At 64.1% G+C, this 230,686-nt stretch carries 166 protein-coding genes and 10 tRNA genes (2 of these 176 only partly in view); 74 read left to right on the forward strand and 102 right to left on the reverse strand.

The window, feature by feature from the left end; genetic code table 11:
- The 17 genes from R1T44_RS15445 to R1T44_RS15525 form a co-directional block, all read right to left on the reverse strand.
- Window positions 1–1,194, reverse strand: the 5' portion of a protein-coding gene (locus R1T44_RS15445; RefSeq protein ID WP_284726693.1) for a BaiN/RdsA family NAD(P)/FAD-dependent oxidoreductase. It extends 3 nt beyond the left edge of the window; 1,194 of the gene's 1,197 nt are visible here — the first part of the coding sequence; it begins with the start codon at window positions 1,192–1,194; the stop codon falls past the left edge of the window.
- A 180-nt stretch (window positions 1,195–1,374) separates the two neighbouring features.
- A complete protein-coding gene (locus R1T44_RS15450; RefSeq protein ID WP_284726694.1) occupies window positions 1,375–2,964 on the reverse strand; it encodes an ABC-F family ATPase in 1,590 nt (529 codons plus the stop codon).
- 94 nt (window positions 2,965–3,058) lie between these two features.
- Window positions 3,059–3,340, reverse strand: a complete 282-nt coding sequence (locus R1T44_RS15455) for a peptidylprolyl isomerase (RefSeq protein WP_043333877.1) — start codon at window positions 3,338–3,340, stop codon at window positions 3,059–3,061.
- A 276-nt stretch (window positions 3,341–3,616) separates the two neighbouring features.
- Window positions 3,617–3,704, reverse strand: a tRNA-Ser gene (locus R1T44_RS15460).
- Between the two features lie 177 nt (window positions 3,705–3,881).
- Window positions 3,882–4,469, reverse strand: coding sequence for a YiiD C-terminal domain-containing protein (locus R1T44_RS15465; protein ID WP_284726695.1), 588 nt, complete (start codon window positions 4,467–4,469; stop codon window positions 3,882–3,884).
- A gap of 66 nt (window positions 4,470–4,535) precedes the next feature.
- Window positions 4,536–5,096: an NAD(P)H nitroreductase gene (locus R1T44_RS15470; protein ID WP_054555640.1), complete on the reverse strand. Its 561-nt coding sequence runs from the start codon at window positions 5,094–5,096 to the stop codon at window positions 4,536–4,538.
- 169 nt (window positions 5,097–5,265) lie between these two features.
- Window positions 5,266–6,144: an NADPH-dependent 7-cyano-7-deazaguanine reductase QueF gene (queF, locus tag R1T44_RS15475; RefSeq protein WP_284726696.1), complete on the reverse strand. Its 879-nt coding sequence runs from the start codon at window positions 6,142–6,144 to the stop codon at window positions 5,266–5,268.
- A gap of 135 nt (window positions 6,145–6,279) precedes the next feature.
- Window positions 6,280–7,053, reverse strand: a complete 774-nt coding sequence (locus R1T44_RS15480; RefSeq protein WP_043333883.1) for an ABC transporter permease — start codon at window positions 7,051–7,053, stop codon at window positions 6,280–6,282.
- A complete protein-coding gene (locus tag R1T44_RS15485) occupies window positions 7,050–8,018 on the reverse strand; it encodes an ABC transporter ATP-binding protein (protein ID WP_192837436.1) in 969 nt (322 codons plus the stop codon). The genes R1T44_RS15480 and R1T44_RS15485 overlap by 4 nt, the downstream gene beginning before the upstream one ends.
- Window positions 8,019–8,469: 451 nt before the next feature.
- Window positions 8,470–8,544, reverse strand: a tRNA-Gly gene (locus R1T44_RS15490).
- A gap of 35 nt (window positions 8,545–8,579) precedes the next feature.
- Window positions 8,580–8,655: transfer RNA gene (locus tag R1T44_RS15495), tRNA-Glu, on the reverse strand.
- 31 nt (window positions 8,656–8,686) lie between these two features.
- A tRNA-Gly gene (locus tag R1T44_RS15500) sits at window positions 8,687–8,761 on the reverse strand.
- A 70-nt stretch (window positions 8,762–8,831) separates the two neighbouring features.
- Window positions 8,832–8,907: transfer RNA gene (locus R1T44_RS15505), tRNA-Glu, on the reverse strand.
- A 4-nt stretch (window positions 8,908–8,911) separates the two neighbouring features.
- Window positions 8,912–8,986: transfer RNA gene (locus R1T44_RS15510), tRNA-Gly, on the reverse strand.
- A 37-nt stretch (window positions 8,987–9,023) separates the two neighbouring features.
- Window positions 9,024–9,099, reverse strand: a tRNA-Glu gene (locus tag R1T44_RS15515).
- 4 nt (window positions 9,100–9,103) lie between these two features.
- Window positions 9,104–9,178, reverse strand: a tRNA-Gly gene (locus R1T44_RS15520).
- A gap of 26 nt (window positions 9,179–9,204) precedes the next feature.
- Window positions 9,205–9,280, reverse strand: a tRNA-Glu gene (locus tag R1T44_RS15525).
- Between the two features lie 268 nt (window positions 9,281–9,548).
- Here R1T44_RS15525 and msrB point away from each other — a divergent pair.
- The 4 genes from msrB (at window position 9,549) to htpX (ending at window position 13,754) form a co-directional block, all read left to right on the forward strand.
- On the forward strand, window positions 9,549–9,971 hold the full coding sequence (gene msrB / locus R1T44_RS15530; RefSeq protein ID WP_043334292.1) for a peptide-methionine (R)-S-oxide reductase MsrB: 423 nt from the start codon (window positions 9,549–9,551) through the stop codon (window positions 9,969–9,971).
- Between the two features lie 233 nt (window positions 9,972–10,204).
- Complete coding sequence (ylqF, locus tag R1T44_RS15535) at window positions 10,205–11,182, forward strand: ribosome biogenesis GTPase YlqF (protein WP_107336104.1); 978 nt, start codon at window positions 10,205–10,207, stop codon at window positions 11,180–11,182.
- A 238-nt stretch (window positions 11,183–11,420) separates the two neighbouring features.
- On the forward strand, window positions 11,421–12,659 hold the full coding sequence (locus tag R1T44_RS15540; protein ID WP_043334294.1) for a pyridoxal phosphate-dependent aminotransferase: 1,239 nt from the start codon (window positions 11,421–11,423) through the stop codon (window positions 12,657–12,659).
- A gap of 195 nt (window positions 12,660–12,854) precedes the next feature.
- A complete protein-coding gene (gene htpX, locus R1T44_RS15545; RefSeq protein WP_107336103.1) occupies window positions 12,855–13,754 on the forward strand; it encodes a protease HtpX in 900 nt (299 codons plus the stop codon).
- A 102-nt stretch (window positions 13,755–13,856) separates the two neighbouring features.
- On the opposite strand, the gene nhaC is transcribed toward htpX, so the two are convergent.
- Together nhaC and pdxB are read right to left on the reverse strand one after the other, a co-directional pair.
- Window positions 13,857–15,413: a Na+/H+ antiporter NhaC gene (gene nhaC / locus R1T44_RS15550; RefSeq protein ID WP_064503312.1), complete on the reverse strand. Its 1,557-nt coding sequence runs from the start codon at window positions 15,411–15,413 to the stop codon at window positions 13,857–13,859.
- Between the two features lie 302 nt (window positions 15,414–15,715).
- Window positions 15,716–16,894 (reverse strand): 4-phosphoerythronate dehydrogenase PdxB, encoded by a 1,179-nt coding sequence (gene pdxB, locus R1T44_RS15555; RefSeq protein ID WP_284727237.1) that lies wholly within the window; start codon window positions 16,892–16,894, stop codon window positions 15,716–15,718.
- Between the two features lie 211 nt (window positions 16,895–17,105).
- Between pdxB and R1T44_RS15560 the strand changes: the two genes are divergently transcribed.
- Window positions 17,106–17,384, forward strand: a complete 279-nt coding sequence (locus R1T44_RS15560) for a WGR domain-containing protein (RefSeq protein ID WP_043334304.1) — start codon at window positions 17,106–17,108, stop codon at window positions 17,382–17,384.
- A gap of 93 nt (window positions 17,385–17,477) precedes the next feature.
- On the opposite strand, the gene R1T44_RS15565 is transcribed toward R1T44_RS15560, so the two are convergent.
- Both R1T44_RS15565 and rlmKL read right to left on the reverse strand, forming a co-directional pair.
- On the reverse strand, window positions 17,478–17,828 hold the full coding sequence (locus R1T44_RS15565) for a glutaredoxin family protein (protein WP_248380811.1): 351 nt from the start codon (window positions 17,826–17,828) through the stop codon (window positions 17,478–17,480).
- Between the two features lie 3 nt (window positions 17,829–17,831).
- Window positions 17,832–20,048 (reverse strand): bifunctional 23S rRNA (guanine(2069)-N(7))-methyltransferase RlmK/23S rRNA (guanine(2445)-N(2))-methyltransferase RlmL, encoded by a 2,217-nt coding sequence (gene rlmKL, locus R1T44_RS15570; RefSeq protein ID WP_279836782.1) that lies wholly within the window; start codon window positions 20,046–20,048, stop codon window positions 17,832–17,834.
- Between the two features lie 487 nt (window positions 20,049–20,535).
- On the opposite strand from rlmKL, the gene rmf reads away from it, so the two are divergent.
- Window positions 20,536–20,745: a ribosome modulation factor gene (gene rmf, locus R1T44_RS15575; protein ID WP_043334308.1), complete on the forward strand. Its 210-nt coding sequence runs from the start codon at window positions 20,536–20,538 to the stop codon at window positions 20,743–20,745.
- Between the two features lie 833 nt (window positions 20,746–21,578).
- Here rmf and R1T44_RS15580 read toward each other — a convergent pair.
- The 9 genes from R1T44_RS15580 to doeA form a co-directional block, all read right to left on the reverse strand.
- A complete protein-coding gene (locus R1T44_RS15580; RefSeq protein ID WP_317292283.1) occupies window positions 21,579–22,622 on the reverse strand; it encodes a quinone-dependent dihydroorotate dehydrogenase in 1,044 nt (347 codons plus the stop codon).
- Between the two features lie 231 nt (window positions 22,623–22,853).
- The gene (locus R1T44_RS15585; RefSeq protein WP_284727235.1) at window positions 22,854–23,999 is read right to left on the reverse strand and encodes a hypothetical protein; all 1,146 of its coding nucleotides are present in this window, start codon (window positions 23,997–23,999) and stop codon (window positions 22,854–22,856) included.
- 338 nt (window positions 24,000–24,337) lie between these two features.
- The gene (locus R1T44_RS15590) at window positions 24,338–29,176 is read right to left on the reverse strand and encodes an NAD-glutamate dehydrogenase (protein ID WP_284727234.1); all 4,839 of its coding nucleotides are present in this window, start codon (window positions 29,174–29,176) and stop codon (window positions 24,338–24,340) included.
- Between the two features lie 357 nt (window positions 29,177–29,533).
- The gene (gene trmA, locus R1T44_RS15595) at window positions 29,534–30,664 is read right to left on the reverse strand and encodes a tRNA (uridine(54)-C5)-methyltransferase TrmA (protein WP_248380820.1); all 1,131 of its coding nucleotides are present in this window, start codon (window positions 30,662–30,664) and stop codon (window positions 29,534–29,536) included.
- A gap of 207 nt (window positions 30,665–30,871) precedes the next feature.
- Window positions 30,872–31,780, reverse strand: a complete 909-nt coding sequence (gene murI, locus R1T44_RS15600; protein WP_317292284.1) for a glutamate racemase — start codon at window positions 31,778–31,780, stop codon at window positions 30,872–30,874.
- A 73-nt stretch (window positions 31,781–31,853) separates the two neighbouring features.
- Complete coding sequence (locus R1T44_RS15605; RefSeq protein ID WP_284727232.1) at window positions 31,854–32,867, reverse strand: LysR family transcriptional regulator; 1,014 nt, start codon at window positions 32,865–32,867, stop codon at window positions 31,854–31,856.
- A 107-nt stretch (window positions 32,868–32,974) separates the two neighbouring features.
- Window positions 32,975–33,478, reverse strand: a complete 504-nt coding sequence (locus R1T44_RS15610; RefSeq protein WP_284727231.1) for an Lrp/AsnC family transcriptional regulator — start codon at window positions 33,476–33,478, stop codon at window positions 32,975–32,977.
- On the reverse strand, window positions 33,475–34,560 hold the full coding sequence (gene doeB, locus R1T44_RS15615; protein WP_284727230.1) for a N(2)-acetyl-L-2,4-diaminobutanoate deacetylase DoeB: 1,086 nt from the start codon (window positions 34,558–34,560) through the stop codon (window positions 33,475–33,477). Before doeB ends, R1T44_RS15610 begins: the two co-directional genes overlap by 4 nt.
- A gap of 45 nt (window positions 34,561–34,605) precedes the next feature.
- Complete coding sequence (doeA, locus tag R1T44_RS15620) at window positions 34,606–35,916, reverse strand: ectoine hydrolase DoeA (protein ID WP_084589510.1); 1,311 nt, start codon at window positions 35,914–35,916, stop codon at window positions 34,606–34,608.
- Window positions 35,917–36,360: 444 nt separating this feature from the next.
- Here doeA and R1T44_RS15625 point away from each other — a divergent pair, with 444 nt between their 5' ends.
- Complete coding sequence (locus R1T44_RS15625; RefSeq protein ID WP_317292285.1) at window positions 36,361–37,365, forward strand: 2-hydroxyacid dehydrogenase; 1,005 nt, start codon at window positions 36,361–36,363, stop codon at window positions 37,363–37,365.
- Between the two features lie 54 nt (window positions 37,366–37,419).
- On the opposite strand, the gene R1T44_RS15630 is transcribed toward R1T44_RS15625, so the two are convergent.
- Window positions 37,420–37,875, reverse strand: a complete 456-nt coding sequence (locus R1T44_RS15630; RefSeq protein ID WP_043334316.1) for an Lrp/AsnC family transcriptional regulator — start codon at window positions 37,873–37,875, stop codon at window positions 37,420–37,422.
- 132 nt (window positions 37,876–38,007) lie between these two features.
- On the opposite strand from R1T44_RS15630, the gene R1T44_RS15635 reads away from it, so the two are divergent.
- Window positions 38,008–39,258: a pyridoxal-phosphate dependent enzyme gene (locus tag R1T44_RS15635; RefSeq protein ID WP_284727228.1), complete on the forward strand. Its 1,251-nt coding sequence runs from the start codon at window positions 38,008–38,010 to the stop codon at window positions 39,256–39,258.
- A 74-nt stretch (window positions 39,259–39,332) separates the two neighbouring features.
- Here R1T44_RS15635 and R1T44_RS15640 read toward each other — a convergent pair whose 3' ends face one another.
- Window positions 39,333–39,893, reverse strand: coding sequence for a DJ-1/PfpI family protein (locus R1T44_RS15640; RefSeq protein WP_284727227.1), 561 nt, complete (start codon window positions 39,891–39,893; stop codon window positions 39,333–39,335).
- Between the two features lie 257 nt (window positions 39,894–40,150).
- Between R1T44_RS15640 and R1T44_RS15645 the strand changes: the two genes are divergently transcribed.
- From R1T44_RS15645 to R1T44_RS15655, 3 genes are all read left to right on the forward strand, one after another.
- Window positions 40,151–41,014, forward strand: coding sequence for a hypothetical protein (locus tag R1T44_RS15645; protein WP_284727226.1), 864 nt, complete (start codon window positions 40,151–40,153; stop codon window positions 41,012–41,014).
- Window positions 41,015–41,209: 195 nt separating this feature from the next.
- Complete coding sequence (locus R1T44_RS15650) at window positions 41,210–42,136, forward strand: lysine exporter LysO family protein (protein ID WP_284727225.1); 927 nt, start codon at window positions 41,210–41,212, stop codon at window positions 42,134–42,136.
- Window positions 42,137–42,212: 76 nt separating this feature from the next.
- Window positions 42,213–43,250: a LacI family DNA-binding transcriptional regulator gene (locus R1T44_RS15655; RefSeq protein ID WP_107336079.1), complete on the forward strand. Its 1,038-nt coding sequence runs from the start codon at window positions 42,213–42,215 to the stop codon at window positions 43,248–43,250.
- Between the two features lie 42 nt (window positions 43,251–43,292).
- Here the strand turns inward: R1T44_RS15655 and R1T44_RS15660 are convergent, their stop codons facing one another.
- Window positions 43,293–43,844 carry a gluconokinase gene (locus R1T44_RS15660; protein WP_317292286.1) on the reverse strand — a complete coding sequence of 184 codons (552 nt, stop codon included), beginning with the start codon at window positions 43,842–43,844 and terminating at the stop codon, window positions 43,293–43,295.
- A gap of 332 nt (window positions 43,845–44,176) precedes the next feature.
- On the opposite strand from R1T44_RS15660, the gene R1T44_RS15665 reads away from it, so the two are divergent.
- From R1T44_RS15665 to betT, 8 genes are all read left to right on the forward strand, one after another.
- Complete coding sequence (locus R1T44_RS15665) at window positions 44,177–45,535, forward strand: GntT/GntP/DsdX family permease (protein WP_043334321.1); 1,359 nt, start codon at window positions 44,177–44,179, stop codon at window positions 45,533–45,535.
- 359 nt (window positions 45,536–45,894) lie between these two features.
- A complete protein-coding gene (locus R1T44_RS15670; RefSeq protein WP_284727224.1) occupies window positions 45,895–47,340 on the forward strand; it encodes an efflux RND transporter periplasmic adaptor subunit in 1,446 nt (481 codons plus the stop codon).
- Entirely contained in the window at window positions 47,337–50,462 is a 3,126-nt protein-coding gene (locus tag R1T44_RS15675; protein WP_225347219.1) for an efflux RND transporter permease subunit, read from the forward strand. Before R1T44_RS15670 ends, R1T44_RS15675 begins: the two co-directional genes overlap by 4 nt.
- Window positions 50,459–51,877, forward strand: a complete 1,419-nt coding sequence (locus R1T44_RS15680) for an ATP-binding protein (protein ID WP_284727222.1) — start codon at window positions 50,459–50,461, stop codon at window positions 51,875–51,877. Before R1T44_RS15675 ends, R1T44_RS15680 begins: the two co-directional genes overlap by 4 nt.
- Window positions 51,878–51,910: 33 nt before the next feature.
- Window positions 51,911–52,654, forward strand: coding sequence for a response regulator (locus tag R1T44_RS15685; protein WP_215823399.1), 744 nt, complete (start codon window positions 51,911–51,913; stop codon window positions 52,652–52,654).
- Between the two features lie 199 nt (window positions 52,655–52,853).
- Window positions 52,854–53,249 (forward strand): hypothetical protein, encoded by a 396-nt coding sequence (locus R1T44_RS15690; RefSeq protein WP_284727221.1) that lies wholly within the window; start codon window positions 52,854–52,856, stop codon window positions 53,247–53,249.
- 243 nt (window positions 53,250–53,492) lie between these two features.
- On the forward strand, window positions 53,493–54,677 hold the full coding sequence (locus R1T44_RS15695) for a hypothetical protein (RefSeq protein WP_284727220.1): 1,185 nt from the start codon (window positions 53,493–53,495) through the stop codon (window positions 54,675–54,677).
- 969 nt (window positions 54,678–55,646) lie between these two features.
- On the forward strand, window positions 55,647–57,686 hold the full coding sequence (gene betT / locus R1T44_RS15700; RefSeq protein WP_043334330.1) for a choline BCCT transporter BetT: 2,040 nt from the start codon (window positions 55,647–55,649) through the stop codon (window positions 57,684–57,686).
- A 159-nt stretch (window positions 57,687–57,845) separates the two neighbouring features.
- Here the strand turns inward: betT and R1T44_RS15705 are convergent, their stop codons facing one another.
- Genes R1T44_RS15705 through ptsP form a run of 3 tightly spaced genes read right to left on the reverse strand, consistent with a single transcriptional unit; the run spans window position 57,846 to window position 63,729 of the window.
- Window positions 57,846–59,633: a PTS fructose-like transporter subunit IIB gene (locus R1T44_RS15705; RefSeq protein ID WP_279839636.1), complete on the reverse strand. Its 1,788-nt coding sequence runs from the start codon at window positions 59,631–59,633 to the stop codon at window positions 57,846–57,848.
- Entirely contained in the window at window positions 59,630–60,673 is a 1,044-nt protein-coding gene (locus tag R1T44_RS15710; protein ID WP_284727218.1) for a 1-phosphofructokinase family hexose kinase, read from the reverse strand. Before R1T44_RS15710 ends, R1T44_RS15705 begins: the two co-directional genes overlap by 4 nt.
- Window positions 60,673–63,729, reverse strand: coding sequence for a phosphoenolpyruvate--protein phosphotransferase (gene ptsP, locus R1T44_RS15715; RefSeq protein WP_317292287.1), 3,057 nt, complete (start codon window positions 63,727–63,729; stop codon window positions 60,673–60,675). Before ptsP ends, R1T44_RS15710 begins: the two co-directional genes overlap by 1 nt.
- Before the next feature lie 387 nt (window positions 63,730–64,116).
- Here ptsP and cra point away from each other — a divergent pair, with 387 nt between their 5' ends.
- Entirely contained in the window at window positions 64,117–65,124 is a 1,008-nt protein-coding gene (gene cra / locus R1T44_RS15720) for a catabolite repressor/activator (RefSeq protein WP_284727216.1), read from the forward strand.
- 85 nt (window positions 65,125–65,209) lie between these two features.
- On the opposite strand, the gene R1T44_RS15725 is transcribed toward cra, so the two are convergent.
- Complete coding sequence (locus tag R1T44_RS15725) at window positions 65,210–67,939, reverse strand: sensor histidine kinase (protein WP_317292288.1); 2,730 nt, start codon at window positions 67,937–67,939, stop codon at window positions 65,210–65,212.
- A gap of 51 nt (window positions 67,940–67,990) precedes the next feature.
- A complete protein-coding gene (locus R1T44_RS15730) occupies window positions 67,991–68,671 on the reverse strand; it encodes an oxidoreductase (protein ID WP_284727214.1) in 681 nt (226 codons plus the stop codon).
- Between the two features lie 259 nt (window positions 68,672–68,930).
- Between R1T44_RS15730 and R1T44_RS15735 the strand changes: the two genes are divergently transcribed.
- Both R1T44_RS15735 and R1T44_RS15740 read left to right on the forward strand, forming a co-directional pair.
- Window positions 68,931–71,060, forward strand: a complete 2,130-nt coding sequence (locus R1T44_RS15735; RefSeq protein WP_284727213.1) for an alkaline phosphatase D family protein — start codon at window positions 68,931–68,933, stop codon at window positions 71,058–71,060.
- Window positions 71,044–72,018, forward strand: coding sequence for a histone deacetylase family protein (locus R1T44_RS15740; RefSeq protein ID WP_284727212.1), 975 nt, complete (start codon window positions 71,044–71,046; stop codon window positions 72,016–72,018). The genes R1T44_RS15735 and R1T44_RS15740 overlap by 17 nt, the downstream gene beginning before the upstream one ends.
- 146 nt (window positions 72,019–72,164) lie before the next feature.
- On the opposite strand, the gene R1T44_RS15745 is transcribed toward R1T44_RS15740, so the two are convergent.
- From R1T44_RS15745 to modA, 4 genes are all read right to left on the reverse strand, one after another.
- Window positions 72,165–72,980, reverse strand: coding sequence for an MOSC domain-containing protein (locus tag R1T44_RS15745; protein ID WP_284727211.1), 816 nt, complete (start codon window positions 72,978–72,980; stop codon window positions 72,165–72,167).
- A 63-nt stretch (window positions 72,981–73,043) separates the two neighbouring features.
- Window positions 73,044–74,282, reverse strand: a complete 1,239-nt coding sequence (modC, locus tag R1T44_RS15750) for a molybdenum ABC transporter ATP-binding protein (protein WP_284727210.1) — start codon at window positions 74,280–74,282, stop codon at window positions 73,044–73,046.
- On the reverse strand, window positions 74,275–74,967 hold the full coding sequence (modB, locus tag R1T44_RS15755) for a molybdate ABC transporter permease subunit (protein ID WP_284727209.1): 693 nt from the start codon (window positions 74,965–74,967) through the stop codon (window positions 74,275–74,277). The genes modC and modB overlap by 8 nt, the downstream gene beginning before the upstream one ends.
- Before the next feature lie 172 nt (window positions 74,968–75,139).
- Window positions 75,140–76,063 carry a molybdate ABC transporter substrate-binding protein gene (gene modA / locus R1T44_RS15760; RefSeq protein ID WP_284727208.1) on the reverse strand — a complete coding sequence of 308 codons (924 nt, stop codon included), beginning with the start codon at window positions 76,061–76,063 and terminating at the stop codon, window positions 75,140–75,142.
- A 495-nt stretch (window positions 76,064–76,558) separates the two neighbouring features.
- Between modA and R1T44_RS15765 the strand changes: the two genes are divergently transcribed.
- Window positions 76,559–77,473, forward strand: coding sequence for a LysR family transcriptional regulator (locus R1T44_RS15765; RefSeq protein ID WP_284727207.1), 915 nt, complete (start codon window positions 76,559–76,561; stop codon window positions 77,471–77,473).
- 106 nt (window positions 77,474–77,579) lie between these two features.
- Here R1T44_RS15765 and R1T44_RS15770 read toward each other — a convergent pair whose 3' ends face one another.
- Together R1T44_RS15770 and R1T44_RS15775 are read right to left on the reverse strand one after the other, a co-directional pair.
- Complete coding sequence (locus tag R1T44_RS15770; RefSeq protein WP_284727206.1) at window positions 77,580–78,269, reverse strand: glutathione S-transferase C-terminal domain-containing protein; 690 nt, start codon at window positions 78,267–78,269, stop codon at window positions 77,580–77,582.
- A gap of 154 nt (window positions 78,270–78,423) precedes the next feature.
- On the reverse strand, window positions 78,424–79,143 hold the full coding sequence (locus R1T44_RS15775) for a glutathione S-transferase N-terminal domain-containing protein (protein ID WP_107336061.1): 720 nt from the start codon (window positions 79,141–79,143) through the stop codon (window positions 78,424–78,426).
- Window positions 79,144–79,499: 356 nt separating this feature from the next.
- Here R1T44_RS15775 and R1T44_RS15780 point away from each other — a divergent pair, with 356 nt between their 5' ends.
- A complete protein-coding gene (locus tag R1T44_RS15780; RefSeq protein ID WP_043334381.1) occupies window positions 79,500–81,059 on the forward strand; it encodes a carbon-nitrogen hydrolase family protein in 1,560 nt (519 codons plus the stop codon).
- A gap of 4 nt (window positions 81,060–81,063) precedes the next feature.
- Window positions 81,064–81,909, forward strand: coding sequence for a M90 family metallopeptidase (locus tag R1T44_RS15785; protein WP_317292289.1), 846 nt, complete (start codon window positions 81,064–81,066; stop codon window positions 81,907–81,909).
- Between the two features lie 242 nt (window positions 81,910–82,151).
- On the opposite strand, the gene R1T44_RS15790 is transcribed toward R1T44_RS15785, so the two are convergent.
- On the reverse strand, window positions 82,152–83,075 hold the full coding sequence (locus tag R1T44_RS15790) for a LysR family transcriptional regulator (protein ID WP_054555681.1): 924 nt from the start codon (window positions 83,073–83,075) through the stop codon (window positions 82,152–82,154).
- Between the two features lie 199 nt (window positions 83,076–83,274).
- On the opposite strand from R1T44_RS15790, the gene R1T44_RS15795 reads away from it, so the two are divergent.
- The 13 genes from R1T44_RS15795 (at window position 83,275) to R1T44_RS15855 (ending at window position 99,059) form a co-directional block, all read left to right on the forward strand.
- The gene (locus tag R1T44_RS15795; RefSeq protein WP_284727204.1) at window positions 83,275–84,507 is read left to right on the forward strand and encodes a TauD/TfdA family dioxygenase; all 1,233 of its coding nucleotides are present in this window, start codon (window positions 83,275–83,277) and stop codon (window positions 84,505–84,507) included.
- 131 nt (window positions 84,508–84,638) lie between these two features.
- Window positions 84,639–85,841: a GGDEF domain-containing protein gene (locus tag R1T44_RS15800; protein WP_284727203.1), complete on the forward strand. Its 1,203-nt coding sequence runs from the start codon at window positions 84,639–84,641 to the stop codon at window positions 85,839–85,841.
- A gap of 178 nt (window positions 85,842–86,019) precedes the next feature.
- Complete coding sequence (locus R1T44_RS15805) at window positions 86,020–86,577, forward strand: lipocalin family protein (RefSeq protein ID WP_284727202.1); 558 nt, start codon at window positions 86,020–86,022, stop codon at window positions 86,575–86,577.
- A 294-nt stretch (window positions 86,578–86,871) separates the two neighbouring features.
- Window positions 86,872–87,690 carry a DUF1338 domain-containing protein gene (locus R1T44_RS15810; RefSeq protein WP_284727201.1) on the forward strand — a complete coding sequence of 273 codons (819 nt, stop codon included), beginning with the start codon at window positions 86,872–86,874 and terminating at the stop codon, window positions 87,688–87,690.
- On the forward strand, window positions 87,687–88,709 hold the full coding sequence (locus R1T44_RS15815; protein ID WP_192837393.1) for a succinylglutamate desuccinylase: 1,023 nt from the start codon (window positions 87,687–87,689) through the stop codon (window positions 88,707–88,709). Before R1T44_RS15810 ends, R1T44_RS15815 begins: the two co-directional genes overlap by 4 nt.
- A gap of 588 nt (window positions 88,710–89,297) precedes the next feature.
- Window positions 89,298–90,092, forward strand: coding sequence for an ABC transporter ATP-binding protein (locus R1T44_RS15820; protein ID WP_172978744.1), 795 nt, complete (start codon window positions 89,298–89,300; stop codon window positions 90,090–90,092).
- 175 nt (window positions 90,093–90,267) lie between these two features.
- Window positions 90,268–91,092, forward strand: a complete 825-nt coding sequence (locus R1T44_RS15825) for a transporter substrate-binding domain-containing protein (protein ID WP_284727200.1) — start codon at window positions 90,268–90,270, stop codon at window positions 91,090–91,092.
- 41 nt (window positions 91,093–91,133) lie between these two features.
- Window positions 91,134–91,850, forward strand: a complete 717-nt coding sequence (locus R1T44_RS15830; protein WP_043334396.1) for an ABC transporter permease — start codon at window positions 91,134–91,136, stop codon at window positions 91,848–91,850.
- 41 nt (window positions 91,851–91,891) lie between these two features.
- A complete protein-coding gene (locus tag R1T44_RS15835; RefSeq protein WP_284727238.1) occupies window positions 91,892–92,644 on the forward strand; it encodes an ABC transporter permease in 753 nt (250 codons plus the stop codon).
- A gap of 249 nt (window positions 92,645–92,893) precedes the next feature.
- Window positions 92,894–93,658, forward strand: coding sequence for a transporter substrate-binding domain-containing protein (locus R1T44_RS15840; protein WP_153636493.1), 765 nt, complete (start codon window positions 92,894–92,896; stop codon window positions 93,656–93,658).
- 334 nt (window positions 93,659–93,992) lie between these two features.
- Entirely contained in the window at window positions 93,993–95,279 is a 1,287-nt protein-coding gene (locus tag R1T44_RS15845) for an efflux RND transporter periplasmic adaptor subunit (protein WP_284727199.1), read from the forward strand.
- Window positions 95,276–98,470 (forward strand): efflux RND transporter permease subunit, encoded by a 3,195-nt coding sequence (locus tag R1T44_RS15850; protein WP_284727198.1) that lies wholly within the window; start codon window positions 95,276–95,278, stop codon window positions 98,468–98,470. Before R1T44_RS15845 ends, R1T44_RS15850 begins: the two co-directional genes overlap by 4 nt.
- A gap of 178 nt (window positions 98,471–98,648) precedes the next feature.
- On the forward strand, window positions 98,649–99,059 hold the full coding sequence (locus R1T44_RS15855; protein ID WP_284727197.1) for a hypothetical protein: 411 nt from the start codon (window positions 98,649–98,651) through the stop codon (window positions 99,057–99,059).
- A gap of 139 nt (window positions 99,060–99,198) precedes the next feature.
- On the opposite strand, the gene R1T44_RS15860 is transcribed toward R1T44_RS15855, so the two are convergent.
- The 5 genes from R1T44_RS15860 to R1T44_RS15880 form a co-directional block, all read right to left on the reverse strand.
- A complete protein-coding gene (locus R1T44_RS15860; RefSeq protein ID WP_284727196.1) occupies window positions 99,199–99,816 on the reverse strand; it encodes a nucleotidyltransferase family protein in 618 nt (205 codons plus the stop codon).
- 32 nt (window positions 99,817–99,848) lie between these two features.
- A complete protein-coding gene (locus R1T44_RS15865; RefSeq protein WP_284727195.1) occupies window positions 99,849–100,874 on the reverse strand; it encodes an XdhC family protein in 1,026 nt (341 codons plus the stop codon).
- A gap of 103 nt (window positions 100,875–100,977) precedes the next feature.
- The gene (locus R1T44_RS15870) at window positions 100,978–103,362 is read right to left on the reverse strand and encodes a xanthine dehydrogenase family protein molybdopterin-binding subunit (RefSeq protein WP_284727194.1); all 2,385 of its coding nucleotides are present in this window, start codon (window positions 103,360–103,362) and stop codon (window positions 100,978–100,980) included.
- Entirely contained in the window at window positions 103,349–103,942 is a 594-nt protein-coding gene (locus tag R1T44_RS15875) for a (2Fe-2S)-binding protein (protein WP_064503317.1), read from the reverse strand. The genes R1T44_RS15870 and R1T44_RS15875 overlap by 14 nt, the downstream gene beginning before the upstream one ends.
- Window positions 103,943–104,422: 480 nt before the next feature.
- Entirely contained in the window at window positions 104,423–105,127 is a 705-nt protein-coding gene (locus tag R1T44_RS15880) for a glutamine amidotransferase-related protein (RefSeq protein WP_284727193.1), read from the reverse strand.
- Between the two features lie 229 nt (window positions 105,128–105,356).
- On the opposite strand from R1T44_RS15880, the gene R1T44_RS15885 reads away from it, so the two are divergent.
- The gene (locus tag R1T44_RS15885; protein WP_284727192.1) at window positions 105,357–106,547 is read left to right on the forward strand and encodes an MFS transporter; all 1,191 of its coding nucleotides are present in this window, start codon (window positions 105,357–105,359) and stop codon (window positions 106,545–106,547) included.
- Between the two features lie 125 nt (window positions 106,548–106,672).
- Here R1T44_RS15885 and astB read toward each other — a convergent pair whose 3' ends face one another.
- The 7 genes from astB to fabV all read right to left on the reverse strand — a co-directional run bounded on the left by astB (window position 106,673) and on the right by fabV (window position 115,749).
- Complete coding sequence (gene astB / locus R1T44_RS15890; RefSeq protein ID WP_284727191.1) at window positions 106,673–108,019, reverse strand: N-succinylarginine dihydrolase; 1,347 nt, start codon at window positions 108,017–108,019, stop codon at window positions 106,673–106,675.
- A gap of 100 nt (window positions 108,020–108,119) precedes the next feature.
- Complete coding sequence (gene astD, locus R1T44_RS15895; RefSeq protein WP_284727190.1) at window positions 108,120–109,619, reverse strand: succinylglutamate-semialdehyde dehydrogenase; 1,500 nt, start codon at window positions 109,617–109,619, stop codon at window positions 108,120–108,122.
- A gap of 152 nt (window positions 109,620–109,771) precedes the next feature.
- Window positions 109,772–110,803: an arginine N-succinyltransferase gene (gene astA, locus R1T44_RS15900; protein ID WP_284727189.1), complete on the reverse strand. Its 1,032-nt coding sequence runs from the start codon at window positions 110,801–110,803 to the stop codon at window positions 109,772–109,774.
- Window positions 110,803–111,864, reverse strand: coding sequence for an arginine N-succinyltransferase (locus tag R1T44_RS15905; RefSeq protein WP_043334469.1), 1,062 nt, complete (start codon window positions 111,862–111,864; stop codon window positions 110,803–110,805). Before R1T44_RS15905 ends, astA begins: the two co-directional genes overlap by 1 nt.
- Before the next feature lie 23 nt (window positions 111,865–111,887).
- A complete protein-coding gene (locus tag R1T44_RS15910) occupies window positions 111,888–113,108 on the reverse strand; it encodes an aspartate aminotransferase family protein (RefSeq protein ID WP_317292290.1) in 1,221 nt (406 codons plus the stop codon).
- Window positions 113,109–113,264: 156 nt separating this feature from the next.
- Window positions 113,265–114,266: a GlxA family transcriptional regulator gene (locus R1T44_RS15915; RefSeq protein WP_284727187.1), complete on the reverse strand. Its 1,002-nt coding sequence runs from the start codon at window positions 114,264–114,266 to the stop codon at window positions 113,265–113,267.
- Window positions 114,267–114,546: 280 nt separating this feature from the next.
- Window positions 114,547–115,749, reverse strand: coding sequence for an enoyl-ACP reductase FabV (gene fabV / locus R1T44_RS15920; RefSeq protein WP_043334421.1), 1,203 nt, complete (start codon window positions 115,747–115,749; stop codon window positions 114,547–114,549).
- Between the two features lie 350 nt (window positions 115,750–116,099).
- Between fabV and R1T44_RS15925 the strand changes: the two genes are divergently transcribed.
- Window positions 116,100–116,513 carry a DUF7079 family protein gene (locus R1T44_RS15925; protein WP_166020033.1) on the forward strand — a complete coding sequence of 138 codons (414 nt, stop codon included), beginning with the start codon at window positions 116,100–116,102 and terminating at the stop codon, window positions 116,511–116,513.
- 172 nt (window positions 116,514–116,685) lie between these two features.
- Here R1T44_RS15925 and R1T44_RS15930 read toward each other — a convergent pair whose 3' ends face one another.
- The 10 genes from R1T44_RS15930 to R1T44_RS15975 all read right to left on the reverse strand — a co-directional run bounded on the left by R1T44_RS15930 (window position 116,686) and on the right by R1T44_RS15975 (window position 145,855).
- Window positions 116,686–117,354, reverse strand: a complete 669-nt coding sequence (locus R1T44_RS15930) for a transglutaminase-like cysteine peptidase (RefSeq protein ID WP_284727186.1) — start codon at window positions 117,352–117,354, stop codon at window positions 116,686–116,688.
- Between the two features lie 22 nt (window positions 117,355–117,376).
- Window positions 117,377–119,326 (reverse strand): bifunctional diguanylate cyclase/phosphodiesterase, encoded by a 1,950-nt coding sequence (locus tag R1T44_RS15935; RefSeq protein ID WP_215823434.1) that lies wholly within the window; start codon window positions 119,324–119,326, stop codon window positions 117,377–117,379.
- Window positions 119,327–119,392: 66 nt separating this feature from the next.
- Window positions 119,393–120,700, reverse strand: a complete 1,308-nt coding sequence (locus R1T44_RS15940; RefSeq protein ID WP_082388386.1) for a TolC family outer membrane protein — start codon at window positions 120,698–120,700, stop codon at window positions 119,393–119,395.
- A 33-nt stretch (window positions 120,701–120,733) separates the two neighbouring features.
- The gene (locus R1T44_RS15945; protein WP_153636505.1) at window positions 120,734–122,116 is read right to left on the reverse strand and encodes an HlyD family type I secretion periplasmic adaptor subunit; all 1,383 of its coding nucleotides are present in this window, start codon (window positions 122,114–122,116) and stop codon (window positions 120,734–120,736) included.
- Window positions 122,109–124,283: a type I secretion system permease/ATPase gene (locus R1T44_RS15950; protein ID WP_284727184.1), complete on the reverse strand. Its 2,175-nt coding sequence runs from the start codon at window positions 124,281–124,283 to the stop codon at window positions 122,109–122,111. The genes R1T44_RS15945 and R1T44_RS15950 overlap by 8 nt, the downstream gene beginning before the upstream one ends.
- Before the next feature lie 97 nt (window positions 124,284–124,380).
- Window positions 124,381–140,829, reverse strand: a complete 16,449-nt coding sequence (locus R1T44_RS15955; protein ID WP_317292291.1) for a VCBS domain-containing protein — start codon at window positions 140,827–140,829, stop codon at window positions 124,381–124,383.
- A gap of 296 nt (window positions 140,830–141,125) precedes the next feature.
- Entirely contained in the window at window positions 141,126–143,282 is a 2,157-nt protein-coding gene (locus R1T44_RS15960; protein WP_284727583.1) for a transglutaminase TgpA family protein, read from the reverse strand.
- Complete coding sequence (locus tag R1T44_RS15965; RefSeq protein ID WP_284727584.1) at window positions 143,279–144,298, reverse strand: DUF58 domain-containing protein; 1,020 nt, start codon at window positions 144,296–144,298, stop codon at window positions 143,279–143,281. Before R1T44_RS15965 ends, R1T44_RS15960 begins: the two co-directional genes overlap by 4 nt.
- On the reverse strand, window positions 144,295–145,224 hold the full coding sequence (locus R1T44_RS15970) for an AAA family ATPase (RefSeq protein ID WP_284727585.1): 930 nt from the start codon (window positions 145,222–145,224) through the stop codon (window positions 144,295–144,297). Before R1T44_RS15970 ends, R1T44_RS15965 begins: the two co-directional genes overlap by 4 nt.
- 118 nt (window positions 145,225–145,342) lie before the next feature.
- Entirely contained in the window at window positions 145,343–145,855 is a 513-nt protein-coding gene (locus R1T44_RS15975) for an NUDIX hydrolase (protein WP_225347259.1), read from the reverse strand.
- A gap of 431 nt (window positions 145,856–146,286) precedes the next feature.
- Between R1T44_RS15975 and R1T44_RS15980 the strand changes: the two genes are divergently transcribed.
- Window positions 146,287–146,730 carry a copper chaperone PCu(A)C gene (locus R1T44_RS15980; RefSeq protein WP_284727586.1) on the forward strand — a complete coding sequence of 148 codons (444 nt, stop codon included), beginning with the start codon at window positions 146,287–146,289 and terminating at the stop codon, window positions 146,728–146,730.
- A gap of 148 nt (window positions 146,731–146,878) precedes the next feature.
- On the opposite strand, the gene R1T44_RS15985 is transcribed toward R1T44_RS15980, so the two are convergent.
- Window positions 146,879–147,490, reverse strand: a complete 612-nt coding sequence (locus tag R1T44_RS15985; RefSeq protein ID WP_054556894.1) for a LysE family translocator — start codon at window positions 147,488–147,490, stop codon at window positions 146,879–146,881.
- A 938-nt stretch (window positions 147,491–148,428) separates the two neighbouring features.
- Between R1T44_RS15985 and R1T44_RS15990 the strand changes: the two genes are divergently transcribed.
- Entirely contained in the window at window positions 148,429–148,674 is a 246-nt protein-coding gene (locus R1T44_RS15990; protein ID WP_279837496.1) for a hypothetical protein, read from the forward strand.
- A 256-nt stretch (window positions 148,675–148,930) separates the two neighbouring features.
- Here R1T44_RS15990 and R1T44_RS15995 read toward each other — a convergent pair.
- A tRNA-Leu gene (locus R1T44_RS15995) sits at window positions 148,931–149,016 on the reverse strand.
- 407 nt (window positions 149,017–149,423) lie between these two features.
- Between R1T44_RS15995 and queA the strand changes: the two genes are divergently transcribed.
- The 5 genes from queA (at window position 149,424) to secF (ending at window position 155,034) form a co-directional block, all read left to right on the forward strand.
- Window positions 149,424–150,455, forward strand: a complete 1,032-nt coding sequence (gene queA / locus R1T44_RS16000; RefSeq protein WP_107336757.1) for a tRNA preQ1(34) S-adenosylmethionine ribosyltransferase-isomerase QueA — start codon at window positions 149,424–149,426, stop codon at window positions 150,453–150,455.
- A 155-nt stretch (window positions 150,456–150,610) separates the two neighbouring features.
- A complete protein-coding gene (tgt, locus tag R1T44_RS16005; RefSeq protein ID WP_438265391.1) occupies window positions 150,611–151,729 on the forward strand; it encodes a tRNA guanosine(34) transglycosylase Tgt in 1,119 nt (372 codons plus the stop codon).
- Between the two features lie 130 nt (window positions 151,730–151,859).
- Window positions 151,860–152,195 carry a preprotein translocase subunit YajC gene (yajC, locus tag R1T44_RS16010; protein WP_043333819.1) on the forward strand — a complete coding sequence of 112 codons (336 nt, stop codon included), beginning with the start codon at window positions 151,860–151,862 and terminating at the stop codon, window positions 152,193–152,195.
- A gap of 70 nt (window positions 152,196–152,265) precedes the next feature.
- Complete coding sequence (secD, locus tag R1T44_RS16015; protein ID WP_284727239.1) at window positions 152,266–154,116, forward strand: protein translocase subunit SecD; 1,851 nt, start codon at window positions 152,266–152,268, stop codon at window positions 154,114–154,116.
- 12 nt (window positions 154,117–154,128) lie between these two features.
- The gene (secF, locus tag R1T44_RS16020; protein WP_284727240.1) at window positions 154,129–155,034 is read left to right on the forward strand and encodes a protein translocase subunit SecF; all 906 of its coding nucleotides are present in this window, start codon (window positions 154,129–154,131) and stop codon (window positions 155,032–155,034) included.
- Between the two features lie 127 nt (window positions 155,035–155,161).
- Here the strand turns inward: secF and R1T44_RS16025 are convergent, their stop codons facing one another.
- Window positions 155,162–155,956: an inositol monophosphatase family protein gene (locus R1T44_RS16025; protein ID WP_043333816.1), complete on the reverse strand. Its 795-nt coding sequence runs from the start codon at window positions 155,954–155,956 to the stop codon at window positions 155,162–155,164.
- 505 nt (window positions 155,957–156,461) lie between these two features.
- Between R1T44_RS16025 and R1T44_RS16030 the strand changes: the two genes are divergently transcribed.
- The 14 genes from R1T44_RS16030 (at window position 156,462) to der (ending at window position 171,293) form a co-directional block, all read left to right on the forward strand.
- Entirely contained in the window at window positions 156,462–157,259 is a 798-nt protein-coding gene (locus tag R1T44_RS16030) for an RNA methyltransferase (RefSeq protein WP_054556868.1), read from the forward strand.
- A gap of 9 nt (window positions 157,260–157,268) precedes the next feature.
- A complete protein-coding gene (gene cysE, locus R1T44_RS16035) occupies window positions 157,269–158,222 on the forward strand; it encodes a serine O-acetyltransferase (RefSeq protein ID WP_284727241.1) in 954 nt (317 codons plus the stop codon).
- A 142-nt stretch (window positions 158,223–158,364) separates the two neighbouring features.
- Window positions 158,365–158,838, forward strand: coding sequence for a Fe-S cluster assembly transcription factor (locus R1T44_RS16040; protein WP_043333815.1), 474 nt, complete (start codon window positions 158,365–158,367; stop codon window positions 158,836–158,838).
- A 125-nt stretch (window positions 158,839–158,963) separates the two neighbouring features.
- Entirely contained in the window at window positions 158,964–160,112 is a 1,149-nt protein-coding gene (locus R1T44_RS16045; RefSeq protein ID WP_317292292.1) for an aminotransferase class V-fold PLP-dependent enzyme, read from the forward strand.
- Between the two features lie 15 nt (window positions 160,113–160,127).
- Window positions 160,128–160,454 (forward strand): HesB/IscA family protein, encoded by a 327-nt coding sequence (locus R1T44_RS16050; protein WP_043333813.1) that lies wholly within the window; start codon window positions 160,128–160,130, stop codon window positions 160,452–160,454.
- A 240-nt stretch (window positions 160,455–160,694) separates the two neighbouring features.
- Complete coding sequence (gene ndk / locus R1T44_RS16055) at window positions 160,695–161,120, forward strand: nucleoside-diphosphate kinase (protein ID WP_043333812.1); 426 nt, start codon at window positions 160,695–160,697, stop codon at window positions 161,118–161,120.
- A 354-nt stretch (window positions 161,121–161,474) separates the two neighbouring features.
- A complete protein-coding gene (rlmN, locus tag R1T44_RS16060) occupies window positions 161,475–162,632 on the forward strand; it encodes a 23S rRNA (adenine(2503)-C(2))-methyltransferase RlmN (protein WP_043333811.1) in 1,158 nt (385 codons plus the stop codon).
- Window positions 162,633–162,763: 131 nt separating this feature from the next.
- On the forward strand, window positions 162,764–163,687 hold the full coding sequence (pilW, locus tag R1T44_RS16065) for a type IV pilus biogenesis/stability protein PilW (RefSeq protein ID WP_284727243.1): 924 nt from the start codon (window positions 162,764–162,766) through the stop codon (window positions 163,685–163,687).
- A 327-nt stretch (window positions 163,688–164,014) separates the two neighbouring features.
- A complete protein-coding gene (locus tag R1T44_RS16070) occupies window positions 164,015–165,052 on the forward strand; it encodes a RodZ domain-containing protein (RefSeq protein ID WP_284727244.1) in 1,038 nt (345 codons plus the stop codon).
- An 11-nt stretch (window positions 165,053–165,063) separates the two neighbouring features.
- Complete coding sequence (gene ispG, locus R1T44_RS16075) at window positions 165,064–166,179, forward strand: flavodoxin-dependent (E)-4-hydroxy-3-methylbut-2-enyl-diphosphate synthase (protein WP_043333809.1); 1,116 nt, start codon at window positions 165,064–165,066, stop codon at window positions 166,177–166,179.
- 112 nt (window positions 166,180–166,291) lie between these two features.
- Window positions 166,292–167,575: a histidine--tRNA ligase gene (gene hisS, locus R1T44_RS16080; RefSeq protein WP_084589419.1), complete on the forward strand. Its 1,284-nt coding sequence runs from the start codon at window positions 166,292–166,294 to the stop codon at window positions 167,573–167,575.
- An 87-nt stretch (window positions 167,576–167,662) separates the two neighbouring features.
- Window positions 167,663–168,319 (forward strand): YfgM family protein, encoded by a 657-nt coding sequence (locus R1T44_RS16085; protein WP_240548630.1) that lies wholly within the window; start codon window positions 167,663–167,665, stop codon window positions 168,317–168,319.
- Entirely contained in the window at window positions 168,316–169,476 is a 1,161-nt protein-coding gene (bamB, locus tag R1T44_RS16090) for an outer membrane protein assembly factor BamB (protein ID WP_284727245.1), read from the forward strand. The genes R1T44_RS16085 and bamB overlap by 4 nt, the downstream gene beginning before the upstream one ends.
- A 392-nt stretch (window positions 169,477–169,868) precedes the next feature.
- Window positions 169,869–171,293, forward strand: a complete 1,425-nt coding sequence (gene der / locus R1T44_RS16095; protein ID WP_213114049.1) for a ribosome biogenesis GTPase Der — start codon at window positions 169,869–169,871, stop codon at window positions 171,291–171,293.
- Between the two features lie 174 nt (window positions 171,294–171,467).
- Here the strand turns inward: der and R1T44_RS16100 are convergent, their stop codons facing one another.
- Complete coding sequence (locus tag R1T44_RS16100; protein WP_284727246.1) at window positions 171,468–172,331, reverse strand: ATP-binding protein; 864 nt, start codon at window positions 172,329–172,331, stop codon at window positions 171,468–171,470.
- Between the two features lie 237 nt (window positions 172,332–172,568).
- On the opposite strand from R1T44_RS16100, the gene R1T44_RS16105 reads away from it, so the two are divergent.
- Window positions 172,569–173,408, forward strand: coding sequence for a M48 family metallopeptidase (locus tag R1T44_RS16105; RefSeq protein WP_172978723.1), 840 nt, complete (start codon window positions 172,569–172,571; stop codon window positions 173,406–173,408).
- A gap of 376 nt (window positions 173,409–173,784) precedes the next feature.
- Entirely contained in the window at window positions 173,785–174,972 is a 1,188-nt protein-coding gene (locus R1T44_RS16110; RefSeq protein ID WP_317292293.1) for an EAL domain-containing response regulator, read from the forward strand.
- 206 nt (window positions 174,973–175,178) lie between these two features.
- On the opposite strand, the gene R1T44_RS16115 is transcribed toward R1T44_RS16110, so the two are convergent.
- Window positions 175,179–177,560, reverse strand: a complete 2,382-nt coding sequence (locus R1T44_RS16115) for an ATP-binding protein (protein ID WP_317292294.1) — start codon at window positions 177,558–177,560, stop codon at window positions 175,179–175,181.
- A 48-nt stretch (window positions 177,561–177,608) separates the two neighbouring features.
- Window positions 177,609–178,100: a hypothetical protein gene (locus tag R1T44_RS16120; protein ID WP_284727249.1), complete on the reverse strand. Its 492-nt coding sequence runs from the start codon at window positions 178,098–178,100 to the stop codon at window positions 177,609–177,611.
- 276 nt (window positions 178,101–178,376) lie between these two features.
- On the opposite strand from R1T44_RS16120, the gene R1T44_RS16125 reads away from it, so the two are divergent.
- Window positions 178,377–179,093, forward strand: a complete 717-nt coding sequence (locus tag R1T44_RS16125; protein WP_284727250.1) for a response regulator transcription factor — start codon at window positions 178,377–178,379, stop codon at window positions 179,091–179,093.
- Window positions 179,094–179,285: 192 nt separating this feature from the next.
- Here the strand turns inward: R1T44_RS16125 and aroE are convergent, their stop codons facing one another.
- The 3 genes from aroE to R1T44_RS16140 form a co-directional block, all read right to left on the reverse strand.
- Entirely contained in the window at window positions 179,286–180,119 is an 834-nt protein-coding gene (gene aroE, locus R1T44_RS16130) for a shikimate dehydrogenase (protein ID WP_284727270.1), read from the reverse strand.
- Window positions 180,120–180,162: 43 nt separating this feature from the next.
- Window positions 180,163–181,083, reverse strand: a complete 921-nt coding sequence (gene hemF / locus R1T44_RS16135; protein WP_317292295.1) for an oxygen-dependent coproporphyrinogen oxidase — start codon at window positions 181,081–181,083, stop codon at window positions 180,163–180,165.
- 179 nt (window positions 181,084–181,262) lie between these two features.
- Entirely contained in the window at window positions 181,263–181,844 is a 582-nt protein-coding gene (locus tag R1T44_RS16140) for an L-threonylcarbamoyladenylate synthase (protein ID WP_225347270.1), read from the reverse strand.
- Between the two features lie 306 nt (window positions 181,845–182,150).
- Here R1T44_RS16140 and R1T44_RS16145 point away from each other — a divergent pair, with 306 nt between their 5' ends.
- Complete coding sequence (locus R1T44_RS16145; protein ID WP_284727251.1) at window positions 182,151–183,035, forward strand: 5'-nucleotidase, lipoprotein e(P4) family; 885 nt, start codon at window positions 182,151–182,153, stop codon at window positions 183,033–183,035.
- Window positions 183,036–183,094: 59 nt separating this feature from the next.
- Here the strand turns inward: R1T44_RS16145 and dprA are convergent, their stop codons facing one another.
- Entirely contained in the window at window positions 183,095–184,384 is a 1,290-nt protein-coding gene (gene dprA, locus R1T44_RS16150) for a DNA-processing protein DprA (RefSeq protein WP_317292296.1), read from the reverse strand.
- Window positions 184,385–184,485: 101 nt separating this feature from the next.
- The gene (locus R1T44_RS16155) at window positions 184,486–185,538 is read right to left on the reverse strand and encodes a LysM peptidoglycan-binding domain-containing protein (RefSeq protein ID WP_054556857.1); all 1,053 of its coding nucleotides are present in this window, start codon (window positions 185,536–185,538) and stop codon (window positions 184,486–184,488) included.
- Between the two features lie 255 nt (window positions 185,539–185,793).
- On the opposite strand from R1T44_RS16155, the gene def reads away from it, so the two are divergent.
- The 5 genes from def (at window position 185,794) to R1T44_RS16180 (ending at window position 192,012) form a co-directional block, all read left to right on the forward strand.
- Window positions 185,794–186,303, forward strand: a complete 510-nt coding sequence (gene def, locus R1T44_RS16160) for a peptide deformylase (RefSeq protein WP_043333797.1) — start codon at window positions 185,794–185,796, stop codon at window positions 186,301–186,303.
- Between the two features lie 185 nt (window positions 186,304–186,488).
- Window positions 186,489–187,493, forward strand: coding sequence for a methionyl-tRNA formyltransferase (gene fmt, locus R1T44_RS16165; RefSeq protein ID WP_284727253.1), 1,005 nt, complete (start codon window positions 186,489–186,491; stop codon window positions 187,491–187,493).
- Entirely contained in the window at window positions 187,490–188,941 is a 1,452-nt protein-coding gene (rsmB, locus tag R1T44_RS16170) for a 16S rRNA (cytosine(967)-C(5))-methyltransferase RsmB (protein WP_107336004.1), read from the forward strand. The genes fmt and rsmB overlap by 4 nt, the downstream gene beginning before the upstream one ends.
- 160 nt (window positions 188,942–189,101) lie before the next feature.
- The gene (gene trkA, locus R1T44_RS16175; protein WP_043333795.1) at window positions 189,102–190,475 is read left to right on the forward strand and encodes a Trk system potassium transporter TrkA; all 1,374 of its coding nucleotides are present in this window, start codon (window positions 189,102–189,104) and stop codon (window positions 190,473–190,475) included.
- Window positions 190,476–190,563: 88 nt separating this feature from the next.
- Complete coding sequence (locus tag R1T44_RS16180) at window positions 190,564–192,012, forward strand: TrkH family potassium uptake protein (protein WP_043333794.1); 1,449 nt, start codon at window positions 190,564–190,566, stop codon at window positions 192,010–192,012.
- A gap of 89 nt (window positions 192,013–192,101) precedes the next feature.
- Here R1T44_RS16180 and R1T44_RS16185 read toward each other — a convergent pair whose 3' ends face one another.
- The 10 genes from R1T44_RS16185 to R1T44_RS16230 all read right to left on the reverse strand — a co-directional run bounded on the left by R1T44_RS16185 (window position 192,102) and on the right by R1T44_RS16230 (window position 203,853).
- Entirely contained in the window at window positions 192,102–192,875 is a 774-nt protein-coding gene (locus tag R1T44_RS16185) for a tRNA-uridine aminocarboxypropyltransferase (RefSeq protein WP_317292955.1), read from the reverse strand.
- 238 nt (window positions 192,876–193,113) lie between these two features.
- A complete protein-coding gene (locus tag R1T44_RS16190) occupies window positions 193,114–194,058 on the reverse strand; it encodes a bile acid:sodium symporter family protein (RefSeq protein ID WP_043333793.1) in 945 nt (314 codons plus the stop codon).
- Between the two features lie 82 nt (window positions 194,059–194,140).
- A complete protein-coding gene (locus R1T44_RS16195; protein ID WP_052384572.1) occupies window positions 194,141–194,890 on the reverse strand; it encodes an SIR2 family NAD-dependent protein deacylase in 750 nt (249 codons plus the stop codon).
- Window positions 194,891–194,944: 54 nt separating this feature from the next.
- Complete coding sequence (aceK, locus tag R1T44_RS16200; RefSeq protein ID WP_052384571.1) at window positions 194,945–196,723, reverse strand: bifunctional isocitrate dehydrogenase kinase/phosphatase; 1,779 nt, start codon at window positions 196,721–196,723, stop codon at window positions 194,945–194,947.
- A 218-nt stretch (window positions 196,724–196,941) separates the two neighbouring features.
- The gene (gene ttcA, locus R1T44_RS16205; RefSeq protein WP_082388814.1) at window positions 196,942–197,907 is read right to left on the reverse strand and encodes a tRNA 2-thiocytidine(32) synthetase TtcA; all 966 of its coding nucleotides are present in this window, start codon (window positions 197,905–197,907) and stop codon (window positions 196,942–196,944) included.
- Window positions 197,908–198,151: 244 nt separating this feature from the next.
- Window positions 198,152–198,373 carry a hypothetical protein gene (locus tag R1T44_RS16210; RefSeq protein WP_043333792.1) on the reverse strand — a complete coding sequence of 74 codons (222 nt, stop codon included), beginning with the start codon at window positions 198,371–198,373 and terminating at the stop codon, window positions 198,152–198,154.
- 533 nt (window positions 198,374–198,906) lie between these two features.
- Window positions 198,907–199,551, reverse strand: coding sequence for a 3'-5' exonuclease (locus R1T44_RS16215; RefSeq protein WP_215823455.1), 645 nt, complete (start codon window positions 199,549–199,551; stop codon window positions 198,907–198,909).
- 28 nt (window positions 199,552–199,579) lie between these two features.
- Complete coding sequence (locus tag R1T44_RS16220) at window positions 199,580–201,550, reverse strand: DUF294 nucleotidyltransferase-like domain-containing protein (protein ID WP_284727255.1); 1,971 nt, start codon at window positions 201,548–201,550, stop codon at window positions 199,580–199,582.
- Window positions 201,551–201,702: 152 nt separating this feature from the next.
- Complete coding sequence (locus R1T44_RS16225) at window positions 201,703–203,505, reverse strand: sodium:solute symporter family protein (RefSeq protein ID WP_054556853.1); 1,803 nt, start codon at window positions 203,503–203,505, stop codon at window positions 201,703–201,705.
- Window positions 203,506–203,595: 90 nt separating this feature from the next.
- A complete protein-coding gene (locus R1T44_RS16230) occupies window positions 203,596–203,853 on the reverse strand; it encodes a DUF4212 domain-containing protein (protein ID WP_043333789.1) in 258 nt (85 codons plus the stop codon).
- Between the two features lie 553 nt (window positions 203,854–204,406).
- On the opposite strand from R1T44_RS16230, the gene R1T44_RS16235 reads away from it, so the two are divergent.
- Window positions 204,407–208,405, forward strand: a complete 3,999-nt coding sequence (locus tag R1T44_RS16235; protein WP_107336000.1) for a hybrid sensor histidine kinase/response regulator — start codon at window positions 204,407–204,409, stop codon at window positions 208,403–208,405.
- A gap of 170 nt (window positions 208,406–208,575) precedes the next feature.
- Here R1T44_RS16235 and R1T44_RS16240 read toward each other — a convergent pair whose 3' ends face one another.
- The 5 genes from R1T44_RS16240 to R1T44_RS16260 form a co-directional block, all read right to left on the reverse strand.
- Window positions 208,576–209,238, reverse strand: coding sequence for a response regulator (locus tag R1T44_RS16240; protein ID WP_043333788.1), 663 nt, complete (start codon window positions 209,236–209,238; stop codon window positions 208,576–208,578).
- Between the two features lie 228 nt (window positions 209,239–209,466).
- A complete protein-coding gene (locus R1T44_RS16245) occupies window positions 209,467–210,186 on the reverse strand; it encodes a DMT family transporter (RefSeq protein ID WP_317292297.1) in 720 nt (239 codons plus the stop codon).
- Between the two features lie 8 nt (window positions 210,187–210,194).
- Window positions 210,195–210,434 (reverse strand): hypothetical protein, encoded by a 240-nt coding sequence (locus tag R1T44_RS16250; protein WP_317292298.1) that lies wholly within the window; start codon window positions 210,432–210,434, stop codon window positions 210,195–210,197.
- Between the two features lie 268 nt (window positions 210,435–210,702).
- Window positions 210,703–212,649: an acetate--CoA ligase gene (gene acs / locus R1T44_RS16255; protein ID WP_284727256.1), complete on the reverse strand. Its 1,947-nt coding sequence runs from the start codon at window positions 212,647–212,649 to the stop codon at window positions 210,703–210,705.
- 276 nt (window positions 212,650–212,925) lie between these two features.
- Entirely contained in the window at window positions 212,926–213,582 is a 657-nt protein-coding gene (locus R1T44_RS16260) for a SprT family zinc-dependent metalloprotease (RefSeq protein WP_317292299.1), read from the reverse strand.
- A 181-nt stretch (window positions 213,583–213,763) separates the two neighbouring features.
- On the opposite strand from R1T44_RS16260, the gene R1T44_RS16265 reads away from it, so the two are divergent.
- Window positions 213,764–214,492 (forward strand): YecA/YgfB family protein, encoded by a 729-nt coding sequence (locus R1T44_RS16265; RefSeq protein ID WP_064503292.1) that lies wholly within the window; start codon window positions 213,764–213,766, stop codon window positions 214,490–214,492.
- 114 nt (window positions 214,493–214,606) lie between these two features.
- On the opposite strand, the gene R1T44_RS16270 is transcribed toward R1T44_RS16265, so the two are convergent.
- The gene (locus tag R1T44_RS16270) at window positions 214,607–215,728 is read right to left on the reverse strand and encodes a phospholipase D-like domain-containing protein (RefSeq protein WP_284727257.1); all 1,122 of its coding nucleotides are present in this window, start codon (window positions 215,726–215,728) and stop codon (window positions 214,607–214,609) included.
- Between the two features lie 333 nt (window positions 215,729–216,061).
- Here R1T44_RS16270 and plsB point away from each other — a divergent pair, with 333 nt between their 5' ends.
- Window positions 216,062–218,602, forward strand: coding sequence for a glycerol-3-phosphate 1-O-acyltransferase PlsB (gene plsB / locus R1T44_RS16275; protein ID WP_284727258.1), 2,541 nt, complete (start codon window positions 216,062–216,064; stop codon window positions 218,600–218,602).
- 120 nt (window positions 218,603–218,722) lie between these two features.
- Here the strand turns inward: plsB and R1T44_RS16280 are convergent, their stop codons facing one another.
- The 8 genes from R1T44_RS16280 to ampD all read right to left on the reverse strand — a co-directional run bounded on the left by R1T44_RS16280 (window position 218,723) and on the right by ampD (window position 229,819).
- On the reverse strand, window positions 218,723–219,421 hold the full coding sequence (locus R1T44_RS16280; protein WP_284727271.1) for a class I SAM-dependent methyltransferase: 699 nt from the start codon (window positions 219,419–219,421) through the stop codon (window positions 218,723–218,725).
- A 296-nt stretch (window positions 219,422–219,717) separates the two neighbouring features.
- Window positions 219,718–220,536: an undecaprenyl-diphosphate phosphatase gene (locus tag R1T44_RS16285; protein ID WP_043333784.1), complete on the reverse strand. Its 819-nt coding sequence runs from the start codon at window positions 220,534–220,536 to the stop codon at window positions 219,718–219,720.
- A 205-nt stretch (window positions 220,537–220,741) separates the two neighbouring features.
- A complete protein-coding gene (tsaB, locus tag R1T44_RS16290; RefSeq protein ID WP_054556848.1) occupies window positions 220,742–221,437 on the reverse strand; it encodes a tRNA (adenosine(37)-N6)-threonylcarbamoyltransferase complex dimerization subunit type 1 TsaB in 696 nt (231 codons plus the stop codon).
- Between the two features lie 290 nt (window positions 221,438–221,727).
- A complete protein-coding gene (adk, locus tag R1T44_RS16295) occupies window positions 221,728–222,384 on the reverse strand; it encodes an adenylate kinase (RefSeq protein WP_131432716.1) in 657 nt (218 codons plus the stop codon).
- Window positions 222,385–222,938: 554 nt separating this feature from the next.
- Window positions 222,939–223,700, reverse strand: coding sequence for a TerC family protein (locus tag R1T44_RS16300; RefSeq protein WP_107335990.1), 762 nt, complete (start codon window positions 223,698–223,700; stop codon window positions 222,939–222,941).
- 244 nt (window positions 223,701–223,944) lie between these two features.
- Entirely contained in the window at window positions 223,945–225,978 is a 2,034-nt protein-coding gene (gene aceF / locus R1T44_RS16305; RefSeq protein ID WP_284727259.1) for a pyruvate dehydrogenase complex dihydrolipoyllysine-residue acetyltransferase, read from the reverse strand.
- Window positions 225,979–226,083: 105 nt separating this feature from the next.
- Window positions 226,084–228,759, reverse strand: coding sequence for a pyruvate dehydrogenase (acetyl-transferring), homodimeric type (gene aceE / locus R1T44_RS16310; protein ID WP_284727260.1), 2,676 nt, complete (start codon window positions 228,757–228,759; stop codon window positions 226,084–226,086).
- Between the two features lie 448 nt (window positions 228,760–229,207).
- Window positions 229,208–229,819 (reverse strand): 1,6-anhydro-N-acetylmuramyl-L-alanine amidase AmpD, encoded by a 612-nt coding sequence (gene ampD / locus R1T44_RS16315; RefSeq protein WP_052384569.1) that lies wholly within the window; start codon window positions 229,817–229,819, stop codon window positions 229,208–229,210.
- Between the two features lie 171 nt (window positions 229,820–229,990).
- Between ampD and nadC the strand changes: the two genes are divergently transcribed.
- On the forward strand, window positions 229,991–230,686 hold the 5' portion of the coding sequence (nadC, locus tag R1T44_RS16320) for a carboxylating nicotinate-nucleotide diphosphorylase (RefSeq protein WP_054556845.1). 168 nt of this gene lie beyond the right edge of the window; the window shows 696 of its 864 coding nt (coding positions 1–696); its start codon is at window positions 229,991–229,993; its stop codon lies off the right edge, out of view.

Here is a 230,686-nt window from a genome sequence, read left to right on the forward strand (position 1 = left end):
GCAGTTCAGGCCGCAGGCCACCGCCGAGGACCACGCCCACTGGAAGTTGTAGCCGCCAAGCTCGCCGGTGACATCCAGCACCTCGCCGATGAAGGCCAGCTGCGGCAGATCGCGCACGCTGAAGTCCTTCTGCGAGATGGCATCGGTGACCACGCCACCCATGGTGACCTCGGCGGTGCGCCAGCCTTCGGTGCCCGCCGGCTTGAGCTGCCAGTGATTGAGCGCCTTGGCCAGCTGCTCGAGACGCGCGTTGGAGAGCTCGGCGAGGCTGCGCTCGCTGATGCGACCGGCGTCGGCGTCCTGCCACTCGACCAGCGACTGGGCGAGGCGCTTGGGCAGGCGCTCGCCAAGCCAGGGGCCGATCTGGCGCTTGGGATGCTGCTCGCGCAGGGCGAGCAGCTCGGCATAGGCATCCACGCCCGGCAGCAGATCGATGTCCAGCGGCTGACCGGGTGTCCACCAGCTGGAGGCCTGCAGCATCGCCGGACCGGAAAGCCCGCGATGGGTGATCAGCATCGGTTCGCGATAATGGCCCTTGCCGGCGGTGACGCTGACGTCACAGGCAAGCCCTGACAGCGGCGACAGACGCTCCCTCCACTGCGAGGTCAGCGTGAACGGCACCAGCGCGGCGTAGGTATCGGTGACCTCGAGCCCGAACTGGCGCGCGATGTCGTAGCCGAAGCCGGTCGCGCCCAGCGTCGGAATCGACATGCCGCCGGTGGCCACCACCACGCGCCCTGCCGTGTGCGTGCCATTGCTGGTCTCGACCCGCATGCCCTCGCCCGCGCGCTCCAGCGAGGTGATGCGCGTACTCAGGCGAATCTCCGCTCCGGCCCATTCACATTCCGTCATCAGAATCGCCAGCAGGTCCTTGGCGGAATCGGCGCAGAACAGCTGTCCCGGCTTCTTCTCGACGTGCTCCAGCCCATGACGCTCCACCAGTTCCAGGAAATGGTGCGGCGTGTAGCGCTTGAGCGCCGAGATGCAGAAATGCGGATTGCGTGAGAAGAAGTTGGCTGGGCCGGCATCCAGATTGGTGAAGTTGCAGCGCCCCCCGCCGGACATCAGGATCTTCTTGCCGGCCTTGTTGGCGTGGTCCAGCACCAGCACGCGCTTGCCCTGATAGCCTGCCGTGGCGGCACACATCAGGCCTGCCGCGCCTGCGCCGATGATGATGACGTCATATGTGGCCATGCGAGACACTCCGTGAAGCGAAGAAAGGAAAGGAAATCGGCTGTGCAGACACACGCGGGCCGGCATTCTACCAGAAGCCTGCCGCAGCCAGCGGCCGGAGATGGAAACAAGACACCCCCACCGTCAGAGACGATGAGGGTGTCTTGTCAGACCGGGCAGACTAGCCAGTCACGGCGTGTCTCAGACGATGACGCCCTGGCTGCGCAGGTAGTCGTCATAGGTGCCGGAGAAGTCGACCACGCCATCGGCCTTCAGCTCGATGATGCGAGTGGCCAGCGAGCCGACGAATTCACGGTCGTGGCTGACGAAGATCAGGGTGCCCGGGTAGTTTTCCAGCGCGAGGTTGAGTGCCTCGATGGACTCCATGTCCAGGTGGTTGGTCGGCTCATCCATCACCAGCACGTTGGGCTGCTTGAGGATCAGCTTGCCGAACAGCATGCGGCCCTGCTCGCCACCGGAGATGACCTTGACCGACTTCTGGATGTCGTCATTGGAGAACAGCATGCGACCCAGGGTGCCACGCACGACCTGCTCGCCGCCGCCGGTCCACTGTGCCATCCAGTCGTAGAGGCTCATGTCGTTGGCGAAGTCATGGGCGTGGTCCTGCGCGTAGTAGCCGATGTCCGCGGCGTCAGTCCACTTCACTTCACCGGCGTCCGGGTACATCTCGCCGACCAGGGTGCGCAGCAGCGTGGTCTTGCCGATGCCGTTCGGGCCGATGATGGCGACACGCTCACCGGCGGCGACCGTGAAGCTGAAGTTCTCGAACAGGGTGTTGCCGTCGAAGCCCTTGGAGAGCTTGTCGATCATCACCGCATTGTTGTGAACCTTCTTGGTCTGCTCGAAGCGGATGAACGGGCTGACGCGGGAGGACGGCTTGATCTCGTTGAGCTGGATCTTGTCGATCTGCTTGGCACGCGAGGTCGCCTGCTTGGCCTTGGAGGCGTTGGCGGAGAAGCGGCTGACGAAGGACTGCAGCTCGGCGATCTGCGCCTTCTTCTTGGCGTTGTCGGCCTGCAGCTGTTCGCGCGCCTGGGTGGCGGCGGTCATGTACTCGTCGTAGTTGCCCGGGAACAGGCGCAGCTCACCGTAATCCAGGTCCGCCATGTGGGTGCAGACACTGTTCAGGAAGTGACGGTCGTGCGAGATGATGATCATGGTGCTGGAACGCGCGGTCAGCACACCTTCCAACCAGCGGATGGTGTTGATGTCCAGGTGGTTGGTCGGCTCATCGAGCAGCAGGACGTCAGGATCGGAGAACAGCGCCTGCGCCAGCAGCACGCGCAGTTTCCAGCCCGGCGCGACTTCACTCATCGGCCCCAGGTGCTGTTCGATGGGGATGTCGAGGCCCATCAGCAGCTCACCGGCACGCGCTTCGGCGGTATAGCCATCCAGCTCGGCGAATTCGACCTCGAGGTCGGCAACCTTCATGCCGTCTTCCTCGCTCATCTCCGGCAGCGAGTAGATGCGGTCACGCTCGGCCTTGACCACGGCCAGACGCTCGTGGCCCATGATGACGGTGTCGAGCACCGTGTATTCCTCATAGGCGAACTGGTCCTGACGCAGCTTGCCCAGACGGATGTTGGGCTCGAGCATGACGTGACCACCGGACGGCTCCAGATCGCCACCGAGAATCTTCATCATGGTCGACTTGCCGCAGCCGTTGGCGCCGATCAGGCCGTAGCGATTGCCACGCCCGAACTTGGCGGAGACGTCTTCAAACAGCGGCTTGGCACCGAACTGCATGGTGAGATTGGCGGTAGAGATCACGAGGGAATATCCGTTTGAAATGAAAAAGGTGGGCGGTGACGAAGTGTCACGCTGGCGCCGGGAAATACGGGGAGCGGCAAAGGACTGGCAGGCATCAGCCGCGGAAGAAGACTTCCAGCAGGTGATAGCCGAACTTGCTCTTCAGCGGCCCCTGCAGGGTATTGAGCGGCCCCTTGAAGATGGCGCGATCAATGCCGCCGACCATCTGGCCGGGGCGCACTTCGCCCAGGTCACCGCCCTGCTTGCCGGAGGGACAGGTGGAGTGCTTCTTCGCCAGTTTCTCGAACGGCTGGCCGCGCTCCAGTGACTGCTTGAGACGCTGCGCCTCGGCCTCGGTCTTCACCAGAATGTGGCGTGCCATGGCAATACGAGCCATCTCATGTCCTCTTGCAGGCGGAATCGGTCTTGCCTCACGCCATCTCGTGCCCCGGGCATCCCGGAGGCGGGCCCGACGTCACCCGAGCACGCCCCTGACGACATGACAGCTGTCATGACGTTCGATCAGGCGTTCGGGGAAGGTGTGACAGGCGATGGGGTGAGTCTGAAGGCGGGCATGATAACAGCTCAGGATGACAGACGCTGCAGTGCAAGCTCGATAGCTCGCTCAGAAACGCGAAAAGCCCGCATCGTGAGATGCGGGCTTTTCTGAATCTGGTGGAGGGGGAGGGATTCGAACCCTCGAAGCCTTTCGACTTACACACTTTCCAGGCGTGCTCCTTCGACCACTCGGACACCCCTCCAGATCAGTGCTCTCATTGGTCACCCGACTGCGTCGTGTTTCCCTTGAGAACGCGGCGTATATTATCGATAACCTTCGAGTGGCGCAAGCCTTTTTTTCCAAAAACTTTCAGATAGATAGCGTCAGCGCTCTCGCCCTACGCTCCACCCTGCGCACTGTGCCGAGACCGCACTCGTCGTCACGGCCCCAGCACCACGTAATCGCCGCGGGCCTCGAAACACAGTCGTGGAGCGGGCTGCCCTTCGACCTGACACCACAGCTGCTGGGTCAGCGACAGTCGCGCTCGCCGCCCTGCCGCCAGGCGCTCGCCCACCTCGTCCAGCGCTGCCATGTCATCCGGCGCGCAGATGATGTGATAGTCGCCACTGACCGGGGCCAGAAACCGCTGGCTGGCCTGCGACACCACGATATCGCGCTGGATACCGCGGGCACGCAGCCAGAGCGTCAGCCAGCTCCAGCCACACAGGGTCGCCTCGAGACTCATGGCGCCGCCGAAGGCGGTGCCCTTGTCATTGAGATTGGGCGGCAGACGCAGGTGCCAGCTCAGCTGACCCGTCGAGCGCTCGGACTCTGACCACTGCATCTCGACAAGCCCCAGATGAGCAGCCAGCGGGATTGCCTGCGTCAGCCAGCCACGAAACCGTGACAGGTCGTCGCTGACCGGCGCCGCGAGACTGCCCGGCTGCCCCTGCGCATCACGTGGCAGAGGCAACGGTGGCCAGGCCTCACCACTCAGGCGCGACGGCTCATTTCGCGTCTCACTCACTCAGCGTCTCTCTCATCAAGGGCCTCGCTCAGCGCTGCTCATCAAGGGCCTCGCTCATGCAGCATTTCACTGCCAGCGTTCGACGAAGTCGGCACTGTTGCGGTTCGGCAATGGCTTGAGGCGTCCGCCCGGAGTGCCGAGATAGAGGAAGCCGACCAGCTCATCCTGCTCGCCCATGCCCAGCCCTGCGTGCACGATGGGGTCAAAGGCGTAGCCGCCGGTGCGCCACATGCCACCGAGCCCCTGGGCCTGAGCGGCATACAACATGGCGTGAGCGGCACAGCCGGCACTGACCACCTGCTCGACACGCGGCACCTTGGGGTGGTCCGGCGTGACCCTGGCGATCACCGCGATCACCATCGGCGCACGCAGCGGCTTCTTGCTGGCAGCGGCCTGGGCGGCCTCGTCACCCGCCGGCGACTTGTTGCGCTCCGCCTCGGCGAACAGCTCGCCGAGGCGCTCAAGCCCGCCACCCGTGAATTCGATGAAGCGCCAGGGCGTCAGCTCGGCGTGGTCCGGCGCGCGCAGGGCGGCCTGATAGATGGCCTCCATCTGCTCAGCGCTCGGGGCCGGCGCCATCAACTTGCCCATGGAATTGCGTTCATGCAGTAACGTCAGCGCGTCCATCGTCTCTCCTGTCACAGACTTAAGATAAGAATGATTCTCACACTAGCATGTCGCCGGTACGCCGTCTCATCACTCGCTGCTATCTACCTGATTGGCAAGGCGCTATCTGGTTGGCGAGGCGCTATCTGATTGGCGAGGCACTACCTGATTGGCAAGGCAACGGAGACGACTACTGCCGGGAGAGACGCAGCGGCAGGCTGGCGCGGGCCTCGGCCTCGAGATCCGCCGTGGCGCGCCACGGGCTGATATCCAGACCGCCACGCCGCACATAGCGCGCCATCACCAGCAGAGACTCAGGCTTCACGCGCGCCATCAGGTCGACGAACAGGTGCTCGACGCAGTGCTCATGGAAATCCTGGTGCTGGCGATAGCTGATCAGATAGGCCAGCAGGCGCTCGCGGTCGATACGCGGGCCGCGATAACGGATCCACACACTGCCCCAGTCCGGCTGGCCGGTGACCGGGCAGTTGGACTTGAGCAGGTGGCTGTGCAGGTCTTCGCTGACGATGTCGGCGTCATCGGCGCTGAGCAGCTCGGGCGACGGCGTGTAGTGCTCGACGCTGATCGGCAAGTCATCGAGGCACTCTCCCGGCAGGCGCCCGACGTCCAGCTCGCTATCGTCCAGCTTCAGCAGACGCACCTCGACCGGCGCACCGGCCGCGGCGACGAGGTCACGCTCCAGCGTTGCCTGCACCGCTGCCTGATCGGGGAAACGGCTCTGATTGAGACTGTTGAGATAGAGCTTCCAGGACTTGGATTCGATCAGGTTCGGCGAGGCTGCCGGCAGGCGAAAACGTGCCACGCGCACCCACGGCTTGCCGGCCTCATCCAGCCAGGAGACTTCAAAGGCGTGCCACTCATCCTCACCGACGAACGGCAGCGCCGCGTCATCGATGCCGATGGGGCCACGATTGGCCGCCCGCGCGATGGGGAACAGCAGGCTGGCATCGTAGTGCTCGGGATAGGCGGACTCTCGCCCGAGTGGGGCGTCCTTGAGGGTCTCAGGGCGCGCCTCGTCGGGCACGTTGACGGCAGTGGGGTGAGCCATGACAGCACTCCAGTGAAATAGGCCAATAAAGCATCGATATCAGGGGCGCAGACAGCAGAACGCCGGCAGAGAAGCCGGCGTTGCATGCACTGGCGCGATAGCACGCATCTTACCATCATCGTCTGGACGACACCTTCAGCTGCGGATGCCCTTGCCACGCTCCAGCAGCCACAGCGCGAAGGCGAACAGGCCGATGATGAAGGCCACGATGGCGGCCATCGCCGGGCCGACACTGATGTCCGAGACGCCCAGAATGCCGTAGCGGAAGGTGTTGACCATGTAGAGGATCGGGTTGGCCAGCGACACCGTCTGCCAGAATTCCGGCAGCATGTGGATGGAATAGAAGACGCCCCCCAGGTAGGTCAGCGGCGTGAGCACGAAGGTCGGAATGATCGAGATGTCATCGAACTTGCGCGCGAACAGCGCATTGATGAAGCCACCGATGGAGAACAGCAGCGCCGTCAGCACCACGACCATGATGGTCAGGAAGGGGTGATGGATATCGAGGTCCGTGAACAGGAAGGCCACGGCGGTCACGATGATGCCGACTCCCAGCCCGCGCACGGCGCCACCGATGATGTAGCCGAGCAGGATGATCCACGAGGGCAGTGGCGAGACCATCAGCTCCTCGATGCTGCGCTGGAACTTGTTGGAGAAGAATGACGAGGCCACGTTGGAATACGAGTTGGTGATCACCGACATCATGATCAGCCCCGGCACGATGTAATCCATGTAGCTGATGCCATCCATGGTGCCGATGCGCGAGCCGATGAGATTGCCGAAGATGACGAAATAGAGCGTCATGGTGATGGAAGGCGGCAACAGCGTCTGCGGCCAGATGCGCGTGAAACGACGGACTTCCTTGACGACGATGGTGACCAGAGCCACCCATAGCTGACGGGGGTTCACTGCGTGATCTCCTTGGCAACATTGGAGGCGATACCGCTTTCGGCGTTGGAACGCTCGACCAGGTCGACGAACAGCTCCTCGAGACGATTGGCACGATTGCGCATCGACACCACGGTGATGCCGGCCCGATCCAGCGCCGCGAAGGCGGTATTGATCGACTGGCCCTTGCGCACGGCGAGCGCCAGCTGCTGAGGGTCACTCAAGGAAACCTCGAACCCGGCAATCACCGGCGCCTTGGTCAGCGGCTCACGAATGTCGAGCAGGAAGGTTTCCGCATCCAGCTCCTTGAGCAGCTCACGCATGCTGGTGTCATGCACGATCTCGCCATGATTGATGATAGCGATGTTGCGGCACAGGCTCTCGGCCTCTTCCAGGTAATGCGTGGTGAGGATGATGGTGGTGCCCTCCTCACGATTGATGCGGCGCATGAACTCCCACATCGAGCGGCGCAATTCGATATCCACACCGGCCGTCGGCTCATCGAGAATCAACAGACGCGGCTTGTGAATCAGCGCACGGGCAATCATCAGACGGCGCTTCATGCCACCGGACAGCATGCGTGAGGGGGTGTCGCGCTTGTCCCACAGCCCGAGGTCCCTGAGCAGGCGCTCGGCACGCGGGCGCGCTTCCTTCATCGGCATGCCGTAATAACCCGCCTGGGTCATCACGATGTCCTGCACCTTCTCGAACTGATTGAAATTGAACTCCTGCGGCACGACACCGAGGTGATACTTGGCCTTCGAGAAGTCCTTGTCGATATCGATTCCGTAGATCTCGACCTTGCCTGCAGTCTTCTGCACCAGCGAACTCACCACGCCGAGGGTCGTGGACTTGCCGGCCCCATTGGGGCCCAGCAGCGCGAAGAAATCGCCCTCGGGAACGTCAAGATCAATCCCCTTGAGCGCCTCAAAACCGTTGCCGTAGACCTTGGTCAGGCCACGGATAGACAAGGCAGGTCGTGACATCGGACACCTGTAATCGATTGACGCTGTCAGCCAGCACAGCAGAAAAGACGCATCTGAGAACAATTGCGCAACAGTGATGGCACCGTTTCGCCGTCCGCGAACATGAAAATCAGACGCAAGATATTGGATGCGCATGGTAACGCATTCGGCGCTGCCACATCAGACACACGGCAGAAAGGCATTAGTGCGCCACGGGAAACAAGCAGAGGGAGAAAATCACGCGGGGAAAGCACCAGCGAGCGGCACAGAACAGGGCGGGGAGGAATTTCAGGCACAAAAAAATCGCCAGTTACGTAACACGATGATCGTGTCTGTCAGGCGATGGCGTACTGCTATGTCATGCTTCAGCTTGCAACGTCACATTCGACTGGAGCGGAAAACGAGATTCGATCGGACTGGCTTACCATCGGACTGGCGTTCCAGATCGCGACCTATCATTGCGCTTTTCGACTGGAGCGGGAAACGAGATTCGAACTCGCGACCCCAACCTTGGCAAGGTTGTGCTCTACCACTGAGCTATTCCCGCCTGTCGAAACACAAAAACTGCGGCGTAAAACAGAATGGCGTCCCATAGGGGGTTCGAACCCCTGTTACCGCCGTGAAAGGGCGGTGTCCTGGACCACTAGACGAATGGGACACACGTTAGAAAAAGCCATGCTTAATCTAAATGGAGCGGGAAACGAGATTCGAACTCGCGACCCCAACCTTGGCAAGGTTGTGCTCTACCACTGAGCTATTCCCGCACCGGGTGTCATGAACCTGTGCTCACGACATCTGTCTTACTGCTGGCTTGCCACACCATCATGCTCTGCATGGCGTCCCATAGGGGGTTCGAACCCCTGTTACCGCCGTGAAAGGGCGGTGTCCTGGACCACTAGACGAATGGGACGTACTGGAGCGGGAAACGAGATTCGAACTCGCGACCCCAACCTTGGCAAGGTTGTGCTCTACCACTGAGCTATTCCCGCAACACAAGCAGATCATGCGACCACACAAGACCGAATATGGCGTCCCATAGGGGGTTCGAACCCCTGTTACCGCCGTGAAAGGGCGGTGTCCTGGACCACTAGACGAATGGGACACACTGGAGCGGGAAACGAGATTCGAACTCGCGACCCCAACCTTGGCAAGGTTGTGCTCTACCACTGAGCTATTCCCGCACTCCGGTCTCTACGCTGCAAGAAAGTGGCGTCCCATAGGGGGTTCGAACCCCTGTTACCGCCGTGAAAGGGCGGTGTCCTGGACCACTAGACGAATGGGACGTAACGTTCTTGCCTCGTCGAGGTGGCGCGTATATTACAAAGACCCTCCCCCTTCGTCAACCCCCTGCTTCAACAGGATTTTTCCGGCGTTGGCCAAGTGCATCCACCACATGCTTGTGGTCACGCCCTGACGCCCGCATTCTTGGGGTATGTACCGGGTTTCGCGTGAAGACCGGCAGTCACTCTTTTCGAATTGCCGCGCAGGAGAACTTGCTTGCAGGTTCACACGAGCGCCATTCGAGAAACGCATAGATAGAGAGAAGAGATCATGAGCGAACAAGACCCGCAGACTCAGGACAAGTTGATTCGCAGTGAAGAGGAGTGGCGCAAGCGCCTGACGCCGGAACAATACCGGGTGACGCGCGAGGCAGGGACCGAGCGCCCCTTCACTGGCGATCACGAAGTCAGCCCGACGCCGGGTACCTATCACTGCATCGCCTGTGACGCCAAGCTGTTCGACAACGACACCAAGTTCGACTCCGGCTGTGGCTGGCCGAGCTTCGACCGCCCCTATGCCGATGCCGCCGTCGAGGAGCACTTCGATACCAGCCATGGCATGCGTCGCGTGGAAGTGCGCTGTCGCCGCTGCGAGTCCCACCTGGGGCACGTCTTCCCGGATGGCCCGACTGACACCGGTCAGCGCTACTGCATCAACTCCGTCGCGCTGCGCTTCAAGCCGATACGCGCCTGACGCCCGGGACATCGAGAGTCGATAGAGGCGCTGGGCAGTGATGACCGGATAGTGCGCCTCCATGGCCAGGCCGCCTCTGATAGAATGCGTCGCCATACGCGTCCCCTCCTCTCCCGCATGCCATGTAGCGCCATCACTGATGGATGAGCGCCTTTCCTGGCATGCGGGAAGAAGGAGGCAGGACAGAGGTGACAGAACAACCGTCATACCCCTGACGGCAGGAGAGAAGCGACATGCTGGGCTGGTATCCGGGACATATGCACAAGGCACGCCGTCAGATAAAGGACGCGCTGCCCGAGATCGACGTGGTCATCGAAGTCCTCGATGCCCGCCTCCCCTACTCCAGCACCAATCCGGTGCTGTCCGAACTGACCCGCCACAAGCCGGTACTCAAGCTGCTGTCTCGCGCCGATCTGGCGGACCCGGCACGCACCCGCGAGTGGGTCGAGTATTTCGATGCCCTGCCCAACACTCGTGCACTGGCGATCACCACGCTTGAGGCGCGTGACCTCAAGCAGATTCCGCGCCTGTGTCGCGAGATGGCCGGTCATATCCGCGTCGATCGTGACGCGCGCGTGATGGTGATGGGCATCCCCAACGTCGGCAAGTCGACGCTGATCAATGGCCTGGCGGGTCGCAAGATCGCCAAGACCGGCAACGAGCCCGCCGTCACCAAGCGCCAGCAGAAGATTCGCATCGACGGTGGCATCGCCCTGATCGATACCCCCGGGGTGATGTGGCCGAAGATCGAGGACCAGGCCAGCGCCTATCGTCTGGCCGGCAGTGGCGCGATCCGTGACACCGCCATCGATTACACCGATGTGGCGGTGATCGTCGCGGCGGAGCTGGCCAGGCGCTATCCCACGGAGCTGACCGCACGCTACAAGCTGAAGTCACTGCCGGCCTACAGCGCCAACCCTGACGCCGAGCGAGTCGAGAGTGATGGCCCGCGCAAGGTCGATCTGATGGCGCTGTCCGGCTTCAATGGGGTCGCGATTCTGGAAGAGATCGCCAGCAAGCGCGGCGGCCTGCGTGCCGGTGGCATCATCGACCTGCACCGCGGTGCCGAGGTACTGCTGCATGAACTGCGCGACGGCAAGCTTGGGCGCCTGACACTGGAAACACCCGCAGACATTCCTGCCGAGCCGGTGCCGGAAGCCAGTGGCGAGACGGAAGATGGAGCCGAAACGCGTGAGCAAGAGAGCGAATAACGCTACCAGAACAAGGCGCTAACGCGACTCTCGCCTGACTCCCGCCCGCGGGAGGCGCTTGAATGCCAGTTGAAAATCCCGCCAGAAAACCTCTGGCGGGATTTTTTTCTGCCTGAACATCTCAAACCACAAATTTAACCACGCTATTGGCCCTTGGCCGTGGCGCGGCAGGCCAGCGGCGCGATATGCTGGACGCTCGCCCCTACACCTTACGTGACGGAGATCTACGGAAAGCATCATGGATACCGAGCAAAGAAAGCCCCGCGAAATTCGCAAGTCACACAAGCTGGACAACGTCTGCTATGACATTCGCGGGCCGGTTCTCGAACACGCCAAGCGTCTCGAGGACGAGGGCCATCGCATTCTCAAGCTCAATATCGGCAACCCGGCGCCCTTCGGCTTCGAGGCACCGGAAGAGATTCTGCAGGACGTGATGCGCAACCTGCCGACAGCGCAGGGCTATTGTGATTCCAAGGGGCTTTACTCTGCGCGCAAGGCGATCATGCAGGAGTGCCAGCGCAAGGATATCCAGGGTGTCGGGATCGAGGACATCTACGTCGGCAACGGCGTCTCGGAATTGATCGTGCTGGCCATGCAGGCATTGCTCGATGATGGCGACGAGCTGCTGGTGCCGGCGCCGGATTACCCGCTATGGACTGCTGCCGCCAACCTGGCCGGTGGCCGCGCCGTGCACTATCTGTGTGACGAAGCGCAGGACTGGGCCCCCTCCATCGAGGACATCCGCGCCAAGGTGACCAGCCACACCAAGGGCATCGTGCTGATCAACCCGAACAACCCGACCGGCGCGGTCTACCCGCCCGCGGTGGTGAAGGACATCCTGCAGGTCGCGCGCGAATTCGGTCTGGTGGTGTTCTCTGACGAGATCTACGACAAGATCCTCTATGACGGTACCGAGCACGTCTCCACCGGCGCGCTGGCCGATGATCTGCTGGTCGTGACCATGAACGGCCTGTCCAAGAGCTACCGCTGCGCGGGCTTCCGCTCCGGCTGGATGATTCTCTCCGGCGACAAGCGCCCGGCGGCCGACTTCATCTCCGGCCTCGACATGCTGGCCAGCATGCGCCTGTGCGCCAATGTGCCGGCGCAGCACGCCATCCAGACGGCGCTCGGCGGCTATCAGTCGATCAATGACCTGGTACTGCCGGGCGGACGCCTGCTGGCCCAGCGTGACGCGGCCTGGAAGAAGCTCAACGAGATTCCCGGCGTCAGCTGCGTGAAGCCCAAGGGCGCGCTCTACATGTTCCCGCGGCTCGACCCCGAGATGTATCCCTTCGAGGACGACCAGCAGATGGTGCTGGAGCTGTTGCTGGAAGAGAAGATGCTGCTGGTGCAGGGTACCGCCTTCAACTGGCCGAATCCGGACCACCTGCGCATCGTCACCCTGCCCTACGCCGACCAGCTGGAAGAAGCCATCGAACGCCTCGGCCGCTTCCTGGCGCGACGTCGCAAGGCCTGACGTCGGCCCAGCCCCCGTGATCAAGGGGCTACGCAGGTCACCTCCAGTGGTGATACCTTGCTGTCCTTGCAGACCGTCCTTGCAGACTGTCGACGCAAATTCTGCCCACGCTGCCGCCAGTGATTCATCTCACTGTCAGTATCGCGGGCAGATAATTGCGCCCTACCGATATATTGGCATTGGAGACCTGACCCCATGATGCGGATAGCCCTTTTCCTGATCACCAACCTGGCGGTGGTGCTGCTGGCCAGTGTCACGCTGCGCCTGCTGGGCTTCGATGGCTACATGGAAGCCAACGGCATCAACTACACGGCGCTGCTGATCTTCTGCTTCATCATCGGCATGGCCGGTTCCGTGATCTCGCTGTTCCTGTCCAAGACGATGGCCAAGTCCTCGACCGGCACCGTGATCATCGAACAGCCGCAGAACGACACCGAGCGCTGGCTGCTGGACACCGTCGGTGAGCTGGCGCGCGACGCTGGCATCAAGATGCCGGAAGTCGGCATCTTCCCGGCGCAGCAATCCAATGCCTTCGCCACCGGCTGGAACCGCAATGATGCGCTGGTCGCCGTCTCGGCCGGCCTGCTCAATCGCATGCGCCCCGAGGAGGTGCGCGCCGTGCTGGCGCACGAGATCGGCCACGTCGCCAATGGCGACATGGTGACGCTGACGCTGATCCAGGGCGTGGTGAACACCTTCGTGATGTTCTTCGCGCGTATCGCCGCACACGCCATCGACGCCTTCCTCAAGCGCGATGACGAGAACGGCGGCCTGGGCTTCTTCGGCTACATGGCGGTCGTGTTCGTGCTGGAAATGGTGCTGGGCCTGGTGGCCTCGATGATCGTCGCCTGGTTCTCGCGCTGGCGCGAATACCGTGCCGATGCCGCAGGCGCAGGCCTGGCGGGCAGCGGCTCGATGATCAATGCCCTGGCTCGCCTCAAGCAGGAACATGAGCTGCCGGACCAGATGCCCGACACCATGACCGCCTTCGCCATCACCACCGGCAAGAGCCGCAAGCTGATGGAGCAACTGTTCGCCAGCCACCCGCCGCTGGATGACCGTATCGCCGCGCTCAAGGCCGCTGCCTACAAGTAAGCTCCGCCAATCCTGCACGGCCTGATTGGCCCCTGCAGACAGCAAAAAGCCCGCCACGTGATCCACGTGGCGGGCTTTTTCTCTTTATCCCTCAGGGCTGAGTCAGCGTGACTCCGAGGTCTCGTGGGGCGTATCCAGCACCAGCGACTCGGCCAGCGGCGTCGGCTCCACGCCTTCAGCTCCCTCGCCCTCCTCAAGGCGCTCCAGCTTGAAGCCGACCATGGCGTAGGCCACCGCCAGCGCCAGATTGATCAGGTTGAACAGCGCAAAGGGCAGGTAGCTCAAGGTCGCGACGCCCAGGGTGGCCGCCATGTAGGCACCGCAGCTGTTCCAGGGGATCAGCGGCGAGGTGATGGTGCCGGAGTCTTCCAGCGCGCGTGACAGGTTGACCGGCGCCAGGCGGCGACGACGGAACTCGGCGCGATACATGCGCCCCGGCAAGATGACCGAGATGTACTGATCGCCGGTCACCACGTTGGAGGCCAGGCAGGTGCCCAGCGTGGTGATGACCAGCGAACCGGCGTTGCGTGTCGCGCCCAGAAGGCTCTGCACCAGACGCTCCAGCAGACCGAGGCGTTCGATCACGCCGCCGAAGGTCATCGCCGACAGGATCAGCCACACGGTGTTGAGCATGCTGCTCATGCCGCCCTTGGACAGCAGCGAGTCGATCACCTCATCACCGCTGTGGGAAACATAGCCATCGAACATCGACATCCACACGCCCTTGAGCAGCGCCATGGCGGTGGACATGTCAGTGACGCTTGCCAACCCCACCACCGCCTGCGGCTGGAAGATGACCGCGAAGACGGCGCCCAGCGCCGCGCCGATGAAGATGGCCGGGAAGGCGGGCATCTGACGCACGGCCATCACCAGCAGCACCAGGAGCGGAATCAGCAGGTGCAGGCCGATGTTGAACTGCTCGCCCAGCTGGGCACGCAGATTGGCGACCTGTTCCGGCGTCTGCAGGCTGGAGACGGAGTCATGGCCGAGCCACAGAAAGCCTGCCAGCGCGAGCAGGATGCTGGGCACGGTCGTCCACAGCATGTGACGAATATGCGCGAACAGCGTGGTGCCGGCCGCTGCCGGCGCCAGATTGGTGGTATCGGACAGCGGCGAGAGCTTGTCACCGAAGTAGGCCCCGGAAATCACCGCGCCGGCGGTGATCGCCTCGGATAGCCCCAGGCCATCGGCGATGCCGATCAGGCCGATGCCGATGGTACCGGCGACCGTCCACGAGCTGCCCACCGACAACGCCACCAGCGCGCACAGCAGACAGGCGGAGGCATAGAAGTACTGCGGCGCGATCACGTCCAGACCGTAATAGATCATCGCCGGCACGGTGCCACCGAGAATCCAGGTGCCGATCATCGCGCCGACCGCCAGCAGGATCAGGATCGCACCCAGCGAGATCTGGATGCCCTTGTTGATCCCCTCTTCGATATCGCTCCAGCGATAGCCGTTCTTGAGACCGATCAGGCCCGCGATCATCGCGCCGGACAGCAGCGCGACCTGATTGGGCCCCCAGGAGGCATCGGCACCGAACAGCACCACCGCCAGCACCAGCATGGCGATGACCAGCACGATGGGAATCAGGGCATCCAGCAGAGAAGGCGGACGATAGCCGCTGTCCTCAGCAGAGTTATCAGGGTGTTGTTGCATTCAAGACACCATCTTCAAGAAATGAGGACGCCGACACGCCGCGTGGTGACGGGCATGGCAGAAGACACGGAGAATGGGGAGCAACGCCGCAGCGTCAGGCGGGGCATGCCGTCAAGGCCAGCCCCGGCGCGTGTCGCCAGGCGATCTGGGGCGCATTATATCGACCAAGGTCGAAGACCGAAACGGTCGGGATTCAGGCATGCGGCAAGGTCGTCGTCCATCAGGCGACCTCCACAATGCGAACGCCCCCGCCAGCAGGGCTGACAGGGGCGTTCCAGGGGGCCTTGCGAGTCACGCCGTGATCATTTACTGACCAGCTTGACGCGGGAGAAACCGAAGCCCTCGAGTACCTCACGCAGTTCGCGGGCATTCTTCTTGAGCTCGACACGCAACGTGGAGAACTCGCGACGCAGCGGATATTCCCGTCGATAACGCACGAAGCCCTCGGCATTGCCGAACCGACGCTGATAGCGACGCAGGCCCAGCGCATCGCGGCGCACGTCATAGCAGGCGCGTACGCATAGCCCCAGCGCCTCTTCCGGCGGCGCCCAGCCCGTCAGCACCAGCTTGCGCAGCCACGGGTCCGGCTTGAGCTGACCCAGCTTGCGGCGCGCCGGCAGCCCGAAGTGACGACAGGCCTGCTGATAGATGATCTCGGTACCCTGCATCTTGCCATCCAGGCTATGCCCGGCGATGTGCGGCGTGGCGATGTCCACCAGTGCGGACAGCTCGGCATCGATATCCGGCTCGTTTTCCCACACATCCAGCACGGTCAGCAGGTCAGCCTGCTCCTTGAGGCGCTGCTTGAGCGCCGCGGTATCGACACAGCCACCGCGGCCGGCACTCAGCAGCACGCTGCCGGGCTTCATGGCGCGGATGCGCTCGGCATTGATCAGATGATGGGTCGGATGCTCGCCACCGGTGACCATCGGGGTGTGCACGCAGATGACATCACACTCGGCGACCAGCTCATCGAGGTCCACGAAGCGGGACTTCTCGGGGCGCTCATCGCTCTGGCCCTCAAGCGCGGCACGCGGCGGATCGCAGACCAGCACCTCGGCACCCAGCGACTCGAGACGCTTGACCAGCCGTGACCCGACCTGGCCGGCCCCGACCACGCCGAAGCGGCGGTCCAGCTGCAGGTCCAGCCCTTCCTGCTCGGCCAGATGCCACAGCGACGACAGCACGTAATCCACCACCGAGTCGGCATTGCAGCCCGGCGCGTTGGTGAAGTGGATATCGTTGGCCGCGAGCCATTCGAGATCGGCATGGTCGGTGCCGATGATCGGCGAGCCGACGAAGCGCACCCGCGTTCCTTCCAACAGCGCCTGATCCACGCGCAAGGTAGAGCGACAGATCAGCATGTCGACGTCCTTGAGGACGGCATTGGTGATCTCGCGAGTCGGCATGCAGGTCACCTCTCCCAGTTCGGAGAAGAATTCCTCTGCCAGAGGGACGTTATCGTCCACGATGATGTGCATCTGTTGCCTTTCCTTGCTGTGGCAATGAGTGTCGCTGCGGGTCCACGGGCCAGCATGAGCGCCTGAGTGACTTCACACCTTGCCGCAAGGCACGTGAAGATTACAATGGTATGCTTGCTTGCCCGCCGCCGTGCCATCTTAGGCGCACGCAACGGGCGTCACAAGCTCATGATTGAGTCCAGCCACCATCGTTTCGCCTCGGGAGTCACGCGTGATCATCCGCTGGGAAAGCCACCACGATTACGTTCTGGTCCATGTGCATCAGGACATGTTCGGCGACTGGATCGTCAGCCGCTCATGGGGCCAGATCGGCACCCAGTTCGGCGGATTGAAGCACGATCTCGCCGAAAGCCACGAGCAGGCCATGACCTGGGTCAGCGACCTCGCCCACATCCAGGCCTCACGCGGCTACACCAAGGTGCTGGAGGCCACGGCCGATAGCCCGGAAGCCGAAGACGCCATGCGCCAGATGTCGCTGCTGGAGAGCTAGTACGCAGCACGGTGCCGGACACGAAAAGACCGCCGCTACCCTGAGGTAGCGGCGGTCTTTTTGCACCAGCGTCACGCGACACGTCTGCGCCGCTCAGCGCAGAAAGCGACGTCCGTTGCGCAGGGCGGGGCTCTGCGGCTCAGTGGCTGAGTCGTGCTCGGCTGGGGGCGTGATTTCGACACCCTGCTCGAGGCGCTGCTCGACGCCCTGCGCACGCAACCACTCCGGCAACACCTCTTCGCCATCGGCCAGCGAATACTCCGCACCCGAGGCGCTCGCCAGTACAGGGATGCGGGTCGCGTAACGCTCGCTCAACTGCGCGTCGAAGGCGATCTCGACCCGTGTGAGCGTGACATCCGCCCCCAGCGCCTGCAGCGTGGCTTCCAGCCGAGCACACAGATGACAGCCCGCCGTGGTGTAGAGCCACAGCGGGACGCTGGCCATCGCTCAGCCCTTCACATCGCTGGCGCGACGGATGCGGAAGACGTGGTGGATATCCGGACGACGCTTGAAGTCCGGGTCCAGCAGCTTGCGCGACAGGTCTTCCACCACATGGTGCTGGCTGACGCTGTCATCCATCACGAAGCGACGATGGTTGTTGGAGAAGATCAGCGTGCCGCCCGGCGCCAGACTGGCCATCGCCAGGTCGATCAGGCGCGCGTGATCACGCTGGATATCCAGGGTGCCTTCCATCTTCTTGGAATTGGAGAAGGTCGGCGGGTCGAGGAAGATCAGGTCGAACTCCTCGCGGGAGCGCTCCAGCCACTTCAGGCAGTCGGCACGCACCAGCTGATGGCGTTTCTCGCTGATGCCGTTGAGCTTGAAGTTCTCGCGCCCCCAGTCCAGATAGGTATTGGACATGTCGACGCTGACGCTCTCGCTGGCACCGCCCAGCACCGCATGCACGGTGGCCGTCGCGGTATAGCAGAACAGGTTGAGCACCCGCTTGCCGTCCGCTTCCTTGCCCAGCAGCTTGCGCACCGGACGGTGATCCAGGAACAGGCCGGTATCCAGGTAGTCCTTGAGATTCACCCACAGCCTGGCATCGCCTTCCTGCACCTCGATACGCTGACCGGAGCTGTCCTGACGCGTGTACTGCGCCTTGCCCGCCTGGCGGGTGCGTTGCTTGATGTGGATATCGTTGGGCGAGCAGCCCAGCACCTGCGGAATCGCCGCCAGTGCATCCATCAGGCGGCGCTGCGCCTGACTGGCATCCACGGACTTGGGCGGCGTGTATTCCTGCACGTGCACGTGACGGCCATAGATATCGATGGCCAGCGCGTACTCCGGCATGTCGGCATCGTAGAGGCGATAACAGGTGGTACCGCTCTGCTTGAGCCAGCGCGCCAGTGACTTCTGGTTCTTCTTGAGGCGATTGGCGAACATCTGGCCACCCTCGCTCAGCGCGGGCTGACTGCGGGCATCTTCGGCCACGCTGTCTTCGTCGACCGCACGCTCACGCGCCGCCACATCGATCATCAACAGCTTGCAATCGAGCTGACCGTTGCGGAAGGCGTACTGACGATGCGCACGCAGGCCGAGGCGGTGGCCGAGATCCGGATTGCCGGTGAACATGCCCAGCGTCCAGCCGCCGAAGTGACGCTTCATGCGCTCACCGAGGCTTGCGTAGAGCGGCACCAGTGCCGGCAGCTCGCCCAGACGCTCACCGTAGGGCGGGTTGGTCATCACCAGGCCCGTGGTGGCGCCCTCGGGACAGGTCAGCTCGGCGACGGAGGCGCCTTCCAGCTCGATCAGCGCCGGAATGCCGGCACGCATGGCGTTGGAGCGCGCGGCAGAAATCGCCTGCGGGCTGTGATCGCGACCGAACAGACGCGCGGTGACCTTGCGGCGCCCGGCAATGGCACGCTGCTCCATCTCTTCCCACAGGCCCTTCCAGATGCGCTCGTCATGGCGCCCCCAGTGGCGGCAGGCGAACTCCTGGTTCAGCGACTGCGGCGCGATATCCGCCGCCATCAAGGCCGCTTCGATCAGCAGCGTGCCGGAGCCGCACATCGGGTCGACCAGGCTCTCGCCGCGCGCCGCACGTGCCGGCCAGTCGGCCCGCATCAGCAGGGCCGCCGCCAGGTTCTCCTTCAGCGGCGCATGCGCGAGATCAGGACGGTAGCCACGCTGGTGCAGACTGCGACCCACGAGGTCGATGCCCAGGGTGATGTAGCCATTGTGCAGGTGCGCGTAGATGCGCAGATCTGCGTTCTTGCCATCGACGGTCGGCTTGTTGCGGCCTTCCTCGAACATCGCCTCGACGATGCCGTCCTTGACGGTCTGGGCACCGAAGAAGGTGTGGCGAATGTCTTTCCATGTTCCGTGGAAATCGACGGCGATGGACGCACGATCCGGCAATTCCATCGCCCAATCGACACCCGCACTCGCTTTGCGCAGTTGCTCGCCGGTGTCGACGCCACCCACGCGAGTGAGCAGACGAATGATGCGGTTGGCCAGTCGCGACCACAGGATGGTGCGGTAGGCGGTTTCCTGGCTACCGTTGAAGTGTACGCCAGCGACGGTCGTGCCAGTCACCTCGGCACCCAGAGCCGTCAGCTCATCGGCCAGCAGCGTTTCGATGCCACGCGGGCAGGTCGCAAACCAGGTAGAGAGCGAGTTGCTGGGCGCGCGGGGTGTAGTCGCAGAGGTCGTATCAGTCATGAATCTCTCACCGGCAGGTGCCGGACTTATTCCTGTGAGTTGGCTTCTGGCACTAGCGATATTCCTATACGGCTGTCGACAAGCCAGAGGCAGTGTTCTAAAAACTATAGGTGTAGCTGCAATTCGGAAAGGTGACACGCCATGCGAAATCGAGGATCAAGGGACACGAGCCTCATTCGGGCAGCCTACCTGTGCCGCTCAGGAGATCGGACTTCCGGCACGGCAAGGCAGTCGCTCTTTCACCATCACGCTCGAGCATATACAGGCAAGACCTTCCATCATCTCACACTCGTGACCTTTTCCGACAAGAATGGCCAACGACGCGAGGTGATGATGCACGAGGCCGGCAGTGCCCGACAGGGCATCGGCCAACTCTCTCACTCGGCATGTCCAATGGCAGGACAACCGCGGCCAGACAAGGTCTCGCCGGGTACGTCTCGCCATCACTGACACTCAGTGCCGATGGGTTCTCACTTAGAGGTCATCCATGAAGAGACAGAAACGTGATCGCTTTCAGCGTGCCTATGTTCACGGCTACAAGGCTGGTGTCACCGGCCGTTCCCGTGATGATTGTCCCAGTATCGATGTCAATCTACGTGAATTCTGGATGAGCGGCTGGCGTGAAGGCCGCGGGGACCAATGGTCGGGAATGACCGGCGTCTCCGGCATCCACAAGAACCCCATGGTGCTCAGCTGAGCACCGCATGACGCCAAGGTTCATCATCCGCGACCAGGAGGTCATCCCATTTCAGGAAAGCGGCACGTCACGGAATGACACTGGCAATACGGCGCCTGGCGCCTTTCACCCCGCCGACGCAGCCTGATGCGCTGCCCAAGCGGATTCTCCGGCATCACGCCACCGGCTCCTGACAAGTTACAGGGTCGGCTGGCACGTACAGAGAGGACTCGAGGTGTTCACGGTGAGTCGGTTTAGCGACATCACCCGGAAAATCCCACGGAAGTCGCCCAGCGACACGTCAAATCACCAGGGAGGTAACGCCTTATTTCTATCTTGATGACGCGCGGCACTGACAGGCAAGAGACGCAGTAGGCAATGGGGCCGACTCGCTTCACTTCCTGAAAGGCCGAGATGTTGGCGCTCGTGTCATTTCAATCGTGGTATGGCTCCAGAAGAGGAGGCGCAGCAGGCGACGGCCTGCGCGGACGACGGTCCAGCGCGGAGCACGACACGGGCAAACGCTCACCTTGACTGCATCAGCAGGTTCTTTCCAGGCCTGCTTCAACCATCCACGCACCCGATGAGCTCAAGGGGCCAACCCCCAACCGCCGTTTCTGACGGCAAAAGCGCTTCGCATCGTGCACGCTGGCTGGACATGGCAGCCAACACGACAACGGCAGATCACGCATCACTTCCCTGCCGTTGTCATATCATCATTCACGCCGGTACCGAGGCCGCCTTCTGATGTCAGAAGGCGGCTTTTCTGTGTCTGCCCTTCCCCACTCGCGCCTCTCTTGAAGCGCCGTGAGCGAAGGATGCCAGCATCACGCTGCGACGGAGCCCAGGCCGGATCACACCTTGATCAGGGTATCGGCCTTCTCCAGTGCGCGCGCGCACTCACCGATCAATGCCGGGCCGCGGTAGATCAGCCCGGAATACAGCTGCACCAGATCCGCCCCCGCGGCGATCTTCTCACGCGCATTCTCGCCATCGGTGATACCGCCCACACCGATGATCGGCATGTTCGGCAGCGCTTCACGCAGGCCACGAATCACCCGCGTCGACGATTCACGCACCGGGGCGCCGGAAAGTCCGCCCGCCTCCTGCGCATGCGGGCTACCCGCGACCGCCGTACGCTCGATGGTGGTGTTGGTGGCGATGACGCCATCGATGCCGTTGTCCGCCAACGCCCGCGCCACGAACAGGATTTCCTCGCTGTCCATGTCGGGCGCGATCTTGATCACCAGCGGTACCTTCCTGCCGCGCTCGGCATCGAGCTGATCGCAACGTTGGCGAAGCCCGGCCAGCAGCTGGCTGAGATGATCACCGAACTGAAGATTGCGCAGCCCCGGGGTATTGGGCGACGAGATATTGGCGGTGATGTAGTCGGCATGCGCATGCACGGCATCGAGGCAGACCAGATAGTCGCTCAATGCATCATCCACCGCCGTGGTCAGGTTCTTGCCGATGTTGATCCCCAGCACGACACCAAAGGCAGCACGCGCCTGGCTGGCCTTGACCTTCGCGACCAGATGCTCGACCCCGGCATTGTTGAAGCCCATGCGGTTGATGATCGCCTGATGCTCCGGCAGCCGGAACAGACGCGGCTTCGGATTGCCGTCCTGCCCTTTCGGCGTCACCGTGCCGACCTCCACGAAGCCGAAGCCCAGAGCGGCAAGCGCATCGAGGTGATCGGCATTCTTGTCGAGACCTGCCGCCAGGCCAACGCGATTGGGGAATTCGAGCCCCATCAGCGAGACCGGATCACGCGGCGCTTCACCGCCCAGACCGCGCGCCATGCCGAGGCGATGTGCCATGTCCAGCGCACTCAGCGTCACACCATGAGCTGTTTCCGGGTCGAGCTTGAAGAGAAGCGAGCGAGCAAACGAGTACATGATGATCTCCAGACAGCGGGCGGCAGGGTCGTGACGACAGCATAGCTGGGCGCGAAGTATACCCGAAGCCCGCGGGGACAGACACTGCGCGCCGGCACGCTCGCGCTGCTGTCGATAAAATCGCTCACGCCAAGGCCGGCACCATTGCTCATGCTCAGGGCAACAAAAAAGGGCGACCCGCTGGGCCGCCCTTGTGTCACGCCCGACTATGTCGGGGTCATGCCCTGCAGATCATTTCACGTCGAGCTGCTGCACGCGCACAGTGTAGTTATTGACGCCCTGCATGGAGGAGCCGAACTTCTGACCGCTGACCCAGACGGTGTAACGCCCCGGTTCCAGCACGGTCTTGAGGTGGAAGTCGCCCTGGAAGCCTTCGCCCTTGTCGCTGGCGACGGTGTTGCCACTCTCGTCCAGCAGGCGCATCTGCAGCTTGTAGGTGCCTTCGCTGCCCGGGAAGGTCTCGCTGTCGATGGTCACGGTGCCGCGGTCCGCGACGTCGAAGGTCATGACCTCGCCCTTCTCGAGAATGCGCACATCGGTGACGATCTCGTCGAAACGACGATCCGGCTCCGCTTCGGCCTCGGTTTCCGTCACGGCTGCACTGCCCGTGGCAGCAGCGGTCGTGGCAGCAGCGGCAGACGTCTCGGCTGCAGCAGTCGCGGCTGCCGAAGTCGTAGCGGCGGCAGCGCCTGTGGCGGAAGCGCCTTCAGCTGCCGCATTGCCCGTCTCGGCAGCCTTCTTCTCGCGGGCAGCCTGTTCGGCGGCGGCAACGGTGGCCGGCTTGATGGTCGCGACTTCATCGTTGGCATCGACGAAGGCGGTACGACGGCCATCGCCATCGGTGTCGAGGAAGACCAGGCCGTTGCCGGTCTCGATGCCGCTTTCCTCGGCAGACAGCTTCTCGCCACTCTCGCTCAGGCCTGCGACGTTGATTTCATAGGTGTTGCCGCCCGACTTGCCAGCCCCCAGCTTGTCGGCGCGCACACGCAGCTTGTAGACGCCCGGCTCAAGCTCGGTATTCATGTTCAAGCCATCGGAGGCCCTGTCACCTTCTGCAGTGGCCACGACCTCGCCCTGCTCACTCTCGAGCGTGGCTTTCATGGTGTAGGGGTCGGTCACATCGAAACTGGCGACGCCATCGATTTCGTAGCGTCCGGCTTCCTTGATGGTGAACTGGTGCACGCTGGTGCCGCCGAACAGGAAGTTCTGGCTGTGGGCATCACTGCGCGGCTTGAGGAACTTGGAGATGTCCAGCTTGCCTGCCGCTTCTTCTGCACGCTGCTGAGCGGGGCTGCCATCGGCCAGCACGGCCTGGGAGGCCAGAGTGGACAGGCCGAGCGCGAGGGCGCAGGCGAGGGGTAATGCACGATGTGACATGGTGTCTCTGCCTTGTTGTACTGATGCTTTGAAAACAGAAGCCTCCAGCGAGCGCCGCAGCGACTCCGAGACTTGAAATGAGGGTCTGAAAATCAAGGACTGAAAACAGGGTCTGCAGAAAAGGATGCAACCATCAGGGCCTGTATCAGTCTCTGCACTGGTCGCCATTCAGCATACCAGACAGCTGACGACAGTTACCTTACCGCAGGCTTCAGCTATCACTTTTTTATTCATTCCCGACATGAAAAAGCCCTCACCAATGGTGAGGGCTTCTATCAGCGAGTCATCAGATGCTCGCCACTTGCGTCAGCCTCTTGCTGCAACCGAGGCCGAAAGCATCAGGCTTCGCGCTTGGACTCGGCCAGATCGACCAGCTCGCGCAGGGCGACCGCGAACAGCGGGAAGCTCAGCTGAGCACCGCCCTTCATCTCGCCGAGCAGTGAGCACCAGCGGCTGACCAGAGTCTCGTGGCTGGCCATCCAGCTGTCGACACGCTCATCGATCTCGCGCGGTGCATTGTCCTGCTTGAGCACGCTGACGGTCAGTGCCAGCTGCTGACGATCGAGATCATCGCGGAAGCTTTCACGTGCCTGCGCCTGCCAGCTGTCCTGCACCTCAAGGCCGTTGATCTTGTCACCGACCCACGGCAGCTCCAGACGATGGCCAATGCCGTAGAAGGCTTCTGCCACGCGATTGATCTTCTCGCCGGTCGCCTTGGCCGCCTCGATGATGCCAAGCCCTGCATAGAGGCTTGAGGTCGCGGCGATGGTGCTGGCCAGGGCCTCCGGCACGCCTGCCTCGACATAGCTGTCGCGACGCGCTTCCCAGTTCTCGCGGGCTTCGCCCTTGAGACGCTCACCGATGCTTTCGGAGAGCTGGGCCAGACGCGGGGCGAAGTGGCTGATGCATTCCTTGACGCTCATGGAGCTGCGCTGACGCAGGAACCAGCGAGTGGCACGACGCATCAGGCGCATCAGATCGCCCATCATGCGGTACTGCAGTTCTGCCGGCACCTGGTGATCGAGGGCCTCGATCTGGGTCCACAGCGCTTCCAGATTGAAGCTGTCACGCGCCACGATGTAGGCACGCGCGATTTCCGCCTTGTCGGCACCAGTGGTGTCTTCCAGGCGACGCACGAAGGCGATGCCCATGTGGTCGACCAGGTCATTGGCGATCTGGGTCGCGGCGATTTCACGCTTCAGACGGTGCTGGTACATCTCTTGGGGGAAGCGCTCCATCAGCACGCGCGGGAAGGCGCGTTCGAGGTGCTGCTGCACGTAGCTGTCGTCCGGCACGTCAGAGGCGATCAAGCTGGTCTTGAGGTCGCTCTTGGCGTAGGAGACCAGCACGGACAGTTCCGGCAGGGTCAGGGCTTCACCGGCGTTGGAACGCTCGATCAGCGCTTCATCGGACGGCAGGAACTCGAGTTCACGGTCCAGGGTGCCGGCCGCTTCCAGCTCATTGATGAAGCGACGGAAGACGCCCATGCCTTCCTTGGACTGCTGCTCGGAGAGCGACAGTGCCTGGGTCTGGCGATAGTTGTCCTTGATCACCAGCTCGCCGACTTCGTCGGTCATCTCGGCCAGCTGCTGGTTGCGCTGCTTGTCGGTCAGGTCACCGCGGGCGACGATGTCGTCCAGCAGGATCTTGATGTTGACCTCGTGATCCGAGCAGTTCACGCCACCGGCATTGTCGATGAAGTCGGTGTTGACGCGCACGCCTTGCTGGGCCGCGGCTTCCATGCGACCACGCTGGGTCAGACCCAGATTGCCGCCTTCGCCCACCACCTTGCAGCGCAGCTCACGGCCGTCGATACGCAGGCCATCGTTGGCCTTGTCGCCGACATCGGCGTGGGACTCGCTGGACGCCTTGACGTAGGTTCCGATACCGCCGTTCCAGATCAGGTCGACCTGCGCCTTGAGCATCGCGTTGATCAGCTCGTTGGGCGCCAGATGGTCGGCACTGATGTCGAAGACTTCCTTCATCTGCGGGCTGATGGCGATGGTCTTGGCATCACGCGAGAACAGACCGCCGCCTTCGCTGATCAGGCTCTTGTCGTAGTCGTCCCAGCTGGAACGCGGCAGACGGAACAGACGCTCGCGCTCGGCGAAGCTCTTCGCGGTGTCCGGGTTCGGATCGACGAAGATGTTGCGGTGGTTGAAGGCACCGACCAGGCGGATCTTCTCGGACAGCAGCATGCCGTTGCCGAAGACGTCACCGGCCATGTCACCGATACCGACCACGCTGAACTCGTCTTCCTGGATGTTGATGCCCATCTCGCGGAAGTGACGCTGCACGCTGACCCAGGCGCCCTTGGCGGTGATGCCCATGCCCTTGTGGTCGTAACCGTTGGCGCCACCGGAGGCGAAGGCATCGCCCAGCCAGAAGCCGTACTCGTTGGAGATGGCGTTGGCGATGTCGGAGAAGGTCGCGGTGCCCTTGTCGGCCGCGACGACCATGTAGGGGTCGTCTTCGTCGTAACGCACCACGGCCGTCGGGGCCACCACGTCACCACCGGACAGGTTGTCGGTGATGTCGAGCAGTGCGCGGATGAAGATCTGGTAGCAGGCGATACCTTCCTTCTGGATCACGTCGCGGTCGGTGGTTTCCGGCATGCGCTTGCAGACGAAACCGCCCTTGGCGCCGACCGGCACGATGACCGCGTTCTTGACCTGCTGTGCCTTGACCAGACCCAGCACCTCGGTGCGGAAATCTTCATGACGGTCGGACCAGCGCAGACCACCACGGGCGACCTTGCCGCCACGCAGGTGAACACCTTCGACGCGCGGCGAGTAGACGAAGATCTCGAACATCGGGCGCGGCTTCGGCACGTCAGGAATGCTGCGCGTGTCGAGCTTGAAGCTGATGTAGTCCTTGGCCTGGCCATCTTCCGCCGGCTGGAAGAAGTTGGTGCGCAGCGTGGCCATCATCAGGTCGACGTAGCGACGCAGCAGACGGTCGTCGTTCAGGCTGGAGACCTGGTCGAGCAGGCCATTGATGCGCTCGCGGCAGGCGTTGACGTCATCCTCGCCACCCTGACCCTGCGGGTCGAAGCGCAGGTTGAACAGCTGCACCAGCTCGCGGGTGATGTCCGGATGGCTGCCCAGCGCATTGGCGATGTAGGCCTGGGAGAGACCGAAGCGGATCTGCTTGAGGTAACGCGCGTAGGCACGCAGCATCGCCACTTCACGCCAGTCCAGGCCAGAGCCGATGATCAGGCGGTTGAAGGCATCGGATTCGGCTTCGCCGGACCAGATCTTCTTGAAGGCTTCGATGAAGCTCTCGCGCACTTCGGAGAGCTCGACCGCGCCCTTGCCGTGATGCTCGAGATCGAAATCGTGCACCCAGCAGGAGGAATCGGTGCGGGTGATCTCGTAGGGACGTTCACCGATGACACGCAGACCGAGGTTTTCCAGCACCGGCAGCACGTCGGAAAGCGGAATCGGCTGATGCTTGTGGAACAGCTTCAGGTTGACGCCGGAGTTGTCGTCCTCGACCAGACGATAGGTGCTCAGGCCAACGGCCTGGCCTTCGTCCAACGCACGCAGATGGCCCACGTCATAGACGGCGGTGCGCGGCGAGAAGTCGTCACGGTAGCTGCCCGGGAAGGCATCACGGTAGCGAGTCATCAGCTCGTTGGCCTGCTCTTCACCGAAGCCTTCGACCATGGCGGCGTGCAGCTCGTCACGCCAGCTGCGAGCCAGCTGAGCGATCTTGTTCTCCAGCGCGCGCATGTCGTACTGGCCCGGCTCATCGCCCTTGAAGCGCAGGATGAACTGGATACGTGTCAGCACGGACTCGGACAGATACGGCGTGAAGTCACCGAAGGTGGCGTTCAGCTCTTCACACAGCAGATTCTGGATGCGTACACGCAGGTCGGTGGAATAGACGTCGCGCGGCACGAACACCAGTACCGAGAAGAACTTGCCGAAGCGGTCTTCACGCACGATCAGACGCACGCGACGACGCTCACGGATGTTGAGGATGCTGGTGGCGGTACGGGTCAGCTCGTCCGTGGAGATCTGGAAGAGGTCATCGCGCGGATAGACTTCCAGAATCTGCAGCAGGTGCTTGCCGTTGTGGCCCTTCGGGTTGACGCCGGCGGCTTCCATGACGTCCTGCACCTTGCGACGCAGAATCGGCACGTTGCGCGGGCTCTGGTTGTACACCGTGGAGGTGTAGAGCCCCAGGAAGCGGCGCTCGCCGATCACGCGGCCTTCTTCATCGAAGCGCTCGACGGTGATGTAGTCCGGGTAGGCCGGACGGTGCACGCGGGCGTGGAAGGCGCTCTTGGCGAAGGACAGCAGTTCCGGAATCAGCACGTACTGATCGCTGTTGACGCTCTGCTGGTGACGGGACTGCTCGTGATAGCGCTCGAGGTCCAGCTTGAGCACGCCCAGCTCGGAACCTTCGACCTTGTTCAGCACACGGGTGCCGTCTTCCTGCTCGTCGACGGTGTACTCGTCATAGCCCAGGAAGGTGAAGTGGTCGTTGCCCATCCACTGCATGAAGTCGCAGGCTTCCTGATGGTCAGCCTCGGAGACGGTCGGCGGACGGTTGTCACGCAGCTCCTGCAGCGCCTGGGCCCCCTGGCTGCGCATGGCGTCGAAGTCAGCGACGGCAACGCGCACTTCGGCCAGCACTTCACGCAGGCTGGTCTCGAGGTCTTCCAGTGTCTCGGCGTCGTTGTGACGATCGACCTCGATGTAGATCAGCGACTCGCGATGCTGCGGGGCGTTCTCGGCACGCGGTGCCGTCACGCGCTCCAGCTGACCGGCGTCATCACGTGCAACGGCCAGCACGGCGTTGTGGATGGCGTGAACGGTGATGCCACGACGGTTGAGCTCGATACGCACGGAATCGACCAGGAACGGCATGTCCGGGTGCAGCACTTCGATGATGGTGTGCGTCGACTGCCAACCATGCTTCTCGAAGTCCGGGTTGTAGGCACGCACCTTGGGAGCCTCGAGGCTCTGCAGGAAGTGCCATACGGCCAGGGTGGAACCGTAGAGGTCATCCAGCTTGCGCTCGGCCATGTCCTCGAAGGAGGCCGTTGCGTGATAGTCGCGCGCAAACGCCGCGATCACGTCCACCTTGTCCTTGGGAAGTCGCTTGTCCAGCTGCTCTTCGAGCTGCGCAAGAAATTCCTGCTTGCCGTCCGTCGCCACGTGTAGCATCAATCACCTCGACTGACCTGATGGATGTATCAGGGAAAATAGTCATAGAGAGTCTGCGCCGGCCAGAAAGGCGTTGCAGCACAGACTCATGCAGTGCATCACAGACTAGCGCAGTCTGCGCCTCTGCCCCATGCCTGTTCCATATTGGTCATGCAGCATTACATCTGTGCATCGGGTATTGACTTGGCGGTCCGCGCATGAAACGAAAGTCTAATTCGAGTGACTGTCATGTGCGCAAAAAAGCCCCGTCGTCCCCTACCTGACAGGTAGATGACGACGGGGCTCTGGTTTTTCAAACGATTGGCGCGATGCCTGGCTCATGCAGGCGTGACATCGGCTGTCAGTTTGAAGATGCGCTTATCTGCGAACCAGATAAACACCGCATTCGAGGTGATCGGTATACGGGAACTGATCGAACAGCGCGAAGCGTTCGATACGGTGCGTGCGACACAGCACTTCAAGGTTGTCGATCAGCGTCTGCGGGTTGCAGGAGATATAGACGATGCGCTCGTAGCGCGCGGTCTGCTCGCAGCTGTCGGCATCGAGGCCGGCACGCGGCGGATCGACCAGCACGGTGCGGAAGTCGTGGTTGTCGAGGTCCATCTCCGCGACACGACGGCCCGCCTTCTCGCCCGCCAGCGCCAGCGAGAAGTCCTCGGCCGACATGCGCGCCACCTGGGCATTGTCGATGCTATTGGCCGCCAGGTTGACCTGCGCCGAGGCCACGGAAGTGCGTGAGATCTCGGTGGCCAGCACGCGGCGGAAGTTCTCGGCCAGCGCGATGGTGAAGTTGCCGTTGCCGCAGTAGAGCTCGACCAGATCCCCCTGCTCACGGCCTTCCGCCTGCGCCTTGTCAGGATGGGTCACGTCACGTGCCCAGCTGAGCATCGAGCGGCAGATCTCGGCATTGGGCTGGGTGAAGCTGTTCTCGACCTGCTGATAGACGTACTCGCGGCCATCGACCTCGAGACGCTCGAAGACGTGATCGCGCGTCAGCACGATATGCTGCTTGCGCGAACGCCCGATGATCATGATATCGAGCTCTTCTTCCAGCGCACGTGCCTCGGCTTCCCAGTCTTCGCCGAGCTTGCGATGGTAGATCAGCGTGACCAGTGCCTCGCCGCTCAGGGTGGTGAGGAACTCGCACTGGAACAGACGCTCGCGCAGCACCGGGCTTGCCTTGAGGCGCTCACGCAGCAGCGGCATCAATTCATTGATGCGCTGGCTGGCGACCGGGAAGTCGTCCATGCGCACGACCGTCTTCTTCTTGTTGCCCTCGTCGTCGAACTCGACCTCGAACATCGCGTAATAGAGGTCATCATCCTCGTGCCAGATACGGAACTCGCAACGCATGCGGTAATGGCTGGGCGGCGAGGGAAATACCTCGAGTTCCGGCGCATCGAAGGCAGCGAAACGTGCGCGGGTCTGCTCAGCCTTCTCGGCGAGCTGCTGTTCATACTGACTGGGATCGACGACGGCGATGGCCACACTGACTCCTGCCTGCGGGCATACCGCAGCACTGAAACGATGAGCAAAAAGACGCGGGGACGTCATGGTGAACCATGCCGATCACGTCCATTCAAAGGTTGGGCGCGCTAGCCTACCATCGGCAGCGCGAAGCTCAAGCGCCAAATGGCGAGCCAAGGCGGGAGCAGGCAGGTGCAAGGGGACCGCGAGAGTCAACGCCCCTGCCCCTCAGTCGTCGAACGCCAGCGCCTGCGGCGCGGCGAAACCCTGACTGGCCAGCGCCGTGGCCAGCCCCGGCTGCCGGGCATCCGTCGCCAGCGCCAGGTACTCATGCGGTGCTGGTTGAACCGCTTGAGCGACTTGCTGATCAGCCGCTTGCGCCGCAGCACCAAGCGCCAGCACCTCCGCCACGCGGCGGGCGATTGCCGCGCCGGAATCCACCAGCGCCACCCGAGACTCGCCCAGCACCTGCGAGATGTCGGCGCCGAGCAGCGGGAAATGCGTGCAGCCGAGAATCACCACTTCCAGCGCCTCGACCGCCGCCAGATCAGCCAGACTGGCCGCCACCATCTCGGGGCGCGCCGGCTCACCGCGCAGACGCCGCTCGGCCTCCGCGACCAGCGGGTCGGCCGCGACGCGAATCACGCGACAGTCGGCGGCGAAGTCACGAATCAGCTTCTCGGTGTAGGCGCGACGCACCGTGGCGGATGTCGCCAGCAACGCGAAGACCGGCGGCTCGCACTTCTCACGACGTGCTGCGCTCTGGCGCGCACGTGCCAACGCCGCCGCCGGCTTGATGGCGGGCACGGTGCCGATCACCGGAATCGACAGCGCTTCGCGCAGCGCCGTCAGCGCCAGAGTGCTGGCGGTATTGCAGGCGACCACCAAGGCCCGTGCCCCGCTTGCCTCGACGGCCGCCACGCACACCTGAACGATGCGCGGTATCAACCAGTCATCCGGCTTGGTGCCATAGGGCAACGCGGCGTTGTCACAGACATAGGCCAGCGACAGCTGCGGCCACTGACGGCGAATCTCGGCGGCGACGGACAGCCCGCCGACACCGGAATCGAAGACCAGCACCGGGGCAGAAGAACGGGAATCAGAGGCAGGCATGTCGCCTGGGCGGGCAGGACTCATCGGCAGATACCGCTGGCGACAATCATCATGGAGACGGGCGACTCGAACAGACGGGACAAGGGCGCGGAGTCTATCACGGCCGCAGACCCGGCTTCACAGCCTCGAGCGGTGATGGAACGCGCTGCCCGGCATCATTCACGACCGCGGTATCGCGGACGGCTGTCGGTGACCTGGCGAGCACGTCGGGCATCATCGTATGGCCAATCCGGGCGAAGTGCTCACACAGCACCTCGATCAATGCCCGCAGGCGTGCCGGCTGCATGTCGCGCTCGGCATAGACCAGATGGATATCCACCGGCGCGCACCAGTAGTCGACAAGCAGCGGCACCAGGCGGCCATTGGCGACGTCATTGGCCACCAGGAAATCCGGCTTGCAGGTAATGCCGATGCCCTGGGCGGCGGCCTCGACCAGCCCGCGCCCGCTGTCGCAGCTGAAGGTCGGCGACAGGCGGATCTTGCGTGGCCGCCCGTCGACCATGAAGCTCCACACCGGCCCTTCACGCTGCTGGGTGTAATTCAGGCAGCGGTGATGGGCCAGGTCTTCCGGCACCTCGGGCGTGCCATTCTCGGCCAGGTAACCGGGGCTGGCATAGACCCCGACCTGGGTGCCCGCCAGCCGGCGCGCGATCAGGCTGGAATCAGACAGCGCACCGGCGCGAATCACCAGATCATAATCCTCGGCCATGAGATCGACATGGCGATCCTCCAGGCGCAGGTCGAGCTCGACATAGGGGTAGGTCTGGCGGAAATGCGCCAGGGCCGGCATCAGACACTGGATGCTGAAATCCATCGGCGCCGACATCTTCAAGCGCCCCCGAACCTCGCCCTGACGCTCGCCAAGACTGTCTTCCAGCGCCTGAAGGTCATTGAGCACACGACAGGCACCCGCCAGGTAATGCTCGCCCTCGGCGGTCAGCTGCAGACTGCGCGTGGTGCGCATCAGCAGGCGAACGCCCAGCTCGGCTTCCAGGCGCGAGATCTGCTTGCTGACCATGCCGTTGGATAGCCCCAGCTGACGAGCACCGCCCGCGAAACTGCCCTCCTCTACCACGGCGCGAAACACCTGCATGGCAGTGAGTCTATCCATCGTGCGATCCCCTTTGCGATCAAGGAAAATGAGCCAGGAAAGTGAGTCAAGAAAGTGAGACTGAAAAGCGGGACGGCAAGATGACGACAAGTCCGCGCCCGGCGCGCCTATTTTACCTGCTTGGTGACGATGTAGGTGAAATAGCGATCGATGCCCAGCTCTGACACCAGCCAGTGATCGACCAGACGCTGATAGGCATCGATGCTGGCGGTCTCCAGCCGCAGCAGGTAGTCCACCCCGCCGCCGACGGCGACGCACTCGATGACCTCATCCGCCTCTCGCATGGCACGCTCGAAGCGCTGGAAGCTGCCGGCATCATGATGCTTGAGGTGGATCTCGACCCACACGGGCGTGCGCGGGGCAGCCCCCTGGGAAGCGCCACCCTGCTGATCAGTCAGGCGCTGCTGGTTGATGATGGCGGCATAACCCTCGATGATGCCTGCCTGCTCGAGGCGCTTGACGCGCTCCCAGCACGGGCTGACCGACAGGTTGATCTCCTCGGCCAGCCGCGACTTGGTGATGCGACCATCACGCTCGAGTATCGCCAGAATCTTGAGATCGAAGGCATCCAGCTTCGGCGCTGGCTGCGAGCGGGAGGGGCTCGCGCTCATGAGGCCTCTCGCGCCAGGTCGTCCACGACTTCCGCGATCACCGCCAGGGTGTCGCCCAGGCTCACCTGGGCCGGGAAGCGCCGCGCCACCAGCACGCCATCACGGGCGGCGCGATATTCCACCGCCGCCTGACCGGCGCGCCCCAGCGGATAGACCCGCGCCACGCATTGCCCCGCCGTGACCTGCTCGCCGAGTGCCACGCACAGCTCCAGCAGCCCTTCATGCTCACTCTGCACGTAACAGCTGGCATCCGGCATGTCGATCAGCAGCGGCGCGTTCGCCTGGCTGGCACGCTGGCGCTCGATGTCCTGCTCCAGATCCGCGCGACTGCGCGCGCGCAGTACACCACTGAAGGCGAGGAAGTTGTCGACGCCACGGTCGGCGATCGCCTGACGCTCCGGCGTGGTGGAACCGCCACCGCCCAGCTCCGTGGTGACGAAGACCTTGCCCTGGCGCTCCACTGCAGTGTCGTAAAGTGCCTCGGCGTCCAGCTCGAACATCATCATCGCCGAGGGTGCCCCGAAGGCCAGCGCCCCGGCCAGGCTCTCGGCTTCCTGCAGACGACACTGCTCGACGCCCAGCGACTCCTCGAGATAGTCGAGACGGTGCGCGGCCGCGAACGGCAGGATATCCAGGGTGCGGCCGCCGGAATGCAGGTCCAGCGCATAGTCGCACTGCGGCACCAGCACCCGGGTGAAGTAGTCGGCGATCTGCTCGGTCGGGCCGCCGGTGGGGTCGCCGGGGAAGCTGCGGTTGAGGTTGCCGCCATCGAGAGGCGAACAACGCCGCCCGGCCTTGGCCGCCAGCGCATTCATGGTCGGCACGATGATGACGCGGCCCTTGACGTCCTCGGCAGTCAGGCGTGCCGCCAACTTGTAGAGCGCGGTGATGCCCTCGTACTCGTCGCCATGATTGCCGCCGGTCAGCAATACCGTCGGCCCTTCACCATTGGCGATCACGCTGATCGGGGTCATCACCGCGCCCCACGCCGACTCGTCAGTCGAGATCGGCAGCTTGAAGAAACCGTGCTGAACGCCATCGGCGAACAGATCGATGGTCAGACTGACGGGGGACTCTCGCATGACACCACTCCTTGTTATGGCGGGCTGCTGACACTTGTCGGCAGGCTATTTGACGAACAGCTGGCGCGGCACATCACACAGCGGCTCGGCACCGTTTTCCGTGATCAGGATCGACTCGGTGATCTCGAGCCCCCAGTCGTCCATCCACATGCCGGGCATGAAGTGGAAGGTCATGCCCGGTTCCAGCACGGTCTCGTCACTGGGGCGCAGACTCATGGTGCGCTCACCCCAGTCCGGCGGATAGCTGATGCCGATGGGATAGCCGCAGCGCGCGCCGCCACGGTCGAAGCCGTACTTGTCCATCGCCGCGCCCAGCGCCAGCGCGATGTCACAGCAGCGATTGCCGGGTTTGGCGATGGCCAGTCCACTCTCGATGCCTTCCAGCAAGGCAGACTCACCGCGTACGAAATCGCGCGGCGGACGGCCGAGAAACACGGTACGCGACAGCGGCGCGTGATAGCGCTTGTAGCAACCGGCCAGCTCGAAGAAGGTGCCCTCACCCTGGCGAAATGGCGTGTCATCCCAGGTCAGGTGCGGCGCGGCGGCATCACTGCCGGTGGGCAGCAGCGGCACGATGGCCGGATAGTCACCACCGAGAATCTCACCCTCGGGGCCGATCACGCCCTCGACGCCGACCCGGTAGATCTCCGCGACCAGCGCACTCTTGGGCAGGCCCGGCTCGATCATCTCCAGAATGCGTGAATGCATGCGCTCGACGATGCGCCCGGCCACGCGCATGTAGGCGATTTCCTGCTCGGACTTGATCGCGCGACACCAGTTGACCAGCGAGTTGGCATCCACCAGCCGCGCGTGGGGCAGCTCCTTGACCAGCGACAGGTGCGCCCGCGCCGAATAGTAATAGTTGTCGAGCTCGACCCCGACGACCCCATCGTGCCAGCCACGCTGCGGCAGGATGGACTGGGCGAGAAACTCCATCGGATGCATGTCCGGATTCTGCACGTAGTAATCCGGATACCACAGGATGTTGTCCTCACCCATCCAGCAGGTACGCAGCGCGCCGTTGCCGTCCTGACGACGCCCATACCAGACCGGCTCGCCGGAAAGCCCCAGCAGCACGCACTGGTGCACATAGAAGGACCAGCCGTCGTAGCCGGTCAGCCACGCCATGTTGGAGGGGTCGGAAATCACCATCACATCGATACCGGCGCGCGCCATGGCCTCACGCACCCGCTGGATGCGCGCGCGATACTCGCCGATGGTGAAGGCCTGACGGCCAGCGGACAGCGCACGTGGCGTCCAGTCACTCTCGGTGGCCGGTGCCTCGCTGCTGGGCAAGGTGGCCAGGCCAGCGAAGGCTGGCTGGGGCGCACCAGTATGGGGCGGGAATTGACTCATGCAGCGCTCCTTTTCGATCAGGCCTTGAGGCAAGCAGCACGTTGGGGCGGAGCCAGTGGCCATACGCAGGGCCAGGCGGCGGGTGACCGACCTGCCAGCCGCATCGGGCTGACACTGCCTGCCTGCGCCGCGAGCGAACGATGCGCCCTGCGGGTCGGCAGGGTCGGCGTACATGCGTACATCCGAATTCCCCTCTGGATTCGAGTCTGTCACTCTGCCAACAACGGGTCAAAGGACGACTCTGGCACTGTCGCCCTTCGCTTGAGCCCTTGCAAGGCCTGCGCCATTGCCGCCCGCGAGCCGGCCATGCCCGCAAGGCAATAGCGCATGGTGAGGCGACAACTCCAGCCCCTTTGCACAGAGCCACGAACAGAGCCTACGAACAGGCCGGGACAGTTCAAAAATCCCGACCCGCCACCCAGCGTCCCTGAAGAGGAGAACAGCATGCGAATACTGGTACATCATGAACGCGCCGAACGTTGGTGCGATGCTCTGCGTCAGCGCTTGTACGATACCGCCGGCGCCAAGGGGTCGCGGCAAGGCGAGTCGTCGGAACCGTCATCAAAACAAGCGCCGCTGGAAATCGTTGCCGATGACGGCGAGATGCTGGGCGATGTGCTGGTGGTATGGGCACCGCCTGCGGCGCTGTTCGAGCGCCACCGCGATCACGACGTCAAGGCGATCCTCAATCTGGGCGCGGGCGTCGACAGCCTGCTCGACAACCCGGCACTGCCTGAGGATGTGCCGGTGCTCAAGCTGAGCGATGCCGGCATGGCCAGTCACATGCTGGATTACGTACGCTACGGCCTGCTGCACTTTCGGCGTGACTTCGACCGTTACGCCAGACAGCAGGCGGACACCCAGTGGGCCCCGCACCGCGTGGTGCGCGCCCATCAGTACCCGGTGGCAGTGCTCGGACTCGGCGCCATCGGCAGCCAGATCGCTGAATCACTGGCGGCAGACGGCTATCCGGTACATGGCTTCAGCCGCAGCGCCCACACGTTGCAGGGCGTGACCTGCCACCATGAGACCGGCGCAGGCGGCCGCTCGCTCCAGCAAGTGCTGGGTGACGAGTCGCTCGGCCTCAAGGCGGTGATCAACCTGTTGCCCAATACCCCGGCGACGAGAGACGTGCTGAACGCCGAGGTCTTCCAGGCCCTGCCCGACGACGCCGTGCTGATCAATCCGGGGCGCGGCAGCAGCGTGGTCGAGGAGGATCTGGTCGCGGCGCTCGAGGAAGGCAAGCTCAGAGGCGCCCTGCTCGATGTCTTCCAGCACGAGCCACTGGCCGAGGACAGCCCGCTGTGGCACCAACCGCACGTGATCATCACGCCGCACGCCGCCGCGCCGACCCCGGTGGCCGAGGCCGCCGACCAGCTGGCCGACAACATCCGCCGCATTCAGCGGGGTGAGGTGCTGACCGGCATCAGCCGCGAGCACGGTTATTGAGCGCGCTGGCGCGCGGAGCTCAACCGGCGATCAGACGTCACTGCCTGACAGCCATCATAGCGGCAGCGCGGTGGTCGTCTTGATGCGCTCCATCGCGAAGCGGGCCGACACGTCGCTCAGCTCGTCGATGGTATTGACCAGCCGCTTGTAGACGCGGTCGTAGGCATTCATGTCCTCGACCTGCACCTTGAGGAGATAGTCGTAGTCACCGGCCATGCGATAGAACTCGGTGACTTCCTCGATCTCCTCGACGATGGCCACGAAACGCTCGAACCAGGCCCGCGAGTGATCGCGGGTCTTGAGCTGCACGAAGGCCGTCAGCCCCATGCCGATCAGCTCGGCATTCAGCAACGCCACCCGTGCGGTGATCACGCCACACTCTTCCAGGCGCTTGAGGCGTTTCCAGCAGGGAGACGTGGTCAGATGCACGGCTTCCGCCAGCGCCGCCAACGACAGGCTGGCATCGCGCTGCAGCAGCCGCAGCAGGGCGCGGTCCGTGGCATCGAGCACTATTTTCTCCATTACCCTCACCTCGCAATGAATTCTTGCCATGAAACATGGCTCACGCCATGACAACTGGCAAGTTTTGCTTGGCGGCTAGTCATACCATGAAAGCTCCTTCCTGCGACCGGAAATGCCGCCATGACGACCACTGCCTCGCCCTCGATAGCGCCTTTCATTGCGGCCACCGACGCCAGCACGCCCGCAGCCACGCCCGCGACTCAGCACGCCCCGCACGCGACTCAGCGCGAGTCATGGCGCCAACGCAGCCTCATGCAGCTTGCGGCCTTGAAGGCCGCCACCCCGGTAACCCCGCTGCTGGAACTCAGCCTGCGCGGGCTGGGCGAGGCACGCATCCTGATCAAGGACGAGCGGGCGCATGCCAGCGGCTCGCTCAAGCATCGCCTGGCGATGTCGCTGTTCGAGCAGGCCCTGCAAAAGGATTGGCTCACGCCCGGCGGCCCGGTGATCGAAGCCTCCTCGGGCTCCACGGCGGTCTCTGAAGCGTGGCTGGCACGCCGGCTGGGACTGCAATTCATTGCCGTGGTGCCCAGGGGCACCGCCTTTTTCAAGCAGCAAGCGATTCGTGGCGAGGGCGGGCGCGTGGTGGAAATCGAGGACTCCGCTCGGCTCTGTCAGCATGCGCAGGCGCTTGCCGATGACAGCGGCGGCCACTTCATCAATCAATTCCGCCATGCCGCCACGGCCGGCGACTGGCGCAGCGACGGGGCCGGCGACTGGGCAAGCGACACCAGCCTGCCCGGGGAGTGCCTGGCACAGATCGCCGCGCGTGAGCTGCCTGAGCTGCAAGCGGTATTTCTCGGCGCCGGTACCGGCGGCAGTGCCGCCAGCTTCGCACGCCATCTGCGCCACAAGCGCCATCTGCATCACGGGAGTCATCTGCATCACGGGAGTCATCGTGCCCGCGTGATCGGCGTGGACCCTGAGCACTCCGTCTATCACGCCTGCTGGCAGCACCATCGTGCCCACGGCACCCGTACGACCGCCCTGCCCGCCCCGCAGGCGGCCAACCCCATCGAAGGCATCGGCCGCCCCTGCGTGCTGGAGGCATTCGACCCCGCGCATTTCGATGACTACCGGCGCATCGCGGATGCGCGCAGTCAGGCGGCCGCGCTGTGGCTGGCCGAGCATGCCGGGCTTGAGGTCGGCCCCTCCACCGGTACCGCCTTCGCGGGGCTGCTCGAGAGCCTGGCGCTCAGGCGCGCACGCGGTGAGTCGCTGGCCGGCAGCTGGTTGCTGCTGGCCTGTGATCACGCCGAGCGTTATGCCACCACGCTGGGCGACCCCGCATGGCGAGCCGCCCAGCAATCGCGACTCGCCCCCCAGCGGGCCTGGATCGAGGCGTTTGCCGAGAGAAACGACGACGCCTGAAACGACGACACCCCGCCGAGTGGCAGGGTGTCGTAAGGCAGATCCGATGTGATGGCGTGGCTAGCGGGGGTGCATCACACCAGCAGCGCCTGGAACTGACGCAGCCATTCCGGATGTGCCGGCCAGGCCGGTGCGGTCACCAGCTTGCCGGAGGTCACGGCGTCGGTCACTTCCAGCGACACGAACTCACCGCCCGCCAGCTTCACCTCAGGCGCACAGGCCGGATAGGCGCTGACGCGATGGCCTTCCAGCGACATGGCGGCGGCCAGCAGCTGCGGACCATGACAGACGGCGGCGATGGGCTTGTCGGCCTCGACGAAGTGACGCACCATCGCCAGCACACGCTCATCCAGACGCAGATACTCGGGGGCGCGGCCACCGGGGATCAGCAGCGCGTCGTAACTCTCGACGGCGATATCGGCGAAGCTGGCGTTGAGCGCGAAGTTGTGGCCCGGCTTTTCGGTGTAGGTCTGATCACCCTCGAAGTCGTGGATGGCGGTCTTGACGATATCGCCTTCCGTCTTGTCCGGGCAGACGACATCCACGCGATGCCCCATCGCCTGCAGCGCCTGGAACGGCACCATCAGCTCATAATCTTCTACAAAATCCCCGGCAATGATGACAATGCTGGCCATGATGATCTCCTGATTGGACCCAACGTCTAGGTACGCGCCGCGCGCGGCGGAAGGACAAGGCAGTTACAGAGTACCTATCCATTGCACATGAGCAAGCGCTGAAATATCGTCGTGGCCGCCTGACGGGCGTTGGCTTGATTGTGGATCGCCTCAACATCATTACATCATCACGTGCAGTCGCCCTGCCCCGTCGCTGCCTGACCGCTCGACACCCCCATTCACAGGCCACGGCTCCAGTGCCGGTCTCGGGAGTCACCATGACCCTGCCATCTTCCGCCTTGTCTCTCTTCTCTCAAGCCCCCGCGCGTCGCGGCGCTTGCACCGCCACACGCGCTGATCGGCCATCGGCATGGCAGCGCCTGTGCCGCGCAGGCCTGGGGGCGCTCCTGCTGTTGGCAGGCAGTGCCCAGGCGGCCAGCGATGAGGCCGCTGACAGCCCTGACGCGCCCCTGGCGCCTGTCGCCAGCATCGCGCCGGTGCCCTTCACCGCCCACTACACCCTGGTGCTGGATGGCTGGCCGGACGTGCCCATCACCCAGCGCGTCAGCCAGAGTGGCGAGCTGTACATCGCCAGCATGGAGGCCTCCATCAAGGTCGCCAGTGGCTATGAGCAGGGCCGCTTCACGCTCGCGGAGGGCCGCCTGCTGCCTGAGGGCTATCGCTCCGGCTATCGGCTGGCCGGCATCGGCAAGGACTACAACCGGGAAGCGCCGGAAGCAGGCAACACCCGCCTGCCTGACCGTCAGAGCCTGCTGGTGTTGCTGAGCCAGCAGGTCGACAGCCAATGGAGCGAGCAGGCCTGTCTGGCCGCGACGCCCTGCTCACTGGATTATCTCGACCACAAGGGCCGCCAGCGCACCCTGATGTATGAGATCCAGGGCCAGGAAACACGCCAGGCGGCACAGCGCACCTTCCGCACCCTGCGCATCGAGGCATGGCGCAAGCATCGCGAGCACAAGCACTACCGTATCTGGCTGGCACCGCGCTGGCCGGGCCTGATGGTCGGCCTCGATTACCTCGACTACGAAGACGTCATAGACAAGGACGGCAACCGCAACGGCGAGGTGCCGCCGCGCTCGGCCCATCTGACCCTGAACCAGCTGAGCAGCGCCCGCCAGTGATGACAGCTCCCGCCTCTAGCGCGGCTGATCATAAGCCCCGCTGATACGCCATCAGCAAGTCTCTCGCGCAATGGTGGTGGCGGGGTTATCCAGACTCCACGCCAACCGATATAGTAAGGCCCCTCGGCGGTATTCACCGTCAATCAATCACTTGCGCCGCCCTTGCTGTCCGGGCGGCAACGCCAAGGAAGGGTCATGCTGTCGGGTCTCATCTTCATTCTGCTGCCGCTGATACTCGGCTATCTGGTACGTCTCACCGATCCTGGCCGCCTGGCGGTGGTCAATCGGCTGGTCAATGCCTCCATCTATCTCATCCTGTTCCTGATGGGCATGGGGCTGGCGGCGCTGGAGCAGTTGAGTGTCGGCATGGCCGCCATGAGCGGTCAGGCGTTGACGCTGTTCACCATCATCACGCCGCTGAATCTGCTGGCGCTGTGGTGGCTGTCGCGCCGCAGCCCGCTGCGCGCCAATCCCGCCCAGGCGGTGGATGGCGCGCCGATGACCCGCTGGCAGGCGCTGTCCGGCTCGCTGACCCTTGCCGCCGTGGTCGCGCTCGGCGTCGGCGCCGGCGTGCTGCTCAAGACCTTCGGCACCCAGCTTGATACCGATACCCTCGCCGAATGGGCGCTCTATGTGCTGCTGGCGTTGATCGGCTGCCAGCTCAGAAGCTCCGGCATGAGCCTGCGCCAGATCCTGCTCAATCGACACGGCCTGATCATCGCGCTGACGGTGATGGCCAGTTCGCTGCTCGGTGGCCTGCTGGCGGCGCCTCTGCTGGCGCTGGAGTGGAATCAGGGCATGGCGATCTCGGCCGGCTTCGGCTGGTACTCCCTGTCGGGGATCCTGATCGGTGATCAGCTCGGGCCGATTCTCGGCGGCGCCGCCTTCTTCAATGATCTGGCGCGTGAGCTGCTGGCCTTCGTGCTGATCCCCCTGACCATCCAGCGCTACACGCCGCTGGCCATCGGCATCGGCGGGGCCACCTCGATGGACTTCACGCTACCGGTGATCCAGCAGACCGGCGGCGTGGCCTGCGTCCCGGTCGCCGTGGTCTCGGGCTTCCTGCTTTCGCTGGCGGCGCCGCCGATGATTCTGTTCCTGCTCTCGCTGAGTCACGTCTGATCCGCCGGGCAAGGCTTGCTCCCGGGCTGCCTTAACAGGGACACTCTTGTCCTCCTTCGCAGCCGCTTGAATGTCCATGCCCTCTCAGCCTCACAAAGCTTCCCGCCTCAAGCGCGTCACCCTGGCCGATATCGCCGCCCGACTGGGCGTCACCAAGGTCACGGTGTCGCGCGCGCTCAATCAGCCCGAGAAGGTGTCCGCCGCGATGCGCGAGCGGGTAACCGAATGCGCCCGCGAGCTGGGCTATATGCCCAACCGCCAGGCCGGCAGCCTCGCCAGCGGTCACTCGCGGCTGATCGCGCTGCTGATTCCGTCTCTCTCCAACGCCGTGTTCTCGGAGTTGCATCGCGGCCTGGAAGCCCCGCTGGCCGCCGCGGGCTATCAGCTGCTGATCGGCCATACCGGCTATTCGATGCAGGAAGAGGAGCGCCTGATCGAGACCTGGCTCTCCTTCGGCATCGATGGGCTGGTGCTGTGCGGCAGTCGCCATAGCCCTCGTACCCGCGAGATGATCGCGCGCTCGGGCTGTGCGGTGGTGGAGTGCATGGAGAAGCGCGAGACGCCGCTCGACATGGCGGTGGGACTGGACCAGCACGCCGCTGGCCGCGCGATGACCGAGGCCATGATCGCGCTGGGGCATCGCCATATCGGTTTTCTCGGTGCGCGCATGGACCGCCGCGTCGAACAGCGCCTGGGCGGCTGGCGCGCGGCGATGGAGGCCGCCGGCCTGTCGCAGCAGGCGCTGTTGACCACCGATGCGCCCTCCAGCGTGCGCATGGGCGGCGAGCTGCTCGACGAGATGCTGACCCGCTGGCCCGAGACCCAGGCCGTGTTCTGCTGCAATGACGACCTGGCGGCCGGCGGGCTGTTCGAGTGTCAGCGCCGCGGCCTGTCGGTGCCCGACCAGCTGGCGCTGGCCGGCTTCAACGGCCTGGAGATGACCCGTGGCACCTGGCCGCCGCTGGCCAGCGTGGTCACGCCACGCCGCGAGATCGGCGAGCGCGCCGCCGCCCTGCTGCTGGCGCGCTTGAGCGGTGATCTCGACGCCACGCCCCACGGCCTGTGGGAAGATCTGGGCTTCAGCCTGCAGACAGGTGGCAGCCTGTCCTCGTAATACGTGGCGGCAGCCTGGCGCCGTGAGACGTCTGGAGAGCGACTAGCGCTCCGGCGCGTCGACAATCTGCTGACAGACACTCTCGACCAGCGCCTGCGGTGTGGCGCTGATGTCGAGGGTGTGGATGCGCCCTTCATCGTCGCCGGGCACCTCGAGCGTCGCCAGCTGATTGTCGAGCATGTCAGCGCCCTTGAAGAAATGATCGGTCCGCGCCTCGAGGCGCTCCAGCAGCAGCTCGCGCGTGCCTTCGAGGAACACGAAGCCCAGCGCGGGGTCCCCGCCACGCAGTTGATCCCGATAACGTCGCTTCAAGGACGAGCAGGCCAGTACCAGACTGCGCCCGTCGCGACGCGCCGCCTCGATCAGCTCGGCCAGACGGGCCAGCCAGCCGTGGCGATCGTCGTCATCCAGCGGGATGCCGCGCGCCATCTTGGCCACGTTGGCCTCACCGTGATAATCGTCGCCATCGATGAACTGCGCGCCCAGGCACGCCGCCAGCTGCTGCCCGACGTGTGACTTGCCACAGCCCGACACCCCCATGACCACCAGACGCACGCCACCCTGAGCGGCCAGAGCCTCTGACCTGGTCGGCATCGACGCGACCGCTGATGCTCCTTCTGCCTGCTGCTGCATGAAAACCCTCTCCCCCTGAATGAAAACGATGGCCCACCAGCGTACCCGATGTTGCCGATCAATCCCTTGTCCGGCGCCTCGGGACGGCTGTCGCGCGCTGAGCGACTGCCAATTGACGGACAGTCAGCTGCCAGACGCGACAGACTTTTGTCCCTCATGCACCTTTCGGATCATTGCGTAAGCGTTAATGTTACCGGTAACTTTCATCCTGCACGACCCACGACGCCTCACACAATACGCCTTTGGGCAATGGCCGATGATCACGCCGTTGCCAGCCGCAAGAGTTCGCCATCATGTCCCCAGATAGCACCCTCGTCCTTGCCGCCCTCGGCGGCATTCTGCTGCTGCTTTACCTCGTCATGCGCCTGCGCCTGCATGCCTTCGTTGCCCTGCTGGTGGTGAGTCTGGGGGTCGGACTGGCCACCGGCATGCAGCCCGACGCCATCATCGACTCCGTCACCAACGGCATGGGCAACACCCTGGGCTTCGTTGCCACCGTGGTCGGTCTCGGCGCGATGTTCGGCAAGATGCTGGAAGTGTCCGGCGGTGTCGATCGCATGGCCAACACCCTGCTGGGGCGCTTCGGCACCTCACGCTCGCAATGGGCGCTGGCGCTGACCGGCTTTCTGGTCGCGATTCCGGTGTTCCTGGATGTCGCCTTCATCATCCTGGTGCCGCTGGTCTATGCGCTGGCACGCCGCAGCGGCCGCTCGCTGCTCTATTACGGCATCCCGCTGCTCGCCGGTCTTGCCGTGACGCACTCCTTCATTCCGCCGACGCCGGGGCCGATCGCGGTCGCCAAGCTGATCGGTGCCGATCTCGGCTACGTCATCCTGTTCGGCGCGCTGTGCGGTCTGCCGGCGATGATCGTCGCGGGGCCGATCTTCGGTCGCTTCATCGCGGCGCGCATCGACGCCAGGATCCCGGATTACATGGAAAATACCGGCAGCGTGATGAGCGATGAAGAGGTCAATCAGCGCGCTCCGGGCTTCGGTCTGATCCTGTCCATCGTGCTGCTGCCGCTGGCGCTGATCGTGCTCAACACCGTCTCGGGCTTCCTGTTCGGTGACGACAGCCCGCTGGTCGGCTGGCTGGGCTTCCTCGGCCACCCGTTCGTGGCGCTGAGCCTGGCCACCCTGATGGCCTTCACCCTGCTGGGCACACGCCGTGGCATGACACGCGAACAGGTGATGGAAGTCGCCACCAAGGCACTCGAACCCGCCGGCATCATCATCCTGGTCACCGGCGCGGGCGGCGTCTTCAAGCAGATGCTGATCGATTCCGGGGTCGGTGACGTGCTCGGCAACCTGATGGCCGACAGCAACCTGCCGCCTATCCTGCTCGCCTTCCTGATCGCCACCGCCGTGCGTGTCATCCAGGGCTCGGCCACCGTGGCGATGATCACCGCCGCCGGCCTCATGGCCCCGGTGATCGATACGCTGGCGCTGTCCGGCCCGGTGCTGGGGCTGGTGGTGATCGCCATCGCCAGTGGCGCCACCGTGCTCAGTCACGTCAATGACTCCGGCTTCTGGCTGGTCAGCCGCTACTTCGGCCTCACCGAGAAGGAAACACTGAAGAGCTGGACAGTGATGGAGACCCTGATCGGCGTGATCGGCGTCTGCATGGCGCTGCTGATCGGCCTGTTCATCTAGTTTATCCCGTTCATCCAGTTCAACTATTTCAACTACTGAAATCTGGCCTGCCCGCGCGGTTCAGCCAGGCTGACAGGAGGGTTCATCCCGTCAGCAGGCACCGCCCGCCAGGCGCACTCGTGAAAAGCTGCCACTTCGTGTGGCAGCTTTTTTTGTGGGGCGCCAATCACGCAATGGCAGATTGCGTCTGTTGCACGCTATTTCCCATTTTGGCATTGCGCCTGAATGGCATCATGCGATCATCCACCCATTCGTCTGCCTTTCATGGCCATGATCCACCGCCCGCTCTGACCGACGCCAAAGCGACTGGCCAGAAGACGGCTGCGCATCAGGCCAGTCACTTTTCGTTCGGAGTCCGCATGGACCATAGCCCTGAGACGCCAGCGTCGTCTTCCGCGTCGCCCGCCCCTGCCGGCCGCCCCGCACCCTCCTCGCGGCGCCTGATCTGGATGCGCCTGCTGGCGCTGATCATTCTCGCGCTGGCGATCGCGCTGGCCGCCTGGTGGATGAATCATCGCCCCGGGGCACCGAAGCGTGCCCCCAGCGAAGCGCCTGCGCCCACGGTCGAGGTAGTGACGGTCAGCCATGCCGCCAACGCCCCGACGCTTGAGGGCTTCGGTCGCGTGATCGCCGATCGTCAGACCACGGTCTCCACGCGCGTCAGCGGTCAGCTGGCGCCCTTCCCCGAAGGCATCGAGGCCGGCCGCGAGGTTCGCAAGAACCAGCTGCTGGCCAGTCTCGATCAACTGGATTATCAGCTGGCACTGCGTCAGGCCGAGGCGGATCTCGCCACGGCAGAAGCCAGCCTCGCCTCTGAAAAGGGCGAGCAGATCCGCGCCGCCTCGGAATACAAGACCTTCGGTCGCAATCTGCCGGCGGCCCAGAAAGCGCTGGTCCTGCGCGAGCCTCAGCTCAAGTCGGCCCAGGCCGCCGTGGAAAGCGCCCGCGCCAGCCGCGATCAAGCCAAGCTCAATCTGGCCCGCACCGAGATTCGCGCCCCCTACGACGGCCTGATCAGCGAGCGGCTGGTCGGCGAAGGCAGTGATCTCAACGCCTTCACCGACCTTTTGACGCTGGTGGCCACCGACCGCTTCTGGGTGCGCCTCAATCTGCCGCAGGCCGACATGGAATGGCTCTCGACCCACGCCCGTGATGGCCAGGGCACGCCGGTACTGCTCTCGAGCAAGGCCTGGCCGGATGGCCAGCATCGCCGTGGCGAAGTGTGGAGCGTGCTGCCTTCGCTGGAAGACAACGGCCTGCTGACCCAGGTGATGGTGGCGGTGGAAGACCCGCTGGCGCTCAATGTCTCAGAGGAGGCGCGCGCCAGCACCCCGGCGCTGCGCATCGGCGATGTGGTCGAGGCGACCCTGACACCCCAGCGCACCGCCTCGCTGATCGAACTGCCGATCAGTGCGCTGCGCAGCGGCCAGCAGGTCTGGGTGCTGACGGAGGACGGGCATCTCGAGAAGCGCTCGGTAGGCGTGCGCCATCTGGGCAATGACACCCTGCTGGTCGCCGACGGTCTGGTGGACGGCGAGCGCGTCATCACCAGCTCCCTGAGCAGCGTCGAAGCCGGCATGGCACTGCGCGTGCGCGGCGATGCGCCGACGCCGACCGCCAAGACAACTGATGCCGAGGCGGCTGACGACAAGACGACGGCTGGCGACAAGAGCGCCACGGTTGCCGATCAAAACACCGCAGCTGACGACAAGAACACCGCAGCTGGCGACAAGAGCACCGCAGCTGGCGACAAGAACACCGCAGCTGGCGACAAGAACGCCACGACCACCGGAAGTGACTCATGACGGCACAGTCGCGCCTCAAGGGCCCCATCCGCTGGATGCACGATCACGGCGTCGCCGCCAATCTGCTGATGCTGTGTCTGATTCTCGGCGGCCTGCTGATGTCCAGTCAGATCAAGAAGGAGGTCTTCCCCTCCTTCGAGCTCGAGATCATCAACGTCAGCGTCAGCTATTCCGGCGCCACGCCGGATGAGGTCTCCGAGAGCCTGTTGCAGGCGATGGAGTCCGCGGTACAGGACGTGGAGGGCATCGAGGAGATCACCGCCACCGCCGAGGAAGGCCTCGGCTCGCTGTCCATCGAGCTGCAGGACGGCGTCGAGACCATGCGCGCCTATCAGGACATCCAGCAGGCCATCGACAGCATCACCACCCTGCCCGATGAATCCGACCCGCCCGTCTACTCGCTGGCGGGCCGCTCGCGCAGCGTGATGGAGCTCAAGCTGCATGGCCAGACCGATGACCAGACCCTGCGCAATGTCGCCGAGCGTCTGCGCCTGAGCCTGCTCGACAGCGACGACATCACCAAGGTGGAGCTGACCGGCATCCGTGACCGCGAGGTGCATGTCGCGCTGGAAGAAGGCGCGCTGCGTCGCTATGGCCTGTCGCATCAGGATATCGCCGGTCTGATCGGCAATCAGGCGCTCAACCTGGCCGGGGGCAGCCTCGATACCCAGCAAGGCGAATATCTGGTGCGCTATGAGGCGCGGCGCGACGGCGCCGCCGAGTTCGCGCAGCTGCCGGTGATCTCCAGCCAGGAAGGCAATGTCGTGCGCCTGGGCGATATCGCCACCGTCACCGACGGCTTCGCTGACAGTGACAAGGAAGTGCTCTACGACGGCGAACCGGCGATTGGTCTCGACATCTACCAGGTCGGCTCCCAGACACCCAACGAGCTGTCCGCCGCGACCATGGCGATGCTGCCGCAATTGACCGCCAGCCTGCCGCGCGGACTGACGCTGAGCGTCGAGGACGATGACTCGCTGGTCTATCAGGACCGTCTGGAGCTGCTGCTCAAGAATGCCTGGATGGGCCTGGTGCTGGTGCTGGTGCTGCTGGGGCTGTTCCTCGAGGCGCGTCTCGCCTTCTGGGTCACGCTGGGCATTCCCACCGCCTTCCTCGGCGCGATGCTGTTCCTGCCGCTGGTCGGCGTGTCCATCAACATGATCTCGATGTTCGCCTTCATCATCGCGCTGGGCATCGTGGTCGATGACGCCATCATCGTCGGCGAGAACATCCACTCGCACCGCGAGCGCGGCGCCAGCATGCGCGAAGCCGCCATTCTCGGCGCGCGCGAGATCGCGGTGCCGCTGGCGTTCTCGATCCTGTCCAACATCGTGGCCTTCATTCCGCTGCTGTTCCTGCCCGGCTTCCTCGGGCTGGTATTCGGCATCATCCCGCTGGTGGTGATCAGCATCTTCGCGCTGAGCTGGATCGAGGCGATCTTCATCCTGCCCGCGCACCTGGGTCACACCAGCGAGAAGCCGATCCGCTGGCTGGCACCGCTGGACCGCGTGCGCCATGGCGTCCAGCACGGGCTCGAGCGCTTCACGCGTCGCCGCTTCCAGCCCTTCCTTGAAGGGTGTCTGAACTATCGTGGCCTGACCGCCATCTGCGGCCTGGCGCTGCTGGTGCTGGCGATGGCCTGGATGGCCAGCGGCCGCCTCGGCTTCTCGCTGATGCCGCGTGTCGAGTCCAACCGTGCCGGCGTCACCGCCAACCTGCCGGTGGGCAGCCCGATCAGCCAGGACCGCGAAGTGCGCACCCTGCTGCTGGACGCGCTGGAGCGGGTCCGCGAGCGCGACGACGCCCCCGCGATCTATTCCACCAGCGCCGAGATCGAAGGCAACTCACTGAGCATCATCGCCAATCTGGACACCACGGTGGAGGACAACTGGTCGCCCTCGCAGCTGATCACGGCCTGGCGTGAGGAAGCCGGCACCATCGCCAATACCGAGTCGCTGCTGTTCGAATCCGATATCGGCGGGCCGGGGCGTGGCGCGGGCCTCACCATCCGCCTTTCCTCGTCTGACAGTGGCGCGCTGATGGCCGCCGCCGAGTCGCTGGCGACGTCGCTTGAGGATTACAGCTCGCTGTCCGACATCGACAGCGGCCTGGATGACGGCAAGCGCGAGCTCTATCTGCAGCTCAATGCCTACGGTCGCTCGCTGGGGCTGGATGGCGCCACCCTGGCCAACCAGCTGCGCGGGCCGCTCTCCGGCGCGACCGCCCTCAAGCAGCAGCAGGGCCGCAATGAGGTCGAGGTCAAGGTGCTGCTGCCCGAAGACCAGCGCGCAAGCCTCGCCCAGCTGGAGAACTTCGGCGTACAGACCGGCAACGGCGTCAGCGTGCCCCTGGGGCTGGTGGCCGACATCGAGCAGGGACGCGCCGCGTCCAGCATTCTGCGCATCGATGGCCGCCGCGTGATCGAGGTCACCGCCAACGTCACCCCGTCCGATGCGGTCAGTCAGGTGATCACCAGTCTGGAAAGCGACGTCTACCCTCAGCTGAAGAGCCAGTATCCGAGCCTGAGCATCGGCTATGGCGGGCGTCAGGAAGAGACCGCCGACAACCTGGGGTCACTGCAGGTGTCGTTGCTGCTGACACTGGCGGCACTCTATCTGCTGCTGGCGTTGCCGTTCAGAAGCTATCTGCAGCCGCTGCTGGTGATGACGGCGATTCCCTTCGGCCTGATCGGCGCGGTCATCGGCCATCAGCTGATGGGCTATGGCCTGTCGGTGATCAGCCTGATGGGCATGCTGGCGCTGTCGGGCATCGTCATCAACGACGCCCTGGTGCTGATCGACTACGCCAACCGCCAGCGTCTGGCCGGTGCCACCGCGCGTGAGGCGATCATCATGGCGGCCACGCGACGTCTGCGTCCCATCCTGTTGACGACGCTGACCACCTTCTTCGGCCTGGCGCCGATGATCTTCGAGACCTCGCGTCAGGCGCGCTTCATGATCCCGATGGCGGTCTCCATCGGCTTCGGCATCCTGTTCGCGACGGTGATTCTGCTGATTCTGGTGCCCTCGCTCTATCTGTTGCTGGAGGACCTGCAGCACAACCTGCGCCGCCTGCTGGGGCTGCCGCCCCGCACCCCGCGTCATGAGGAGCAGCCATCATGATGCCCGCCGTCACCGCCTGGCGCTCACGGCTGTCCGTGCGGCTGTTCGTGATCCTGCTGCTGACCAATGTCGTGATCGGCGGCAGCATCTACATGTTCATCTCCCACAGCATGGACAGAGGGTTCGCGGAGTATCTGGAGCAGACCCAGCAGGAGCGCATCGAGCTGATCTCGTCCGATCTGGTCAGCGCCTACGCCGCGGAAGGCAACTGGGACTGGATGAAGAGCCGGCGCAACTGGGGGCGCATCGTGCATTCCCAGGCGCCGCCGGACAGGTTCGAGATGCCGCCGGGCGCCAACATGAATCGCCCCCAGGACTACATGCTGCGCGATACCCGAGGCCAGCGCCTCAATGGGCCGCCGCGCCCCATCCCCGGCATGCGGTTCAAGGACCTCAAGCTGGACGGCGAGAAGATCGGCGAGCTGGGCTACCTGCCGGTGAGTGAATTCCTGCGCCGCGGCAAGGACCAGTATTTGGAGCGTCAATCGCGCAATCTGGCGACCATCATCCTGTCCTCCACCTTCGCCTCGCTGCTGGCAGCGGCCGGCATCGCCTGGTGGCTGGGCCATCGGGTGCGTGACCTCGCCAGTGGCGCCAGCCGTCTGTCGAGCGGCGACTATGCCACCCGCCTGCCGGTGCGCGGGCGGGATGAGCTGTCGCGGCTGGCCGGCGACTTCAATGCGCTGGCGCAGACGCTGGAGACCAACCGCGATTCGCGCCAGCGCTGGGTGAGTGATATCTCCCATGAGCTGCGCACGCCGCTGGCGGTGCTCAAGGGCGAGATCGAGGCCATGCAGGACGGTATTCGCCCGATGAGCCAGGACAGCCTCGGCTCGCTGGAGCAGGAGGTGGATGCCCTCAACCGCCTGGTGTCGGATCTGCGCCTGCTGGCCCAGAGCGATGCCGGCACCCTGGAAGCCTGGCGCGAGCCGCTGGAGCTGGATGCCCAGCTCAGCGATAGCCTGGACGACCTGCGCGGCTGGCTGGAAGACAGCGGCATTCTGCTTGAGACCGACATCCAGTTGCCGCTGCGCGTGCAGGGCGACGTGCAGCGCCTGCATCAGCTGTGGAGCAACCTGGCCAGCAACACCCGCGCCTACACCGACTCGCCCGGCAAGTTGAGGGTCAGCCTGCTGCGCGAGGCCGCCTCACCCGGGGATGGCGCCGGCCACCCCGGCTGGGCGGTCGTGCGCTGGGAAGACTCGAGCCCCGGCGTGCCAGAGGCCGAGCTTGCCCACCTCACCGAGCGCCTGTACCGGGTGGAGAACTCGCGCAATCGCTCCAGCGGGGGGTCAGGCCTGGGCCTGTCGATCGCCAGCGCGCTGGTCAGTGCGCATGATGGCCAGCTGGTGCCGGGCCAGTCATCACTGGGCGGACTGCGATGGGACATTCGCCTGCCGCTGTTGTCTACTTGAAACAGACATTTTCATCTGCAAGGACTCTTGACCATGAGCGACGTTCACGCCGACACCTCTGACGCCCGGGCCGAGACCCAGAAACCGCTGATTCTGGTGGTGGAAGACGAGCCCAAGATCGCAAGCCTGCTGTGCGATTATCTGGACGGCAGCGGATATCGCACCCGGCATGTCGACGACGGCAACGCCGTCATCGCGGCGGTCAATGACGAGACACCCGCCCTGGTATTGCTGGACCTCATGCTGCCGGGCACCGACGGCCTGACCCTGTGCCGTCAGCTGCGGGCCGAGGACAATCTGCTGCCCATCGTGATGCTGACCGCGCGGGTCGAGGAAGTGGACCGCCTGCTGGGGCTGGAGCTGGGCGCCGATGACTACATCTGCAAACCCTTCAGTCCGCGTGAGGTGGTGGCGCGCATCAAGGCCGTGCTGCGTCGCAGCCAGGCGCTTGATCAGACCCTCTCGCAGACCTCCGACAAGGGCCAGCTGGTACTCAATGAGGAAGGTTGGCAGGCACTGGCCGATGGCAGCGACCTGGGCCTGACCGCGGTCGAGTTCCAGCTGCTCAAGGTGATGATGCAGTCGCCGGGGCGCATCTTCTCCCGCGACCAGCTGATGGACCACATGTACCGCGACCACCGCATCGTCTCCGAACGCACGGTGGATTCCCACGTCAAGAAGCTGCGCCGCAAGATCGCCAATGTCTGGCCGGAGCGCGACGTGATTCGCTCCATCTATGGGGTCGGCTACAAGTTCGAGCCTGACGTGCTGGACTGATATCTCGCCTCGCGCAGGCCCTGAAACCTTTCAGAAACATGACAACCGCCGTCTGTGACCACAGACGGCGGTTGCGTTTTTGTTGCACCCACGGTGCGAACTTGCTGTCCAACTGCGACGGATACTGTCATCACTGCCTAAGCGAGAGCCATTTACTGCTGCTCAAGCGCGGGTCTACGCCACAAGTGAGGTATTCGTCATGTCCCACAGTCCTGCCCGTCGTGCTCTCTCCCGCACTCGCCTGATCGGTGCCGGCGTACTGAGCGTCATGCTGATGGCATCACCGCTGAGCGTGACCAGTGCCAGCGCCGCCGATGTCTCGCTGAACGTGCTGCTGGATGGCATCAGCCTGAACGTCAGCCAGCGTGCCACCCTCGACAAGCAATATCGCTACTATCGCCAGCAACGTCAGGCCGCAGAGAGCCATCACGACGCCAAGGCGCTTGCCAAGGCGCGCAAGGCCTACCTGGCCGATGTCGATCGCGTCCTGAACCGCCATCAGACCCAGCGCTTCCACCAGCAGTTCGACCGCCACTATCCGGCGAATGCCCAGGCGAACGCCAAGGCGGCGAAGAAGCGCCACCACGGTGGCTGATGGCAACCGCGCCTGAGCGCCCCGGGTTGAAACCTGGCGTCATCACCTTGATCAAGGACTCAGTCCCTACAGGATTCAGGCCACAAGATCACGCTGCAGAAAAGACACAGCAAGCCGTTGCATGTTCCGCCCAGGCGCGTTGCACGCAACCCCATGAAACGTTGCACAATGCCGGCACATTCACTGCTGATAATGCTCTTATCGCTTGATTCCGGCCCTTTATCTAGACACTCGGAGTACGCCATGAACCGCATTTCTCGCAAGCTCATCGTTTCCGGTCTGCTGACCGCCCTGGCACTGCCGATGACCGCCATGGCCTCAAGCAACGACAAGCACCATGACGGCGCCGACCGCAAGGAAGGCCTCGACAAGATTCTCGCCAGCTGGCATCTCAGCGATGAACAGCAGCAACAGCTCGACGCACTCAAGCAACAGCAGATGGAAAGCCGCAAGCAGCTCAAGGAGCAGAAGTTCGACTCCCGCGAAGCGCGCCGCGACGCCATCCAAGCACAGCGTGAAGAACACAAGGCCGCCCTGGCAGAGATTCTCGACGAGAATCAGGTCAAGGTGCTCGAAGCCTACTGGGCTGCCGGCAAGCCGATGCACGGCAAGCACATGGGCAAGCATGACGGCAAACGTCACGGCGAAGGCAAGCATGCCGACGAGCGTGGCGGCGAGCGCGGCGGCAAGCACATGGCCGGCGAGCGTGGCGGCAAGCACATGGCCGACGACGGCAAGCAGCGCATGCAGCTGATGGGCGCCCTGTTCGACAGCTGGGACCTGGATGACGACCAGCGCAGCGCGCTCAAGGACTCCTTCAAGTCCATGCGTGACGACATGGAGTCACTCAAGAAGACCGACTTCGACTCGCGTGAAGCGCGCAAGGCCGCCTTCGAGGAACTGCGCAAGACCCAGCACGATCGTCTGGCCAAGGTGCTGGATGACGACCAGATCAAGGTGCTGGACCTGATGCACCAGCGTGACAAGCGCGGTCCGAAGATGGCCGACCGTCAGCAGCAGGAAGGCATGAAGGCGCTGCTGGCCAGCTGGAACCTGAGCGATGACCAGATGCAGGCGCTCAAGGAAGTCCGCAAGGAAATGCGTGACGAGATGCATGACAACATGAAAGAGATGCACGACGACATGCGCGATGCCATGCAGGACGCCGACAACAAAGAGGAGCGTGTCGCCGCCCGCCAGGAAATGCGCAAGGAAATGAAGGAGCAGCGCCTGGAACTGCGTGAGGAAGGCCGCGAGAAGCTCGCCGATGTGCTGTCCGCCGAGCAGCTCGATGCGCTGGAAGCCTTCATGGCCAATGGCATGCGCCATCACGCTGGCAAGCATCATGGCGGCATGAAGGGTGACATGAAGGGCGGCGACATGAAGCGCGGCCCGATGCATGACGCCGACCAGTCTGAAGATGCCTGAGTCAGGCCATCACCCGGGCAGCTGAAAGCCGGCTGATCGTGGGCCCGGCGGGGTAAGAACCGGACGGTCGCGCCCCGGACACACCCATTCAGCTGCCCTGCTGACGTCACTTTCGCCGCCCCGGCCACGATTCTGTGGTCGGGGCGGCGTCGTTGTGTCCTTTTACCGACAGCGATTTTTCCAAGCACGACACCGCGCCTGCGAGGCTCTGCAATCGGGCCTCGCGGCGATGTGATCGCGACACGAGGATAAGCGGAAGCGACAGTTGCACTGCCTTTTTCCCCAAAGGGGGGTTATATTTTTATTGAACAATCAATTAAAATAATTCTGCAAGGCTTTGAGCATTACACGGCGTGATGATGTGAGTCGCGTTTTCCTGACTGCTGAGCTCCCCTCCGCTGCCGATCTCGACCGGTGGCAGCAAGACGGGATGCCTGCAACCGTCACAGGAAAGCGGACCCGGCAGATGCCGACGAGACTGACGCCTGCCATCCCGGCAACTTCAAGGGAGCAAGCGACGGCGACCGCCACGGACTCGCGAGCAGACACCGGAGTGACCCGCCCCTTCGCAAGAAGGCGGGTGACGTCCAGGGACGCCGAGTAGACGTTCGAAGTGATGAGAGCAGCACGATGAAGGCACAGCGTTCCCCAGCGCTCGGCCCGCCATCGTTCTTCTGCGGCCAATCTGGCCTGCAGAAAAGGGGCCGCACCAGAGCACCACGGTGCGCGCCCGGCGTCTCTCATGAATTGCCCATCGGCATTTCTTGCTTGCTGCCCAGCGATGCCCCTGCAATCGCGTCGCCACGGCAGTCGACACTGCCGCTGCTGCAAGTTCCGCCCCGCGCGTGAGCTGAGCACGGCCCGTGCCGTTCGTGTCCGTCTTTTCCTGCACGCCACCCGCAATTTCTGCGGCTGACGGGCAGCTAAGCACCACGCACGAGTGAAACTTCCCCTGATAAGGAGTTGCTCATGCAGAAACCTGCTTCCGCCGAGAACGCCACGCCGTCCTCGAGTCGTATCAACCCGACGGTCTTCTACGGATCGATCATCGGTATCCTCGCCTTCCTGGCCTTCGCGATGCTGTTCACCGAACAGGCCGACGCCTGGATCGGCAGCGCCCTGGGCTGGACCATCGACACCTTCGGCTGGTTCTACATGCTGGCCATCGTCGCCTATCTGGTCTTCGGGGTGCTGATCGCCTGCTCGCGCTTCGGGCGCATTCGTCTCGGGCCGGATGATTCACGCCCGGAATTCTCGCTGCTGTCCTGGTCGGCGATGCTGTTCGCGGCCGGCATCGGCATCGACATCCTGTTCTACTGCATCGCCGAACCGCTGTCCCACTACGTGGCGCCGGTGACCGGTGACCCCCAGACCCAGGCGGCAATCCGCAATGCCATGGTGGAAACCTTCTTCCACTGGGGCCTCTCCGGCTGGGGCATCTATGTGCTCGCCGGCATGTCGCTGGCCTACTTCAGCTACCGCCACCGCCTGCCGCTGGCGATCCGCTCGGCCTTCTACCCGCTGCTCGGCAACCGCATCAATGGCCCGATCGGCAACGCCGTGGACATCTTCGCGATCATCTCCACCGTGTTCGGCATCGCCACCTCGCTGGGCATCGGCGTCATCCAGCTGAATTACGGCCTCAAGTTCATGCTCGGCGTGCCCGAGAACCTCGCCGTCCAGGCCGCGCTGATCATCGGCGTGATGGTACTGGCGACCATTTCCGTGATCACCGGTGTCGAGAAAGGCATCCGCATGCTGTCCGAGTTCAACATGCTGCTGGCCACCGCGCTGCTGATCTTCGTGCTCGCCGTCAGCGACACCTCGCAGCTGCTCAACGCCCTGGTACTCAATGTCGGTGACTACATCACCCAGTTCACCGCCAAGAGCTTCGATACCTACGCCTACACCCCGGGTACCGATGAGTGGATGAGCGGCTGGACGCTGTTCTTCTGGGGCTGGTGGATCGCCTGGACTCCGTTCGTCGGCCTGTTCCTGGCGCGTATCTCGCGCGGTCGTACCATCCGTCAATTCGTGTTCGGCGCGCTGCTGATTCCGCTGAGCTTCATGATGGTGTGGATGAGCGTGTTCGGTAATTCCGCCATCGACATGGTCGCCAATCAGGACGTCGCGGCACTGGCCACCGAAGCCCTGAATGCACCGCAGAACACCATCTACACCTTCCTGGAGCAGCTGCCCTACTCCACCATCACCACCGCCGTGGTGGCGATTCTGGGTATCGTGTTCTTCGTGACCTCCGCCGACTCCGGCGCCCTGGTACTGGCCAACTTCACCTCCATCCTCAAGGACGTGAACCACGATGCGCCGATCTGGCTGCGCATCTTCTGGTCCGCCATCATCGGCCTGCTGACGCTGGCACTGTTGATGGTCGGGGGCCTGAGCGCGCTGCAGAGCGCCGTGGTGATCACCGCCGTGCCCTTCTCCATCGTGCTGATCTTCATGATGATCGGCATGTACAAGGCGCTGATGATCGAGGACCGCAAGGAGAACGTGCGTCAGGACAACAGCTGCGTCTACGAAGGTGTCGACTGGCATGAGCGTCTGGATCACGTGCTCGACTTCGCCCAGAGCGGCAGTTCCGAGGCGACCCTCAAGCGCTCCATCCGTCCGGCACTCAACCAGCTGGCCGAGGAGCTCAATCGTCGCGGTCAGGTCTCGAGCGTCACCGAAGAGACGCTGGAAGATGAGCCGCTGCCCCGCGTGACGCTGGAAGTCGAGTTCGAGGACGCCTCCAACTTCGTCTACCAGGTGCGTGCGGTACGCCAGCAGACGCCGAGCTTCATCGACGCCAATGACGACTTCTACCTGCGTCTGGAAGTGCACCTCTCCGAAGGTGGCAGCGGTCAGGAGCTCAACGGCCTGTCGCGGGCCCAGGTGCTCGACGAAGTCGTCACCGCCTACCAGCAGCATCTGGCCTTCGTGCGCCACGACACGGTCAATGAAGCCCCGGCGATGCCTGGCGTGATCGGCAAGTCAGAACTGGACTGATCGAAGCTGGACTGATCAGAACTGGACTGAGCCATCCGCTGTCGCTGAGCGCCTGCGCTCGGCCTGCAATGCAAAAGCCCCCGCCGGGAGACCGGCGGGGGCTTTTTGCGTCTTGCCTTGTGCGTTTGCGGCTTGCGTCCTTACCTGCCTGCCAGCGGCTCAGGTCGCGGCAGCGGTCTCGACCTGCTGTGCGCCCTTCTTGATCAGCGCATAGCCGATACCCGTCACCAGGGTGCCGGCGACGATGGCGCCCAGGTACATCAGCGGCACGTTGATGGCGTTGGGGATCAGCAGCACGAACAGCCCGCCGTGCGGTGCCAGCAGCTTGGCGCCTATCAGCATCGACAGTGCGCCGGTGACGGCACCGCCGACCATGCAGGCCGGAATCACGCGCAGCGGGTCCTTGGCGGCGAACGGAATCGCACCCTCGGAGATGAAGCACAGGCCGAGAATGAAGCTGGCCTTGCCCGCCTCACGCTCCGGCTCGGCGAACTTGCTACGCGCGATGAAGCTGGCCAGCCCCATGCCCAGCGCCGGCACCATGCCGGCCGCCATGATGGCCGCCATCGGCGCATAGGTCTCGCTGGCCAGCAGGCCGACACCGAAGGCGTAGGCGGCCTTGTTGACCGGGCCACCGAGGTCGAAGCACATCATCGCGCCGAGCAGAATGCCCAGCAGCACGGCATTGGCCGAGCCCATCGATTCGAGGAATTCGGTCAGCGTCGCCATCAGACCCGCCACCGGCGTGCCGACCACGTAGATCATCACCAGACCGGTGACCATGCTCGCCACCAGCGGGATGATCAGGATCGGCTTGAGCGATTCGATCGACTGCGGCAGCTTGACGAAACGGCTCAGCCCCAGCGCGCTGTAGCCCGCCAGGAAGCCGGCGATGATACCGCCGAGGAAGCCGGCATCGAGAGTGGCGGCCAGCCAGCCACCGATCATGCCCGGCGTGATGCCAGGGCGGTCGGCGATGGAGTAGGCGATATAGCCCGCCAGCACCGGAATCATCAGCTTGAAGGCCGAGCCGCCGCCGATCTGCATCAGCGCCGCCGCCAGGGTGCCTTCTTCCTCGAAGGCCTTGATGCCGAACACGAAGGACAACGCGATCATCAGGCCGCCCGCCACCACCATCGGCAGCATGAAGGACACGCCGGTCAGCAGGTGCTTGTAGGGGCCGCGCTTCTCGCCCTTCTGCTGGCTGCCCTGACCGCCCGCGGCGGTGGCGGATTCCACCTCGGCGCCTTCCAGTGCCTGCTCGATGGTATCGCGCGGCTTCTTGAGCGCGGTGCCGGTGGAGGTCCGCCAGACCCGTTTGCCGGCGAAGCGTGTCGGGTCTACCTCGATATCACAGGCCAGGATCACCACCTCTGCCGCGGCGATTTCCTGCTCGGTCAGCGCATCCTGCGCGCCCACCGAGCCCTGGGTCTCGACCCGCGTCGGGTAGCCCAGCGCTCGCCCTGCCTCGCTCAGGGCCTCGGCGGCCATGAAGGTATGCGCCACGCCGGTCGGGCAGGCGGTGACCGCGACGATGGACGGCTTGTGCGCCACCTCTCCACCAGCTGCGCTTGCTGCGCCGGTGGCCGTGGCGCTGACAGTCGCAGCCACGTCGGCGATGTCCTTGGCTTCCAGCACGCGGGCGCGGGCCTCGGCATTGGCCAGGAAGGCGGCGGGGTCCGGCAGCGCCTCTTCGATGGGCGCGACATGCACGCGCTTGCCGACGAAACGCTCGAGACCGGCGCTGGTCATCGGCGACGCCGCGACGATCACCAGTTCGGCGGCGGCGAGCTGGGCATCGCTCAACACGAGTTCACGCTCGAATTGCGAGCGCATGTCGATGAGGGGCTCCCAGTCGCGACGACGGGCGGCCTGCTCCAGGCGGCGCGCCGCCAGGAAGCTGGTCGCCATGCCACTCGGGCAGGCGGTAACGATGATGACATTCATGGGCGTGGCTCTCCGGCTGTCGCGACCTCGGCACTGGCCAATGTCTCGATGCTGGTGTGTTGTTGGAGGGTTTCAAGCTCCGGGGCGGCGGGATTGCCCGGCCCCGGGTGGGTCACGGCCTCGGCGGAAAGCGCCGTGGCATGACGCAGAATCCGTTCACGCATGGCCGCCGTGGGTGTCGGATGGCAGAGCACCCCATGCAGCATGGCGGCCAGCAGGGTATCACCGGCACACACGGTACTGACCACTCGCATGCGCGGCGGGCGTGCCCGCAGTGTCTCGGCGCCGGGGCTTGCCCACAGCACGCCTTCCGGGCCGGCAGAGATCAGCGCCTGCTCGATGCCATGCTCGACCAGACTCGCCAGCGCGCGCTGACGGGCGGCGTCGCTCTCCAGCGGCTCGCCCGCCCACAGCGCCAGTTCCTGCTCGTTGGGCTTCACGCCGCTGGGCGGCACCGCCAGACCGGCTTCGAGTGCCGTGCCGCTGGTATCCAGCCAGCAGGCAATGTGGCGGGTACGCACCCGCTGCACCAGACTTGCCAGCTGCTCGCTGCTGACGCCCGGCGGCAGGCTGCCGGCGATGACGACGGCACAGCGCTCTGGGCTACCCTCGGCCTGCTGACGATCGATCCAGTCATCGATGCGCGCCTCAAGCCGCGTGAAGGCAGCCTCATCGACCTGCATGCCCGCGCCGTTGATATCGGTGACGCGGCCACTGGCCTCCCCGAGCTTGACGTTGATGCGGGTCGCGCCCGCGACGCGTTCGAAGGCGTCACTCAGCCCCCACTCGGCGAAGGCGGCCTCGAAATCGGCCTGGTTGTCGGCGCCCAGAAAGCCGCTCAGCGTCACCGGATGGCCCAGCGTCGCCAGCACCCGCGCGACGTTGATGCCCTTGCCCGCCGCCTCGAGATGATGGCTGCGCGCCCGGTTGACCTTGCCCGGCACCAGGCTGTCGAGGCCGATGGTCATGTCCAGCGCCGGGTTGAGCGTCACGCACAATACCGGGCAGCCGGCGGCCTGACGCGTCGTGTTGTCATTCATCACACTGACTCCCGCGGGCTGTGTCCACTACTGTCCGCATTACTGGCCGCATTACTGGCCGCATGACTGGCCGCAGCGCCTGAGGTGACCTCGGCAGTTGAAGGCTCGCCCTGCTCGAGCAGCGCTTCCAGAGCACTGCGCACGTCTTCCGAGGTCGGCTGGGCCAACGCGACCCTCGCCTGCTCACGCGCCGTGGCCAGGTCCAGCTCGCGCACCCGCGCCTTGACCAGCGGAATCTGGCGGCTGGACACCGACAGCTCATCCACGCCCAGCCCGACCAGCACGCCGACGGCCTGGTCATCACTGGCCAGCTCACCGCAGACGCCGACCCAGGCACCGTGGGCGTGGGCGGCACTGACGGTCATCTCGATCAGGCGCAACACCGCCGGATGCAGGCCATCGGCCTGCGCCGAGAGCGTCGCATGGCCACGGTCGATCGCCAGGGTGTACTGGGTCAGGTCATTGGTGCCCACCGAGAAGAAGTCGACTTCCGGCGCGATGCTGGCAGCAGTCAGCGCCGCCGAGGGAATCTCGATCATCACGCCGACCTGCACGTCGCGCACCGGCGGCTGGCCATGCTCAGTCTCGTAGGCGGCGTCCAGCTCGGCACGCACGCGATCGACGATGGCACGCGCGCCACGCAGCTCGGCCAGGTCCTTGACCATCGGGAACATCAGGCGGATCGGCCGCGCACCGGCGGCCGTCAGCAGCGCCCGCACCTGGGTCTCGAGCACTTCCGGGCGGGTCAGGGCGAGGCGAATGCCGCGCAGGCCGAGGAAGGGATTGTCCTCACGCGGCAGCGGCCAGTACGGCAGCGGCTTGTCGCCGCCGACGTCCAGCGTGCGTGCCACCAGCGGCCGCCCCTCGAGCGCATCCAGCGCCTCGCCGTACTGGGCGGTCTGGGTGGCAAGATCCGGCGCCTGCGGGTGCGCCATGAACACGAATTCGGTACGCAGCAGGCCGACACCCTCGGCACCGCGCTCGACGGCGTCGCCGGCATGGGCGGTGTTGCCCAGATTGGCGACCACCTCGACATGATGGCCATCCAGGGTCGTGGCGGGTGCCATGCGCGACTCCCAGGCGGCGGCCTGACGCTGCTCATGCCCGGCGATCGCCTCTTCGGCACGCGCGCGGCGACTGGCCGAGGGCATCACGCTGACGCGGCCTCGTTCACCATCGACGATCAGCTCGCTGCCATCGGCGATCGCCAGCACGCTCGGGCCAGCCCCGACCACCGCCGGAATGCCCAGCGAACGCGCCAGAATCGCGCTGTGCGAGGTCGCCCCGCCCAACGCCGTGACCAGCCCCCGCACGCGAGTGGTATCCAGACGCGCTACATCCGACGGGCCGATGTCCTCAGTCACCAGCACATGCGGTGTCTCGGGGGCGCTGGGCAGCGGCGTATCGGTCAGCACGCCGAGCACCCGCCGGCCGACATCGCGCAGGTCGGCGGCGCGTTCGGCCAGCAGGCGATCGGCGAGGTTCTCCTGGGCGCTGGCGGCGCTGTCGATGGCCGACCACCACGCCGCTTCGGCGCTGTGGCCTTCATCGAGGCTCTCGCGCGCCGCGGCAAACAGCTCCGGATCGCCGAGCATCTCCTCGTGCATCGAGAGAATCTCGGCCATCTCGGCGCCTTCGGCACGATTGACCAGCGCCAGCAACTGCTCGCGGGCGGTCTGGATACTGGCCACCAGGCGCTCGGCCTCACGATCGGCGCCGGCATCGCTGCGCGTCTCGTAGACGAAGCGCGGCAGGCGCATCACCCAGCACGGCGCGATGGCCATGCCCGGCGAGGCGGCCACCGCGGGCACCACGCTGTCGGCGTCGGGAGCGGCCTGCTGGGTGTCGCCGGTGGCTTGCTGTTCGCTGGCCTCCAGCGGCATGGCGGCGTCGGCGCGCCAATCGGCCAGCGGCTCCACCGCCTCGCCGAGACCGGCCTGCACCGCGCTCACCATCATGCTCAGCGCCGCCTGATTGGCCGCCGAGTCATCGCCGGAGGCGCTGAAGATCAGCGTCTGGCCGCGGCGTGCGCCCAGCCCCAATACCTTGGTCAGACTGGCGGCACTGACCACACCGCTGTCATCGCCTTCCAGTCGCAACGCCGGAATGACGCCATGCTGCTCACCGGCTTCGCGCGCCGCCTGTACCAGCTGCTTGGCCGGACGCGCATGCAGGCCGTGGGCATTGAGCAACACGACCTGAGCCAGCTGCGCCGTGGCGGATTCCCCAGACAGCCGCGCCAGCAGGGCGCTGGCCGACAGGCCTGGCAGGCTTTCTCCCGCGCCCTCTTCCAGCAGCGTCAGCAGGCGCTCAAGCAACGGCTGATGCTGGCCCTGCTGGGCATCGACTGCCAGACAGGCCAGCGCAGTGATGCGCCCGTGGCGCGTCTCCAGTGCTTTCTCCGGCGTGACGATGGCCAGCGCCGAGCGGGTGACATCCTGCTGTGATTGCGCCAGCCACACGCCCTGCCCCAGCGCCACCGGTTGGGCGGCGAGCATGGCCGAGATGAAGCCATCACTGACACAGCCGGCCTGACGCAGACGCGCGGCCCCCGCCAGCACCAGCTCATCACGATCGCGCGCGGGGAAGCCGCACAGCAGCGTCTCGGCATCCAGGCGCGGCGGCACCACCTCGCGGCCCAGCTCGCTCAGCACTTCCTCGGCGGTGGTCGCCGAGGCCAGGCGCTCACTGACACCGTCGCGATCGAGCACGCGCGTCAGCGCGCGCAGGATGTCGAGATGCTCATCGGACTGTGCCGCTATGGTCACCAGCAGGAAGACGCGATTGCCGTCGTGCCACTCCACGCCCTGCGGAAACTGCAGAACACGCACCCCGGTGGCCAGCACGGCCTCGCGGCTGTCCGGCGTGCCGTGGGGAATCGCGATCCCCTGCCCCAGGTAGGTGGAAGACTGGGCTTCACGCGCCAGCAGGCCCTCACGGTAGTCGGGCGTGGCGCGCCCACCGGCGACCAGGGCATCGGCGGCCTGTTGCAAGGCATCGCGCCAGTCGCTGGCATGGGCGGCGAGAAGAATGTCCTCGCGATCAAGACTGAGCATGGCTGGCTCCTTGAGGCTCCCTTCTGATGAGGAGCCTGGATGTTGGCGGTGCGCTGCAAGCGAGTATTTCAGCTGCCGCGACACGTCACTTGGCGAGTTCCGACAGGGTAGCGGCGTCATGGCGTGATGACGAGCATGCTGAATCGTGTCACCTCAATAGGGCTCATGCTGGCCGTTTTCTTGCGCCCGATCAAGCGAACACAAACCGAAAACGTGCTTCTGGTGACTAGACATTGGGCGTAGAGCCGCCTGTGGCGCGGGCTCGAGAGGCGTCGAGCGAGGCGTGCCCGGCGCAGAGAGGATTTGCACCCGAGCCCACAAGTGCGCATCATTCCTCGAACATGGAGCACGCAGATCCCGTTCCCCCTTTCCAGCAAGGACAGTGGCATGACCCTGGCAGAAATCGCGCGTCTTGCAGGCGTTTCACGCACCACCGCCAGTTATGTGGTCAATGGGCAGGCACAGGCACGACGTATCAGCCCCCAGACGGTCGAGCGCGTCATGGCGGTGGTACAACGTCATCACTATCGGATCGATGCCCAGGCAGCCGCGCTGCGGCGTGGTGAAAGCCGCACGCTGGGCTTCATGCTGCCGGATCTGGAGAACGCCAGTTATGCCCGCCTGGCCAAGTTGCTGGAGCGCGGGGCGCGTGAGCGCGACTATCAGCTGTTCATCGTCTGCTCCGACGATGAGCCGGAAACCGAGCGCGAGCTGGCGCGCATGCTCAAGGCGCGGCGGGTCGATGCACTGATCACCGCCAGCTGCCTGTCCCCCGATGACCCCTTCTACCGCGAACTGGCGCTGGATGGCTTCCCGGTCATCGGTGTCGACCGCGCGCTGGATACGCGCCACTTCGCCAGCGTGGTCAGCAACAATGAAGATGCCGCCCGCCAGCTGACCGAAGCCGTGCTGGAACACGCGCCGCAGCGACTGCTGTGGCTGGATGCCTTGCCGGAGATCGATATCACGCGGGCGCGCGCCAGCGGCATGCAGGCGGCGCTGACGCACTATCAGCAGCGCACCGGCAGCAGCGAGCTTGAGGCCACCACCCTGCATGCCGCGCGTTACGAGCGCGAGGCGGGCGCGGCGGCGTTGACCGAGCATCTCCGCCATTCACCGCTGCCGGACGCCATCGTCACCGCCTCCTACACCCTGATGGATGGCGTGCTCGATGTGCTGTTCGCCGAGGGGCCGCCGGCCAATCCGCCCAAGGCGATGGCCAGCTTCGGCGACGACCGCCTGCTCGACTTTCTGCCGCTGCCGATCCATTCACTGCCCCAGCGTCACCAGCAGATCGCCGATGCGACGCTGACGCTGGCGCTGCAGGGCATTCAGGGCCAGATCACGCCCGGTGTGACGCTGGTGGAACGCGAACTGCGCCGCCGCCAGCACTGAGGTGATGTCTTAGGTGATGCCTGAGGTGATGTGTCTGGCCGAGGGCGGCTTTGCTGGCGCCAAACTGTGCTGGCGCCAGGCTGTGCTAGCGCCAGGCCTGACCGGCATCGTGGGCGATGCGGTGATCGCGAATCTCGGCCAGCAGCGCCGCCACCGCGGCCTCGATGCGGGTGCGCGGCGTGTCGGATGCCAGCAGCAGCTCCAGCTGCAGGGCGGCATCGCGCAGCAGGTCATGATCCAGGGTAGCGGCGCTGCCCTTGAGCAGATGGGCTTCATGCTGCAGCTGCTTCAGATCCATGTGATCCACCGCCCGTGACAGGCGCTGGGACTGCTGCTCGAGCTGCTCCTCGAAGGCCGCCTCGAGGGCCGCGATGCTGTCGGCATCCAGTTCATCCCGCAGCGCAGGCGTCGCGGCCTGTGCAAGCTCCGCCGCTGATCCGCCAGATGTCCACGACTCCCTAGTGTTCATGCTCGTGTGTCCCCCTTTTTCCCGTTCGCCCTCGCCTTCGCTTTCGCCTTTGCCCTCAGGCTCACGCCGCTCGATGGGGCCAGCCGCCGACGGCTCATTGACCTTGTCTGCTTCAGCTTCAGCTTCAGCCTCGGCCTCAGTGGCACGCGCCTGAGCCTCATGGATCATGCGACGCCGCGCAGCGGGGGAATCGAGTGATGCCACCAATGACGCCGCACGCGCGAGTGCCTCACCGGTTACCGGCGGTGCCTCGAAGTGGGGCGGTCGCTCAGTGGTAGGGGAATAGCTGATCGGGTCGAAGGGCTGGGTGCTGGCGAGGGCATTGACGCGCCATTCGCCGAGGTCCTGGCTGCCCGACTGCCAGCGCGCCAGCATGCTGGCGAGCTGCTGACGCCGGATCGGCTTGGACAGGAAGTCGTTCATGCCCGCCGAGAGACAACGCGCACGCTCCCCCGCCGCCACATTGGCCGTCATCGCGACGATAAGGCTCGGCGCACGCCTGTCACTGTGCTCCATGGCGCGCCAACGCCGCGCCACCGCAAAGCCATCCAGTCCCGGCATGCGCAGGTCGAGCAGCACCAGCACCGTATCGCGCTGGCGCGCATACCACGCCAGCGCCGCCTCGCCACTGTCGACCGTCGTCACCGTGTAGCCCAGGCCACTGAGCATGGAGTGGGCCACTTCGCGATTGATGTGATTGTCGTCGACCACCAGGACATGCTCGCCACGGCTGAGCGGCAGGGGCGCGGAGGTGAAGGCTGGTCGCTTGAGCGCCGCGGCGCGTGGCAGCGGCAGCTCGAACCAGAAGCAGGCACCCTTGCCCGGGCGTTGCTTGAGGCCCAGTCGCCCACCCATCAACTCGACCAGCCGCCGCGAGATCGAAAGCCCGAGTCCGGTACCGCCGAAGCGACGCGCAGTGGAGGCATCACCCTGGGTAAAGGGCTCGAACAGCTGGGCGGCCTGTTCTTCACTGACCCCGATGCCGGTGTCATCGACCTCGAAGCGCACGCGCCCCGCCGGCAATGCCTCGACCAGCAGACAGACACGCCCCTGCTCGGTGAACTTGAAGGCATTGGAGAGCAGATTGAGCAGCACCTGACGCAGACGCACCGAATCGCCCATGACCTGCTCGGGCAGCTGGGCGGAACGGCGGTCATCGAAGACGATGCGCGTGCTGTCCATCTGCGGCAGCAGCAGGTCGATCACGCCATCGATGGCCGTGTGCAGTTCGAAGGGACGTCGCTCGACGCTGAGCTTGCCGGCCTCGATCTTGGAGAAGTCGAGGACATCATCCACCAGCCCCATCAGCACTTCGCCGCTGTCGCGCAGGCTGCAGGCATAGCGGTGCGCACTGCTCTGCAGCGGTTCGGCCAGCAACAGCTCGCTCATGCCGATCACGCCATTGAGCGGGGTACGAATCTCGTGGCTCATGGTGGCCAGAAACTCGGACTTGGCGCGACTGGCCTGTTCGGCCCGCGCCGCCTCGTGCTTGAGAGCCGACGACATCGCCAGCATCTGCAGGCGGGCCTGTTCACGTCCGCGGGCCTGCAGCCAGACCTGACGGCAGACCATCAAGGTGGCCAGCAGCATCAGCGCCAGCAGCAGCAACATCAGCTGCACCAGGCTGTCGCGGCTCTGACGCTCGTGGGCCAGCTCCTCGGCCAGGCGTGCGCGTACCCGCAACAACAGCGTCTGGGTGGTATCGCCCAGTGCATCACTCAGCTTCTGGAACTCCGCCGTCTCGCGACCCTCGGGCCCCAGCACCTGGGAGCTCTGTGCAGCGTCATCTACTGAAGCGTCGTCAGCCTGGGCGCCCTGCACCGGGCCCGTGCCCTCGAACACCGGGCCATGCCGCCACTTTTCCAGCCGCAGATCGAGATACTCGATCTGGCTCATCAACTCATCGGCCAGCAGCGGCACGGCCGGCAGGGTCATCAGATGGCGCTGGAAATCCCCCCGCCGGAAGATATAGGTGCGGCTGTAGAGCAGCTCGTAATTCTGCAGCACCTCATTCCAGATGCTGGCCCGATCGGCTGGCCCGGCGACGCGATAGCGCGCTATCGAGGAGGAGAGGCTGACCGCCTCGCGATCCAGCTTGTAGATCGACCAGACGGCGTCATCGCGGGTGCGGTCTTCCAGGCTGAACTGGTTGTGCAGGATGGTGCCGCCGATGCCGATGGAGGCCAGCAGACACAGGATGCTGATCGCCATGCCCAGCCACAGCGGCCAGCGCGCGGGGGAATTGCCGCTTCCGCCCACACCCGACGCGGCAATGCCCTGATCAGCAAGGGACTGATCAGCAGCGGTGCCTGAAAGCGGGGATCTTTCATCCGGCGACTGATTCACTGCATGACTCCATGTCATCTTGCGCCTGAGGGGTCAGGCGCCAGCCCTCGCTCACTCCAGCGTCAGCCCGGTGACCTGCCAGACACTGCGAAAGCGTACCTGCTCATTGAGCAATTCCGGATGAGCATCGAAGGGATACAGCACGAACAAGGGCCCGAGGTCACGCACCGGCATGCGCTCGCCGTCGCGTCGCGTGGCCAGCAGGACATCGAAGTCCTCGATGTCGCTGAGGGGAATCTCGGCCACGAAGTCATTCAGTGCCCGCACCTTGAGCCCCCTGGCATCTTCAGACACCCGCGCCACCAGCTCGCGCAGCAGCGGGCCGGAGAAGCTGACTCGTCCCTGGGTCCAGGGGGTGTGGGTGGCCACCACGCGCGACGGCATGGCTTCGAGCATCGCCAGATCGAAACGCGCCCGTGGTGCCTGCAGGGAACCGGCATTGCCACAGCTGACAGCGCCCTCGACCGTCAGCACCACCGGCCCGCTGGGCGCGGGCAGGCAGTCATTGGCCGCCAGCACGTGGCGCTCGCCTGTCGCCAGCGGCGCCTCGGCGGCCAGGGCCGCAGGGCTGAAGAGGCTCGCAGACAGGCTTGTTGCCAAGGTCGCGGCCAGGCTCGCTGTCACACTTGCGGCCAGGGCGACCTTGCGCCAGATGGAGCTGCGCGAGCCGTGCCCGCGGTTGACTGGCCTGGACTGCGGACTCACGAGGCGCTTCGCCGATGGATCATTCATGCCGGTTTCCCATGCTATTGTGCGAACGCCATGTGCATTCAAGGGCCCAACTTTACGCTAGCTCGCGCATGCTTTGCGAGCCTGCGAACCTCGCGCCACGACGAGTTGTCACACTCAACGCACGGAGCCACTCATACGCCCAGCCCACGCCTGCGCCCATGGCTGGCGTTCGTCGCCTGTTACGCTATCGCCTGTTAAGCGTCAGCTGATGATAGTCAGCTGACCGCTATCCGTCTCCACCTGCCATCGAGCCTGCTTCATGTCTGCCACTTCGTCCGCTTCGCTGCCTGCCAACGGCTCTCCCACACCGACTGCTGCCCTGCCCCGCGTGCTGGCAGGCCCGATATTGCGCCGTGTCACCGCCGAGGGCGTGATGCTGTGGCTGGTGACATCTCGCCCACAGCAGGCGCGGGTGTGGCTGCTGCCGGAGCAGGACGCGACGCCTCTTGCGCGAGGTGAGGATGGCCTACCGACGACATCAAGCTGTCGGCTGACGGAGCATCTGGCGATGCCGCTGGGGGAGCACGCCTGGCTGCTGTTGATCGAAGCGCATCCCGACACGCCCTTGCCCGCCGACTGCGCCATCGCCTACGAGCTGGGCCTGGCGGAGCCGTCAGCGTCATCGACAGACACGCCCGCATGGCAGGGCATCGCCGACTGGGCGCCACAGATCTGCTACCCCGGTGAAAGCCTGCCGCGCTTTCGACTGCCGTCACGCCTGACGCGTGTCGCGCATGGCAGTTGCCGCAAGCCGCACCACGGCTTGAGTGACGACGAGCAGCAAGCGCAGCAGAGTGCAGAAGACGCCACGTCGACCGATCGCCTTGAGACGCTGCCGCCCAAGGGCCCCGGTGGCGATGGACTGGTGGCGCTGGATCGCTGGTTGAGCGAGCGACGTCAGAGCGTCGCCGAGTGGCCGGAGGTGATGCTGTTCACCGGCGATCAGATCTACGCCGACGATGTCGCGGGGCCGATGCTGGGCGCGATCGATCAGCTGATCGCGGGGCTGGGGTTGCCGGAGGAGACGCTGATGGAGGCCGAGGTCTCCGACACTCGCGAGCTACGCCAGCACCCCTCGCACCTCTACCACCGCCCGCAGCTGCTGCCGGACATGCCGGCCAACGAAGGCGTGGCCGCCAGCTTCTTCGATGCCAAGCGCAAGCCCATCTTCACCTCCACCGGTGCCGACAACCATCTGATCGGCCTGTCGGAAGTCATCGCCATGTACCTGCTGGTGTGGTCTGACGTGCCGTGGGAGGCGCTGGGCATCACGCTGGAAGATCCCTCGGCGCTCGAGGGCCATGACGACGCCACCCGCGAGCGCCATGCCACCGAAGCCCGCCATCTGCGGCGCTTCTGTGGCGGACTCGCCCAGGTTCGTCGCCTGCTGGCCAATGTGCCCAGCCTGATGATCTTCGATGACCACGATGTCACCGATGACTGGAACCTCAGCGCCGCCTGGGAGGAAGCCGCCTATGGCCACCCCTTCTCGCGCCGCATCATCGGCAATGCGCTGACCGGCTATCTGCTGTGTCAGGCCGCCGGCAACGGGCCGGAGCCACTGGCGGAGCTGCTGGAGGAGACACGGGCGCTGTTCACTCATGCCCTGACTGGCACTGACACGGCCGCAGACGGCCATTTCGATGTCGAGCGTCAGGAGGCGTTGATCGCCCACCTGCATCGCTGCGAGAGCTGGGATTATCAGCTCGACACCACGCCGCCGCTGATCGTGGCCGATACGCGCACCCGCCGCTGGCGCAGCGAGCGCAAGCTCTCGCATCCCTCGGGGCTGATGGACTGGGAGGCGCTGAGCGAGCTTCAGCAACGCCTGGTCGGCCATCCGGCCGTGGTGCTGGTGTCCCCGGCGCCGATGTTCGGCGTCAAGCTGATCGAGAGCATCCAGAAGCTGTTCACGCTGGCGGGCAAGCCGTTGATGGTCGATGCCGAGAACTGGATGGCGCATCGCGGCGCGGCCAGCGTGATGCTCAACATCTTCCGCCACTCGCGCACGCCACAGAACTTCGTGATCCTGTCCGGCGATGTGCACTACTCCTTCGCCTACGATGTGCGCCTCAAGCATCGCCGCTCGAGCCCGAGCATCTGGCAGATCACCAGCAGCGGCATCCGCAATCGCTTCCCGGTCGGCCTGCTGGATGTGCTCGACCGTCTCAATCGCTGGCTGTACGCCCCGCGCTCGCCGCTCAATCTGCTGACACGCCGGCGCAACATGCGTGTCACGCCGCGCCGTCACGACGCGGCCAGTCAGGGCGAACGCCTGCTGAACGCCTGCGGCATCGGGCTGGTCGACCTGGACAGCGATGGCCGCCCCACCGCCATCCGCCAGCTGACCACCGACGGGCAGGAGGTGCACTTTGTGCCCCGTCGCTGATGCCCACTGCCCGCCGCTGGCGCTGATTCACCATCCCGGCTATCGGATCGCGCTGCCCGAGAAGCATCCCTTCCCGATGGACAAGTTCAGCGTGCTCAAGCGTCTGCTCGACCGCCAGCTGGCCGACTGCGCCTCGGCCGTCGACTGGGTGACGCCCCAGCCCGCCGAGGAGGACGACCTGCTCAGCGTGCATACCCGCCGCTATGTGCATGAATTTCTCACTGGCAGCCTGAGCGCGCAGGCCCAGCGGCGCAGCGGTTTCGTGTGGAGCGAGGCACTGCGCGAGCGCAGCGTGCTGGCCGTGGGCGGCACCCTGACCACCGTACGCGAAGCGCTCAAACGCGGGCTGGCCTGCAATACCGCGGGCGGCACCCATCACGCCCACCCGGAGGCCGCCAGCGGCTATTGTCTGCTCAACGACATCGGCGTGGCGGCGCATCAGGCGCTGGAGGACGGCGTGAAGCGCGCGCTGATCGTCGATCTCGATGTGCATCAGGGCGATGGAACGGCGTTGATCTTCGCCGACGAGCCGCGGGTCTTCACGCTGTCACTGCATGCCGAGAGCAACTTCCCGGCGCGCAAGCAGCAAAGTGATCTGGACGTGCCCTTGCCCAGGGGCATGGGCGACGCGGACTATCTGGCGGTGCTGGAGCGTACGCTTGAGGAGGTGCTGGCGCGGGTACGCCCGCAGCTGGTGATCTTCGATGCCGGTGTCGACCCGCATGCCGCGGACAGGCTCGGCCATCTCGAGTTGAGCGACAGCGGCCTCTACCACCGCGAGCGGCATGTCATCCAGCGCTGTCGCGCGGCGGGCGCCGCCGTGGCCTGCGTGATCGGTGGCGGCTATGACCGCGATATCGAGGCGCTGGCATGGCGTCACAGCCAGCTGCACCGTGCGGCGCTGGATGTCTGGCGCGAGGCGCATGGCCAGCCGGCCCTGTTCGGGCCACCGGGCTGAGCTTGCCTACCGTCTTGCCAAGCGCCTCGCTTACTGTCTTGCCAAGCGCCTTGCCTACTATCTGGCCAAGCGCCCTCAACGAAAACGCCCGCCATCGAGGATGGCGGGCGTTTGGGTTCAGGCCTGTAGGCAAGCTTCCAGCGACATCACTTGAAGGCGGTGACTTCCACCTCGTCGCCGACACGCAAGGTAGGCTTGCGCGAGGGATCGAGCGCGACGAGGTTGTAGCCGAAGTGCACCTGGCCATCCGCGAAGCGGCGCACCCGTGCCAGCGTCTTGAGCGGCTCCTTATCAGCCCGCTTCGCGCCCGTCGCCGGGTCGACATTGACCATCGCACAGCGGGTGCAGGAGGACACCAGCGTGAAGCGTGCCTCGCCGATGCGCACTTCCTGCCAGCCATCCTCGGCCCATGCCTCGGCGCCGCTGATCACCAGATTGGGGCGGAACTGATCCATGCCATGGTCCGCACTCGGAGTCTGGGCGTTGAGCGCCGCCAACGAAGCCTGATTGGCCAGCAACAGCGGAAAGCCGTCGGCGGCGCTGACGCGCTGCGCGATGATCTCGCGATAGCGCTCCGAGCGCTCGCCCAACCAGCTGAGCCTGACCGGCATGCCGACCTGCTCACTCAGCCAGGCATCAGCCTCAAAGCTGACGCTCAAGGCAGTGAACCGATCGGCCCACACCTGGATGTCGAGACGCTCGGCCTGGTCATCGGTGGCAAAGCTGACGCTACCGCATTCGGGGCGATCAAGATGCCACAGTCGCCACTGGCCGCAGGCGTCTTCGCGCAAGGCCAGGCGCTGCAGCTGGGGATGCGTGCGCGCGGTGACGAACTTGCCGCGCGCCGCGACCACCACGAAGCGGCGGTCCTGCGTGAGACCTTCCTCGCCGAGCGTCGCTGTCTGAAGCGCTTCAGCGGCGCCGGACTTGAGGGGATAGCGCCACAGGTGGGTCAACTGCATGAGAGGTTTCCTTTCCAGAGTCCATCAATTCGAGAAATCAGCTTACGGTGCGTCCGAGCGGTATCAACTCGCAGGCGAGGCAGAGCCTGCGTCATTTGGCGCCTTGGCCTGTGCGGTATCTGTCTGTGTCGCATTCGGCTGGGCCGCACTCAGCTGGGCCGCATTCACCACGGGGATGTCGTCATCCATGGCGTCCAGGCTGATCACGTCGGGGCCCGAGAGCGCCACGCTGGAAATCAGCGCCTTGACGCCCAGCCCGACCTTGAGGCCCAGCTCCTGACACACCAGACGGTCGACTCGCGCCCTCACCCGCTGACCGGCAATGCCCAGCACCAGCTCGGCGCTGGCGTGGCCGCGCTCACTCTCGATCTCGTGGATCACGGCCGGCAAGGCATTGCGCAGGCTGGTATGGGTCGGCGTCTCCAGCGCGATGCTGATGTCACGCGCCCGCAGCCGCAGTCGCACACGACGCCCCACCGGCATCGCCAGCCGCGCCAGCTTGAGGCTCAACCCGGCGCCCAGCCCCAGACGCGTCAGCTGCCAGTCATCATCATGCGACAGCACCTCGGCGGTCAGCAGCGAGCCCGCTTCGAAGCGGCCAGTCTGCGGCGCCAGGTCCAGCCGTGACAGCATGTCACCGATCTCGCCGCTGGCGGTGATGCGGCCGTTGTCCACCAGCGCCAGACGGTCGGCGACCGCGAACAGCTCGCGGGTGTCATGACTGACGAACAGGATCGGGATCTCGATCTCGCGTGCCAGCCGCGCGATGTAGTGCAGCAGCTCCTGCTTGCGCGCGCCGTCGAGTCCGGTCAGCGGCTCATCCAGCAACAGCATGCGCGGGCGTGACAGCAGGGCGCGGCCGATCGCGACACGCCGCGCCTCGCCACCGGACAGCTGGCCGGGCATGCGCGACAGCAGGTCCTCGATGCCCAGCAGCGTCACCATCTCATGCAGACGTGACTGGTTCTGTTGGCGCTGGGCGGGTGTCAGGGCGCGCGGCATGCCGTAGCGGAGATTGCCGCGCACGCTGTAGTGCGGAAACAGGCGCGGCTCCTGGAAGACGACCCCGAGCCTGCGACGATGCGCCGGCACGAAGATATCGTTCTCTCCGCCCGTCAGGCACTCGCCGTCCAGGCGCAGATGGCCATGGTCAGGACGTTCGAGGCCCGCGATCAGGCGCAGGATGGTGGTCTTGCCGCTGCCGGAGCGCCCGAAGAGCGCCGTGACGCCGCGCGCCGGCACCTTGAGCGTGGCATCCAGCGTGAAGGCGCCCTGCTGACGATGGAGGTGGAAATCAAGCATCACGCCCCTCCATGCGCAGTCGCGCGCGACGTGCCAGCCATTCGGAGGCCAGCAGCGACAGCATCGCGATGATGACGGCGATGGCGCACAGCCTGGCCGCCGCGCCTTCCTGGCCCGGGGTCTGGATCAGGGTATAGAGCGCCAACGGCAGCGTGCGGGTCTCGCCGGGGATGTTGGCGGCGAAGGTGATGGTGGCACCGAACTCCGACAGCGCACGCGCGAAGGCCAGCATGCCGCCGGTGAGGATGCCCGGCAGCGCCAGCGGCATGGTCACCGTGAACAGCACGCGCAGCGGGTTGGCGCCCAGGGTGCGGGCCGCGGCCTCCAGGCCCGGGTCGATGGCCTCCAGCGACAGGCGCATCGCGCGCACCATCAGCGGAAAGGCCATCACCGCCGCTGCCAGCGCCGCGCCCTGCCAGGTGAAGGGCAGCACGATATCGACCTTGGCCAGCCACTGGCCGATGGCGCCATTGCGCCCGAAGGTGACCAGCAACAGATAACCGACCACCACGGGCGGCAACACCAGCGGCAGATGCAGCAGACCATCGACCAGCGCCTTGCCACGAAACTCACGTCGCGCCAGCCACCAGGCCGCCGCAAAACCGGGAATCAGGCTCAGGCCGACCGCGACGCAAGCCACCTTGAGGCTCAGGCTCAGGGCTTCCCATTCCAGCGCACTCAGCATGGATCTTCCTCAGACGAAGACAGGTTCTCGCACATGACGTGACGCGAAGCGCCGGCAGACAGCCCTGCCCGCCTTGATCACGCCGATGTGACAGCAGGCTCCCAGTGTAGCGGCCTCATCTTGTCGATGACATGCCAGCGTGTGCCACGAGGCCTCGACGCTGATCCAGCGGCTAGTCGGCCTCTGGCTGCGCAGCAGGAGCCTGATGGGCGAGCGTGCTGAAGCCGAAGCGATGGAAGATGGCACCGGCCTCGTTGCTGGAGAGCCAGGCCGAGAAGGCCTTGGCCTGTGACGACGGCGCATCACCGCCACGACTGATCAAGGCGGCAGGATAGTGGATGGGGTCATGGCTGCTGTCCGGCAGCAGGCCGATCTGGTGCACCCGATGGCTGATGGCGGCGTCGGTGGCATAGACGATCCCCAGCGGGGCCTCGCCATGCTCGACCAGTGCCAGCGCGGCGCGCACGTCCTCGGCGCTGGCCAGGCGCGAGCGCAGCGTCTGCCACTGCCCCAGCGCTTCCAGCGACTGGCGCGCATAGATGCCCGCGGGCACGTGGTCAGGGTCGCCGACGGCCAGGCGAGTATTGCTGCCGGTGGCGGCGAGGCGCTCGGCCACATCGGTGACGTCCTCGGCATTGCTGACACTGGCGTCCAGCTGGCTGGGGCCGGGCGCGACCAGCGCGAGACGGTTGCCCAGCAGGTCGTGACGACCGGTGACGACGATGCCGGCCTGCTGCTCCAGCCAGTCCATCCAGCGCTCATTGGCCGACAGATACAGCTGCGCCGGAGCCCCATTGGCCAGCTGACGCGCCAGGGTCGAGGACGAGGCGTAGACCGGCATGATGTCCACGTCGGCGAGACGCTCGTAGCGTGCCTCGATGGCATCCAGCGCATCATGCAGCGAGGCGGCGGCCATGACACGAATCTGGGGGCGCTCGTCTGCCTGAACCGGCGCGGCCAGCAGTGCCAGCATCAACGGGGCCGCCAGGCTGGCGGCCCTCAACAGCGCTGATGAAGGAGTTGGCACTGATGACGCAAGCCGTAGCGGAGAGGCAAGCAAGGCGGCCCGGGCGCGCAAGCGGGTAGCGAATGACATCTACAGGGTCCTTGAACAGTGAAACGCAGCGACGAGGCCTGCTGCGCATTGATCTCGCCATGATGCCGCGCTCGCTCGCCATGTGCATCTCATGTGGGCGCAATTGCCACGCGGGGCGCGGAAACCGTCAACCCTGATTGTCGAACGCCAGCGGCATGAGGCTCGCTGGCTGCCTGTCAGCAAACCGTCAACCCTGATTGTCGAACGCCAGCGGCATGAGGCTCGCTGGCTGCCTGTCAGCGCCCGTCTCCCACCAGCCACGGGCTGGTCAGCGGAAGCCGCCGGCTGGCGGATCTTTCGCCGCATCCGGCTACAGGCAAACGCGAATCACTCACATGTATGCCATTCGCTCGACCAGATCGGCTACAATGCTGGCCAAAATGGCAGGGAGACGCTGGCCCACACCTCAGCAACGACGCGATTCCTGCTTTCATGCTTTCTTTCACGCTATTTGCCGCTTCAACGGCAGACAACAGCGGCGGGTGCCACCAAGTCATGCCTCCAGTACTTGACGAATTTCAGGGCCTCAGTGCCTTCGATGCCATCATGCGCTACGGCAATCTGGGCGCAGGAGCCGAGCATCTCGGTATCTCCAAGTCCACGCTCAGCCGCCGGATCAGCCATCTCGAACACCAATTAGGCCAGCCGCTGCTGCATCGTCAGGCCAATCGCCTGATTCCCACCGAGGCCGGCACGCTGTTCTATCAGTACTGCCAGCAGATGCTGTCGCTGGGCGAGCGCTCGCAGATCGCGCTGGATGAACTGCGCGAGGAGATCAGCGGTGACATCACCGTCAGCGCGCACCCGCACTTCCTGCGTGGCTGGTTCAATCATGTGCTGACCGACTTCATCGAAGAGTATCCGGGCATTCGCCTGATCCTGACCGCCAACCATCTGCCGCCGTCACGCGATGACGACCAGGTGATGCTGTGGCTGTGGGAAGGTCCGGCCAAGGACACCGGGCTGCGCGAGGAGATTCTGGGTCAGCAGCAGCAACATCTCTACGCCCACCCCAGCTATCTGCGCCAGCATGGCCATCCGCAGCACCCCAGCGAGCTGACCTCCCATGACTGGGTCAACCTGATCGATCGCCATCACCCCAACCTGGTGCTCAATCACCCCGAGGAAGGCGAGTATCGCCTGAGCCTGCCACCGTCACGCTTCACGGTCGACAACGTGGTGGTGCATGCCGACCATATCGCCCACGGCGCCGGTATCGGTCTGCTGCCGGACTACCACGTGCGCACCCGGGCGACGGCGCACCCGGGACAGTTCGAGGCCTGCCTGCCCGAGTGGAAGGGCCCGTCGATTCCGGTCAGCCTGCACTACCCCTTCGGCCATCCGCCGCGCAAGCTCGGCGCGCTGCTCGACCATATCCGCCGTCGTGTGCCGACGGACTGGACCCGCTGATCTGTCGGCCTGACAGCGCTGCAGGCCGACAGATCAACGGTTGCTTCAAACTTCTCAGCTCTACAATTTCACAGCTTCACGACTTCACGGCGGCACTGACTGCCCGTCAGGATTGCTGGCCGAACAGATGACGGCGCGCTTCCTCATCCATCGCCACATTGGCAGCCGGATTGATGTCGTCGATGCGCGCCATTGCCCGCTTGACGCCATCACGCTCGGCGATGCGGGCACGATAGGCGGCGACCGCCGGGAAGCGCGTCAGATCGATCTCCTGCTTCTCGGCCTTCAGCCACGGCCAGATGGCCATGTCGGCGATGCTCAACTCGTCCCCCGCCACGAAATCACGCTCCGCAAGCTGGCGCTCCAGCACGCCGTACAGACGCTCGCCTTCCTTGTGATAGCGCTCGATGGCGTACTCCACCGGCTCCGGCGCGTAGTGCTTGAAGTGATGCACCTGACCCAGCATCGGCCCCAGGCCACCCATCTGCCAGTGCAGCCACTGCAGCACGTCATTGCGGGCGCGAGTTTCCTGCGCCAGAAACTTGCCGCACTTGTCGGCCAGATACTCCAGAATCGCACCGGACTCGAACACCGAGATCGGCTCACCGCCATCGGCTGGCGCATGATCAACGATCGCCGGCATGCGATTGTTGGGCGAGATGGCCAGAAACTCCGGCGCGAACTGCTCACCCTTGCTGATATTCACCGGAATGAGGCGATACTCGAGACCGGCTTCCTCCAGAAAGGTCGTGATCTTGTGGCCGTTGGGTGTGGTCCAGTAATACAGATCAATCATCTGTGGGCTCCTGTGCAAGGACATAGCAAAATGGCTCGAACGCCCATGAGCGTTCGAGCCATCGAGGAGATCATGCTCATCGCCAGGCCCCTCGTGCAGCTTTTCACCAGGGGCATTGCGAGCATGTTCTTTACTGCAGCCGTTACTGCGGGCGTTACTGCGGAATCTCGCTGGCACGCGGCGCCTTGCGCGCCATGCCGTCGAAGAGATCCATCATGCGCTCGCGCCACTGCACCAGCGGGTCGCCCGCATCTTCCGTCTCGCCGAAGGGCGAGGTATCGGAGACGATGTGTGCCCAGATGAAGAAGCCGAAGACCAGGTAATCCGCCGCCGCCGGGGCATCGCCATCCATGAAGGGCTGATTGGCGAGCAGGCCACGCAGCGGCTTGAAGGCGCTGTCCAGGATGCCGCGAGCGGCCTCGACGTTGTTGAATTCCTCGAAGGGCATGCCGAAGCGGGCTTCGCGGCTGGTGCGGAAGTACTCGCGGTCATCCGGGTGGATGGCCGCCAGCAGATCCAGCGCCACCAGGCGGAAGAAGCCGACCGCCATGACCTGCTCGGTATACACCTTGACGAAGTTCAGGCGTGCCTCGGCATGTGCATCGCCGATCAGCAGGCCATCGCCGCTGTCTGGATAATGCGCGTCCAGATGCTTGAAGATGTCATAGCTGTCCATCGCCACGCCGTGCGCATCCTTGAGCACCGGCACCGTGCTGGAATCGCAGAAGTCGATCGGGCTCTTGTCGGTGAACAGCATCGGCACGAGTTCGGCCGCAAGGCCCTTGTGGGCGAGTGCCAGACGCGCACGCCAGCAGAACGGCGAGAAACGCAGGCGGTCATCACGGCCACGCAATTCATGGAGGACTGGGGTCATGCGGGTCTCCTTGGTTGTCATTGAGGTCTGGTGTCTCTCAAGCTTGATATGAACGGCATGACTTCGCTGCACGCGCCTTGCCCTTGGCATTGTTTTGGACGTTGTGCCGCGCAAATGCAAGCAAAATGAGCATTCGTTCAACATCGCACTGAGCGCCACTCAAGGCGCGAAGGCTCGCTCACCCTTGCAGTGACGCGAGGTTGGACCCATTGATGAGGGTTGCGTGACCAGGGCCGGACATTGACCAAAGGATATTGATGACACCCGGCCTCGACAGCGCGAATAATGGGACCCATCGCTTTCGCGCCAGCCACTTCCTGCCCTGATCCCCTCTCTTCATTTTCCAAGGAGTCTCGATGTCCGTCGAAGACCTGCACCTGAACCTGCGCAACCTGCAGGAATCAGACTACCCCCAGCTCAAGCGCCTGATGGACGGCATCTACGACGACATCGGTGGCGCCTGGCCTGAGCACACCATCAACCGCCTGATCGCCGAATTCCCCGATGGCCAGATCGTGATCGAGGATGGCGAGAGGCTGGTCGGCGTCGCCCTGACGGCGCTGGTGGATTACGACGCCTTCTCCAACCCGCACAAGTACGACGACCTGATCGGCCAGCGCGAGATCATCCTCAACAAGGAGGATGGCGATGCGCTTTATGGTCTGGATGTGCTGATCGACGTCGACTACCGCGGCTATCGCCTCGGTCGCCGCCTGTACGAGGCGCGCAAGGACCTGTGCCGCTCGATGAATCTGCGCTCGATTCTGGCCGGCGGGCGCATTCCCCAGTACCACGAATACGCCGCCGAGCTCTCGCCCTCCGAGTACATCGACAAGGTGGAGCGTCGCGAGATCCATGACCCCATCCTGTCGTTCCAGCTGGCCAACGGCTTCCTGGTCAAACGCCTGCTGCGCCAGTATCTGCCGGAAGACGAGGATTCCCAGGGCTACGCCACGCTGCTGGAGTGGAGCAACATCCTGTTCGAGCCCGCCGAGCGCGTGCTGGAAAGCCGCAAGACGATGATTCGCGTCGGCGCCGTGCAGTGGCAGATGCGCAAGTTCGACAGTGTCGAATCCGTGCTGCAGCAGGTCGAGTACTACGTCGACGCCCTGTCGGATTACCAGAGTGACTTCGCCGTCTTCCCGGAGCTGTTCAACACGCCGTTGATCGGCCTTTTGGAAGACCAGAGTGACCCGGTGCGCTGCATCCGCTACCTCGCCGGCTTCACCGAGCGCTTCAAGCAGGAAATCTCGCGCATGGCGGTGGCCTACAACATCAACATCGTGGCCGGTTCCATGGTCGAGATCGGTGACGACAACGAGCTCTACAACGTCACCTACCTGTGTCACCGCGATGGCGAGATCGACCGTCAGGCCAAGCTGCACATCACGCCGCAGGAGCGCCGCGACTGGATCATCAAGGGCGGTGACGAGCTGGCCGTGTTCGAGACCGACGCCGGACGCATCGGCATGCTGATCTGCTACGACGTGGAGTTCCCGGAACTGTCGCGTCTGCTGGCCGATCAGGACATGGACATCCTGATGGTGCCGTTCTGGACCGACACCAAGAACAGCTACCTGCGCGTGCGCAACTGCGCCCAGGCGCGTGCCATCGAGAACGAATGCTACGTGGTGGTCTGCGGCAGCGTCGGCAATCTGCCATCCATCGAGAGCCTCGACATCCAGTACGCCCAGTCAGCGGTGTTCTCGCCGTCGGACTTCTCCTTCCCGCATGACGCAGTGATGGCCGAGACCACGCCGAACACCGAGATGATCATGTTCTCGGATCTCGATCTGGAGCGTCTCAAGGTGGTGCGCAGCGAAGGCTCGGTGACCAACCTGAAGGACCGCCGCAAGGACCTCTTCGAGCTGCGTCTGCGTGACTGGTCGTGGAAGTCCGGCAGCCGTCAGGACTGAGCCGATGACGCACTGGTGGCAACGGCTGTGGCAGCGCTCCGCTCGCCACGGCCGTGACGGCTCAGCCCCGGACGCCTGCGCTGTCTCGGCCGCTTCCTCCGCTGGCGAGACAGCGCAGGATGACGCGTGGCAGGCAGTCCGCGAGCGCCTGCCGATCCTCGAGGGACTCGACGCCGAGGCACTGGCGCGTCTTGAACGGCGCGCCCGCCATCAGCTGAGCGACTGGAAGCTGACCAGCGCCGAGCCGCTCGCACAGGTCGAGGCGCTGGCGCTGGCTGCCCAGGCGATGCTGCTGCTCAACGGCTGGGCGCATGCCGAGCGCTGGCAGGACGCCGGCGCTCGCGTGCACGAGATCATGCTGCCGCTGCAGGCCATCCGCCGTGAGGTGGAAGAGATGGATGACGCCGGTGTGGTGCATGTCTTCGAGGACACCCGCGCCGGCGAGACCTGGTATCAGGGGCCGGTGGTGGTCACCCAACAGGATCTGGCCGCCAGCGGTGACTGGAGCGGCTTCAACGTGGTGATCCATGAATTCGCCCACAAGCTCGACATGGCCAACGCCACCGATGCCGATGGCTTTCCGCCCCTGCCGCTCCATATCAGCGCGGCGGAGTGGCACGCCACCTTCACTGCCGTGTGGGATGACCTGAGCGCGCGCCTGTCACGCGGTGAGCCGACGCCCATCGATGACTACGCCGCCAGCCACCCCGCCGAATGCTTCGCCGTCTGCTGCGAGTATTTCTTCAGCGCACCGGATGATCTCGATGCGGCCTATCCGGCGCTGTATGCCCTGCTGGAGCGCTTCTTCCAGCAGTCGCCATTGGCGCGCTGCCCGCCGCCTCCCTACTGACCACGACTGACCACGCCTGCCCACGCCTGCCCACGCCTGCCCACGCCTGACCACGCTTGGCAGATCTGACCACACGCTTGGCAGACAAGGCGCCAGCAAGCCGAGGAAATCACGAGAGAGAAAAGATAGCGGTCGCTTACCGTGCCGGGCGCCACCTCAAGATAACGGTATATCACTCGAAAGCGCATCAGCAGTCACGGAACATCGATCAGCAAGGGACGCAAAAGCAACCTCTGCATCGCTCACTGTGGCTCCGCCAATAGATAATCCCAGACACGCTGCGCGGTGGGCCGCATCGGGCGCTGATTGGAGCGCACCAGCCAGAAGTTCTGCTCGGCGGGGATCGTCAGCGCGAAGACCTGCTCCAGCCCGCCGTTGCCGGACGCCAGCCATTGCCGGAAATGGCCTTCATGCACCAGCGCCACCCCCATGCCGAGACGCGCCATTTCCAGCGTCATCACCTGGGTGTCACAGCTGATGGTGGAGGTCGTCTTCTCCAGCCCCAGTTGATCTGCCGCCACCAGCCAGCGCCGCCAGCCCACCGCGAAGCCTGCGGCATGCAGCAGCGTCATGCCGGCCAGGTCCGCTGCCGTGGTCAGCTGTGCGCTCAGCGCCGGACTCGCCACGACGGCCATTCTCTCCTGCCCTGCCCCGACCTGGATCGCCTCCACCTGCGGCCAGTCACCCTGGCCGTAGCGCAGTTCGATATCCACCTGCTCGCCATCGAAGTCGCTCTGCCAGAAGGCACTGACCAGACGCAGCGCGATCTCGGGTTGATCACGGTGGAAGTTCGCCAGCCGCGGCAACAGCCAGGCCTGCTGGCTCATCGGGGTCGCCCGCAGGCTGACCGGCGCGGCGCGCGAGGGGCCGAAGACTTCCAGCGTGCCTTCCTGCAGGCGCTGGAAGCCATCCTGCAGCGCTGGCAGCCAGGCCTGACCGGCCGGCGTCAGATTGAGACTGCGGGCATGACGCACGAACAATGGCTGGCCAAGGCGGTCCTCCAGCTGGCGAATCCGCTGGCTAATGGCCGACTGGGTGACACTCAGCTCCTCGGCGGCACGCGTGAAGCTCATCAGGCGCGCAGCGGCTTCGAAGGCCTGCAACCAGGCCAGCGGCGGCAGGGGGCGCGGCAGGGCATTCGGCGTCGTGGGGGAAGGTTCGTGCATGGCTATCTCGCATCAGAGCATGAAGGTCAATCGCACACATTAGCTCAGCTAAGTCATGGCCGTCATATTTCGCGTTGGCCAGCCGCAATGACGAGGGGGACAATGGTCTCATTCTCGGGTCACGGCTCAGCCATACGACCCAGCCACGCGACACGCATCGGCTCACCTGCTACTGCACACACGACATAGGACGGCGCCCATGGAGACTCTCATCGCATCTGCCCCTGACACCCAAGACACTGAAGCGTCACAGGCACGCCATCAGTGGGACATGAAGGAATACCTGCCCCATCACGAGGGCGCGCCGCTGGTGAAGGCAGACCACGACGAGACCCTGGTGTCACTGGCATGGGCTAGCGGTGAGCAGACCCAACTGCCGCTGATCTGGCTGCGCGACCACTGCGCCTGCGATCTCTGCCGTCATCCGCAGACCTTCGAGCGCACCTTCATGCTGATGGACGATGCGGCCCTGACGGTGCATCAGATGCGTGTCGAGCAAGGCAATCTCGTCGTCGTCTGGCAGGACGGCCATACCAGCCGCTTCGATGCCGGCTGGTTGCTGCAACGTCGTCCGAGTGATGCGCCGCCGGCCACGCCGGTCCCCGCAAGCCAGGCCTGGCAGCAGGGCCATGAACCTCATGTCACCGCCTTTGCCGATTACATGGCCGGTGGGCAGGCGCGCCTGGGCTGGCTGGAAGCGCTGTGCCGCGACGGCTTCGCGATTCTGGATGCCGGCCCGACGGCAGGCGGCGAGATCGACCAGGTGGCCGCGACCATCGGCCCGATCCGCGCGACCAACTTCGGCGGCCGTTTCGAGGTCTTCTCCAAGCAGGCGCCCAACAACGCCGCCTACACGCCGATCGCACTGGAACTGCACACCGACCTGCCCAACTGGCGTCAGCCGCCGGACATCCAGATGCTCTACTGCCTGGCCAATGAGGCCGAAGGCGGTGACTCCATCTTCGGAGACGGCATGGCGGTCGCCGAAGCCCTGCGCGAGCGGGACCCGCAGGCCTTCAGTCTGCTGGCCGAGACCCCGGTGGACTTCCGCTTTGCCGACGAGACCACCGACCTGGTGGTGCGCGAGCCGGTGATCCATCTGGATGCCAACGACAAGGTCATCGAGGTGCGCTTCAACAACTGGATCCGCGACAGCCTGCGCCTGCCGCTGGAACAGATGCAGGCCTGGTACAGCGCCTATCGCCAGTACTGGAGCATCCTGCGGGAACCGGCCTTCCGCCTGCATCTCAAGCTGGAAGCCGGCCAGATGGTGGCCTTCGACAACCGCCGCGTGATGCACGGCCGCAAGTCCTTCGACCCGACGACCGGCCGCCGCCACCTGCAGGGCTGTTATGTGGATTACGACATGGTGGAATCCGCGCTGCGCGTCACGGCGCGCCAGCTGGCCGGTGCCAACCTCACTCAGTCGTGAGCACGAAAGTCCTCATGCCGCGGAGTGCTTGAAATAGCGTTGAACCGCACGCAAAGGTTGCGACGGTTCCTCCAGGGCATACCACGCAAGGCAGTGGCATCCTGAGAGTCTGGCAACTCAGGTATCGCCCCATGAATCCCATGACACTCTGCTTTGCGGATGACACCCTGGAACGACGCTATCGGCGTCGACAGATCGAGACCTCACACAAGCTCAGCCGGATCACCATCCCGCTGAGCTGTCTGCTGTTCGCGTCCTATGGGCTGATCGAGCTCAGTCTGCTGGAGCACTACGAGCCCTACCTGCTGCTGCGCACCAGCGTTCTGATCGGCGTGTTGGGCCTGTTCCTGCTGTCACGCCTCCCGCGTTTCCGACACCACGTCAACGGCATCCTGTGCCTGGCCTCGCTGGTGGCAGCGCTGGGGACGCTGGCGATGTTCCATGTGGGGGACGGTCACGCCGGAGAGCACCTGGTGGAGAGCCACGCCGCCGGACAGCATGAGGACGAGCATGGTGACTTCCCGGTCTATTTCGTCGCCCTGTTGCTGGTGGTCTTCTGGACCTACACCCTGCTGGGACTGCAGTTCATCTATGCCATGGGCTGCGGACTGCTGATATGGATGGGCTGCACCGTCAGCTGCGCGCTGATGCATCTTGGCTCCGATACACTAGTGGAGGTCAACGAAGTCTTCTTCATGATGGCCGTCAATATGCTGGCAGGCCTGAGCGCCTACTCGCGCGAGCGCCAGAGCCGACAACTCTTCCTGCATGAATGCCATATCACCGGCGAGCGGGACGATCTGCGCGACCACGCGATGTGCGACTCGCTCACCGGGCTGCTCAACCGGCGCGCCCTGCTGACACGCCTCGACCAGATACTCGACATCCAGACTCCCGGCACGGTGCAGGCCGCGTTGTTCATCGATCTCGATGGCTTCAAGCCGGTCAATGACCGCCACGGCCATGCCATCGGCGATGAGGTGCTGCGCATCACCGGCGAGCGCCTGGGCAATACCCTGCGCGGCAACGATATCGTCGGTCGCCTGGGGGGCGATGAATTTCTGGTGCTGATCAGCCGTGAGGGCAACGGCCGCAAGGGCCCGGAGCAGCTGGCGGAACGTCTGATCGACGCCATCAGCCGTCCCATCACGCTGGAAGTGGATGGCGAGCCGCTGATCATCGCCGTCAGCGCCAGCATCGGCATCAGCCTGTTCCCCTTCTCGGGCGCCACGCCGGAAACGGTCATCGCGCGCGCCGACAGCGCCATGTACGAGGCCAAGCAACGTGGTCGGGGCGTCGTCGTCACCGGCAATCCGCTCCGCCTGGTACTGTGACGATCGACGACCGACGACCGACGTCTTGAGCATGTCGCCGCGTCACCCTCCCTCTTGAGACAGCGGCAGACGCCCCAATGAGACAAGGATGCCGTTTCGTCCTTTTCCTCATGACCCGCATCACGCCAGGACGCCCCACGACTCATCAATGGGGCGTCCTGGCGCATGGAGCCTGCCAATGACACGCCTGCCGCATCTTGCCTTCTCTCTGATCGGTCTCGGTCTCCTCGGCGGCTGCGCCGGAGTCCCGTCCGGCACCCAGCCCGTCGAGAACTTCGAGCTCGAACGTTACTACGGCGAATGGCACGAGATCGCCCGACTGCCCAACAGCTTCGAGGAAGGCCTGAGCTGCGTCAGCGCCGATTACTCGCCCCGCGAGGACGGCGGCGTGCGCGTCATCAATCGCGGCTACAACGCCGAGCAAGGGCAATGGAGCCAGGCCGAAGGTCGCGCCTACTTCACTCAGGGCAGCGAGACGGCGGCCCTCAAGGTCAGCTTCTTCGGCCCCTTCTATGGCGGTTACAACGTGCTGGCGCTGGATGACGACTATCAGTGGTCGCTGGTGGCCGGCGCCGATCGCGACTACCTGTGGATACTGGCGCGTGAGCCACAGCTGGATGACGCCACCTACCAGGCGCTGGTCGAGCAGGCCGCCGAGCTCGGCTTCGCGACCGACGCGCTGATCAAGGTCGAACAGGGCGATGCCTGCCCCTCTCCTGATGACACCGAACGCTGACACCGAACGCTGACACCGATAGCTGACACCGAACCCGGTCCCAGGACCCAAGGGCCGAGACCTGACACCAAGGTCTAAACCGGCGCGTGACGTTTATATGGTGCGGACAGCCGCTTTCATCCAACCGACCTCGCATCTTGTCACGCGCGCGTGGCTCGCCAATGGTGAGCTGACAATCTTCCGGGGTAGCGCCTCGCCGAGTGCGCTGCCCTGATGCCAATCGTTTGATGCTGTCGCCCAGTGCCAGTGACGCCTCGCTGCACTGGGCAACTCAGTTCAGAGGGAGCCCGTGCCATGGATATCCAGCAGTTCTTCAGCGCCCTGTGGCATGACTACGTCGCCATGACGCCCCAGGCCCAAAAGATCCAGGATGCCTTCATCGCTGACGGCGAGACAATCGTCAACGACCACGTCGCCTTCCGCACCTTCGATCGCGGGCCGATCACCCTGAGCGCGCTGGAACCTCACCTGCTGGCGCTGGGCTATACCCGCTTCGCGCCCTATGATTTCCGCGAGAAGAAGCTGCGCGCCTTCGGCTATCTGCCGCCGTCACCCGACATGCCGCGCGTCTTCCTCTCCGAGCTGAAATGCCACGAGCTGTCCGAGCGCGCCCAGGCGATCATCGATGGCCTGGTCAGCCAGATCTCGCCGGATGCCGCCACCCAGCCCTCCGTGCTGTGGTCGGGCCGCCTGTGGAAAGCGCCCAGCTTCGAGCAGTATCAGCGCCTGATGGAAGAGAGCGAGTATGCGGCCTGGCTGTCGATCATCGGCCTGCGCGCCAACCACTTCACCATCAGCGTCAACGCGCTCAGCCATCACGACACCCTCGACAAGGTGCTGACGCGCGTCGAGTCGCTTGGCCTTGGCATCAATCCGGCCGGAGGGCGCATCAAGGGCTCGCCCGAGGTGCTGCTGGAGCAGGCCTCCACCCTCGCCGACCGCCAGACCTTCACCTTCGCCGGTGGCGAGGAGCATGAGATCTCCACCTGCTACTACGAATTCGCGCGCCGCTACCCCGATGCCGATGGCGAGCTGTATCAGGGCTTCGTGGCGGCCAGCGCCGACAAGATCTTCGAATCCACCAATGTTCGCCAGGAGCCGACTGCCTCGTGATTGCCGACTGGCTAGACCTGACACTCGAAGGCCACGCCAGCGCCCGTGGCATGGGCCGTATTCCCGGCGGTCGCTATGAGATCGTCGCGCCCGGCGTGCTGGAGATCACCCCCGACGTCACGGGGCCCAAGGCGCGCCCGTGCGTGATCTCCGCCGGCATCCACGGCAACGAGACCGCCCCCATCGAGCTGCTCGGTGAGCTGATCGCGGGCCTGGAGAGCGGCCATCTGATCGTCGGGGCGCCGCTGTTGCTGATTCTGGGCAACCTGCCCGCCATCCGCAGTGGCGAGCGTTTCATCACCACCAATCTCAATCGACTGTTCAAGCGCGCCGAGGCCAGTGTCACGGGCAACGACTGTCCGTCCGATGATGAGCCGGCGCGCGCGCGTCAGCTGATGGCGGCAGTGGACACCTTCTATGCCCGCTTCCCGCTGGCCGAGGGCACGCGCCGCCTGCACTACGACATGCACACCGCCATCCGCGACAGCCTCTATCCACGCTTCGCGGTGGTGCCCTTCAGTGATGGCGACGCCATCAGCGCATCGCAGTGGCCGATATTGAGCGCCGCCGGCATTCAGGCCGTGCTGCACCAGCATCAGCACAGCTGGACCTTCTCGCACTATTCGCGCCACTACCATGATGCTGACGCCTTCACGCTGGAGCTGGGCCAGGTTCGCCCGTTCGGCGCCAACGACATGGCGGCGCTCGCACCGATGAAAGCCCTGCTCGCGGCGCTGGCGACCGGCACGGCTCCCGCCGAAGCGGACCCGGAGGCCATCGACTACTTCACGGTGGAAGTGGAACTGATGCGTCAGTCAGCCGACTTCACGCTGTGCTTCAGCGAGGATGTCGCCAACTTCACCGCCTTCGCCCCCGGCAGCGTGGTGGCCGAAGACGCCGCTGCTGGCCCCTGCATCATCGGCGATACGCCACTGCGGGTGGTGTTCCCCAACGCGAAGGTGGAGATAGGCGCCCGCGCCGCCCTGCTGCTGGCCGAGAGCTCGACACCGACAGACTGAGTCACCAGACACTGAACAAACCGGCACTGAGCCACAAGCGCCGGCGTTCTGCCCGCCCATCCCCCTCAGGGCGCAGCACGATGCCGGCGCGATTGCACTGACGAAAGCCTTACTACAACGACAACAGGCGACCTTGATCATGAAGACTCCTCCCCCACGGCCGGACGGCATCCGCGTGCGTCCTTGCAGGCTCCACCAAAGTCGTAACATTCCTCCACGCCAGATAGCGGTGAACCCTGCGTTGAGCTGGTAGAATCGGCCCCCTTTCCCGTCCACGACATGCAAGCACAGGCATTTTTCGCCTGTTGTAGACGGTCACTGGCAGCGAGAACGACGATCAATCGGACTGATCGTGAGGAACTGGCCATGCCCCTGACGGCATTCTCCGCCACTCCTCCCGTGCCACGCCTTGCCGCCTCATCACGTCTGCGTCGTGCAAGTCAGCGAGCGGCAGTGAAAGGCAGTGCCAGGCAGCCGTGCCATGTCGGCAACGAACCTGTATCCCGAGCCCGACCGCCCCGCGGCGGACTCGTGGCGTGTCATTGCCCCCAGGGCTGGCAACGTCCGGATTGGAGTAACTGCATGACCATGAGATCTTCCGTGGCCGAGAGCCCGAGCAGCGACGCGCTGCCTCTCGAGGTCCGCAACATCACCAAGTCCTTCGGCACCAATCAGGTGCTCAAGGGCTTGTCACTGCAAGCACGCAAGGGCGATGTCATCACCCTGATCGGCGCGTCCGGTTCCGGCAAGAGCACCTTTCTGCGCTGCATGAACCTGCTGGAGCAGCCGGACGGCGGCGACATCTTCGTGCATGGCGAGCAGATCGGCTTCAAGGAAAGCCGCCGTGGCCGTGAACCGATGGACTGGCGTCAGGTCGAGCGCATGCGCGCGCGCCTGTCGATGGTGTTCCAGGGCTTCAACCTGTGGTCGCACATGACGCTGCTGGAAAATGTCATCGAGGCGCCGATCCACGTGCTCGGCAAGCCGAAGAAGGAAGCCATCGCCCACGCACGCAGTCTGCTGGACCGCGTCGGCCTGCTCGAGCGCGCCGACTACTATCCGGCGCAGATGTCCGGTGGCCAGCAGCAGCGCGGCGCCATCGCACGCGCACTGGCGATGGAGCCGGAGGTGATGCTGTTCGACGAGCCGACCTCGGCCCTCGACCCGGAACTGGTCGGTGACGTGCTCAAGGTCATGCGAGACCTGGCCGAGGAAGGCCGCACCATGGTGGTGGTGACCCACGAGATGAGCTTCGCGCGTGATGTCTCGAGCCAGGTGGTCTACCTGCATCAAGGACTGGTCGAGGAAGCCGGCAAGCCGGAAGACGTGCTGGGCAATCCCCAGTCGGAGCGCCTCAAGCAGTTCCTGGCGCCCAAGTACTGAGCAAGCGCCCTGATCGCCAGTACTGATGAATGGCCCTTGGCCCATCGCTGAGCCTACCGCTCGGCCTGTGGCACATCCCGGCACGGTGATCCCGTGACCGGCACATGATTCAGCACCGCGAGCGCCACGCCAACGGCAAGCCTCGAGGTGTCCAAGACTTCAGGAATGACAAGTAATGAAACAGTTCGCGACACGTGCCCTGCTGGGTATCACCCTCGGCCTCTCCACCTTCGCCATCACCACCAGCGCCGCCCAGGCGGCCGATGTGCCGGACCCGCTGCGCCTGGGCATCGACGTGCCCTACGCGCCCTTCGGCTACAAGTTGCCCAGCGGTGAGCTGACCGGTTTCGAGATCGAACTGGGCAACGCCATCTGCGCCCAGCTCGCCACTCACTGCGAATGGACCGAGCAGGACTTCGACGGCATCATCCCGGGCCTGATGGCGCGCAAGTACGACGTCATCATGTCGGCGCTGACCATCAATCCGGAGCGTGAGCGTCAGGTGCTGTTCTCCGAACCCTACTTCACGCCGCCGTCCGGCTGGTTCGTCAAGGCGGACAGCCTGCTGGCGGGCGCGGATACCCTGGATGCCGAGGCGCTCGCGGGCAAGGTGATCGGGGTGCAGCGCGGCAACCTGCAGGATCACTACGTCACCGACCTCTACGGCCGCACGGCAGAAGTGCGCCGCTACACCAAGCTCGATGACCTGGTGCTGGACATGGACAGCGGCCGCGTCGATGTCGCCTTCCTGGACCTGCCGGTCGGTCAGGACACCCTGGTCAACGCCAATGACGGCAACTTCGTCAACACCGGCAGCGCCATCAGCGAGCCGAAGAAGTACTTCGGCGACGGCTTCGGCATCGCCATGAAGAAGCGCGACCGCGACCTCAAGAAGGCCATCGATGGTGCCCTGGAAGCGCTCAAGGCCGATGGCACGCTCAAGCGTCTCAACGACAAGTACTTCGCCAGCGCCGCCACTGCGTCCGACAACCACCAGTAAGCCGCTGAACGGGTTATTCGGCGCTTCACGGGAGATTTCCCATGATTGACCTACAAGGCTACGGGCCCAGCCTGCTGGAAGGTGCCTGGGTCACGGTGCAGCTGGCCGTGCTGGCCCAGCTGCTGGCCATCGCGCTGGGGCTATTGACGGCGACGGCCAAGATGTCGCGCTCCACGCCTCTGCGCTGGCTCGCGACGCTCTACACCACCATCATCCGCGGCGTGCCCGATATCGTGCTGATGCTGCTGCTGTTCTTCGGCGGCCAGATCGGCATCAACATGGTCACCGACTGGCTGTACGACAGCTACGACATCGACGTCTTCGTCAATGTCGATGAGTTCACTGCCGGCGTCGTCACCATCGGCTTCATCTTCGGTGCCTACATGGGCGAGACCTTCCGTGGCGCCTTCATGGCGGTGGATGCCGGGCAGATCGAGGCCGGGCGCGCCTATGGCATGAACGACTGGAAGGTCTTCAAGCGCATCCGCTTCCCGCTGATGATGCGCCACGCCCTGCCGGGGCTGGGCAACAACTGGATGGTACTGCTCAAGACCACCGCCCTGGTGTCGGTGATCGGGCTGGTCGACATGGTGCGTGTCGCCAGTGAGGCTGCCAAGGCGACCCACGAGCCCTTCACCTTCCTGTTGCCGGTCGCGGCGGGCTATCTGCTGATCGCCACCGTGTCCGAATGGGGGCTGGCACGTCTCAAGAAGCGCTATAACGCCGGATTCGGGGAGGCCAGCGCATGGAACAACTGAATGATGCAGGCCCCTCAGGCGTCATCGCCCAGCTGGGTCAGATGCTCGAGGATGCGCTGAGCGACAACTACATCTTCACCGCGACCACCCTGTGGCACTACTGGGAAGGGCTGGTCACCACCGTGCAGCTGGTGTGTCTGGCGCTGCTCATCGGCCTGATACTGGCCGTGCCGCTGGCGATCATGCGCGGCTCGCGTCGTCGCTGGGTGAAGATGCCGGTCTATCTCTACACCTACGTCTTCCGCGGCACGCCGCTGCTGATCCAGCTCTATCTGATCTACTACGGCGTGGTGTTCTTCGATGGCTTCGACATCTCGCTGGGCGTGACCAGCGTGCATGTGCCCAGCATCCAGGAGACCTGGCTGTGGGATTACTTCCGTGATCCCTTCGTGCCGGCGCTGCTGGCCTTCGTGCTCAATACCGCGGCCTACACCACCGAGATCTTCCACGGTGCCATCCAGTCGACCCCCAAGGGCGAGATGGAGGCAGCGCGTGCCTACGGCATGTCACGCGCCAGGATGATGCGTCGCATCATTCTGCCCAGTGCCTTCCGACGCGCCCTGCCGGCCTACGGCAATGAAGTCATCTTCATGCTGCATGCCAGTGCCATCTGCAGCGTGGTGACGCTTCTGGACCTCACTGGCGCCGCGCGTGACATCTACGCACGCTTCTACGCGCCCTTCGAGGCCTTCCTGTTCGTCGCCGCCATCTACCTGTGTCTGACCTTCACCATCATTGCCATATTCCGGCAACTGGAGAAACGCCTGCTGGCGCACTTGAAACCGTTAAGCTGAACGTCAAAAGCGCCCTTTGTAGGGCGCTTTTTTTATATCAGGATATAACGGCAGGAATTCATCTCGTTTAACGACCGTTTGAATTTGTCCATTGACCCTCTTCACCACAGCCTCGGTCTGGGCTAGTGTGGAGCCACTGGCATGACACGCCCCCTTATGTCCGCGGCTCAGACGGCTGGTGTTCAGGAGGGAGTGTCTGATGCCACTGATCAGCCAGTATGACCAACAACAATGATGGATGGGACTGACATGAAGAAGCTTCTGGGAATCTCCCTGCTGGGTGCAGCATTGATGGCCGGTGGCGCTCAGGCGGCCGAATCGCTGCGCATCGGCGTCGACGTGCCCTACGAGCCGATGGAATACAAGACGCCCGATGGTGAGCTGACCGGTTTCGATATCGAACTGGGCAATGCCATCTGCGCGAAGATCAACCGCGACTGCGAGTGGGTCATCCAGGCGTGGGACGGCATCATTCCCGGCCTGATGGCGCGCAAGTACGACGCCATCATGTCCTCGATGACCATCAATGAGGAACGCCGCGAGAAGGTGCTGTTCTCCGACACCTACATCACCCCGCCGTCCGCCTGGTTCGCCCCGTCCGACAGCGAGCTGAGCGCCACCTCCCAGGAAGCCCTGGCTGACAAGGCCATCGGCGTGCAGCGCGGCACCCTGCAGGACAACTACGTCACCGATCTCTACGGCAAGAATGCCGAGGTCAAGCGCTACACCACCGCCGATGACCTGGTGCTGGACATGGAAGCGGGTCGCCTCGATATCGCCTTCCTCGACTTCCCGGTCGGCAAGTCCACCCTGATCGACGGCGGCAACGGCAACTACAAGGCCGTCGGTGAAGTGGTCACCGAGCCCAAGAAGTACTTCGGCGACGGCTTCGGTATCGCCATGCGCAAGCGTGACAAGGACCTGGCCGAGCAGATCAACGGCGCCCTGGCAGAGCTGAAGGCCGATGGCACCTACGACACCATCCATACCAAGTACTTCGGCGAGAAGCAGTAAGTTCGACTCAAGCGGCATGCCAGCCATGTCGTGATGTCTGCGCCATGAGATGAGCGGCAATAGACACAAGTGACATGTTCGACAACAAACCCCGTTGGCATCTGCCGCGGGGTTTTTGCGTTGAGGCAGTGTTCAGTGACATTCAGCCACCTGTCTTGTGACAACCCTGTCACGACCTGAACAGGGCCAATCGCTCAAGCGCATCACGTGGAAAGCATGCCATCTACACAATTGGTGCAATTTCAGCATCAAAGCAGTGTGTCTGATGGGACTTATCGATAATGCGCAGTCTCTCTAGGATGCCGGGCAACTCCTTCTGCAACGGTAGATTCCCATGTCGAGACTGAACTCACGTCCGGCGCGCCTTTCTCGTATCGCTTCTTCCCTGCTGCTGACCCTCGGCGGCCTGCTGACGCTCAGCGCCTGCAGTGAAGGCAGTGGTGAAGCGAACGACAGCGCGCAACAGACGCCCCCCACGATGGAAGTCGTCGCTGCCATCTCGCAGCCGGTGGCGGCCTGGCACACCTATACCACGCGCCTGGAATCTCCCCAGCGCGTACAACTGCGCCCACGCGTGAGCGGCGAAGTCGAAGAAGTGCTGTTCACCGAAGGTAGCCAGGTAAGCGCCGGCACGCCGCTGGTACGTCTTGATCAGCGCCCCTTCAAGGCCGAGGTTCAGCGTCTGGAAGCGGAAGTCGCACGCATCAAGGCTGAGCTGGCCAATGCCCGCAGCGAGTCCGGTCGCGCCGCCAGTCTGGTCAAGCGCAACCTGATCTCCCGCGAGGAAGCCGATTCGCGCAGCACTACCGCCACCGGTCTCAATGCACAGCTCAAGGGCGCCATCGCCCAGCTCGAGCGTGCCCGTCTGGATCTGGACTACGCCACCATCCGCGCCCCGATCGATGGTCGCCTGTCCAATGCGCGCATCACGCGTGGCAACACCGTGCAGGCTGGCCAGAGCGTGCTGACCACGCTGGTCGAGACCCGCCAGCTGGACGCCTATATCGACATCAGCGAGCTGACCTGGAACCAGGACTTCGCGAACGTCAGCGCCGATGACCACCTGCCGGTCGAACTGCAGCTGGCCGGTCAGCAGGATTTCCCCTTCCACGGTGAGCTCGACTTCATCGACAACAGCGTCGATATCGATACCGGCACCCTGCGGATCGGCACCACCTTCAGCGCCGATGATGCCGCCCTGCGTCCGGGCGCCTTTGCACGCCTGCGTCTCGCCTCGCCCGAGATCCGTGATGCCGTGCTGATTCCGGAACGCGCCATCGGCACCGATCTGGACCGTCAGTTCGTGCTGGTGGTCGCCGAGGACAACACCCTCGCCTACCGCGGCATCACCACCGGCCCGCGCTTCGGCCCCCTGCGTGCCGTCACCGATGGCCTGGCCGCCGGTGACCGCGTGCTGGCCGCGGGGCCTGCCAAGGCAGGTCCGGGCATGCCGATCACCCCCAAGCTGGTCGAGATGCCCGATGACGGTGCCCTCAAGGCACTCGCCGCGCGTATCTCGCGCCTGCAGCAGCAGACCGCCCAGCCGCTGGATCAGCACAACGATCAGGACGCCGCGACACTGGCCGAGGCTGACCGTCAGGCAGCCGGAGGCCGTTCGTGAATATCTCCAGCTTCTTCATCAAGCGCCCGGTCTTCGCCGCGGTGCTGTCGATCCTGATCGTCATCGGCGGCTTGCTGTCGCTGTTCAAGCTGCCCATCTCCGAGTATCCCGAAGTCGTGCCACCCACCGTGGTGGTGCGCGCCAACTATCCGGGCGCCAACCCGGAGGTCATCGGCTCCACCGTGGCCACGCCGCTGGAGCAGGAGATCACCGGCGTCGAAGGCATGCTGTACATGGATTCCCAGGCGACCTCCGATGGCAATCTGACCCTGACCGCGACCTTCGCGCTGGGCACCGATCTGGACAAGGCCCAGGTCCAGGTGCAGAACCGCGTGGCTCGCGCCACGCCGCGTCTGCCGCAGGAAGTGCAGCAACTCGGCATCACCACCGAGAAGGCCTCGCCCAATCTGACGATGGTGGTCCACCTGACATCCCCGGATGGCCGCTATGACCAGCTGTGGCTGTCCAACTATGCGCGCCTGAACCTGAAGGACAATCTCGCCCGTCTCGAGGGGGTCGGTGACGTGCAGCTGTTCGGTGCCGGCGAGTACTCGATGCGCGTGTGGCTCGACCCGGACGCCGTGGCGGCGCGGGGCCTGTCTGCCGGTGACATCATCAGTGCCCTGCGGGCCCAGAATCAGCAGGTCGCCGCCGGTTCCGTCGGTGCCCAGCCCTCGCCTGACGACAACCAGTTCCAGCGTCTTCTCAATGTACGTGGCCGTCTGGAAAGCACCGAGGAATTCGAGAACATCGTCATCCGTGTCGATGAAGACGGTCGCCTGATACGCCTGAAGGATGTCGCGCGTGTCGAACTGGGCGCCGACAGCTATTCGCTGCGCGCGCAGCTGGATGGCAAGGATGCCGTGGCGATGCCGATCTTCCAGCGTCCCGGTTCGAATGCCATCGCACTGTCGGATTCCGTACGTGAGCGCATGAGTGAGATGTCCGACGCCTTCCCGGATGGCGTCAGCTACGACATCGTCTACGACCCGACGGTCTTCGTGCGCGGCTCCATCGAGGCGGTCATCGACACCCTGTTCGAGGCCATCCTGCTGGTGGTGATCGTGGTGATCCTGTTCCTGCAGACCTGGCGGGCCTCGATCATCCCGCTGATCGCGGTGCCGGTCTCGCTGATCGGGACGTTTGCGGTCATGCAGCTGATGGGAGTGTCGATCAATACGCTGTCGCTGTTCGGGCTGGTGCTCGCCATCGGTATCGTCGTCGATGACGCCATCGTGGTGGTGGAGAATGTCGAGCGCAACATCGAGCTGGGTCACTCACCCATCGAGGCCACCCAGATCGCCATGCGTGAGGTGACCGGCCCGATCATCGCCATCGCGCTGGTGCTGACGGCGGTATTCGTGCCGACGGCCTTCATCAGCGGCCTGAGCGGTCAGTTCTACAAGCAGTTCGCGCTGACCATCACCATCTCGACGCTCATCTCGGCCTTCAACTCGCTGACGCTGTCACCGGCGCTGTCGGCTCTGCTGCTCAAGCCCCACGGTGCCAAGCCTGACTGGCTGACCCGCGTCATCGATGGCCTGTTCGGTCGCTGGCTGTTCGCGCCGTTCAACCGCGCCTTCAATGCGATGGCCAACGGCTATACCGGCCTGATCAAGAAACTGCTGCGCTTCGGTGTCATCGTCGGCCTGCTGTATGTCGTACTGCTCGGCGCCACCGGCAAGCTGTTCGACAGCGTGCCCGGCGGCTTCATCCCGGGGCAGGACAAGCAGTACCTGGTCGCGATGGCCCAGCTGCCGGACGCCGCCAGCCTCGACCGCACCTCCGAGGTCATCGACGAGATGCAGGCGCTGGCGCTGGACACACTGGGCGTGGCGCACACCGTGGCCTTCCCGGGGCTCTCCGTGAACGGCTTCGTCAATGCCTCCAACTCCGGCATCGTGTTCGCGACCCTGGCGGACTTCGATGAGCGACAGTCGCCCGAGCTTTCCGGTCAGGCGATCGCCGCTCAGCTGAACCAGAAATTCGCGGGGATCGACGAGGCCTTCGTCGCCGTCTTCCCGCCGCCACCGATTCTGGGCCTGGGCACTACGGGGGGCTTCAAGTTGCAGCTGCAGGACCGTGGCAACAAGGGCTTCGATGAGCTGTTCTCCGCCGTGCAGACCATCACCGCCAAGGGCAATGCTGACCCGCGCCTGAGCAGTGTCTACTCCAGCTTCCGCATCCAGGTGCCGCAGTACGACATCGATCTGGATCGCGAGCAGGCGATGATCATGGGCGTGCCGGTGGAACGTGCCTTCGAGACTCTGCAGGTGTACATGGGCTCGCTGTACGTCAATGACTTCAACCGCTTCGGGCGTACCTATCAGGTGCGCGCCCAGGCCGAGCAGTCGGCGCGTCTCGACCCGGATGACATCCGCAACCTCAAGGTGCGCAGCGACAACGGCCGCATGATTCCGCTGGGCAGCTTCGTCAAGGTGACACCGACCACCGGCCCGGACCGCGTGATGCACTACAACACCTTCGTCAGCGCCGATATCAGCGGCTCGCCGGCGCCGGGTGTCTCCAGTGATCAGGCCAAGGCCGCCATCGAGGAAGTGCTGGCCGACAACCTGCCACAGGGCATCGGCTACGAGTGGACGGAGGTGACCTACCAGCAGGTACTGGCCGGCAACACCATGATCTACATCTTCCCGCTGGTGGTATTGCTGGTATTCCTGGTGCTGGCCGCCCAGTACGAGAGCTGGTCGCTGCCGCTGGCGATCATCCTGATCGTGCCGATGACACTGCTGTCGGCGCTGGCCGGTGTCTGGCTGACGGGGGGCGACAACAACATCTTCACGCGCATCGGCTTGATCGTGCTGGTGGCGCTGGCGTGCAAGAACGCGATCCTGCTGGTCGAGTTCGCTCGTGAGCAGCAACATGCTGGCCAGAGTCGTCTGGACGCCGTGCTGACGGCCTGTCGCCTGCGTCTGCGCCCCATCCTGATGACGTCGGTGGCCTTCACCGCGGGCGTGGTGCCGCTGGTACTGGCCACCGGTGCCGGCAGCGAGATGCGTCAGGCGATGGGCGTGGCGGTGTTCTCCGGCATGATCGGCGTCACCGTGTTCGGCCTGCTGCTGACACCGCTGTTCTATGTCGGTATCCGCCGCCTGGTCGAGAAACGTGAGGCGCATCAGGACACTGCCATGCCGGACAGCAATGGCGAGTCAGGCCGCCACAGTCATTGATACGACCACTCTCCCGAGAGATCGAGAACAGGCAAACGCCACGGGGCGTCGCGGCTTCAGCAACCGTTGAAGCATTGACTCCCCGTTGGCAACACTGCCATTCCGTTCGTGGCATGTTTACTGCTCACGACTCTCGGCATAATGCCCATCAATATTTACCCACTCGGGAGCAGGTGCCATGTACGCCGATACCTTCAATGATCTGGCCCTCGAGGCCGAACTCGAAAACTTCGCGCACCGCTGGTTCTCCATGCTCAACCGCATGGCGCCTGCTCTCGAACTGGCGGAACTGCTGGGCGAGGAGGCTTCCATCCAGCTGCTGGATGAAACCCTGACCGGCAGCGAGTACCTGGCCAACTGGGAGCAGCGTCGCAGCGAGCTGCTGGTCAATGGCCATGCACTCGGCTGGGTGCGTGCGCAGCGCAACAGCCTCGACAGCGCCACCCTGCGCATGGGCGGAGAGCACCGTGCCGCCATGCGCGATGGCAGCGTGTTGCACACGCACTTCGACGCCGAGTGGGTGCTCGACCTGAGCTGGGGCGAGCCGCGTATCCAGAGCATCAAGCTGCTGGATATGCGCACGCTGTAACGCGATAGGCAGACAGCAAAAGGCCCCGTCACTCCAGGGTGACGGGGCCTTTTGCTGTCTGGGAGCCTGTTTCCAGCGCACGTGACTTCTTTCAGTTTCAGCCTCTGAGTCTCAGTCCCTCTGTCTAAGCCCCTCTGTCTCAGTCTCTGAGCTTCAGCATCACAGGCGTGTCGATGTCGTGATGGATACCGACATCACCGACTGCCACCTCACGCAGCGCCTCGCGATGTCGCGTGATCACCTCACGCGCGCCCTCGCCGCCCTCAAGTGTCGCAAGCTCTGCCCACAGCGCCCGCCCGAACAGCACCGGGTGCCCGGGCCTGCTGTCCTCGCCTTCAAGCCTCGGTCGCACGATATGCACGCCATCTGCCTGGGCCTCGGCCTGAAGGACATGAAAGGTCTGCGCCGTGATCTGCGCCATGTCCGCCAGCCACACTGCTGCCACCTGCACATGCGCCAATGCCGCTTCACCACTGAGCTGACGGAAGGCATCGCCGAGACTGGCACCGAGGCCATTGCCCGCCTGCGGCGCACGCCAGATTCGCCCGGCATGCTCACACGCGAACGCCTCTCCCAGCAATGCGACGGGATCGTCGTCCTCACGCAGCAGCAGACGCCAGTCCACCTCACAGGACATGACCCGCGACAGCGTCGCCATCAGCAGTGTCTGGCCATCCGCCAGACGCGCCTGACGCTTGTCACTGCCGAAGCGGCGACTCTGCCCCGCGGCCATGACCAGGATGATCGACTCATTCATGGCCGACCTCCCTGACTGCCCCCTGAGCGGTTTCACAGGCTCTCGCGAGCGCGGCCACGGCGGATGCGCACGATATCGGCCATCACCGCCAGCGCGATCTCGGCCGGTGTCTTGCTGCCCAGATTCAGCCCGATCGGCATCACGATGCGCGCAATCTCCTCGGCGCTGAGCCCACCGCTGCGTGCCAGCCGCTCGGCGCGCGCCGTTGAGGTACGCAGCGAGCCCATCACGCCGATATAGAACGCGGGCTGGCGTACCGCCTCGATCATCGCCAGATCATCGATACGCGGGTCGTGGGTCAGCGCGACCACGGCGGTGGCGGCATGACAGCCGCCGGCGGCGATGAAACGTGACGGCAACTCACGGCGCAGGCTGACGCCCTCGAGCGGCGCCTTGCGAGCATCCCAGTCGGCCAGCACTTCCTCGCGTGGCTCACAGATGATCACCTCGAAGCCGAGGCTGACGGCGAAGGCGGCGCAGGCTTCCGCTACCGGCGAGAGGCCCGCCAGCAGCAGACGCGCCACCGGCCCGACCCGCAGCTGATAGCCGCACGCCTCACCCGCGTGGCCCTTGAGTGGTTCGACCCGCTCCCCCAGCCCGCTGTCGTGCTGAAGCGTACGCGCGCCATCTCCCTCCAGCATCACCTGCCGCAGACGCGGCGTCTGGCCCTCGAGTGCCGCGCGCAGCGCCTCGAGATGCGCGATGTCCGCGTCACAGGCCGTGAAGCGCTCGACCAGTACGTCGAGAATGCCGCCACACGGCAAGGCGATCCCCGCGCCCTGATGGCCGCCCTCGCCATAGCGGATCACCTGGGCGGGCGCGGTGAATTCCCCGTCAGCCAGGCGCGCTAGGAAGTCCTCCTCGACACAGCCGCCGGACAGCGAACCACGATGCTGTCCATCGGCACGCGCCACCAGCCAGGTGCCCGGCTCACGCGGTGAGGAGCCGAAGGTGGCCAGCACCGTGCACAGCCAGATCGGGCCCGCGGATGGCTCGCCATCTGCGGGTGCCAGCCAGTCGATCGCCTGATGGATCACTTCAAGATCAAGGTATTGCATCAATAATCTCTCATATCAGAAGCCTGCGCCCGGTCTGAAGACACGAAACCCGCCACCCGGGCATGCCGGAGTGGCGGGTATCAGAGGCATTCACCGGGGAGGATCAGGCCTCGCTGAGCGCGGCCTTGAGCGCCGCCGGACGCATCGGCAGGTCACGCAGGCGCACGCCGACCGCATGCTGAATGGCGTTGGCGATCGCCGGTGCGACCACCGTGGTGCCCGGCTCGCCGAGACCGACAGGCATCTCGGTGCTGTCGACGAATTCGAGATCCATCTGCGGCACCTGATGCATGCGCAGCGGCTGGTAGGCGCCCAGATTCTGCGCCACCGGGCCGCCCTCGCGGTATTCGGTGCCTTCGTGCATCGCCATCGAGACGCCCCACAGGAGCGAGCCTTCCAGCTGTGCCATGGCGCCATCCGGATGCGCCAGCGTACCGGCATCGACCACGCTGGTCAGCTTCTCGAGCTTGACCTCGCCGGTGGCGCGATCGACCTTGACCCGTGCCACGCAGGCCACCCAGGTCGGCATGCTGCGTTCCTGACCGAAGCTCAGAGCCACACCCATGCCGGTGTCTGCCGGCAGGCTGTCGCGCTCGCTCCAGCCGGACTTCTCCATCACGCGCTTGAGCACGTTGCGCAGACGCTCGGCACCGCCGGTGCTGACCGGCGCCTTGCCGGCGTTGCGGCCTTCGGCGTCCAGCAGTGCGAGACGGAATTCGGCCGGGTCCTGCTCGGCCGCCAGCGCCAGCTCATCGATATGCTGTTCGACCGCCCACAGCGTCCAGCCCGGTGCGACGGAGCGCAGGTAGCCGGGCACGAAGGCCTCGTGGGCGACCTTGTTCTGCTGCGCCCAGACACGCTGGGTGCCGACGTTGTACCAGTGGTCCGCGCCGCTGATGGAGAAGGAGTCCAGCTTGCCGCCACCTTCAATGGCTTCTGCCATGAAGGCCGGCATCAGGGCTGCCGTCGGCCAGCCGGCGGCGGCGGCGTGCTCGGAGGCCACGACATGCCCCTCGGCATCGAGACCGGAACGCAGGCGCTGCACCGAGGGCGAGCGCACGCAATCGAAGCGGCTGTCATCCGGGCGCGTGAAGATCATCTTCACCGGACGCCCCACGGCCTTGGAGGCCAGCGCGGCCGGCACGGCGTAGTCACCGTGCAGACGACGGCCGAAACCACCGCCCAGATACAGCTGGTGATGGGTGACCTTGCCTTCCTCGAGCTCCAGCGCCTTGGTGACCAGCGAGGTCAGCAGGGACTGCTGCTGGTTGCCGCAGTGGATGTGCCAGTGGCCATCCTCTTCGTAGGCCAGCGCATTGGCCGGTTCCAGCGTGAAGTGCAGCACGCTTGAGGTGGTGAAGGTGGATTCCACCGTGGTGGCGGCATTCTCGAGCAGCGGCGCGGGATCGCCCTGATCCACCAGCAGCGAGCCATTGTCGCGGCTCGGCGAGCTGACCAGACGCTGGCCCTCGGCCTGGATCGCCGTCTCGTCGACCTGGTAGCTGTCGCCCTTGCTCCACTCGACCTTGAGCAGATCGGTGGCGCGCATCGCCGCCGAGAAGTTGTCGGCGATGACCGCAAGCCAGCCCTGGCAGATGCCGGACGGGTCCTTGAGCTCGATGGTCTGGCGATAGCCGATGACCTTGCGGGCCTCGCTGTCATCGACGGCGGTGACCTTGCAGCCGAAGCGGCTCGGCGGCATCACCGGACGCGCATGCAATGTCTTGCCGACACGCGCCTCGATCTCTGCCGGCAGGGTGTAGTCGATGCCGTAGACGGCCTGACCGTTGGTCTTGGGCGGCACGTCCAGCGCGTTGCCCCTGGTGCCCAGCACGCGACGCTCGGAGGCCGGCTTGAGCTCGATGGCCGCAAGCTCCTCCTCGGAGAAGCTGCGCTCCAGCCCCGCCGCGACGATCTCGCCATAGCTCAGCGACTGATCGCCACTGATGACGCGACCCTTGCGCGCCTTGCAGCTCTCGACCGCCACGCCCATCTGCTGAGCGCCCGCCTCGATCAGCGCGATACGTCCCGCCGCGCCGGCCTGTGACAGCGGCTGGTAGCTCTGGTGAACCGACCAGCTGCCGCCGGTGATCATGTAGCCCCACTTGGGGGCGCTGTCGACGTAATCGACCTTGACGCTGTCCCAGTCGGCCTCAAGCTCCTCGACCACCAGACGCGCGAGGCTGGTGGCGACGTGCTGGCCCATCTCGGACTTGGTGATATGCACGGTGACGGTGCCATCAGTGGCGATGGCGTACCACATGGTCGGCTCGAAGGCGCCGGCGGACAGCGTCTCGCTGGCCGAACCCTTGCCGTCTGCCCCGGCGGCCAGCGCCGCGCCGGACACGCCGAAGGCCAGCATGGTGGAACCCGCCACACTGCCGATCAGGAAGCCACGCCGCGTGATACCGCCGCGGCTCGAGGAAGTCTTGTGCGCGGCAGCAAGCTCGCGCTGATGCGCGGCCAGCTTGTCATCAAACCTTGCCATGAGACGTCTCCTCGACAGCAGAATGGGATACGGTGCCTGCCGTGGCACGCGGATCGAAGGTGCCGACGCCGGCAGTCGCGGCCGTGGCGTCGGTCTGCTGACCGCTCACCTGGCTGGTGGCACGCTCATTGGCGATGGTGGCGGCACGCTTCACTGCGCGATGGATGCGCACGTAGGCCATGCAGCGACACAGGTTGCCGGCCATGGCGGCGGTGACCTGCTCATCGGTGGGGTCGGGCGTGTTCTTGAGGAAGTCGGCGGCCTGCATGATCTGGCCGGACTGGCAGTAACCGCACTGCGGCACCTGCTCCTCGACCCAGGCCTGCTGCAGCGGGTGGTCATCGTTCTCGGCCAGCCCCTCGATGGTGACGATGTCACCACCTTCGGCGGCCAGAACCGGCAGGACACAGGTACGCGCCGCTGTGCCGTTCAGGTGCACGGTACAGGCGCCGCACTGGGCGATGCCGCAACCGAACTTGGTGCCGGTCAGACCCAGGTGCTCACGCAGCACCCATAACAGCGGGGTTTGCGGATCGACCTCGAGACTGACGGCCTTGCCGTTCAGAGTGAAGTTGGCCAAGGGGCTTCTCCTCAGGAGCATGAAGCAGGGACAGGATTGAGATACAGAGCTGGGATACAGAGCGGTGCGACGGCACGACTCGACATGGCGTCAGTAGACTGACGCTGCGTGTGTCCGGTGTCAGGGGGCGAACGGCACGTTGCATGTCGGGCAGGCTGCGCGATTGTCATACCCCGAATGGCGAAATTCTACAGGTCACGACTCAGCACCATGGTGCCAAACGGGAAACAGTGTAGTGTCGCGAGACCGGGGCATGTCACCAGGCCGGGATATGGCACCCGCCATGGTAAACAGCGCATGTGACATGCATGACAGTATAGCGTTTCGCGGGGGGCGATCGGCAGTGGATTCCACGCAAGCCGGGCACGATTCGTCACCGATGCCTGGCGGCGCCTGATAGCTGACAGTCCCTGCCGACGCCTGATGGCTGCTGTCGGTTCCTGACGGCTCGTGAAAAAAGCGCCCTGCGCTGGTCAGGCCTCAACGCCAGTGGCGAATGAAGGCCAGCATCCATTGCGTCATCACGGCGCTGTCTGGTGCGACACTCAGGGAGGCTTCGCCCTCGCGCACGCGATGTTCGCCGATCTGTTCGCGACGCAACCTCATCAGGTCACGTGAATAGGCGGGGCTGAACTCGGGATGCCCCTGCACGCCGAGGCAGCTGCCCACCTCGATCAGATAGAAGGCGCAGAAGGCGCTGTCCGCCAGCACCCGGGCATCGGCAGGCAGGACACTGACCTGATCCTGATGGCTGACGATGAGATCCAGCCCCGTTTGCGGCGGTTGCATCCAGGGGCGTTGCGCACGGACACGATTGAACGACAGGCCGACACCCCAGCCGCGCGCATGCTTCTCCACCTCGCCCCCCAAGGCCCTGGCGATCACCTGATGGCCGAAGCAGACACCGACCAGCGGCAGCTTTGCCGCATGCACGCGCCGGACGAACTCGCACAGTGTCGTGATCCAGGCGAGCCCATCATTGACGCCATGTTTTGACCCCGTGATCAGCCAGCCATCGCAGGCATCCAGCTGCTCGGGAAACTCGCCATCCAGGCAGCGCCAGACGCTGAGCCGGATATCCGGGTCGCTGCGCGTGAGCAGGGCCTGGAACATGGCGGGATAGTTGCCGTGCCGCTCGATGAGGGCCGGATTCACGTCATCGCATTGCAGCAGACCGATATGCATCACTACCTCCTGAGGTGGCGGGGTTGGCGACGTCCGCGCCACGACCGCGGCACGACCGTACATGACAAGCAACGACTGCGCTGTCGCTTCTGCTACCGTCGTTGACGTATTCGGGATGCGCCCATCCATGAGAATAAAGTGGAATATAGAGACCAAGGTCTCAAGGTGATCTTCCGCCCACAGGCAGTGGAGTCCGCAGCACAATGGTAACGACAGGGGTGGGCCAGACATGCAACTGAACTGGAAGGCAGCGATCACGTTGGCAGCGCTGATTCTCGCCATCAATACCGGCGCGCGGCAGGCCATGGGCTTCATGCTGCCACCGATGGCCAGCGAACTCACCTGGGGCATGGGGAGTCTGTCATTCGCGCTCGCCATCCAGAATCTGGTCTTCGGACTGGCCGCGCCCATCGCCAGCAAGCTGTCGGACCGCTTCGGCACGCTCAGCGTCTTCCTCGTCGGTAGCCTGTGCTATGCGGTCGGCATGGGCGTCACCGCCCTCTGGCCGACCCCGACGGTGTGGATGCTGGGCGCCGGCGTGTTGGCCGGCATCGGCATCGGTGCGACCACCTTCCCGCTGGTGCTGGCTGCCGTCACGCGCGTGGTTCCCATTCAGCATCGTGGCATCGGGCTGGGCATCGCCTCGGCCGGCGGCTCCTTCGGGCAGCTGATCTACTCGGTCGCGACCCCGATGCTGGTGCTGATCGACTGGAAGATCGCCATGCTGGCTCTCGGCGCCAGCTGTCTGCTGCTGATTCCCATGGCCCTGTCGTTGCTGCGTCGCCCGCCGGCCGGCAGTGAGGCACCGGCGGAGGATATTCCGAGCCAGGGCCCGCTGCTGCAGGACCGGCGCTTTCTGGCGCTCGCCGGCGGCTTCTTCGTCTGTGGCGTGCACGTCGCCTTCATCGCCACCCACCTGCCCAATTTCGTGGTCGCCTGCGGCCTGCCCCTGAACGTGGCCGGCAACACGCTGGCGATCATCGGCGCGCTCAATATCGCGGGTACCATCCTGTTCGGTGCCTGGGGCGGCCGCCGTCACCCGCCGCAGCTGTTGATGCTGATCTATCTGTGCCGCGCCGCGCTGGTGATGGCGATGGTGGTCATCCCGCCCAGCAGCATGCTGCTCTACGCCTTCGGCGCGATCATGGGCATTCTGTGGCTGTCGACGGTGCCGCTGACCAGCCAGGCCGTGGCGCTCTACTTCGGCCAGAAGCGTCAGGCCTTCGTGTTCGGCATGGTGCTGGCCGCCCATCAGGTCGGTGCCTTCCTGGGGGCCTGGGGCGGTGGCGTGGTCTATCAGCTGACCGGCAGCTACGACCTGCTGTGGATCTCCAGCGGCATCTTCGGTCTGCTGGCCGCCATCGTGCATTGGCCGGTGCGCCGCGAGCCCACGCGCGTGATCCAGCCACAACTGGCCTGAGTCGCGCCACGGCATCCGCCTCTCAGATTTCAGATCTCAACTCTCAGACCACCTATCCACAACGACACAGCCCCCACCGGCGAGACCGATGGGGGCTGTGTCGTTGTGGACTTCAGCGGGGACGATCAGCGCTGGAAGGCGTAGACATTGCCGACCTTCAACAGCCGCGTCAGCTCATCCAGTGCCGTCAGTGTCTCCTCGGCCAGCTGCGGATCGGCGAGGTCTGCCGGTGTCAGGCTGTCACGGTAGTGACGCTTGACCCAGTCACCCAGCTCGGCGTGCAGCGTATCGGTCATCATCACGCGCCCGGACAGCGCGGCGCGCTCGGCGTCGCTGAGCACCACGCGCAGACGCAGACAGGCCGGGCCGCCGCCGTTGCGCATGCTCTGCTTCACGTCCTTGACCAGCACTTCGCCGATCGGATTCGGGCCGGCCAGAATCGCATTCTGCAGCGCGTTCCACACCGCCTCGTTCTCCTGACACTCGCCCGGCACCACCAGCGTCATGCTGCCATCGTCGTTGGAGAGCAGCTGCGAGTTGAACAGGTAGGAGGAGACGGCATCCTCGAGGCTGACGGCTTCCAACGGCACGCGGATCGGGATCAGCGGCGTGGACAGCTTGGCGCGAATCTCGTCAAGCACCGCCTCTTCATCGCGGAAGGCCAGCTCGTGATAGAACAGCACCGGGCCATTGCCCACCGCGATGACGTCGTTGTGGAAGACGCCGGCATCGATGGCGTCCGGGTGCTGCTGGGCGAACACCACCTGCTCTTCGCTCAGGCCATGCTGACGCGCGACGGCCTGACTGGCTTCCAGCGTCTGGCGCGCCGGATAGCGACGCGGTTCGACGCCATCACCGCCGAAGGCCTGGCGACCATAAACGTAGAGATGCACGCCCGGCCCGCCGTGGCCATCGCACAGCCGCGCATGGTTGGCGGCGCCCTCATCGGAGAAGGCCGGCGTCGCGGGCAGCGCGGGGTGATGCGCGAAGTGGCCATCGTCGGCGAAGATGGCGCCCAGGATGCGCCCAGTGGTCGCGGGCTCCAGATAGCGATGGAAGCTGGATTGCAGGTTGGCCGGCGTGAAATGCACGCGGCCATCACCACTGTCGCGCGACGGCGTGACGGTGGCGGCGTTGGCCGTCCACATGCTGGAGGCGGAACACACCGCGCGCAGAAGCTGCGGGGCCTGCTCGCTGGCCGCCTTCAACACCTGGGCGTTGCTGCCGGTGAAGCCTAAATCACGCAGTGCGCCAAGGTCCGGGCGCTGCTGCGGCAGTAAAATCCCCTGTGCATAACCCAGATCCGCCAACGACTTCATCTTGTCGAGGCCCTGCAGCGCGGCTTCGCGCGGGTTGGAGGCCAGCCCGCCGTGGCGCATCGAGGCCACGTTGCCATGCGCCAGGCCGGCGTAGTTGTGGGTCGGGCCGACCAGGCCATCGAAATTGATCTCTTGATACGCGGTGTCGGACATGAAGGTCTCCTGCCACGACGCCTTGCCAGCTCAGCAAACAGGCACGGCGGGCGTCGTGGTCAACAATGGGTAAGCGGCAGCGGTGCCCGAACGGACGGCCTTACAGACGGATACCGGCCGGCAGGTTCGCGGGCAGCGCCAGCTCCTCGGCTTCCATCGAGGCGACCGGATAGCTGACATAGTCGGCGGCATAGTAGGCGCTGGGGCGATGGTTGCCGCTGTCGCCGATGCCACCGAAGGGCGCATCACCGGAGGCGCCGGTGGTCTGGCGGTTCCAGTTGACGATGCCCGCGCGAATGCGCAGCAGGAAGTCGTCCCAGTCAGCGCGATCGCCCCCGATCAGCCCGGCCGAGAGGCCATAGCGGGTGTCATTGGCCAGCGCGATGGCGTCGTCCCAATCGGTGTAGCGATGGATCTTGAGCAGCGGGCCGAAGAACTCCTCGTCCTCGAGCGCAAGGCCGGTGACATCGATCAGCGCCGGGCTGAGCAGACTGGTGCCCTCTTCCACCTGCTGCATGCGCACGATGACGTTGCCGCCCAGCGCTTCGAGATCGTCCTGCGCCTTGAGCAGCCCCTCGGCCGCGGCGACGCTTGCCAGGCCGCCATAGAAGGGGGCGTCCTGCGCGAACTGCCCCGCCACCCGCAGCTCACGCAGTGCCGTGGCCAGTGTCTCGATCAGACGATCGCCGACCTCGCCCTGCGGCACGATCAGGCGTCGCGCACAGGTACAGCGCTGACCGCCCGAGGCGAAGGCCGACTGGATGATCGCCAGCACCGCGGCGGCTTCATCCTGCACATCGCGCACCACCAGCGGGTTGTTGCCACCCAGCTCCAGCGCCAGCAGCTTGCCGACCTGACCGGCGAACTGACGGTGCAGCAGCTTGCCGACCTTGGCACTGCCGGTGAACAGCAGCCCATCGATGCCCTCGGACTGGGACAGGGCCTGGCCGACTTCCGCCGCGCCCTGCACCAGATTGATCACGCCGGCCGGCAGGCCCGCGGCCTCCCAGCACTGCAGGGTGAGATCGGCGGTGGCCGGGGTCAGCTCGGAGGGCTTGAACACGCAGGCATTGCCCGCCAGCAGCGCCGGTACCATGTGGCCATTGGGCAGATGCCCCGGGAAGTTGTAGGGGCCGAAGACAGCCATCACGCCGTGCGGACGGTGGCGCAGGACTGCCTGGGTGCCCGCGACATCCTTGGCGCGCTCGCCGGTACGCTCGTGATAGGCCTTCACCGAGATCGCGATCTTGCCGATCATCGCGCCGACCTCGGTGCGCGCCTCCCACAGCGGCTTGCCGGTTTCGCTGGCGATGCTGACCGCCAGCGCTTCGCGGTGCTGCTCCAGCTGATCGCGGAAGCGCTCCACCACCGCCAGACGCGCCTCGAAGCCCAGGCGCGCCCAGGCCGGGAATGCCTGACGCGCTGCCGCGACGGCCTGCTCGACCTGCTCGGCAGTGGCAGCGGCGCCCTGCCACAGACGTGCGTGGGAGACGGGGTCGGTCTTGGTGAAGGATGCGGCCTCACCCGCTTGCCACGCGCCGTCGATGAAGAGCTGTTGACGCACGTTGAGTGTGGCGGGAGTTGAATTCGTAGTGGTCATGGCATGCCTCATCGAAAGGGCGCGCCGCGCGAGCGACGCTGAACAAGGAGATCACGGGGCAGTTGGCGATCTGCCCCGCTGATGGCAAAAGGACGCAAGGCGGTATGCGCCTGCGAGATGGCGCGAAGAAGCGGATGCCCGTGGCGGACGCTTCAGCCGGCCAGCACGCGCAGCGTGTCACCGCCGGTGACGCCGAGGCGTTCGGCCTCATCACGGTGGAGGCGCACATGGCAGGCGCCGGAGTCATCCCGGGTGACGTCGTGGCTGATCCAGCTGGCACGGAAGTCGGCCATGCCGGTGGTGGCAGCCATCACGGCGGGACGCTCGCAGGCCGGGGCATCAGACGCGATGACCTCGACACTCGCCAGCTGACTGTCACGCACGGCGCGCACATCATCGATATAGGCCTCGACCGTCGGGCCGCCATCGAAGATGTCGACGTAGCCCTCCCAGCGCAGCCCTTCCTTCTTGAGCATCGCCACCGCCGGTCGGGTGTGCTCATGCACCTGCCCGATGGCGGCCCGCGCGGGCTCGGAGAGAAACGGCGTATAGATCGGGAACTTGGGCATCAGCTCGCCGATGAAGCTCTTCTGGCCCATGCCGGTGAGGCGGTCGGCCTCATTGAAGTCCATCGGGAAGAAGTGGCTGCCCAGACACTCCCAGAACGGGCTGCGCCCTTCAGGCGTGAAGACACCGCGCATCTCGGCCAGCACCTTGTCGGGGAAGACCGCGCGGAACTGGGCCATGAACAGCCAACGCACCTTGGAGAGCAGCGCGCCGTTGCGGTCCTTGCGCCAGCCTTCACGCAGGAACAGCGAGCAGACCTCGGCATCGCCGGTGTGATCGGAGCACAGCGTCAGCGTATCCAGGGTGCGATGCAGATCGAGCTGCACCGAGGAGTGCGCCAGCGAACCGAGACGGTAGTGATAGAACGGCGCATCGGTGCCCACGCAGGCCTCGATGGCACAGCAGCCCGCGATGCTGCCATCGCGATCATCCTCGAGCACGAAGAAATACAGGCGATCATCACTGGGTTCGCGGCCCTCGAAGGCGGCCAGAGTGCGCTCTATCTTGGCACTGAGAAACTCATGATTGTCCGGCAGCGAGGTGAAGCCGACACCGGTTTCCCGCGCCAGTACCTTGAGGCCTTCGATATCGTGTCGAGCGATAGGACGAATGCGCATTACAACTCTCCCTCATCCATCGTCGGCAATGGCATCGGCACGGCAAGCACCGCACGCCCCTCTTCCACGCCCAGCACCTCGGCCTGCTGCGGCGTCAGCATCAACTGGCCGGTCGGCGTCAGGGCGTAGCGCGCCAGCACGCAGCGGAAATCGCCGAGACGCTGGTTGGCCACCATCGCCGGCACCGCATCCGGCAGGCTTTCCTGCGGACGGATACGCACCGGATGCCAACCGCACTGCTTGAAGGTGTGCAGACGCTCGCACTCCGCCAGCAGCAAGGGGCCGGCATCGAAGATGTCGACATGCCGCGAGCGCGAGAAGCCCTCGGCGAGCATCTCCTGCATGGCGTACTCATGGCGCGGATTCTCACGCCCGATGGCGGCGCGCGCCTGGGGGGTGAGCAGCGGCAGATAGAGCGGGAACGGCGGCATGACCTCGGCGATGAAGCTCTTGGAGCGCACCCCCGCCATCTGATTGATTTCATTGAAATCACGATCAAAGAAGTGCTGGCCGACGCTGTCCCAGAACGGACTGACCTGACGCTCGTCGCGCGTTTCCAGATAGCCCGGGAAGGCCACCGCCAGTTCGGTGGCGAAGCGTTCCGGGTACTGGGCGATGAACATCAGGCGTGCGCGGCGCAGCAGGCTGTCCGCATCCGTCTCGCGGTAGCGGGCATCCAGCGACAGCGCGCACAGCAGCGTGGCATCCGACACCTCATGCGACAGTGACAGCGTCTGCACTTCGTGGCGCACGTTGAGCTGCTGCGAGGCGTGGATCAGCGTTTCCTGACGATAGGTGTAGTAGGCCTCCCGCGCGCCAGCCTCGGCGCGCAGCGAGGCGGTACCGACCACTTCGCCGGTGTCGAGATCTTCCAGCACGAAGCAGTAGATCTCGTCGCCCGGGAAGTCGATCTCGGCTCGCAGACTGCGCTGGGAGCGCAGAATGCGCTCCTCGAGGCGGTCACGATGTGCCGGCAGATTGGTCAGGCGAGGCGTGGCCGTGGCCGCGAGCCGCTCGAGGGCGAGCAGATCGCGGCTTTCGGCAGGCCGCACCACCAGCATCGGGGCACTGCTCATGGCGCTGCTCATGCAGATGCAGAGGCGGCGACGAAGTTCGCCACGGCGCGGTCGAGCTTGTCGAGACCGCTCTGGATCTCTTCTTCGCTGATCACCAGCGACGGCGCCAGACGCAGCACGTCAGGACCGGCGATCAGCACCATCAGGCCTTCTTCCATCGCCAGGTTGAGAATGTCCTTGGCACGCCCCGCGTAGTCCGGCGCCATCTGGGCACCGATCAGCAGGCCCATGCCACGCACTTCCTTGAAGACACCGTGACGCTTGGCGATGCCTTCCAGGCCGTTGCGCAGCAGCTGGTGGCGGTGCGCGACACCGTCGAGGGTTTCCGGGGTGTCGATGGTCTCGAGCGCCGCCAGACCCACGGCACACGCCAGCGGGTTGCCGCCGTAGGTGGAACCGTGAGTGCCGATGGCCATGGCCGGTGCGATACGATCGGTGGTCAGCATGGCGCCCAGCGGGAAGCCGCCGCCGATGCCCTTGGCGGTGGTCAGGATGTCCGGCACCACACCGAAGTGCTGGTAGGCGTACAGGTGGCCGGTACGCCCGGCACCGCTCTGGACTTCATCGAAGATCAGCAGCGCATCGTGCTCGTCACACAGCTCACGCAGTCCTTCGAGGAATGCCTGCTCGCCCGGAATGATGCCGCCCTCGCCCTGCAGTGGCTCGACGATGATCGCGCAGGTGTCATCGTCCATCAGCTCGCGCACGGAGTCGAGATTGTTGAATTCGGCGTGCTGGATTCCGCCCGGAATCGGCCCGAAGCCATGGGAATACTTGGGCTGGCCACCGACGCTGACGGTGAAGAAGGTGCGGCCATGGAAGGACTGACGGAAGGAGATGATCTTGTCCTTCTTCTCGCCATGGGTGTCGTGGGCGAAACGACGCGCCAGCTTGAGCGCGGCCTCGTTGGCCTCACCACCGGAGGAGCAGAAGTAGACCTTGTCGGCGAAGGTGCGCTCGGTCAGCGCCTTGGCCAGCGCCAGTGCCGGCTCGTTGGTGTAGACGTTGGACAGGTGCCAGACCTTGTCGGCCTGGTCCTTGAGCGCCTTGACCAGCGCCGGGTGGCAGTGGCCCAGCGAGGTGACGGCGATGCCACCGGCGAAGTCGATGTACTCGCGACCTTCCTGATCCCACAGACGGCTACCCTCGCCGCGTACCGGAATGGCAGCCTGGGGTGCGTAGTTGGGCACCATGGCATGGTCGAAATCGGCACGGGTCAGCTGGGTCATCGTCTCTTCCTCATCGCGGGGTCTTGGCGTGGCCGGCCGATGATCGGCAAGCCACGGGTCATGACACTCGAGTATAGGGAGGCGAGATGACAAAGACTTTCAGCGAAAGGACGACGACTTATGTCAGGAGGCGACTTTTGTCATCCAGGGCAGGTGTCAGGCCTGCAGCATGAGACGTTCGTCGCGGGGGCTGCGCCCGAAATGGTTGCGAAACGCCGTGGAGAAGTGAGCGGCGCTGGAAAAGCCGGTGGCCAGCGCGATCTCGCCGATCGGCTGATCGCTCTCGCGCAGCAGCTGACGCGAGCGCGCCAGACGCAGATCCAGATAGTAGCGGCTGGGCACCGCCTGCAGATGCTTCTTGAACAGCCGCTCCAGCTGACGCCGCGAGATGCCGAGGTGCTCACCTATCTCGTGGGTGGACAGCGGCTCCTCGATATTGGCCTCCATCAGCGTCACGGCCTCCACCAGCGGCTGGGGCGCATGGGCGAAACGGTTCTTGAGCGGCACATGCTGTGGCTCGTCCGCTAGCCGGATGCGCTCGCAGACGAAGTGCTCGGAGACCTTCTCGGCCAGCGCGCGACCATGCTGCTGGGCGATCAGCGTCATCGTCATGTCCATCGCCGCGGTGCCACCGCCGCAGGTGACACGATCGCGGTCCAGCTCATAAAGCTGATGGGAGACGTTGACCTGCGGGAAGTCGCGGCGGAAGGATTCGGCGCGCTGCCAGTGAATCGTCGCACGATAGCCATCGAGCAACCCGGCGCGAGCCAGCTCACGGGTGCCGGTGGAGATGCCACCCAGCATCACACCACGCTCGGCCAGACGCTTGAGCCAGGCCAGCAGCGCGGGATTCGAGGCCACCTCCTGCAGGCCTGCCTCGCCCGCCGGCTGAGCGCCGCACACGAACAGGGCATCCAGATGGCGCGAATCACTGGCGACCAGACTGTCCGGCGAGAGGCTCAAGCCCGCCGCGGACGCCACGCCACGCCCGTCAAGCGCGAAAGTGACGGCCCGATAGAGTGTCTGCCCCGCGAGCTGGTTGGCCACCTGCAGGGGCTCCAGCGCACAGGCCTGGGACAACAACGAGAAGCCGGGCAGCAGCACGAAGCCTATCTGGCGTTGCTGGGCCTGGGGAGAAACCAGTGAATCCACGGGCATGAGTGTGAGTCGAGGTCCGTCGCGTGAGGGTGGCGCCATATTGTGCCATGCCTCCGGCACTTGTGCCTGGCCCTCACTGGCATGACGCTCGAGATGAGGCCGCCAAACGCGACGACGCCACCCCGAAGGATGGCGTCGTCAGTGCTCAACGTGCAGTACTCAGCGGGCAGCGCTCAGGTCTCAGCGGGCAGCGCTCAGCGGGCAGCGCTCAGCGGGCAGCGCTCAGCGAGCTGCCAAGACCTCTGCGCTTATGCCGAGGCGCGCTTATATTGAGGCGCTCTTACATCTGAACGACATCGAACTCGACATCGGTGGCGACATCGGCATCGTAGTCGACGTCGTCACGAGTGAAGCCGAACAGCTTCAAGAATTCCTGCTTGTAGCTGGCGTAATCAGTGATGTCGAACAGGTTGTCGCTGGTGACCTGCGGCCACAGTTCCTGACAGGCCTGCTGGACGTCGTCCTTCAGCTCCCAGTCGTCGAGACGCAGACGGCCGGACTCGTCGGTGGCGATCTCGCCTTCGCCGTAGAAGCGCTCGGCGTAGAAGCGGTTGAGCTGCTCGATGGTGCCTTCGTGCAGGCCCTTTTCCTTCATGATCTTGTAGACCATGGAGATGTAGAGCGGCATGACCGGGATCGCGGCGCTGGCCTGGGTAACCACGGACTTGAGCACGGCCACGTGGGCACGACCGCCCTTGGCGGACAGCTTCTCGTGGATGCTGCCGGCGGCGCGGTCCAGATCTTCCTTGGCGCGACCCAGCGCACCGTGCCAGTAGATCGGCCAGGTGATCTCGGTACCGATGTAGCTGAAGGCGACGGAGCGGGCGCCCTCAGCCAGCACGCCGGCGTCGTCCAGCGCCTGCATCCACAGCTCCCAATCCTGACCACCCATCACGGTGACGGTATCTTCGATTTCCTGCTCGGTGGCCGGCTCGACCTCCGCTTCGATGATGGTGTCCTTGTTGGTGTCGATGGCAGTCGCGCGGTAGGTCTCGCCGATCGGCTTGAGCACGGAGCGCTTCACTTCACCGCTGTCCGGCAGCTTGCGCACCGGAGAGGCCAGCGAGTAGACGACGAGGTCGACTTCGCCCATGTTGGCCTTGATCAGCTCGATGGCCTTGGCGCGTGTCTCGTGCGAGAAGGCATCGCCGTTGATGGCCTGGCTGTAGAGGCCTTCCTGCTTGGCGAACTTGTCGAAGGCGGCAGAGTTGTACCAGCCTGCGGTGCCGGCCTTCTTCTCGGTGCCCGGCTTCTCGAAGAACACGCCCAGGGTATCGGCGCCATAACCGAAGGCTGCCGTGATGCGTGCCGCGAGGCCATAGCCACTGGAAGAACCGATCACCAGCACCTTCTTCGGACCACCGTCACGCTTGTCACCGACTGTCTTGCGGGTGATGGCGATCTGCTCGGCGACATTCTGCTCGCAGCCCTTGGGATGTGTGGTGGTGCAGATGAAGCCACGAACCTTGGGTTTGATGATCACGTAAAGAACCTCGTTTGCTGTTGGCCCGGCGTGTACCCGCCGATGCGATACTCGCTTCACCCTGACAGCAGGCAATGGCCGTCCTTGGGTGGTGAAGCGTATCGTGAAATAGGGCGTTCGAATCCCGTAAAGCAGGCTCAGTGCCAGCTCATGGGCGCTATTCTAGCGGCTGTCGGCGACGCTGTCCGCCCTGCCGTCATGATCCGCCATCTGCCTGCATATCACTGGAGCCAGCCGCGGCGGCTGCCGTATCATGTAGGCCTTTTCACGTACTGCCATTCCACTGCCGTCCTGCATTCGCCGCTGGTTGCCAGCCGCACTGTCCGACAGGCTCTGCCCAGGATGTTTTCATGAACGATCAGAACGCTCACCTCGCCCCCGATGTGGCCGCCCTGCTCGAGCGCCGACAGGACATCTGGCTGGCGCTGTCTCCACTGTGGCTGGAGCGCGACCCACGTGAAGCCGAGTATCAGCACATGGCAGAAGTCGTCGAAGCCCAGGGGCTGAGCTTTCAGGAACTGGAAAAGCTCTATCGTCTGGAGATGGCCCCGGTACTGGTGCGAGAACAGGTCAGCATGACGCCCAACTTCAAGGGCTTCGATGACAGCCAGCTGCTGTCACGCCTGCTGCAGCATACGCATCGTCTGACACGTGGCCGGCGCATGTTCTGGCTGCTGTTTTCGGGGCTGGCCACGATGCCGAGTCGCCATCGCTACGGCAATCTGCTCGAGATACTGCACCTGCGCGGCAATACGCCCCGCTAATGCGCGCCCCGCAATCTGCACGGGGCAGCTGACGAGGGCTCTGGCCTGCAACGCCCGAATGGCAAGACACCCCGCGACCGGAAGGTCACGGGGTGTCTTGTCGTGCTGTAGTGCTTAGCAGTGCTTGGCAGAGCTCAATCGCCATTCCTCGAGGGGGCTTTCGCCGCCAGGCTCATGGCCGTTTGTGACGCGGCACTCTCAGCACCCCTTGTGCGCGGCGCTTCTGCCAATCAGACAGACTTGAAAGGCCTCGGCTGTCGCTGATGCGCTTGCCCCCTTCCAGACGTTTGCTCATCCACAGCGCACTGCCATTGAAACTGTAGATAGGCAGCAGGTCCGTGCGCTCACTGGCCGGCAGGATGGAACTGTTCAGGTTGTCCAGTACATCAGGATTGCGCGTATTGGCGCCCTGATAGGTCACGACCATGTGGAACTGGTTGAGGCTGAGCGCCTTGACGTAGTGCAGACGCAGGCGGTCTTCCGGTACGCCAAGCTCGCGCAGAGTCAGGTACTTGGCCATGGCGAAGTCATCGCAATCACCGGCCCCTGCCCCCAGAAACTCCTGCGGCGTCGCCCAGTAATCGGTCGCTCCCCAGACGCTGAGGTCATCGGTGAAGTTGAGACGATTGAAGAAATCGTTCACTTCGCTCAACTGACGCCTGATCGGCGCGCCCTCCAGCCGCTGCAACAGTTGCTGCCATTGCTGCACACGATTCCAGCCACCTGTCCCGTAGATCTGGATGAACTGGCGGGAATCCACCGCCTGTGCCAGACCCGCACCGAGCGACAACGCCAGCAGCACCCCGGCCGCAAGACCCTCCCACCAGCGGCGATGATTCATGTCGAGGCACCCTGAATGTCACTTAGCGAGGCATATCTTCTGCTGGATTGGCGAGCCTTGCCATGACATCGACTGCCGGTGACACGAAGCCCTGATAGCCATCTGCGCCCAGCGACATCGCCCGCTCCTGATCCGCCTCGGACTCGACGCGGGTCACGATGACCTGCGACTCGACCTGATGCGCGGTCATGCACAGACTCTGCAACAGCTCGGTGTCGACATCTTCGCGCTTGAAGAACGCCTGGTCGATCTTGACGTAATCAGGCCGCAGTGCCGACAGATAGCTGAGCTCCTTCAGCTCTCGGGCGAAGCGGTCGATGCCGCCCCGCGCCCCCAGACGACGAGCATGTCGGAACAGCATCTTGATACGCTCCTGATGCCTGAGGGCGATGCTTTCGGACACCTCGATATCCAGACGCTTGCACAGGCGCGGATGCGCCGCCAACCAGTTGAGCAGACCAATATAACGGGCTTCATCGTCGAAGGTTTCTTCGGTCAGGTTGAGCGCCAGCCTGGGCACTTCAATCCGGTCGATATAGGACGCCAGCCACTCCAGAGCGCGCAGATCGAACTGCGCCCCCATGCGGAAATGGCGAATCACGGGCAGGAAATCACCCGCACGATGCAGTTCATCACCATCGCGCAGACGGGCAAACAGCTCGCGATGGAGCTCACCACCATCGTTGAGCAACACCGGCTGGGCAACGAAGTCGAGTCCCTTGGGGGAATCCAGGGCCTTTTCGATGATCTCGCGCCACTCGCCTCGCGGACGCGCACGCCCACCCGCAGGGGCCAGTTCCACGCCCGACCCTTGCTCGATGGCCTGACGAAGCGTGGCATCTGCAACGGCATACATCTGGGTGCGCTGCATGCCCGGCTCACGCCGAACGGCGCCAAGAGCACAGTTCTCCGGCGGAGTATCCACCAGCGGATTGGCATCCAGCAGATTGTCGATGTCCTCCGCCAATAGCGTGAGAAACTCCTGAAGCCGAGTCTCGTCGGTTTCAGGCAGCAACAGGCCGAAATCACTATTGGCCAGACGCGCGGCGATGATCGCCTCACCCGCCAGTTCGCGATCTTCCAACTTGCGCGCGATGGCTTTCACCAGGGCGTCACGCCCCTTGTAGCCCTGCTCGCGATACACCACCTCGATATGCGACACGCGCAGCAGCGCGAAGCTGCCACCCATCGGCTCGCTCAGCCACTCATCGACCGCTCGGTTCAAATAGCCACGATTGCCAAGCCCCGATACCGAGTCTTCTTCCGCCTGGCGCTGCAGACGCGCCAACTGCGCGGCCTGAGCCTCGAACTGGGTCTGCAGGCGCTGCCCAAGACGATTGACCGCCGAGGTGATGCCCTTGAGCTCCGCCACGCTGGTCTCTTCCAGCGGCGCGTCGAAGCGCTGCGTCTCCATCTCATTGAGGCGAGACGATAGACGCTCCAGCGGGCGCAGCAGACGACGCATGACCAATGAGGCAATCAGCAGCGTGATCAGACCGCCCAGCAACAGCCACAGCGCCAGACGCTTGGCCAGCTGCCAGAGCTGGTCATAGCCCTGGGCAGATTCGCCGGTCAGGCTGATCGTGCCCAGCGACGCCCAGCCACCCGGCAGCTCGCGGCTCGCTGATTCCACCGGCATGGGAATCAGGTCACGAAACCACTGCGGGGCCAGACTCTCGCGCACGACATTGAAAGCGATGGGTGTCGCGATGGCCACGCTCTCCAGCCTGGCATCGCGCACATGACCACCATCCACCGTGGCACGTATCAGGGCTTCGGCACTGGCGGCATCGCCAAGCTCTACATGTGGCACCAGCGCGAGACTCAGGCTCTGGGCGAGATTCGAGAGTTCGACGCGTTGTCGTTCGGCCAATGCATCACGGGTGTTGTTGACCTGGATGAAGAAGATACCGAGGGAGAACCCCAACAATACCAGCAACATCAAGGTAAACAGGCGGCGCGAAAGACTCATCTGATTTCCTCATCAACCATCAGCATGGCAACGGCGCACCCAGGGTTCGGGAGCGCCGTGGGTGGCTTAGCCCTGTTGTTGGACGGGGACGGCAACATTCATGGAATCCAGCAGAGCGCCGGTCGCCGACAGCAGGCGATAGTTGGCGGTTTCCAGATCAAAACGGGCGCGAATCAGGTTCTGTTGAGAGGTGAACAGCTCACTCTCGCTATCCAGAAGGTCCAGCAATGTGCGGCGCCCGATATCGAATTGCTTGCGATAACTCTCGCGGGTATCGGTCGCGGCACGCACATAACTTTCCAGGTAATCGATCTGGCGCTTGAGGTTCTCGCGGGCATTCCATGCCAGACGAATCTCGTCACGCACATCGCGCATCACGCGATCATTGTCGTGCTCGACCGCTTCCAGCGCTGCCTGACGACCGCGGATCTCGGATTGATCACGGCCACCGCGATACAGGTTGTAGCGCATGACCAGTTCGACGCTCCAGTCGTCTGACTTGCTCTTGTCCTGATCATAATCATTGTCCAGCGTGCGATTGCCCTCGAGACTGAACTCGGGGTAGTTATCGCCCTTCTCGGCGTTCACTTCATGGCGGGCAGCATCAATGGAGACCCGCGCTGCCGCCAACAGCGGGTTGCGCTGATTGGCCTGCACGTAGGCGCTCTCGACATCCTCGCTGAGCAGGCTGGTGTCGATGCCCGGCATGCTGAGGTCCGACGGCATCTCGCCCACCAGACGCAGATAGGCAGAGCGGGAATCCTCGAGATTGTTGATCGATGACAGCACGCTGGCTTCGGCATTGGCCAGACGACCATCCACCTGACGCACGTCACTGCGCGCACCAAGGCCGGATTCCGCACGCCGCCCGATATCATTCGAGATACGACGGTGAGCCTCGAGATTGGCTTGTGCGTACTTGAGAATCAGCTCATCACGCATGACCTGCAGATAGGCACCGGCCGTATCCAGCGCGATGTCATTGGCCTCGGCCGCGACCTGCAGGCGCTGGTAGTCCGCCTCTGTCTCGGCCTGGCGAATGCGCTCGATTGTCGTGTTGCCGTCCCAGAGCAGCTGACGGATGGTCAGATCAAGGCGCGTGTAATCGTGCCAGTCGTCATCGTCATTGACGCCGTCATCTTCCGAGTCGAACTTGCCATATCCCAGACGGCCGGTCAGATCCACCGTCGGGCGATACGCCCCGCGCTGGGTTTCGGCTTCTTCGAGTCGCTGGATGTGACGTGAAACCTGAACGCGCGTGCGCGGGTTTTCCATTACCGCTCGGGATACGGCCTCTTCAAGAGTCGCAGCCGAAGCCTGAACGCCAAACCCCATCCCTGCGGCGATACTCAACGCCAAGAGTGTCTTTTTCATTATGAGTTACCCTCGAATCCATCAAATCCTTGATCAACGTTCACGCAAGGCACCTTGCCTGGCGCGCAGAATCGGCTTCATCAGATATTGCAGTACGGTCTGATTGCCAGTGATCACATCGACACTGGCCTGCATGCCCGGGATGATCGTGAGCGGATCCGAGTCACTGCCAAGGTGGTTCTGCTCCGTCAGCACCTTGATCTCGTAGAAACTGTTGCCTTCTTCATCCTGCACAGTATCCGCACTGATCTGATCGACCTTGCCTTCCAATCCACCGTAGATGGTGAAATCGTAGGCAGATAACTTGACGACGGCCGGCTGTCCGATTCTCAGGAAGCCGATGTCCTTGGGAGCGACTCGCGCCTGAACCAGCAGCTGATCCTCGATGGGAACGATCTCCATCAGGTCTTCCCCGGGCTCGATGACGCCGCCTATGGTATTGATATTCAGCGTCTTGATGGCGCCCTGAACCGGAGAGGTCACCAAAGTACGATCGAGTCGGTCCTGAAGACTGGTGCGCCCCTCACGCAAGCGACCCAGATCCGCCTGGGTCTTGGCGAGCTCTTCCGCGGCACGTGAGCGGAATTCCTGCGCGACGCCGACCCGATTCGAGATGGCCTCATCCAGCTCCGATTGCTTGCCCGGCACGGCCAGACGCGCCGACTCAAGATCACCCCGCAGGTCGTTGACCTCACGCTGGATCTTGAGAAGGTCCACCTGAGAGACCACGCCTTCACGCACCAGCGGGGCCGTCATGCCGAGCTCGCGACGTGACAGTTGATAGCTGCGCTCGAGACTGTTGATGCGCGATCTCAACTCACGCAACTCCTGCTCCTTCTGCAGAATCTGTTCACGCGCGCCATTGAGGCCACTGTTGAGCTGATTCAGATGCGTGCGATATGCCGTCATCGCACGCGACACCAGAGCGGGACTGCGCGCCTTGAATTCTTCGTCGAACGGCAACTCGATATTCTTCACGCTCACCTGATCCTTCCAGGCATCCGCGGAGGCGTTGACCTCGATGGAATCAAGCTCGGTGTCGTACTGCATGATGGTGGCCTGCAGGCCATCGAGGGTCGAGACACGCTCGCGCAGATCGGAACCTGCGCTGGTGTCATCGATGCGCAGCAGTGGCTCCCCCGCCGAGACGACCTGACCTTCCTTGATATAGATCTCGCGCACGATACCGCCTTCCAGGTTCTGGACGACCTGCAAGTGCGTCGAGGGCACGACCTTGCCGGACCCGCGCGTGACGACCTCCAGACTCGCCTGGCTGGCCCAGATGATGAAGATGACCACGAATGCGAGCACCATCCAGATCAGGATGCGCGACTTCCAGGGAGTCGCCAGCAACACGGCCGAACTGACATCATCGAGATGGTGAAGGTCACGCTGCTCAATCGGTGCCTTAGCCACGATTCACCTCCTGCTTGCGCCCGGCGACACGGCCTTCATTCAGGGCGCTCAGCACCTGCTGCTTGGGACCATCGGCGACGATGCGCCCTCCTTCCATGACGATGACGCGGTCTACCACGTCGAGCATGCTGCTCTTGTGGGTGACCAGCAGCAGCGTCTGGCTGCGTGGCAGGGACTTGAGCATTCTGCGCAGGCGCAGCTCGGCGCGGTTATCCATGTGCGACCCGGGCTCATCGAGCAGCAAGAGCGGAGGACGCATCAAGAGTGCGCGTGCCAGCAAGACCGTCTGACGCTGACCGCTGGAGAGCATGCGCCCACCCTCACCCACCTGACGGTCCAGTCCTTCAGGGTGATGACGAGTGAATTCGGTCACACCGGAGGCATCAGCCGCGAGGTCGATCTGTACGTCACTGGCGTGTGGTTGGCCGAGGGTGATGTTGTCGCGAATGGAGCCGAAGAACAGTGAACTGTCCTGGCCCGCATGACCGATATGCCGACGTACGTCGGCGGGATGCAGCTGATTGAGATCCAGTCCATCGATTCGAACGCTGCCCGCCGTGGCGTGATACAGGCCAGAGACAAGACGCTGCAAGGTACTCTTGCCAGCACCGATACGCCCGATGATCGCGATCCTCTCACCTGGGTTTATTTTCAATGAGATATCCGACACGGCAGGCGGCGTATTCGGCGCATAGGCAAAGCCGACGCGATCGAATTCGATGCGCATCTGCAGGTGCTCGCGGTGAACGTAACGACGATCTTCCGACTCTTCCGGCAATGCCATGATCTGCTCAAGCGCACTCATGGCACTGCGCGTCTGGCCGATACGCGTGATCAGCAACGCCAACTGCCCCAGCGGCTGCAACGCACGCCCGGACAGCATGACCGCGGCGATCAAGCCACCGACAGACAGGCGTGCATCCGCGATCAGATAGACCCCGAACACGACCAGCGCCACCGTGGTGGCCTGTGTCAGCGACATGCTCAGCGAGCTGACAGAGGTCGTCAGGTTGCGGCTTTTCACCCCCCAATGCGCGATCTGCCCGACGGCGCGTTCATACCGGCGCTGGGTTTCGCCCTGAGCATTGGCAAGCTTGAGGCTCTCGAGGCCGGAGACTGCTTCGACGAGGCGCGCATTGCGCTCCGTCGCCAGGCGCGACCCCTGCTCGATGCTGCTGCGCAGCGGCTTCTGGATCGCCAGACTGTAGACGAGCAAGATCACGAGCGCAGCGAAGGGCACCAGAACCAATGGCCCCGCCACGATCCAGATCACCAGCAGGAACAGCAGGGCAAACGGCAGATCGACCAGGGTGGTCAGGGTCGCGGAGGTGAAGAACTCGCGAATCGAATCAAACTCCTGCAGGTGCTTCACATAGCCACCGACGGAGCCGGGACGCGCTTCCATCCGCAGGTTCATGGTCTTGGAGAAGAGTTTCGAGGTCAGCAACACCTCGGACTTCTTGCCGGCCGTGTCCATGAAGTAGGCACGTGTCTGGCGCATCACGAAGTCGAACACCATGATGATCGCCATGCCCGTCGCCAAGACCCACAGCGTGTTGAAGGCCAGATTGGGCACGACCTTGTCATAGGCGTTCATCACGAACAGCGGCGATGCCACGGCGAACAGGTTGATCAATATCGACGCCAGAATCACGTCACGATAGATCGGCCGCGACAGCTTCAGCGTTGACCAGAACCAATGGCCATCACTCTGCTTGAGCGTTTCCGGTGCGCGTTCATCAAAGCGGTGCTCCTGCTTGAGATAGACGACACGCCCATCATGACGCTCAGCCAGAGACTCGATGTCGACCAGCTCATCACCATCGGCCTCAGGCTGATGAATCCTGGCCTTGCCTGCGTCGTTGTCGACCTCCAGCAAGACGACAGCACGCTCTTCCTTGAGTATGAGAATGCACGGCATCAGCATGTCGCTGATGGCCGTGATCTGCTGGTTGACCAGTTTGGCACTCAGATTGGCACGTGCCGCGGCACGACTGACAAGCGCCAGGGGAAGACGGCCTTCCTCCATGGGAAGACCATCGACCAGCACTGCTGCAGATCTGGGATTGCCGTGGTAACGCGCCATGAAGACCAGCGCATTGAGAAGGGGGTCGCCCTCCCTCTCGCCAACGGGCTCCGGTCTTAATGGCGTGGGTTGATCGCTCAACCTGTCCTCCTTAGTAGGGCACTTCGCAGATGTCTCTACGGCAAAGTCTAATACAGCAAGGGGAGACAGCCTAAGCCATCTCCCCTATCACATCGATTCAGCCGTCAACGTTCGTCTTGAGACTGTTGCTGTCGAGCAGAGATTGAATGATCTGCGTATCCGTGTCGCCACCTGATGTCAGGTCGACATCCTGCAGATTGATCTCTTGCGTGATATTGCTGCCGTCGGATCCGTCGACACTGATCTCGATATTGGTGCCACCTTCTCCGTCTGACTCGAAGTGCAGGAAGCTCGAGAGCGTATCGGCATCATCGTTGGACTGAAGTAGATCGGACAGATCGATGACATCGCCATCCGCGACACTGAAGTCGGTGATGGTATCCGTCGCCATGCCGCCTTCGCTGTTGATGTCATGACCGCTCAGCCACTGGAAGGTGTCGGCACCATCGCCGCCGGTCAGGATGTCATTGCCGGCACCTCCGACCAGAAGATCATCGCCCTCACCACCAGAGAGGATATCGTTGCCGGTGCCGCCTCTCAGCGTATCGTTGCCACTGCCGCCTTCCAGACGATCACTGCCCTCGCCACCGCTCAGGGTGTCATTGCCACCCTGGCCAACCAGATAGTCCGCATAGAACGGTCCATCGCCATCGCCCGTCAGGGTGTCGTTGCCATCGGTACCGATGACCACGGCCAGCTTGTCGACATCGATACTGACACTTGAGGCGTTGGTATCCCCGTCATTGTCGACCGTCACGTAATCGAAGCTGTCCGTGGAGCGCTCGCTGACGTTATCCGGGGGCGTGTAGGTGAAGTCACCGCTCCCCAGATTGAACAGCATGCTGCCACCCAGGTCCGTCGAGATGATCAACTCCAGGCTGTCCGCATCGTAACTGCTGTTGTCCGACCCCGTAGCAGACACGGTGTTGGTAACCGGGTCATAACTGTAGGTCGTGCCATCCACGGTGACCGATTGCAGATAACCGCCATCCGCTCCCAGCAGACTGCCATCCACGGAGCTGCCCGAGACAAGTTGCCCACTGACAGGCGATTGCACGGTCGCGGCCAGACTATCATCGAGGTCCGAGAAACTGGTGACGATAGCGGCATCAATATCTTCATCAGCTGAGCCGTCATAGGCAATGGGATTCAGATTGTCCTCGGAGACACCGGCCCCCATGCCGATGGCATAGGACTTGATTCCATTGTCCACAAGGAAATCTGTCCAGATCCCTTCTTCCGTATTGCTGATGCCAGTATCAGAGCGGTCACGAACCGGTATCAGCTGGCCACCGCTAAAGTACTGAACACTGTCGTAATCGAGGGAATTGTCGAGTTCATTACTATTGCCATCAGCACCGTATGGCGTGCCATCGGAGAAGAAGTAGGAAATATTCTGCGCTGACTCCAGCGCTCCATCTTCCGCATAATTCTCCATCGCTTCAGCGAGTGCTGCATCGTAATTGGTGACGCCACCGGCACTGAGGCCTTCCAATACAGTCACGGCCTCACTCGCTGTCATCCAGGCAGCGTAAGACGTCGCTGTGGTCGAGAATGACACCAGATTGATGCGCACATCCCCAAAATCGTCGTAGGCCGAGATCAGCGTCTTGATAGATTCAATCGCACTTTCAAGACGGGTCTGAGTCCCTATCCCACTTGCGCTCGCCATGGAGCCGGACACATCCAGCACGATGGTGAGATTGGTATCCACCAGGGTGGACGAGAAGCTCTGCGCTTCCTGCTGCTCGGGGGCATCATCCTCGATGCCGATGGTCAGCGTGCCGGTGGAGCTGGCGCCTTCGCTATCCGTTGCGAGCACACCGAAGTCCAGAGACAGGACATCTTCACCATCACCCGAGTGATCGACCGCCTGACTCAGAGTGAAGGTATAGGCGCCACTGTCATCGATGGTCACCGTCGCGACTTCATTGCCATCAGCATCGGTTGCCACCATTGACTGGGTGCCGCCGCCGGACCAGGTCACCGCACTGCCACCGGAGGTGATGGCCGTGGCAGGAGCCGTCAATACCAGCGACACGCTGTCACTGTCGACATCCGTGACGGAAACCGTACCGGTGACGGTGGTGGCATCGGTGGTATCCGTGAAGCCATCAGCCGCATCGCTGTCGGCGATACCGCCTTCGAGCCCTTCTTCGCTGACGCGGCCTTCAGTCGCAGTCACCACCGGGGCATCATTCGTCCCCTGAATGGTAATGGTGACATCCTGGGTAGCTGTCGCTCCCGCCGTATCCGTGACAGTGACGGTGTAGGTCAGGACCAGCGACTCGCCTGCAGACAGGTAGTCGAAGCTTTCACCGGCAGCGCTGCTGTCGAAGGACCAGTTGAGCGTACCTTCAGTGCTCTCGTCATCGATGATGGCCCCGGTATCCACGCCCAGCAGCGCAAGCAGGTCATCGTTGTCCAGCGTGCCGGTATCGCCATTACTGGATACGCCGGTGACGCTCGGCGTCACGCTATTGCTGAGATCCACGTCATCCACCGACAGAGTCCCGCTGGCACTCAGCGGTGAATCCGTCTCCGTCAGGCTGGCGGCGGCACTGTCGCCACTGCTGACACTGATCTCCGGCGCATCGTTGCTACCTTTGATGGTGATCGTCAGCGTGGTAGTGGCGGTATCACCATCAGCATCCGTGATCTCGTAGGTATAGACATCCGTGACCGACTCACCGGCCGCCAGGTACTGAAGGTCGTCGCGTGCTGACTGATAGCTGTAGGAGCCATCCGCCGCCAGGGTCAGCTCGCCGTGCTCACCCGTGATCACGGCCGCCGCGCCATCACTCACCGGGGCAGCCTCCGTTCCGGCGATGACGGCAGTCACGGTTACCGCATCGGCACCCAGAGTATCGGCAGTCGCCGATGTGCCATCCACGACATTGCCGACAACGGCAGCATTGCGATTCTCGCCAATGCTTCGCGTATCAGCGTTGGCTACCGGCGCCGTATCCAGCACCGTGACATCGAGACTGTCACTGGTGCTCTGGCCTGCCAGATCCGTTACCACGACGGTGAAACCATCGACGACGCTGTCATCGCCATCTGTGTGATCAGCCGCTGTGCCATCTTCCACATAGGTGTAGGTGACCTCACCGCTGTCGGCGTCGTAGCCGGTCACGGTCAGCGTGCCTTCACCATCTGGATTGGAGATCACTACCGGTGTGTTGCTGGCATCCGTGATATCCACGCCAGCAATCGTCACTGCCGCGATACCTGCTGCAGCTGACACGGTAAAGGTATTGGTGAGCGTGCTTCCGGTCGCTTCGGTGACGGACTGGTCTTCCAGTGAACTGATGACCGGCAGCGCATCATCAGTTCCCTTGATGACGATATCCACTGTCGTGCTGGAGCCATCGCTGAGCTGCACGATGTACTGCTCATTGATCGTGTCGGCAGATGTCAGCCCCTGCACAACGGCAGTGTCGTTATCCAGCGTATAGGTCCAGTTGCCGTCGGAATCGACGGCGAAGGTACCGTAGAGACTGCTGTCGTCAGTGGCCGGCGTGAACGTCGGCGCATCACTATCGACATCGGTCGCGGTCAGCGTACCTGAAGCTTCCGTCACACCATCTTCGGCAACAGCGCCATCATCGGCACTGATGACGACAGGGTCATCAATCGCTGCGACGTCCTCGAAGCTGAGAATGGCTTCATCGAACTCGGTGCCATCCGTGATCACATAAGTGGTGTCGGGTACCGGACCGTTGTAATTCTCACCGGGCGTGAAGGTGAAGGTACCGTCAGCATTGATCAGAAGTGTGCCGACTTCGCCAAGATCCGCTGTCTTGCCCGGGTCGTACATAACCCCGTCAACAGTGAAGCTGACGACGCTCAACTCATCACCATCGGCGTCGACGTCGTTGTTCAGGACGTTGCCGCTGACCGGAGTATCTTCCTCGACCACGATCGGGCCGTCGTCATAGGCCACCGGCTTGTCATTCAAGCCCTGGACATTGATGGTGATGTCGGCGGTATCCGAGTCGCCATCCGCATCCAGGATGGTGTACTCGAATACTTCCTTGACGAGGTCACCGGCACCCAGTGCCTGAGCGCGCGCATCATCAAGGTCATAACTGAAGGTGCCATCGGTATTGATGGTCAAGCTACCGTAGCTGCCATCGACGGTAACGCTACCCTCATTGTCTGCCAGTGAAATGCCATCGAGATGCGTGATGGTCACGCCATCAGCGCCTAGCTCATCCTGTCCGCCGCCGACAACACTGAAAATGACACTGGTGTTGATCACCGGCTCACCATCCGGAGACGTATCATCTTCGCGAATGGTGTAGGTGTCGTCATTGGCGACAGGCGCGGTATCCAGAATCTTGACGTCAAGGCTGTCGCTGGTGCTCTGCCCGGCCAGGTCAGTGACGACCACGGCGTAGTTGTCGAACACGCTATCGTCGCCAGCCGAGTGATCCGCAGCCGTGCCATCCTCCACATAGGTGTAGGACACGGTGCCGGCATCGTAGCCCGTGATGGTCAGCGTGCCTTCGTCATCAGTCGCGCCCGGGATCACGATGGGGTTGTCCACTGACGCCGAAGTGATATCCGTGCCATTGATGGTAACGCTGGCGATGCCGGCATCCGCTGCCACCTCGAAGGTGTCAGTGACCGTCTCACCCGTGGCCTCGGTCACTTCCTTGTCAGCCAGCGTGATGACCGGCACTGCGTCGGCCGAGCCGGTGATATTGATGGTCAGCGTGGTGCTGGAATAGTCGCCATCGCTGTCTTCCAGCACATAGGTGAAGACATCTTCCGCCGGTTCGCCCTCTGCCAGAGACTGCGTCTTGGTGGTATCCAGAACGTAGGTATAGCTGCCGTCGCTGTTGAGCGTCAGCGTGCCGTAGTCGCCCGTGACCGTGGCACTGCCGCCGTCGGCAATCCCGGTATCGTCCAGTTTGCAGACCATGAACGGCGCATCTGCACCCAGGACGTCCTCATTGTCATTGGCACCGTCGATCACGTTGCCCGTGAGCTCGTCCGTCGCATCTTCATCAATATCGCGCTCATCCGGCTTGACCGTCGGCGCGGTATCCAGAATCTTGACATCAAGGCTGTCGCTGGTGCTCTGCCCGGCCAGGTCAGTGACGACCACGGCGTAGTTGTCGAACACGCTATCGTCGCCATCCGAGTGATCCGCAGCCGTGCCATCCTCCACATAGGTGTAGGACACGGTGCCGGAATCGTAGCCCGTTATGGTCAGCGTGCCTTCGTCATCAGTCGCACCCGGGATCACGATGGGGTTATCCACTGACGCCGAAGTGATATCCGTGCCATTGATGGTGACGCTGGCGATGCCGGCATCCGCATCCACCTGGAAGGTGTCAGTGACCGTCTCACCCGTGGCCTCGGTCACTTCCTTGTCAGCCAGCGTGATGACCGGCGCTGCGTCGGCCGAGCCGGTGATATTGATGGTCAGCGTGGTGCTGGAATAATCGCCATCGCTGTCTTCCAGCACATAGGTGAAGACGTCTTCCGCCGGTTCACCCTCTGCCAGAGACTGCGTCTTGGTGGTATCCAGAACGTAGGTATAGCTGCCGTCGCTGTTGAGCGTCAGCGTGCCGTAGTCACCCGTGACCGTGGCACTGCCGCCGTCGGCAATTCCGGTATCGTCCAGTTTGCAGACCATGAACGGCGCATCTGCACCCAGGACGTCCTCATTGTCATTGGCACCGTCGATCACGTTGCCCGTGAGCTCGTCCGTCGCATCTTCATCAATATCGCGCTCATCCGGCTTGGCCGTCGGCGCGGTATCCAGAATCTTGACGTCAAGACTGTCGCTGGTGCTCTGCCCAGCCAGGTCAGTGACGACCACGGCGTAGTTGTCGAACACGCTATCGTCGCCAGCCGAGTGATCCGCAGCCGTGCCATCCTCCACATAGGTGTAGGACACGGTGCCGGAATCGTAGCCCGTGATGGTCAGCGTGCCTTCGTCATCAGTCGCACCCGGAATCACGATGGGGTTATCCACTGACGCCGAAGTGATATCCGTGCCATTGATGGTGACGCTGGCGATTCCGGCATCCGCTGCCACCTCGAAGGTGTCAGTGACCGTCTCCCCCGTGGCCTCGGTCACTTCCTTGTCAGCCAGCGTGATGACCGGCACTGCGTCGGCCGAGCCGGTGATATTGATGGTCAGCGTGGTGCTGGAATAGTCGCCATCGCTGTCTTCCAGCACATAGGTGAAGACGTCTTCCGCCGGCTCATTCTCTGCCAGAGACTGCGTCTTGGTGGTGTCCAGAACGTAGGTATAGCTGCCGTCGCTGTTGAGCGTCAGCGTGCCGTAGTCGCCCGTGACCGTGGCACTGCCGCCGTCGGCAATCCCGGTATCGTTCAGTTTGCAGACCATGAACGGCGCATCTGCACCCAGGACGTCCTCATTGTCATTGGCACCGTCGATCACGTTGCCCGTGAGCTCGTCCGTCGCATCTTCATCTATACCGCGCTCATCCGGCTTGGCCGTCGGCGCGGTATCCAGAATCTTGACGTCAAGACTGTCGCTGGTGCTCTGCCCAGCCAGGTCAGTGACGACCACGGCGTAGTTGTCGAACACGCTATCGTCGCCAGCCGAGTGATCCGCAGCCGTGCCATCCTCCACATAGGTGTAGGACACGGTGCCGGAATCGTAGCCCGTGATGGTCAGCGTGCCTTCGTCATCAGTCGCACCCGGAACCACGATGGGGTTATCCACTGACGCCGAAGTGATATCCGTGCCATTGATGGTGACGCTGGCGATGCCGGCATCCGCTGCCACCTCGAAGGTGTCAGTGACCGTCTCACCTGTGGCCTCGGTCACTTCCTTGTCAGCCAGCGTGATGACCGGCACTGCGTCGGCCGAGCCGGTGATATTGATGGTCAGCGTGGTGCTGGAGGCATCGCCATCGGCGTCGGTGATCGTGTAGCTGAAGACGTCGGTCAGTGACGCCCCATCATCCAGGCCCTGGACCTCGGCATTGCTGTTGTCCAGCACATAGCTGTAGCTGCCGTCGGCTTCGAGGGTCAGCGTGCCGTAGCTGCCGGTGACGACTGCCGCGGCATCGGCCGTGACGTCGGACGCACTCCCGCCGTCCGGCGTGACGCTGGTCACGCTGGTGGCATCCGCGCCCAGGGTGTCGGCGGTGTCGCTGGTGCCGTCGATGACGTTGCCGTCGAGTGCCGTGGTGGTGTCCTCACCGATGTTGCGGGCGTCGGCGTTGGCGACCGGGGCGGTATCGAGGATCGCGATATCCAGGCTGTCGCTGCTGCTCTGCCCGGTGATGTCGGTAACCACGATGCTGAAGCTGTCGGTGATGTCGCCGGCAGTGTGATCTTCGCTCTCGCCATCCTCGACGTAGCTATAAGTGACCTCACCGGTGTCGGCGTCGTAGCCGGTCACGCTCAGGACACCTTCGACGGTGGTGATCTCGACCGGATCGGTCTCGGTCGCGCCGGTGATGTCAGTGCCATTCACGGTGACGGTATCGATGCCGGCAGTGGCGGCGACCGTGAAGCTGCCGGTGACGGAGTCGCCGGTGGCTTCGGTGAGGCTGTGGTCCGCCTCATCACCGCTGATATCGGTGATGGTCGGCACGCCATCGGTCGAGCCGTCGACGGTGATGGTCAGCGTGGCAGTATCACTGTCGCCATCGGCGTCGGTGATCACGTAGGTGAACGTGTCTTCTTCCGTCTCGCCATTATTCAGCGACTGGACCGCCGGGCTGGTGGTGTCGAGCACATAGCTGTAGCTGCCGTCGGCTTCGAGGGTCAGCGTGCCGTAGCTGCCGGTGACGACTGCGGCGGCATCGGCCGTGACGTCGGATGCACTCCCGCCGTCCGGCGTGACGCTGGTCACGCTGGTGGCATCGGCCCCCAGGGTATCGGCGGTGTCGCTGGCGCCGTCGATGACGTTGCCGTCGAGTGCCGTGGTGGTGTCTTCGTCGATGTTGCGGGCGTCGGCGTTGGCGACCGGGGCGGTATCGAGGATCGCGATATCCAGGCTGTCGCTGCTGCTCTGCCCGGTGATGTCGGTAACCACGATGCTGAAGCTGTCGGTGATGTCGCCGGCAGTGTGATCTTCGCTCTCGCCATCCTCGACGTAGCTATAAGTGACCTCACCGGTGTCGGCGTCGTAGCCGGTCACGCTCAGGACACCTTCGACGGTGGTGATCTCGACCGGATCGGTCTCGGTCGCGCCGGTGATATCAGTGCCATTCACGGTGACGCTGGCGATGCCGGCATCCGCTTCCACCTGGAAGGTGTCAGTGACGGTGCCGCCGGTCGCCTCAGTGACCGACTGGTCATCCAGCGAGGTGATGGTCGGCACGCCATCGGTCGAGCCGTCGACGGTGATGGTCAGCGTGGTGCTGGAGGCATCGCCATCGGCGTCGGTGATCGTGTAGCTGAAGACGTCGGTCAGTGACGCCCCATCATCCAGGCCCTGGACCTCGGCATTGCTGTTGTCCAGCACATAGCTGTAGCTGCCGTCGGCTTCGAGGGTCAGCGTGCCGTAGCTGCCGGTGACGACTGCGGCGGCATCGGCCGTGACGTCGGATGCACTCCCGCCGTCCGGCGTGACGCTGGTCACGCTGGTGGCATCGGCCCCCAGGGTATCGGCGGTGTCGCTGGCGCCGTCGATGACGTTGCCGTCGAGTGCCGCGGTGGTGTCTTCACCGATGTTGCGGGTGTCGGCGTTGGCGACCGGGGCGGTATCGAGGATCGCGATATCCAGGCTGTCGCTGCTGCTCTGCCCGGTGATGTCGGTGACCACGACGGTGAAGCTGTCGGTGATGTCGCCGTCGGCGTGGTCTTCGCTCGCGCCATCCTCGGCGTAGGTGTAGGTCACGGTGCCATCAGCCGCATAGTCGGTGATGGTCAGCGTGCCTTCATCGGTGGTGATCACGACCGGCGTGGTGCTGGCGTCGCTGATGTCGATGCCACCGATGGTGACAGCGGCAACGCCGGCGGTGGCCGCGACCGTGAAGCTGCCGGTGACGGTGTCGCCGCTGGCTTCGGTGACGCTGTTGTCGACCGGCTCGCTGATATCAGTGATGGTCGGCGCGCCATCGGTGGAGCCGTCGACGGTGATGGTCAGCGTGGTGCTGGAAGTGTCGCCATCGGCGTCGGTGATCGTGTAGCTGAAGACGTCGGTCAGTGACGCGCCGTCATCCAGGCCCTGGACCTCGGCATTGCTGTTGTCGAGCACATAGCTGTAGCTGCCATCACTGTTGAGGGTCAGCGTGCCGTAGTCGCCGGTGACGACTGCCGCGGCATCAGCCGTGACGGTGCTGCCATCGACGTCAGTGACCGTGGTGGCGTCCGCGCCCAGGGTGTCAGCGGTGTCGGTGGCGCCGTCGATGACGTTGCCGTCGAGTGCCGTGGTGGTGTCCTCACCGATGTTGCGGGCGTCGGCGTTGGCGACCGGGGCGGTATCGAGGATCGCGATGTCCAGGCTGTCGCTGGTGCTCTGCCCGGTGATGTCGGTGACCACGACGGTGAAGCTGTCGGTGATGTCGCCGTCGGCGTGGTCTTCGCTCGCACCATCTTCGACGTAGCTATAGGTGACCTCACCGGTGCCGGCGTCGTAGCCGGTCACGGTCAGGGTGCCTTCGTCGGTGGTGATCTCGACCGGCGTGGTGCTGGCGTCGCTGATGTCGATGCCACCGATGGTGACAGCGGCAACGCCGGCGGTGGCCGCGACCGTGAAGCTGCCGGTGACGGTGTCGCCGGTGGCTTCGGTGACGCTGTTGTCGACCGGCTCGCTGATATCAGTGATGGTCGGCGCGCCATCGGTGGAGCCGTCGACGGTGATGGTCAGCGTGGTGCTGGAGGTATCGCCATCGGCGTCGGTGATCGTGTAGCTGAAGACGTCGGTCAGTGACGCGCCATCATCCAGCGACTGCACGGCCGGATTGGTGGTGTCGAGCACATAGCTGTAGCTGCCGTCGGCTTCGAGCGTCAGCGTGCCGTAGTCGCCGGTGACGACTGCCGCGGCATCTGCCGTGACGGTGCTGCCGTCGACGGCAGTGACCGTGGTGGCATCGGCCCCCAGGGTGTCGGCGGTGTCGGTGGCGCCGTCGATGACGTTGCCGTCGAGTGCCGTGGTGGTGTCCTCACCGATGTTGCGGGCGTCGGCGTTGGCGACCGGGGCGGTATCGAGGATCGCGATGTCCAGGCTGTCGCTGGTGCTCTGCCCGGTGATGTCGGTGACCACGACGCTGAAGCTGTCGGTGATGTCGCCGCCGGTGTGATCTTCGCTCGCACCATCTTCGACGTAGCTATAGGTGACCTCACCGGTGCCGGCGTCGTAGCCGGTCACGGTTAGGGTGCCTTCGTCGGTGGTGATCTCGACCGGCGTGGTGCTGGCGTCGCTGATGTCGATGCCACCAATGGTGACGGTATCGATGCCCGCTTCCGCGGCGACCGTGAAGCTGCCGGTGACGGTATCGCCGGTGGCTTCGGTGACGCTGTTGTCGGCCGTGGCACTGATGTCAGTGATGGTCGGCGCGCCATCGGTGGAGCCGTCGACGGTGATGGTCAGCGTGGTGCTGGAGGCATCGCCATCGGCGTCGGTGATCGTGTAGCTGAAGACGTCGGTCAGTGACGCCCCATCATCCAGGCCCTGGACCTCGGCATTGCTGTTGTCCAGCACATAGCTGTAGCTGCCGTCGGCTTCGAGGGTCAGCGTGCCGTAGCTGCCGGTGACGACTGCGGCGGCATCGGCCGTGACGTCGGATGCACTCCCGCCGTCCGGCGTGACGCTGGTCACGCTGGTGGCATCGGCCCCCAGGGTATCGGCGGTGTCGCTGGCGCCGTCGATGACGTTGCCGTCGAGTGCCGTGGTGGTGTCTTCGTCGATGTTGCGGGCGTCGGCGTTGGCGACCGGGGCGGTATCGAGGATCGCGATATCCAGGCTGTCGCTGGTGCTCTGCCCGGTGATGTCGGTGACCACGACGGTGAAGCTGTCGGTGATGTCGCCGCCGGTGTGATCTTCGCTCTCGCCATCCTCGACGTAGCTGTAGGTCACGGTGCCCGTGTCGGCGTCATAGCCGGTCACGCTCAGGACACCTTCGACGGTGGTGATCTCGACCGGATCGGTCTCGGTCGCGCCGGTGATATCAGTACCATTCACGGTGACGCTGGCGATGCCGGCATCCGCTTCCACCTGTAAGGTGTCAGTGACGGTGCCGCCGGTCGCCTCAGTGACCGACTGGTCATCCAGCGAGGTGATGGTCGGCACGCCATCGGTCGAGCCGTCGACGGTGATGGTCAGCGTGGTGCTGGAGGCATCGCCATCGGCGTCGGTGATCGTATAGCTGAAGACGTCGGTCAGTGACGCGCCGTCATCCAGGCCCTGGACCTCGGCATTGCTGTTGTCGAGCACATAGCTGTAGCTGCCATCACTGTTGAGGGTCAGCGTGCCGTAGTCGCCGGTGACGACTGCCGCGGCATCAGCCGTGACGGTGCTGCCATCGACGTCAGTGACCGTGGTGGCGTCCGCGCCCAGGGTGTCAGCGGTGTCGGTGGCGCCGTCGATGACGTTGCCGTCGAGTGCCGTGGTGGTGTCCTCACCGATGTTGCGGGCGTCGGCGTTGGCGACCGGGGCGGTATCGAGGATCGCGATGTCCAGGCTGTCGCTGGTGCTCTGCCCGGTGATGTCGGTGACCACGACGGTGAAGCTGTCGGTGATGTCGCCGTCGGCGTGGTCTTCGCTCGCACCATCTTCGACGTAGCTATAGGTGACCTCACCGGTGCCGGCGTCGTAGCCGGTCACGGTCAGGGTGCCTTCGTCGGTGGTGATCTCGACCGGCGTGGTGCTGGCGTCGCTGATGTCGATGCCACCGATGGTGACAGCGGCAACGCCGGCGGTGGCCGCGACCGTGAAGCTGCCGGTGACGGTGTCGCCGGTGGCTTCGGTGACGCTGTTGTCGACCGGCTCGCTGATATCAGTGATGGTCGGCGCGCCATCGGTGGAGCCGTCGACGGTGATGGTCAGCGTGGTGCTGGAGGTATCGCCATCGGCGTCGGTGATCGTGTAGCTGAAGACGTCGGTCAGTGACGCGCCATCATCCAGCGACTGCACGGCCGGATTGGTGGTGTCGAGCACATAGCTGTAGCTGCCGTCGGCTTCGAGCGTCAGCGTGCCGTAGTCGCCGGTGACGACTGCCGCGGCATCGGCCGTGACGGTGCTGCCATCGACGTCAGTGACCGTGGTGGCGTCCGCGCCCAGGGTGTCAGCGGTGTCATTGGCGCCGTCGATGACGTTGCCGTCGAGTGCCGTGGTGGTGTCTTCGCCGATGTTGCGCGTATCGGCGTTGGCGACCGGGGCGGTATCGAGGATCGCGATGTCGAGACTGTCCGTGGTGCTGGCGTTCGTGATGTCGGTGACCACGACCGCGAAGCTGTCGGTGATGTCGCCGCCCGAGTGATCCTCGGTCTCGCCATCCTCGACGTAGCGGTACGTTACGGTGCCCGTATCGGCGTCATAGCCGGTCACGCTCAGAGTGCCTTCGCTCCCCTCGATGACCACCGGGTCGGCCTCGGTCGCATTGGTGATGTCGACCGGCGTATCCGCATCGACGCCAGCAATGGTGACCGTGGCAATCCCGGCAGTGGCGGCGACCGTGAAGCTGCCGGTGACGGTGTCGCCAGTGGCTTCGGTGACGCTGTTGTCGTCCGTGCCGGTGATGACCGGCGCGGCATCGGTCGAGCCCGTGACGGTGATGGTCAGCGTGGTGCGCGAGGCATCGCCATCGGCATCGGTGATGCCGTAGGTGAAGACGTCGATCAGCGGGTCGCTGTCATCGTTCAGTGACTGGACCTCGGCATTGCTGTTGTCCAGCGCGTAGCTGTAGCTGCCGTCACTGTTGAGGGTCAGCGTGCCGTAGCTGCCGGCGATCTCGGTACCGGTCGTGTCGCTGACGTTTGCCGCAAGCGCGTCACCGTCCTCCAGAGTGCCTGTCACGACACCGGTGACCAGGGTCGGCGTGTCGCTGCCCAGGGCATCGGCGGCCGCATCGGCATCCGTGCTGTCACCGGACCCGCTGATGACATTGCCGGTCAGGGCGTCAGAGGTGTCCTCGGCGATGGTGCCGGTGTCGGCATTGGCCGTCGGCGCGGTATCGAGGATCGCGATGTCGAGACTGTCCGTGGTGCTGGCGTTCGTGATGTCGGTGACCACGACCGCGAAGCTGTCGGTGATGTCGTCGCCCGAGTGATCCTCGGTCTCGCCATCCTCGACGTAGCGGTAGGTCACCTCACCGGTGCCGGCGTCATAGCCGGTCACGCTCAGGGTGCCTTCGCTCCCCTCGATGACCACCGGGTTGGCCTCGGTCGCATTGGTGATGTCGACCGGCGTATCCACATCGACGCCAGCAATGGTGACCGTGGCAATCCCGGCAGTGGCGGCGACCGTGAAGCTGCCGGTGACGGTGTCGCCGGTGGCTTCGGTGACGCTGTTGTCGACCGGCTCGCTGATATCAGTGATGGTCGGCGCGCCATCGGTGGAGCCGTCGACGGTGATGGTCAGCGTGGTGCTGGAAGTGTCGCCATCGGCGTCGGTGATCGTGTAGCTGAAGACGTCGGTCAGTGACGCGCCGTCATCCAGGCCCTGGACCTCGGCATTGCTGTTGTCGAGCACATAGCTGTAGCTGCCGTCGGCTTCGAGCGTCAGCGTGCCGTAGTCGCCGGTGACGACTGCGGCGGCATCTGCCGTGACGGTGCTGCCGTCGACGGCAGTGACCGTGGTGGCATCGGCCCCCAGGGTGTCGGCGGTGTCGTTGGCGCCGTCGATGACGTTGCCGTCGAGTGCCGTGGTGGTGTCCTCACCGATGTTGCGGGCGTCGGCGTTGGCCTCTGGCGCGGTATCGAGGATCGCGATATCCAGGCTGTCAGTGCTGCTCTGCCCGGTGATGTCGGTGACCACGACGGTGAAGCTGTCGGTGATGTCGCCGCCGGTGTGATCTTCGCTCTCGCCATCCTCGACGTAGCTGTAGGTCACGGTGCCCGTGTCGGCGTCATAGCCGGTCACGCTCAGGGTGCCTTCGCTGGTGGTGAGCTCGACCGGATCGGCCTCGGACGCGCCGGTGATGTCAGTGCCATTCACGGTGACGGTATCGATGCCGGCAGTGGCGGCGACCGTGAAGCTGCCGGTGACGGTCGCACCGGTCGCCTCAGTGACCGACTGGTCATCCAGCGAGGTGATCGTCGGCGCCGAGTCATCCACGCCAGTGATGACGATGTCGACCGTGGTGGTCGAGCCATCGCTCAGCTCGACCACGAACGACTGGCTGACAGTGTCACCTTCATTCAACCCCTGAACGACAGCGGCATCGTTATCGAGGGTGTAGGTCCACTCCCCTGCCTCGCTGACGCTGAAAGTGCCGTAATCATCGCTTTGGGTGCCAGCGACAACATCAGTACTTTCGACATCGACAAGCGCGCCGGAAGCTTCGGTAACGCCATCCTCCGTTACCTCTCCAGAATCGCCGCCAATCAGGGCGCCCACGTCATTGCTGGTCGCGGTGTTGCCGGCCGGATCGGTGACCGAGGCATCAACGCTGTACTCGCCTTCGCTCAGCGGCGTCTCGGCGTCAACCGTATAGGTGCCGTTCTCGACGGTGGCGGTGACGGTCTGCTCGTTGCCGTCGCTGTCGGTGATGACCAGGGTGACGGTGCTGCCGTCTTCGGCATCGGTGGTACCGACGATGGTCGGCGTGGTGTCGGAGGTCAGCGCCGGTGCATCGACGGTCAGCGCCGGCGCACTTGCGTCGATCTCGCCCACGTCATTGCTGGTCGCGGTGTTGCCGGCCGGATCGGTGACCGAGGCTTCGACGCTGTACTCGCCTTCGCTCAGCGGTGTCTCGGCATCGACGCTGTAGGTGCCATTCTCGACGGTCGCGGTGACGGTCTGCTCATTGCCGTCGCTGTCAGTGATGACCAGGGTGACGGTGCTGCCGTCTTCGGCATCGGTGGTACCGACGATGGTCGGCGTGGTGTCGGAGGTCAGCGCCGGTGCATCGACGGTCAGCGCCGGCGCACTTGCGTCGATCTCGCCCACGTCATTGCTGGTCGCGGTGTTGCCGGCCGGATCGGTGACAGAGGCCTCGACGCTGTACTCGCCTTCGCTCAGCGGCGTTTCAGCGTCAACCGTATAGGTGCCATTCTCGACGGTCGCGGTGACGGCCTGCTCGTTGCCATCACTGTCAGTGATGACCAGGGTGACGGTGCTGCCGTCTTCGGCATCGGTGGTGCCAACGATGGTCGGCGTGGTGTCGGAGGTCAGCGCGGGAGCATCGACGGTCAGCGCCGGCGCGCTTGCGTCGATCTCGCCCACGTCATTGCTGGTCGCGGTGTTGCCGGCCGGATCGGTGACCGAGGCCTCGACGCTGTACTCGCCTTCGCTCAGCGGCGTTTCAGCGTCAACCGTATAGGTGCCATTCTCGACGGTCGCGGTGACGGTCTGCTCGTTACCATCGCTGTCAGTGATGACCAGGGTGACGGTGCTGCCGTCTTCGGCATCGGTGGTACCGACGATGGTCGGCGTGGTGTCGGAGGTCCGTGCCGGGGCATCGACAGTCAGCGCCGGCGCGCTTGCGTCGATCTCGCCTACATCATTGCTGGTCGCGGTGTTGCCGGCCGGATCGGTGACAGAGGCCTCGACGCTGTACTCGCCTTCGCTCAGCGGCGTTTCAGCGTCAACCGTATAGGTGCCATTCTCGACGGTCGCGGTGACGGTCTGCTCGTTGCCATCACTGTCAGTGATGACCAGGGTGACGGTGCTGCCGTCTTCGGCATCGGTGGTGCCAACGATGGTCGGCGTGGTGTCGGAGGTCAGCGCGGGAGCATCGACGGTCAGCGCCGGCGCGCTTGCGTCGATCTCGCCTACGTCATTGCTGGTCGCGGTGTTGCCGGCCGGATCGGTGACCGAAGCCTCGACGCTGTACTCGCCTTCGCTCAGCGGCGTTTCAGCGTCAACCGTATAGGTGCCGTTCTCGACGGTGGCGGTGACGGTCTGCTCGTTGCCGTCGCTGTCGGTGATGACCAGCGTGACGGTGCTGCCGTCTTCGGCGTCGGTGGTGCCGACGATGGTCGGCGTGGTGTCGGAGGTCAGTGCCGGGGCATCGACCGACAAGGACAGCACGACCTCTGTGGGCAGTGTCGGATCAAGATCCAGCCCCAGGCCATCTTCGTCCTCATCATTGAATTCCGGGTCGGTAAAGCCGCCCTCATATTCATAGGAGGTCCGTTCGACACGCCCTTCGCGCCCCACCCCAGAGGCATCCAGGAAACCACTACGACTGCTGCCCGGCGCACCGCCACTCTCACCGGCTGCGGGAGCTTCCTGAATCGCGGTCGGGTCTTCGCCACGAGCGATCGCTTCGCGCAACGCTTCCACTGCCGGGTCAACAGGCGCTTCCCCACGCGACTCGGCCAGCAACACCTCAACGCCGATCGGCGCTCCCTGCGGCACCACAAGCTGGGTGCCGTCTTCCAGCACCACGATCGCGCCCTGCGGTGCGACCAGAGTGGCTGTAGATTCAAGCGTCATTCCTTTGACGACACGCTGCGCCTCGTTGGTGGAGGAAGCAACAAGTACTGTGCCTTCTGTGCGAATGACCTGGACCATGGGGACATACTCCTGCTGGGGAAAGGTGCTACATCATGCTGCGAAGGGGGAGCGATGGCATGATAGACAAGAACGGATAGTTACATTTTGATACACAACAACACTTACCGCAACCTAGCAATTTTCAGTAGCGCTATCGCGCTACAAGGATGAGATATCTAATTCGGAAAAACCTCTTTAAATCAATAAGTAACACTCATAAAAGTCATCATTGTGATTTAGCGAATCTTGCGAGACTGCACAGACCACTGGCGCCGAACACTACGCAAGGATGATGCTTCACCATGAGAACTCGCTAATACCGTAGCATCGTTGTATAGCCATTGTTCAATCAAATCTGCCAAATGTAACAATACTCTTACATTCTGCGGCTGCTGTTGGGCAATACGGCGCAAGTGGCTGCCGGGAGCCTCGCCCACGTGGGGGCCATGGCCCGTACGCTCCAGCCGCTTCACCAACCTGCGGTAGGCTCGCACACCTGCGTGCGCTGACACCTCACGGCCAGACCACAACACCAGTGCCACGCCTGCCAGCACCACACTGGCCAGCAGCCCGAGCACACCCCAGACAAGCCATTCCCAGCGGAAGTCACCAAACAGTCGCTTCCAGAGATTTCGCTGCTCGTCGAGACGGAACCCCACCACGCTGCGTTGCCAGCGGTATTCGAAACGCTCCCACTGCCGTCTCAGATCACTGAGCAATGAATTATTCAGCGTGAAGGCGCGCAAGCCAGCATCGGCCATGAAGCCCGGCTGCCCCTGCAGGCTCAGCGCCCCCTGCGAGATTCGCTCGGGAGCCACCGCCGCGGTGGGATCAAATCGATGCCAGCGACCGGCATAGAACACCTCGACCCAGGCGTGGGCGTCATACTGACGGATGCTCAATTCCTGCGGCCCACCGATGCCATCGCCTTGTGCCTCGCCGCCCAGATAACCCGCGACCATACGCGCCGGCAGTCCGGCAGCACGTGCCAGAAAAACGCTGGTAGAGGCGTAATGGGTGCAATAGCCCCGCAAGCTGTCGAACAGGAAATCATCGACACGGCTGAGCCCCTCGAGGCGCGGTGGCGTCAGGGTGTAGTGGAAAGGCTGGCGATTGAAATACTGGAAAAGGCGTTGCAGGAAGACCTGCGGATCTCCCCCCGACTCCCGCATCAGATCGCGAGCGAACTCGCGGGCACGCGGGTTGCCATCATCGGGCAACAGCTGATCAAGGCGCTGCATCCATTGCGGAGCCGTTGTCGGTGGCGCGCCGGAGGAAGACATCTCCAACAGCTCGCGGGTATTGAGTGACGCCAGCCCCTCAAGGGTGCCGTCGATCAGGTAGCGGGCCTCACGGCTGGTCGTCAGTGGCGCGCCGAGGCTCGGCCGCCAGGGGCGCGGGTCCGGCTCCAGCAGCAGCTCATAGCGGTGACGCGCGACTTCCCCCTCCATACGCGTCCCGCGCTGAACGTAGCGCTCGGCCGGCCCGCCCAGTGCCTCCTGAAGACGCTCCGGCGTAGCGCGCGACCAGCGCACGCCATCAAACAGACTCAGGGTATACACACGCCAGTAGCGCTGGGAGGCCGCAGGCAGTCCGTTGTCGAAACGCGCCCGAAACGCCAGGGCATCACTGCGACCCAGGGCGGCGATATCGCCGGGAGAGACACTGTCGGTAAGCCCCGTGGTGGCCTCGTTGAGCTGCGGCACGTTCCACAGCGGCGGCAAGCGGGGAAAGAGCACGAACAAGCCCAGCATCAGCGGCAGGGACAGCCCCATCAGCCAGGCTGTCTCCCGCATGGCCTCGCGACGCTCGCGTGCGCCGGCGATCAACACCAGCCCGCCGACCAGCCACGCCGCGGCCATGACCGAGGCCGCCGCCATCAAAGGCCCCTGGTCATGCAGGAAGGCCGCCGCCAGCACCACGAAGCCAAGCCCGCAGACCACGCGACCATCGCGCAGGCTGTCCGTTTCCAGCAGCTTGAGCAGATAGATGCCGACCAGCAGGCCGATCATCGCCTCCAGGCGCAGCATCTGGCCGTATTCGAGAAACAGGCCCGCCGCGACCATTGCCACCGCCGCCAGTCGCAACAGGATGCCAGCGCGCGGAACTCGCGCCCGGAGTTGCTGAAAGCGCCACAACGCCGCCAGCAAGGCCGGCAAGGCAAGCCACACCGGCATCCACAGCACATGCAGCGCCAGCACCAGACACTGGCCGATGAACAGATGGCGCAGCTCAAGCCAGCCCAGCGCCTGATCAGGCGTCAGCGGTTTGCGCTGCCACCAGCGTCGTCTGGCGCTGGAGGAAGTAGAAGATGTGCCACGGGAAAGCTCGTCCTTTGAGGAGCGGCCCAGGGAGGCGCGTCCCGGGGAGGCCTTGGCTGTCGACAGGCTCATGCGCTGCCCTCCTGACTCAAGGGACGACTCGCGCCAGCTCGCTCGGCGGCCTCACTGGCCGCCAGCTGGGCGGACCATGGCAACCTCTGCTCGCCGCCGAACAGCGTCAACGCCTCAAGCACTCGACGACGATGCGCCCCGCCACTGGCGATGGCCAATGTCTGGCCCGGCAGTCGCAGACCATAGGTCGCCTGGGCGCCTTCCGCCGCCAGCACGCGCGCCGTGAGCTCCGAGAGCCGCTGCTCCATGTCGCCACGACAGGCCTCGTAATCCAGCCACAGCGAGGGACGCGCAGGCGTCTCGAAGCGCTTGGTGACCAGCTCGCCGCTGCGCCCCCAGTGCTTCCAGGCGATATGCGCTGGCGCATCACCCGGGACATAGCGGCGCAGCCCGGCGAAATCGCCCAGCTCTATCTGCTCGAGCGTACAACGACTGCCCTGCGGGGTGGAGGGAAGCTCTGGCTGTGGATAGACGAGGACCGGCGTGTCGATCGCGACCCAGGCCCACAGGCGCACCAGTCCCAACGGCCAGCGCGACTCCAGCGTCAGCGTCGGCAATGAGAACTGGCCACGCTGAAAGGCCGCCAGCTCCAGCGGCGCACTGCCTTCGCCGTCATGGATCTCGAGTCGCTGGCGCGCCTCTCCCAGTCGCACATCGATGGCATGTGAGCGAGCCCGACCGGTGAGGCGCACCATGACGCGCAACGTATTGCCCGCAAATGCCTCACCATCGGCGATCAGCTGCACTCGCACGCCCGCCAGATTGCGCCAGCTGCGAAAGATGCTGACCACTGCCACGGCAAACAGCCAGAAGGACAGGCCATGCGCCAGCGAGTTCTCGTAATTGATCCCCAACAGCAGCAGCAGGATCACCAGCACCGCCCAGAACAGCCCGAAGGGCGTCGGCAAGATCATCAAGCGCGCGTGATGAAGCGCCTCGCCTCCGCCAATCGACATCTTGCGCAGCATGCGGGCTTTCACGCGCGTCCATGCGCCGGGCTTCGCCACCTGGGTCATGCAGGCACCACCGCCACCTGCCCGAGCAGATGGCGCGCCACGGCTTCACCTTCGGCAACACTGCCTTCGCTGAGGCGGTGCCCCACGACGGGCGCCCAGACCGCTTGCACATCCTCCGGCAGCACATAGTCACGTCCTGCCAGCAGTGCCCAGCCACGCGCAGCACTGGCCAGCGCCAGCACCCCGCGCGTCGAGAGACCATAGGCCACTTCCGGCGAGCTGCGCGTCGCCGCCACCAGCGCCTGCAGATAATCCAGCAGCGGGTCAGACAGACGCACACGGTCCACGGCGGCCTGCCACTCCTTGAGCACCGAGACGAGCAACAAGGGTCGCAGCGCCTCAATATGCTGTCGCCCGGCATTGCCCTTGAGAATCTCGCGCTCAGCTGCGGGTTCCGGGTAGCCCAATGACAGCCGCATCAGGAAGCGGTCCAGCTGGGACTCCGGCAGCGGGAAGGTGCCAGATTGCTGGAGCGGATTCTGGGTCGCGATCACGAAGAACGGTTCTGGCAGGCGACGGGTCTCGCCCTCCACCGTGACCTGACGCTCTTCCATCGCCTCCAGCAACGCGCTCTGAGTCTTGGGCGTGGCACGGTTGATCTCGTCCGCCAGCACCAGCGAGTGGAACACCGGGCCGGGATGGAAGCGGAAGTTGCCCTCACGCGGGTCGAATACCGACACGCCGAGAATGTCAGCGGGCAATAGATCGCTGGTGAACTGCACCCGCTGCATGTCCGCTCCGATCAGACGCGCCAGCCCCTGGGCGAGCGTCGTCTTGCCCAGCCCCGGCAAGTCCTCGATCAGGACATGACCACGGCACAGCAGACAACAGAGCGCCAGACGGATCTGGCGCGGCTTGCCCGCCAGCACGGTCGACAATGCGGCTTCCACCTCTTCCAGCTGCTGTGGCGATACCTTGGCATTCATGCAAAGACTCCAGAACAAAGTGGGGAGGAGGAGATGCGGCCATCACCATGGGCAGCACACGCCAGATGACGCAGGGCCAGCGGCGTTGCTGCCCAGGCTCGACAAGGAAAAGCGAAGATCATCGGCTCAGGCTCTCACTCAGAAAGCCTTCACGAATCAGGCGCTCAAGGGCCATACGGCTATCAGGCGTTGAAGGATGCAACGCAAGCGCATCGGCAGGCGTGACCCAGAAGGCATCTGCCACTTCTTCGGCCTGCAGCGTCAGCGGGCCATCGTAATGCACCAGATATGCACTGCCGAAGACATGGTTGGTCGCGTCGGTGTAGCAGAAATCGAAACAATGCTTGAGCGGCGCGCCGCGCACGCCAATCTCTTCCTCCAGCTCGCGACGGGCAGCCACCTGCACGGCCTCACCGGCCCCGACAACACCCCCGCTGGCGAGATCGAAATAGCCGGGGAATACTTCCTTGCTCAGGGTACGCTTCTGGATGCACAGCTCACCGCGGCCATTGAGCACGAAGGCATAGGTCGCACGGTGCCAATAGCGGTAGCGTCGCATCAAGCGACGTGGTGCCGTGCCACAAGGGCGATTCTGCGCATCGACCAGCTGAATGATTTCGTCCTGGATCACCGTTCCCTGTTCCTTGCCTGTCCTAGAATCACTTCGATAGCCATCCGCGCCGACCAACACCGCCGGATGGCATCGACCAATGCGTCCCACGGTAGCAGAATGCGAAGAAGCTGCCTTCAACTGCGGCCCGGACACCTGCCTTCACACCCGGGCAACAGGTGACGCTCGCATTCGTGCAAACCACCTAAAACAGAACTCTCTGCAATAGCCTCTGCACTAGCCTCTACACTAGAGGCCATCGACGTCAGAAAACACCACACTGGCATCATGGATCGCTCCCATGGTCATTCTCTTTACACACCCAGATAGGAGATGCGCACAGCATGAGGCAACCTCGCCAGGGACATGGCGCGCCGCGACGCGCCGGACAGATATCGGCTGGCCTGACCGTCCTTCGCACCATCGCCACCACCGCCAGCAGATGGCTGGCGATGCTAGCCCTGCTCTCCCTTGCCACCATTCACGCCTCGGCTCAGGAGCCCCCAACCGCCACCCCCCATGTCGAGCAAGCCTTTGCGCTACCGACGCCACCGGGTGCCACGACCGGGGCCGCCTACCTGACACTCTCGATCGCAAAGGGCGATGCCATGCTGACAGGCGCTAGCACGCCGATGGCCGCCACGGTCGAATTGCACAGCATGCAAGTCACGCAAGAGCGCATGCAGATGCACAGAATCGAGCAACTGGCGATTTCCTCAGACGCGCCGCTGACGATGGCTCCCGGCGGAGGCCCCCATCTGATGCTGATCGGGCTGACGCAGCCACTCATTGCGGGCGACAGGCTGCCACTGACACTGCATTTCCTGGCGAGACCTGACACGAGCCTTGAGGTCTCGATCAAGGACTACGCCGAGATGATGTCGCTCAGTGAGTAACGCCATCGGTGCATACGCCTCTCTCTACAAACACCTCTATCTGCAAGCGCCTCAACCCGCGAAACGCGCATGCAAAACGGCCCTGACACAAGGTGCCAGGGCCGTTTTCTCAAGAAGCGCCAGATCCTCACTGGGCTGACAGGCTGTCTCAAAGCCCCCAGACCACCCGCAACGCCAGCCCCAGCAACACCACGCCCGTCAGACGATTGATCCACATCGCACGCGCCTGCAACCAGGGCAGCACCCGCGAGTGCGACAGCACCAGTGCCACCAGCACATACCAGAGCCCGTCGATGCCCATGGCCGTCACGACGACCAGCCACTTGCCCATCTCGCTCATCTCCGGCGTGATCAACTGACTGAGCAGCGCCACGAAGAACAGGATCAACTTGGGGTTGGCCAGCGCCACCATGAAACCATCGCGTATCGCCATGGAGCGAGACGTCGTGACGGCCTGCGCCTCCAGCGCTCCACCGCGGCCTGCCCGCAGCGCCTTGAACCCCAACCAGGCCAGATAGACTGCGCCCAACAGCATGATCGCCTGGAAGACGCCCGGATAATGAACGATCAAGGCGCCGAGCCCCCAGGCAGTCAGCGCGGCGTACAACCCGACTCCCAACGCATGACTGATACCGGCGGCGACCCCCGCACTCCTGCCGCCGCCCAGGGTATGGCGCAACACCATCGCCAGACTCGGTCCGGGCGACATCGCCCCCATCGCGCATAGCGCAACCAGTGACAACCACAGATTCAGCGGCATCCAATGCATGAAGGTCATTCCATGTTCCAGTCAATTGGTGAAAGCGACACTGCGCCGGCCTTGGACATACACCTGGGGGATCACCTGACAGTAGCCCGGCGCTCGCGATGGGGCCCGCCCTACCCATCCGGCGCTGCTCAAGGGATGAGAGCATCGGACACATACGACTCCCACCAAGTCTTCAGGCAGACGCAGTCGAGTGTATCAAGCGCCGTGCTGATGCGGCAGCAGGCCATATGGACGACCTGAACATGCCCCTCACGATAGGTGTCACACGGGCTAGACCGTCCGCCCTCGAAGGCGGCCGTCGTGCATGGATTTATATGAGAACATAATAAAGTACAGAAATTTACACATTTGAAAACTTGTGCAACAAATTAGACGTTGTACAAGTTTATGATAACCAGTAACGTCTCTACCGCTGCTCAGGAAGAGCGGCAGGTTCAGCGTAGTGACAGGCCAAGTGCACAGGAAGTGCAGCCAGGGACAGGCCCTGTCAAAGGATGACGCGCAGGCTTGGGGGCTTCGCTCCCGGCCAGGAAGATTCGTAAGCCTGAGCGGGTAGGTTTACGAATCTTCATGACTGGCAAGCCTGCGAGCTCAGGGAAAGAGAGCACTACGCTGAATGACACCGAATTCAGTCAGTTTCTGAAAGGTGTACAAGATTCTTGCGGGTCAGTAGCGCCCGATCGCTGCTCAGGAAGAGCGGCAGGTTCAGCGTAGTGACGGGCCAAGTGCACAGGAAGTGCAGCCAGGGACAGGCCCTGTCAGAGGATGACGCGCAAGCATGGGAAGCTTCACTCCCCGGCCAGCAAGATCCATGAGTCTGAGCGATTGATTCATGGGCCTTGATGGCTGGCAGGTTTGCGAACTCAAGGAAAGAGACCACTACGCTGCACCTCACCAGATTCAGTCAATTGCTGAGAAGGAGAGGAGACATGGAAGGGAAAGCTCAAGCCGCACTGTGTTGTCCGGCATGCTCCGGCCTGAAGATGGAGTATCAGTACCACACCCCATCGGCCGACCACCTGGTGCACTGCCAGGATTGCCATGAATACGTCGGCATGTGGTTTACCCTGCGCCAGGAACTCGCGATCCAGAACACCCGCATCGCACTCCTCGCCCCCTCCCTCGCCAGCAACAGCATCTATCGACGCGTAAAGAGCGTTCCACAACAGGCGTGAGCCGCCGTCTGGATGCACAAGACACAGGGAAGCCCCGACATTCGTTCGGGGCTTCCCTGTGTCTGGGCCCCTGCCGTCACGTACAGAGCACAGACAAGCAGCTGCCATCGCCAGCGCCATGACAGGCGAAGCGTGAAGAGATAAGCAAGGACTGGTATTCGGGGCAGGGACTGAGCGCGAGCGAAGAACCACAAGGGAGATGAATCGGCGGGAGCCAGAAACGCAAAAAGCCGCTCGAAAGCGACTTTTTCAATTCTGGTGCCGGTGGTCGGACTCGAACCGACACGCCTATTAAGCGGCGGATTTTGAATCCGCTGCGTCTACCAATTCCGCCACACCGGCAACGGAGCGAAATTATACGGGACATTGCGCCAAGGTCAACGAGTTTTGGCGTCAGATCAGACACATGGAGCGCTTCCTCACACCCCACGCCGCAGTGGGCTGAGGCGTGTCGCCCGCAAACGGGTCTTCGCGTGGACGATGGCATTGGGTATCATGAGCGACCTTTTTCGTCTGCCCAGACAGCCAAGGCCTCGAGAGTGTCGCACCTGACTGCCCCACCCGCAGAAAGGGAGCCATGCGCTCGCGACGAGAGCGCCAGTGTCTCAGGGCGGCATCTCCCCATTGTGCATGTACGCATGCCACGGAGCGCACCACGCGCCTCGTGCTATCAGAGTGTCAGGTTGGCCATGTCACGTATCGATTCCGGTGATGCCTCGGGCGTTGCCACACCTAACGACGCGCGCCCGATGCAGCGCAGCGATTACGATTTCAGCCTGCCGGATGAGCTGATTGCCCGCTACCCGTCAGAGCAGCGCAGCGATTGCCGTCTGCTGCATCTGGATGGCAAGAGCGGCGAGATCGTGCACCGTCGCTTCCCGGATCTGCTCGAGCAGCTGGAACCCGGCGATGTCGTGGTGTTCAACGACACCCGCGTGATCCCCGCGCGCCTGCATGGCCAGAAAGCCTCCGGCGGCAAGATCGAGATGCTGCTGGAGCGCCCGCTGGACGCCCATCGCGGCCTGGCGCACATCCGCTCCAGCAAGTCGCCCAAGCCGGGCACCGAGCTGATCTTCGAAGGCGGCATCACGGCCGTGGTCGAAGGCCGTCAGGAGGCGCTGTTCGAGCTGCGCTTCCACGGCGAGACGCCGATGATCGAGCTGCTCAACCAGCACGGTCACATGCCGCTGCCGCCTTATATCACTCGGGATGACGAACTGTCGGATCGCGAGCGCTATCAAACGGTCTATGCCAAGCGAGATGGCGCCGTGGCCGCCCCGACGGCGGGCCTGCACTTCGATGAGCCGATCATGGCCGCCATGGCCGAGAAAGGCATCGAGACCGCCTTCGTCACCCTGCATGTGGGCGCCGGCACCTTCCAGCCGGTGCGCGTCGACAGCATTCTCGAGCACCACATGCATAGCGAGTGGATCGAGGTCGGTCAGGAAGCCTGCGACAAGATCGCCCGCGCCCGCGCTGCTGGCCGCCGCGTAGTCGCCGTCGGCACCACCAGCGTGCGCTGTCTCGAGAGCGCCGCCAAGGCCCACGCTGGTGAGCTGGCCCCCTACTCCGGCGACACCGACATCTTCATCTACCCGGGCTACGAATGGCAGGTAGTGGATCTGTTGATCACCAACTTCCATCTGCCGGAATCGACCCTGCTGATGCTGGTCTCGGCTTTCGCCGGCTACGAGCACACCATGGCGGCCTATCAGGCGGCGGTGGAAGAGCGCTACCAGTTCTTCAGCTATGGCGATGCCATGCTGCTGGAACGCGCCTGAACCCCCTTTTCTGACATGGCCCCGGCATTCGCCGAGGGCCGTGTCATGCGCAGTTAACGCGCCCCGCGCTATGCTGCGGCATAGTGGCATCGACACACCAGCTGCGGCCTGTTTCGCCGCCAAGCAAAGAGAGCACCATGCGTAAAGAATGCTTCATGAGCTTTGAAAAGCTCGCGACCGATGGCCGTGCACGTCGTGGCCGCATGACCTTCCCGCGCGGCACCGTGGAAACCCCGGCCTTCATGCCGGTGGGCACCTACGGCACCGTCAAGGGCATGACGCCGGAGTCCATCAAGGAGATCGGCGCCGAGATCATCCTCGGCAACACCTTCCACCTGTGGCTGCGCCCGGGTACGGAAGTCATCGAAGCGCATGGCGATCTGCATGACTTCGCGCAGTGGGACAAGCCGATCCTGACCGATTCCGGCGGCTTCCAGGTCTTCTCGCTGGGCAAGACGCGCAAGATCACCGAACAGGGCGTTCACTTCCGCTCACCGGTCGATGGCTCCAAGGTCTTCATGGGCCCGGAAGAATCGATGGCGGTGCAGCGCTCGCTGGGCTCCGACATCGTGATGATCTTCGATGAGTGCACGCCGTACCCGGCCACCCATGATGAAGCGCGCAAGTCCATGGAGATGTCCCTGCGCTGGGCGCAGCGCTCCTACGACGCGCATGGCGACTCGCCGTCGGCGCTGTTCGGCATCATCCAGGGCGGCATGTACCCGGACCTGCGCGAGAAGTCCCTCGAGGGCCTCAAGAAGATCGATTTCGACGGCTACGCCATCGGCGGCCTGTCCGTGGGCGAGCCCAAGGACGAGATGATCAAGGTTCTCGACTACCTCCCCGAGTGGATGCCGGAAGACAAGCCGCGCTATCTGATGGGCGTCGGCAAGCCGGAAGACCTGGTCGAGGGCGTGCGGCGTGGCGTCGACATGTTCGATTGCGTGATGCCGACCCGCAACGCGCGCAACGGCCACCTGTTCACGCCGACGGGCACCGTCAAGATCCGCAACGCCGTCCACAAGCGTGACACCTCACCGCTGGACCCGGACTGCGATTGCTACACCTGCACCAATTTCTCGCGCGGCTATCTGCATCACCTTGATCGCTGTGGAGAAATGCTCGGCTCGATGCTCAACACCATCCACAATCTGCGCTACTACCAGACCGTGATGGCTGGTTTGCGCGGTGCAATTGAAGCGGGTACATTGCAGGACTTCGTGGAACAGTTCTATGCCGCGCGCGGCCTGCCGGTGCCGCCGCTGGCCGACTGATCGAGGCGAATGACGACCGGGGGCCAAATCCTCCGGTCGTCTTGATATTCGACTCGAGCCAGACGTGAAGAAGAGCCTGAATCACGCTCATTGCATAACAACAGTTCACTCGTAACCTCTGGAGATACACATGCTGGAATTCCTGATTCCTGCCGCACACGCGGAAGCCGAAGCGGCTGTCGCCGGCGGCGGCGCCATCGGCCAGATCGTCATGCTGGTCGGCTTCGTGGTCATTTTCTATTTCCTGCTCTGGCGTCCGCAGTCCAAGCGCGCCAAGGAACACAAGAACCTGATCGGCAATCTGGCCAAGGGTGACGAAGTCGTCATCGGTGGTGGCCTGGTTGGCCGCATCACCAAGGTCAGCGAGCAGTTCATCACCATGGAGCTGAACGAAGGCAACGAAGTCAACGTGCAGAAGTCTGCCGTGGCTGCAGTCCTGCCGAAGGGCACCATCAAGTCCATCTGATCCCTCCTGCTGCCGGCCCCTGTGCCGGCAGCATGCTTTTCTCTCCCGCTCCACCAAGGACAGGGCTGCCATGCTCAACCGCTATCCGCTTTGGAAGTACCTGGTGATCTGCCTGGTACTTGCCGTCGGCGTGATCTACGCATTGCCGAATCTCTACCCCGAAGACCCGGCTGTGCAGATCAGTGCCGCCAGCGGCGCCGAGGCCATCGACCAGCAAGACCTCGATCGCGCCACCAGTGCCCTCGAAAACGCCGGCATCACGCCCAAATCCGGGGAACTCAACGGTTCCACCGGCCTGATTCGCCTTACCAGCAACGACCAGCAGCTGCGCGCCAAGGAACTGATCAGCGAGACGCTCGGCGATGACGCCATCGTCGCGCTGAACCTGGCCGACGCCACGCCGTCGTGGCTGGCCAGCCTCGGTGCCTCACCGATGAAGCTGGGCCTTGACCTGCGTGGCGGTGTCCACTTCCAGCTGGAAGTCGACATGGACGCCGCGGTCAAGCAGCGCCTGGAAGTCAACGCCAGCGCCATCAAGGAAACCCTGCGCGAGGAGCGTATCCGCTACCGCGGCAGCGAAGTCGACGACGGCACCCTGAGCCTGACGTTCTCCGATGAGGAAGACCGTTCGAAGGCGCGCTCACTGATCTCGCGCGACTTCCAGAACTTCGAATACGACGAGCGCGATGTCGAGCGTGGGGCCGTACTGGACCTCACCCTGACCGCCGCCGCCGTCAAGGATATTCAGGATTACGCGGTCAATCAGAACCTGACCACGATCCGCAATCGCGTCAACGAGCTGGGCGTGTCCGAGCCGCTGGTTCAGCGCCAGGGCCCGAACCGCATCGTGGTCGAGCTGCCGGGCGTGCAGGACACGGCCGCCGCCAAGCGCGTGCTGGGTGCCACCGCCAACCTCGAATTCCGTCTGGAAGCGGCCAGCGACACGCCGGCCAGCGAGATGGAGAGCTTCGCGTTCCGCAACCAGCCGAGCCGTACCGCCAACATCATGAAGGACGTGATCATCAGCGGCGACAGCGTCTCCAGCGCCAGCACCAGCTTCGATGAAAGCGGCCGTCCGCAGGTCAATATCAACCTGGACGGTACCGGTGGCTCGATCATGAACCGCGTCACGCGTGCCGCGATCGGCCGCAACATGGCGGTGCTGTTCATCGAGCACAAGACCCGCACGCGCACCGTGATGGAAGACGGCGAGAAGGTCGAGAAGCGCATCCCGTACACCGAGAAGGGGCTGATCAGTCTGGCGACCATCCAGAGTGCACTGGGCAACAGCTTCCGCATCACCGGCCTCGACTCGCCGACGGAAGCCAAGGAGCTGTCGCTGCTGCTGCGTTCCGGCTCACTGGCCGCGCCGATCTACTTCGTGCAGGAACGCACCATCGGCCCGAGCCTCGGTGCCGAGAACATCTCGCGCGGCATCCTGTCCGTCGAGCTGGGCCTGCTGCTGGTCGTGCTGTTCATGCTGGCGCGCTACAAGGCCTTCGGTGTCGTCGCCAACGTGGCCCTGACCGCCAATCTGGCGATCCTGATTGCCGCGATGTCGATGCTGGGCGCCACCCTGACCCTGCCGGGTATCGCCGGTATCGTGCTGACGCTGGGCATGGCGGTGGATGCCAACGTGCTGATCTTCGAGCGTATCCGCGAGGAAATGCGCTCCAAGATGCCGCTGCACCAAGCCGTGCACACCGGCTTCGAGCGCGCCTTCACCTCCATCGTCGATGCCAACATCACCACCCTGCTGGTCGCGGTGATCCTGTTCTCCATCGGCAGTGGCCCGGTCAAGGGCTTCGCGGTGACGCTGTCCATCGGCATCCTGACGTCGATGTTCACGGCGATCATGGTCTCGCGCGGCATCATCAATCTTGCCATTGGCGGCAAGACACTCAAGAAACTCTGGATCTGAGGGGCCATCGTGATGCGACAGTTTGACTTCATGAGCAAGCGGCGCGCGGCCTTCATCGTCTCCATCGTGCTGACGATCGTGGCCATTGGCGCCCTTGTGATTCATGGCCTGAACCTGGGCCTCGACTTTACCGGCGGCACCCTGGTGGAAGTGAAATACCAGGCGGCACCGGCGCTGGAGAGCGTGCGCCAGACACTGGAAGCCGCCGGCTACAAGGATGTCTCGGTCCAGACCTTCGGCGCCAGCAACGAGATTCTGGTGCGTCTGCAGCAGAGCTTCGAAGCCGGCATCGGCAATGACATCGTGGCGCATCTGCAGGCCACCGGTGACAGCGTCAACCTGATCCGCGCCGAGTTCGTCGGCGCCCAGGTCGGTGATCAGCTGCGTGACCAGTCCGGTCTCGGCATGCTGCTCGCCCTGGCCGTGGTGATGGTCTACGTGGCCTTCCGCTTCCAGTACAAGTTCGCCCTCGGCGCACTCATCTCGCTGGGTCACGACGTCATCATCCTGCTGGGCATCTTCGCCCTGTTCGGACTCGACTTCGACCTGACGGTACTGGCCGCGGTGCTGGCCGTGATCGGCTACTCATTGAACGACACCATCATCGTCTACGACCGCATTCGCGAGAACATCCGCAAATCGCGTACCGATGACATGCCGTCGATCTTCAATGATGCCATCAACGCGACGCTGTCACGCACGCTGTCCACCTCCGGCACCACCTTGCTGGTGTTGCTGGCGCTGTTCTTCCTCGGCGGTGACATGATCCACAACTTCGCCATCGCACTGATCATCGGTGTGGTCGCGGGGACCTTCTCGTCCATCTACGTGGCAGCGGCGCTGCTGCTGGTGGTCGGCCTGAAGCGTGTGGATCTGATCCCCCCGCCCAAGGAGCAGTTCGAGGACGGCGCGCCGTAAGCGCCTCCGCTCGTTCAGCTCGGCACGGATCGCCAGGCACAAAAAAACCCCACCTCATGCGAGGTGGGGTTTTTTTCGTTCTCCAGACGGCCCCGAAGGCTGTCAGGTCACGTCGTCTTGCAGGGTCTTACAGGTGCGGCTGCATGGTCTGCGCCAGCGCCTTGTACAGACGTGCGCCAGCGGCCATCAGGGTGCCTTCGGCAACCACGACCGGCGTGCCGTCGGCACTGCCTGCCAGCGCGCCACATTCCTTCAGGAACAGGCTGACGATCTCGCTGTCACCGGCATCCAGACCCAGCACATAGACGGCATCGACGCGGCCGGAGGCCAGCTCGAGCACGTCCAGCAGCGCACAGCCGCTGGTGCGCAGCATCTCGACCTGCGGGCCGACCTGCTGAACGATGGAGAGGTAGGTCGGCAGGTGACGCGGACGCTGCCAGCTTTCCGGCAGGCCCATCGCCAGACGCGCACCTTCGATGGAGGTAGCGTTGGTCACGCGGATACGGTGACCGGAGTGCTGGGCGCCACGACCGCGGCTGACGATGTACTCTTCGTCAGTGAACGGTGCGATGACCACGGCGTGCTCGGCACGGCCCTTGAACAGGCAGACCACGGACAGCGCGAAGCCGGAGGCCGCGGATGCCAAGTTGGAGTAACCGTGCACCGGCTCGATGCGCCAGTGGTAGTCAGAGCCCTGACCTTCACCATCGCGATGGTCGGTATAACGGCCGGAGAGACCGTGTTGCGGATAACCGCGCTCCAGCTGACGCACGATGTGCGCTTCGGCGCGACGTGCAGTGTCTGCAATGAAGGTGTCGAGATCGTTGTCGCCACGGGCGACTTCGATACGTTCACGAGCACGGACGAACTGCTCTGCGGCACCGCGTGCAGCACGCAGCGCAAATTGGACCATCGGATGCATGATCAAGGCCTTGACGAGTCGGGAGCTGTTAAAGAACGGGTGCCACGGCGCGTGAGACATCAACGCGGCGCAACACGGATCGAGCGAAACTGGGTGCAATCAGATCAGGCGGTCATGTAGCCCGTACAGGAATCCTGATACGGCGCGGGGCGCGCTGCATAGTGCAATGTATGCAGACTGCCAGCCGCCACAGCACGCGGCGCCAGCGAGGGCGAACACATGTTGCGACATGACGGGACGGCGTAGTCTATCAGAGCTCGGCTCGAGCTGCCATTGCCTGCGGCCACCCTCTGCCTGCGCGTCGCCTCCCTGCGCCCTGCCCGCGCGCGCCTCCCCCGCGCCGCTCTTGCCCTCAACACCGGCGGGAAACTGCTCCCTGACGCGGCTTCATGCTAGGATATCGGGTCCTGACGCGCGATTTATCGCTGAGTCTGCGTATGCGGATCACGCACTGCGCCAGCCGCGTCGGCCGACCCGCCCTTCAATTGCTATCCTGGAAGTCCTCATGCTTGAACGTCTGCGCATTGTCCTGATTGGCACCAGCCATCCCGGCAACATTGGTGGTGCAGCCCGCGCCATGCTCAATATGGGCCTGGCCGATCTCGCACTGGTCGCGCCGCGATGTCAGGTGCAATGCCAGGAATCCGCCTCACGCGCCTCGGGTGCCGATGCACTCGTCGCCAGCGCCTCGGTGCACGAGACACTGGAAGAGGCCGTGGCGGATTGCAGTCTGGTGGTCGGCTGCAGCGCACGTTCGCGCAACCTGCCGTGGCCGATGATCACGCCGCGCGCCTTCGGTGCCACCCTGGCCGATGAAGCCCGCCTGCCGGATGCCCGCGTGGCCATCGTCTTCGGCCGCGAGGATTCCGGGCTCTCCAATGAAGAGCTGCAGCGCTGCCACCGCCACGTCCACATCCCGACCAATCCGGATTTCAGCTCGCTGAATCTGGCCGCGGCGGTACAGGTGCTGGCCTATGAGTGCCGCCAGGCGTGGCTGGCCGACCAGGAAGCCGCCGGCGAGACGCCGCGTGCCGAGGATGACCAGCCGTTCGGTATCGACTGGGACAGCCCGCTGGCCAGCCATGCCGACCTCGAGCGCCTGTTCGAGCATCTCGAGAAGACACTGATCAGCGTCGACTTCCTCGATCCGGAACAGCCGCGCCAGCTGATGGCACGCCTGCGTCGCCTCTATCTGCGCGCGCGTCCGGACAGCATGGAAATCAACATTCTGCGCGGCATTCTTTCCGCGGTGGACAAGCAGGTTCGCCTGGCACAAGCCGACACGGCCAACCGCACTTCCTGAGGACACGCCATGTTCACTCGACTGCGTGAAGACATCGATAGCGTGTTTGCCCGTGACCCGGCGGCGCGCAACTTCTTTGAAGTCCTGACCAACTATCCGGGCCTGCATGCGCTGGTGGCCCATCGCATCAATCACTGGCTATGGCGCCACAACGCCAAATGGCTGGCGCGCACCGGCTCGACCCTGATGCGCTGGCTGACCGGCATCGAGATCCACCCGGGCGCCACCATCGGTCGGCGCTTCTTCATCGACCACGGCATGGGCGTCGTGATCGGCGAGACCGCCCTGATCGGCGATGACGTGACCCTCTATCATGGCGTCACCCTCGGCGGCACCACCTGGAACGCCGGCAAGCGCCACCCGACCCTCGGCGATGGCGTCATCGTCGGTGCCGGCGCCAAGATTCTCGGCCCGTTCACCGTCGGTGCCGGCGCCAAGGTCGGCTCCAATGCCGTGGTCACGCGTGAAGTGCCTGCCGGTGCCACCGTCGTCGGCATTCCCGGCAAGATCGTCAAGCGCGCCGAGCCGGATGTGGCGGAGGAGCCGTCAGTCGACCCGGAAAGCCGCGAGGCCATGAAGGAGAAGTTCGGCTTCGATGCCTACGGCATGGGCCAGGACATGCCCGATCCGGTCGCGCGCTCCATGCATGCGATGCTCGATCACATGCATGCCGTGGACAAGCGCATCGAACAGATGTGCGGCACGCTGCGCAAGCTGGATGCCAGCTATCGCGCCGGGCGCCTGCCCGAGCTCGACGACGCCGACTTCGCCCAGCTGATCGATGAACTGGGGCCCTGCGGTGGCGAGACGACCGTCGCTGACGTGGCCGCAGCCCAGGGCAGCACCTCGCCCAAGGCCGGGGGCGCTGCATCCAGCGCATCGCAGGGCGCTGCCCCGACTGAGCAATCACCGACCGAGCAGGCAAGCGATACGCAGGAGTCCGCCGAACGTCAGCATGGCTAAAGTTGACCAATTCAGTCGGGATTGACCCCGCCAGACCACCCCACCATAATGGGGCGCATTGATACGCCGTCTCGCCAGAGGCGGCGACTACGCCCGGCCTCGTCCTCAACGTCGCAGGCTCCATCTGCTCACGGACTCTGTCATGCGCCTGACCACCAAGGGACGCTACGCCGTCACCGCGATGCTCGATCTGGCCCTGCATGCCAGTTGCGGCCCGACCTGTCTGGCCGATATTTCCGTACGCCAGGGCATCTCGCTGTCGTATCTAGAGCAACTGTTTGCACGTCTGCGGCGTGCAGGTCTGGTCAAGAGCGTGCGTGGCCCCGGTGGCGGTTATCTGCTGGATACCGAACTCGAGACCACCTCGGTGGCGTGCATCATCGACGCCGTCAACGAGTCAGTCGATGCCACACGCTGTCAGGGAATGTCGGACTGTCAGGCCGGTGACACCTGCCTGACGCACCATCTGTGGTGTGATCTGTCCGACGAGATCCACGGCTTTCTCGACGGCATCAGCCTGGCCGACCTGGTCGCGCGCGAAGAGATTCGCCAGATCGCCAGTCGTCAGCGCAAGGCGTGCGAGCCGACACCGATCACCGTCATGCAAGGCAGCTGAGCGGCGCTTGCCAGCCAGGCTGAGCACGGCCAGCCGAGGCGATGCTCGCCGCGCCCCGTCACCCTCGAGTTCGCCTTCATCACGTTCACCGTCATCACTGTCTGTCGTGTCTTCAGGAAGTCACCATGTCCCAGCCGATCTACCTTGACTATGCCGCCACCACGCCCGTCGACCCACGCGTCGCCGAGCTGATGATGCGTCACCTGACGCAGGAGGGCACCTTCGCCAATCCGGCCTCGCGCAGTCACATGCCGGGCTGGCTGGCCGAGCAGGCCGTCGAGGGCGCACGTCGTCAGGTCGCCGAACTGATCGGTGCCGACCCGCGTGAGATCGTCTGGACCAGCGGTGCCACCGAAGCCGACAACCTGGCGCTGACCGGCTACATGCGTGCCAATGCCGCGCGTGGCCGCCATCTGATCACCTCGACCATCGAGCACAAGGCGATTCTGGATACCGCCAGTGCGCTGGAAGCGGAAGGCTTCGAGGTCACGCGCATCGCGCCGCAGCCTGACGGGCGCATCAGCCCGGACAGCCTGCGCGACGCCCTGCGCAGCGACACCATCCTGGTATCGCTGATGGCCGTGAACAACGAGCTGGGCAGCCTGAATGACCTGGATGCGCTGGGCGACATCGCCCACTCGCATGGTGCGGCCTTCCATGTCGATGCCGCCCAGGCGCCCGGCAAGGTGCAGATCGATGTCAGCCGTCAGCCCATCGACATGCTGTCGCTGTCCGCCCACAAGGCCTACGGCCCCAAGGGCATCGGCGCGCTGTACGTGCGTCGCCAGCCGAAGATCAAGGTCGATGCCCTGATCCACGGCGGTGGTCATGAGCGCGGCATGCGTTCCGGCACCCTGCCGACCCATCAGATCGTCGGCATGGGCGAGGCCTACCGCCTGAGCGCCGAGCAGTTCGACGCCGATCACCAGCACCTCGTCGCGCTGCGTGATCAGTTCGTCGCCGGGCTTGCCGGCCTTGAAGGCGTGCACTTCAATACCGATATAGGGGTCAGCGCGCCCAACATCGTCAATCTCGCCTTCGAGGGCGTGGATGGCGAGGCGATGCTGATGGCGCTGCGCGGCATCGCGATTTCCACCGGCTCGGCCTGCAATTCCGCCAGTGTCGAACCGTCGTTCGTCCTCACCGGCATCGGGGTGCCCCGTCCGCTGGCGCTGGCATCACTACGCTTCAGCTTCGGTCGTTTCACCACCGCTGCCGACATCGAATCCGCGCTCGGCGAACTCAGGCATGCCCTGACGTCGCTGCGCGCCTGACCCGGGAGACTGCTCATGGCACATCTGTCGATTTCCTCCTCCGCCGCCGACCAGATCCGCGTCGTGCTGGCCGAGCGCGGCCACGGCCTTGGCCTGCGTGTCTCGGTCAAGCCCAGCGGCTGCTCCGGCTACAGCTACGTGCTCGACTTCGCTGACGAGGTCAACGAGGAAGACGCCGTCTTCGTCGATCACGGCGCTACCGTCTATGTCGACACCGAAGCCCTCACCGTGCTCGACGGCTCCGAAGTGGACTACGTCAAGGACGGCCTGAACCGCTACTTCCGCTTCAACAACCCCAACGTCAAGGACGAGTGTGGTTGTGGCGAGAGCTTCAGCGTCTAGGCCAGGCTTCAGCGTCCAGGCCAGGCGCAACGCCCGAGCCGACCCTCAGTGCCTCGCCAGCCCATGCCGACGAGGCGCTTGCCATCTGTGCGTCATGCGACTCAGGCATGATGGATGCAGCCGGTGGCACTTGCCGCTATAATGCCGCCCACTTTTGTCGCGCGCATGCCGACAGAGCCCGTTTTCCGCCGTTCGGCATCTGCCGTGCGGCTCTTCAAAGCTTGTCTCAGGAGATTCACCATGACTCAGCGTACTCTGTCCATCATCAAGCCGGATGCCGTTGCCAAGAACGTGATCGGCGAAATCTACTCTCGCTTCGAGAAGGCCGGTCTGCAGATCGTCGCTTCCAAGATGGTTCACCTGTCCAAGGAACAGGCCGAAGGCTTCTACGCTGAGCACAGCGAACGTGGCTTCTTCGGCGAGCTGGTCGGCTTCATGACTTCCGGCCCGGTCATGATCCAGGTGCTGGAAGGCGAAGACGCCATCACCAAGAACCGCGACCTGATGGGCGCTACCAACCCGAAGGAAGCAGAAGCCGGCACCATCCGTGCAGACTTCGCCACTTCCATCGACGCCAACGCCGTTCACGGTTCTGACGCGCCGGAATCTGCTGCTCGCGAAATCGCCTACTTCTTCGGCGACAACGAAATCTGCCCGCGCGGTTGATTTCGCCTTGTACGACTGAGAAGCCCGGCCCTTCGGGGCACGCGTCTCCCAGCCGTGCATGACACGACGGCCCTGCCTGCGAGGCGGGGCCGTCGTGGTATCGGACGTGCTGAAGCGTCGCGCGACAGCATGCACCCCCTGAAGCAGATTCGACGCTTGAGCAGGTCCGATACGCTTTTCTGAAAGCCGCTGCAGCGCCCTCTCCCCACGCCATGTGACGCCCACGCGCACTGCGCTGATGATGAGAGCCTCTTGAGGTCTGCGAACCATCGCCACCTCCGCTGACAGCGTCGCCCTGCAGACGTCTATCCTTTGTGTGACGCCTGCCCATCCCTGACACGACCGGCCCATACCATGACTGATACCACTGCAACTGCCACCGATGCCGCGGCCCCTGCCGCCGTCAAGCTCACCAACCTGCTGGGGCTGCCGCGCCCGGCGATGGAAGCCTTCTTCGAGAGCATCGGCGAGAAGAAATTCCGCGCCACCCAGGTGATGAAATGGATTCACCAGGAAGGCGTCGACAGCTTCGACGAGATGACCAACCTCGCCAAGCCGCTGCGCGAGCGCCTCAAGCAGGTCGCCGAGATCCGTGCGCCGGGCATCGTCTATGAAGGCGAGTCCAAGGACGGCACCCGCAAGTGGGTGCTGGAAGTCAGCGATGGCAGCTATGTCGAGACCGTGCTGATCCCATCCGAGAACGGCAACCGTCGCACCCTGTGCGTGTCTTCCCAGGTCGGTTGCTCGCTGGACTGCAGCTTCTGCTCCACCGGCAAGCAGGGCTTCGAGCGTGACCTGACCGCCGCCGAGATCATCGGCCAGGTGTGGGTCGCCACCCGTGGCGCCGAAGACCGCAAGGACACCCGCAAGCGTCCGGTCACCAACGTGGTGATGATGGGCATGGGCGAGCCGCTGATGAACTACGACAACGTCGTGCCGGCGATGAAGCTGATGCTGGACGACAACGCCTATGGCCTGTCCAAGCGTCGCGTCACCCTCTCCACCTCCGGTGTGGTGCCCAAGCTGGACCAGCTCGGCGACGAGATGGACGTCAGCCTGGCGATCTCGCTGCACGCAGCCAACGATGAACTGCGCAACGTGCTGGTGCCGATCAACCGCAAGTGGAACATCCGCGCGCTGCTCGACTCCTGCCATCGCTACCTGGCCAAGTGTGACGACGCGCGTATCGTCACCATCGAGTACACCCTGATCAAGGACGTCAACGACCAGATCCAGCACGCCGAGGAACTGGCCGCGCTGCTCGACGAGCTGCCGTGCAAGATCAACCTGATCCCGTTCAACCCGTTCCCGCATTCCGGTTACGAGAAGCCGTCACGCAACCAGGTGATGCGCTTCCAGCAGCGTCTCTATGAGCTGGGCTACACCGCACCGGTGCGCGCGACCCGTGGCGATGACATCGACGCCGCCTGTGGCCAGCTGGTCGGTCAGGTCAAGGACCGCACCCGTCGCGCCGAGCGTTACATCAACGCCATCCAGCTCGACGCCGACTGAGCGGCTGCCAGCCCTGACCTGACGCTATCGCCATAGCCATGCGCCGCCCTGCCACCTTGACTTGTGGCAGGTGCGGCGCTTTGATGGGGGCGCTTTTGTTGCCTGCCGCGACCCTCGCCCGCAGGCACATCATGAGCCTTCATTCACGCGAGGATTGCATGCCGAGTCGTCTGCCCCGTCATCGCACCAATGAGCATGACCCTGTCGCCCATCACTCTGTCGCACAGGGCACTGTCGCACAGGGCCCCTGCCAGCATGATTCCCACACCCGCACCGCTGCTCGCGGCATCACTCGCCGCACCAGAGCCCTGCTGCTGTGCCTCGGATTTGCCGGCCTGACCCTCGCAGGCTGCGCGACACGCGTGGAAACCAACGACCCCTACGCCCCACCGGATGACAACAAGGCCTCGAACGCCTACGTGGAACTTGGAGAGGCCTATCTAGGTCGTAATCAGCTGCAACGCGCCGACAGCGCCTTCCAGAAGGCACTCAAGCTGCAGAGCAGCAATGCCGAGGCCAAGGCCGGGCTGGCGATGATCTATCAGCGCCAGGGTGAGAACGTGCTCGCCGATGACTATTTCAATCAGGCCATTTCCAGCGATCCGTCCTTTACCCGTGCGCGCAACAACTACGCGGCCTTTCTCTACTCTCGCGGTGAATACGTCGAGGCCTGTCGGCAGCTCGAGATCGCGGCGGAAGACCTGACCTACGACAATCGTGGCCAGCTCTATACCAATCTGGGCCGCTGTCAGTTGCAGCTGGGCAAGACCAGCGAGGCCGCGAAGAGTTTCGAGCGCGCCGTCAAGATCAATCCGCGTGAGTCAGAGGCCTGGTTGGCGGTGGCACGCATGTCACATGACGCCGGCGACAATGACGCCGCCCAGTCGGCGCTGAGCCGCTACTTCCGTCTGGCAGGCACCGATAGCGACAGTCTCGCCCTGGCCGTCGATGTGGCCACCGCACGCGGCGACAGCCGTCTGGCAGACCTCTACAGCCGTCAGCTGGAGCAGGTCATGACACGGGAATCCGGTCGCGCGGTGATTCGCACTCCCTGAGCGAGGCGCAACGACGCCGCTGATGGCACCACCTCATGGGCGGGGTCGCTGCAAGCAGGACCGAGAAGACCGAATTGCCGGTGAAAATCTCGGCGCGGGCTTGGTATAGTGCCGACGCGGACGAACGTGTGTTCGTGCGCGTCGATTGGCATGGGAGGTCATCGCTTTTCACGCTGCTCACTCGCATGATGATCAACGAGTCGTGCAGCACCCGGCCAATCGCGCGACAGCATGCTCCAGCATCAGTGTCAGGAGCAGTTTCCCGCAGTACCGGAAGAGCGCCCGGATGTGCGTTCGGTAGACAGTTTTTCCTTACAAGGATGCGCCATGAGCGAACATCAACCCGCCCCTGATCAGCACGCCAGTGATGCACTGCCTGGCACGCGCCTCAAGCTGGAGCGCGAGCATCAGGGGTTGTCGCGTGATGAGGTGGCGACACAGCTCAACCTGCGCCCCAGCCTGGTCGATGACCTGGAACGCGACCACTACGACCAGATTCCCATCGCCGCGTACCGTCGCGGCTATCTGCGTGCCTATGCCCGCCTGCTGGGCATGGACGAGAAGGCGATCGTCGGGCAGTACAATGCCCAGTTCGGCACCACCGAAGCCGAGCGCTACACCCCCAGTTCCACGCCGTCGGTGCGCCCGCCGGGCAAGATGGGCAAGTACCTGTTCCGCCTCGTCAGCCTGCTGGTCATCGCCGGTCTGATCGGTCTCAGCTACGTGTGGTGGCAGAGTGGCGACTATGGCCGCACCTCGCCGGCGGAAACCTCCGCCCTCGAAGGTGGCAGCGATGCGGACAACGCCGCACCGGTCGTGAACGCCGATGGCTCCATCGAGCTTTCGCTCTCGCAGTCCTCTGCCAGCGAATCGGCGCCGTCCTCCACTGCTACCGCCACCGGTGATGCGTCTGCCATCGAGACAGGAGCACCTTCCGAGACGACAGCGCAGAGTGCTGACGCGCTCGATACAGGCGCAACCGCGCCGGGCGCTGCAGAGACTGGCACGTCAGCGTCTGGCGCTGCCACGGATAGCGCCGCTGCCACTGACGTGAGTGCTGTCGCCGATGCCAGTGCCGACACCACACAAGAGAGCGCAGCAGAAGAAGCTGCGCCAGCGGCAGACCCGCGCAAGCTCGAATTGACGTTCAACATCAATTCCTGGACCGACATTCGTGATGCCGATGGCAAGCGCCTGCTGCGCGGCAACAACGAGGCCGGCACCAGCACGACGCTGGAAGGCAAGCCGCCCTTCACGCTGACCATCGGCAATGCCTCTGGCGTCGAATTGCGTTACATGAATGAAGCGGTCGACCTCACGCGCGTCACTCGCGGCAGTGTCGCCAAACTCACACTCGGTGAATGATCCGGAATCCCATGCATAGTCACTCCCCCATCAAGCGCCGCGTCTCGCGCAAGATTCATGTCGGCAATGTGGCCGTCGGCGGCGATGCACCGATTTCCGTGCAGAGCATGACCAACACCGATACCAACGATGTCGCCGCCACCGTCGCGCAGATCAAGCGCCTCGAGGATGCCGGTGCCGATATCGTGCGTGTCAGCGTGCCGGACATGGATGCCGCCGAAGCCTTCGGTCGCATCAAGCAGCAGAGCAACATCCCGCTGGTGGCCGATATCCACTTCGATTACAAGATCGCCCTGCGTGTGGCGGAACTCGGCGTCGACTGCCTGCGCATCAACCCGGGCAACATCGGTCGTGAAGACCGCGTGCGCGCCGTGGTCAGCGCCGCCCGCGACAACGGCATCCCGATCCGCATCGGCGTCAACGCAGGCTCCCTGGAAAAGGACCTGCAGAAGAAATACGGCGAACCGACACCGGCGGCGCTGGTCGAATCTGCCATGCGTCACATCGACCATCTGGATCGCCTCGATTTCCAGGACTTCAAGGTCAGCGTCAAGGCCAGCGACGTGTTCATGGCCGTCGCCGCCTATCGTGACCTGGCAGCGCGCATCGAACAGCCGCTGCACCTGGGCATCACCGAAGCGGGCGGCCTGCGCTCGGGCACCGTAAAGTCTTCCATCGGCCTGGGCATGCTGCTGATGGACGGTATCGGTGACACCATCCGCGTGTCGCTGGCAGCGGACCCGGTCGAGGAGATCAAGGTCGGCTTCGACATGCTCAAGAGCCTCAAGCTGCGCGCCAAGGGCATCAACTTCATTGCCTGTCCCAGCTGCTCGCGTCAGAATTTCGACGTCATCAAGACCATGAACGAGCTGGAGACACGTCTTGAAGACGTGATGACGCCGCTGAACGTCTCGGTCATCGGCTGTGTCGTCAATGGCCCCGGCGAAGCCAAGGAGACCGATGTCGGTCTGACCGGCGGCAGCCCCGCCAACCTGGTCTACCTGGACGGCAAGCCGGCCAGCAAGTTGACCAATGACACCCTGGTTGACGATCTTGAGCGACTCATCCGTGACAAGGTCGCGGAAAAAGAGGCCCGTGAGGCCGACACTATCATCCGCCAGAGCTGAGCTTGTCTCGGCTGGCTTGCGCGTCATGATTGACGCGCCTTCGTCTCCCCACCCGCCTGCATGACGTCATGCGAGCGCCGTGGGGAGACGCGCAAGGATTCAGGAGAGAACGTTGAGTACCAAGATCCAGGCCATTCGTGGCATGAACGACCTGCTGCCGGACCAGTCACCGGTATGGCAATACTTCGAGCACCAGGTGGAAGCGCTGATGGGCCAGTACGGCTATCGCGAGATCCGCACCCCCATCGTCGAGCAGACCGCGCTGTTCAAGCGCTCCATCGGCGAAGTCACCGACATCGTCGAGAAGGAGATGTACACCTTCGACGACCGTAACGGCGACAGCCTGACCCTGCGTCCGGAAGGCACCGCCAGCTGCGTGCGCATGGCGATGGAGAATGGCCTGGTACACAACCAGATCCAGCGTCTGTGGTACACCGGCCCGATGTTCCGCCACGAGCGCCCGCAGAAGGGCCGTTATCGTCAGTTCCATCAGGTGGGCGTTGAAGCCTACGGCATGGAAGGTCCGGACATCGATGCCGAGATGATCCTGATCTCCGCGCGTCTGTGGCGCCAGCTGGGCCTGCTGGAGCACGTCACGCTCGAGCTCAACTCGCTGGGTAGCCTCGAGGCGCGTGCCGCCTATCGTGACCTGCTGGTCGAATACTTCGAACAGCACCTGGATGTCCTCGACGAAGACTCCAAGCGTCGTCTGCACAGCAACCCGCTGCGCATCCTCGACACCAAGAACCCGGACATGGCCGCCGTCGTCGACGCCGCGCCGCGCCTGGGGGATCACCTGGATGAAGAATCCCGCGTGCACTTCGAGGGCCTCAAGGCACGTCTCGACGCCGCTGGCATCGAGTACGTCATCAACCCGCGCCTGGTGCGTGGCCTCGATTACTACTCGCGCAGTGTGTTCGAATGGACCACCACCGCGCTGGGCAGCCAGGGCACCGTGTGTGCCGGCGGCCGCTACGACAGCCTGTTCGAACAGCTGGGCGGCAAGCCGGTACCGGCGGTCGGCTTCGCGATGGGCGTCGAGCGCCTCATCCTGTTGCTCGAGACGCTGGAACTGGTACCGCAGGACGTCCGCGAGACCGTCGATGTCTATCTGATGTCGATGGGCGAGCAGGCCGAAGGCGAAGCCATGCGTCTGGCCGAAGAGCTGCGCACCGCCCTGCCCAATCTGCGTCTGGTGCTGCATTGCGGTGGCGGCAGCTTCAAGAGCCAGATGAAGAAGGCCGACAAGAGCGGTGCTCGCATCGCGCTGATTCTCGGTGAGAATGAAGTCATCGAAGGCACGGTGGCGCTCAAGTTCCTGCGCGAGGAACGCGACCAGGAAACGCTGAACCAGCGTGCGCTGGGCGAACGTCTCGACAGCGTCTTCGGCGCCTGAGACTGCCAATGAATATCGGGCGGAGAGCCAGCTCTCCGCCTCACGAATGCAAGTGCCGGCATGCCGGCCAGGTCAAGGAGACCGCCCGTGGCGGAAGAGCTCAGAAGCGAAGAAGAACAGCTTGAAGCCATCAAGCGTTGGTGGAGCGAGAACGGCAAGTCACTGATTGCCGGTGTCGTACTGGCCGGCGCCGGTGTCTTTGCCTTCAAGGCCTGGCAGAACTATGAAGCCAGCCAGTCCGAAGCGGCCTCCGTGCGTTACCAGCAACTGATCAGTCTCGTCAGCCAGCCCAAGCTGGAAGACGCCGGCGTCAAGCAGGCGCGTACGCTGATCGGCGAACTGGAAAGCGAGCACGGCGACAGCCTCTACACCCAGATGGCGCACCTGCTGGATGCCAGCATGTCGGTCAAGGCCAACGATCTCGATGCAGCCGCCACGGCGCTGCAGAGCGTGATCGACAACAGCGATGACAGCTACCTGCAGGGGCTGGCCAGCCTGCGTCTGGCGCGCATCAATGTCGAGCGCGGCGACAACGACGCGGCACTCGCCCTGCTCAAGAGCCCGCCGGCGCCGCTGGCAGCGCAGGCGGCTGCGGTGCGTGGCGATGCCCTGGCTGCACAGGACAAGCGTGATGAGGCCATCGCCGCCTATCAGCAGGCCAGCACCCTGTCGCAGGAAAGTGGTCAGCCGGTCTACGGTCTCGACCTGAAACTCGCCGATCTGGCTGCGGAGTCTTCTTCATGAGCGTCACTCGTCGTCTGAGCGTACCGGCCTCGCTGCTGGCCGTGAGTCTGCTGGCCGGTTGCGCCAGCAGTGCCCAACCGGAATATGCGCCCAAGGAACTGGTCGATTTCGATCGCCAGGTCGCGCTGGATTCCGTCTGGAGCGAATCGGTCGGCAATGGCCTTGGCCGTGCCCACTATCCGCTGTCACCGATCTTCGCCAACGACAAGCTGTTCGTCGGTGCCGAAGGCAGTGAGCTGGAAGCCCTCGCTGCCGACAGTGGCGACGATATCTGGCAGACACGGTTGCCGGCTGGCATCACCAGCGCACTGAATGCCGATGCCACCCGCCTGTACGTCGGTACGCGCGATGGCAAGGTCAGCGCCGTCAGTCAGGAAGATGGCAGCATCGAATGGAGCACGCGTGTCTCCAGTGAAGTGCTGGCCGCACCGCAGTACAACGATGAGCTGGTCGTGGTGCAGAGCGTCGATGGTACCGTGACTGCGCTTGATCGCTTCACCGGCGAAGAGCAGTGGGCCTACTCGGCCACGATTCCGGCCCTGACGCTGCGTGGCACCGGCGCGCCGCGCGTCATCCAGCCGGTCACCTTCGCGGGCTTCGCCAACGGCAAGCTGGTCACGCTCGACAACCGCTCAGGCCAGGAACTGTGGGACCTGCGCGTCGCCGTGCCGGCCGGGCGTACCGAGGTGGACCAGCTGGTCGATCTCGATGGCCAGCCGGTGCTGACCCAGGATGGTCGACTGTTCGTCACCAGCTACAACGGTCGTCTGATCGCGCTGGACGCCCGCAACGGCGAGCCGCTGTGGGACAAGCCGTCCTCCAGCTATCTGACGCCCATCGTGGTCGGCGATTACCTGTTCAGCATCGACAATGCCAGCCATGTGCTGGCGATGGATGCCAACACGGGTAACGTGCTGTGGAAGTCCGAAGACCTGGAAGGCCGCTGGCTGACCTCTCCGGCCTTCGTCGATGGCAAGCTGGTGGTCGGTGACTACGAAGGCTATGTGCACCTGATCGACGCCCAGAGCGGCGAGATGGCCGGCCGCTATGACGTGGGGGGCGATGGCATCAGCATCACCCCGCTGACCGAAGGCAAGCGCATCTACGTCTACACCAACGATGGCGAGCTGACGGCGCTGGACCTCGAAGCCCCGTAAGCCACTGATCGAGCGCGCACGTCAGCCTGCCCCGCAATCTGACATGCGCCTCGTTCAGCCCTCGTCACGACAACGGCAGCCATCTGGCTGCCGTTGTCGTAATGCGCCATTGGTAGCAACTCCCTGTCAATGCTAGAATGCTGCCCCCGCTGATCAGGCCTGCCGCACGACGCAGCCATTGATTCAGCCACGAGATCTTTCCGCCGACAGTGCTAACCCCCTGTCGGCGGACCATACTGGATGCATGCGACGCCTGCGTCGTCATCCAGTGCCCCAAGTCCGATATCATCGCTATCGCCCTGCCTGCACAAGGTGCTTTCCAGCCATCATGGTTCGAAGCAGACCGTACGGGGCCGGCATCGATGCTATCCCTGCGAATGCTGTGAGATTCCATGAACCCCGTGATCGCCCTGGTCGGCCGCCCGAATGTCGGCAAGTCGACGCTATTCAATCGCCTCACCAAGACCCGTGATGCTCTGGTCGCCGATTTCCCCGGCCTGACCCGTGACCGCAAGTACGGCACCGGCAAGGTCGGCGGCAAGCCCTACACCGTCATCGACACCGGCGGCATCAGCGGTGACGAGGAAGGCATCGACCTGATGATGGCCGGCCAGTCACTGGCCGCCATCGACGAAGCCGACATCGTGCTGTTCATGGTCGATGCGCGCGCCGGTCTGAACATGGCGGACGAGGCCATCGCCAACCACCTGCGCGTCAATCAGAAGAAGACCTGGCTGGTGGTCAACAAGACCGACGGCATGGACGAGGAGATCGGCAAGTCCGACTTCTGGACCCTGGGTCTGGGTGACCCGCGCGCCATCGCCGCCGAGCATGGCCGCAACGTCACCACGCTGCTGGAAGAGGTGCTCTCGCCCTACCCCGAAGTCGAGGAAGACGAAGACGAGGACCTGCACCCGGAGCTGGATGATCGCGGCGTGCGCATCGGCATCATCGGTCGCCCGAACGTCGGCAAGTCGACGCTGGTCAATCGCCTGCTGGGCGAGGAGCGCGTGGTCGTCTATGACCAGGCCGGTACCACCACCGACGCCGTGGAGATCCCCTTCGAGCGTCGTGGCAAGCCTTACCTGCTGGTCGACACCGCCGGGATCCGTCGTCGCAAGAACGTGCGCGAAGTGGTGGAGAAGTTCTCCATCATCAAGACGCTGGAAGCGATCAAGAAGTGCAACGTCGCCGTGATGGTGCTCGATGCCCGCCAGGGACTGGTCGAGCAGGACCTGCACCTGCTGGACTTCGTGCTGACCAGCGGCCGCGCCCTGGTGCTGGTGGTCAACAAGTGGGATGGCCTGGAAAGCGAAGCCAAGGAGAAGATGCGCTCCGAGATCAAGCGTCGCCTGGGCTTTGCCGACTACGCTGACCTGCACTTCATCTCCGCGCTGCACGGCACTGCGGTGGGTGACCTCTACCCGTCCATCGACCGCGCCTTCGAAAGCGCCGTGGCCCGCTGGTCGACCAAGCGTCTGACCACTCTGCTGCAGGATGCCACCCAGGCGCACCAGCCGCCGATGGTCAACGGCCGTCGCATCAAGCTGCGCATGGCTCACCAGGGCGGTGCCAACCCGCCGCTGATCGTGGTGCACGGCAACCAGACCAACAAGCTGCCGGAAGCCTACAAGCGCTACCTGACCAACACCTTCCGCAAGGTGCTCAAGGTCAAGGGCACGCCGATGCGCTTCGAGTTCCGCTCCGGCGACAACCCCTTCGATGGCGCCCAGGGTACTGACGACCGCGAGCGCGCGAAAGAGCGTTCACTGGCGCGCACCAAGGAAGCTCGCAAGGAACGCAAGCAGCGCCGTTGATGGCGTGAACTGTGCCCGTGCGTGATGGCAGGCCAGCGGATCTGATCCGCCAGCCTGCCCCATGAAAAAGCCGCCCCTGCAGATGACTGCGGGGGCGGCCTTTTCATGTCGCGAGCACTGACGCTTCAAGCGCTGCAAGCGCCGCAATCCTCTCAAGGGCGTCAAGCACCGGGCTCACGCCTCCAGCGTCTTCTGCCCCGCCCATAGATTGGCGAACTGCCATGCGGCACGCCCGCTGCGCACCCCGCGCTGGGTGGCGTAGCGCAGCGCCTCGCCACGCGCGGCCTCATCGAAGCTGCCCGCGCCGAGACGCCATTCCACCCAATGCTGACAGGTCTCCAGATAGGCGTCCTGATTGAAGGGATGGAAGGCCAGCCACAGACCGAAGCGGTCCGACAGCGAGATCTTCTCTTCCACCGCATCGCCATGATGCAGCTCGCCATCGACGATGTGGGTGGCCTGGTTATCGCTCATGTGCTCCGGCAGCAGATGACGACGGTTGGAGGTGGCGTACAGCAGCACGTTCTCCGGCGGCCCGGTCAGGGTGCCATCCAGCACGCTCTTGAGCGCCTTGTAGGCGTCATCGGTGCCTTCGAAGGACAGGTCATCGCAATAGACGATGAAGCGATGCGGCTGCTGGGCCAGCTCGGCGACCAGCGCCGGCAGTGCCGGCAGGTCGTGGCGATCGATCTGGATCAGACGCAGCCCCTCACGGCCCAGGGTATTGAGCAGTGCGCGGACCAGCGATGACTTGCCGGTGCCACGGGCGCCCCACAGCAGCGCGTGGTTGGCCGGCTTGCCCGCGAGGAAGGCGCGGGTGTTGGCCAGCAGCTCACGCTTCTGGCGTGCGATGCCGAGCAGGTCCTCGAGTGTCAGGGCGTCACGCGGCGCGATCGGCGTCAGGCGCCCTCCCAGCGGGTGGCGAGTCCACAAGGCGGCGACATCGCGTGTCCAGTCCACTTCGACAGCCGTCGGCGGCAGCATCGGTTCGAGTCGGTCCAGCAGATGCGAGAGGCGGCGTTCAAACTCTGGCGACATGGTGATTCCCTGTCAGATACATGGGGTCCGGGCCGTGGCAGGCCCATCAGATCACGCCCAGTATCTCATGCCCGGCGGGGCCGTCTGGCCTGACGATGCTGTGATCTCAGCAACGTATCATTTCGCTGACTGCACCACTGCGCCTATCCGGTTATGCTGTCTGCACGTTTCTTGCACGTTCAGCGTCGCCCTGCCGTGCGCTCGAAGGTTGTCACGTCATCTAGCCAGGAGGCCCCAATGCCAGGATTGCTCGATCTCTCATCTCCCCGTGCCCTGCGTCGTCTGCTCCCGCTGGCGGCGCTTGCGGCGTCCGTCACCCTGAGTGCCTGCGCCAGCTCTCCGCTGGGCCGCAGCCAGCTGACTCTCTACTCGGACCAGGAACTGGAGAAGATGGGGGAAGCCAGCTTCAGCAAGTACCAGCAGGAGCTGCCGGTGGTGGAAGGGCGTCAGGATGCCTACGTCAGCTGCGTGGCGGATGCGGTGACCGCCAAGGTGCCCGCCAGCTATGGCATCAGCGGCTGGCAGGTCAAGGTATTCGAGGATGAGTCCGCCAATGCCTTCGCGCTGCCGGGCGGCTACATCGGCGTCAACACCGGGTTGCTTGAGGTCGCCGAGAATCAGGACCAGCTGGCCACGGTCATCGGCCACGAGATCGCCCACGTGCTGGCGCGCCACGCCAACGAACGTGTCTCGACACAATCGCTGACCTCCGCCGGGCTGTCACTGACCCAGGCACTGGCCGGCCTCGAAGGTACCGGTGGCGATCAGCTCATGGGCCTGCTGGGCATGGGCGCGGAATATGGCGTGCTCAAGCCGTTCTCGCGCTCCCACGAGTCCGAAGCCGACCTGCTGGGGCTGGACCTGATGGCCGAAGCCGGCTTCGACCCGCGCGCCAGCATCAAGCTGTGGGCCAACATGAACGCTGCCGGAGGCGCGCAACCGCCGGTGTGGATGTCGACGCACCCGAGTGACGAACAGCGCATGGCGGCCCTCAACGAGCGCCTCGAGACCGCTCTGCCGACCTATCAGCAGGCCCGCGCCGCCGGCGAGAAGCCCAACTGCGATCGACTGCGCTGACCCCGCCTGTGTGGCGTGGCGTCATCAGCCTCAGGTAACACACGCTCGCGCGGCCCCTGGAGAACCTGGGGCTGCGCGAGCGTGCGGCGCTCTCTATCCAGCCGCCCGCCTCTTCCTTGTTTACTACCCCCTCCCCGCCTCTTCCTGGTTGGCTCACCCTGGAGGCCTCTCCCTGGCCGGCTCACACTACCCGCCCTCTTACCCATCGACCTGACAGTTCGAATGTAAAAAGAAGCCGTCAAATGTGTCGATATCCGCGAATCATGTAACCGCATTGCTAATCTGGGATCACCTGCTCGCCTGCGCACTGCTCATGCAGACACTTCATGCACAGCGGCGCGAGCGTATTCCCGACACTCGCTTGAGGATGCCTTACATGACTCGACACGCACTCATCATTGACGACGATCCGGATTTTCGTGAACTCATCAGCGGGCTGCTTTCCGCCCATGGGTTCGACTGCACGCAGAGCGAAGGGCTGCAGGACATCGCCTGCAATCCCGCCTGTCTGGAGACGGACCTCATCCTGGTGGACTACGAACTGGGCGACTTCACCGGCGATGATGTGCTCGGCTATCTGCGCGAACGCAATGTCGAGGCGGGCATCATCCTGATGAGCGCCTGTCACAACGACGACATGCAAGCGATGGTCGCCAGGGGCAAGCGCAGCGGCCTGGAGATGCTGGGCCAGCTCGGCAAGCCCTTCGACATCATGCACCTGGCCTCGCTGCTGGCAGAGCTGGACAAGCAACGCAATCCGCTGTCACTCGATGAACTGGATGATGCTCTGACCGAGCGCCAGCTGCATCTCGTCTATCAGCCCAAGATCGACCTCGCCAGCGGCCGGCTCAGCGGCGCGGAGGCTCTCGTGCGCTGGCAGCATCCTCTGCGTGGCATGGTCATGCCCAACCAGTTCATCGCCCTGGCGGAACGCAGCAACCGCATCGAAGCACTCACCTGGCAGGTCATCGAGCATGGTTTCCGCCAGCAGGGCCAATGGCAGTCCCAGGGCCTTCACCTTGACCTCGCGCTCAATCTGTCACCCCAGCTGCTGCGCACCCGCGACATGCTGAAGACGCTGGATACGCTGGCCAGTCAGCATCATGTCGATCCGCACTCCATCACGCTGGAACTCACGGAGAGCTGCGGGATCGACTGCCTCACCTACGCTCGCCACCTGCTGAACGCCATTCGCGACCGCGGCTATCGCTTGGCGCTGGATGACTTCGGCACCGGTTTCTCCTCGATGATGCAGCTCTACAACCTGCCGTTCGACGAGTTGAAGATCGACCAATGCTTCGTCGGGCGCAGCGACAGCCACCCGGAAGCGCGCGCCATCACGCGTACCATCGTCGAGCTGGGTCAGCGTCTGAATCTCGCCGTGGTCGACGAAGGCATCGAGACCGCGGAACAGCGCGATTACCTCTGCGATACCCGCTGCAATATCGGCCAGGGCTATCTGTTCGCGCGCCCCATGCCCGTCAGCGACTTCAATGCCTGGAGCCGCTGCCCGCCCAGCGCCGTCAATGCACTCAGCCAGCGCCACGTCTCCGCTGTCCATTGACGAGACTGGCGTCCCGCCGCAGCGCAGCACAGACAGCGGGAATGCCGCAATTCCCCCACGACACAGACGCCACCCATGTCACCATGGGTGGCGTCTGTGTCGTGAAGGCCAGGATGAAGAGAGCGAGAGAAGACGAGAACGGGAGAACAAGAGGGACGGTAGTGAATGCTGTCGGCTATCTATCACGCCATCACGTTCCCATACCGTCAGGAGAACAGATAGCCCTCTGCGAGGAGGCTGTCCCGCGTCGGTACACTCAAGGAGCGCAATGTGGCGACATGCTGGTGTACCTCGGGCAGGTCCTCGCTGATCACGGCCTCCTCCAGCGCCTTGGCGCCACTGGCTATGCCGCTGCACCCCAGCGAGGCTGACGCCCCCTTCAGGGAATGCGCCTCGCGCTTGAGCTCGGTGAGGTCCATCTGCTTCAGCAAGGACACCATCACGTCGAGGCGCCCTTCGAGTCGCGTCAGATAATTGCTCAGCAGTCGTGAATAGGCCTCGCCACTCAGGGTCGTGAGCAGCTCCTGACAGGTCGCATGTTGCAGCAAGGAAGGCGCGGCATCGGGCAGAGCGCGCGCGCCTGAGTCGTCAGTTGCCACATCTAACGCCGGGGCAGCGTCGATCTGCGCGTCCTGATCTTCAACCGCTGACGAGCTGACGCCATCATCGTCTGGTGCCTGCGTGACGGTAGTCCGCTCGTCAGCCGAGCCCTCTGGCTTTTCTGGCTCGAGCGCCTTCTGCTGTGAATCAGAGACCTGGACCAGATACTGTTGCAGCACCCGATGCAGATCATCACGCGTGAAGGGTTTGTGCAGCACCCCCTGCATGCCAGCCTCGATGCAGCGGCGGGCATCCTCCTGCATCACGTTGGCGGTCATCGCGATGATCGGCAGACAAGCGCTGGCGGGTTGCTCGGACTCGTGCTGACGCCAGCGACGTGTCGTCTCGACGCCATCCAGTACCGGCATCTGCATGTCCATGAATACCAGATCGACATCGTTGCCAGCCTGCGCCAGCCATTCGAGTGCCTGCTCACCGTCTTCCACCACCGTGACCTGCTGCCCCAGATACTCGAGCATGGCCCGCGCCAGTGACTGATTTACCTCGTTGTCTTCCACCACCAGCACGCTTGCGTGGGGCAAGGGCGTGTCTCCCACCGCCTGCTGCGGGCAAGCCTCGGCGGCGGTCAATACCGGCAGCGGCACGCGGCACCAGAAGCGGCTGCCGAGCCCGAGATGGCTCTCGACGCCGACCTCGCCGCCCATCGCCTCCACCAGTCGCTTGCAGATGGCAAGCCCGAGCCCGGTGCCTTCATGACGACGCGCAATCGAGGTATCCACCTGGGTGAAGGGGGCAAACAACTGACTCACCTGGTCGGCGGCGATCCCGCAACCGCTGTCGTGAACCTCGAAATGAAGCATCTCGCCGTCTTCCAGTGATGCCCTCAGCCGGATGGTGCCCTGGGGACAGAACTTGAAGGCGTTGTTGAGCAGGTTGGTCAGTACCTGACGCAGGCGATTGACGTCCCCCTTGACCCAGACGGGCAGGTCATCGGCACGTTCTTCGAGGAAGATGCGCGAGCATCCCTTGCCGGCACTGCCTGTCTGGCGATGGTAATGCGCGGCCAGGGAATCGAGGAATTCGGGCAACGAGAAGCAGCGCTGATCCAGCTCCAGCTTGCCGGCTTCGATCTTGGAATAATCCAGCACATCATTGATGACGGCCTGCAGGCTCTCGGCACTCTGGCGCAGCATCGTCAGGTATTGCTGGCCACGCCGGGTCGAGACTTCCTCGCCGATGAGGTCCGAGACGCCGACCATGCCATTGAGCGGGGTGCGAATCTCATGGCTCATGATCGCCATGAATTCCGACTTGGCACGACTGGCCGCCTGCGCCAGCTGCACCATGCCATCCAGCTCCTGGGTGCGCTCCTCCAGCTTGCGGGTCTTGTAGGCCCGTCCACGACTCTCGACGATCAGCGCGACCACCAGCACGATGCCGCTCAGGGTCATCAGCAGCACCAGCGACAGTGCGAGGGCATACAGGTTGAGGAGCTCCGAGCGCTCCTTGGTGCGCTGGATAGCGGCCTCGGCATTGATGTTGAGCAGCAGCTCGCCGGTCTGCTCCTGAAGCGAGGCAAGCCGGCTGAGTATCTGCACATAGAGGGACGCATCACGCTCCTGACGACTCGCCAGGTCCATGATGGCGCTGTCCAGCACCTCGATTCTGGGCAGCATGGCCATCAGCTGGGCATGCAGGTCGGGCATCCCCGCCAGCATGCTGCCCAGTTGGCCGCTCTGCAGCAGCTGCACCCGGCTATAGAGGATGTCGAGCCGCAACAGCAGCTCGCTGTCATCCATCAAGGCGGGCGGCGTCGGGGTCTTCTGCTCCTCGGCCACCACTATGCGCAGCTCGCGCACTTCCCTGTCGAACTGATAGACCGCCCAGATCAGATTCTCACGCAGCTTGTGCTCGAGTGCCTGCTGACGCTGATAGACCAGAACGCCAGTCACCAATGCCGAGACGAAGAACAACGTCGCGGCAATGGCGATGGCGGTTCTGAAATGCAGAGAACGGAGTGGATTCATGCACGAGCATCCTGGCAGCGCTCATGAAACGGAGCAGAAGAGGCGGGTTCAGCGTTCGATGTCGATTCGCTTCACCTGCCAGACAGAGCGGGTCATGATTTCCTCGTTGAGGAGATCCGGCTGCTCACTGAAGGGGTAGATGATGAAGATGGGGCCATTGTCGCGTACACGCAGTCGCTTGCCATCGACTTCCATGGCCAGTATCACCGGATGATCGAAATAGTCCTGCACCGGCGCGGTGGCGGCGTAGTCGTTGAGCGCCACGATACGCATGGTGCCATCCTCGACGCCTACCGCCTCCATCAGCGCCGAACCGAGCGGACCGCTGAAGCTCACTTCGCCGTCATGCCAGGGGGTGGTGGTCACGGTTTCCCGTTGCGTCAGCGCCATGAGCATGGCGCGGTCGAAATGTGCCTCGCCTCCGGCGTTGGCATGGGCGACATCCCCGGTGACGCGCAGCACCACCGGCCCCTGCGGTGCCTCCAGGGCCATGGCGAAGGGGCAAAACGCCAGTATCAGCAACAGAAGCCAGTGGCGCATGCGGGGTAACGCCGTGGTGAGACATCGCAGGAGAATGAGAAGCGGCATGGGAAGACTCCAGGGGTCATGGACAACCATGGATGACGGCCGGAGGTTCACCGTCTCGTTTCATCCTCGCCATTCACGGGTCAGCAGCGGCACCGCGCCATGAAGCAGCGAGAGGGGATGAACACGAGTATATGTCGCCATCGTCCTGCCAAACGTGAACCATTGTGACGCGGTCTCACGCAAGAGACGCGTAGACTGCTTGCGATACCCACGCGGGGAGACAGCGACATGCAAATCGGCATTCTGGAAGATGATCATGATCAACGTGATTACCTGACCCTGTGTCTCGAGGCCCAGGGACATGAGCTGGCAGGCTTCGAGCGCGCCAGCCAGTTGTTGCGCGCACTGCGCGAGCGCAGCTTCGACCTGCTGATCATCGACTGGCAACTGCCGGATGCCTGCGGCATGGAGCTGACGCGCACACTGCGCAGCGAGCACGGCTGGCGAGGGCTGATCCTGTTTATCACCGCAAGCCAGGGGGAGGAGGATGTCGTGCATGCGCTTCAGCACGGCGCCGATGACTTTCTGGCCAAGCCGATCCGCCCTGCCGAGCTCACGGCGCGTGTGGAAGCGCTGGGCAGGCGCTTCGTCACCTCCGACACCAATTACCTGCAGCCCAAGGTGGCCATCAGCGATCAATATCGGATCGAGCCGGATGAACACACCATCTGGTGCGGCGCGGAGCCGGTCGCCCTGACCCAGCGTGAATATCAGCTGGCCTCCCTGCTGTTGCGCCACGTCGGAGAGCTTTACTCACGCGCCTACCTGCTGGAGATGATCTGGGGGGTCAACGGGGACATCTCGACCCGTACGGTCGACACCCACGTCAGCCGCCTGCGGCGCAAGCTGGGACTGAACGGCAGCCGTGGGCTCAGACTGAAAAGCGTCTATCAGTACGGATATCGGCTCGAATCCTGTGCCACGGCCCCCGTCAAGAGCAGCTGAGCGCCAACAGCGAGGCGTGAGCACGCTGGATCATGGCCTACCAAAAAGGCGCGGGGGACTCTGTCGAGTCCCCCGCGCCTTTTCATCGTCTGTCGTCTGACTGGCCGGCTAGCTGGTCATCTGGCTGATCGTCTTGCTGGCCGTCTGGATGACCACCTGAATCGACGTGCATGCCCGGCAAGCTCACGCGGATCATCCCTCCGCCAGCATCCTGCGCAACATGTCCGCCACGGGCCCTGTCTCCGGGCGCTTGTGACGCCACAGGAAGTAGGACTCGGCCGCCTGCTCCACCAGCATGCCGAGACCATCCTCGACCCGCGCGCCGCGCTCGCTGGCCCAGCGCATGAAGACGGTCGGCTCGGCGGCATACATCATGTCGTAGGCGAGCGCCTGCGGAGAGAACAGCGAATCCGGCAACGGCGGCAGCTCGCCGCCCAGCGATGCGCTGGTGCCATTGATGACCAGATCGAACTCACCCTCGATGGCCGCATAGCTGCCACCGGACAGCAGGCAGCCTTGCCCCGTCAGGTCGGCGAAGTCCTCGGCCAGCGCACTGGCCTTGGCGGCGGTGCGATTGGCGATCACCAATGCCGCCGGCTGCTTGGCCAGCAGAGGCTCCAGCACACCACGCACGGCGCCACCCGCGCCGAGAATCAGGATGCGCGCGCCCTTGAGCGGCGCCTCGAGACGCTCGAGATCACGGGTCAGGCCGACACCATCGGTGGTATCGCCATACAGCTGACCGGTCTTGCCGAGCATCAGCGTATTGACGGCGCCGGCGCGACGGGCACGCGGGCTCAGCACATCGACCAGCCGGAAGGCCTGCTCCTTGAAGGGCATGGTGACATTCGCCCCCTGGCCACCTTCGGCGACGAACTCGGCCCAACCGGCCGCGAAGTCATCGACCGGCGCCAGTCGCGCTTCGTAGCTCAGCGAGTCCTTGAGCTGCTCAGCGAAGGAGCGATGAATCAACGGGGATTTCGAGTGGGCAATCGGGTTGCCGAATACAGCGTAACGGGACATCAGGACTCCGGGACAATCACAGAAAAGCGTCAGGTCAATGCGGCGATCAGGCCTCTTCGCCCAGCCAGTCGCGGGCATGCAGGAAGTCACGATACAGCACGGCTTCGGCACTGCCTTCCTCGGGCTCGTAGCCGTACTCCCAGTGCACCACCGGCGGCATCGACATCAGAATCGACTCGGTACGTCCGCCACTCTGCAGGCCAAACAGCGTGCCGCGGTCCCAGACCAGATTGAACTCCACGTAGCGCCCGCGACGATAGAGCTGGAAGTTGCGTTCACGCTCGCCATAGGCCGTGTCGCGGCGGCGCTCGACGATGGGCAGATAGGCTTCAAGGAAGCTGTCGCCGACGGATTGCTGGAAGGCGAAGCAGCGCTCGAAGCCCCACTCGTTGAGGTCATCGAAGAACAGGCCACCCACGCCCCGCGTCTCGTCGCGGTGCTTGAGGTAGAAGTACTCGTCACACCAGGCCTTGTAGCGCGGATAGACATCACTGCCGAAGGCGATGCAGGCATCGTAGGCCGTATGGTGCCAGTGACGCGCGTCTTCTTCATGCGGGTAGAACGGCGTCAGATCGTAGCCGCCCCCGAACCACCATACCGGCGCCTCGCCCTCCTTCTCGGCGATGAAGAAGCGCACATTGCCATGGCTGGTCGGCACGTGCGGGTTGTGCGGATGCAGCACCCAGCTGACCCCGACGGCGTGGAAGCTGCGACCGGCCAGCTCCGGACGTACCGCCGTCGCGGAAGCCGGCAATTCATGCCCGAAGACATGCGAGAAGTTGACGCCACCCTTCTCGAACACGCCGCCATTCTCGATGACCCGTGAGCGACCACCGCCACCCTCGGCACGCTCCCAGCTGTCTTCACGGAAACTTGCCTGGCCATCGCAGGCTTGCAGCGCCTCGCACAGGCGGTCTTGCAGATCGAGCAGGTAGACCTTGACGTCTTCGAGATTGGCGTGGGCCACGATGCCTCCGGTAGAACGGGAATGAATGATGACGGGGCGACACCCGTCGTTGGCCGCTGCTGGCGGTGAACTGCCAGCTTACCGCGACACGCTGCGCTCGGCAGGTCGGAAAATGCGCCACCTGGGCGCCTGGATGACGCGGCACTGATCTGGATCAACTCGAGGGGCGATCCTGCTGCTCAGGCGCGCAGTACCTTGCCGGTCGCGAGATCACGAATGGTGCTGGGACGCGGGTTGCCGCCGAGTGGCCCTTCGAGGATCACGTCATTGACCAGCGCGTCGCCGAAGGCGTCACGCACCTCGTCTGCGCTCATGGCAGGCGATTCGCCTGCACGGTTGGCCGAGGTCGACACCAGCGGTCCGCCGAAGGCAGCGCACAATGCCTGGACCAGCGGATGATCGGTCACGCGCACGGCCAGGCTGACGTGTTCACCGCGCAGCAAGGGGTGCGCACGGCCATTGTCAGGCACCAGCCAGGTATAGGGTCCCGGCCAGCTGGCCAGCAGCTGCTCACGCTGCTCGACGGTGACCCCCGCCAACCAGGGTTCCAGCTGGGCGATATCACCGGCGATCAGGATCAGGCCCTTGGCGGCGTCGCGGGACTTGAGCTTGATCAGCCGAGCCAGGGCCTCACCATCGTCGGGATCACACCCCAGCCCCCAGACGGCCTCGGTGGGATAGGCAACGATGCCCCCATTGCGAAGACAGGCAGCGGCGCCGTCGAGGGCACGCTGATCCAGCGAAACATCACTGACATTCATGATCTGCTCGAACTCCTAGCTGCGGCAACACGATGGCGGCGATTCTAGCACGCTCACCGGCGCGAGACCGACGCTGCACATCGACGCAACACGGCGTCGCGCCGGGGTGGCATAGGCGCACCGCCCGGTTCACGGCATGATGAACGGGTCCATCACCCTCAGGGTATTGCGAAACTGACGCAAAGGCTTGTTTCAAAAGACTATCGAGGTCATTTGAACGCTTTGCTGGACAGCCTCCAGCGCCGGGCCTGATGGCGTTTCACCCCCACTTTGCCTCCCCCTTTTCTTCAGACAAGGATGTGATCCATGCGTCGCGCTTTCTCACTGACCACCTCAGCCGCTCTACTGCTGGCATTGGCAGGCTGTGCCAGCTCTGGCACCCAGACGCCGACCGCGCCGGCGCCACGCCCTACCCCGCTGCAGGATGCCGCAGCACAGGCGCCCTTGAGCGACCAGGCGATGCTGGCGACCCTGTGGATACAGCGCAGCGCGGAGTTTCATGCCCTGTCACTGCAAGCCTTCAACGTGGCCCACGACCGCCTGAATCTGGCGCTGGCGCGTCGCCACGCGCAGGACAAGCCGCTGGCGGTGGTCGTCGATGTCGATGACACCGTGCTCGACACCACCAGCTACGGCGGCTGGGCACTGCGTGAAGGCCGTACCTACGACAGCCAGAGCTGGGCTGACTGGGTGGATGATGCCGTCTCCACGGCTTCACCGGGCGCCGTGGAGTTCCTCAACTACGCGCACGCCAGCGGCGTCGATGTCTACTACATCACCAACCGCAAGGCGGCCGGCAAGCAGGCCACCATCGCCAATCTCGCCGCGCTGGGCTTCCCGCAGGCCAATGCCGAGCACGTGATGCCGCGCACCGACAGCTCCGACAAGACCGCGCGCCGCGCGCGGGTCACGCAGGAGCATGACATCGCGCTACTGATGGGCGATAACCTCGGCGATTTCGATCAGGCCTTCCAGCAGTCCACCACCCGCGCACGCAATGCCGAGGTCGCCCGCCAGGCGGATCAGTTCGGCCGTCGCTTCGTGCTGTTGCCCAACCCGACCTACGGCGAGTGGGAAGGCGTACTCTACGATGGCAACTGGAGTTCCAGTGAGCGCGAGAAGCGCGCCATGCGTGATGCGGCGCTCAATGCCTGGCAGCCCGAGAGCGGCAAGGTCTGCCAGGGCAAATGAGTTCAGGTTGCCGGCCTCTCGGATCATCAATGCCAGGCCGGCGACTTTTGCTCAGAACGTCAGAGTCGTTTCCAGCCGCCGGGAGCCTGCATGACTCGCCCCTCGAGCTCCAGTTCCAGCAACTGCATGCTCAGCTCGCTGACCGAGGTGCCGCTCAGCTCGACCAGCTTGTCCAGCGCCAGCGGCACGGCCCCCAGAAAGCACAATGGCGCCGCCTCCTGACTGACAGGCGGTGTGGCAGCGCTTGACGCTGGCGGCGCCAGGGACGGCAAGGGCAGTGATGTCGTGGATGTCGCGAAGGTGGCGGAGGCTGTCGCTTGCCGAGCCGAAGTGGCTGAGCGAGAGGCCGCAGAGCCGGCAGCGGACTGCCTGGATGACGCCACCCGGGCCTGCGTTGACGGCTGCTCGGTCGAGTGAGCCGGCAGCAGGTGCTCGAGCTCCGCCAGCATGTCATCGACATCGCGTACCAGCGTCGCCCCCTGACGGATCAACTCCAGACAACCGCTGGCGGTGATGTCATCGATGCGTCCCGGCAGCGCGAACACCTCGCGATTCTGCTCCATCGCCAATCGGGCGCTGACCAGCGAGCCACTGCGCAACGTGGCTTCGACCACCAGCACGCCAAGTGACAGGCCGGTGATCAGCCGATTGCGGCGCGGAAAATGACGCGCATGCGCGCCGGTGCCAGGCGGATGCTCCGAGAGCAGCAGACCGCCGCCCTCCAGCAGCCGCTGGCGAAGATGATGGTGCTGGGCGGGATAGACCACGTCGACCCCACAGCCAAGCACCGCCAGCGTCGAGGGGTTGGCCGCATAGTCGTGCGCGCCGAGACGCGCTGACGCCGCCAGGGCTCCCTGATGCGCTGCAGCATCGACCCCCAGCGCCAGCCCACTGGCGACACTCCAGCCACGTGAGACCAGCTCAGCCGCGAAGTCATGCGCATGCCGCAGGCCTGCCGGGCTCGCCTTGCGTGCGCCGACGATGGCCAGCATGGGCAACTCAAGCAACGATTGGCGCCCCAGCGCCCAGAGCACCAACGGCGGGTCCGGCAGGGTATCGAGCATGGCTGGCCACTCGGGGTCCGCGGGGGTGAGCAGATGATAGCCCTGTGCCGGCGCATGCCAGGCAAGGTCTGCCATCACCTGCTCATGGAGCGGCGAGGATTCGGGGCGCTCGCACCACAGGCGCAGCGGTGCCGCGAGGCGTGGCGGCAATACCGCCAGCCAGCCCTGCGGCCAGTCGGCCCGCTCACGCAGCTTGGCCGCGGTATGCGTGCCAAAACCCGGCAGGCGCGCCAGAAAGACGAAATCCGCCCGCGAGGGGCCGCGTTGTTCGACATCGATCGACACGCCACACCTCCCGAGCGGATTATTGACTCACCCTGGTTGTTCACTTCAGCACGACGAGTCGTTTCACCACGCCGATGCTTGCGGATTACAGGGGCTTTCGATCAGCCGTGGGGCTCCAGCAGCTTGTCACCGACGCTCAATGGGCGGCCGGCCTGCATCACCAGCGCGTAGCTGACCTTGTCGTAGATACGAAATACCATCACCAGGCCACCCTCCTCACCGGGCAGGGTGATCGGCTCGCCGGTGACGGGGTCGGTGATCGTCTCGCCGCGGCGCTCGATACCGAAGACGTACCCCGGCTGGATGCCTTCACGACTGCCGCGATTGAGCGCGACGATGTCATTGCGACCGATGTTGCGCAGTCCATCGGGGGCCGCGAGGATGACGCCGCCTACATCTTCTTCGGGCGGCTGCGGCTGGAAGCTGGTGGTGATCGCACCACCGTCCGCCGGCAGCAGCAGATCGCCATTGAGAATCTCGCGATTGGCCGACAGCACGCGCAGCACGCCGATATCGCCTTCGCGGCGCTCAAGCTTGATGTCGCCGATGCTGATCATCTCCAGCCCCAGAAACTCCTGGGTATCCGGGTCCAGATAGCGCTGGCCCTTGCGGTAGACGCTGTAGGTGTCATTGGCGGACCAGTTGCCACGGGCGTAGATGGTATCGCCGGCACCGCTGATCAGGCGGGTGTCATCCCCGGCCACGATATAGGGCGCATCGGTGAGCAGCGCCGGGTCAATCACGCGATGCTCTTTCAAGAAGGCCGAGATCTTCTCCAGCGGAATCGGCGGCACCGCCTCGCGCTTGGGAATCTTGCGGATCTGGGGAGACAGCTTGACCACACCGCCCTGGCCGCGCTCCAGGCGCAGACGTGGCTCGCCATTCTCGTAGTAGAGCGAGATGCGATCGCCCGGATAGATCAGGTGCGGATTCTTTATCTGCGGATTGGCGCGCCAGACTTCCGGCCACAGCCAGGGTTCACGCAGAAAGCGCCCGGAGATGTCCCAGAGCGTATCGCCACGTACCACCACATAGGTGGAAGGTACGTCATCACGCACGGTTGCTGCCTGTGCCAGCGACATCCCTGCGCTTGCCCCCAGCGTCGCCATGCCGAGGAGTGCCGTAAAGACGGCATTGCCGACCAGTCGTTTCATGCCCATTCCTGCGTCCCTTGCGTTATTGCCACCCATCGCTCGGTGGTGATGGTCTTGTTCTGAACTCCGCACCGCGCAGACCCGCTCTGCCCCGCGCCTGGTGGCTGCTGACCCCTGTCCATCGCCATGTCAGATCAATCCTGACTATTGCCGCGATAGTAGCAGCATTGACGGCATTCGGTTCCGTTCCTCGCTTGCGCACACTACAATATCAGGCAAATCCTTTCTGACAGCACAACGGTAATTACACCAGCCATGGCCAAACGCGAAATCCTTGAATTCCCTGATGAGCGTCTGCGCAACGTTGCCGCCCCGATCGACACGATCGACGCCGAGCTGCAGACCCTGATCGACGACATGATCGAGACCATGTATGACGCCCGCGGCATCGGCCTCGCCGCGTCACAGGTCGACGAGCATCGCCGTCTCATCGTCATCGACGTCAGCGAAGATCAGTCCCAGCCGCTGGTGCTGATCAACCCGGAATACACCCCGATCGGTGATGAACAGCAACCGATGCAGGAAGGCTGCCTGTCGATTCCTGAATATTATGCCGAAGTCCCGCGCTATCTGAAGGTACGACTCAAGGCTCAGGACCGCAACGGCGATGCCTACGAACTGGAAGCCGATGGCCTGCTGGCACATTGCATCCAGCACGAGCACGACCACCTGCAAGGCAAGCTGTTCGTCGACTACCTCTCCCCGCTCAAGCGTGATCGGGTGATGAAGAAGATGCAGAAGCGTCACAAGCTGCAAGAAGCCTGATCCCTCACGCTCGGCCACACGGCCGATATTGAGCGCATGGCGGCACCGCACGAAGGCCGAGGGCAACCCCTCGGCCTTCGTGCGGTTACTGGTCCATCAGCCGCGTCTATCGCGCTGGCCGTCCTGCCGCAACCGTCAGCACCTTGAGCACGGCCGCCTCCGTGCTCCTACATGAGTCATAGCACATGTCGAAAGCCCTGCGCATCGCCTTTGCCGGCACCCCCGATTTCGCCGCCGAGTGTCTGTCCGCCCTGCTGGGCAGTCGCCACGAGATCATCAGTGTCCACACCCAGCCTGATCGCCCCTCCGGGCGTGGTCGCAAGCTGACCCCGGGCCCCGTCAAGCAGCTGGCGCTCCAGCACGATATCCCCGTCCATCAGCCGCTCAACTTCAAGGACGAGGCCGATCGTCAGATCCTGCGCGACCTCGAGGCCGACATCATGGTGGTGGTGGCCTACGGGCTGATCCTGCCGCAGGCGGTGCTCGATATTCCGCGTCTGGGCTGCCTGAACATCCACGCCTCTCTGCTACCGCGCTGGCGCGGTGCCGCGCCGATCCAGCGTGCCATCGAAGCCGGTGACAGCGAATCGGGCGTCACCATCATGCAGATGGATGCCGGCCTGGATACCGGTGACATGCTGCTGATCCGCCGAACCCCGATCACCGCCAGCACCACCGGTGGCGAGCTGCATGATGCGCTGGCGGCCCAGGGTGGCGAGGCCATCGTCACGGCTCTCGACGCCATCGCCGCCGGCGAACTGCCCGCGACCCGCCAGCCGGAAGACGGCGTGACCTACGCCGCCAAGCTATCCAAGGCCGAGGCCGAACTCGACTTCACCCGCCCTGCCGCAGAGCTGGACGCGCGCATCCGCGCCTTCAATCCGTGGCCGGTGGCCTGGACACGCCTTGTAGGCGAGCCGCTGCGCCTGTGGATGTCCCGCACCGGCGAGCAACGCCTCACCGACAGCGTGACGCCCGGCACCCTGCTGGCGCCCGGCAAGGATTGCCTGCGCATCGCCTGCGGCGATGGCCATGAGGTGCTCGAGATCACTCGCGCCCAGCTGCCCGGCGCCAAGCCGCTGTCCGTCAAGGACCTGCTCAATTCCCGTGCTGCGCGCTTCCCCGAGGGCCTTGTCCTCGGCGCAGATCACGCCCCTGATACCGATTCCCAGACCGAGACTTCCGCATGAGCCAGTCAGACAACCCGTCCTCCAAGGGCAACGGCAAGAAGCGCAACTCCCTGCCGCCAGCCCGCAGCAAGGGCGGCGCTCACAAGCATGGCGGCGCCCGTCGCAAGCCTGACAATGCACCGGCCTCGCCGGGCGCTGCGGTGCGTGTCGCGGCCGCGCGGACGCTGGCCCCGGTGCTGGCCGCGCGTACCTCGCTGAACCTGGACAGCCTGCCGTCCGGCGTCGCCGGGCGTGACCAGGGCCTCTACAAGGCACTGTGCTTCGGCGTCTGCCGTCAGCTGCCGCGTCTGGATGCCTTGGCGGGCAAGCTGCTGAAGTCGTCCTTCAAGTCGCAGGATCAGGACATCCACGCCCTGCTGCTGCTCGGCCTCTATCAGCTTCTGTACATGCGCATCGCCCCGCACGCCGCCGTCGGTGAGACCGCTGGCGCTGCCCGTGGCCTGGGCAAGGGCTGGGCCACCGGCGTGCTCAACGCCTGTCTGCGTCGTTTCCAGCGTGAGCAGGAAGCGCTGGAAGCCGAGGTCGACAAGGACCCCGCCGTCGCCCTGTCCCACCCCCAGTGGTTGCTGGACACCTTCCAGCGCAACTGGCCGGACGACTGGCAGGCCATCGCCGAGGCCAACAACGCCCAGGCGCCGATGACGCTGCGCGTCAATGTCGCCGCCATCAGCCGCGACGACTACCTCGCCCAGCTGGCGGAAGCCGAGATCGAAGGCGTGGCCTGCCCGTTCGCCGAGCACGGCATCACCCTGACCAGCGCCTGCGATGTCAGCGCCCTGCCGGGCTTCGAGGAAGGCCTGGTCAGTGTGCAGGATGAAGCGGCACAGCTGGCCGGTCAGCTGCTGGCACCGGCCGTGACGGCCATCAACGCCGAGGGTGAAGGCGTGCGCCTGCTGGATGCCTGCACCGCGCCGGGCGGCAAGCTGGCGGACATGCTGGAGCGCTTCCCGGGCCTGGACGCCACCGCCATCGACATCGACGGCGAGCGCCTCGAGCGCGTGGAAGAGACGCTGGAGCGTCTCGAGCTGGGTGCCGGCGTCGTGTGTGCCGATGCCAGCGAACGCGACTGGTGGGACGGCGAAGCCTTCGACGTCATCCTGCTCGACGCGCCCTGTTCCGGCAGTGGCGTCATCCGTCGTCACCCGGACATCAAGCTGCTGCGTCGCCCGAACGACATCGGCGATCTGGCGCGCCTGCAGGGCAAGCTGCTGGCCAATCTGTGGGGCATGCTCAAGCCCGGCGGCACCCTGGTCTACGGCACCTGCTCCATCATCACCCAGGAAAACGCCCGCGTGATGGACCGCTTCCTGGCCGCGACACCGGACGCCAAGGCCGAGACCATCAAGGCCGACTGGGGCCGTGTCTCCGGTGCTGGCCGCCAGATGCTGCCGCAGGTCAATGGTCACGACGGCTTCTACCTGGCCCACATCACCAAGGCCAGCGCCTGATCACAGCCAGGTGAGCCGTGTCGGCGCGACGTCCGTGATGACATGAGACGCCACGCCTGACATTCCCGGACAGCCGCGCCCCGACTCTCGGGGCGCGGCTGTCTTCCGTCCTGGCACTGGTTTATCCTGTGCCGACTGAGCAACAGCGGACGAGCCGGACATGAAAATCATCATTCTGGGCGCAGGTCAGGTCGGCGGAACGCTCGCCGAACACCTGGCCCATGAAGAAAATGACATCACGGTGGTGGATACCGACAGCGAACGGCTGCGCGAGCTGCACAACCGACTCGACATCCGCACGGTCACGGGGCCGGCGAGCTATCCGCAGATCCTGCGGCAGGCGGGTGGCGAGGATGCCGACATGCTGATCGCGGTGACCAATTCTGACGAGGTCAACATGATCGCCTGTCAGATCGCCCATAGCCTGTTCCACACGCCGACCAAGATCGCACGTGTGCGCTCGACCGCCTATCTGACCCGCAAGGGCCTGTTCTCGCATGACGCCATTCCGGTCGATGTGCTGATCAGCCCCGAGCAGGTGGTGACGGACCACATCCGCCGCCTGATCGAATACCCCGGTGCCCTGCAGGTGCTCGACTTCGCCAATGGCGTCGCCCAGCTCGTCGCGGTGAAGGCCTATTACGGCGGGCCGCTGGTCGGTCAGGAGCTCGGTTTCCTGCGTCGCCACATGCCCAACGTGGATACCCGCGTCGCCGCCATCTATCGTCGCAATCGTCCGATCATCCCGCGCGGTGACACCGTGATCGAAGCCGATGACGAGGTGTTCTTCATCGCGGCACGCAAGGACATCCGCACCGTGATGGGCGAGCTGCGACGCGTCGATCGCAACTTCCGCCGGGTGGTGATCGCCGGTGGCGGCCATATCGGTGAGCGTCTGGCCGAGACGCTGGAGCACAGTCATCAGGTCAAGATCATCGAGCACTCGCTGGCGCGTTGCACCGACCTTTCCGAGCGCCTCGATCGCACCGTGGTCCTGCACGGCAGCGCCACCTCCAAGCGTCTGCTGCTGGAGGAGAACATCGAGGATTGCGACATCTTCTGCGCGCTGACCAACGACGACGAGGTCAACATCATGTCGTCGATGCTGGCCAAGCGGCTCGGTGCCAAGAAGGTACTGACACTGATCAACAACGCGGCGTACGTGGACCTGGTGCAGGGCGGCGAGATCGACATCGCCATCTCGCCCCAGCAGGCGACCATCGGCGGCCTGCTGACCCACGTGCGCAAGGGTGACATCGTCAATGTCCACTCGCTGCGCCGTGGTGCGGCGGAGGCCATCGAGGCCATCGCCCACGGCGATGAGCGCTCCTCCAAGGTGGTAGGCCGACGCATCGAGGATATCAACCTGCCGGAGGGCACCACCATCGGTGCCGTGGTACGCGGCAAGGAAGTGCTGGTGGCGCATCATGACCTGGTGGTGGAATCCAACGACCACGTCATCCTGTTCGTGGTCGACAAGCGTCGCATCCGCGAGGTGGAGCGTCTGTTCCAGGTCGGGTTGACCTTCTTCTGATGCCGGCCTCCATGACTTCCGCCCCGCGCCCGCCCCGTACGTCACTCGGTGGCCTCGCCACGCTGCGCCTCTCCCGGGGAGGCGCCGCATGAGTCTACGCGTGATCTCTCGCATCCTCGGTATCCTGCTGATGCTGTTCAGCCTGACGCTGGTGCCGCCGATGCTGATCTCGAGGGTCTTCGAGGACGACACCCTGAGCGCCTTCGCCGTGGCGATGGGCATCACCCTGCTGACCGGTTTTGCGCTCTTCTACCCCAATCGGCACGCCCGCAAGGAGCTGCGCAATCGCGATGGCTTCCTGATCACGGTGCTGTTCTGGACCGTGCTGGGGGCCTTCGGTTCGCTGCCCTTCCTGCTCGCCGAAGACCCGAACCTGACCATCATCGATGCCATGTTCGAGTCGTTCTCGGGCCTCACCACCACCGGCGCCACGGTGATGACGGGGCTCGATCTGCTGCCCCACTCCATCCTCTACTACCGCCAGCAACTGCAATGGCTGGGCGGCATGGGGATCGTGGTACTGGCGGTGGCGATCCTGCCGACACTCGGCATCGGCGGCATGCAGCTCTACCGCACCGAGATTCCCGGCCCGCTGAAGGACTCCAAGCTGACGCCGCGCATCACCGAGACGGCCAAGGCGCTGTGGTACATCTACGCCGCGCTGACGCTGGTGTGCTTCGCCAGCTACTGGGCGGCCGGCATGAGCTGGTTCGATGCCCTGGGCCACAGCTTCTCGACCGTCGCGGTCGGTGGCTTCTCGACCCACGACGCCAGCATCGGCTACTTCGATTCCGCCAGCATCGAGATGATCTGCGTGTTCTTCATGGTGGTGTCCTCGATCAGCTTCGGCCTGCACTTCGCCGCCTGGCGCGAGGGACGAATCAGCCATTATCTGCGCGACCCGGAGACACGTTTCTTCCTGATCCTGCTGCTGATCCTGACCTGCGTCACCATCGCCGGCCTGCTGCTCACCGGCAGCTACGATGACAGCAAGGCACTGCGCCACGGCCTGTTCGAGGCCGTCTCGGTGGCCACCACCACCGGCTTCGGCGTCGCCGATTTCACCGGCTGGCCGGGCGTCTTGCCGATGATGCTGTTCATCGCCGCCTTCATCGGTGCCTGCTCCGGGTCCGCCGGTGGCGGCATGAAGGTCATCCGCATCCTGCTGATCCTCAAGCAGGGCGTGCGCGAGATCCATCGTCTGATCCACCCCAATGCCATCCTGTCGGTCAAGGTCGGCAAGATGCGCATCTCCGAGGGTGTCGCTGAAGCGGTGTGGGGGTTCTTCTCCGTCTACCTGATGCTGTTCGTGCTGATGATGCTGGGCATGCTGGCCACCGGGCTTGACCAGGTGACGGCGTGGTCAGCGGTCGGCTCGGCGCTCAACAATCTGGGGCCGGGCCTGGGTGAGGTCGCGACCCACTACGGCGATATCCCGGGGGCCGCCAAGGGCATCCTGATCCTCGCCATGCTGCTGGGACGTCTGGAGATCTTCACCATCCTGGTGCTGTTCACGCCGGCCTTCTGGCGGCGCTGATAGCCGCCAGCGTGCCGAGAGCATCACCTTGAACGCAAACGCCCCCGCCGGAGGACTCCGGCGGGGGCGTTTTCATTGCAGCGCTTCGACTATGACTCGCCGGCAGTGGCGTCACGGCGCGCCAGCAGGCGGCGCATCGGCGCGGTCGGCTCCAGCACGTAATGGATACGGCTGGCACGATAGCAGTCGTTGAAGGCATCGAAGTAGTCATCCAGCACGCTGGCCGCGTTCTCCTCTCCCGCCTGACGCAGCAGCTCCGCCGCCACTTCCGCCGTGCACAGGTGCGCCTCGGAGGCAGGCTTGCGCAGGTGATAGCGGGTCAGGCGCTGAGTGTGCAGCGGCAATACCGGCAGGCCGTCCAGATAAGGGCTCTTGCGGAAGATGCGCCGCGCCTGACGCCAGGTGCCATCGAGCAGGATGAACACCGGAATGCGCGCCTCGCCACTGGCGGTATGCGTTGCCACATCGGCGCCGACGCCGGCGATGGCATTCACGTCGACTACGCGATCGGCGTAGTCGGGCTGGTCATCCGGGAAGATGATGAAGGGCTGATAGCGCTCATCTTCCAGCAGCGCCAGCAGGCGCGGGTCCGGCTCGACGCGATACCAGCTGAAGACCTCGGTGCCCGCCAGCACATCCGAGATCAGGCGCCCGGTATTGGTCGGCTTGTAATGCTCCAGCGGATGGGTGATCAGCCAGAACTTGATCCGCGACTCGGCGGTGACCTGATAGGGACACAGGCAATTGAGCCTGGGCAGGCGGCACGCCTCACAGCGAATCACCTGACTGCCGCGCGCCTTGAACTCACGGCGCGGATGCCGTCCGTGCCACGCCTCCGGCTCGCCACTGGGCAGCGTGGTGATGCCACTGCCTTCGCCTGGCGCGACGGTATCGATTGCCACAGCGTCGCCATCGACGCTGGAGGCGACAGCGGAAGCAGATTGAGGCGCACAGGCGGCGATATCGTCGCCATCAGCCGGCGGGGGGGCGGGAATCACACATGATGAGCAGTCAGAACCAAGGAAAAAGGGACGCGCATTCTAGCATGCGCGCCCCTTTCTCCTATTCCTCTATCACAGCTCAGGCGGCCAACTCGCGGGATCAGACCTCGTAGCGGTGCTTGCTGCCGGTCACGAACTTGGGCGGACGACGCTTCCAGTAGCCTGCCAGCAGCGACCCCGAGACGTTGTGCCAGATGGAGAAGATCGCCCCCGGCAGCGCCGCCGTGGCGGAGAAGAACTGACTGGCCAGTGACGCCGCCAGGCCGGAATTCTGCATGCCGACCTCGATGGCGATGGTGCGCGAGGTGCGCTCATCCAGCCCGAACAGGCGCGACAGGCCATAACCCGCGCTCAGGCCGATGGCATTGTGTGCCACGACCGCCAGCGCGACCAGCGGGCCCAGCGTGGCGAGGCGCCCGACGTTGAGCGAGACCACGATGGCGATGATCAGCACGATGGCCAGCATGGCCAGACTCGCCAATGCCGACTCCCACTCGCGGATCAGGTCACGCGCGAAGTGGTGCACGACCACGCCGAGCACGATGGGGGCGACCACCAGCTTGGCGATGCTCAGCAGCATGCCGCTGACCGGCACGTTGATATCGGTGCCCAGCAGCCACCAGGTCAGCAGCGGCGTCATCACGATGGAGAGCAGCGTCGAGGCCATGGTCATCGAGACCGATAGCGCCACATGTCCGCCGGCAAGCCAGGTCATCACGTTGGAGGAGGTTCCCCCTGCCGTGGCGCCGACCAGCACCATGCCCACCGTCAGCGCCGGGTCCAGCCCCAGCAGACGTGCGATCAGGAAGGCGGCCAGCGGCATCACGCTATATTGCAGCAGCAACCCGAGCGCGATCGGGCCAGGGCGACGTGCCACGCGTATGAAGTCGTCACGCGACAGGGTCAGGCCCATGGCGAACATGATCAGCGCCAGCAGAGGCTGAATGGTGTCCTTGAGCGCCACGAACGGCGTCGGAGCCACCACGGCGATGCCGGCAAAGACCAGCGCCCACAAGGGGAAGAAACGATTCAGCGTCTCGAACATGCTTTTCACTTTTCGGTCGCCCGGGGCATCGATTTCCCGGAAATTGCTGGCCCGCCTCCCATGGCAGGCCTGAAGGCGCGCATCATAACGTATCAGGCAGCCCCAGGTGGCCCTGATACAACCAATGGCGCACAAGGCGCGGTACCGCCTGACCGGCACTTTCGGCCAGCGGCAGCACGCCGGGCTCGGCCAGTTCATCGGCATTCGGGTCGACCAGCACGATGGGGGCATCCAGCGGCGCTGCTGCATAGAGGTTGGACGCCGGCATGACCTTGAGCGAGGTGCCGACGATCAACAGCAGGTCGGCCTCGGCGGCGATCTCCTCGGCGACCGCATAGAGCGGCACCGCCTCACCGAACCACACCACGTCCGGGCGCAGCTGACTGCCCTTGTCACACAGGTCACCGAGGCGAATGCCACCACGCGGCAAGGGGTAGCGCAGGCCGTGGTCGACGCTGGAGCGCGCCTTGAGAATCTCGCCATGCAGGTGCACGACCTCGCGCGAGCCTGCTCGCTCGTGGAGGTCGTCGATGTTCTGGGTGATGACCGAGACGCGAAAGCCGTGCTGCTCCAGCTCAGCCAACGCCTTGTGGGCCGCGTTGGGCCTGGCGCGGCGTACCTGGGTGCGGCGGTCATCGTAGAAGCGCAGCACCTGCTGGGGGTCACGTCGGAAGGCCTGCGGTGTCGCGATGTCTTCCAGACGATGCTCTTCCCACAGGCCATCCTCGGCGCGGAAGGTGCGCAGGCCGCTCTCGGCGCTGATGCCGGCGCCACTCAACACGACCAGGTGGCGTCCGTGACGTGCACCGGGGTCCTTGAAGCCTTCACTCATCTAGCACTCTCTCTGGCGTTGGACAGAATCGAACAGCGGGCATGGCGATCACACTCAGTCATCGATGAAATCCTGACTGCGATCGACACCGAAGCGCCGCTTGTTGCGATAGGGATAGACATCGATCACGCGCCCTTGCGCGATGGCGTCCTGCAGGCCACGCCACCAGCTGGCCTGGAAGATCTCGGGATGCAGCTCGTAGAACAGCTTGCGCAGCTGAATATCGGCAAACAGGAAGGGGCCGAACTCCTCGGGGAAGATGTCGTTGGGCCCCACCGAATACCAGGGCTCGCTGGCCAGTTCCTGCTCAGGGTAACGTGCCTCGGGAATCTCACGGAAGTTGCACTCGGTCAGGTAGCTGATCTCGTCGTAGTCATAGAAGACCACCCGCCCGTGGCGCGTGACGCCGAAGTTCTTGAGCAACATGTCGCCGGGGAAGATGTCAGCGGCAGCCAACTGCTTGATCGCATTACCATAATCATTGAGCACCGCGCGGGTTTCCTCGGCGTCACACTCCTCGAGATACAGGTTGAGCGGCGTCATCATGCGCTCGGTGTAGCAGTGACGGATCAGCACCTTGTTGCCGCGCAGGCTGATCGACGAGCTGCACACCTCCAGCAACTCTTCGAGGCAGGCCGGGTCGAAGTGGTCCTTGCCGACGGTGAAGTTCGAGAATTCCTGCGTATCGGCCAGTCGCCCGACCCGATCATGACGTTTGACCAGCCGGTACTTCTCGCGCACCTGGTCACGACTCATGTCCTTGCCGGGGGCGAAGCGGTCCTTGATCAGCTTGAACACCAGCCGGTAACTGGGCAGCACGAAGACCGCCATCACCATGCCGCGCACGCCTGGCGCGATGATGAACTGATCGGAGCGACTCGCCACATGCTGGTTGAGGCCGCGGAACAGCTCGGTCTTGCCATGCTTGTAGAAGCCGATGGCAGCGTACAGCTCGCCGATGGGCTTCTCGGGCATCAGGGTCTGCAGGAACCCGACCACCTCGCTGGGCACTTCGATCTCGACCTGAAAATAGGCCCGCGTGAAGGAGAAGATGATCGAGACCTCTTCCGGCTCGATGATCACGGTATCCAGATAGACGCCATCGCGCTCGGTATGCAGCACCGGCAACACCAGCGGCAGGGTCTGGCCGCCACCCTCGATGCGCCCGACCAGATAGGCCCCCTTGTTGCGATAGAAGACGCTGCGCAGCATCTCGAAGGCGGCGTCCGGCGCATCGCGCACCGCCTCAGGCAGCGTCGCGAGCAACATCTCGGCGCCCAGCGTCACATCGCGCCCCTGGTGCTCGAAGGCGATCCCCAGCGGCGCCTCGTTGAGCACGGATTCGAGTGCCCCGGCCCAGTCACCCTCGACCGGAACCCGATGACTGATGCTCAAGCCGGAATGGCGTGCCGGCCCCTGGCGGGATGGCGAGACGAACATCCAGTCGTCGCGGATGTGGCGATGGGAAAACACGCTGCAGAAGATGGAGTTGTAGAAGGTCTCGGCCAGCTTGTAGTCAAGGCGTTGATCGATCAGCGCCATGTACTGCCGCTTGGCCTCGCCCCACAGGGTGCATTCGCACAGGCGGTCGGGCTCGAAGGCACGCTCCAGCCGCTCCATGGTGGCGGCGACCTTCTCGTCATAGAGGTTGATACGCGCGGCGGAGGCCTGCTGGGCTTCCCGCCAGTCGGCCTCGATGAAGCGTCGCCGCGCATCACTGGAAATCTGCTTGAAGCGTGATCGATATTCATCGAAGCCATGCAACACGGTCGCCGCCAGTCGCTGGCCCTGCTGACCATTGCCGCGCTCGTCACTGTCCACATCATTGCCCATCGCCGCCTCCCTGCCCTTCAGTCACCTGACATGACCAAAGCATGCGGACTGTCGCGCCAGCAAGCGAGACGACAATGGTCGCGGGCCTTCAACCCTGACTCACGCTACCTGCGCCATCCACCAGGGCCGGGATGGCAGCAGACCGCCTGAAACGCAGAACGCCACCCCTCAAGCGAGGTGGCGTTCATGATGTCTGACGACGGCCGGGGGCGCGTGGCTTACAGCTCATGCCCCAGCGAGGCCGCCGAGTCGGCCAGCGGCTTGACGCGGCGCTCGGCCTCGAACAGGTCATCGGCCATGCCGGCCTGCTCGGAACTCATGTCCAGCGCATCGATGCGCGATGCCTGGAAGCGGTCACGCTGCTCATCCAGGCCGGCGAAATCGAACAGGTCGCGGTCTGCCAGATGTGACGGTGCCACCGAGGTGACAGCATGGAACATTGTTTCCAGCCGCCCCGGATGCTTCTTCTCCCAGTCCTGCAGCATCTCCTTGACCACCTGACGCTGCAGATTCTCCTGCGAGCCGCACAGGTTGCAGGGGATGATCGGAAACTCGCGTGCGTTGGAATAGGCCTCGATATCGGACTCACGGCAATAGGCCAGCGGACGAATCACGATATGGCGCTGGTCATCGGAGAGCAGCTTGGGCGGCATCGTCTTGAGCTTGCCACCGAAGAACATGTTCAGGAACAGCGTCTCGAGGATGTCATCGCGGTGGTGGCCGAGGGCGATCTTGGTCGCGCCGATCTCGGCGGCGAAGCCATACAGCGAGCCGCGACGCAGGCGCGAGCACAGCCCGCAGGTCGTCTTGCCCTCCGGCACCTTCTCCTTGACGATGGAATAGGTGTCGCGCTCGAGAATGTGGTACTCGACGCCCACCGACTCGAGCCATGCCGGCAGCACATGTTCCGGGAAGCCGGGCTGCTTCTGATCGAGATTCACTGCCACCAGCGTGAACTGCACCGGCGCATTGCGCTGCAGGTTCATCAGGATATCCAGCATGGTGTAGGAATCCTTGCCCCCGGACAGGCACACCATCACCTTGTCACCATCACGGATCATGCCGTAATCGGTGATGGCGGTACCGACATTGCGCCGCAGGCGCTTCTGCAACTTGTTCAGTTCGCGCTTGGCAGTGGCCGCATCAGTGGGGCTGGACGAAAGCTCGCTATCGGGTGTGAACATGGGGCATCAGGCTGGCAGTTTGGAAGGGCGCACAGTCTAGCATTGGCCAGTAGACGGTCACAGAGGCAGCGTGCTTCAGGCGGGGGTGCCTGCCCCTGTCGGGCCAGGTAGCGTGACGCCGACGCAAGATACGCCAACGCCCGCAGTCAGCGGGCGTTGGCGTGTGGCATGCGCCGTGGGGAACAGCGGCGCTTGCGCGGACTCCCTGCAAGCTAGAAAAGGCGCAAGCTAGAAAAGGCGCAGGCTAGAACAGGCGCAGAACTTCCAGATAGCGGATCACCACCCCGCCCAGCATCACGAGGATACCGAAACGTTGCAGTCTGAATTCAAGCGCAGTGAGCGCAAGCTTGCGTGACCAGAACATCAGCACACCGCGCATGTCCTGTGTCCGGCGAATATAGAGGCCGTAGGCAAACAGCACGATGGCCAGGCCAAGAATCAACAGCGTATTGGTCGCGATCAGCATGTCGCACCTCGTGGGCAAGTACCCCTGAGTCATAAGGAAGGCAATCACGGGCGGATGCCTTATCTGAAGCCGGGCCCCGAGCAGATGCCCGGGGCCCGACAGTCATCACCTGGCGCAGTGATGACGATCCTGAAGAGAATGATTCCGTCCTCAGGCCTGACAGAGGCTGGCTGACAGCAGGTCCGTATCACGCGTGGCCTTTGCTCGCTGTCGCCGCTTCATTATGGTTATCAAAGCTGCTCGGTCTTGCATCCTGCATGGCTTGGCCGTCCTGCTGGCCGGTAGTGCACTGGCGTGTAATCAGAGCCGACCTCTCGCCGCAGTGGGCGTGTCGTATGGGTGCCAGTGTGGACAAAGGCAGTGAGCCGGGCCATTGGACATTCCGGCAACAGACCTTGGAATAATAGCCTTGAGGATGATGTCGGCTGATGAGACGTCTGATACCGGGCCTGACACTCATCCAGCGCCTACTCAGGCCCCTGACATAATCCCCTGCCAGAGCACCTGCCATAAGCTCCTGACATAAGCCCCGCTCAGGCCTGGCTGGCCAGCGAGGGCGACAGCGGTGCCTGCATCAGGCGCTGCGCCATCAGCGCACTGGTCACGGCGTCCCCAAGCGCGCTGTGGCGACCGATCACCGGCACGCCCAGGGCATCGGCCATCGCCTCGAAGCGCAGGTCCGGGGCGGCGTCCGGCTGCTCATGCTTGCAGCGCCGGACGTAATCGCGCGCCAGATCATGACGCTGGTTGGGCAGATCAAAGCCGAAGCGTGGCCGCAGGTGGCGGTTGATCACCGCGACATCGAAATCGATGCACCAGCCCACCAGCGGACGATTGCCGATGAACTCCAGCAGCTGTCGCAGTGCATCGCCCAGCGCTTCTCCGCCATGCAGATCGATACCGCGCAGACGATGGATGCGGATCGAGTCGCCCTGCAGACCTTGCGGGCATTGCAGATAGAGCGACAGCGCGCTGGAGGTATGGATATGGCGCGCATCGAAACGCACCGCCGCCAGCGAGACCAGCTCGGCGTGGCCGACATCGAGACTGGTGGTCTCACAGTCCAGCGCCACACGCTCCCCGCCCCGCTCGGCGGCATGCCAGGGACGAAAGAGCTCGGCAAACTCGCCCTGCGCATGACGACGACGATCACTGGCGCGTCTCAGTTGTTCGAACATGCCACCTCCCCTCGGCCCTGAGGCCGGTTCAGTATTCCAGGTGATAACGATGTGACAGGCGCTGCTTGAAGTCCTTGACCCGACTCAGGGCATCGCGCAATAGATCACGCTCCAACGAGGACAACGACTGGGTGATGATCAGGTTGCGACTCCCCGCCTCCCGCGCCGCCGTGGTCTTGTCCTGGCCATCCCTTCGCGAGTCGCTGGCCCCGCCGGCGGCAGCGCCATGTTCGTCCTCTTCCAGATGGCGCAGCTGCTGGCGCAGACGCAACTCGGCAAACAGCGACAGTGCCTCGGCAAGGTCGGCGCTGTCGCTGGCCTCGATACGCCCATCACTGACCAGCGCCTCAAGCCGCGCGAAGGTGCCGGTGGCCATCACTCCGCGTTCCAGCGCCATGGTGCGAACGCCATGCACGATGGGGAAGATGCCGCCCTTCTTGATATCGATGCCGTGACGCGGCGAGCGCAAGGAGCCGAACAGCGTCAGCGGGGTCGAGAAATGCAGCGCCGGGCGCGCGAAGTGCGACAGCAGCAGTTCATCGCGCGTGGCGTGGCGCACCAGGTGACCGCGCAAGCTGTCGACCAGCGCTTCATTACCGCCGCTGGCGCGCGCATCGAAGACGATGGCCAGATTCATCAGCGCCTCGCCATCGCGTCCGGCGCACCAGCGTGCGATCTTGCCGCGCCAGCGCGACTCGGTGGCGACCCACTCCGGATTGGAGACCATGATGTTGCCCGGGCATGGTGGATAGCCGAGACCCGCCAGGGCGTCACTGAAGCGCTGCAGGGTGTCCTCGTTTTCGGGCCACTGGTGGCCATCGGCGATGATCAGCCCATTGTCCTGATCGGTCTTGAGGATCTGTTCGCCGCGCCCTTCGCTTCCCATCAGCATCAGGCAACTCGAGGCCCGGTGCTCCTCCTCCACCAGCATGGCGAAGGTGCGCTCGATCAGGCGCCCGTTGAGCGCACTCAACAGCGCCATCGCATGGCGCATGTGGACTCCCTGCATCGCCAGCGCCCTGACCATTTCCGGCAGACGCGCACTGGCCTGCTCAAGCGCTGCCATGTCAGAGGCGCGCTCGATCTCGAGACTCACCAGCTGACTGCGATTGGAGAAGAACCCCAGCACGTCGGTCAGCTCGATGACCCCGACGACCGCCGCGTCAGGCGTCAGGCGCTCCTTGACCACGACCCGCGCGACCCGGTGGCGAGTCATCTGCACCAGCGCCTGGAACAGATATTCCTCCGCCGTGACCGCCACCAGCGCAAAGCTGCCCAGCGAGGCGAGCGGATGATTGGCAGCCAAGCCCTGAATCACCAGCGCATTGAGCAGGTCCGTGCGTGTCACCACGCCCTGACGCCCCTCGACAGTGATGATCAGGCTGTCCGCCCCCGCCGTCTGCATGGCCTTGACGCCCTGCTCGATGCTGGCGCTGGCCGCCAGCTTGAGCGGCGGACGCATGCAGTCCATCACCCGCGCCAGCATGAAGCCCGCCTGGTCGCGACTCGCGCCCTGACGGGTGTCACGCTGCGCTGCCAGCAGCCGCGCCTTGTCACTCAGGCTGTGCTGGAAGTACTCACCGAAGGCAGGACACTCGTCGCACAGCGAGAGGAACAGCTGTGCGGGCAGCTGGTAGCACAGCGTCTCCTGCTCGCAGACGAAGCGGGTGCGGCAATGGCCATTGAGCAGCGTCAGCGCCCCGAACAGGTCCCCCGCGGTGTAATGGCCGATGCGCAGGCTGACCCAGGCATCCAGTCCCTCGCGCTGCGCCTTGTCGAGCGTGGCGGCGTCCGGCAGTGCCGAATCGGCGGCCAGTTCCGCCACCTCGCCCTTGTGAATGATGTAGACCGCCTCACCGACGGCCCCCGGCACCAGCGGCTGCGCCAGTGCCTCGAAATAGTGAAGGTCCACCCCTTCGGCCAGCCGTTGCCGAAGACGCTCATCCAGCAGACTGAACGGCGGCTCCTCGAACGCGATATCCACCAGTGACGCTTGCATGACAGCGACTCCCCTCTGCACGTGCAGCGCTGATCGATGCACGAGCCCTCAAACCACGAGGCCCCGCCTGCAGGTGCAAGACGGGGCTTCGGGAAACGGGGGCCTGTTCGCGCCGATGCTGCGTGCTGCGCGAACAGGCCCTGCTGCCTGAATCAGTGATCCACTGCTGTTCCGGCCCCGCGCGGAACACGAATGTCCTCGACGATATGCTGGATGTGCTCGGGCGGCGGCGGGGTCATCTTGCAGACGATGACCGCGACGACGAAGTTGAGCACCATGCCCAGCGAGCCGATCCCCTCCGGCGACACACCCAGCAACCAGTTCTCGGCGCTGTTGAGTTCCGGCGAGATGAACTTGAAGTAGACGATGTAGCTGAAGGTGAAGACCAGGCCGACCAGCATGCCCGCGATGGCACCTTCCTTGTTCATGCGCTTGGAGAAGATCCCCAGCAGGATGACCGGGAAGAAGCTCGATGCCGCAAGCCCGAAGGCAAAGGCCACCACCTGCGCCACGAAGCCTGGCGGATTGATGCCGAAGTAACCGGCGATCACGATGGCCACGGCCGCCGCCATGCGTGCCGCCATCAGCTCCTGCTTCTCGCTGATGTCTGGCTTGAAGGTCTTCTTGAGCAGGTCATGTGAGATGGCCGACGAGATGACCAGCAACAGACCGGCCGCCGTCGAGAGTGCTGCCGCCACCCCACCCGCCGCCACCAGTGCGATGACCCATGCCGGCAGGTTGCCGATCTCCGGGTTGGCCAGCACGATGATGTCGCGGTCGATGTAGACCTCGCTCTCGTTGTCGGTGGGCGTGTTGCTCACCAGACGCTGACCGTACTCACCGCGGGCCGCCTGGCTGTCGGCGCTGCCTTCGTAGCTCGGCTTGCCCGCGAAGGGATCACCGCCACGCATCTGGATGATGCCGTCGCCATTCTTGTCGACCCAGCCGATCAGCCCGGTGTTCTCCCAGTTGTAGAACCAGCCCGGCAGCTCCTCATAGGCCGTCTCGTTGACGGTCTCGACCAGATTCACCCGCGCGAAGGCACCCACGGCCGGCGCAGTGGTGTAGAGCAGTGCGATGAAGAACAGCGCCCAACCGGCGGAGATACGCGCATCCTTGACCGTCGGCACCGTGAAGAAGCGCACGATGACGTGGGGCAGGCCCGCAGTACCGCACATCAGCGCGGCGGTGATGAAGAAGACATCGATGGTGGACTTGGAACCCTCGGTGTACTCGCGGAAGCCGAGATCGGTCACCACCTGATCGAGCTTGTGCAGCAGATAGACGCCGGTGTCATTGCCCTGGGCATCGACCAGGGTGCCGCCGAAACCGGTCTGCGGCAGCACGTGGCCCGTCATCATGATCGACAGGAACACCGCCGGCACCAGGAAGGCGAAGATCAGCACGCAGTACTGGGCCACCTGGGTATAGGTGATGCCCTTCATGCCGCCGAGTACCGCATAGAAGAAGACGATCGCCATGCCGATCACCACGCCGACGTTCACGTCCACCTCGAGGAAGCGCGCGAAGACGATGCCGGTACCGCGCATCTGGCCGGCGACATAGGTGAAGGAAATGAAGATGACGCAGACCACCGCCACGGTGCGCGCGACGCTGGAGTAGTAACGGTCACCGACGAAGTCCGGCACCGTGAACTTGCCGAACTTGCGCAGGTACGGTGCCAGCAGCATGGCCAGCAGGACGTAGCCGCCGGTCCAGCCCATCAGGTAGACGGAGGCGTCATAGCCGACATAGGCGATGATGCCCGCCATCGAGATGAACGAGGCCGCCGACATCCAGTCAGCGGCGGTCGCTGCCCCGTTGGCAATGGGGTGAACGCCACCCCCGGCGACATAGAATTCCTTGGTGGAACCGGCTCGCGACCACACCGCGATCCCGATATAGAGCGCAAATGACGCGCCCACGAACAGATAGGTCAGCAGTTGAACATCCATTGGCAGTGTCCTTGGCGATGTCGATCATATTGTTCTTATTCACACAACGGCGCGGCACGACGAGCGGCCTGTGCCCGGCGTGTCACTGACTCATTGCTCGTGAACATCGAAGCGCTCATCGAGCTTGTTCATCGAGCGGGCATACAGAATGATCAGCGCGAGGAAGAAGTAGATCGCCCCCTGTTGCGCAAACCAGAAGCCCAGCTTGAAACCGAAGAACTGGATGTTGTTAAGCACGTCCACCAGCAATATCCCGCATCCATAGGACACCACGAACCAGACCACGAGATAGCCCATGATCAGTTTGATATTGGCGGACCAATACGCCTTGGCATTCGCTTCCTTCATGATGGTGTTCTCGCATTGTTATTGTGATTGGCGAAGTGGAGTGATTGGCGATCCGGAGATCGATGACCACCCGTCAGCGGATGATCCTTTCTCGGCGGTTGATGGGTATTTCCTGCGCCTTTCAAGGCATGACAGGAAACTTGGCGACTCGAATCTGACAGTAGACAAGGCCCTGCAACGTTGCAGGCTGACTTTAGTCGAGAATGTCAGTCACCCCTGATGGAGCAAAGTTGAGAACGATGCAATTACTTTAAAATCAACAAGTTGACTCATATCCTAAAGATGCAATCCCTTGGTCTATTGGCCAAATGGGCGAAGAATGATCGGCGAAAGCTTCGGCGTATTGCGCGCATGACATTGGCCGATGCCAGCAAATAGGCCCGTTGTGCAGACGCCATTTACCGCTTCTTGAGCGCAGCCAGCGAGGCGTCTGCATGGTAATGGATGACACAGCCTCTTCCCCACGACGCTCAAGACGCTGAGTCTGTCATGCACAATGCTTGGGACTCGTGGCGGGGCTGCGTAGAATGGCGCTTCCAGAGAGGAGAGCGACATGTTCCAGGGTTGGTGGCTGATCGCAGTGGCACTCGCATATATCGCGGTGCTGTTCACGATTGCATGGCGGGGGGATCGCAACGCCAAGAAACACGGGTCGCCGAATCGGCGCCCAGCGGTCTACAGTCTGGGGCTTGCGGTCTACTGCACCAGCTGGACCTTCTACGGTAGCGTCGGGCAGGCCGCGACCAGCGGCTGGAGTTATCTGAGCATCTTCATCGGGCCGATTCTGGCCTGTCTGCTGTTCTGGCCGATCCTGCTCAAGATGATTCGGGTCGCCAAGCGCCAGAACATCACCTCGATCGCCGACTTCATCGCCTCGCGCTACGGCAAGACGCAGTCGCTGGCGGTGTTCGCCTCGCTGGTGGCCCTGGTCGGCACCCTGCCCTACATCGCCTTGCAGCTGAAGGCCGTCTCGAGTGCCTATCAGGTACTCACCGACACCAGCGATGTCACGCGAACCGCCTGGCTGGGCGATACCGCCTTCTATGTCGCGGCGATCATGGCGCTGTTCGCCATCCTGTTCGGCACCCGCCACACCGATGCCACCGAGCACCATGTCGGCCTGTTGCAGGCGATCGCCTTCGAATCGCTGGTCAAGCTGGTCGCCTTCCTGACCCTGGGCGTCTATGTCACCTGGGGCATGTTCAATGGCCTGGGCGATCTGTTCACCAAGGCCGATACCTATCTGGAGCTGCAACAGCAGCTGGAGACCCAGACCTTCGGCACCGGCTTCTGGGCCCAGACCCTCTTGGCGATGCTGGCGATCTTCTGCCTGCCGCGTCAGTTCCACGTCGCGGTGGTCGAGAACACCCACCACGATGACGCGCGGCGTGCGCGCTGGATGTTCCCGATCTATCTGGTCGCCATCTCCTTCTTCGTGCTGCCGATCGCCGCCGCCGGCCTGACCATGTTCCCCGATGGTTCGGTGTCACCGGACAGCTTCGTGCTGGCGCTGCCGATGGCAGCGGACCAGACCTGGCTGACCCTGCTGACCTTCATCGGCGGCTTCTCCGCCGCCACCGGCATGGTGATCGTCGCCGCCGTCGCGGTCTCGATCATGATCTCCAACGAGATCGTGATTCCGCTGTTGTTCCGCCTGCGCTGGTTCGATACCGAGGCGCGCGACTACAGCCATATCGTGTTGCTGGCGCGCCGTCTGACCATCGTGATGATCCTGGCGCTGGCCTACGGCTTCTATCTGCTGATCGCCGAATACAGCACCCTCTCGGCCATCGGCTTGCTGTCGTTTGCCGCCGTCGCCCAGTTCGCGCCCTCGCTGATGGGTGGCCTCTACTGGAAGCGTGGCAACCGCCTCGGCGTCATCGTCGGCCTGAACGTCGGCTTCGCGGTCTGGGCCTGGACCCTGCTCGTGCCGGCACTGGCACAGGCGGGCCTGATGCCGACCGAGATCGTCAACCAAGGGCCGCTGGGCATCGACTGGCTGTCGCCGCATGGCCTGTTCGGCTTCCGCTTCAATGACCCGCTGACCCACGGCGTGATGCTGTCGCTCGGCCTGAACCTGTTCTGCTACATCTTCGTCTCGCAGATGACGCCGCAGCGCGTGGTCGAGCGCATCCAGGCCTCGCTGTTCGTCGACAGTGTCGAGACCCGCCAGACCAGCGTCTCGCGCCCCTGGACCGGCTCCACCTCCGTCTCGGACCTGCGCGTCCTGTGCGAGCGCTTCCTCAGCCACGAGCAGGTCGAGCGCGCCTTCGAGGACTACGCGCGCCGCAGTGGCCAGCCGCTGGAGCTGCATGCACGCGCCTCCATCGACCTGATCCAGTTCACCGAACGCTTCCTGGCCTCGGTACTCGGCGCCTCCTCGGCACGCATCGTCGTCAACTCGGCGCTGCAGGGCCGCGGCATCGGCATCTCGGATGTCATCTCCATCGTCGATGAAGCCTCGCAGGTGCTCGAATTCAACCGCGCCCTGCTGCAGGCGACCATCGAGAACATCCACCAGGGCATCAGCGTGGTCGACCAGCACATGCGCCTGGTGGTGTGGAACCAGCGCTACCTGGACATGTTCCGCTTCCCTGACAACCTGATCCGTGTCGGCGCGCCCATCGATCGCATCTTCCGCTACAACGCCCACAACGGCGAATACGGCCCGGGCGACCCCGAAGAGCACGTCGACCAGCTGCTGGACGCCATCCGCAACGGCGAGCCGCATCGCTACGTGCGCTATCGCCAGGATGACAGCGTGATGGAGATCCAGGGCAATCCGATGCCCGGTGGTGGCTTCGTCTACACCTATCAGGACATCACCCAGCAGAAGCGCACCGAAGAGGCGTTGATCCGCTCGGAAAACAACATCCGCATCTACACCGACAACGTGCCGGCGCTGATCGCCTACTTCGACAAGGAGTGTCGCTACCTCTTCACCAACCGTGCCTATGAAGCGGTGATGGGCATCGACCGTACCGCCGTGATCGGCGAGCCCGCCGAAGAGGCGATGCCGGAAGACATCTATCGCCAACGCGCGCCGTGGATGACGCGCGCGCTGTCCGGTGAGCGCGTCTCCTTCGAGATCTCGCTGGAAGCCCCGGAAGGCGGCGTGCGCTACATGCTGGTCACCTATACGCCGCACTTCAGCACCAAGGGCAACATCCTCGGCTTCTTCGCGCTCTATCAGGACATCACCGAGCGACGCCTGGCGGAGATCGCCCTCAAGGAGACCAACGAGAACCTGGAGGAGCGCGTGCGCGTGCGTACCCAGGAGCTGTCACAGGTCAACGAGGCCCTGCGCACCGAGAACCGCGTGCGCGCCGAGGCCGAGCAGGCACTGCGTCAGGCCAAGCAGCTGGCCGAGGATGCCAACGCCTCCAAGACTCGCTTCCTGGCCGCGGCCAGCCACGACCTGCTGCAGCCACTGAATGCGGCGCGTCTGTTCACCTCCGCCCTCGCCCAGCAGGTCGAAGGCGAGATGAAGACCACCACCAATCACATCGACAACTCGCTGCAGGCCGCCGAGGAACTGCTCAGCACCCTGCTCGACATCTCCAAGCTGGATGCCGGGGCACTGGCGCCACGCCGCAGCGTGTTCCGCCTCTCCGACATCCTCAAGCCGCTCAAGGCCGAGTTCGAGGTGATGGCGGAAGATCGCGGGCTGGACCTGAAAGTGGTGATGACGCAGCTGGCGGTGGATTCCGATGGCCAGATGCTCAGACGCATCGTGCAGAACTTCCTCTCCAACGCGGTGCGCTATACCCGCCAGGGCCATGTGCTGCTGGGCTGTCGCCGTCTGGGCGATCGCATTCGCATCGAGGTCTGGGACACCGGTCCCGGCATTCCCGAGTCGAAGCTGACCGAGATCTTCCAGGAATTCCGGCGTCTCGATCAGACCGAGCGTCACAAGGAAAGCGAGAAGGGTCTCGGCCTGGGACTGTCGATCGCCGAACGCATGAGCCGGGTGCTCGACCACCCGATCACGGTGCGCAGCTGGGTCGGCATCGGCACCGTCTTCGCCGTCAGCGTGCCGATCAGCAAGGAGCTGCCGGCGGCCGAGCTGCCGGATGCCGTGCCGGCTCGCAAGCGCGCCGGCAACAAGCTGACCGGCACTCGTGTCCTGTGCATCGACAACGAGAGCCTGATTCTCGAGGGCATGAAGGCGATGCTGTCCGGCTGGGGCTGCGAGGTGTTCACGGCGACCTCGATCGGCGGCGCCAAGTCGGTGATCCGCAACCTGGATGGTGATCCGGATGCCATCCTCGCCGACTACCACCTCGACAACGAGGTGACTGGCCTGATGGCGCTGGACGCGCTGGATGAACGTCTGGCGGGCTCGGTGCCGGGCATCGTGATCACCGCCGACCGCACCGATGAGGTCGCCGAGGAAGTGCGCCGTGCGGGCTATCACCTGCTGCTCAAGCCGGTGCGACCCGCCGCGCTGCGTGCGCTGCTGACGCGCACCCTGCAGGCCAACCGCGCCGAGAAGCACACCAGTGGCGCAAGTGACGCCCCCGACGCTGCGACGGATGATCCAGCCCCCTGATCAGGCGGGCTGGCCTGTCGTTCTTTAGCTCTTTCACCCTCTAGCTCTTTAGCCCTCTAGCTCTTTCATCCATGACGCAAAAAGCCCGCCCTGTCAGCGACAGGGCGGGCTTTTTGTGGCTTGAAGGCGCGACTCTCGAGGAGAGCCTCAGCTCAAGCGCTGACGCAGGATCAGGAGCGGACTTTCGGCGGCTCGACTTCCAGACGCTGGGCCGCGATGACGGCCTGGGTGCGCGAATGCACGCCCAGCTTGCGCAGAATGGCGGTCACGTGGGCCTTGATGGTGGCCTCGGACACATTCAGCTCATAGGCGATCTGCTTGTTGAGCAGACCTTCCGTCAGCATGTTGAGCACGCGGAACTGCTGCGGCGTCAGTGACGCGATCGCCTCGGCGAAGCGCGATTCATCCTCGGAAGACTCGCCCATGGCCTCGGCGATGTCCGTCGGCAGCCAGACCTCACCTTCGAGGATCTCGCCGATGGCTTCGGCGATGACGTCGAGGCTGGCGGACTTGGGAATGAAGCCGGAGGCCCCATAATCGATGGCGCGGCGCACCACGTAGGGCTCCTCGCTACCGGACACGACCGCCACCGGGATGTCCGGTGTCTGGCCACGCAACTGGATCAGACCGGAGAAGCCGTGGGCTCCCGGCATGTGAAGGTCCAACAGGATCAGGTCGGCATCGGGATGGCGGGCAACGACTTCGTTGGTCGCTTCCATGCTGTCAGCCTCGACGATCTCCGCCTGAGAGGCGACTTGTCTAAGCGCCTGGGTCAGTGCGGCACGAAAGAGCGGGTGATCGTCTGCAACGATGAACTTCTGGGCAAAGGCCATTGAGTCTCCTCCAAAACCCCGATGGTGATCATCACCGACCTTCCTGGCCGGTCAACAATCGCCGTTATTTTCTGGCATGTTACCCCATAAAACGTGCGTTTAACAAAGCAGCCCACCATCGGAAGATGTACTGATGTTTCGCTCGGGGAACACGAGTATCGCACGGATTGATGCCCGGCGAGCGAACAATCCGTGCGCTGATTCTGACAGCATCCTGGGGATGGTGAGTCAGACAACCCTACCCGCAACGCGACTGGCATGCCAGCCGATCAATGCGACACCGGCAATCAGCACGAAGCCGATCAGACTGGCGATATCCGGCACCTCCCCCCAGATGGCCCAGCCCGCCAGTGCCGAAAACACGATGGTCAGATAGGAATAGATCGACACTTCCCCCGCCGGTGCGAGGCGATAGGCGGTGGTCATCAGAATCTGACCGCCGGCCGCAAAGATGCCGATGCCCAGCAAGGCCAGCGCCTGAGGGCCGCTCGGCATCACCGGATTCATCAACATCGGCACCAATGTCACCACACTGGAGACCAGCGAGAAATGCAGCACGATGGTCGCCGAGGCCTCGCGCCCTCTCATCGCACGGATGAGCGTATAGGCCGCCCCCGCCAGCATTGCCGAACCCAGCCCGACCATGGCGGGCAACAATGCCTCCACCCCGCCCTCGGCAAATGCCAGTTGCGGCTTGATGACCAGCGCCGCGCCAGAGAAGGCGACCAGCATGCCGACCAGCCGCCAGCCACCAAGGCGCTCGGCCAGGAAGAGGCCGGCGAACAGGCTGACGAAGAACGGCGATAGCTTATTCAGAATAGTCGCATCTGCCAGCAGCAGATGATCGATGGCGTAGAAGAAGCTCATCACGCCGCCGAGTCCGATCAGTGACCGCGCCATCAGCATCGGCTGGTGATGCCAATGGCCCAGCAGACGCGCGCCCGCCATGCGCACCATCACCACCGCCACGCCGAGACTGACAGGTTGCGCACGAAGACCTTCTCGAACAGCGGCAGGTCGCCGCTCAGCTTGACCATCGCCCCCATCAGCGCGAACGAGATCGCCGACAGGCACATCAGGATGACGGCGCGAGGACGATTCTCGCCCTCAGTGGACGACGCGGCGGCGGGAGAACTGGCGGGAGAACTGGCTGGCTGAGAGGCGGGGCAGGATGCATCCGACTTGCCTGCTGACATGGGGGCGGCCTTGATCATGAATTGATTGGGGAAATGCGCAGCGAGGCGCGAATGGACTCCGCGGGCACATGCGCTGCCGCGTCATTATCAAGCCAGCGCCTCCTCGATGGCCAACCTTTCACGTCTCGCACAGCGCAAAAGCGCGGGCCAGGAATACGAACAGGCAGATACTCCCGGACAGGCGCACAAAAAAGCGCGGGAGCCAAGCTCCCGCGCTTCGCTGTCGCTGCGTGTCTTGTCAGGCCTCGATGACCGTCACTCGACGCGTTCAGCGGTTGGCGCGCTGCTCGATCAGGTCATCCACCACTGACGGGTCCGCCAGGGTCGAGGTATCGCCGAGACCGTCGGTCTCGTTGGCGGCGATCTTCCTGAGGATGCGGCGCATGATCTTGCCGGAACGCGTCTTGGGCAGCCCCGGCGCCCACTGGATGACATCCGGCGAGGCGATCGGGCCGATGTCCTTGCGCACCCACTGGGTCAGCGTCTTCTTGAGCTCATCACTGGCTTCGATACCGTCGTTGAGCGTCACGTAGATGTAGATGCCCTGGCCCTTGATGTCATGGGGATAGCCGACCACGGCGGCCTCGGCGACCGCCTCATGCGCCACCAGCGAGGACTCGATCTCGGCGGTGCCCATGCGATGACCAGAGACGTTGAGCACATCGTCGACGCGCCCGGTGATCCAGTAGTAGCCATCCTCGTCGCGACGACAGCCGTCACCGGTGAAATACATGCCCGCATAGGTGGAGAAGTAGGTCTGCACGTAGCGTTCGTGATTGCCCCAGATCGAACGTGCCTGCCCCGGCCAGCTGTCGAGAATCACCAGGTTGCCTTCGGTCGCGCCCTCGAGGATGTTGCCCTCGTTGTCGACCAGCGCCGGCTGCACACCGAAGAACGGCAGCGTGGCGGAACCCGGCTTGAGATCGGTCGCGCCCGGCAGCGGCGCGATCATGATGCCGCCGGTCTCGGTCTGCCACCAGGTGTCCACCAGCGGGCAATTGCCATTGCCGATCACGCGGTGGAACCACTCCCAGGCCTCGGGGTTGATCGGCTCGCCCACCGAGCCGAGCAGCCGCAGGCTCGTGCGCGAGCTTGAATCCATCACGCTGTCACCGTGTGCCATCAGCGCACGCACGGCGGTCGGGGCGGTATAGAGAATGTTGACCTGGTGCTTGTCGACGATCTCGCCGATGCGCCCGTGGGTCGGATAGCTGGGCACGCCCTCGAACATCAGCGTGGTCGCGCCATTGGCCAGCGGTCCGTAGACGATGTAGCTGTGGCCCGTCACCCAGCCGACATCCGCCGTGCACCAGTAGATATCGCCATCGTGGTAATCGAACACGTAGCGATGGGTCATCGCGGCATAGAGCAGATAACCGCCCGTGGTGTGCTTCAGGCCCTTGGGCGTGCCGGTGGAACCGGAGGTGTAGAGGATGAACAGCGGGTCTTCCGCACCCATCGCCTCGGCCGGGCAGTCACTGGACTGACGGTCCACCAGCTCATGGAACCAGGCATCGCGGCTGCCCCAGTTCACCTCACCGCCGGTACGCCGTACCACCAGCACGTGGTCGACACAGTCGGTGCCATCACGCTCCAGCGCCTCATCGACGTTTTCCTTGAGCGGCACGCGCTTGCCACCCCGCAGTGACTCATCGGCGGTGATCACGATGCGCGAGCTGGAATCGACGATACGCCCCGCCAGCGCGTCCGGCGAGAAGCCGCCGAACACCACCGAGTGCACGGCACCGATGCGCGTACAGGCCAGCATCGCCATCGCGGCTTCGGGAATCATCGGCATGTACAGCGTGACCACATCGCCCCGCTTGACGCCCAACTCCTTGAGGCCATTGGCAAACTGGCTGACACGCGCGTGCAGCTCGCGATAGGTGATCGACTGGGACTCGTTCGGGTCATCCCCTTCCCAGATGATGGCGACCTGATCGCCACGCTCGGCGAGGTGGCGATCGAGGCAGTTGTGCGCCACGTTGAGCTTGCCGTCCTCGAACCAGCGCACATCGACATCACCGGGGCCGAAGTTGGTATTGCGGATCACCGAGGGCGCATCGAACCAGTCCAGTGACTGGGCCTGCTCGGCCCAGAATGTCTCCGGCGTCTCGACGGACTGCTGATACATGGCCTGATAGCGCTCGCGGTCTGCCCAGGCGTGGGCGGCGACATCGGGAGTGACCGGATGAACCTTGGCATGTTCGCTCATGTGGCGTGACCTCTGACGGATTGGCTGGCGACTCGCTGTCCCACGCAGCATGCGTGAAGCGCAGGCGAGCCGAGGCAAGTCCATTTCAGCTTAAACCCAAGCATGGGGGGGCCACACACTAGACCTTGGTAGATAAATTTTTACTAATTATTTCAACTGTTTATCAACAAATTACACCAAGGTCACAGCGACGTTCGGAGGACAGAAACCGCCTGAAAAGACACCTTCTGGCGCGACTCGCACTTTGCAATGACGCGCAGGCGAGCGAAATGCGCCTCAACGCGCAGGCGACGCATTGCGCGCCGGGTCATTCAAGGGACCGCTCAATTCCTGGCCACAGCGCCGACAGCGATAGCGGTGACCGCGCTGGGCATTGGCATGGCGTCGCGAGCTGAAATAGTGCGCGGTATCGCAGCCACAACCATAGGCCCAGGGCGTCGGACTGGCAGTCGAGACATCCATGCGATGCGTCACCTCCGGCGGGATACCGTAGAGGTTGGTCATCACCTGCTGCCACTCGGGGCCATGCGGTTTGACACGCGTCTTGCCGGCGCGCTCGACCACCTCCATCACCACCCAGTGCGCGACCTCGTGGGGGACGGTCTGGCTGAGGAAGTGATGGCGGTTCTCGCTGAGCAGCTGCCAATTGAAGCGCAGCCGCTGGCGCGCCGAATCCGCCGTGCCCGCCGTGCGCCCCTTGAGGCGGCAGGAGACCGACGGCATGCGCAGCTCGGGGAAGAGGGCGCGCGCGCGTGCCAGACATGCCAGCACCTGCGCCTCCAGCGTCGCGTGCAGGGCAGGCGCCGTCAGCGCCTCGAGCGCGGCGGCATCGGCCAGCGGCAGTGGCGTTGCGGGGGTCTCCCCCAGGCAGGCCAGAGCATGATCGGGCGCAAAGCGGTGACGACTGACGACACGACGAGTGGATGATGACATGACACGATGACCAGACAGCAGAGCGATGGAACGGATGAGCTGATGACGAGCGAGCGTACCACTCCTCGAGGCGTGAAATGATACACTAGCGCCATCCACGCCTGCCCGGTTCCCCTTGGTTCACCCAGGTAGCCAGGCGGCACTGTTCGACTTCTCCCCTTATCGCACGTGAGACTCCCCCATGGCCGAGCCTGTCCAGACCCAGCCGCTGCTGGATGATGAATCCCTCGACATCCTCGACGAATTCCTCGAGTCCGACATCGTCGGCCCGGAAGCTCTCGATATCATCAGTGCGCATGGCTTCATGCTGGCACTGGCCATCGCACCGCGCGAAGTGCCCTCCAGCCTGTGGCTGCCGGAACTCTTCCAGGGGCAGCCAAGCTACGAAAGCCCGCAGCAGGAAGCGGAAGTCGTCTCCCTGTTCGAGCAGATGCGCGCCAACGCCATCGATGCCCTCGAGCACGGCGTGCTGCCGGAACTGCTGTTCGAGCTGGAGCTGGGCGGTGCCGACCCCGTCGAGACGCCGATCGGCGACTGGTGTGCCGGCTTCATGGAAGGCGTGTTCATGGATGAGGAGGCCTGGTTCGGCACCCAGGAAGAGGCGGCCGCCGAACTGCTGCTGCCGTTCATGGCCATCTCCGGCGTCTTCGACGATGAAGACCCGGAGATCGGTGAGCTGATCGCCGACCCGATCGGTGCCCAGCGCTTCGTCAACCAGCTGCCGGAACTGCTGCTGGATCTCTACCTGCTCTACCGTGTCCCGCCGGAAAGCCCCAAGCCGTCGCCGCGTCGCAAGGGTTCCGCCGCACCGGGCGCAGCCGGCATTCCGCGCAGCAAGCACGCCGGCAACAAGGGCGCTGGCAAGGGTGGCAACAAGAACGGTGGCAAGGGCGGCGGCAAGAAGCGCTGATCCCGCCATGGCGCTCTTAACGCCATGCAGCCTTGAAAACGACAACGCCGGGCGGCCTCATGGGGCGTCCGGCGTTTTGGTTCCACGCAGCCGTGTCTGACAGCTGCGAGCCGGTCAGCGCAGCCGCGTCACCAGGCTATCCAGAGTGCCATAGCCCCACTCGCGACAGCGCTGCATCAGCGGCCGACGCTGCCAGGCGGCCTGGTTGATCTCGACACTGTGGGCGAAGTGATGCTCGAACAGCGTGGCGACGTCGGCGGCGAAGCGATGGTCCTGCACCTCCTGATTGGCCTCCAGATTCCACTGCAGGCTCCAATGATCGAAGTTGCACGACCCCAGCGTCACCCAGTCATCCGCCAGCGAGAACTTGGCATGCAGAAAGCGGGGCTGGAATTCATGGATACGCACGCCCGCCTTGAGCAGCCCGGCATAGAAGCGCTGCCCCGCCGAGCGCACGCCCGGGTGATCATGATGCTGGCCGGCGATCAGCAATCGGACATCGACACCCCGGCGCGCCGCGCGCTTGAGACGCCGCCGCATGCTGAAGGTCGGCACGAAGTATGGCGTGCAGATCCACAGCCGCTTGCGTGAGCTGCTGGCCTGATGCTGCAGGGAATGACGGATGGCCTGATAGCGGAAACCATGCCCCCAGACCACCCGCCCACGCATGCTCAGATAGCCCTCGACCCGGCACGCACGCACATTGATGCTGCGCACCGCCAGCCGACTGCCATGGCCACGACTGGCCGCGGAGTCCCACACGCGTGCGAACAGGCGCACCCAGTCACTGATGCACGGCCCCTCGATGCGTATCGCGACTTCCGACCAGGCCTCGGCGAAGACATCCACCGCACCGAAGCCGCCGGTAAAGCCCACCTCCCCATCGACCACCAGAAGCTTGCGATGATCACGCGTCAGATTGCGCCCCAGCCGCCACCAGGAAAGCGGGTTGTAGATCCTGAGCTGGATATCGGCCTCGATCATGCGTTGGCGGTCAGCTTCCTCGAGGCCCAGCGAGCCGAAGCCGTCCAGCAGCACCAGCACCGTCACGCCGCGGCGGCGCGCGCCACACAGCGCATCGATCAGGACGCGACTGAGGTGGCCGCTCTCGGCCAGATACAGCTCGAGCAGGATGGAATGGCGCGCGGATTCCACCGCCTCCAGCATGCTGGGCAGAAACCGCGCGCCTTCCGGCAGCAAGGTGAATCGATTGCCTGATCGCCACATTCCCAGCATGCCTTGCCTCCCGTCATTTCCCTGCACGGCACGATACAGATGACGATGCCCATGACGGTGCACCGCCAGATGCTGCCACTGTGCGCTTCGTCACTAAGCACTCTGTCGCTACGTACTCAGTCACTACGTGCTCAGTCACCAAGTACTCTGCCACGGCGTCTGCGGGCAGAATGCGTATAATGCTCAATATCATGCTCGCGCTGAGCGCTACCAGCCAGACCATGAAAACGTCGCAATCAACCCTCATTCATCGTCCCGATGCTTTATTCGTGAACGCCGACAGATTGTCGTTTCCGGTAGTCCGTCCTTGTCCACACCTGCGAGAGCCTCACCATGTCGCCAGTCACCTTAGTCTTGCGCCCGTTGCGCAATGTCAGTCGCCGCCTGCTGGACAAGTGGGTGGAGCTGCGCGCGGTGGAGCCCGACATCAATGCGTTGGACCACAGCGCCTTGAACCTCGACCCGACGCTGCCGGTGGTCTACGTCTTCCCGTACCAGGCATTGTCCGACGAGCTGGTGGTCGAGCAGCTGTGCGAGGCACGTGGCCTGCCCTCGCCGACCCTGCCTCTGAGCATAGGCGACCTGCGCCTGAGCCACTCCCGTCTTCGCCTGTTGCGGCGCTCGCGCAGCGACAGGAGCCTGCTGTCACGCCGCCTGGCCAAGTTGATCGCCGCGCTGGAAGACGCCCCGAGTGATGTCGAGGTGCAGCTGGTGCCGGTCAGCGTGTTCTGGGGGCGTGCCCCGGGCAAGGAATTCGGCTTCTGGAAGTTCATCTCCGCCGATAGCTGGCGGGTGACGGGCGTGCTGCGCCGCGCCATCGCGATTCTGGCGCATGGCCGCTCGGTGGATTTGCATTTCGGTCAGCCGCTCAGGCTGCACGAAGCACTCAGGGAAGGCCCGCAGGACTCGGCGCTGGCGCACCGCCGCATCTCGCGCCTGCTGCGTGTGCACTTCCGGCGCGTGCGTACCCGCCTGCTGGGGCCAGACCTCTCCCACCGCCACACCATGATTCGCAACCTGCAGAAGGCGCCCGCCGTGCAGGACGTTATCAGCGAGCTGGCACGCGAGCAGAATCAGCCGCCGGCACATCTGGAGAAGCGCGCCCTGCAGTATGGTCGCGAGATCGCCTCCAACATGGGCTATCCGGTGCAGCGCTTTCTGGCCCATGCCCTCAAGCGGCTGTGGCACAAGCTATACGACGGCGTCGAGGTGCGCGGCATGTCCCAGGTCAAGGCGATCGCCGGCGACTGCGAGCTGATCTACGTGCCCTGTCATCGCAGCCATATCGACTACCTGCTGCTGTCCTACGTGCTGTTCCACGAGGGCCTGATGACGCCCCACGTCGCCGCGGGCAAGAACCTCGACATGCCGATCATCGGCCCGATCCTGCGCCGTGGCGGCGCCTTCTTCCTGCGCAGAAGCTTCCGCGGCAATCGCTTGTATGCCACCGTCTTCGACGAGTACGTGCACCAGCTGATCACCCGTGGTCATCCGCTGGAGTACTTCATCGAGGGGGGCCGTTCACGCACCGGCCGCATGCTGCCCCCGCGCCCGGGCATGCTGGCGATGACCCTGCGCTCCTTCCTGCGTGATACACGCCGCGAGGTGGCCTTCGTACCGGTCTACATCGGCTACGAGAAGGTCTTCGAGAGCCTGAGCTATCAGCGCGAACTGTCGGGAGCCAGCAAGAAGAAGGAATCACCGCTGGACCTCATCCGCGTGCTCGGCCAGCTCAAGCAGCCCTTCGGCAAGGTCTACCTGAACATCGGCGAGCCGCTCAAGCTGGGCGAATGGCTGGATGACACCGCGCCGGACTGGAAGGCCAGCCGACATCAGCGCCGCCCGGAATGGCTGACCCAGGCGGTGCCGCAACTGGGGCATGAAATCGCCACGCGCATCAATGCCGCCGCCGCGCTCAATCCGGTCTCGCTGACGGCGCTGGTGCTGCTGTCCACCGCCCACCACGCCATCGAGGCCAGCCTGCTGCAACGCCAGCTGGCGATGCTGGTGCGTCTCGCCGACAAGCTGCCGGGCCGTCATGACCACAGCCTGCCCGAGGGCACGCCGGATGAGTGGGTCGCACACTGCGTCCATCTGGGGCTGGTCACCCTGCGCCCACAGAGTCTTGGCGAGCTGGTGATCGCCACCCCGGAGCAGGCCAGTCTGCTGACCTGGTATCGCAACAACGTGCTGCACCTGCTGGCGCTGCCGGCGCTGATCGCCTTCGCCTTCCGCAATACGGCCCAGTACACCCTCGAGGCACTGGAAGACCAGATCAGCCCCGCCTGGCCGCTGCTGGTGCGCGAGCTGTTCGTCCCCGAGGCCCCTGAGCTGAAGGCGGATATCGCCGCCACGCTGGCTCTGATGAGCGAGGAAGGCCTGTTGGAGCATCAAGCGGCGACTGGCGACACTCCGGAGCGCTGGTCACGTCCGGTGGCCAGTCAGGAGCCTTCCGAGCAGCTGCGCCTGCTGGCTCAGCCGGTACAACCGACGCTGGAGCGCGGCTATCTGTTGATCGCCGCCCTGTTGCAGCACGGCAGCGGCACGCTGGACCGCGAGTCCCTCGAGAGCCATTCCGGCGCCCTGGCCGAACGCCTGACCCTGCTGTCGGGTCTCAACGCGCCGGAGTTCTTCGACAAGCGTCTGTTCAGCGGCCTGCTAGATACGCTGCTGGAGCTGGAGTTCATCTGGCTGGAGAGCGGCCAGCTATGCTTCGGCGAAGCGCTGGAAGATCTGCAGGTGCACGGCCGCGATCTGTTCGATCCCGCCCTGCGCCACCGCCTGCAGCATGTACGCCTGCGCGACAGCGAGGCCGCTGACGAAACTGCATCAGCAGACCACAAGGCGTCCGACGCCTCTTCTCAGCGCGAATGAGATGATGGGCCGAGGCCCCTTAGTGCAAAAAGCCCCCGCCGCGATCAGATCGCGAGCGGGGGCTTTTGCGTTTGGCAGAGGCTTTTACATCGCTGACGCCATCCTCAGGCGTCAGCGCTATCAGCGCAGCGCCTGCTTCACATAGACGTCGTAGCGGCTGGTCTTCTCCTCGACCACATGACTCGGCGCGAGCCCGCCGATCGGTTCGGCCTTGCGTGGGCGCTTGACCACCACGCGATGCGTCGCGACCTCCAGCGCCGCTTCGAGCAGCGCCGGGGCATCCGCATCATCGCCGGCCAGAGCGCGGAAGACTCGCATCTCCTTCTTGACCAGTGCCGACTTGTCACGGTGCGGGTACATCGGGTCGAGATGCACCACCTGCGGCGGCTGATCCCACTGCGTCACCAGCTCCCCGAGCTCCCGCGTGGCATCGCCGTGCAGGGCCTGCATGCGCAGCGCGATCGCGCGAATCTCGTCATCCGCGCAGCCCTGTGCCCGGGTCAGGCCATCGACCAGGATCGCCGCCGTGGCCGCCACGCGTTCGATCATCAATACCGGTGCCCCGAGACTCGCCAGCACGAAGGCATCGCGCCCGAGCCCTGCGGTGGCATCGACGATGCTCGGCAGTGCGCCTCGATTCAGGCCACAGGCGCGTGCGATCAGCTGGTTGCGCCCCCCGCCGAAACGACGGCGATGATCGGCACGACCGGCGACGAAATCGACGCACAGCGGCTTGCCGTATTCGCGCTCATCTCCGGCGATCACCAGGCGCGGTGCGCCCTGCTCGTCCAGCGCCACCTCGAGCTTGAGCGCCGGCATCTCGTCATCTTCCCGCAGCGCGATACCGAAATGTGCCGCCAGCATGGCGAGTTCCGGGCGCGCCTGCAGCCGTGAACGGGCAATGGCGATCACGGGAGCGGCATCGGCCGCTGCATCATGGGCAACGAGAGAGTCTTCGGGTGGCAGCATGGATGGGCTCTATGAGAAACGGTGAAGAGGAACGGTGAACGCAGGAAAAGAGAAACTCGCATGGCATGCGGTCAGGCTGACAAACGCCGACGGCGCCGCAAGAGCGACGCCGTCAGGGGACAAGCTTACGTCATCGCGCGCATGGCTTACAGCAGCAACAGCATGCCGAACAGCATCATGCCCAGCAGCAGGCGGTAGATGACGAAGGGCAGCATGCCGATGCTGTCGATGGCCTTGAGGAACAGCTTGATGCACACCAGCGCGGAGACGAAGGACAGCACCACGCCGAGGGCGACATCGAACAGCTGCGCCTCACTGCCGGTCTCGATCAGCTCCAGGCCCTTGAGCAGGCCGGCCGCGACGATCAGCGGAATCGACAGCAGGAAGGAGAAGCGCGCAGCGCTCTGACGCTCGAAGCCCAGCAGCAGCGCGGCGGTGATGGTGATGCCCGAACGCGAGGTGCCGGGAATCAGGGCCAGCGCCTGGAACAGGCCGATGATCAGCGCGCCCTTGAGCGTCAGCGTCGCCAGGTCACGCGTGCGTGCGCCCTTGACGTCCGCCCACCACAGCAGCAGACCGAAGACGATGGTGGTGGTACCGATCACCGCGATCGAGCGCCCGGCCGTTTCCACCACATCGCCCAGCAGGCCGCCGAAGATCACGGCCGGCAGCGTCGCCAGCAACACCGCCCAGCCCAGACGGCTGTCTTCGGTCTGGCGCGCCGCCAGCGTGCCGCTGCCGCTGAACTGACCAAACCAGCCAGCGAGAATATTGGCGACATCCTTGCGGAAGGCCATCACCACGGCCAGCAAGGTACCGACGTGTACCGCGACATCAAACGCCAGCCCCTGGTCCGGCCAGCCGAACACCTGGGAGGGCAGAATCAGGTGGGCGGAGGAGGAAATCGGCAGAAATTCCGTCAGACCTTGAATGACGGCCAACGCCACCACATGCATGAGTTCCATGAAACATCCTTTTAAGAGAGACGGGCCTCAGTGGCCCACACGGACGACAGACATCGTCTGTGGCACTGCACGTGCCGTAGTGACAGAACAACGCTTTGCGTCAAGCCGCGCCGCGAGTGTCGGGCGCGACATGATGATGCGCGAATCTTATGTCAGCCTTGGCTGAACCCACGATGACGCAACGAGATGGCAATCCCTGCTGCCATCAGCGCCATGCCACCTCATTGCGCAGATAGACCGGCTGGGCCTCGACCGCCGACACCGCTTCACCGCGGGCATACGCCTGGGCGGCCAGCATCACCATGGCCTCGGCATCCGGTTGCGGCTCGGGCAGTTGCAGCGCCAGGCTGGCACGCACGCTCTCGGGCAGCTCGTCGTGCATCACCAGTCCCGAGCCGACCGCCAGCCAGTCATGCTCACGCAGCGCCGCAGGCAGCTCCAGCAGGCCCGGAGCGCAGACCTGCTCGGGTAGCACCTGCTCGACCTCTATCTCGCCGTCAGCGCGCGTCACGACGCGATAGGCGCCGGTGTAGAGCTCGCCCATGCGTGCATCCAGCATCGGCAGCACGAAACGCGCGTGATGCAGGCGGTGAGCCTGCAGTGACAGGGCCGCCAGCGTCGAGACGCCGATCACCGGCACATCGAGACCGAAGGCGAGGCCCTGGATGGTGCCAGCGGCGATGCGCAACCCGGTGAACGAGCCCGGTCCGTGGCCATAGGCCAGGGCGTCGAGGTCATTGAGGGTCAGATCGGCAGCGGCCAGCAGCGCCTCGATCATCGGCATCATGCGCTGGGTGTGCTGACGGGGAGCCTCACAGCGCTCGGCAGTAACAACGCCGTCTTGCCACAGGGCAACGGAACAGGCGGAAGAGGATGCATCGATGGCCAGAAGCGTGGTCATGGGCGGTTCGTCGTCAGAAAAATGTGACGCGATTCTACCCGTCCCCCGCGGGCAGCAAAAGACGCAGGCTGTCCACGGCTGGTGTCGGCCGCGGGCGTCACTCCTGCTGCAACCCCCGAGCCCACGCCGGCAAGCGGCCTGCCGCAACGCCTAATTCCTGATTCGCGCCAGTATGCGAAGAACAAAAAAACGCCCGCAGACAATGTCTACGGGCGTTCTTCGTCAGGCGGCCGGCTTCACCAGCGCAATCCAATCTGTTCCAGCTGAGCCACCTGAAGCGTGCCGGGCAATCAGTGCTCCAGCGCGCTGACCAGCTGAGCACGAATGTCGTCGACAGAGCCGACGCCTTCGATGCGGTGGTAGGCCGGTGCCTGGGCATCGCCAGTGGCAGACCAGCTGGAGTAGTACTCGACCAGCGGTTCCGTCTGCTCGTGATAGACGGACAGGCGGTTGCGCACGGTGGCTTCGCGGTCGTCTTCACGCTGGATCAGGGCTTCGCCAGTGACGTCGTCCTTGCCTTCTTCGCGCGGCGGGTTGTACTCGATGTGGTAGACACGACCGGAATCCGGGTGCACACGACGACCGGACAGACGCTTGACGATCTCTTCGTCAGCGACGGCGATCTCGACCACGTGGTCCAGCTTCACGCCGGCTTCCTTCATGGCGTCAGCCTGCGGAATGGTGCGCGGGAAGCCGTCGAACAGGAAGCCGTTCTCGCAATCGGGCTGGCTGATGCGCTCCTTGACCAGGGCGATGATGATCTCGTCGGACACCAGTCCGCCGGTATTCATGATCTCCTTGACCTTGAGTCCCAGCTCGCTGCCGGCCTTGACCGCGGCGCGCAGCATATCTCCGGTAGAGATCTGCGGGATGTTGAAACGCTCGCAGATGAACTGGGCCTGGGTGCCCTTGCCGGCGCCGGGGGCGCCCAACAGGATCAAACGCATCGGTACTGCTCCTTGAGTGTGCAAATGAAAAGCATCAAACGGGTGTAAAGGGTCATCTGGCGCTGGTGCACCTTGCCCTCGGCGGCAGATAGCCATCCAAGGCGCTCTGGTCGTCGACACGATCGAGGTGAAGCGGCGAAACTCGCGGCGTCGAGACGCTCGACTACCTCATGAGGGTCGAACGCATCGAGCGTATCGATGACCAGGATGAATATGGGCAGCGGACCAATATGTGCTGCGCAAAACGACGGCGCGCACGGATGATCTCATTATGTCATCGCCATGCAATGTAGAGCTGACGATACCGTTCACACGACGCCGGCACAAGCACACCAAAGGCGCGTATGCCGCCCTTTGGCACTGTTTTGGCGCGCAGGAGGGCCTGTCGCCCTCCTCGCCGGTTGCCGACCTGCCATACACGGCTGTCATGACACGCAAACGCCCCCTGCGGCACGCGGTCGCAGAGGGCGTCTTTCCACTCACGCCGGGCCACCTAGCTCAGTCGCCGTGGCGTGATCAGGCTGAGTCATGTCAGCCGTTGCTGTGCCAGTGTCTCACTCGGTGACGTCTTCCGCCTGGCTGCTGCGACGCAGACGCACTACCTTGGCGCGCTTGCTGCGCAGACGGATATTGAGCATTTCCACCGCCAGCGAGAAGGCCATCGCCACGTAGATGTAGCCCTTGGGCACGTGGACACCGAAGCCTTCGACCATCAGCATCATGCCGACCATGATCAGGAAGGACAGCGCCAGCATCTTGATGGTCGGGTGACGATCGACGAAATCGCCGATGGGCTTGGCGGCCACCATCATGATGCCCACCGAGATGACGATGGCGATGACCATCACCATCAGGTGGTCGACCATGCCCACCGCCGTGATCACCGAATCCAGCGAGAAGACGATATCGATCAAGGCGATCTGGACCATGATTGCCATGAAGCTGGCGCTGCCTTTCTTCGCGCCCTCTTCGGCGGGGTCTTCGCCTTCCAGGTTGGCGTGGATCTCGTGGGTGCTCTTGCCGAGCAGGAACAGGCCCCCGAAGACCAGAATCAGATCACGTCCCGAGAAGCTGAAGTCGGCCACGCTGAACAGGGGCGCGGTCAGCGACATCAGCCACGACAGCGACATCAACAGCACGATGCGCATGCCCATCGCCAGGCCCAGGCCGATCATGCGCCCACGCTGACGCTGGGACTCGGGCAGCCGCGCGACCAGAATCGACAGGAAGATGATGTTGTCGATGCCCAGCACGATCTCAAGCGCGGTCAGGGTCGCCAGGGCCACCCATGCCGAAGGGTCCATCAACCATTCCATTGTCTTGCTCCTTGTGTGTTGCGAGAACCGGCCTTCCCGGGTCGTGCCAGCACGATGCGGCAGATCGCGGCAGGTTGGCGTGAAGCATCGCATGTTGTGCAGGGCAGCAACAGCGGTCGCCGCCCTGCCACGCCAACGGACATGCACAAAAAAACGGCCTCCCGAAGGAGGCCGTTCTGTCAGCGAGGAGCGCCTTCACCTTCAAGGAAGGTCAAGGCACCCGCGCTTCATGCCACAGGCATCATCAGAGCAACATGCGACGCACGTCGGTCAGCACCTGAGCCAGATACGCCGTGAAGCGTGCTGCATCCGCCCCGTTCACCGCACGGTGATCGTAGGACAGTGACAGCGGCATCATCAGACGCGGCTGGAAGGCAGCGCCGTCCCACACCGGCTTCATCTGCGCCTTGGAGACGCCCAGGATGGCGACTTCCGGCGTGTTGACGATCGGTGTGAAGGCAGTACCGCCAATGGAGCCAAGGCTCGAGATGGTGAAGCAACCACCGGTCATCTCTTCGCGCTTGAGCTTCTTGGTCTGCGCCTTCTTGGCCAGTTCCACGGACTCCTTGGCCAGCTCCAGCAGGCTCTTCTGATCCGCATTGCGGATCACCGGCACCATCAGGCCGTCCGGCGTATCCACCGCGATACCGATGTGCACGTACTTCTTGTGCACCAGGGTCTCGCCGTCGGCCTTGAGGCTGACGTTGAACTGCGGATACTTGGCCAGCGCGTGAGCCGCCGCCTTGATCATGAACGGCAGCGGCGTGAGCTTGGCACCCGCCGCTTCCGCCTCGGCCTTCATGGACTTGCGGAAGGCCTCGAGCTCGGTGATATCGGCTTCATCGAACTGGGTCACGTGCGGGACGTTGAGCCAGCTGCGATGCAGATTGGTGGCACCGGCCTTCATCAGGCGGCCCATCTTCTTCTCTTCGATTTCACCGAACTGGCTGAAGTCCTGATCCGGCACCTGCGGGATACCGGCACCGCCGGTGGCCTGCGCGGCAGGGGCTGCCGGTGCGGACTTGGCCTTCTGCATCATCTGCTTGACGTAGGCCTGGACATCTTCCTTCACCACACGGCCCTTCGGACCGCTGCCGGAGACGTCCGCCAGATCGACACCGAACTCACGTGCCAGCAGGCGAACCGCAGGTCCTGCGTGGACCTTGGCACCCTTGCTCGGCTTGTGAGCGGCCATCTGGGCTTCCGGGCTCGGCGCACCGGCCGGTGTCGGAGCCGGCTTCTGCTCGCTCTTCTCCGCCTTGGGAGCTGCCGGCGCTTCTGACTTGGCAGCCTTCGGCGCAGGCGCGGCACCCGCGACCTCGATGTAACCGATCAGGTCACCCTCGGAGACGGTGTCACCTTCCTTGACGGAAAGCTCCACCACCTTGCCCTTGTAGGGGCTCGGGATGTCCATGGTCGCCTTGTCGGACTCGAGCGTGATCAGCGCGTCTTCCTCGTTGACCTCGTCACCGACGGCCACGGCCATCTCGATGATCGGCACGCTGTCGCTGCCGGAGAGATCCGGGACACGCAATTCCTTGCGCTCCGGCTCACCGGAGGCCGGCTCTTCTTCAGCAGCCGGTGCCTCGGAAGACGTGTCTTCAGAGGTGGACTCGGAGGAAGAAGCCTGCTCGGCCGGCGCGGAATCAGACGCGCTTTCACCGCCTTCACCGGCGATTTCCATCTGACCGATGACATCACCGGAAGAGACGCTGTCGCCTTCCTTGACGGTCAGCTTGACGATCTTGCCCTTGTGCGGGCTCGGGACGTCCATGCTGGCCTTGTCGGATTCCAGCGTGATCAGCGCATCTTCGGCGTCGACTTCATCGCCTTCGGAGACGGCCATCTCGATGATCGGCACGGCTTCGGAGTCGCCCAGGTCCGGCACGACGATGTCGACGGTCTGGGTGCCACCGGAAGCGGCCTTCGGCGCAGGTGCGGCCTCTTTCGGCGCTTGCTGCTCAGAGGCTTCCTGCTTGGGAGCCTCTTCCTTCGGCGCTTCCTGCTCGTCAGAAGCGTCAGAGGAGGTGTCACCACCGCCTTCGGCTTCCAGCTCCAGGATATCGTCGCCTTCGGAGACGGTGTCGCCTTCCTTGACGAGAATCTTCACCACCTTGCCGCCCTTCGGTGCCGGCACATCCATGCTGGCCTTGTCGGACTCAAGAGTGATCATGGTGTCTTCGGCGGAGATGACATCTCCCACCGCCACCGCTATCTCGATGATCTCGACATCGGAACTACCGCCAATGTCGGGAACCTTGATGATTTCGCTGCTCAAGATCGTGCTCCTTCCAAAACGTGCACGGGGAGCGACACCCGAATCACCTGCGCATCATCATGATGTCGAGGAGGGAGTGCCGCTCGCCTGTTCCGCGATCTCCGCTCAGACGTTCAGCGGATTCGGCTTGTTGGGGTCGATGCCGTAGGTCTTGATCGCTTCCGCGACCACCTTGCGGTCGATCTCACCACGATCCGCCAGCGCCTTCAGGGCCTGGACGGTGACGAAGTTGCGGTCGACTTCGAAGAAGTGACGCAGCTTCTCGCGGGTATCGGAACGACCAAAACCGTCGGTACCGAGCACGTGATAGTCAGCCGGCACCCAGGCACGAACCTGGTCAGCAAACAGCTTCATGTAGTCAGTGGCAGCCACGACCGGGCCGTCACGTCCTTCCAGACACTGAGTGATGTGCGGCTTGGCCGGGGTCTCTTCCGGCTTGAGGAAGGCCTGACGATCCAGTTCCAGCGCTTCGCGACGCAGCTCGTTGAAGCTGGTGACGCTCCAGATGTCGGCGTCGACACCGTAGTCCTGCTTGAGCATCTCGGCAGCTGCCTCGACTTCACGCAGGATAGTGCCGGAACCCAGCAGCTGAACGCGTGCCTTGCCGTCCTTGCCGCCTTCCTTGAGCAGGTACATCCCCTTGATGATGTCCTCTGCGGGCACCGTCTCGAGTGCTGGCTGCTCGTAGTTCTCGTTCATCACCGCCAGGTAGTAGAAGACCGGCTCGTGCTGCTCGAACATGCGCTTCATGCCGTCCTGCACGATGACCGCCACTTCGTGAGCGTAGGTCGGGTCGTAGGTGCGGCAGTTCGGGATGGTCGAGGCCAGGATATGGCTGTGGCCATCCTGGTGCTGCAGACCTTCGCCGTTCAGGGTGGTACGACCGGCAGTACCGCCGACCAGGAAGCCACGTGCCTGCAGGTCGCCTGCGGCCCACGCCAGGTCACCGATGCGCTGGAAGCCGAACATCGAGTAGTAGACGTAGAACGGCATCAGCGGCAGGTTGTGGTTGGCGTAGGACGTTGCCGCCGCCACCCACGCAGACATGGCGCCTGCTTCGGAGATACCTTCCTCGAGGACCTGACCTTTCTGGTCCTCGCGGTAATACATGATCTGACCCTTGTCGACCGGTTCGTACTTCTGGCCTGCCGCGGTGTAGATGCCCAGCTGACGGAACATGCCTTCCATGCCGAAGGTACGCGCTTCGTCAGGAATGATCGGCACGACACGCTCTCCGAGGGTCTTGTGCTTGACCAGACCGTTGAGCACGCGCACGAAGGCCATGGTGGTGGACACTTCGCGGCCGTTGGAACCCTTGAGCTGGGACGCGAAGATCTTGTCGTCCAGCGGCGGGATTTCCAGCGTTTCATACTCGGTGCGACGCTGCGGCAGGTAACCGTTCAGACGTTCGCGCATGAGGTGCATGTACTTCATTTCCGGGCTGTCGTCCGCCGGCTTGTAGTACGGCACTTCCTCGAGCTGCTCGTCGGTCAGCGGGATACCGAAGCGATCGCGGAATGTCTTCAGCGCTTCGTGTTCCATGGTCTTGACCTGGTGGGCTTCGTTGGCAGCTTCGCCATCGCCCATGCCCATGCCGTAACCCTTGACGGTGTGCGCCAGGATGACGGTCGGACGACCATTGGAGTTGTTGACCGCTTCGTGATACGCCGCGTAGACCTTGTACGGGTCGTGGCCACCACGGTTCAGACGCCAGATATCGTCGTCTGACATGTCCTTGACCAGATCGGCCGTCTCCGGGTACTTGCCGAAGAAGTGCTCACGCGTGTACGCGCCGCCATTGGCCTTGTAGTTCTGGTAGTCGCCGTCGACCGCTTCGTCCATGCGCTTCTGCAGGATGCCTTTCTTGTCCTGTTCGAAGAGCGGATCCCAGAAGCGACCCCAGGTGACCTTGAGCACGTTCCAGTCGGCACCACGGAAGACGCCTTCCAGCTCGTCCATGATGCGGCCGTTGCCGCGCACCGGACCGTCAAGACGCTGCAGGTTGCAGTTGATGACGAAGATCAGGTTGTCGAGATTCTCGCGGCCAGCCAGCGAGATGGCACCCAGGGATTCCGGCTCGTCACACTCGCCGTCACCCATGAAGCACCACACCTTGCGGTCGTACATGGACTTCAACTCACGCGAGTTGAGGTACTTCATGACGTGCGCCTGGTAGATCGCCTGGATCGGGCCCAGACCCATGGAGACGGTCGGGAACTGCCAGTAATCCGGCATCAGCCACGGGTGCGGATAGGAAGACAGGCCGTTGCCGTCGACTTCCTGACGGAAGCTGTCCATCTGCTCCTGGCTGAGACGACCTTCCAGGAAGGAACGGGCGTAGATGCCCGGTGCCACGTGACCCTGGATGTAAAGCAGATCGCCTTCGAAATCTCCTTCCGGTGCACGGAAGAAGTGGTTGAAGCCTACGTCGTAAAGCGTCGCACTGGACATGAAGCTCGAGATGTGACCGCCCAGGCCCTTGTGGGCACGGTTGTTGCGGATCACCTGAGCGATGGCGTTGTAACGGATAAGCGAACGGATACGACGCTCCATGAACAGGTCGCCCGGCATGCGCGCTTCGCGGTGCACGGGGATACTGTTGCGATGGGGCGTGGTCACCGAGAAGGGCACCTGATGGCCATCACGACGCAGGCGGTCGGCCAGGCGTGACATCAGGTACTGGGCACGATCCTCACCCTCACGATCCAGAACCGATTCCAGGGAGTCCAACCATTCCGTGGTTTCGATCGGATCGAGATCTTCTCTTGCCTCCAGACTCATAGACGTCTCTCCGAGTGAAGAAATTTTTTGTCAAACGTTTCGACGAACAGCGATATCGAAACCAGTGGCGCTCTTCAGTGTGGGCACGACCTTCTGAGTGGGTCGCATCTCCGATAGACCTGTCGTGACCGGGTCTTGCCGGCCGTCAATCTCGACGCGCATCCTGCGCCAAAGCAGGGCACAAGATGCAGTCATTTGGCGTGAAAGATACCGCAAACACCCCCGCGTGCCAATTCAGGGCAGCAAGACTCACCGGGCAGGTGCAATGCTTGGCTGCCCCGCGGCAGCACTGGCCTCATGCGCCTTGCGGTCGGGACTCATACGCCAGACTGAGCCGCCCTCGATAGCCGTGATGTAGTAAAACTACCAACGCGCCCCGCCACTGGGCGTTTCCTGCCTGGAGACGCCACACAATGCTGCAATGCACCATCGCGAGACACCTGCGACCTTAGTCCTGAATGTCGTCCAGCAGGCGATCGAAGTAAGCCCAATCGAAGGCTGGGCCAGGATCCGTCTTGCGCAACGGCGCAATCCGCGCATGCGAGGTGATGCGCTCGCGCGTCAGCGCGGGATAGCTCGCCATCAGGCCGGCCACGGTGCGTGCCAGGGTGCGATATTGGACATCGCGATAGGGATGCACCTCATCGCCCTCGAGTTCGATGCCGATGGTGAAGTCATTGAGCTCGACACGCTCACGCTGACCGTCATGCCAGCGCGAGCGACCGGCGTGCCAGGCTCGACGATCGAAGGGCACGAACTGCACCAGGCGACCGTCGCGCTGGATCAGCACGTGCGCCGAGACGCGCAGCTGATGGATATCGGCAAAGTAAGGGTGGGCGCCAGGGTCGAGCTGATTGGTGAACAGCTGCTCGATGGCCGGGCCGCCGAAGCGTCCGGGCGGCAGGCTGATGGAATGCAGCACCAGCGCCGAGACTTCTCCCTCGGGGCGAGCATTGTGATTGGGAGACGGCACCTGACGGGCGCTCTCCAGCCAGTGCTCGGGGGTGACCGCCAGACGCGTCAGGTGGCCCGACCGCGGGGAAGAGGACAAGGGGGGCATCGAAGACTCCAGACGGGAAGGTCGTCGCACGCGGGGACTGACCGCTCGCGTGGCTTTTCCTATAATGGCGCACATTATGGCATGCTCGGCAACCACGGGTCTGTGTCACTGCCCTGGCACACGCACAGACCCCGGCTCCGGCAGCACTCTTCGTACAAGGATCAGACGCGCATGAACTTCCACGACGCCCTCGCCGAGGATATCCGTACCAGCGCCGCCCGCCTGCTCGCCGAGGATGTCGGCGGTGGCGATATCACCGCCGAATTGATTCCGGAGCGCCAGTGGGCCAAGGCCCGCGTGATCAGTCGCGAACCGGCCATCCTGTGCGGTGTGCCATGGGTCGATGAGCTGTTTCGGCGCCTCGATCCGCGCGTCAGCCTCAAGTGGCTGGCCAGCGACGGTGATCGCCTCGAGGCCGACGCGCCCTTCCTGGAGCTGGAAGGCCCGGCACGTTCGCTGCTGACCGGCGAGCGCGCGGCGCTCAACCTGCTGCAGACGCTCTCCGGCACCGCGACCCGCGCCAGCCACTATGCCTCGCTGGTCGAGGGCAGTGGCGTGCGCCTGCTCGATACCCGCAAGACCCTGCCGGGCATGCGTGTCGCGCAGAAATACGCCGTCAGCTGCGGCGGTGGCCACAATCATCGCATCGGCCTCTATGACGCCTTCCTGATCAAGGAAAACCATATCGCCGCCTGTGGCAGCATCGCGGCGGCGGTACGTGAGGCGCGCGACATCGCCTCCGACGTCACCTGCGAAGTGGAAGTCGAGAATTTCGAGGAGCTGGCCCAGGCGCTGGATGCCGGTGCCGACGTCATCATGCTCGACAACTTCGACAACGATCAGCTCATCGAGGCCGTGGCGCGCAAC

The organism is Cobetia amphilecti (genome assembly GCF_032923285.1).
Taxonomy (GTDB): domain Bacteria; phylum Pseudomonadota; class Gammaproteobacteria; order Pseudomonadales; family Halomonadaceae; genus Cobetia; species Cobetia amphilecti.

Excerpts from the sequence above, each read along its gene's own strand:
- R1T44_RS15785 (WP_317292289.1), top strand. The coding sequence starts at position 81,064 with ATGACGCACTGGTGGCAACGGCTGTGGCAGCGCTCCGCTCGCCACGGC.
- secD (WP_284727239.1), top strand. The coding sequence starts at position 152,266 with ATGCTCAACCGCTATCCGCTTTGGAAGTACCTGGTGATCTGCCTGGTA.
- R1T44_RS15915 (WP_284727187.1), bottom strand. The coding sequence starts at position 114,266 with ATGCCCGTGGATTCACTGGTTTCTCCCCAGGCCCAGCAACGCCAGATA.
- ndk (WP_043333812.1), top strand. The coding sequence starts at position 160,695 with ATGACTCAGCGTACTCTGTCCATCATCAAGCCGGATGCCGTTGCCAAG.
- R1T44_RS16280 (WP_284727271.1), bottom strand. The coding sequence starts at position 219,421 with ATGCCGGCGCTCAAGCTCGAGGTGGCGCTGGACGAGCAGGGCGCACCG.
- R1T44_RS16145 (WP_284727251.1), top strand. The coding sequence starts at position 182,151 with ATGCGTCGCGCTTTCTCACTGACCACCTCAGCCGCTCTACTGCTGGCA.
- R1T44_RS16195 (WP_052384572.1), bottom strand. The coding sequence starts at position 194,890 with ATGAGTGAAGGCTTCAAGGACCCCGGTGCACGTCACGGACGCCACCTG.
- doeA (WP_084589510.1), bottom strand. The coding sequence starts at position 35,916 with ATGAGTCAATTCCCGCCCCATACTGGTGCGCCCCAGCCAGCCTTCGCT.
- R1T44_RS15905 (WP_043334469.1), bottom strand. The coding sequence starts at position 111,864 with ATGCTGGTGGTGCGGCCTGCCGAAAGCCGCGATCTGCTCGCCCTCGAG.
- plsB (WP_284727258.1), top strand. The coding sequence starts at position 216,062 with ATGTCGCCAGTCACCTTAGTCTTGCGCCCGTTGCGCAATGTCAGTCGC.
- R1T44_RS15625 (WP_317292285.1), top strand. The coding sequence starts at position 36,361 with ATGCGAATACTGGTACATCATGAACGCGCCGAACGTTGGTGCGATGCT.
- R1T44_RS16230 (WP_043333789.1), bottom strand. The coding sequence starts at position 203,853 with ATGAAGGAAGCGAATGCCAAGGCGTATTGGTCCGCCAATATCAAACTG.
- R1T44_RS15965 (WP_284727584.1), bottom strand. The coding sequence starts at position 144,298 with ATGACCCAGGTGGCGAAGCCCGGCGCATGGACGCGCGTGAAAGCCCGC.
- R1T44_RS16270 (WP_284727257.1), bottom strand. The coding sequence starts at position 215,728 with ATGCTGGGAATGTGGCGATCAGGCAATCGATTCACCTTGCTGCCGGAA.
- R1T44_RS15650 (WP_284727225.1), top strand. The coding sequence starts at position 41,210 with ATGCTGTCGGGTCTCATCTTCATTCTGCTGCCGCTGATACTCGGCTAT.
- R1T44_RS15940 (WP_082388386.1), bottom strand. The coding sequence starts at position 120,700 with ATGAAAAAGACACTCTTGGCGTTGAGTATCGCCGCAGGGATGGGGTTT.
- R1T44_RS15825 (WP_284727200.1), top strand. The coding sequence starts at position 90,268 with ATGAAACAGTTCGCGACACGTGCCCTGCTGGGTATCACCCTCGGCCTC.
- R1T44_RS16235 (WP_107336000.1), top strand. The coding sequence starts at position 204,407 with ATGTTCCAGGGTTGGTGGCTGATCGCAGTGGCACTCGCATATATCGCG.
- R1T44_RS15775 (WP_107336061.1), bottom strand. The coding sequence starts at position 79,143 with ATGACCCCAGTCCTCCATGAATTGCGTGGCCGTGATGACCGCCTGCGT.
- R1T44_RS15730 (WP_284727214.1), bottom strand. The coding sequence starts at position 68,671 with ATGAATGATCCATCGGCGAAGCGCCTCGTGAGTCCGCAGTCCAGGCCA.
- R1T44_RS15470 (WP_054555640.1), bottom strand. The coding sequence starts at position 5,096 with ATGGACGCGCTGACGTTACTGCATGAACGCAATTCCATGGGCAAGTTG.
- bamB (WP_284727245.1), top strand. The coding sequence starts at position 168,316 with ATGAGCGTCACTCGTCGTCTGAGCGTACCGGCCTCGCTGCTGGCCGTG.
- R1T44_RS16025 (WP_043333816.1), bottom strand. The coding sequence starts at position 155,956 with ATGCATCCGATGGTCCAATTTGCGCTGCGTGCTGCACGCGGTGCCGCA.
- R1T44_RS15455 (WP_043333877.1), bottom strand. The coding sequence starts at position 3,340 with ATGGCTCGTATTGCCATGGCACGCCACATTCTGGTGAAGACCGAGGCC.
- R1T44_RS15985 (WP_054556894.1), bottom strand. The coding sequence starts at position 147,490 with ATGCCGCTGAATCTGTGGTTGTCACTGGTTGCGCTATGCGCGATGGGG.
- R1T44_RS16265 (WP_064503292.1), top strand. The coding sequence starts at position 213,764 with ATGGCCGAGCCTGTCCAGACCCAGCCGCTGCTGGATGATGAATCCCTC.
- R1T44_RS16030 (WP_054556868.1), top strand. The coding sequence starts at position 156,462 with ATGCTTGAACGTCTGCGCATTGTCCTGATTGGCACCAGCCATCCCGGC.
- fmt (WP_284727253.1), top strand. The coding sequence starts at position 186,489 with ATGTCGAAAGCCCTGCGCATCGCCTTTGCCGGCACCCCCGATTTCGCC.
- R1T44_RS15660 (WP_317292286.1), bottom strand. The coding sequence starts at position 43,844 with ATGCCGACCAGGTCAGAGGCTCTGGCCGCTCAGGGTGGCGTGCGTCTG.
- rlmKL (WP_279836782.1), bottom strand. The coding sequence starts at position 20,048 with ATGACTGATACGACCTCTGCGACTACACCCCGCGCGCCCAGCAACTCG.
- rmf (WP_043334308.1), top strand. The coding sequence starts at position 20,536 with ATGAAGAGACAGAAACGTGATCGCTTTCAGCGTGCCTATGTTCACGGC.
- R1T44_RS15795 (WP_284727204.1), top strand. The coding sequence starts at position 83,275 with ATGGAGACTCTCATCGCATCTGCCCCTGACACCCAAGACACTGAAGCG.
- R1T44_RS15655 (WP_107336079.1), top strand. The coding sequence starts at position 42,213 with ATGCCCTCTCAGCCTCACAAAGCTTCCCGCCTCAAGCGCGTCACCCTG.
- betT (WP_043334330.1), top strand. The coding sequence starts at position 55,647 with ATGCAGAAACCTGCTTCCGCCGAGAACGCCACGCCGTCCTCGAGTCGT.
- ttcA (WP_082388814.1), bottom strand. The coding sequence starts at position 197,907 with ATGTTCACACCCGATAGCGAGCTTTCGTCCAGCCCCACTGATGCGGCC.
- R1T44_RS15665 (WP_043334321.1), top strand. The coding sequence starts at position 44,177 with ATGTCCCCAGATAGCACCCTCGTCCTTGCCGCCCTCGGCGGCATTCTG.
- R1T44_RS15955 (WP_317292291.1), bottom strand. The coding sequence starts at position 140,829 with ATGACGCTTGAATCTACAGCCACTCTGGTCGCACCGCAGGGCGCGATC.
- murI (WP_317292284.1), bottom strand. The coding sequence starts at position 31,780 with ATGAGTCCTGCCCGCCCAGGCGACATGCCTGCCTCTGATTCCCGTTCT.
- queF (WP_284726696.1), bottom strand. The coding sequence starts at position 6,144 with ATGGCTCACCCCACTGCCGTCAACGTGCCCGACGAGGCGCGCCCTGAG.
- astB (WP_284727191.1), bottom strand. The coding sequence starts at position 108,019 with ATGTCCGACACCGCGTATCAAGAGATCAATTTCGATGGCCTGGTCGGC.
- R1T44_RS15990 (WP_279837496.1), top strand. The coding sequence starts at position 148,429 with ATGGAAGGGAAAGCTCAAGCCGCACTGTGTTGTCCGGCATGCTCCGGC.
- R1T44_RS15590 (WP_284727234.1), bottom strand. The coding sequence starts at position 29,176 with ATGCTACACGTGGCGACGGACGGCAAGCAGGAATTTCTTGCGCAGCTC.
- R1T44_RS15810 (WP_284727201.1), top strand. The coding sequence starts at position 86,872 with ATGGATATCCAGCAGTTCTTCAGCGCCCTGTGGCATGACTACGTCGCC.
- ispG (WP_043333809.1), top strand. The coding sequence starts at position 165,064 with ATGCATAGTCACTCCCCCATCAAGCGCCGCGTCTCGCGCAAGATTCAT.
- R1T44_RS16225 (WP_054556853.1), bottom strand. The coding sequence starts at position 203,505 with ATGGATGTTCAACTGCTGACCTATCTGTTCGTGGGCGCGTCATTTGCG.
- R1T44_RS15865 (WP_284727195.1), bottom strand. The coding sequence starts at position 100,874 with ATGCAATACCTTGATCTTGAAGTGATCCATCAGGCGATCGACTGGCTG.
- ptsP (WP_317292287.1), bottom strand. The coding sequence starts at position 63,729 with ATGCTCAGTCTTGATCGCGAGGACATTCTTCTCGCCGCCCATGCCAGC.
- R1T44_RS16040 (WP_043333815.1), top strand. The coding sequence starts at position 158,365 with ATGCGCCTGACCACCAAGGGACGCTACGCCGTCACCGCGATGCTCGAT.
- R1T44_RS15690 (WP_284727221.1), top strand. The coding sequence starts at position 52,854 with ATGTCCCACAGTCCTGCCCGTCGTGCTCTCTCCCGCACTCGCCTGATC.
- modA (WP_284727208.1), bottom strand. The coding sequence starts at position 76,063 with ATGTCATTCGCTACCCGCTTGCGCGCCCGGGCCGCCTTGCTTGCCTCT.
- nhaC (WP_064503312.1), bottom strand. The coding sequence starts at position 15,413 with ATGCAACAACACCCTGATAACTCTGCTGAGGACAGCGGCTATCGTCCG.
- modC (WP_284727210.1), bottom strand. The coding sequence starts at position 74,282 with ATGCTTGATTTCCACCTCCATCGTCAGCAGGGCGCCTTCACGCTGGAT.
- aceK (WP_052384571.1), bottom strand. The coding sequence starts at position 196,723 with ATGGGCAATGATGTGGACAGTGACGAGCGCGGCAATGGTCAGCAGGGC.
- adk (WP_131432716.1), bottom strand. The coding sequence starts at position 222,384 with ATGCGTTTGATCCTGTTGGGCGCCCCCGGCGCCGGCAAGGGCACCCAG.
- der (WP_213114049.1), top strand. The coding sequence starts at position 169,869 with ATGAACCCCGTGATCGCCCTGGTCGGCCGCCCGAATGTCGGCAAGTCG.
- R1T44_RS15800 (WP_284727203.1), top strand. The coding sequence starts at position 84,639 with ATGAATCCCATGACACTCTGCTTTGCGGATGACACCCTGGAACGACGC.
- secF (WP_284727240.1), top strand. The coding sequence starts at position 154,129 with ATGCGACAGTTTGACTTCATGAGCAAGCGGCGCGCGGCCTTCATCGTC.
- R1T44_RS16110 (WP_317292293.1), top strand. The coding sequence starts at position 173,785 with ATGACTCGACACGCACTCATCATTGACGACGATCCGGATTTTCGTGAA.
- trkA (WP_043333795.1), top strand. The coding sequence starts at position 189,102 with ATGAAAATCATCATTCTGGGCGCAGGTCAGGTCGGCGGAACGCTCGCC.
- R1T44_RS16250 (WP_317292298.1), bottom strand. The coding sequence starts at position 210,434 with ATGTCAGCAGGCAAGTCGGATGCATCCTGCCCCGCCTCTCAGCCAGCC.
- R1T44_RS15870 (WP_284727194.1), bottom strand. The coding sequence starts at position 103,362 with ATGGCAAGGTTTGATGACAAGCTGGCCGCGCATCAGCGCGAGCTTGCT.
- aceE (WP_284727260.1), bottom strand. The coding sequence starts at position 228,759 with ATGAGTCTGGAGGCAAGAGAAGATCTCGATCCGATCGAAACCACGGAA.
- R1T44_RS15885 (WP_284727192.1), top strand. The coding sequence starts at position 105,357 with ATGCAACTGAACTGGAAGGCAGCGATCACGTTGGCAGCGCTGATTCTC.
- R1T44_RS16245 (WP_317292297.1), bottom strand. The coding sequence starts at position 210,186 with ATGGCGGGCGCGCGTCTGCTGGGCCATTGGCATCACCAGCCGATGCTG.
- tsaB (WP_054556848.1), bottom strand. The coding sequence starts at position 221,437 with ATGACCACGCTTCTGGCCATCGATGCATCCTCTTCCGCCTGTTCCGTT.
- R1T44_RS16105 (WP_172978723.1), top strand. The coding sequence starts at position 172,569 with ATGCCAGGATTGCTCGATCTCTCATCTCCCCGTGCCCTGCGTCGTCTG.
- R1T44_RS15675 (WP_225347219.1), top strand. The coding sequence starts at position 47,337 with ATGACGGCACAGTCGCGCCTCAAGGGCCCCATCCGCTGGATGCACGAT.
- R1T44_RS15485 (WP_192837436.1), bottom strand. The coding sequence starts at position 8,018 with ATGTCACGACCTGCCTTGTCTATCCGTGGCCTGACCAAGGTCTACGGC.
- astD (WP_284727190.1), bottom strand. The coding sequence starts at position 109,619 with ATGACCACTACGAATTCAACTCCCGCCACACTCAACGTGCGTCAACAG.
- R1T44_RS16155 (WP_054556857.1), bottom strand. The coding sequence starts at position 185,538 with ATGAAACGACTGGTCGGCAATGCCGTCTTTACGGCACTCCTCGGCATG.
- R1T44_RS15910 (WP_317292290.1), bottom strand. The coding sequence starts at position 113,108 with ATGACCCAGCTGACCCGTGCCGATTTCGACCATGCCATGGTGCCCAAC.
- R1T44_RS16210 (WP_043333792.1), bottom strand. The coding sequence starts at position 198,373 with ATGCTGATCGCGACCAATACGCTGTTGATTCTTGGCCTGGCCATCGTG.
- R1T44_RS15585 (WP_284727235.1), bottom strand. The coding sequence starts at position 23,999 with ATGTCACATCGTGCATTACCCCTCGCCTGCGCCCTCGCGCTCGGCCTG.
- R1T44_RS16045 (WP_317292292.1), top strand. The coding sequence starts at position 158,964 with ATGTCCCAGCCGATCTACCTTGACTATGCCGCCACCACGCCCGTCGAC.
- ampD (WP_052384569.1), bottom strand. The coding sequence starts at position 229,819 with ATGCCCCCCTTGTCCTCTTCCCCGCGGTCGGGCCACCTGACGCGTCTG.
- R1T44_RS15680 (WP_284727222.1), top strand. The coding sequence starts at position 50,459 with ATGATGCCCGCCGTCACCGCCTGGCGCTCACGGCTGTCCGTGCGGCTG.
- R1T44_RS15935 (WP_215823434.1), bottom strand. The coding sequence starts at position 119,326 with ATGAGTCTTTCGCGCCGCCTGTTTACCTTGATGTTGCTGGTATTGTTG.
- R1T44_RS15980 (WP_284727586.1), top strand. The coding sequence starts at position 146,287 with ATGCTAGCCCTGCTCTCCCTTGCCACCATTCACGCCTCGGCTCAGGAG.
- R1T44_RS15735 (WP_284727213.1), top strand. The coding sequence starts at position 68,931 with ATGTCTGCCACTTCGTCCGCTTCGCTGCCTGCCAACGGCTCTCCCACA.
- R1T44_RS15835 (WP_284727238.1), top strand. The coding sequence starts at position 91,892 with ATGCTCGAGGATGCGCTGAGCGACAACTACATCTTCACCGCGACCACC.
- R1T44_RS16285 (WP_043333784.1), bottom strand. The coding sequence starts at position 220,536 with ATGGAACTCATGCATGTGGTGGCGTTGGCCGTCATTCAAGGTCTGACG.
- ylqF (WP_107336104.1), top strand. The coding sequence starts at position 10,205 with ATGCTGGGCTGGTATCCGGGACATATGCACAAGGCACGCCGTCAGATA.
- R1T44_RS15710 (WP_284727218.1), bottom strand. The coding sequence starts at position 60,673 with ATGAATGACAACACGACGCGTCAGGCCGCCGGCTGCCCGGTATTGTGC.
- R1T44_RS16220 (WP_284727255.1), bottom strand. The coding sequence starts at position 201,550 with ATGCAAGCGTCACTGGTGGATATCGCGTTCGAGGAGCCGCCGTTCAGT.
- R1T44_RS15805 (WP_284727202.1), top strand. The coding sequence starts at position 86,020 with ATGACACGCCTGCCGCATCTTGCCTTCTCTCTGATCGGTCTCGGTCTC.
- msrB (WP_043334292.1), top strand. The coding sequence starts at position 9,549 with ATGAGCGAACAAGACCCGCAGACTCAGGACAAGTTGATTCGCAGTGAA.
- tgt (WP_438265391.1), top strand. The coding sequence starts at position 150,611 with ATGAGCTTTGAAAAGCTCGCGACCGATGGCCGTGCACGTCGTGGCCGC.
- R1T44_RS16120 (WP_284727249.1), bottom strand. The coding sequence starts at position 178,100 with ATGCGCCACTGGCTTCTGTTGCTGATACTGGCGTTTTGCCCCTTCGCC.
- cra (WP_284727216.1), top strand. The coding sequence starts at position 64,117 with ATGACCCTGGCAGAAATCGCGCGTCTTGCAGGCGTTTCACGCACCACC.
- htpX (WP_107336103.1), top strand. The coding sequence starts at position 12,855 with ATGATGCGGATAGCCCTTTTCCTGATCACCAACCTGGCGGTGGTGCTG.
- doeB (WP_284727230.1), bottom strand. The coding sequence starts at position 34,560 with ATGCGAGAGTCCCCCGTCAGTCTGACCATCGATCTGTTCGCCGATGGC.
- R1T44_RS16180 (WP_043333794.1), top strand. The coding sequence starts at position 190,564 with ATGAGTCTACGCGTGATCTCTCGCATCCTCGGTATCCTGCTGATGCTG.
- R1T44_RS15640 (WP_284727227.1), bottom strand. The coding sequence starts at position 39,893 with ATGGCCAGCATTGTCATCATTGCCGGGGATTTTGTAGAAGATTATGAG.
- cysE (WP_284727241.1), top strand. The coding sequence starts at position 157,269 with ATGTTCACTCGACTGCGTGAAGACATCGATAGCGTGTTTGCCCGTGAC.
- R1T44_RS15605 (WP_284727232.1), bottom strand. The coding sequence starts at position 32,867 with ATGGATAGACTCACTGCCATGCAGGTGTTTCGCGCCGTGGTAGAGGAG.
- R1T44_RS15540 (WP_043334294.1), top strand. The coding sequence starts at position 11,421 with ATGGATACCGAGCAAAGAAAGCCCCGCGAAATTCGCAAGTCACACAAG.
- yajC (WP_043333819.1), top strand. The coding sequence starts at position 151,860 with ATGCTGGAATTCCTGATTCCTGCCGCACACGCGGAAGCCGAAGCGGCT.
- R1T44_RS15610 (WP_284727231.1), bottom strand. The coding sequence starts at position 33,478 with ATGAGCGCGAGCCCCTCCCGCTCGCAGCCAGCGCCGAAGCTGGATGCC.
- rlmN (WP_043333811.1), top strand. The coding sequence starts at position 161,475 with ATGACTGATACCACTGCAACTGCCACCGATGCCGCGGCCCCTGCCGCC.
- R1T44_RS15960 (WP_284727583.1), bottom strand. The coding sequence starts at position 143,282 with ATGAGCCTGTCGACAGCCAAGGCCTCCCCGGGACGCGCCTCCCTGGGC.
- R1T44_RS15565 (WP_248380811.1), bottom strand. The coding sequence starts at position 17,828 with ATGGCCAGCGTCCCGCTGTGGCTCTACACCACGGCGGGCTGTCATCTG.
- R1T44_RS15695 (WP_284727220.1), top strand. The coding sequence starts at position 53,493 with ATGAACCGCATTTCTCGCAAGCTCATCGTTTCCGGTCTGCTGACCGCC.
- R1T44_RS16100 (WP_284727246.1), bottom strand. The coding sequence starts at position 172,331 with ATGTCGCCAGAGTTTGAACGCCGCCTCTCGCATCTGCTGGACCGACTC.
- R1T44_RS15745 (WP_284727211.1), bottom strand. The coding sequence starts at position 72,980 with ATGCAGTTGACCCACCTGTGGCGCTATCCCCTCAAGTCCGGCGCCGCT.
- R1T44_RS16215 (WP_215823455.1), bottom strand. The coding sequence starts at position 199,551 with ATGTTCGAACAACTGAGACGCGCCAGTGATCGTCGTCGTCATGCGCAG.
- R1T44_RS15930 (WP_284727186.1), bottom strand. The coding sequence starts at position 117,354 with ATGAATCATCGCCGCTGGTGGGAGGGTCTTGCGGCCGGGGTGCTGCTG.
- R1T44_RS15925 (WP_166020033.1), top strand. The coding sequence starts at position 116,100 with ATGAACGATCAGAACGCTCACCTCGCCCCCGATGTGGCCGCCCTGCTC.
- R1T44_RS15635 (WP_284727228.1), top strand. The coding sequence starts at position 38,008 with ATGACGACCACTGCCTCGCCCTCGATAGCGCCTTTCATTGCGGCCACC.
- R1T44_RS16125 (WP_284727250.1), top strand. The coding sequence starts at position 178,377 with ATGCAAATCGGCATTCTGGAAGATGATCATGATCAACGTGATTACCTG.
- R1T44_RS16240 (WP_043333788.1), bottom strand. The coding sequence starts at position 209,238 with ATGGCCTTTGCCCAGAAGTTCATCGTTGCAGACGATCACCCGCTCTTT.
- R1T44_RS15830 (WP_043334396.1), top strand. The coding sequence starts at position 91,134 with ATGATTGACCTACAAGGCTACGGGCCCAGCCTGCTGGAAGGTGCCTGG.
- R1T44_RS16050 (WP_043333813.1), top strand. The coding sequence starts at position 160,128 with ATGGCACATCTGTCGATTTCCTCCTCCGCCGCCGACCAGATCCGCGTC.
- R1T44_RS16190 (WP_043333793.1), bottom strand. The coding sequence starts at position 194,058 with ATGTTCGAGACGCTGAATCGTTTCTTCCCCTTGTGGGCGCTGGTCTTT.
- R1T44_RS15705 (WP_279839636.1), bottom strand. The coding sequence starts at position 59,633 with ATGAATGTCATCATCGTTACCGCCTGCCCGAGTGGCATGGCGACCAGC.
- R1T44_RS15685 (WP_215823399.1), top strand. The coding sequence starts at position 51,911 with ATGAGCGACGTTCACGCCGACACCTCTGACGCCCGGGCCGAGACCCAG.
- R1T44_RS16070 (WP_284727244.1), top strand. The coding sequence starts at position 164,015 with ATGAGCGAACATCAACCCGCCCCTGATCAGCACGCCAGTGATGCACTG.
- R1T44_RS16115 (WP_317292294.1), bottom strand. The coding sequence starts at position 177,560 with ATGAATCCACTCCGTTCTCTGCATTTCAGAACCGCCATCGCCATTGCC.
- R1T44_RS15770 (WP_284727206.1), bottom strand. The coding sequence starts at position 78,269 with ATGATTGATCTGTATTACTGGACCACACCCAACGGCCACAAGATCACG.
- R1T44_RS15970 (WP_284727585.1), bottom strand. The coding sequence starts at position 145,224 with ATGAATGCCAAGGTATCGCCACAGCAGCTGGAAGAGGTGGAAGCCGCA.
- R1T44_RS16260 (WP_317292299.1), bottom strand. The coding sequence starts at position 213,582 with ATGTCATCATCCACTCGTCGTGTCGTCAGTCGTCACCGCTTTGCGCCC.
- R1T44_RS15645 (WP_284727226.1), top strand. The coding sequence starts at position 40,151 with ATGACCCTGCCATCTTCCGCCTTGTCTCTCTTCTCTCAAGCCCCCGCG.
- R1T44_RS15790 (WP_054555681.1), bottom strand. The coding sequence starts at position 83,075 with ATGCACGAACCTTCCCCCACGACGCCGAATGCCCTGCCGCGCCCCCTG.
- R1T44_RS15855 (WP_284727197.1), top strand. The coding sequence starts at position 98,649 with ATGTACGCCGATACCTTCAATGATCTGGCCCTCGAGGCCGAACTCGAA.
- modB (WP_284727209.1), bottom strand. The coding sequence starts at position 74,967 with ATGCTGAGTGCGCTGGAATGGGAAGCCCTGAGCCTGAGCCTCAAGGTG.
- pilW (WP_284727243.1), top strand. The coding sequence starts at position 162,764 with ATGAGCCTTCATTCACGCGAGGATTGCATGCCGAGTCGTCTGCCCCGT.
- R1T44_RS15860 (WP_284727196.1), bottom strand. The coding sequence starts at position 99,816 with ATGAATGAGTCGATCATCCTGGTCATGGCCGCGGGGCAGAGTCGCCGC.
- pdxB (WP_284727237.1), bottom strand. The coding sequence starts at position 16,894 with ATGCACATCATCGTGGACGATAACGTCCCTCTGGCAGAGGAATTCTTC.
- R1T44_RS16140 (WP_225347270.1), bottom strand. The coding sequence starts at position 181,844 with ATGAATGTCAGTGATGTTTCGCTGGATCAGCGTGCCCTCGACGGCGCC.
- astA (WP_284727189.1), bottom strand. The coding sequence starts at position 110,803 with ATGCGCATTCGTCCTATCGCTCGACACGATATCGAAGGCCTCAAGGTA.
- R1T44_RS15820 (WP_172978744.1), top strand. The coding sequence starts at position 89,298 with ATGAGATCTTCCGTGGCCGAGAGCCCGAGCAGCGACGCGCTGCCTCTC.
- queA (WP_107336757.1), top strand. The coding sequence starts at position 149,424 with ATGCAGCGCAGCGATTACGATTTCAGCCTGCCGGATGAGCTGATTGCC.
- R1T44_RS16300 (WP_107335990.1), bottom strand. The coding sequence starts at position 223,700 with ATGGAATGGTTGATGGACCCTTCGGCATGGGTGGCCCTGGCGACCCTG.
- rsmB (WP_107336004.1), top strand. The coding sequence starts at position 187,490 with ATGAGCCAGTCAGACAACCCGTCCTCCAAGGGCAACGGCAAGAAGCGC.
- R1T44_RS15780 (WP_043334381.1), top strand. The coding sequence starts at position 79,500 with ATGTCCGTCGAAGACCTGCACCTGAACCTGCGCAACCTGCAGGAATCA.
- R1T44_RS15580 (WP_317292283.1), bottom strand. The coding sequence starts at position 22,622 with ATGTACTCGTTTGCTCGCTCGCTTCTCTTCAAGCTCGACCCGGAAACA.
- acs (WP_284727256.1), bottom strand. The coding sequence starts at position 212,649 with ATGAGCGAACATGCCAAGGTTCATCCGGTCACTCCCGATGTCGCCGCC.
- R1T44_RS15880 (WP_284727193.1), bottom strand. The coding sequence starts at position 105,127 with ATGCATATCGGTCTGCTGCAATGCGATGACGTGAATCCGGCCCTCATC.
- R1T44_RS15765 (WP_284727207.1), top strand. The coding sequence starts at position 76,559 with ATGCCTCCAGTACTTGACGAATTTCAGGGCCTCAGTGCCTTCGATGCC.
- R1T44_RS15840 (WP_153636493.1), top strand. The coding sequence starts at position 92,894 with ATGAAGAAGCTTCTGGGAATCTCCCTGCTGGGTGCAGCATTGATGGCC.
- R1T44_RS15670 (WP_284727224.1), top strand. The coding sequence starts at position 45,895 with ATGGACCATAGCCCTGAGACGCCAGCGTCGTCTTCCGCGTCGCCCGCC.
- def (WP_043333797.1), top strand. The coding sequence starts at position 185,794 with ATGGCCAAACGCGAAATCCTTGAATTCCCTGATGAGCGTCTGCGCAAC.
- R1T44_RS15845 (WP_284727199.1), top strand. The coding sequence starts at position 93,993 with ATGTCGAGACTGAACTCACGTCCGGCGCGCCTTTCTCGTATCGCTTCT.